General features: G+C 36.9%; 209 protein-coding genes, 13 tRNA genes and 1 other RNA gene (2 of these 223 running past the window's edge). 127 read left to right on the top strand and 96 right to left on the bottom strand.

Features of this window, described 5'->3' with window-relative positions; genetic code table 11:
• Both murU and AAHH40_RS07160 read right to left on the bottom strand, forming a co-directional pair.
• Window positions 1-101 carry the 5' portion of an N-acetylmuramate alpha-1-phosphate uridylyltransferase MurU gene (gene murU / locus AAHH40_RS07165; RefSeq protein ID WP_342219985.1) on the bottom strand. Its footprint begins 577 nt before the window's first position, so only the first 101 of its 678 coding nucleotides appear in the window; it begins with the start codon at window positions 99-101; the stop codon falls past the left edge of the window.
• Window positions 98-1,120: an aminoglycoside phosphotransferase family protein gene (locus tag AAHH40_RS07160; protein WP_342219984.1), complete on the bottom strand. Its 1,023-nt coding sequence runs from the start codon at window positions 1,118-1,120 to the stop codon at window positions 98-100. Before AAHH40_RS07160 ends, murU begins: the two co-directional genes overlap by 4 nt.
• A 440-nt stretch (window positions 1,121-1,560) precedes the next feature.
• Here AAHH40_RS07160 and dapA point away from each other — a divergent pair, with 440 nt between their 5' ends.
• Both dapA and AAHH40_RS07150 read left to right on the top strand, forming a co-directional pair.
• Complete coding sequence (gene dapA, locus AAHH40_RS07155; RefSeq protein WP_342219983.1) at window positions 1,561-2,436, top strand: 4-hydroxy-tetrahydrodipicolinate synthase; 876 nt, start codon at window positions 1,561-1,563, stop codon at window positions 2,434-2,436.
• Between the two features lie 271 nt (window positions 2,437-2,707).
• A tRNA-Ser gene (locus AAHH40_RS07150) sits at window positions 2,708-2,799 on the top strand.
• A 48-nt stretch (window positions 2,800-2,847) separates the two neighbouring features.
• Here AAHH40_RS07150 and thpR read toward each other — a convergent pair.
• Complete coding sequence (thpR, locus tag AAHH40_RS07145; RefSeq protein WP_342219982.1) at window positions 2,848-3,441, bottom strand: RNA 2',3'-cyclic phosphodiesterase; 594 nt, start codon at window positions 3,439-3,441, stop codon at window positions 2,848-2,850.
• Window positions 3,442-3,807: 366 nt separating this feature from the next.
• Between thpR and AAHH40_RS07140 the strand changes: the two genes are divergently transcribed.
• Together AAHH40_RS07140 and cydB are read left to right on the top strand one after the other, a co-directional pair.
• Window positions 3,808-5,190, top strand: coding sequence for a cytochrome ubiquinol oxidase subunit I (locus AAHH40_RS07140; RefSeq protein ID WP_342219981.1), 1,383 nt, complete (start codon window positions 3,808-3,810; stop codon window positions 5,188-5,190).
• Entirely contained in the window at window positions 5,191-6,183 is a 993-nt protein-coding gene (cydB, locus tag AAHH40_RS07135; RefSeq protein WP_342219980.1) for a cytochrome d ubiquinol oxidase subunit II, read from the top strand.
• A 222-nt stretch (window positions 6,184-6,405) separates the two neighbouring features.
• Here the strand turns inward: cydB and AAHH40_RS07130 are convergent, their stop codons facing one another.
• Complete coding sequence (locus AAHH40_RS07130; protein ID WP_342219979.1) at window positions 6,406-7,740, bottom strand: hypothetical protein; 1,335 nt, start codon at window positions 7,738-7,740, stop codon at window positions 6,406-6,408.
• A 416-nt stretch (window positions 7,741-8,156) separates the two neighbouring features.
• Between AAHH40_RS07130 and def the strand changes: the two genes are divergently transcribed.
• Genes def through AAHH40_RS07110 form a run of 4 tightly spaced genes read left to right on the top strand, consistent with a single transcriptional unit; the run spans window position 8,157 to window position 11,461 of the window.
• Window positions 8,157-8,663 carry a peptide deformylase gene (gene def / locus AAHH40_RS07125; protein WP_342219978.1) on the top strand — a complete coding sequence of 169 codons (507 nt, stop codon included), beginning with the start codon at window positions 8,157-8,159 and terminating at the stop codon, window positions 8,661-8,663.
• Window positions 8,660-9,607, top strand: a complete 948-nt coding sequence (fmt, locus tag AAHH40_RS07120) for a methionyl-tRNA formyltransferase (protein ID WP_342219977.1) — start codon at window positions 8,660-8,662, stop codon at window positions 9,605-9,607. The genes def and fmt overlap by 4 nt, the downstream gene beginning before the upstream one ends.
• Complete coding sequence (gene rsmB, locus AAHH40_RS07115; protein ID WP_342219976.1) at window positions 9,600-10,907, top strand: 16S rRNA (cytosine(967)-C(5))-methyltransferase RsmB; 1,308 nt, start codon at window positions 9,600-9,602, stop codon at window positions 10,905-10,907. The genes fmt and rsmB overlap by 8 nt, the downstream gene beginning before the upstream one ends.
• A 35-nt stretch (window positions 10,908-10,942) precedes the next feature.
• Window positions 10,943-11,461, top strand: coding sequence for an OmpA family protein (locus tag AAHH40_RS07110; protein WP_342219975.1), 519 nt, complete (start codon window positions 10,943-10,945; stop codon window positions 11,459-11,461).
• 15 nt (window positions 11,462-11,476) lie between these two features.
• On the opposite strand, the gene AAHH40_RS07105 is transcribed toward AAHH40_RS07110, so the two are convergent.
• Window positions 11,477-12,376, bottom strand: coding sequence for a GIN domain-containing protein (locus AAHH40_RS07105; RefSeq protein WP_342219974.1), 900 nt, complete (start codon window positions 12,374-12,376; stop codon window positions 11,477-11,479).
• A gap of 266 nt (window positions 12,377-12,642) precedes the next feature.
• Between AAHH40_RS07105 and argS the strand changes: the two genes are divergently transcribed.
• From argS to AAHH40_RS07080, 5 genes are all read left to right on the top strand, one after another.
• Window positions 12,643-14,406 (top strand): arginine--tRNA ligase, encoded by a 1,764-nt coding sequence (gene argS / locus AAHH40_RS07100; protein ID WP_342219973.1) that lies wholly within the window; start codon window positions 12,643-12,645, stop codon window positions 14,404-14,406.
• Complete coding sequence (locus tag AAHH40_RS07095) at window positions 14,406-15,080, top strand: SPOR domain-containing protein (RefSeq protein WP_342219972.1); 675 nt, start codon at window positions 14,406-14,408, stop codon at window positions 15,078-15,080. The genes argS and AAHH40_RS07095 overlap by 1 nt, the downstream gene beginning before the upstream one ends.
• A gap of 91 nt (window positions 15,081-15,171) precedes the next feature.
• Window positions 15,172-15,729, top strand: coding sequence for an ATP-dependent protease subunit HslV (gene hslV / locus AAHH40_RS07090; RefSeq protein WP_342219971.1), 558 nt, complete (start codon window positions 15,172-15,174; stop codon window positions 15,727-15,729).
• Between the two features lie 186 nt (window positions 15,730-15,915).
• Window positions 15,916-17,253: an ATP-dependent protease ATPase subunit HslU gene (gene hslU / locus AAHH40_RS07085; RefSeq protein WP_342220817.1), complete on the top strand. Its 1,338-nt coding sequence runs from the start codon at window positions 15,916-15,918 to the stop codon at window positions 17,251-17,253.
• A gap of 1 nt (window position 17,254) precedes the next feature.
• Window positions 17,255-17,611, top strand: a complete 357-nt coding sequence (locus AAHH40_RS07080) for a DUF971 domain-containing protein (RefSeq protein ID WP_342219970.1) — start codon at window positions 17,255-17,257, stop codon at window positions 17,609-17,611.
• Window positions 17,612-17,655: 44 nt separating this feature from the next.
• Here AAHH40_RS07080 and AAHH40_RS07075 read toward each other — a convergent pair whose 3' ends face one another.
• Genes AAHH40_RS07075 through rsmI form a run of 3 tightly spaced genes read right to left on the bottom strand, consistent with a single transcriptional unit; the run spans window position 17,656 to window position 20,405 of the window.
• Window positions 17,656-18,306, bottom strand: coding sequence for a hypothetical protein (locus tag AAHH40_RS07075; RefSeq protein WP_342219969.1), 651 nt, complete (start codon window positions 18,304-18,306; stop codon window positions 17,656-17,658).
• 52 nt (window positions 18,307-18,358) lie between these two features.
• On the bottom strand, window positions 18,359-19,564 hold the full coding sequence (gene tyrS / locus AAHH40_RS07070) for a tyrosine--tRNA ligase (protein ID WP_342219968.1): 1,206 nt from the start codon (window positions 19,562-19,564) through the stop codon (window positions 18,359-18,361).
• A gap of 1 nt (window position 19,565) precedes the next feature.
• Window positions 19,566-20,405, bottom strand: a complete 840-nt coding sequence (rsmI, locus tag AAHH40_RS07065) for a 16S rRNA (cytidine(1402)-2'-O)-methyltransferase (protein WP_342219967.1) — start codon at window positions 20,403-20,405, stop codon at window positions 19,566-19,568.
• An 81-nt stretch (window positions 20,406-20,486) separates the two neighbouring features.
• Between rsmI and AAHH40_RS07060 the strand changes: the two genes are divergently transcribed.
• From AAHH40_RS07060 to AAHH40_RS07045, 4 genes are read left to right on the top strand one after another with little or no spacing between them, the layout of a single operon-like run.
• Window positions 20,487-21,845 (top strand): amino acid permease, encoded by a 1,359-nt coding sequence (locus tag AAHH40_RS07060; RefSeq protein WP_342219966.1) that lies wholly within the window; start codon window positions 20,487-20,489, stop codon window positions 21,843-21,845.
• Window positions 21,846-21,853: 8 nt separating this feature from the next.
• The gene (locus tag AAHH40_RS07055) at window positions 21,854-24,859 is read left to right on the top strand and encodes a mechanosensitive ion channel domain-containing protein (protein WP_342219965.1); all 3,006 of its coding nucleotides are present in this window, start codon (window positions 21,854-21,856) and stop codon (window positions 24,857-24,859) included.
• Between the two features lie 9 nt (window positions 24,860-24,868).
• Window positions 24,869-25,954 carry an undecaprenyldiphospho-muramoylpentapeptide beta-N-acetylglucosaminyltransferase gene (locus tag AAHH40_RS07050; RefSeq protein ID WP_342219964.1) on the top strand — a complete coding sequence of 362 codons (1,086 nt, stop codon included), beginning with the start codon at window positions 24,869-24,871 and terminating at the stop codon, window positions 25,952-25,954.
• A gap of 35 nt (window positions 25,955-25,989) precedes the next feature.
• Window positions 25,990-27,288 (top strand): M20/M25/M40 family metallo-hydrolase, encoded by a 1,299-nt coding sequence (locus AAHH40_RS07045; protein ID WP_342219963.1) that lies wholly within the window; start codon window positions 25,990-25,992, stop codon window positions 27,286-27,288.
• Between the two features lie 18 nt (window positions 27,289-27,306).
• Here AAHH40_RS07045 and AAHH40_RS07040 read toward each other — a convergent pair whose 3' ends face one another.
• From AAHH40_RS07040 to AAHH40_RS07030, 3 genes are all read right to left on the bottom strand, one after another.
• A complete protein-coding gene (locus AAHH40_RS07040) occupies window positions 27,307-29,733 on the bottom strand; it encodes a translocation/assembly module TamB domain-containing protein (protein WP_342219962.1) in 2,427 nt (808 codons plus the stop codon).
• Complete coding sequence (locus tag AAHH40_RS07035) at window positions 29,730-31,433, bottom strand: autotransporter assembly complex family protein (protein ID WP_342219961.1); 1,704 nt, start codon at window positions 31,431-31,433, stop codon at window positions 29,730-29,732. The genes AAHH40_RS07040 and AAHH40_RS07035 overlap by 4 nt, the downstream gene beginning before the upstream one ends.
• 185 nt (window positions 31,434-31,618) lie before the next feature.
• A complete protein-coding gene (locus AAHH40_RS07030) occupies window positions 31,619-32,686 on the bottom strand; it encodes a hypothetical protein (protein ID WP_342219960.1) in 1,068 nt (355 codons plus the stop codon).
• Between the two features lie 290 nt (window positions 32,687-32,976).
• Here AAHH40_RS07030 and AAHH40_RS07025 point away from each other — a divergent pair, with 290 nt between their 5' ends.
• The 3 genes from AAHH40_RS07025 (at window position 32,977) to hemC (ending at window position 36,095) form a co-directional block, all read left to right on the top strand.
• Complete coding sequence (locus tag AAHH40_RS07025) at window positions 32,977-34,170, top strand: D-alanyl-D-alanine carboxypeptidase family protein (protein WP_342219959.1); 1,194 nt, start codon at window positions 32,977-32,979, stop codon at window positions 34,168-34,170.
• A 74-nt stretch (window positions 34,171-34,244) separates the two neighbouring features.
• Window positions 34,245-35,138, top strand: coding sequence for an acyltransferase (locus AAHH40_RS07020; protein ID WP_342219958.1), 894 nt, complete (start codon window positions 34,245-34,247; stop codon window positions 35,136-35,138).
• A gap of 15 nt (window positions 35,139-35,153) precedes the next feature.
• Window positions 35,154-36,095 carry a hydroxymethylbilane synthase gene (hemC, locus tag AAHH40_RS07015; RefSeq protein ID WP_342219957.1) on the top strand — a complete coding sequence of 314 codons (942 nt, stop codon included), beginning with the start codon at window positions 35,154-35,156 and terminating at the stop codon, window positions 36,093-36,095.
• A gap of 44 nt (window positions 36,096-36,139) precedes the next feature.
• Here the strand turns inward: hemC and nth are convergent, their stop codons facing one another.
• Window positions 36,140-36,778 (bottom strand): endonuclease III, encoded by a 639-nt coding sequence (nth, locus tag AAHH40_RS07010; RefSeq protein ID WP_342219956.1) that lies wholly within the window; start codon window positions 36,776-36,778, stop codon window positions 36,140-36,142.
• A gap of 60 nt (window positions 36,779-36,838) precedes the next feature.
• Window positions 36,839-37,489: a S24 family peptidase gene (locus tag AAHH40_RS07005; protein ID WP_342219954.1), complete on the bottom strand. Its 651-nt coding sequence runs from the start codon at window positions 37,487-37,489 to the stop codon at window positions 36,839-36,841.
• A gap of 471 nt (window positions 37,490-37,960) precedes the next feature.
• On the opposite strand from AAHH40_RS07005, the gene rpsO reads away from it, so the two are divergent.
• From rpsO to AAHH40_RS06955, 10 genes are all read left to right on the top strand, one after another.
• The gene (rpsO, locus tag AAHH40_RS07000; protein ID WP_342219953.1) at window positions 37,961-38,218 is read left to right on the top strand and encodes a 30S ribosomal protein S15; all 258 of its coding nucleotides are present in this window, start codon (window positions 37,961-37,963) and stop codon (window positions 38,216-38,218) included.
• Between the two features lie 112 nt (window positions 38,219-38,330).
• Complete coding sequence (gene pnp / locus AAHH40_RS06995; RefSeq protein ID WP_342220816.1) at window positions 38,331-40,448, top strand: polyribonucleotide nucleotidyltransferase; 2,118 nt, start codon at window positions 38,331-38,333, stop codon at window positions 40,446-40,448.
• Complete coding sequence (locus tag AAHH40_RS06990; RefSeq protein ID WP_425287960.1) at window positions 40,445-40,834, top strand: rhodanese-like domain-containing protein; 390 nt, start codon at window positions 40,445-40,447, stop codon at window positions 40,832-40,834. Before pnp ends, AAHH40_RS06990 begins: the two co-directional genes overlap by 4 nt.
• A gap of 23 nt (window positions 40,835-40,857) precedes the next feature.
• A tRNA-Leu gene (locus AAHH40_RS06985) sits at window positions 40,858-40,942 on the top strand.
• Between the two features lie 97 nt (window positions 40,943-41,039).
• Entirely contained in the window at window positions 41,040-42,119 is a 1,080-nt protein-coding gene (locus tag AAHH40_RS06980) for a hypothetical protein (RefSeq protein WP_342219952.1), read from the top strand.
• Window positions 42,116-43,168, top strand: a complete 1,053-nt coding sequence (gene carA, locus AAHH40_RS06975; protein ID WP_342219951.1) for a glutamine-hydrolyzing carbamoyl-phosphate synthase small subunit — start codon at window positions 42,116-42,118, stop codon at window positions 43,166-43,168. The genes AAHH40_RS06980 and carA overlap by 4 nt, the downstream gene beginning before the upstream one ends.
• Window positions 43,169-43,174: 6 nt before the next feature.
• Window positions 43,175-46,372 (top strand): carbamoyl-phosphate synthase (glutamine-hydrolyzing) large subunit, encoded by a 3,198-nt coding sequence (gene carB, locus AAHH40_RS06970; protein WP_342219950.1) that lies wholly within the window; start codon window positions 43,175-43,177, stop codon window positions 46,370-46,372.
• Between the two features lie 42 nt (window positions 46,373-46,414).
• Window positions 46,415-47,338, top strand: coding sequence for an aspartate carbamoyltransferase (gene pyrB, locus AAHH40_RS06965; RefSeq protein WP_342219949.1), 924 nt, complete (start codon window positions 46,415-46,417; stop codon window positions 47,336-47,338).
• 22 nt (window positions 47,339-47,360) lie between these two features.
• Entirely contained in the window at window positions 47,361-47,819 is a 459-nt protein-coding gene (gene pyrI, locus AAHH40_RS06960) for an aspartate carbamoyltransferase regulatory subunit (protein ID WP_342219948.1), read from the top strand.
• Window positions 47,816-49,042 carry a dihydroorotase gene (locus tag AAHH40_RS06955; protein ID WP_342219947.1) on the top strand — a complete coding sequence of 409 codons (1,227 nt, stop codon included), beginning with the start codon at window positions 47,816-47,818 and terminating at the stop codon, window positions 49,040-49,042. Before pyrI ends, AAHH40_RS06955 begins: the two co-directional genes overlap by 4 nt.
• Here AAHH40_RS06955 and AAHH40_RS06950 read toward each other — a convergent pair whose 3' ends face one another.
• From AAHH40_RS06950 to AAHH40_RS06940, 3 genes are read right to left on the bottom strand one after another with little or no spacing between them, the layout of a single operon-like run.
• Window positions 49,043-49,921, bottom strand: coding sequence for a heme biosynthesis protein HemY (locus AAHH40_RS06950; protein ID WP_342219946.1), 879 nt, complete (start codon window positions 49,919-49,921; stop codon window positions 49,043-49,045).
• On the bottom strand, window positions 49,921-50,970 hold the full coding sequence (locus AAHH40_RS06945) for a uroporphyrinogen-III C-methyltransferase (RefSeq protein WP_342219945.1): 1,050 nt from the start codon (window positions 50,968-50,970) through the stop codon (window positions 49,921-49,923). The genes AAHH40_RS06950 and AAHH40_RS06945 overlap by 1 nt, the downstream gene beginning before the upstream one ends.
• Complete coding sequence (locus AAHH40_RS06940; protein WP_342219944.1) at window positions 50,943-51,737, bottom strand: uroporphyrinogen-III synthase; 795 nt, start codon at window positions 51,735-51,737, stop codon at window positions 50,943-50,945. The genes AAHH40_RS06945 and AAHH40_RS06940 overlap by 28 nt, the downstream gene beginning before the upstream one ends.
• Before the next feature lie 143 nt (window positions 51,738-51,880).
• On the opposite strand from AAHH40_RS06940, the gene AAHH40_RS06935 reads away from it, so the two are divergent.
• The 3 genes from AAHH40_RS06935 to pyk all read left to right on the top strand — a co-directional run bounded on the left by AAHH40_RS06935 (window position 51,881) and on the right by pyk (window position 55,637).
• The gene (locus AAHH40_RS06935; protein WP_342219943.1) at window positions 51,881-52,867 is read left to right on the top strand and encodes a J domain-containing protein; all 987 of its coding nucleotides are present in this window, start codon (window positions 51,881-51,883) and stop codon (window positions 52,865-52,867) included.
• 155 nt (window positions 52,868-53,022) lie between these two features.
• Window positions 53,023-54,204, top strand: coding sequence for a phosphoglycerate kinase (locus AAHH40_RS06930; protein ID WP_342219942.1), 1,182 nt, complete (start codon window positions 53,023-53,025; stop codon window positions 54,202-54,204).
• A gap of 2 nt (window positions 54,205-54,206) precedes the next feature.
• Window positions 54,207-55,637, top strand: coding sequence for a pyruvate kinase (pyk, locus tag AAHH40_RS06925; protein WP_342219941.1), 1,431 nt, complete (start codon window positions 54,207-54,209; stop codon window positions 55,635-55,637).
• Between the two features lie 21 nt (window positions 55,638-55,658).
• Here pyk and fur read toward each other — a convergent pair whose 3' ends face one another.
• The gene (fur, locus tag AAHH40_RS06920; protein ID WP_342219939.1) at window positions 55,659-56,093 is read right to left on the bottom strand and encodes a ferric iron uptake transcriptional regulator; all 435 of its coding nucleotides are present in this window, start codon (window positions 56,091-56,093) and stop codon (window positions 55,659-55,661) included.
• 121 nt (window positions 56,094-56,214) lie between these two features.
• Between fur and AAHH40_RS06915 the strand changes: the two genes are divergently transcribed.
• Window positions 56,215-56,520, top strand: coding sequence for an outer membrane protein assembly factor BamE (locus tag AAHH40_RS06915; protein ID WP_342219938.1), 306 nt, complete (start codon window positions 56,215-56,217; stop codon window positions 56,518-56,520).
• Window positions 56,521-56,560: 40 nt separating this feature from the next.
• Here the strand turns inward: AAHH40_RS06915 and AAHH40_RS06910 are convergent, their stop codons facing one another.
• The gene (locus AAHH40_RS06910) at window positions 56,561-56,863 is read right to left on the bottom strand and encodes an RnfH family protein (protein WP_342219937.1); all 303 of its coding nucleotides are present in this window, start codon (window positions 56,861-56,863) and stop codon (window positions 56,561-56,563) included.
• Entirely contained in the window at window positions 56,847-57,299 is a 453-nt protein-coding gene (locus AAHH40_RS06905) for a type II toxin-antitoxin system RatA family toxin (protein ID WP_342219936.1), read from the bottom strand. The genes AAHH40_RS06910 and AAHH40_RS06905 overlap by 17 nt, the downstream gene beginning before the upstream one ends.
• A gap of 81 nt (window positions 57,300-57,380) precedes the next feature.
• On the opposite strand from AAHH40_RS06905, the gene smpB reads away from it, so the two are divergent.
• The 4 genes from smpB (at window position 57,381) to AAHH40_RS06885 (ending at window position 59,559) form a co-directional block, all read left to right on the top strand.
• Window positions 57,381-57,857, top strand: a complete 477-nt coding sequence (smpB, locus tag AAHH40_RS06900) for an SsrA-binding protein SmpB (RefSeq protein ID WP_342219935.1) — start codon at window positions 57,381-57,383, stop codon at window positions 57,855-57,857.
• Between the two features lie 85 nt (window positions 57,858-57,942).
• Window positions 57,943-58,352, top strand: a transfer-messenger RNA (tmRNA) gene (ssrA, locus tag AAHH40_RS06895).
• A 195-nt stretch (window positions 58,353-58,547) separates the two neighbouring features.
• Window positions 58,548-59,063, top strand: a complete 516-nt coding sequence (locus AAHH40_RS06890; RefSeq protein ID WP_342219934.1) for a glycine cleavage system protein R — start codon at window positions 58,548-58,550, stop codon at window positions 59,061-59,063.
• A gap of 31 nt (window positions 59,064-59,094) precedes the next feature.
• The gene (locus AAHH40_RS06885) at window positions 59,095-59,559 is read left to right on the top strand and encodes a peroxiredoxin (RefSeq protein WP_342219933.1); all 465 of its coding nucleotides are present in this window, start codon (window positions 59,095-59,097) and stop codon (window positions 59,557-59,559) included.
• Window positions 59,560-59,564: 5 nt separating this feature from the next.
• Here AAHH40_RS06885 and AAHH40_RS06880 read toward each other — a convergent pair whose 3' ends face one another.
• The 3 genes from AAHH40_RS06880 to guaB form a co-directional block, all read right to left on the bottom strand.
• Window positions 59,565-60,641 (bottom strand): AI-2E family transporter, encoded by a 1,077-nt coding sequence (locus AAHH40_RS06880; RefSeq protein WP_342219932.1) that lies wholly within the window; start codon window positions 60,639-60,641, stop codon window positions 59,565-59,567.
• 109 nt (window positions 60,642-60,750) lie between these two features.
• On the bottom strand, window positions 60,751-62,322 hold the full coding sequence (gene guaA / locus AAHH40_RS06875; protein WP_342219931.1) for a glutamine-hydrolyzing GMP synthase: 1,572 nt from the start codon (window positions 62,320-62,322) through the stop codon (window positions 60,751-60,753).
• Window positions 62,323-62,411: 89 nt separating this feature from the next.
• Complete coding sequence (gene guaB / locus AAHH40_RS06870) at window positions 62,412-63,872, bottom strand: IMP dehydrogenase (RefSeq protein WP_425287959.1); 1,461 nt, start codon at window positions 63,870-63,872, stop codon at window positions 62,412-62,414.
• A gap of 201 nt (window positions 63,873-64,073) precedes the next feature.
• On the opposite strand from guaB, the gene AAHH40_RS06865 reads away from it, so the two are divergent.
• The gene (locus tag AAHH40_RS06865) at window positions 64,074-64,742 is read left to right on the top strand and encodes a hypothetical protein (protein WP_342219930.1); all 669 of its coding nucleotides are present in this window, start codon (window positions 64,074-64,076) and stop codon (window positions 64,740-64,742) included.
• A 144-nt stretch (window positions 64,743-64,886) separates the two neighbouring features.
• Here AAHH40_RS06865 and AAHH40_RS06860 read toward each other — a convergent pair whose 3' ends face one another.
• A complete protein-coding gene (locus AAHH40_RS06860; RefSeq protein WP_342219929.1) occupies window positions 64,887-65,381 on the bottom strand; it encodes a hypothetical protein in 495 nt (164 codons plus the stop codon).
• 149 nt (window positions 65,382-65,530) lie between these two features.
• Between AAHH40_RS06860 and AAHH40_RS06855 the strand changes: the two genes are divergently transcribed.
• The 8 genes from AAHH40_RS06855 (at window position 65,531) to der (ending at window position 73,343) form a co-directional block, all read left to right on the top strand.
• Complete coding sequence (locus AAHH40_RS06855; protein ID WP_342219928.1) at window positions 65,531-66,322, top strand: glycerophosphodiester phosphodiesterase; 792 nt, start codon at window positions 65,531-65,533, stop codon at window positions 66,320-66,322.
• Between the two features lie 216 nt (window positions 66,323-66,538).
• Window positions 66,539-66,973, top strand: a complete 435-nt coding sequence (ndk, locus tag AAHH40_RS06850; RefSeq protein WP_342219927.1) for a nucleoside-diphosphate kinase — start codon at window positions 66,539-66,541, stop codon at window positions 66,971-66,973.
• Window positions 66,973-68,097 (top strand): 23S rRNA (adenine(2503)-C(2))-methyltransferase RlmN, encoded by a 1,125-nt coding sequence (rlmN, locus tag AAHH40_RS06845; protein WP_342219926.1) that lies wholly within the window; start codon window positions 66,973-66,975, stop codon window positions 68,095-68,097. The genes ndk and rlmN overlap by 1 nt, the downstream gene beginning before the upstream one ends.
• 27 nt (window positions 68,098-68,124) lie before the next feature.
• Window positions 68,125-68,922 (top strand): type IV pilus biogenesis/stability protein PilW, encoded by a 798-nt coding sequence (gene pilW / locus AAHH40_RS06840; RefSeq protein ID WP_342219925.1) that lies wholly within the window; start codon window positions 68,125-68,127, stop codon window positions 68,920-68,922.
• Between the two features lie 2 nt (window positions 68,923-68,924).
• Complete coding sequence (gene hisS / locus AAHH40_RS06835; RefSeq protein WP_342219924.1) at window positions 68,925-70,208, top strand: histidine--tRNA ligase; 1,284 nt, start codon at window positions 68,925-68,927, stop codon at window positions 70,206-70,208.
• Window positions 70,205-70,837, top strand: coding sequence for a YfgM family protein (locus AAHH40_RS06830; RefSeq protein WP_342219923.1), 633 nt, complete (start codon window positions 70,205-70,207; stop codon window positions 70,835-70,837). The genes hisS and AAHH40_RS06830 overlap by 4 nt, the downstream gene beginning before the upstream one ends.
• Before the next feature lie 8 nt (window positions 70,838-70,845).
• A complete protein-coding gene (gene bamB, locus AAHH40_RS06825) occupies window positions 70,846-72,003 on the top strand; it encodes an outer membrane protein assembly factor BamB (protein WP_342219922.1) in 1,158 nt (385 codons plus the stop codon).
• An 11-nt stretch (window positions 72,004-72,014) separates the two neighbouring features.
• Window positions 72,015-73,343, top strand: coding sequence for a ribosome biogenesis GTPase Der (gene der / locus AAHH40_RS06820; protein ID WP_342219921.1), 1,329 nt, complete (start codon window positions 72,015-72,017; stop codon window positions 73,341-73,343).
• A 16-nt stretch (window positions 73,344-73,359) separates the two neighbouring features.
• Here the strand turns inward: der and AAHH40_RS06815 are convergent, their stop codons facing one another.
• Window positions 73,360-74,160, bottom strand: a complete 801-nt coding sequence (locus AAHH40_RS06815; RefSeq protein WP_342219920.1) for a Dam family site-specific DNA-(adenine-N6)-methyltransferase — start codon at window positions 74,158-74,160, stop codon at window positions 73,360-73,362.
• 184 nt (window positions 74,161-74,344) lie between these two features.
• Between AAHH40_RS06815 and AAHH40_RS06810 the strand changes: the two genes are divergently transcribed.
• Window positions 74,345-76,621 carry a hypothetical protein gene (locus tag AAHH40_RS06810; protein WP_342219919.1) on the top strand — a complete coding sequence of 759 codons (2,277 nt, stop codon included), beginning with the start codon at window positions 74,345-74,347 and terminating at the stop codon, window positions 76,619-76,621.
• Here the strand turns inward: AAHH40_RS06810 and AAHH40_RS06805 are convergent.
• The 3 genes from AAHH40_RS06805 to hisC form a co-directional block, all read right to left on the bottom strand.
• Window positions 76,611-77,396 (bottom strand): class I SAM-dependent methyltransferase, encoded by a 786-nt coding sequence (locus AAHH40_RS06805; protein ID WP_342219918.1) that lies wholly within the window; start codon window positions 77,394-77,396, stop codon window positions 76,611-76,613. The two genes, AAHH40_RS06810 and AAHH40_RS06805, sit on opposite strands and share 11 nt — an antisense overlap.
• Window positions 77,393-77,950 (bottom strand): class I SAM-dependent methyltransferase, encoded by a 558-nt coding sequence (locus AAHH40_RS06800; protein WP_342219917.1) that lies wholly within the window; start codon window positions 77,948-77,950, stop codon window positions 77,393-77,395. Before AAHH40_RS06800 ends, AAHH40_RS06805 begins: the two co-directional genes overlap by 4 nt.
• A 97-nt stretch (window positions 77,951-78,047) precedes the next feature.
• A complete protein-coding gene (hisC, locus tag AAHH40_RS06795) occupies window positions 78,048-79,106 on the bottom strand; it encodes a histidinol-phosphate transaminase (RefSeq protein WP_342219916.1) in 1,059 nt (352 codons plus the stop codon).
• A gap of 54 nt (window positions 79,107-79,160) precedes the next feature.
• Here hisC and AAHH40_RS06790 point away from each other — a divergent pair, with 54 nt between their 5' ends.
• Complete coding sequence (locus AAHH40_RS06790) at window positions 79,161-79,943, top strand: type III pantothenate kinase (protein ID WP_342219915.1); 783 nt, start codon at window positions 79,161-79,163, stop codon at window positions 79,941-79,943.
• Window positions 79,944-79,975: 32 nt separating this feature from the next.
• On the opposite strand, the gene AAHH40_RS06785 is transcribed toward AAHH40_RS06790, so the two are convergent.
• The gene (locus tag AAHH40_RS06785; protein WP_342219914.1) at window positions 79,976-80,716 is read right to left on the bottom strand and encodes a YdcF family protein; all 741 of its coding nucleotides are present in this window, start codon (window positions 80,714-80,716) and stop codon (window positions 79,976-79,978) included.
• A gap of 187 nt (window positions 80,717-80,903) precedes the next feature.
• Between AAHH40_RS06785 and AAHH40_RS06780 the strand changes: the two genes are divergently transcribed.
• The 3 genes from AAHH40_RS06780 (at window position 80,904) to AAHH40_RS06770 (ending at window position 84,669) form a co-directional block, all read left to right on the top strand.
• Window positions 80,904-82,790, top strand: coding sequence for an IucA/IucC family protein (locus AAHH40_RS06780; protein WP_342219913.1), 1,887 nt, complete (start codon window positions 80,904-80,906; stop codon window positions 82,788-82,790).
• Window positions 82,791-82,792: 2 nt separating this feature from the next.
• Window positions 82,793-83,977, top strand: a complete 1,185-nt coding sequence (locus AAHH40_RS06775) for an MFS transporter (RefSeq protein WP_342219912.1) — start codon at window positions 82,793-82,795, stop codon at window positions 83,975-83,977.
• A 254-nt stretch (window positions 83,978-84,231) separates the two neighbouring features.
• Entirely contained in the window at window positions 84,232-84,669 is a 438-nt protein-coding gene (locus AAHH40_RS06770) for a GtrA family protein (protein ID WP_342219911.1), read from the top strand.
• A gap of 213 nt (window positions 84,670-84,882) precedes the next feature.
• Here the strand turns inward: AAHH40_RS06770 and AAHH40_RS06765 are convergent, their stop codons facing one another.
• Window positions 84,883-85,035, bottom strand: coding sequence for a hypothetical protein (locus AAHH40_RS06765; RefSeq protein WP_342219910.1), 153 nt, complete (start codon window positions 85,033-85,035; stop codon window positions 84,883-84,885).
• Window positions 85,036-85,333: 298 nt separating this feature from the next.
• On the opposite strand from AAHH40_RS06765, the gene AAHH40_RS06760 reads away from it, so the two are divergent.
• Entirely contained in the window at window positions 85,334-86,746 is a 1,413-nt protein-coding gene (locus AAHH40_RS06760; protein WP_342219909.1) for a hypothetical protein, read from the top strand.
• Window positions 86,747-86,770: 24 nt separating this feature from the next.
• On the opposite strand, the gene AAHH40_RS06755 is transcribed toward AAHH40_RS06760, so the two are convergent.
• From AAHH40_RS06755 to AAHH40_RS06740, 4 genes are all read right to left on the bottom strand, one after another.
• A tRNA-Lys gene (locus AAHH40_RS06755) sits at window positions 86,771-86,846 on the bottom strand.
• A 5-nt stretch (window positions 86,847-86,851) separates the two neighbouring features.
• Window positions 86,852-86,927, bottom strand: a tRNA-His gene (locus AAHH40_RS06750).
• A gap of 28 nt (window positions 86,928-86,955) precedes the next feature.
• Window positions 86,956-87,032: transfer RNA gene (locus AAHH40_RS06745), tRNA-Arg, on the bottom strand.
• A gap of 160 nt (window positions 87,033-87,192) precedes the next feature.
• Window positions 87,193-87,269: transfer RNA gene (locus tag AAHH40_RS06740), tRNA-Pro, on the bottom strand.
• Between the two features lie 316 nt (window positions 87,270-87,585).
• Between AAHH40_RS06740 and AAHH40_RS06735 the strand changes: the two genes are divergently transcribed.
• On the top strand, window positions 87,586-91,026 hold the full coding sequence (locus tag AAHH40_RS06735) for an acyl-[ACP]--phospholipid O-acyltransferase (RefSeq protein WP_342219907.1): 3,441 nt from the start codon (window positions 87,586-87,588) through the stop codon (window positions 91,024-91,026).
• Between the two features lie 140 nt (window positions 91,027-91,166).
• Here AAHH40_RS06735 and AAHH40_RS06730 read toward each other — a convergent pair whose 3' ends face one another.
• The 10 genes from AAHH40_RS06730 to rplM all read right to left on the bottom strand — a co-directional run bounded on the left by AAHH40_RS06730 (window position 91,167) and on the right by rplM (window position 98,428).
• Window positions 91,167-92,465, bottom strand: coding sequence for a replication-associated recombination protein A (locus AAHH40_RS06730; RefSeq protein ID WP_342219906.1), 1,299 nt, complete (start codon window positions 92,463-92,465; stop codon window positions 91,167-91,169).
• A gap of 57 nt (window positions 92,466-92,522) precedes the next feature.
• Window positions 92,523-93,404 (bottom strand): 30S ribosomal protein S6--L-glutamate ligase, encoded by an 882-nt coding sequence (gene rimK / locus AAHH40_RS06725; protein WP_339050218.1) that lies wholly within the window; start codon window positions 93,402-93,404, stop codon window positions 92,523-92,525.
• Window positions 93,401-93,850, bottom strand: a complete 450-nt coding sequence (locus AAHH40_RS06720) for an ATP-dependent zinc protease family protein (RefSeq protein ID WP_342219905.1) — start codon at window positions 93,848-93,850, stop codon at window positions 93,401-93,403. The genes rimK and AAHH40_RS06720 overlap by 4 nt, the downstream gene beginning before the upstream one ends.
• Window position 93,851: 1 nt before the next feature.
• On the bottom strand, window positions 93,852-94,241 hold the full coding sequence (locus tag AAHH40_RS06715) for a ClpXP protease specificity-enhancing factor (RefSeq protein ID WP_342219904.1): 390 nt from the start codon (window positions 94,239-94,241) through the stop codon (window positions 93,852-93,854).
• A 1-nt stretch (window position 94,242) separates the two neighbouring features.
• Window positions 94,243-94,893 (bottom strand): glutathione S-transferase N-terminal domain-containing protein, encoded by a 651-nt coding sequence (locus AAHH40_RS06710; RefSeq protein WP_342219903.1) that lies wholly within the window; start codon window positions 94,891-94,893, stop codon window positions 94,243-94,245.
• A 58-nt stretch (window positions 94,894-94,951) separates the two neighbouring features.
• Window positions 94,952-95,584, bottom strand: coding sequence for a cytochrome c1 (locus tag AAHH40_RS06705; protein ID WP_342219902.1), 633 nt, complete (start codon window positions 95,582-95,584; stop codon window positions 94,952-94,954).
• 119 nt (window positions 95,585-95,703) lie between these two features.
• Complete coding sequence (locus AAHH40_RS06700; RefSeq protein ID WP_342219901.1) at window positions 95,704-96,918, bottom strand: cytochrome bc complex cytochrome b subunit; 1,215 nt, start codon at window positions 96,916-96,918, stop codon at window positions 95,704-95,706.
• A complete protein-coding gene (petA, locus tag AAHH40_RS06695) occupies window positions 96,919-97,494 on the bottom strand; it encodes a ubiquinol-cytochrome c reductase iron-sulfur subunit (protein ID WP_342219900.1) in 576 nt (191 codons plus the stop codon).
• A 58-nt stretch (window positions 97,495-97,552) separates the two neighbouring features.
• Complete coding sequence (gene rpsI, locus AAHH40_RS06690; RefSeq protein WP_342219899.1) at window positions 97,553-97,987, bottom strand: 30S ribosomal protein S9; 435 nt, start codon at window positions 97,985-97,987, stop codon at window positions 97,553-97,555.
• A 3-nt stretch (window positions 97,988-97,990) separates the two neighbouring features.
• Window positions 97,991-98,428 (bottom strand): 50S ribosomal protein L13, encoded by a 438-nt coding sequence (gene rplM, locus AAHH40_RS06685; protein ID WP_342220813.1) that lies wholly within the window; start codon window positions 98,426-98,428, stop codon window positions 97,991-97,993.
• Between the two features lie 174 nt (window positions 98,429-98,602).
• Here rplM and hemB point away from each other — a divergent pair, with 174 nt between their 5' ends.
• From hemB to AAHH40_RS06635, 10 genes are all read left to right on the top strand, one after another.
• Entirely contained in the window at window positions 98,603-99,604 is a 1,002-nt protein-coding gene (gene hemB, locus AAHH40_RS06680) for a porphobilinogen synthase (protein WP_342219898.1), read from the top strand.
• Window positions 99,605-99,643: 39 nt separating this feature from the next.
• Window positions 99,644-99,730 (top strand) — tRNA-Leu (locus AAHH40_RS06675).
• 43 nt (window positions 99,731-99,773) lie between these two features.
• Window positions 99,774-101,096 carry a trigger factor gene (gene tig / locus AAHH40_RS06670; protein ID WP_342219897.1) on the top strand — a complete coding sequence of 441 codons (1,323 nt, stop codon included), beginning with the start codon at window positions 99,774-99,776 and terminating at the stop codon, window positions 101,094-101,096.
• 88 nt (window positions 101,097-101,184) lie between these two features.
• On the top strand, window positions 101,185-101,844 hold the full coding sequence (clpP, locus tag AAHH40_RS06665; protein ID WP_342219896.1) for an ATP-dependent Clp endopeptidase proteolytic subunit ClpP: 660 nt from the start codon (window positions 101,185-101,187) through the stop codon (window positions 101,842-101,844).
• Between the two features lie 74 nt (window positions 101,845-101,918).
• Window positions 101,919-103,238, top strand: a complete 1,320-nt coding sequence (gene clpX, locus AAHH40_RS06660; protein WP_342219895.1) for an ATP-dependent Clp protease ATP-binding subunit ClpX — start codon at window positions 101,919-101,921, stop codon at window positions 103,236-103,238.
• A gap of 20 nt (window positions 103,239-103,258) precedes the next feature.
• Window positions 103,259-105,748 carry an endopeptidase La gene (gene lon, locus AAHH40_RS06655; RefSeq protein ID WP_342219894.1) on the top strand — a complete coding sequence of 830 codons (2,490 nt, stop codon included), beginning with the start codon at window positions 103,259-103,261 and terminating at the stop codon, window positions 105,746-105,748.
• Between the two features lie 250 nt (window positions 105,749-105,998).
• A complete protein-coding gene (locus AAHH40_RS06650) occupies window positions 105,999-106,277 on the top strand; it encodes an HU family DNA-binding protein (RefSeq protein ID WP_342219893.1) in 279 nt (92 codons plus the stop codon).
• Window positions 106,278-106,319: 42 nt separating this feature from the next.
• Window positions 106,320-106,395 (top strand) — tRNA-Val (locus AAHH40_RS06645).
• Window positions 106,396-106,406: 11 nt separating this feature from the next.
• Window positions 106,407-106,483, top strand: a tRNA-Asp gene (locus AAHH40_RS06640).
• Window positions 106,484-106,559: 76 nt separating this feature from the next.
• Window positions 106,560-108,011, top strand: a complete 1,452-nt coding sequence (locus tag AAHH40_RS06635) for a SurA N-terminal domain-containing protein (protein WP_342219892.1) — start codon at window positions 106,560-106,562, stop codon at window positions 108,009-108,011.
• A gap of 32 nt (window positions 108,012-108,043) precedes the next feature.
• On the opposite strand, the gene ispD is transcribed toward AAHH40_RS06635, so the two are convergent.
• A complete protein-coding gene (gene ispD, locus AAHH40_RS06630; protein WP_342219891.1) occupies window positions 108,044-108,751 on the bottom strand; it encodes a 2-C-methyl-D-erythritol 4-phosphate cytidylyltransferase in 708 nt (235 codons plus the stop codon).
• Window positions 108,752-108,784: 33 nt separating this feature from the next.
• On the opposite strand from ispD, the gene cysQ reads away from it, so the two are divergent.
• Window positions 108,785-109,582, top strand: coding sequence for a 3'(2'),5'-bisphosphate nucleotidase CysQ (gene cysQ / locus AAHH40_RS06625; protein WP_342219890.1), 798 nt, complete (start codon window positions 108,785-108,787; stop codon window positions 109,580-109,582).
• 34 nt (window positions 109,583-109,616) lie between these two features.
• Window positions 109,617-110,609, top strand: a complete 993-nt coding sequence (locus AAHH40_RS06620; RefSeq protein WP_342219889.1) for a malate dehydrogenase — start codon at window positions 109,617-109,619, stop codon at window positions 110,607-110,609.
• A 464-nt stretch (window positions 110,610-111,073) separates the two neighbouring features.
• On the opposite strand, the gene AAHH40_RS06615 is transcribed toward AAHH40_RS06620, so the two are convergent.
• The gene (locus AAHH40_RS06615) at window positions 111,074-113,380 is read right to left on the bottom strand and encodes an FtsK/SpoIIIE family DNA translocase (RefSeq protein ID WP_342219888.1); all 2,307 of its coding nucleotides are present in this window, start codon (window positions 113,378-113,380) and stop codon (window positions 111,074-111,076) included.
• Between the two features lie 156 nt (window positions 113,381-113,536).
• Between AAHH40_RS06615 and trxB the strand changes: the two genes are divergently transcribed.
• The 4 genes from trxB to AAHH40_RS06595 all read left to right on the top strand — a co-directional run bounded on the left by trxB (window position 113,537) and on the right by AAHH40_RS06595 (window position 116,542).
• A complete protein-coding gene (gene trxB / locus AAHH40_RS06610; RefSeq protein ID WP_342219887.1) occupies window positions 113,537-114,502 on the top strand; it encodes a thioredoxin-disulfide reductase in 966 nt (321 codons plus the stop codon).
• Window positions 114,503-114,530: 28 nt separating this feature from the next.
• Complete coding sequence (locus AAHH40_RS06605; protein WP_342219886.1) at window positions 114,531-115,274, top strand: VacJ family lipoprotein; 744 nt, start codon at window positions 114,531-114,533, stop codon at window positions 115,272-115,274.
• A 221-nt stretch (window positions 115,275-115,495) separates the two neighbouring features.
• The gene (locus AAHH40_RS06600) at window positions 115,496-115,975 is read left to right on the top strand and encodes a Dps family protein (RefSeq protein ID WP_342219884.1); all 480 of its coding nucleotides are present in this window, start codon (window positions 115,496-115,498) and stop codon (window positions 115,973-115,975) included.
• Window positions 115,976-116,131: 156 nt separating this feature from the next.
• The gene (locus AAHH40_RS06595) at window positions 116,132-116,542 is read left to right on the top strand and encodes an RNA-binding protein (protein ID WP_342219883.1); all 411 of its coding nucleotides are present in this window, start codon (window positions 116,132-116,134) and stop codon (window positions 116,540-116,542) included.
• A gap of 48 nt (window positions 116,543-116,590) precedes the next feature.
• Here AAHH40_RS06595 and AAHH40_RS06590 read toward each other — a convergent pair whose 3' ends face one another.
• A complete protein-coding gene (locus AAHH40_RS06590; RefSeq protein ID WP_342219882.1) occupies window positions 116,591-117,313 on the bottom strand; it encodes a ComF family protein in 723 nt (240 codons plus the stop codon).
• Window positions 117,314-117,513: 200 nt separating this feature from the next.
• Here AAHH40_RS06590 and glmS point away from each other — a divergent pair, with 200 nt between their 5' ends.
• Window positions 117,514-119,346: a glutamine--fructose-6-phosphate transaminase (isomerizing) gene (glmS, locus tag AAHH40_RS06585; protein WP_342219881.1), complete on the top strand. Its 1,833-nt coding sequence runs from the start codon at window positions 117,514-117,516 to the stop codon at window positions 119,344-119,346.
• On the opposite strand, the gene AAHH40_RS06580 is transcribed toward glmS, so the two are convergent.
• The 6 genes from AAHH40_RS06580 to AAHH40_RS06555 form a co-directional block, all read right to left on the bottom strand.
• A complete protein-coding gene (locus tag AAHH40_RS06580; RefSeq protein ID WP_342219880.1) occupies window positions 119,347-120,354 on the bottom strand; it encodes a hypothetical protein in 1,008 nt (335 codons plus the stop codon). It lies immediately after the preceding gene.
• A gap of 153 nt (window positions 120,355-120,507) precedes the next feature.
• Window positions 120,508-121,848 (bottom strand): phosphoglucosamine mutase, encoded by a 1,341-nt coding sequence (gene glmM, locus AAHH40_RS06575; RefSeq protein WP_342219878.1) that lies wholly within the window; start codon window positions 121,846-121,848, stop codon window positions 120,508-120,510.
• Window positions 121,849-121,874: 26 nt separating this feature from the next.
• Window positions 121,875-123,794, bottom strand: coding sequence for an ATP-dependent zinc metalloprotease FtsH (ftsH, locus tag AAHH40_RS06570; RefSeq protein WP_342219877.1), 1,920 nt, complete (start codon window positions 123,792-123,794; stop codon window positions 121,875-121,877).
• Window positions 123,795-123,937: 143 nt separating this feature from the next.
• Window positions 123,938-124,564 (bottom strand): 23S rRNA (uridine(2552)-2'-O)-methyltransferase RlmE, encoded by a 627-nt coding sequence (gene rlmE / locus AAHH40_RS06565; RefSeq protein ID WP_342219876.1) that lies wholly within the window; start codon window positions 124,562-124,564, stop codon window positions 123,938-123,940.
• The gene (locus tag AAHH40_RS06560; RefSeq protein WP_342219875.1) at window positions 124,551-125,870 is read right to left on the bottom strand and encodes an MFS transporter; all 1,320 of its coding nucleotides are present in this window, start codon (window positions 125,868-125,870) and stop codon (window positions 124,551-124,553) included. The genes rlmE and AAHH40_RS06560 overlap by 14 nt, the downstream gene beginning before the upstream one ends.
• A 35-nt stretch (window positions 125,871-125,905) precedes the next feature.
• Window positions 125,906-127,243, bottom strand: a complete 1,338-nt coding sequence (locus AAHH40_RS06555; protein WP_342219874.1) for an MFS transporter — start codon at window positions 127,241-127,243, stop codon at window positions 125,906-125,908.
• A gap of 385 nt (window positions 127,244-127,628) precedes the next feature.
• Here AAHH40_RS06555 and AAHH40_RS06550 point away from each other — a divergent pair.
• Window positions 127,629-127,715: transfer RNA gene (locus AAHH40_RS06550), tRNA-Leu, on the top strand.
• 4 nt (window positions 127,716-127,719) lie between these two features.
• Here AAHH40_RS06550 and ispF read toward each other — a convergent pair.
• The gene (gene ispF, locus AAHH40_RS06545; RefSeq protein WP_342219873.1) at window positions 127,720-128,205 is read right to left on the bottom strand and encodes a 2-C-methyl-D-erythritol 2,4-cyclodiphosphate synthase; all 486 of its coding nucleotides are present in this window, start codon (window positions 128,203-128,205) and stop codon (window positions 127,720-127,722) included.
• 154 nt (window positions 128,206-128,359) lie between these two features.
• On the opposite strand from ispF, the gene AAHH40_RS06540 reads away from it, so the two are divergent.
• The 6 genes from AAHH40_RS06540 to AAHH40_RS06515 all read left to right on the top strand — a co-directional run bounded on the left by AAHH40_RS06540 (window position 128,360) and on the right by AAHH40_RS06515 (window position 134,555).
• Complete coding sequence (locus AAHH40_RS06540; protein WP_342219872.1) at window positions 128,360-128,986, top strand: YqgE/AlgH family protein; 627 nt, start codon at window positions 128,360-128,362, stop codon at window positions 128,984-128,986.
• The gene (gene ruvX, locus AAHH40_RS06535; RefSeq protein ID WP_342219870.1) at window positions 128,979-129,398 is read left to right on the top strand and encodes a Holliday junction resolvase RuvX; all 420 of its coding nucleotides are present in this window, start codon (window positions 128,979-128,981) and stop codon (window positions 129,396-129,398) included. Before AAHH40_RS06540 ends, ruvX begins: the two co-directional genes overlap by 8 nt.
• Complete coding sequence (gene murJ, locus AAHH40_RS06530) at window positions 129,395-130,927, top strand: murein biosynthesis integral membrane protein MurJ (RefSeq protein ID WP_342219868.1); 1,533 nt, start codon at window positions 129,395-129,397, stop codon at window positions 130,925-130,927. The genes ruvX and murJ overlap by 4 nt, the downstream gene beginning before the upstream one ends.
• The gene (gene ribF, locus AAHH40_RS06525; protein WP_342219867.1) at window positions 130,924-131,856 is read left to right on the top strand and encodes a bifunctional riboflavin kinase/FAD synthetase; all 933 of its coding nucleotides are present in this window, start codon (window positions 130,924-130,926) and stop codon (window positions 131,854-131,856) included. The genes murJ and ribF overlap by 4 nt, the downstream gene beginning before the upstream one ends.
• Before the next feature lie 94 nt (window positions 131,857-131,950).
• Window positions 131,951-133,765: an SGNH/GDSL hydrolase family protein gene (locus AAHH40_RS06520; RefSeq protein ID WP_342219866.1), complete on the top strand. Its 1,815-nt coding sequence runs from the start codon at window positions 131,951-131,953 to the stop codon at window positions 133,763-133,765.
• A gap of 46 nt (window positions 133,766-133,811) precedes the next feature.
• On the top strand, window positions 133,812-134,555 hold the full coding sequence (locus AAHH40_RS06515; RefSeq protein WP_342219865.1) for a ferredoxin--NADP reductase: 744 nt from the start codon (window positions 133,812-133,814) through the stop codon (window positions 134,553-134,555).
• 172 nt (window positions 134,556-134,727) lie between these two features.
• Here AAHH40_RS06515 and ribH read toward each other — a convergent pair whose 3' ends face one another.
• From ribH to mpl, 4 genes are read right to left on the bottom strand one after another with little or no spacing between them, the layout of a single operon-like run.
• On the bottom strand, window positions 134,728-135,225 hold the full coding sequence (ribH, locus tag AAHH40_RS06510; RefSeq protein WP_342219864.1) for a 6,7-dimethyl-8-ribityllumazine synthase: 498 nt from the start codon (window positions 135,223-135,225) through the stop codon (window positions 134,728-134,730).
• A gap of 14 nt (window positions 135,226-135,239) precedes the next feature.
• Entirely contained in the window at window positions 135,240-136,454 is a 1,215-nt protein-coding gene (gene ribA, locus AAHH40_RS06505; protein WP_342219863.1) for a GTP cyclohydrolase II, read from the bottom strand.
• Between the two features lie 38 nt (window positions 136,455-136,492).
• A complete protein-coding gene (gene ribD, locus AAHH40_RS06500; protein ID WP_342219862.1) occupies window positions 136,493-137,569 on the bottom strand; it encodes a bifunctional diaminohydroxyphosphoribosylaminopyrimidine deaminase/5-amino-6-(5-phosphoribosylamino)uracil reductase RibD in 1,077 nt (358 codons plus the stop codon).
• Window positions 137,566-138,927, bottom strand: coding sequence for a UDP-N-acetylmuramate:L-alanyl-gamma-D-glutamyl-meso-diaminopimelate ligase (gene mpl, locus AAHH40_RS06495; RefSeq protein ID WP_342219861.1), 1,362 nt, complete (start codon window positions 138,925-138,927; stop codon window positions 137,566-137,568). Before mpl ends, ribD begins: the two co-directional genes overlap by 4 nt.
• Before the next feature lie 193 nt (window positions 138,928-139,120).
• Between mpl and AAHH40_RS06490 the strand changes: the two genes are divergently transcribed.
• Window positions 139,121-140,389 (top strand): 6-phosphofructokinase, encoded by a 1,269-nt coding sequence (locus AAHH40_RS06490; RefSeq protein ID WP_342219860.1) that lies wholly within the window; start codon window positions 139,121-139,123, stop codon window positions 140,387-140,389.
• Window positions 140,390-140,522: 133 nt separating this feature from the next.
• The gene (locus AAHH40_RS06485) at window positions 140,523-141,185 is read left to right on the top strand and encodes a S24 family peptidase (RefSeq protein ID WP_342219859.1); all 663 of its coding nucleotides are present in this window, start codon (window positions 140,523-140,525) and stop codon (window positions 141,183-141,185) included.
• A gap of 30 nt (window positions 141,186-141,215) precedes the next feature.
• Here the strand turns inward: AAHH40_RS06485 and AAHH40_RS06480 are convergent, their stop codons facing one another.
• Window positions 141,216-141,977 (bottom strand): 4'-phosphopantetheinyl transferase family protein, encoded by a 762-nt coding sequence (locus AAHH40_RS06480; RefSeq protein ID WP_342219858.1) that lies wholly within the window; start codon window positions 141,975-141,977, stop codon window positions 141,216-141,218.
• A 281-nt stretch (window positions 141,978-142,258) separates the two neighbouring features.
• Between AAHH40_RS06480 and AAHH40_RS06475 the strand changes: the two genes are divergently transcribed.
• From AAHH40_RS06475 to AAHH40_RS06460, 4 genes are all read left to right on the top strand, one after another.
• Window positions 142,259-143,953, top strand: a complete 1,695-nt coding sequence (locus AAHH40_RS06475) for a GspE/PulE family protein (RefSeq protein WP_342219857.1) — start codon at window positions 142,259-142,261, stop codon at window positions 143,951-143,953.
• 7 nt (window positions 143,954-143,960) lie between these two features.
• Complete coding sequence (locus tag AAHH40_RS06470) at window positions 143,961-145,163, top strand: type II secretion system F family protein (RefSeq protein ID WP_342219856.1); 1,203 nt, start codon at window positions 143,961-143,963, stop codon at window positions 145,161-145,163.
• Window positions 145,164-145,994 (top strand): A24 family peptidase, encoded by an 831-nt coding sequence (locus tag AAHH40_RS06465; protein ID WP_342219855.1) that lies wholly within the window; start codon window positions 145,164-145,166, stop codon window positions 145,992-145,994.
• 105 nt (window positions 145,995-146,099) lie between these two features.
• Complete coding sequence (locus AAHH40_RS06460) at window positions 146,100-147,092, top strand: NAD(P)H-dependent glycerol-3-phosphate dehydrogenase (RefSeq protein ID WP_342219854.1); 993 nt, start codon at window positions 146,100-146,102, stop codon at window positions 147,090-147,092.
• A gap of 162 nt (window positions 147,093-147,254) precedes the next feature.
• Here the strand turns inward: AAHH40_RS06460 and AAHH40_RS06455 are convergent, their stop codons facing one another.
• Entirely contained in the window at window positions 147,255-149,186 is a 1,932-nt protein-coding gene (locus AAHH40_RS06455; RefSeq protein WP_342219853.1) for an aconitate hydratase, read from the bottom strand.
• A gap of 243 nt (window positions 149,187-149,429) precedes the next feature.
• Between AAHH40_RS06455 and AAHH40_RS06450 the strand changes: the two genes are divergently transcribed.
• Window positions 149,430-149,948, top strand: a complete 519-nt coding sequence (locus AAHH40_RS06450; protein ID WP_342219852.1) for a disulfide bond formation protein B — start codon at window positions 149,430-149,432, stop codon at window positions 149,946-149,948.
• Here the strand turns inward: AAHH40_RS06450 and AAHH40_RS06445 are convergent.
• Window positions 149,940-150,971, bottom strand: coding sequence for a protein kinase domain-containing protein (locus AAHH40_RS06445; RefSeq protein WP_342219851.1), 1,032 nt, complete (start codon window positions 150,969-150,971; stop codon window positions 149,940-149,942). The two genes, AAHH40_RS06450 and AAHH40_RS06445, sit on opposite strands and share 9 nt — an antisense overlap.
• 73 nt (window positions 150,972-151,044) lie before the next feature.
• Here AAHH40_RS06445 and AAHH40_RS06440 point away from each other — a divergent pair, with 73 nt between their 5' ends.
• Window positions 151,045-151,308 carry a hypothetical protein gene (locus tag AAHH40_RS06440; protein WP_342219850.1) on the top strand — a complete coding sequence of 88 codons (264 nt, stop codon included), beginning with the start codon at window positions 151,045-151,047 and terminating at the stop codon, window positions 151,306-151,308.
• Between the two features lie 154 nt (window positions 151,309-151,462).
• On the opposite strand, the gene AAHH40_RS06435 is transcribed toward AAHH40_RS06440, so the two are convergent.
• From AAHH40_RS06435 to gyrB, 3 genes are all read right to left on the bottom strand, one after another.
• Complete coding sequence (locus AAHH40_RS06435; RefSeq protein ID WP_342219849.1) at window positions 151,463-152,056, bottom strand: YggT family protein; 594 nt, start codon at window positions 152,054-152,056, stop codon at window positions 151,463-151,465.
• Between the two features lie 5 nt (window positions 152,057-152,061).
• Window positions 152,062-152,988, bottom strand: coding sequence for an LD-carboxypeptidase (locus AAHH40_RS06430; RefSeq protein ID WP_342219848.1), 927 nt, complete (start codon window positions 152,986-152,988; stop codon window positions 152,062-152,064).
• A 183-nt stretch (window positions 152,989-153,171) separates the two neighbouring features.
• Window positions 153,172-155,586: a DNA topoisomerase (ATP-hydrolyzing) subunit B gene (gene gyrB, locus AAHH40_RS06425; RefSeq protein ID WP_342220812.1), complete on the bottom strand. Its 2,415-nt coding sequence runs from the start codon at window positions 155,584-155,586 to the stop codon at window positions 153,172-153,174.
• A gap of 445 nt (window positions 155,587-156,031) precedes the next feature.
• Here gyrB and alaS point away from each other — a divergent pair, with 445 nt between their 5' ends.
• The 10 genes from alaS to hemW all read left to right on the top strand — a co-directional run bounded on the left by alaS (window position 156,032) and on the right by hemW (window position 166,303).
• Window positions 156,032-158,647 (top strand): alanine--tRNA ligase, encoded by a 2,616-nt coding sequence (gene alaS, locus AAHH40_RS06420; RefSeq protein ID WP_342219847.1) that lies wholly within the window; start codon window positions 156,032-156,034, stop codon window positions 158,645-158,647.
• 24 nt (window positions 158,648-158,671) lie between these two features.
• Entirely contained in the window at window positions 158,672-159,901 is a 1,230-nt protein-coding gene (locus AAHH40_RS06415; protein WP_342219846.1) for an aspartate kinase, read from the top strand.
• 196 nt (window positions 159,902-160,097) lie between these two features.
• Entirely contained in the window at window positions 160,098-160,316 is a 219-nt protein-coding gene (gene csrA / locus AAHH40_RS06410; RefSeq protein WP_342147620.1) for a carbon storage regulator CsrA, read from the top strand.
• A gap of 52 nt (window positions 160,317-160,368) precedes the next feature.
• Window positions 160,369-160,458: transfer RNA gene (locus tag AAHH40_RS06405), tRNA-Ser, on the top strand.
• A 327-nt stretch (window positions 160,459-160,785) separates the two neighbouring features.
• Window positions 160,786-160,862: transfer RNA gene (locus tag AAHH40_RS06400), tRNA-Arg, on the top strand.
• Window positions 160,863-161,056: 194 nt separating this feature from the next.
• Complete coding sequence (locus tag AAHH40_RS06395) at window positions 161,057-161,869, top strand: Ku protein (protein WP_342219845.1); 813 nt, start codon at window positions 161,057-161,059, stop codon at window positions 161,867-161,869.
• 5 nt (window positions 161,870-161,874) lie between these two features.
• Window positions 161,875-163,437 carry a non-homologous end-joining DNA ligase gene (gene ligD / locus AAHH40_RS06390; RefSeq protein WP_342219843.1) on the top strand — a complete coding sequence of 521 codons (1,563 nt, stop codon included), beginning with the start codon at window positions 161,875-161,877 and terminating at the stop codon, window positions 163,435-163,437.
• 8 nt (window positions 163,438-163,445) lie between these two features.
• On the top strand, window positions 163,446-164,360 hold the full coding sequence (gene ligD, locus AAHH40_RS06385) for a non-homologous end-joining DNA ligase (protein WP_342219842.1): 915 nt from the start codon (window positions 163,446-163,448) through the stop codon (window positions 164,358-164,360).
• Between the two features lie 32 nt (window positions 164,361-164,392).
• A complete protein-coding gene (locus tag AAHH40_RS06380; RefSeq protein WP_342219841.1) occupies window positions 164,393-165,151 on the top strand; it encodes a class I SAM-dependent methyltransferase in 759 nt (252 codons plus the stop codon).
• A 15-nt stretch (window positions 165,152-165,166) separates the two neighbouring features.
• Complete coding sequence (gene hemW, locus AAHH40_RS06375) at window positions 165,167-166,303, top strand: radical SAM family heme chaperone HemW (protein ID WP_342220811.1); 1,137 nt, start codon at window positions 165,167-165,169, stop codon at window positions 166,301-166,303.
• A 12-nt stretch (window positions 166,304-166,315) separates the two neighbouring features.
• Here the strand turns inward: hemW and trmB are convergent, their stop codons facing one another.
• The gene (gene trmB / locus AAHH40_RS06370) at window positions 166,316-166,987 is read right to left on the bottom strand and encodes a tRNA (guanosine(46)-N7)-methyltransferase TrmB (RefSeq protein WP_342219840.1); all 672 of its coding nucleotides are present in this window, start codon (window positions 166,985-166,987) and stop codon (window positions 166,316-166,318) included.
• A 12-nt stretch (window positions 166,988-166,999) separates the two neighbouring features.
• Window positions 167,000-167,665 carry an isoprenoid biosynthesis glyoxalase ElbB gene (gene elbB / locus AAHH40_RS06365; protein ID WP_342219839.1) on the bottom strand — a complete coding sequence of 222 codons (666 nt, stop codon included), beginning with the start codon at window positions 167,663-167,665 and terminating at the stop codon, window positions 167,000-167,002.
• A 97-nt stretch (window positions 167,666-167,762) separates the two neighbouring features.
• Here elbB and AAHH40_RS06360 point away from each other — a divergent pair, with 97 nt between their 5' ends.
• From AAHH40_RS06360 to AAHH40_RS06350, 3 genes are read left to right on the top strand one after another with little or no spacing between them, the layout of a single operon-like run.
• On the top strand, window positions 167,763-169,529 hold the full coding sequence (locus AAHH40_RS06360) for a glycosyltransferase family 39 protein (protein WP_342219838.1): 1,767 nt from the start codon (window positions 167,763-167,765) through the stop codon (window positions 169,527-169,529).
• A 15-nt stretch (window positions 169,530-169,544) separates the two neighbouring features.
• Entirely contained in the window at window positions 169,545-170,489 is a 945-nt protein-coding gene (locus AAHH40_RS06355; protein ID WP_342219837.1) for a glycosyltransferase, read from the top strand.
• A gap of 48 nt (window positions 170,490-170,537) precedes the next feature.
• Complete coding sequence (locus tag AAHH40_RS06350; protein WP_342219836.1) at window positions 170,538-171,557, top strand: bifunctional UDP-4-keto-pentose/UDP-xylose synthase; 1,020 nt, start codon at window positions 170,538-170,540, stop codon at window positions 171,555-171,557.
• On the opposite strand, the gene lpxK is transcribed toward AAHH40_RS06350, so the two are convergent.
• The 4 genes from lpxK to AAHH40_RS06330 form a co-directional block, all read right to left on the bottom strand.
• A complete protein-coding gene (gene lpxK / locus AAHH40_RS06345; RefSeq protein ID WP_342219835.1) occupies window positions 171,517-172,509 on the bottom strand; it encodes a tetraacyldisaccharide 4'-kinase in 993 nt (330 codons plus the stop codon). The genes AAHH40_RS06350 and lpxK overlap by 41 nt on opposite strands.
• Window positions 172,509-172,652: a heme exporter protein CcmD gene (gene ccmD, locus AAHH40_RS06340; protein ID WP_342219834.1), complete on the bottom strand. Its 144-nt coding sequence runs from the start codon at window positions 172,650-172,652 to the stop codon at window positions 172,509-172,511. The genes lpxK and ccmD overlap by 1 nt, the downstream gene beginning before the upstream one ends.
• 12 nt (window positions 172,653-172,664) lie before the next feature.
• Entirely contained in the window at window positions 172,665-173,531 is an 867-nt protein-coding gene (pdxY, locus tag AAHH40_RS06335) for a pyridoxal kinase PdxY (protein ID WP_342219833.1), read from the bottom strand.
• A gap of 49 nt (window positions 173,532-173,580) precedes the next feature.
• A tRNA-Arg gene (locus AAHH40_RS06330) sits at window positions 173,581-173,657 on the bottom strand.
• A gap of 178 nt (window positions 173,658-173,835) precedes the next feature.
• Between AAHH40_RS06330 and AAHH40_RS06325 the strand changes: the two genes are divergently transcribed.
• Window positions 173,836-175,110 carry an MFS transporter gene (locus AAHH40_RS06325; protein WP_342219832.1) on the top strand — a complete coding sequence of 425 codons (1,275 nt, stop codon included), beginning with the start codon at window positions 173,836-173,838 and terminating at the stop codon, window positions 175,108-175,110.
• A gap of 14 nt (window positions 175,111-175,124) precedes the next feature.
• On the opposite strand, the gene AAHH40_RS06320 is transcribed toward AAHH40_RS06325, so the two are convergent.
• The 3 genes from AAHH40_RS06320 to AAHH40_RS06310 all read right to left on the bottom strand — a co-directional run bounded on the left by AAHH40_RS06320 (window position 175,125) and on the right by AAHH40_RS06310 (window position 176,495).
• Complete coding sequence (locus tag AAHH40_RS06320) at window positions 175,125-175,553, bottom strand: hypothetical protein (RefSeq protein ID WP_342219831.1); 429 nt, start codon at window positions 175,551-175,553, stop codon at window positions 175,125-175,127.
• 8 nt (window positions 175,554-175,561) lie between these two features.
• A complete protein-coding gene (locus AAHH40_RS06315) occupies window positions 175,562-176,023 on the bottom strand; it encodes a tRNA-modifying protein YgfZ (RefSeq protein ID WP_342219830.1) in 462 nt (153 codons plus the stop codon).
• 121 nt (window positions 176,024-176,144) lie between these two features.
• Window positions 176,145-176,495, bottom strand: a complete 351-nt coding sequence (locus AAHH40_RS06310; protein ID WP_342219829.1) for a hypothetical protein — start codon at window positions 176,493-176,495, stop codon at window positions 176,145-176,147.
• Window positions 176,496-176,665: 170 nt separating this feature from the next.
• Between AAHH40_RS06310 and AAHH40_RS06305 the strand changes: the two genes are divergently transcribed.
• The 7 genes from AAHH40_RS06305 (at window position 176,666) to AAHH40_RS06275 (ending at window position 182,365) form a co-directional block, all read left to right on the top strand.
• A complete protein-coding gene (locus AAHH40_RS06305) occupies window positions 176,666-177,169 on the top strand; it encodes a spore coat U domain-containing protein (protein WP_342219828.1) in 504 nt (167 codons plus the stop codon).
• Window positions 177,170-177,295: 126 nt separating this feature from the next.
• Window positions 177,296-177,799, top strand: coding sequence for a spore coat U domain-containing protein (locus AAHH40_RS06300; protein ID WP_342219827.1), 504 nt, complete (start codon window positions 177,296-177,298; stop codon window positions 177,797-177,799).
• Between the two features lie 218 nt (window positions 177,800-178,017).
• On the top strand, window positions 178,018-178,737 hold the full coding sequence (locus AAHH40_RS06295) for a fimbria/pilus periplasmic chaperone (RefSeq protein ID WP_342219826.1): 720 nt from the start codon (window positions 178,018-178,020) through the stop codon (window positions 178,735-178,737).
• A 109-nt stretch (window positions 178,738-178,846) separates the two neighbouring features.
• Entirely contained in the window at window positions 178,847-179,806 is a 960-nt protein-coding gene (locus AAHH40_RS06290) for a fimbria/pilus outer membrane usher protein (protein WP_342219825.1), read from the top strand.
• 19 nt (window positions 179,807-179,825) lie between these two features.
• Entirely contained in the window at window positions 179,826-181,139 is a 1,314-nt protein-coding gene (locus AAHH40_RS06285; protein ID WP_342219824.1) for a fimbria/pilus outer membrane usher protein, read from the top strand.
• Window positions 181,130-181,633 carry a spore coat U domain-containing protein gene (locus AAHH40_RS06280; protein WP_342219823.1) on the top strand — a complete coding sequence of 168 codons (504 nt, stop codon included), beginning with the start codon at window positions 181,130-181,132 and terminating at the stop codon, window positions 181,631-181,633. Before AAHH40_RS06285 ends, AAHH40_RS06280 begins: the two co-directional genes overlap by 10 nt.
• A 231-nt stretch (window positions 181,634-181,864) precedes the next feature.
• A complete protein-coding gene (locus AAHH40_RS06275; RefSeq protein ID WP_342219822.1) occupies window positions 181,865-182,365 on the top strand; it encodes a spore coat U domain-containing protein in 501 nt (166 codons plus the stop codon).
• Window positions 182,366-182,392: 27 nt separating this feature from the next.
• Here AAHH40_RS06275 and AAHH40_RS06270 read toward each other — a convergent pair whose 3' ends face one another.
• The 4 genes from AAHH40_RS06270 to AAHH40_RS06255 are packed head-to-tail and all read right to left on the bottom strand — an operon-like array spanning window position 182,393 to window position 185,762.
• Entirely contained in the window at window positions 182,393-183,586 is a 1,194-nt protein-coding gene (locus tag AAHH40_RS06270; RefSeq protein WP_342219821.1) for a multidrug effflux MFS transporter, read from the bottom strand.
• A 20-nt stretch (window positions 183,587-183,606) separates the two neighbouring features.
• A complete protein-coding gene (locus AAHH40_RS06265; RefSeq protein ID WP_342219820.1) occupies window positions 183,607-184,191 on the bottom strand; it encodes a phosphoheptose isomerase in 585 nt (194 codons plus the stop codon).
• Between the two features lie 3 nt (window positions 184,192-184,194).
• Window positions 184,195-184,593: a YraN family protein gene (locus AAHH40_RS06260; protein ID WP_342219819.1), complete on the bottom strand. Its 399-nt coding sequence runs from the start codon at window positions 184,591-184,593 to the stop codon at window positions 184,195-184,197.
• Window positions 184,593-185,762, bottom strand: coding sequence for a penicillin-binding protein activator (locus AAHH40_RS06255; protein ID WP_342219818.1), 1,170 nt, complete (start codon window positions 185,760-185,762; stop codon window positions 184,593-184,595). Before AAHH40_RS06255 ends, AAHH40_RS06260 begins: the two co-directional genes overlap by 1 nt.
• A gap of 100 nt (window positions 185,763-185,862) precedes the next feature.
• Between AAHH40_RS06255 and AAHH40_RS06250 the strand changes: the two genes are divergently transcribed.
• Entirely contained in the window at window positions 185,863-186,423 is a 561-nt protein-coding gene (locus AAHH40_RS06250; protein ID WP_342219817.1) for a Smr/MutS family protein, read from the top strand.
• Between the two features lie 163 nt (window positions 186,424-186,586).
• On the opposite strand, the gene uvrD is transcribed toward AAHH40_RS06250, so the two are convergent.
• The 4 genes from uvrD to AAHH40_RS06230 form a co-directional block, all read right to left on the bottom strand.
• The gene (gene uvrD / locus AAHH40_RS06245) at window positions 186,587-188,758 is read right to left on the bottom strand and encodes a DNA helicase II (RefSeq protein WP_342219816.1); all 2,172 of its coding nucleotides are present in this window, start codon (window positions 188,756-188,758) and stop codon (window positions 186,587-186,589) included.
• Between the two features lie 78 nt (window positions 188,759-188,836).
• A complete protein-coding gene (locus tag AAHH40_RS06240; protein ID WP_342219815.1) occupies window positions 188,837-189,814 on the bottom strand; it encodes an ABC transporter substrate-binding protein in 978 nt (325 codons plus the stop codon).
• The gene (locus AAHH40_RS06235) at window positions 189,790-190,659 is read right to left on the bottom strand and encodes an ABC transporter permease (protein ID WP_342219814.1); all 870 of its coding nucleotides are present in this window, start codon (window positions 190,657-190,659) and stop codon (window positions 189,790-189,792) included. Before AAHH40_RS06235 ends, AAHH40_RS06240 begins: the two co-directional genes overlap by 25 nt.
• A complete protein-coding gene (locus AAHH40_RS06230) occupies window positions 190,659-191,387 on the bottom strand; it encodes an ABC transporter ATP-binding protein (RefSeq protein ID WP_342219813.1) in 729 nt (242 codons plus the stop codon). Before AAHH40_RS06230 ends, AAHH40_RS06235 begins: the two co-directional genes overlap by 1 nt.
• A gap of 463 nt (window positions 191,388-191,850) precedes the next feature.
• On the opposite strand from AAHH40_RS06230, the gene AAHH40_RS06225 reads away from it, so the two are divergent.
• Complete coding sequence (locus AAHH40_RS06225) at window positions 191,851-192,285, top strand: TlpA disulfide reductase family protein (protein ID WP_342219812.1); 435 nt, start codon at window positions 191,851-191,853, stop codon at window positions 192,283-192,285.
• A 2-nt stretch (window positions 192,286-192,287) separates the two neighbouring features.
• Here the strand turns inward: AAHH40_RS06225 and AAHH40_RS06220 are convergent, their stop codons facing one another.
• A complete protein-coding gene (locus AAHH40_RS06220) occupies window positions 192,288-194,765 on the bottom strand; it encodes a penicillin-binding protein 1A (protein ID WP_342219811.1) in 2,478 nt (825 codons plus the stop codon).
• Window positions 194,766-195,103: 338 nt separating this feature from the next.
• Here AAHH40_RS06220 and pilM point away from each other — a divergent pair, with 338 nt between their 5' ends.
• From pilM to AAHH40_RS06185, 7 genes are all read left to right on the top strand, one after another.
• A complete protein-coding gene (gene pilM / locus AAHH40_RS06215) occupies window positions 195,104-196,009 on the top strand; it encodes a type IV pilus biogenesis protein PilM (protein WP_342219810.1) in 906 nt (301 codons plus the stop codon).
• Window positions 195,972-196,502 carry a hypothetical protein gene (locus tag AAHH40_RS06210; protein WP_342219809.1) on the top strand — a complete coding sequence of 177 codons (531 nt, stop codon included), beginning with the start codon at window positions 195,972-195,974 and terminating at the stop codon, window positions 196,500-196,502. Before pilM ends, AAHH40_RS06210 begins: the two co-directional genes overlap by 38 nt.
• A 97-nt stretch (window positions 196,503-196,599) precedes the next feature.
• Window positions 196,600-197,412: a pilus assembly protein PilP gene (locus AAHH40_RS06205; RefSeq protein ID WP_342219808.1), complete on the top strand. Its 813-nt coding sequence runs from the start codon at window positions 196,600-196,602 to the stop codon at window positions 197,410-197,412.
• Window positions 197,393-198,730: a type IV pilus secretin PilQ gene (locus tag AAHH40_RS06200; RefSeq protein WP_342219807.1), complete on the top strand. Its 1,338-nt coding sequence runs from the start codon at window positions 197,393-197,395 to the stop codon at window positions 198,728-198,730. The genes AAHH40_RS06205 and AAHH40_RS06200 overlap by 20 nt, the downstream gene beginning before the upstream one ends.
• A 12-nt stretch (window positions 198,731-198,742) precedes the next feature.
• A complete protein-coding gene (locus AAHH40_RS06195; protein ID WP_342219806.1) occupies window positions 198,743-199,819 on the top strand; it encodes an FUSC family protein in 1,077 nt (358 codons plus the stop codon).
• A 3-nt stretch (window positions 199,820-199,822) separates the two neighbouring features.
• Window positions 199,823-200,878, top strand: a complete 1,056-nt coding sequence (gene hemE, locus AAHH40_RS06190) for a uroporphyrinogen decarboxylase (RefSeq protein ID WP_342219805.1) — start codon at window positions 199,823-199,825, stop codon at window positions 200,876-200,878.
• Window positions 200,879-201,431: 553 nt separating this feature from the next.
• Window positions 201,432-202,115 carry a hypothetical protein gene (locus tag AAHH40_RS06185; RefSeq protein ID WP_342219804.1) on the top strand — a complete coding sequence of 228 codons (684 nt, stop codon included), beginning with the start codon at window positions 201,432-201,434 and terminating at the stop codon, window positions 202,113-202,115.
• A gap of 56 nt (window positions 202,116-202,171) precedes the next feature.
• Here the strand turns inward: AAHH40_RS06185 and nhaA are convergent, their stop codons facing one another.
• Both nhaA and dnaQ read right to left on the bottom strand, forming a co-directional pair.
• The gene (gene nhaA, locus AAHH40_RS06180; RefSeq protein ID WP_342219803.1) at window positions 202,172-203,350 is read right to left on the bottom strand and encodes a Na+/H+ antiporter NhaA; all 1,179 of its coding nucleotides are present in this window, start codon (window positions 203,348-203,350) and stop codon (window positions 202,172-202,174) included.
• Between the two features lie 13 nt (window positions 203,351-203,363).
• On the bottom strand, window positions 203,364-204,065 hold the full coding sequence (gene dnaQ, locus AAHH40_RS06175; RefSeq protein WP_342219802.1) for a DNA polymerase III subunit epsilon: 702 nt from the start codon (window positions 204,063-204,065) through the stop codon (window positions 203,364-203,366).
• Between the two features lie 145 nt (window positions 204,066-204,210).
• Here dnaQ and AAHH40_RS06170 point away from each other — a divergent pair, with 145 nt between their 5' ends.
• A complete protein-coding gene (locus tag AAHH40_RS06170) occupies window positions 204,211-204,510 on the top strand; it encodes a hypothetical protein (protein WP_342219801.1) in 300 nt (99 codons plus the stop codon).
• A 60-nt stretch (window positions 204,511-204,570) separates the two neighbouring features.
• Here AAHH40_RS06170 and AAHH40_RS06165 read toward each other — a convergent pair whose 3' ends face one another.
• The 5 genes from AAHH40_RS06165 to AAHH40_RS06145 form a co-directional block, all read right to left on the bottom strand.
• Window positions 204,571-205,020: a DUF3757 domain-containing protein gene (locus AAHH40_RS06165; RefSeq protein WP_342219800.1), complete on the bottom strand. Its 450-nt coding sequence runs from the start codon at window positions 205,018-205,020 to the stop codon at window positions 204,571-204,573.
• 130 nt (window positions 205,021-205,150) lie between these two features.
• Complete coding sequence (locus AAHH40_RS06160; protein ID WP_425287982.1) at window positions 205,151-207,904, bottom strand: valine--tRNA ligase; 2,754 nt, start codon at window positions 207,902-207,904, stop codon at window positions 205,151-205,153.
• Window positions 207,904-208,350, bottom strand: a complete 447-nt coding sequence (locus tag AAHH40_RS06155) for a DNA polymerase III subunit chi (RefSeq protein ID WP_342219798.1) — start codon at window positions 208,348-208,350, stop codon at window positions 207,904-207,906. The genes AAHH40_RS06160 and AAHH40_RS06155 overlap by 1 nt, the downstream gene beginning before the upstream one ends.
• 19 nt (window positions 208,351-208,369) lie before the next feature.
• The gene (locus AAHH40_RS06150; RefSeq protein ID WP_342219797.1) at window positions 208,370-208,945 is read right to left on the bottom strand and encodes a hypothetical protein; all 576 of its coding nucleotides are present in this window, start codon (window positions 208,943-208,945) and stop codon (window positions 208,370-208,372) included.
• A 152-nt stretch (window positions 208,946-209,097) separates the two neighbouring features.
• Entirely contained in the window at window positions 209,098-209,439 is a 342-nt protein-coding gene (locus AAHH40_RS06145) for a histidine triad nucleotide-binding protein (RefSeq protein WP_342219796.1), read from the bottom strand.
• A gap of 83 nt (window positions 209,440-209,522) precedes the next feature.
• On the opposite strand from AAHH40_RS06145, the gene ppa reads away from it, so the two are divergent.
• From ppa to AAHH40_RS06125, 4 genes are all read left to right on the top strand, one after another.
• Entirely contained in the window at window positions 209,523-210,053 is a 531-nt protein-coding gene (gene ppa / locus AAHH40_RS06140) for an inorganic diphosphatase (protein WP_342219795.1), read from the top strand.
• A 149-nt stretch (window positions 210,054-210,202) separates the two neighbouring features.
• On the top strand, window positions 210,203-211,435 hold the full coding sequence (gene dprA, locus AAHH40_RS06135; RefSeq protein ID WP_342219794.1) for a DNA-processing protein DprA: 1,233 nt from the start codon (window positions 210,203-210,205) through the stop codon (window positions 211,433-211,435).
• Between the two features lies 1 nt (window position 211,436).
• Complete coding sequence (topA, locus tag AAHH40_RS06130) at window positions 211,437-213,752, top strand: type I DNA topoisomerase (protein WP_342219793.1); 2,316 nt, start codon at window positions 211,437-211,439, stop codon at window positions 213,750-213,752.
• Between the two features lie 35 nt (window positions 213,753-213,787).
• The gene (locus AAHH40_RS06125) at window positions 213,788-214,576 is read left to right on the top strand and encodes a hypothetical protein (protein WP_342219792.1); all 789 of its coding nucleotides are present in this window, start codon (window positions 213,788-213,790) and stop codon (window positions 214,574-214,576) included.
• A 75-nt stretch (window positions 214,577-214,651) separates the two neighbouring features.
• Here AAHH40_RS06125 and xseA read toward each other — a convergent pair whose 3' ends face one another.
• The 5 genes from xseA to AAHH40_RS06100 all read right to left on the bottom strand — a co-directional run bounded on the left by xseA (window position 214,652) and on the right by AAHH40_RS06100 (window position 221,776).
• Window positions 214,652-215,845 (bottom strand): exodeoxyribonuclease VII large subunit, encoded by a 1,194-nt coding sequence (gene xseA, locus AAHH40_RS06120; protein ID WP_342219791.1) that lies wholly within the window; start codon window positions 215,843-215,845, stop codon window positions 214,652-214,654.
• A 31-nt stretch (window positions 215,846-215,876) separates the two neighbouring features.
• The gene (gene relA / locus AAHH40_RS06115; protein WP_342219790.1) at window positions 215,877-218,087 is read right to left on the bottom strand and encodes a GTP diphosphokinase; all 2,211 of its coding nucleotides are present in this window, start codon (window positions 218,085-218,087) and stop codon (window positions 215,877-215,879) included.
• Window positions 218,088-218,181: 94 nt separating this feature from the next.
• Window positions 218,182-219,678 (bottom strand): D-alanyl-D-alanine carboxypeptidase/D-alanyl-D-alanine endopeptidase, encoded by a 1,497-nt coding sequence (gene dacB / locus AAHH40_RS06110; RefSeq protein ID WP_342219789.1) that lies wholly within the window; start codon window positions 219,676-219,678, stop codon window positions 218,182-218,184.
• Between the two features lie 5 nt (window positions 219,679-219,683).
• Complete coding sequence (gene rlmD / locus AAHH40_RS06105) at window positions 219,684-221,012, bottom strand: 23S rRNA (uracil(1939)-C(5))-methyltransferase RlmD (RefSeq protein WP_342219788.1); 1,329 nt, start codon at window positions 221,010-221,012, stop codon at window positions 219,684-219,686.
• The gene (locus AAHH40_RS06100) at window positions 221,000-221,776 is read right to left on the bottom strand and encodes a 3'-5' exonuclease (protein ID WP_342219787.1); all 777 of its coding nucleotides are present in this window, start codon (window positions 221,774-221,776) and stop codon (window positions 221,000-221,002) included. The genes rlmD and AAHH40_RS06100 overlap by 13 nt, the downstream gene beginning before the upstream one ends.
• 417 nt (window positions 221,777-222,193) lie before the next feature.
• Between AAHH40_RS06100 and adk the strand changes: the two genes are divergently transcribed.
• Window positions 222,194-222,862 (top strand): adenylate kinase, encoded by a 669-nt coding sequence (gene adk, locus AAHH40_RS06095; protein ID WP_342219786.1) that lies wholly within the window; start codon window positions 222,194-222,196, stop codon window positions 222,860-222,862.
• On the opposite strand, the gene rluC is transcribed toward adk, so the two are convergent.
• On the bottom strand, window positions 222,863-223,807 hold the full coding sequence (gene rluC, locus AAHH40_RS06090; RefSeq protein WP_342219785.1) for a 23S rRNA pseudouridine(955/2504/2580) synthase RluC: 945 nt from the start codon (window positions 223,805-223,807) through the stop codon (window positions 222,863-222,865).
• Window positions 223,808-223,977: 170 nt separating this feature from the next.
• Between rluC and gltA the strand changes: the two genes are divergently transcribed.
• The 3 genes from gltA to AAHH40_RS06075 all read left to right on the top strand — a co-directional run bounded on the left by gltA (window position 223,978) and on the right by AAHH40_RS06075 (window position 227,137).
• Entirely contained in the window at window positions 223,978-225,300 is a 1,323-nt protein-coding gene (gltA, locus tag AAHH40_RS06085; RefSeq protein WP_342219784.1) for a citrate synthase, read from the top strand.
• Between the two features lie 366 nt (window positions 225,301-225,666).
• A complete protein-coding gene (locus AAHH40_RS06080; protein WP_342219783.1) occupies window positions 225,667-226,056 on the top strand; it encodes a hypothetical protein in 390 nt (129 codons plus the stop codon).
• A 403-nt stretch (window positions 226,057-226,459) separates the two neighbouring features.
• Complete coding sequence (locus tag AAHH40_RS06075; RefSeq protein ID WP_342219782.1) at window positions 226,460-227,137, top strand: murein L,D-transpeptidase catalytic domain family protein; 678 nt, start codon at window positions 226,460-226,462, stop codon at window positions 227,135-227,137.
• Window positions 227,138-227,243: 106 nt separating this feature from the next.
• Here the strand turns inward: AAHH40_RS06075 and dapE are convergent, their stop codons facing one another.
• Window positions 227,244-228,383: a succinyl-diaminopimelate desuccinylase gene (gene dapE / locus AAHH40_RS06070; RefSeq protein WP_342219781.1), complete on the bottom strand. Its 1,140-nt coding sequence runs from the start codon at window positions 228,381-228,383 to the stop codon at window positions 227,244-227,246.
• Between the two features lie 395 nt (window positions 228,384-228,778).
• On the opposite strand from dapE, the gene AAHH40_RS06065 reads away from it, so the two are divergent.
• A complete protein-coding gene (locus AAHH40_RS06065) occupies window positions 228,779-229,789 on the top strand; it encodes an inorganic phosphate transporter (RefSeq protein ID WP_342219780.1) in 1,011 nt (336 codons plus the stop codon).
• Window positions 229,790-229,869: 80 nt separating this feature from the next.
• Here the strand turns inward: AAHH40_RS06065 and AAHH40_RS06060 are convergent, their stop codons facing one another.
• Window positions 229,870-230,106, bottom strand: coding sequence for a hypothetical protein (locus tag AAHH40_RS06060; protein ID WP_342219779.1), 237 nt, complete (start codon window positions 230,104-230,106; stop codon window positions 229,870-229,872).
• 168 nt (window positions 230,107-230,274) lie between these two features.
• Between AAHH40_RS06060 and AAHH40_RS06055 the strand changes: the two genes are divergently transcribed.
• Window positions 230,275-230,686: the beginning of a DNA internalization-related competence protein ComEC/Rec2 gene (locus AAHH40_RS06055; RefSeq protein ID WP_342219778.1), read on the top strand. Its footprint extends 1,919 nt past the window's final position; the window shows 412 of its 2,331 coding nt (coding positions 1-412); its start codon is at window positions 230,275-230,277; its stop codon lies beyond the right edge, outside the window.

Here is a 230,686-nt window from a genome sequence, read left to right as displayed (position 1 = left end):
ATGAGTGGCTGATTAGCGACTATTATTAAGGGTTTAGGCGTTTTATCCGTTAGAGGGCGCAGCCGCAGACCTCGGCCGGCGGCAAGTATCATCGCTTTCATTTTTTTTCTTTCTCATACGACTTAGTTTGAATCTTTGTTTCCAATAGTTCCTTAAATTCGGAGAGCTCAGGATAGCTCTCACAGGCTTTATTGATATAATTTAATACTCGAAAAATTAGCGGTAAATAATGTGGTTTATTATCACGATAACAAAGTCGTGCAAAAATTCCGAGTATTTTTAAATGTCTTTGGATACTTATAAGATCAAACCAACGAAAAAATTTTTCTAGAGGATGTTGATCGTTTAGATGTAGCATATCGTAAAATTTTGATATCCATTTGTCGACTTGCTCTTTCGGCCAATCAATATAAGCATCTCGTAATAATGAGGCGGCATCATAGGTAATGGGTCCATAAACAGCGTCTTGAAAGTCTAATACACCCACTTTTTTGTTTTCTAACAACAATAGATTACGGGAATGATAATCTCGATGAACGCAGACCTGTGGCTGCTCTAGAGCTGAGCCAATTAGCAGTTTAAAAGTATTTTCGAGTATATTGCTAAATTCTTTGGTTATATTTAATTCTAAATGTTTGAGTAAAAACCAATCAATAAATATGTCAAATTCCAAACGTATATGCTCCTCGTTAAATAAATTTAAAGCTTGATTGTTTGGAAGTTTTGGATTGCAAACTTGAATTTGATAGATAACCGATAAAGCACGCGTATATAAATCATCAGCAGTATTTGAATTTAAAATATTCAAATATAAATCATTACCTAAATCACTTAGTAACATAAATCCTTGTTCAATGTTATAAGCAAGTATTTCTGGTGTATAGATGCCTTGGCTTGCAAAATCCCTAGCAATGGCAACAAAATTAATTATATTTTCTTTGTCTGGAGGAGCGATCATAACAATATGACTAAAGTTATCTAATCGCAAGCGAAAATATTGTCGCGAGCTCGCGTCATTTATTAATGGCTGCAGATCAAGGTTTGCGTCTGGTAAAGAACAAGACTCTTTTAACCAATTTCTTAATGACGTTAATTGCGATGTTTGTTCAAAAATAGACATAATCTAAGCCCTAACTTTATAGTCTAAAATTTTATGTAATTCTAAATCTGGCTGCTGAAATCCCTATCCTCTAACTTAGTTCCAAAATCCTGAGCTTCCTTTCAAAAGGAGATCAGCTAGCCTAGTTTTAAAGCTATCTTACACCGGAACTAACTTGCTTATCTACCATTTCTACCGGTAGTATAGATGGTTTATATCCTCTATACTTCTGGCCTCTATAAAAGGGTTTAGGTGTTTCCAGTATTGTATTTGAGGATACAGAATTGCATCCAAATACTGAATATTCAGAGGGAGTTTTTAACAGGATAGTTGATTTTTTCTATTAAGGAACGATGCAAGCTGGTTTGTGCCTATGATCTGATCGTATATACTGCTCCCCTGACGACACAAAAATTTAAGTGCAAAGAGTATATTATCTTGATAATAAGAGGAATGAAAATATGTTTCATGGCAGTATAGTCGCATTGATAACACCTATGCGAGAAAATGGAGATGTTGATTATGCTTGTTTACGTAAACTAGTTGACTGGCATATTGCACAACGCACAGATGCTATTGTCGTCATTGGAACTACCGGAGAGGCATCAACCCTCAGCATAGAAGAACAACATAATGTCATAAGAACAGTCGTTGAACAAACTCATCGGCGCATCCCGATTATAGCCAGCACAGGCACCCAATCCACTCAAAAAACCATTGAACAAACAAGGACAGCTATGGAAATAGGCGTAGATGCTTGCCTATTAGTGACTCCTTATTACAACCTCCCTACACAGGAAGGTCTTTATCAGCATTATCGACTAATAGCAGATAAAGTCCCTATCCCCCAAATTTTATATAATATACCTAAACGTACGGGGTGTGACTTATTGCCTGAAACGGTGGCTAGACTAGCGGGTATCGCAAATATTGTGGGTATAAAGGAAGGTCAACCTGATCGTGCAAAAACCATTTTAGAGTTATGTGGTAAAAATATAGATGTTTATAGCGGGGATGATAATACCGCTCTAGAAATTATGCGTATGGGTGGTAAAGGTGTCATTTCGGTAGCAGCAAATCTTGTACCGCAAACTATGCACAATCTTTATGAATTAACCAAAAAAGAAGACTGGGAAGCCGCTGATAAAATAGACAGACAGCTTCGCCCGTTATATCAAGGTTTATTTATTGAATCTAACCCTATACCTGTTAAATGGTTAGCGGCGGAAAAAGGCTTAATTTCATCTTCCATTTTGCGCCTGCCGTTAACGACCCTGTCGGCAGGGAAGCATGCTGGCTTGAAACCTACTATCGATTTATTAGAGGCGCTATCTTAAGATGAGAAATAAGCTATTTTATTTAATATTAATCATTTTTACTGTAAACTTAGCAGCTTGTTCTTCAGTTAATAAATATATAAAAACGCAACGCTCACAGTATTTATACAGTCAAGAGTTACCGTTGTTGAAAGTTCCAGTTGGTTTACAGATTCCTAGGGAAGAGAGATATATTATTTCTCAGAACGTTGGATGTAGACCTATGAGACTACCCGATTTGCTACCACCAACTAATTAAATTCAAATGCGAAGAGTATACTGGAAACTTATTGGAGAGGTACCAAAGCGGCCATAATGGCGCCGACTCGAAATCGGATGGGGATTTATAGTCCCACGTGGGTTCGAATCCCACCCTCTCCGCCATCTTCATCTTATTTACTAGATTGAAATGTCTCTGTATCCCATTAAATTTTAAACCTCTGTGCTACTGCTTACTTTGGATTTTTGTAACGAAATATACTCGAGGGGCGTATAGCTCTGACTGTATTCCGTTTTTTTACTATTAAATAGGACAATTCCATTGACTATCATAGGGCTGGTATTTAAATTTAATTCTTCGCGTAGATTGGGTGCATGATGGTGAATAATCCGGCCCAAAGTTAAATGAGGTAAATAGGGTTTAGTTTCTGGAGTAAAACCTAAGTTCGAAGCGACTTCTTCTAGTGCATAGGCAAGTTCAAAAAGTTCAGAAGTAGGAATAATATCTGCGGCTATGGCGCGTGGTGCAGTAGGAGATGGAAAAAAACGAATATTATGCAACTGCAGAGGAAAGGGTTCGATCTTATTAATTGCATTGTGCGCATGTTTAGCTAATTCGGAAATTTTATCAGGATTAGTTGTACCTAAAAAACGTAAGGTGACATGTAAATTTTCTGGGTGAACCCATCTAACGCGGTGCCCCCAAGGTTCTTGTTTAAGTTCATCAATAAGTTGAGATAGGGCTTGACGTAGTTCGGAATTTAGTTCGACGGCAAAAAATAGACGTAAAGGATCGTGAGTACTCAAGTGCAACTTCCTTATTAAAGACTATGAGATTCAGAACAGCGCGTTATTTTAATGGAAAAATAGGCAAGCTTCTATGCTAGAGCATTTATTAAATTTTTCCAAGAAGTTTTCGAGCTGTGACCGTAAATATTTTCACAACCATTCATTATAATCTTGTTTGTAACTTGTCTTTTATCAGTGATTGACGATTTCATGTGTAAACATTAACTTAAACTGATTTTAATTCTTACTTTATTCCCAAAAGCGTCGAATATCCATCAAAATATTCCTATGTATAAATATATAATACATCAATTAATCAACGGGATTCGTTTTCTCGGAAATTGGAGTATACTGTAGAGCAATTTTTCCGTTATTAAGTGCGCTATGATTATCGATACTACACTGCTTTCCCGCATTCAGTTCGGATTTACGATTGGTTTTCATATCTTATTTCCTACGCTCAATATTGGTTTAGCCGTTTTTTTATCGGTAATGGAAGGAATTTGGTTAAAAACGGGGAATCCTGTTTATTTAAGAATTTGCCAATTTTGGACTAAGATTTTTGCCCTGACCTTTGGTATGGGTGTAGTTTCAGGTATTGTTTTGGCCTATGAGTTAGGAACTAACTTCGGACCTTTCATTAGTACGGCTGGTGGTGTCATAGGCGCACTTTTTGTCTATGAAGTTCTTTCAGCTTTTTTCCTTGAAGCTGGGTTTTTAGGTGTAATGTTATTCGGATGGGACAAAGTGGGTCCTAGATTACATTATTTGGCGACTTTGCTAGTGACCTTAGGCACGCTATTTTCTGCCTTAGGAATTTTATCTGCAAATTCTTGGATGCAGACTCCTGCTGGCTTCCATATTGATGCCGGTAAATATGTGGTAGATAGTTGGTGGGCTGTAGTATTTAACCCATCAGCTATTCCACGTTTTCTGCACATGGTTATGGCGTCATTGCTAACCACTTGTTTTGCTATTGCAGGCGTGTCAGCCTGGTATTTATTAAAGAGAAAATATCTAGATATCGCTAAACCCTGTTTTTCGTTTGTTTTTGCCGCAGCTATGGTGATAGCTCCTGTTCAAATTTTGTTGGGTGATATGGTCGGTTTAAAGGTTTTTGAATATCAACCGCTTAAAACTGCAGCAATAGAAGCTAATTGGAACACGCAAAATGGAGCTCCTTTAATTTTATTTGCTGTTCCAAATAGTAAACAAGAAAAAAATTATTATGAAATAAGTATCCCAAAACTCGCGAGTTTAATTAATACACACCATTGGGATGGTAAATTAATTGGTCTAAAAAGTGTCCCACGCGCAGACAGACCTGTTGTGGGAGCTACCTTTTGGATGTTTCGAGTGATGGTAGGTATAGGTTTTTTATTTTTTTTCGTTGCACTCTATGCTCTCTGGCAAAGATGGCGCGGAAAACTTTATAACTCTGATATACTTTATCGTTTATGTATTTTAATAGCACCCTTAGGTTTTCTGAGTACCATTGCAGGTTGGGTAACGGCAGAATCTGGCCGGCAGCCTTGGATTGTATATAATTTAATCAGCACCTCCCAAGGTGCATCAATAGTTCCACTGCATCAGGTAATTATTTCTTTAGCCCTGCTAGTTACTGTTTATGGAATTATATTTACTTTTTACCTCTTTTATCTTTTTAAATTAATTCGCAACGGACCTACTCCTCCGATATTGGATGAATCAGTCGCAGAAGTGATAACCGAAACGCCCTTTAAATATTTAGCGCCAGAGGGTAAATAAATGCTTTTAATTCTTACCTGGGCCACGATTATCTCTTTAATTATAATGATGTATGTTTTGTTGGATGGTTTTGACTTGGGAGTAGGTATTTTATTTCCGTGGATTAAATCGAGTGAATATAGAGATATTATGATGAGCACCGTTGTGCCCGTCTGGGATGGAAATGAAACTTGGTTAGTGTTTGGTGCCGCGGCTTTATATGCCGCTTTCCCAATTGCGTATGGCATTTTGTTACCTACTTTATATATGCCGATCATGATTTTATTAGTTGCATTAATTTTTCGTGGGGTTGCTTTCGAGTTTCGGTTTAAGGCGCATAAAAGTCAGTTTGTTTGGGATATTGCTTTTGCATCAGGGTCAATATTGGCGGCTTTTATTCAAGGGATCATTTTAGGTACGTTTGTAAAAGGATATGGTAACCATCTACCTTTATCACATTCCGCTTATCATTGGCTCACACCTTTTACCATTTTTACCGGGGTTGCTGTGGTTTGCGGCTATGCTTTATTAGGAGCAACATGGCTAATTATAAAAACAGCTGGAGTTTTACAAGAGAGGATGTACAAAGCAGCCAAAGTTTTATTACCACTAGTTGCCTTTTTTCTAATCAGTGTGAGTATCTGGACGCCGATAGTCGAACCGCAAGTTATGCAGCGTTGGTTTTCCTTACCCAACTTTTTTTATTTATCTCCCTTGCCGATTTTAACGATATTGATAGTATTTTATAATTTTTATTGCTTACATAAGAAAAAAGAAAAATTGCCTTTTATTTTAACCATAGGCTTGTTTGTTTTATCGTATACTGGATTTTGTATTAGTGCGTGGCCTTATATTATTCCGCATGTGTTGCCTGTTTGGGAAGCGGCTGCTCCTCCCTCCACGTTAAAATTTATATTAGTCGGCGCAGCGATTATTTTACCGATATTATTAATTTATACACTTTATTCTTATCATGTTTTTCGAGGGAAAGTAAAAACAGTTATTCATTATTGATGTATGCTCACAGCAATGGGATTTTTGGCAAGTGCCGCGACCATGCAACAATCTGGCATATGCAATAACCATGAGGATTGCGAGTTGAGCGCCAAGAGTATATGAAAAAACGTTTACGACAATGGCTATGGTTTATCGGCTTATATATAGCCGGCGTGACGACTATTATCGTGGTCTCTAAGATATTACGTTATTTTATTCCACATTAAAACTTTCTATATATTAGATCTTCATTAATGGCATAGTAGTTTCAACTCTATCCAATAATTTAACTTCAGGCATTTTTTTATGAAAAAACAGCATTCTTTTTTCTTTCGATATCAAAAACTTAGGTGTCCATTTGGCTAAAGTATCTAATATTTTATTTAGAACACCATCAATTTTTATGGTACATAAATAATTTTTTTGGAAATTTGATATTTTATTTTTAATGCCAAGTTCAAAATTTTTAAAAGCGGTTGTATCTAAATTGTCTTTTTCTTCTTCTTTAAATACTGAGTTGTACAACAAAGAATGAAAATATATATCAGTTTTTTCTTTTAAAGTAGCTGCCAAATCCGTAATTTCCGGTATTTTGTCGGCATGAGTAGTTAATTCCTCAATTAATTGAAGAAATTTTTGATAATTTTTTCTAAAATAATCTAACTTTTTTCGACATGTTTGAATTGAATCATAACCGCTGTAATCGCCAAAAACACAGGCAAACCCCTTTTCTGCAAAATAAGCCTGTTTAAAAAAATTGTATTGTGATATCAATTTACTATCTCTAGAATTTACAATTATTGAATCTAATAATTGCTTAATATCATTTTGATTCAAGCTAGGAGTTAAATCCGTTAATTTGGTGCGTAACTGGTCATAGGAAAATACCATCTTACTAATATTGGTTTCTTGTTGTTCTTTCTTTGACTTTTCTGTAGGTTCGGCTGCGAAGGTTAAATTATCATTTAAGCAAGCGATAAAGTTATTTATCTCAAAAGCAAAGCATGTGGTTAAGTAAGCCGCTGAATTAATTAATTCGGGAGAAGAAAACTGTGCAACATTAGTTAAGGTATATCTTTGTATAAAGATTTTTAGAAAAATAAAAAAAAGTCTAATGTTAACTTGTTTTTCTCTATTTTCAGGGAGCTGTAAACTATTTTCTCGTTTTAAATTAATGACATTATCAATATTCAAATTAATAATTTTTTCAGTGTGAGAATCTATGATATTTTTTAATGATTCTTTAAGGGTTAATTTCGGTTTAAGAAACTCATCTGTCTTTAGCTTCTCAATAAATTGATTTTTATCTGTTATGGTAATCCCGAGAGGACTTATAAGTTCACTGGTAAGTCTAATTTGCCTTTTCCATCTGGCTTTTAAACTAATATTAAATAACGTTTCATCAAGATCTTGATAGTCAAATTCTAATTGATCTAATTTTGCTTTTAAAATATCACTGGGAAATTTTTTGAAAAACTTATCTAATGGGAGTGGCTGTTTAATGAATTTAAGTAAGCAATCGACATCGGCGATGAGATTCGCGTCAGGTATGAATGGAAAAATATTTTTTTTCATTACTATTTAGTTATAAAGACCTCCTTGTCGATTAAGTCGAGGCTAAATAAAATAACAGCGAAAAATAGTTACAACTTAAGCTAAAAATCCATCTCCAGTGCCAATATCTACTATTTTATCTCCTAGCACGGTAGCATAAATTAAGTCTTGTGCCTATTAAGCCATTTGACTACAAGCAGTATGGCTATAAATTTTAAGCTATTTGAAGAATTCTATTGCTAATCGAAGTTTTTTCTTGGCAAAAATCACTAATACTTTCAAAAATTGATTATTCTTTTTTCAAAAAAGAGTGATTGACTAAACCAATTAAAGCAAGGAAAATTGGCCGATGAACTGTCAGACGCTAGATTTAGTATAATATAACGAACAAATATCACATTTACCTTTGATTTTGATGAGTAAAAGAAGATAAACATATGGCTATTCATCCTATTATTCAGCTCCCAGATGTACGTTTGCGCGCGCCTACAGAACCAGTTGCCATTTTTGATGAAAGTTTACAGCAATTAATTGAGGATATGTTTGAGACGATGTACGCTGCTAAGGGTATAGGGTTAGCTGCTCCACAAATTGCTATTAGCAAAAAATTAGCGGTTATTGATGTTTCCAATAATAAGTCGAAAACTTGGTGTTTAATTAACCCAATCATTATTGAGAAAAAAGGTGAGGCTTTAATGGAAGAAGGTTGTTTATCAGTGCCAGGGATTTATGACAAAGCTCCGCGAGCGTTATGGGTTAAACTTCAGGCCTTAGATAGACATGGAAAGCCATATGAAATCGAAGCAGAAGATTTATTGGCGCATTGTATACAACATGAAATAGACCATCTAAACGGTAAGTTATTTTTAGATCATTTATCCCCTCTTAAACGTCAGTTAGCACGTAAAAAGCTTGATAAAATCAAGAAAAGGGGGAAATCTTGAAGCTCATTTTTGCAGGGACGCCTGAGTTTGCCTTGCCCAGCTTACAAGCTTTGTTGAGCTCTAGCCATGAAATATGCGCGGTCTATACACAACCTGATCGCCCAGCTGGAAGAGGTCGAAAATTGTTAATGAGTCCGGTTAAAAAACTGGCTTTAGAGAATAAACTTCCTGTTTACCAGCCTACGAGTTTACGTGACGCTGACGAACAAAAAAAATTAGCTACTTTTCATGCAGATTTAATGGTGGTAGTCGCCTATGGTCTTATTCTTCCGCCTGAGATATTAACCATACCTCGTTTTGGCTGTATCAATGTCCATGCATCTTTATTACCACGTTGGCGAGGTGCCGCACCTATTCAACGGGCGATTTTAGAAGGCGATCCAGAAACCGGTGTTACCATCATGCAAATGGATGAAGGTCTTGATACGGGTGAAATGATAAAGAAATTTTCATGTGCAATAGAACCGAACGATACTAATAAAACCTTACAAGATCGATTAGCTGATTTAGGCGCTCGAGCGTTAATAGAAACTTTAAATATAATCGAAAGAGGCTCTTATCGTTCAGAACCACAGAATGAAAAAGCCAGTACTTATGCAAAAAAAATTAATAAATCGGAAGCGGAAATAGATTGGGAGAAGTCCGCGGTTTACTTAGACAGAATGGTGCGTGCTTTTCATCCTAAGCCAATTGCTCGCGTGGTATTAGGAAAATCTATACTGCGTATTTGTAAAGCAGAAGTTCTCGATGAAACCACTTCCGAAAAGCCTGGTTTAATCTTAAAAGCTGACCGAGAAGGTATAGATGTGGCTACAGGAAAAGGTGTTTTACGTTTATTAGAAGTGCAATGGCCGGGCGGCAGATGCCTACCGATTTCAAGCTTTATCCATGGTAAATCGGAATTATTTCATGTGGGTGCGATTTTAGATCGAATGTATGTCTAACTCCCGGGCAATTGCCGCACAAATCATTTCTCGTGTTTTAAAAGCCAGAATATCACTTACGGATGCTTTATCAGCCGGTGTAAATGCTGATATTAATTCTCGTGATAGAGCATTTATTCAAGAATTATGTTATGGGGTGATACGCTGGTATGCGCCTTTGAAGCAGCTTTGTTCCTATTTATTAAAAAAACCTCTTAATGCCACCGATCAAGATGTTTATGCCCTATTGCTAATAGGGCTTTACCAACTTAATTACTTAAGGACATCCCCGCATGCGGCCGTTCATGAAACGGTACAAGCAGCGAGAGAACTGCATAAGGTATGGGCAGTGCCATTAATTAATGGGGTGCTACGATCATTTCAACGACAAAAAGCCAGTTTATTAAAAAAATTACCTAAAGATAGTCATTTTGCACACCCTGATTGGTTAATAAAAAAGTTACAGCAGGCATGGCCCGATGAATGGCAAGCAATTTTAGCCGCCAATAATCATTTACCTCCTATGAGTCTACGCGTTAATCTTTTGAAAATTACGCGAAAAGATTACGCACAAAAATTAAAAGACAACGGTATAGCTGGGAGCTTAAGCGAATTGAGTCAAACCGGAATTATGCTCGATGAATCTTGCCCGGTACTGAAAATACCAGGTTTTATGGAGGGGGAAGTTTCCATACAAGATACGGCTGCACAATTGGCTGCGTCCTTATTGTTATTAGCGCCTGGACAACGAGTTTTAGATGCTTGTGCAGCACCGGGAGGGAAAACAACACATATTTTGGAATTACAACCTGATTTAGAGAGTTGTCTTGCTGTCGATCATGATGCAATCCGTTTAAAGAAGGTTAAGGAAAATCTTAATCGCTTAAGATTGACAGATAAAAAGGTGCAATTGTTATGCACGAAAGCAGAGGATCTCAAAAGTACTTGGAAGGGAGGCTTATTCGATAGAATCTTATTAGATGCGCCTTGTTCGGGAACCGGCGTTATTCGTAAGCACCCTGACATTAAATTATTACGCAGAGAAGAGGATATTGCTAAATTAGCAGAACAACAATATCAACTGATATCAAGCCTTTGGGGATTATTAAAGCCGAATGGTATCTTATTGTATGTGACTTGCTCGGTATTGCCGGAGGAAAATAGCGAGGTATTACTTCGTTTTCTATCTCATTACTCAGATGCAAAAGAAGAGGTCATCGACGAAAAATGGGGAGTAGCATGCCCAATAGGGAGGCAAATTCTTCCCCAAATTCATGGACCTGATGGCTTTTATTATGCTAGGTTACGTAAAAGAGCTTAGAGTTGAGCTCCATTCTAGAATAAGATGGGAAAATCATGAAAATAATCTCGCTGTTTTTTTATTGTGTATTAACTACTGCTTTGTTCGCTATGGTCGGTTGTGCTTCTAGTCAATCTTTAGATAAAGCGCCCATAGAGAAAAAAACAGTGAGCGTTAAGAAAAAAAAGGATTTACCACCCCCTGCCATACAAATTATCCAAGGCGCTGATCGTCTTAGAGTCATTGCCTATAGCGATGTTTGTTTTCGACCAAATGGGAAGTTAACCGTCAATTGTGCCCAGCAGCTTAGTCAAAGTATAAAAATTATAAAATCTTATGGAGATGGGCTCATTCAAGTGGTGGGATATAGCGATGATCTTTATGATCCGCATACAGCGGCTGCTATTACACAAGATCAAGCAGAAGTAATAACAAGTTTTTTATGGTCACATGGAATAGGTTCACAACGTCTGCGCACCATTGGATACGGCCAACATGATTTTATTGCGAGTAATCGAAACGTTAAAGCAAGTAGTTTTAATCGTCGCGTTGAGATTATCTTAGTAAAAAATTAATTCAAGAACACCCTATTAGTTTTTGTTAAGTACTAGGCCTTGGCCTTCAGAATACTTACTTATAAAATTAATCGGTGTCGAGTAATAAATCACACTATTATCCTTTGCAAATGCTCTCAGTGTATTTCTGGCATTAACGTTTGCCTGGACGTGTTTTTCAGTTTTAACAAATCCCTGCTGAGTGCGTAGATGTTGGGCAAATAATCGAATATCTTGTGTTAATTGGATATCTACAGTTTTGACGATTCCTGCTAAGTCAATTTTTCCCTTACCTTTAGCATCTATTCTTAAATAAGGACTATTAACCCAATAAACCTGCAAATTTCCATTTCCTGTAAAATTGATCTTATTTAACGAAACGATGCCTTGAAGGACAATATTATGAGAATTATGCGCTTCTATGTTTAGATTTGAGCTCAGTATATTATGAAAAATTATGTTTTCATTACCGATACTATAAAGAGATTTTAGATTTAATTTGTTGGTATAAAGATTGATTTGCCCTGCTCCTTGTGTGCGCAGAGTTAAAGAACCAGATAGTCCTTTACCAAACAGAGTCGCGTTACTATCGAATTGGATTTGTTTTATTTGCGCAGGAGATGTATTGATTCGAATCGTTAACCTTTCGCCAGGCGCGGATCTATAAACGGGTTTTGTTCCGAGATACAATATACGGTTTTTTTCACTATATGTGACTGCAAGAACTCTTTTCGGGTCACCCAGAATTTGTAAGGAAGTATGGGTTTGGGTGGCATCGATATAAACATTAACTGGCCCTTGAATATCTAAACTATCAAAATCATTAATTGAGATATTCTTGCATATTATAGACGCTCTATGAGGGGGCAATTGTGCGTGCCCAAGTATGCTAAAAAGGGACAGACTGATAAGTAAACAATAGGCGATGATTTTCATGGACTTATGCTCTTATTATTATTTTTATAGGATATTAACCTCGTCCGAGGCTATTTACCAGTAAAGATTAAGCATTTAATCCATGTGGTATAGCCATCCAAGAAGAGAATCAGGCTTCTTTCTTGAAAATCTTCATCGTGAGAGTGGGTATTTCAAGATGCCCGCTCCCATCTTGAAATACAATGCGCATATCAGCTTATTGGCTATATTTTTCCTGAAGCGTATTGCGCTATAATCTCGTCCTTCTAACCTATTAGTTAATACTTATGAAGCGCATAGTGCAACAAGAAATCAAACACGCTTTGTTAAGCATGGGCGAATTGCCCTTACCTTCTTCGCTGTCTATCCAAGTTGATTATGCGAGAGAAAAATCACATGGCGATTTTTCTAGTAATATTGCCTTAGTTCTTGCGAAGAAATTACAAATATCTCCGTTGCAATTAGCTGAAGAAATAAAATCGAATATAGATTGTTCCTCAGAAAACTCCAAATTAGAAAAAATTGAAATAGCAAAGCCAGGGTTTATTAATTTCTTTTTAAAAAAATCTTTTTGGTATCCAGTTATCGAAGAAATTTTAAGCCAGACAAAACAATTTGGGGTTTCAAATTTAGGCAATAATGAGCCTGTTTTGGTTGAGTTTGTTTCGGTTAATCCCACTGGCCCTTTGCATGTAGGCCATGGTCGTGGGGCTGCATATGGGGATTCTATAGTAAGATTATTGAGAGCAGTAGGCTATCAAGTTTGCGCAGAATATTATATCAACGATGCCGGAAGGCAAATGGATATTTTGGCAACTAGTGTTTGGTTGCGTTATTTAGAGATCTGTGGAGAAAAATTTACTTTCCCTAGTAATGCCTATCTAGGAAGCTATGTTCATAAGATTGCAGAACAAATTTTTTCAGAATATGGTAAGAATTTCTTCAAAACCGTAGAGTTGGTATTTAAGGATGTCCCTATTGACGAGCCTCAAGGTGGTAATAAGGAACATCATATTGATGGTCTTATCGCCAATGCTAAGTCTTTATTAGGCCCGGACGACTACGAAAAGATATTTCATGCGGGTTTAAACTCTATTTTAATTGATATTAAAGAAGATCTGAGTGCCTTTAGAGTAAATTTTGATGAATGGTTTTCAGAAAAAAGTTTATTTGATACCGGTTTTGTCAATAAAACCATAAAACGTTTAACAGAAAGTGGAAAAACCTATGAAGCTAATGGAGCTTTATGGTTTAAATCGACAGACTTTGGTGATGATAAGGATCGGGTATTACTTCGCGAAAATGGACAGCCCACCTACTTTGCTGCAGACGCTGCTTACCGGCTGTGTATTTTAGAAAAACGTGGGTTTAAAAAAATAATTAATGTATTAGGTTCAGATCATCATGGCTATGTGCCTAGAATTCGCGCGGTTATCCAAGCTTTAGGTTTTTCCGCGGATAGTTTAAAGGCCTTATTAGTGCAGTTCGCTATTCTTTATCGCGGCGATAAAAAAAATCAGATGTCGACTCGTAGCGGAGAGTTTATTACTTTGCGAGAGCTTCGAGAAGAAGTAGGAACTGATGCAACGCGGTTTTTTTATGTACTACGACGTGCAGATCAGCATATGGATTTTGATCTTGAGCTTGCTAAGGAGCAGTCGAATGCTAATCCTGTCTATTACGTACAATATGCTTATGCACGAATATGTAGTGTCATGCGTCAACTCACTGCAAAACAGTGGACTTGGGATAAACCGTTAGGGATGAAGGCGATTAAAGAATTAAAGGAAGTACAAGAACTGGATTTATTAGTTTTACTAAATCGTTATCCCGAAATATTGGAGTTAGCAGCTATTTCTTACGAGCCGCATATCATTGCACACTATTTGAGAGATTTAGCGCAAGGCTTTCATGTTTATTATAATTCTTTTGTTTTTCTGCTCGAGGATGAACATTTGCGAAATGCTCGAATCAATTTAATTGTTGCAATTGCACAAGTAATTAAAAATGGCCTAGGCCTATTAGGTGTAGAGACTTTGGAAGTAATGTAATGGCAAAAGATTATGCGAAGAAATATACAAAATATAAATATCTCACTCCTAGACGTAAAAACCACCGTTATATTTGGGTGATGCTAGGAGTTTCAGTCGCTTTATTTATTTTAGGTTTATTTTTCCTCAAACCTATTCATAAAGGAAAACCCATTCAGTCTGCCGAAAAGATAGTCAATAAAAAGAATATCGAAGCACCCGCGCCTCAATCACCAGAACCAAAATTTGATTTCTATAATATCCTGCCTCAGGAAAATTCGAATTTATCATCAAATGTTGATTCTGCAATGAAGGAAATAGCTTTGCCCAATGATATGCGCACGTCTATTCATACTGATTCTGGGCATAGGCCCATAGATGCAATGTTAAGCCCAACCCCAGAGCAAGTAGCTATTGCTGAGGCTAAAAAGCAGTTGGAAGAAGAAATGGGCAAATTTAATAACGAAGTTTATATGCTCGTGTTGGGAAGTTTTACAGATCGAACTCATGCAGAACAGTTGCAGGCCCAAGCCCTGTTGAAAGGATTTTCTGTGCAAAAAAAAATCAGCTTAGTTAATGGAAAGCCAATATACCAGATCGTTATGGGACCCTCAGATTTAAATAAGCTCACGCAGGAAAAGAAACGATTAAATGAAGCCGGGTTAGCAGCCATTTTGATTAAAATTACCCCATAAACGGGGGGAGTATATTCTTTGGGACCCTTGAAAAGGGTAAGTTAGCCACCATAGTGATAGTTTCAAATACTACAAATTTAAAGGCTAAATAGTGCAGTCATTACATGGTACAACAATATTATTGGTTCGTCGTAACGGTAAAGTCGTCATTGGTGGAGATGGTCAGGTGACTTTAGGTAATGCGATTGTTTTAAAGGGAAATGCGCGCAAGGTTCGCAAATTATATGATGGACAAGTATTAGTTGGATTTGCAGGCGCAACAGCCGATGCGTTTACATTAATCGAACGATTTGAAAATAAACTAAAAGAATGTAATGGACGACTAGACCGAGCTTCGGTAGAACTTGCGAAGGATTGGCGTTCCGATCGAGTTTTACGACGTTTAGAAGCAATGCTTTTAGTTGCTGATAAAGAAAAATCTTTTATGTTAAGTGGAAATGGCGATGTCATAGAGCCAGAACATGATTTAATTGCCATAGGCTCCGGTGGATCTTATGCACAATCAGCGGCATTAGCATTATTTCAAAATACTAAATTCAATGCCCGTAGTATTGTTGAGAAAAGTTTAATCATTGCAGCTGATATTTGTGTTTTCACAAACCACCAACGTACCATTGAAGAAATTGATTCTGTGAACACTAAAAAATAATAAACTAACTATAAATTAATTACTTATTTAAAAATGAAAACTAATTTGTTCGACTTAATTGATACACCTACCGATGAAACCAATCAAGTTTCTGAGCTAACTATGATGGATGCTAATTTTTCAGAAGAGTTAAATCAAGCCAACAATGATGCGGATTTGCCTGTTGGAGTAGACTATTTAAGTAAAATCGATTTGACCCCTAAACAAATAGTGCACGAACTCGATCGTTTTATTATAGGGCAAAATGAAGCTAAACGAGCGATTGCGATTGCTTTGCGCAACCGTAAACGTCGTATGTTATTGGAACCTGTGTTAAGAGATGAAGTAACACCGAAAAATATACTCATGATAGGTCCTTCCGGCGTAGGTAAAACTGAAATTGGTCGTCGCGCCGCCAAAATTACGGGTTGCCCCTTTTTGAAAATAGAAGCTACCAAGTTTACTGAGGTAGGTTACATTGGGCGAGACGTAGATTCTATTCCTAGAGATTTAGTGGATTCCGCATTTAAATTTTTACGTGAAGAAGAGATTAATCGCCTTCAGCCCCAGGTTCTAGAGGCGGCGGAAAGTAAAATTATTGATAGCTTTGTTCCTCCGTCTCGCCCAGCAAAAGGTGAAGCGACGGATGAGCTTAAGAATAAAGAAAAATCTATAGCAAGAAATGTTTTCCGCAAGCAATTGCGAGCAGGACTTTTAGATGATAAAGAAATAGATGTAGAGTTAGCTGCTTTACCCGCTGGGGTCGAGATCATGGGCCCTCCCGGTATGGAAGATATGACTAACCAATTGCAAAATATGCTGCAAAATATTGGCACAGCCCGTACACGCACTCGTCGTATGAAGGTAAAAGATGCATTAGCTGTGATTCAAAAAGAAGAAGCAGGCAAATTACTCGATGAAGAAGATTTGAAACGTAAAGCAATAGAATGGGTGGAACAATACGGAATAGTTTTTATTGATGAAATCGATAAGGTATGTCGTCGAGGTGAAATAAGCGGTGCAGATGTTTCACGTGAAGGGGTGCAACGAGATTTATTACCTTTAATTGAAGGTTGTACTGTTTCGACGAAATATGGCATGGTCCGAACGGATCATATTCTGTTTATTGCAGCCGGTGCATTTCATTTATCAAAACCATCCGATTTAGTTCCTGAATTACAAGGTCGTTTGCCCATTCGAGTGGAGCTAAAGGCATTAACAGCAAAAGATTTTGAACGTATTTTAGTGGAACCACAAGCATCATTAATCGTGCAATATCAGGCTTTATTGGGGACTGAAGAATTAGAATTAGATTTTGATAAGCTTGCCATACAACGTATCGCTGAAATTGCTTATGATCTCAATGAAAAGACAGAGAATATTGGCGCGCGTCGTTTATATACTGTAATGGAACGTTTGCTGGAGGAGATATCTTTTGAAGCGACAGATTATACGGATAAAAAGGTAAACATTGATGTTAATTACGTAGATAAACATCTAACACCTTTAGCGCAAGATCAAGATACCAGTCATTTTATTTTATAACATGCTTCCTACTCCTAGCGATATAAAACTTCTACAGAAAACCCGAATATTAGAAATTCTGTTTGATAATGGTGAAAAATTTAGTTTGCCTTGCGAATATTTAAGAGTATTTTCGCCCTCTGCGGAAGTTAAGGGGCATGGATATGGCGAAGGAAAATTAGTTAGCGGCAAAAAAAATGTGAATATCATCAACATAGAATCAGTCGGTCATTACGCTATCAGATTGATCTTTGATGATAATCATCAGTCAGGAATCTATAGTTGGGAAACATTATATGACTTGGCTAAGCATCATGCTCAATATTGGGAGCACTACCTAAAACGCCTGGAATTAGCAGGTGCAAGTCGAGCAGGGTAAATAAGTTACTCTACGAATTCTAAGTTCCCCTTTAATTTTTTGATTTAGTTTTTAAAAGATACAGATATATCAACATGATTATAAACATAACAAGCACCTGCTACTGTTACACCTACTGCTGCAAATAAACCGGCCTTGATCATTGATTTATATTGCTTTTGAGAAGCAGATTTTTGTTCTTCAGCAAGGTGCACTTTGTCTCTATCCTTATAAAGAAATGACGGATACGCAGTATGATATTCACCCTCATCTAATTTATGAACTTTAAAGTGAACTTCAATCATTTCGATAGTATCATCATTATAAATTTCATAACACTCTACGTTAGATGTGCGCTGTTTTTGATCGTAAGAGTGATTTCTAAAAAGTAAGCCTTCTCCATTAATGGCAAGTGATTTTTGAGCTGGGCTATCTTCCAAAGCTTGTTTGATTTTGACCTTATAAATTGCGGGTTGTTTCATTACGTCATAATTCTCCCCTTCACGCAAACTACGGGAAACTTCTAAAGCATCTTCTTCTGTAAAAAATATTTCAATTTTTTTATTTTTTGGTGGAAAAGCCTCTATAATTTCTGTAAGTTTTATATCATTTCTATATACTTGATATAAACTAGTTTGGCTAAAGCTCCGTTCCTGTTCCGGAATTGTAAAAGCTATAGGGCTTCCTACAACATAGTAAAAGATATTGTCTGGCATATTTTTTCTTTTCCTTAAAAGATTTTAGGTTTCTTATTGGTATTCTACATTTTTATCGAGTTAAAACAATGACCTTAGCAAAGCGCCTTTTACCAACTTGGTAAATATGACTAGTGCCAGATTTAATTAATAATTTCTTGTCTTCAATTTTTATCGAGTCTATTTTAACAGCGCCTGCCTCAATTGATCGCAATGCCTCTGACGTACTTGTAACTAAACCTGCTTGCTTTAATAAGTTCGCAATCGATATATTCTCTCCAGATATGCCTATATTCAATTCTTTAATTTCTGAAGGGATAGCACCATCTCTAAACCGATGTTGAAATTCCTGTAACGCTTTTTCAGCATCTGTTTTGGTGTGAAAACGCTCAATAATTTCTAAGGCTAATTCAATTTTAAAATCACGCGGGTTGACTATTCCTTTCATTGCCTCTTCTTGCATCGATTTAATGTCATTTAAAGATTTTTTGAATGAAAGCAATTCAAAATAACGCCACATCAACTCGTCAGAAATCGACATAATTTTTCCGAACATATCGTTTGCCGGTTCATCGATAGCAATAAAATTATTCAGAGATTTAGACATTTTTTGGATGCCATCTAAACCTTCTAGCAAAGGCATGGTTAAAACTATCTGTGGGTTTTGTTTAAAATGTTTTTGTAATTCTCTTCCCAGTAATAAATTAAATTTTTGATCGTTGCCACCACATTCTAAATCTGTTTTTAAAGCGACAGAATCATAACCCTGAAGTAAAGGATATAAAAACTCATGAATGGCAATTGATTGATGCTGACGGTAACGTTGATGAAAATCATCTCGTTCTAGCATTCTTGCTACAGTATAGGAGGATGCTAGTTTAATTAGGTCGGTAACTGATAATTTTCCTAACCATTCAGAGTTAAATCGCACATTAGTCTTTTTAGGATCTAATATTTTATTAAATTGCTGTTGATAGGTTTTGGTGTTGGCTGTAACTTGATCCACGCTTAAGGGCGGGCGTGTTGCATTTTTACCGGAGGGGTCACCAATAAGTGCAGTAAAGTCACCTACGATAATATCAATTTCATGACCTAAATCTTGTAATTGACGCAGTTTGTTGATAAGTACAGTATGACCGAGATGTAGATCGGGAGCGGTTGGGTCAAAGCCCGCTTTAATGCGTAAAGGTCTATTTTCTTTTAATTTATGCTTTAATTCATCAACAACAAGTATTTCAGTAGTTCCTCGTTGAAAGATTTCAAAAGTATTATCATTCATATTATTTACCCGTTATAGCCAACGCCAAAGCGTATAATTTATTTTTTTTCTCATGAGTTATTTTAGCAGCTAGCGAAGTTGCTTGCTTAATCGGCAATTCATCTAATAAGATCCCTAAAATTCTCTGTGTGTCAATTTCATTTAGGCTTAGATACTCAGCTCCTTCCACTAGGACAACAAATTCTCCTTTTTGTTGATTTTTATCTGAGTTTAACCAATTTTTCAATTGTTCTAAATTATCTCCATGAATGGTTTCAAAGGTTTTTGTTAATTCTCTGGCCAAAACTACATAACGTTTGGGTCCAAATACAACAAGCATATCATCTATTAACTCTAGAATACGATGGGGTGCTTCATAGAATATAATTGTCCGTGTTTCATATAAGAATTCTAGCAATTTTTTTTGTCTGGCGATATTTTTTCCAGGTAAGAACCCTTCAAAAATAAATCTATCACAGCCTAAACCCGAAGCGCATAAAGCAGTTATTAACGCACAAGGGCCGGGAATAGGAATAACCGGAATTCCCTGTTGGTGAGCTAATTTAACTAAACGATAACCCGGATCGTTAATCAAGGGTGTTCCCGCATCACTAATCAAGGCGATAGATTGATTTTTTTTTAGGGAATCTAAAAGAATTTTGCTGGAAACGGTTTCGTTATGTTCATGTAATGAAATTAATGGTGTGGTAATACCAAAATGCTTAAGTAATTTTTGACTATGGCGAGTATCTTCGGCGGCAATTTGATCAACATTTTGTAAAGTTTCTATCGCTCTCGCGCTAAAATCTTCTAGATTGCCTATAGGGGTAGCAACTACATAAAGGCCGGGAATTTTAGGCATAAAACTTTTCGCATTAGGATATGAGATGGGTATAATGACACAGCGTTTTATTCTGCGCAAAACTCAGAGGTTAGATTCAAAATGTCCAAAAAGATGAAACAACAAAAATTAGGGCTGTGGATGTTAACCGCTCTAGTTACAGGTAACATGATAGGCTCAGGAATTTTCTTATTACCCGCTTCCTTGGCCGCCTATGGCAGTATTAGCTTACTTTCTTGGATCGCTACAGCGGTGGGCGCTTTGTTAATAGCATTAGTATTTGCTAAGCTAGCTAATGTGATGCCCCTTATAGGAGGGCCTTATGCCTATTGTCGAGAGGCATTTGGTGATTTTATTGGATTTCAGATGGCTTATAATTATTGGATTGCACTATGGGTAGGCAATGCTGCAATAGTTGTTGCTTTAACAGGATACTTAAGTTTTTTTTGGCCATTACTGGCTAAAAATGCACTATGGTCTTGTTTGGTGAGTATTAGTTTGGTTTGGTTAATGACATTTATCAATATTTTAGGTGTTCGGCATGCGGGCATTTTTCAGCTATTGACAACCATTTTAAAATTGATTCCATTATTACTTATTGCCTTTGTTGGCATTTTTTATATTCATCCCCATTTTTTGAGTGCATTCAATTTATCCGGTAAATCTAATTTAAGCGCATTTAGTGGCGCAGCAACGTTAACTTTATGGTCTTTTATCGGTCTAGAATCGGCTTCGGTCCCCGCGGGGCATGTAGACAACCCGACTCGCACTATTCCTAAAGCGACTATTTTGGGAGTAATAATCGCCACAGTTGTTTATATATTGAGTAGCATTGCAGTGATGGGGGCCATGCCGTTAACAGCGCTTGCGCATTCTAATGCTCCCTATGCCGACGCGGCAAACATCATGTTTGGACCCATGGGAAGTACTTTAGTGGCCATCGGGGCAGTTATTTCTTGTTTAGGTGCTTTGAATGGTTGGATTTTACTTCAAGGTCAAATTCCATTAGCGGCCGCCCAAGATAAACTTTTTCCGAGTATTTTTTTAAAAAAAACCGAAAATGGGACACCTATTGTAGGTTTAGTTATTTCTAGTGTTTTAATTTCCTTACTATTATTGATGACCTTAAATCATAGTTTGGTTAAACAATTTACAATTATTATCTTGTTAGCAACTTTAGCCTCGCTGATTCCGTATTTTTTAACTACGATGTCTGAGTTGGTTATCTTTTTTAAATATCCTGGGCTTTTTAAAAAAGGAAGAAAATTATTTGGTTCGGTCGCGATTGCAATTTTAGCTGGAATCTACTCTTTTTGGGTTATCATAGGTTCCGGTAAAGAAACGGTATTTTATGGGACATTATTATTACTTAGTAGCGCACCTGTTTACGTTTGGATGAAATGGCGCGCTTCTTCAAAGGACGTTATAAACGTAACTGAGCAACCTTTACCTTTACCCTGAGGCATAGTTTGTACAAACTATTTGTTTTTTTAGTTATTTTATTAGGCGGTTTTTATTCCCCAGCTTATGCTGAGCTTAATGGATCTCCTTTAGTGAATTTGACTCAGCAACAATTGGTTGCTGAGCAGACACGTAGTGATTTACTTAAAAGAAAGCTGCAGGGCTTGCGTAATGAGCAGAAAGCCGCTTTACCTATTATTAGCAAACAATCTCTAGCACACCTGGATTTATTGATTGCTATGGCAAAAGCTGATTTAGAAAGTATTAGCTTAAGCCTAAAAACAACCCAACAAACTACCGATTTGATCCAAGATTCTATTCGAAACACGCCCGATCAATGGGAAATTTCAACACCTGGCATATCTTCTTCCCAAGATGTTCAGCAACAACAGACGCAATTACAACAAACTTTGCAAGAACGACGAAATTTATTTAACTTACAGCAAAAGCGTATTAAGGTTTTGCAACGTGCACGTGATACTGTGCAACAAACTATTAATTTTGCTGAAGAATGGCGACAAAATTTACAAAGAAATTATCAGTTACAGCAACAAACGCATCGGCAAGAATCTCTAGATGTATTAGCCGGACGTCTACAACAAGATCAACAGAAATGGATGCAACGCCTAAATCAATGGAGTGAAGAATTAAAAAAGGCAGAAATAACCGGATTTATCAATAATTACGCTTATGATCAAATAGAGTTTAATATATTTGAAGCAGAAGAAAAAAATAATTTACTCGAGACAGAACTGAATACCGCTAAAATATCTAATAAATTACAAGATTTAGCTTCTGCATTTAATCAAAAATTATCCTTAAGCACACTCAGCAATTTGCAGCATCAAATTGAAAATCTAAGTGATCAAATCAATACTTCAACTAGCTTGTTTAATAATAAAATCAAATTTCTACAAAATTATTTGAGTTTAATCAATAAAGATCTCCAAGAGAGAGAACCTAATTTTGCGAATGATCAGGTAAAATTAGCCCCATTAAGAGAAATTATTCTTGGCTATCAACATTTGTTTGCAAAAATGCAACAATTGACCAAAGAAGCCGATGCGCAAAAAGTTCTTATAGCAAAACAATTAAAACTACAACTTGCAAATAGACAGGCTTTGCCAGGTTGGAATCTGAACGCTTGGATCGGTTTAGGCCAAACCATTTTTCAAATCCCACAATTAACGATAGATAAGTTAGCAGGTCTATATGAGCCTGTCTTCAATAAATTAGAATTAGTATCAAATTGGCAATGGTTCATTGTATTACTTGGCGTGCTTATCTGGTTTGCTACTTGGTTAAAACTAAGACGATTTTTAGCCGTGGATAGAGTACGTTTGCAACAACGTAGTAGAGGTTTTTTTTCAGCACAAACAGTAATAGTAGTATTGCAACTGCTACAGCGGCATTTATCCGGAATTATGTTATTGGCAGGTTTAATAGGATTATTGTTTTTATTAAATATATCTATTAAATTATTTTCTTTAATTATTAGTATGGGCGTTGTTTGTTTAATATTTAGCATAGTTATACAGCTTGCCCATATTTTATTGCTTGAAAATACCACCGATGAAAGCGGTCATGATGTCAAACTCTATTATCGCTTGCGAACCACTTTATTGATCGGCGGTATAGTGACCATAGCGACTATTTTAGTTAATCAATTACCCGTTAATTATGAAGTTCAGGATTTGTTTGGTCGTTTATTTATGTTGTTTCTACTCATTGTGGCTTTAGTTTTAATGAAAGGTTGGGAAGTTGTTCCTACATTGCTTGAACCTTATATAGAAAATAAACATGCTTATTTAAAACGGGTAATTCGCTGGTTAAGTTTCTTAATACCATTCAGTTTATTAACCAATGCCTTAATAGGATTAGTGGGTTATGTCGAGTTGGCTTGGGCTATTGCACACTATCAAGGTTTATTTTTAGTCGCTTTAACTGCTTATCTGTTGCTTAGGGGTCTTTTAGATGAATTAGTTCGCTGGGTCTCCGAGCAATGTATTCGCCATTTTAGAAATGGTTGGTTATGGAGCCAATCTTTATTGAAACCATTTCATCAAATTTTAAAATTAGCATTATTATTTTTATCAATATTGGGCTTATTTGAACTTTACGGCTGGGGAGATCGTATTCCTTTACTAAAGATGAGTCTTGCGAAATTACTTTCTAAGAAATTATTCGTTATAGCTAGTACGGCGATTGTGACTGGGTTAACAATTGTTCAATTAGCTGTATTGGTGGTGATATTAACTTGGATAGCCCATTGGTCTCGTGAATTCGCTTATCGTTGGTTGTTTGCTCATACAAAAGATCTTGGTTTACGTAATAGTTTAGCTATATTTACGCAATATACGCTTATTGCCATCGGAATTTTGGTAGGTTTAAATATTTTAGGCTTAACTTTGGGGAATATTGGCGTTATTTTAGGTGGGTTTTCTTTAGGTGTCGGTTTGGGTTTAAGAGATATATTTAATAATTTTATTACAGGTATTTTCCTATTGATAGAAAGACCAGTAAAGGTGGGTGATTGGGTTACAGTGGGAAATTATGATGGACAAGTATCACACATTGGTGGACGTTCTATTACTATAACTACAGATGATCGACAGGAATTATTAGTGCCTAATGCGGATATTTTTAGCAAAAATTTTATTAATTGGACGCATCGTGATAGCGTCGTTCGTGCTTTGGTGACCATTAAAACTAATCGAAAAGATAATCCACAAGGAGTGAAGGATATTATTTTAGAAGTGTTGGCCACGATACCTAAAATTTTAACAAATCCTAAACCAGAGGTTTATTTTAAGGAGATTGATAAAATTTTGTTAGAATTTAAAGTTGAATATTATGTTGATCTGAATCACATTAGTTCACGTTCGGGAGTTCGTTCGCAGTTTTTATTTAGTTTATGGAAGCGTTTTGCTGATGAAGGTATATTACCCCCAGAAGTTCCGCATGATGTACACCTTGAAGGTAAATTAGAGCTGAATTCCAATCCATCGGTTTGATTTTGTGTTATGAAAAAAAAAATTAAGATTATTTTTACCGGCGGTGGCTCATCAGGACATGTTACGCCCAGTCTGCCTTTAATATCAGCTTTACAGAATAAAGGTATTGATATCTTTTATATCGGCTCTAAAAAGGGTATAGAACATACGTTGATTAAACCCTTAAAAATTCCTTATTATGCTATTACGACGGGTAAATTACATCGGTATTGGACATGGAAAAATCTATTAACACCTTTTCAATTATTGATAGGCACCATGCAAAGTTTGTTAATTTGCCGAAAAATTAAGCCTGATGTTATTTTTTCAAAAGGTGGTTTTGTTGCTTTGCCGGTCGTTATCGCAGCTAAATTAAATGGCATTCCTGTGGTGATTCACGAATCTGATTTAACTCCTGGTTTAGCCAATCGTCTCAGCTTTCCTTTTGCAAAATTGATTTGCATTACATTTCCTGAAACCGTTAAGTATTTTAAGAATACTTCTAAAGTATTATTGACAGGTATGCCTATTCGCGATTCTTTACTACATGGAAATCCAGAAAAAGGTTTAAAATTTTGTGGTTTTGCAGATAAACAAAAACCGGTTTTATTAATTATGGGGGGTGGTTTGGGTTCGACCGTTGTAAATGAATGTATTCGTCGTCTAATAAACCCCCTAACAGCAAAATTTCAAGTCATTCATATTTGCGGTAAAAATAAATCCGATCCTGCTTTTGCAGAAATTAAAGATTATAAACAATTCGAATACTTACAAGGTGAATTTGCTGATGTTCTAGCTAGTGCGGATTTAGTGATTAGCCGAGCGGGCGCAACCTCCATTTACGAGTTATTGGCCTTAAACAAACCAAATATTTTGTTACCCTTATCCAAAAAAGCGAGTCGAGGAGATCAAATTGACAACGCAAAATACTTTGCTCATCAAGGCTTAAGTAAGGTTATTTATTTTGAAGAATTTTCAGATGAGAAATTACTTAAGACACTGTTTGAAAGCTATGAAAATTTGGATCAGTTAAAATGTCAGTTAAGCCAATTCAACCCGCTCGATGCTACCCAAATAATTATTGATAAGCTACTATACTTTTCATACAATCGATAGGCTATTATTATCCTATATTACAATTATAAAATCATATGAAAGCATTTTTATTCATTATTTTATGTTCCCAGTTACTTTTTGCACACATAGTGAAAGCTCAGGCAACGCCCATAGAAACTCAAATAAAAGCTTACATTGCTAAGCAGCAATTAGAACAACTCTCATTATTAGAGAAATTGGTCAATATCAATAGTGGTACGGCTAATATTGTTGGTGTTCGTCAAATAGGAGAAATTTTAAGACCTCGCTTCGAGCAACTTGGTTTTAAGACCTATTGGGTTGAAGAACCAAGTTATATGCAACGAGCCGGAACTTTAGTTGCAGAACATCTAGGCGTAAAAGGGAAAAAGATATTAATAATTGGGCACCTTGATACAGTGTTTGCAAAGGAAAGCCTATTCCAGAAATTTGAACGTCACGGAGATAAAGCGACTGGACCCGGTGTAATCGATGATAAGGGCGGAGATGTAGTCATTCTTTATGCCTTAAAGTCATTGCAGGATGCTAATGTTTTGGGTGATATGAATATTACGATTGTCCTGACTGGAGATGAGGAGGATTCAGGAAAACCCACCAGTATTTCGAGAAAACCGTTATTTAAAGCAGCTCAGCAGAGTGATATCGCTTTAGGTTTTGAGTGGGTTACACTCCCCAATACGGTAACTATTGCCCGTCGTGGAGTTGATCACTGGCAACTAAATACGCAAGGTAATGGTGGCCATTCAATGGGAATATTTAAAAAATCTGCAGGTTATGGTGCTATTTTTGAGTTGACTCGCATTCTCGATACGACGCGTAATCAACTGGGCGCTGAAAAAGATTTAACTTTTAGTCCCGGACTGATATTAGCTGGGACTAGCCTTAATTATAATAAGGACAATTTTGGAGGTGAAGCTTTTGGAAAGGATAACAGAATTGCTAAAACCGCAATGGCTACAGGTGATTTACGCTTTATATCTCCTCAACAGGAGATTAGCGCAAAAGAGAATATCGCGAAGATAGTAAATCAACATTTATCGGGCACTACTGGGACCGTTACTTTTCAGGAAGGAATTCCAAGTATGCCCCCCACCGCTAATAATATTGAACTACTTAAAAAATATAGTGCAATTAGTATTAGCTTGGGTTACGGGCCCGTCTCGGCTCTAGATCCGGGCTTGCGGGGAGCCGCTGATATCTCTCATATTGCCGGGATTACGCAAGCTAATTTAGATGGTTTAGGTCCTGTTGGTACGGGTGCTCATTCGGAAAAAGAAACATTGGACATTAAGTCATTGCCTATACAGACGCAGAAAGCAGCTATCTTGTTGTATCGTTTAGCTTATGCTCATTGAGAAAAGGGAGGGTGTTTTCTAATGCTTTTCAAGTTTATAAAGTAAGTCTAAGCCATTAGCGAAGTTGCTACTGGTAGTTTGTAACGAAAAATTTTTATTTAAAAGATAATTTATTTCTAAAATACTGATTTGATCCAGCAAGCCTAGGCTATAAGAGATGTTAAGCTTTGGTGAAAGATTTTTGCCGACTATTAATGAAGCATTCTGTTGTAAGCTATTAGTCGTGGGATTAAAGATGGGTTTAGACCCGATAGTTAATTGATCTAAACCTATTTCCTGTTGCACTTTGCTAATAAGCTGACCAATATTATTTTTTTCACTTCCTAAATTGGTAGCGGCATTTAATAATAATTGCGTACTTGCGGCACTCAGTTGATTGCTGGCTTGGCCGGTAATTAAATAGGAGAGCATATCTAATTGCGATTTAATAATATTAGAAGGATCGGCGAATAGAATGATATGAGGATTTTGTAGTGTCCCTCTCACATGTAGGCCCACTTCTAACTGAGTCGGTATAGATTGAGAAGAAGACATTGCGGATTGAATAAAATTACTAGAGCCAAGCTTAGATTTAATATCAGTATCAATAGAGGTATCAGTGGTGGATATAGGCAAGATTAAAATATTTCGACTGGCCGTAATATTTACTATAGGATTATTAATGGGAGTATTGGCGAAATTTAATGAAGAATTAGATTTTAATTTTAAGCTTTGACCATAATAGCTATATTCACCTGGAAAAAGATTTAGTTGTCCTGTGGCTAATAATGGATGATCCGAATCTTGATTTATTGTAAGTGAACCCTTCAATTTAGTGTTAAGTCCCTGATATTGCAAATGAATATCATCACCGGCTTCTAATTTAATAGTATTTTTCAAAACAAAAGGGAAAGTAAAAGTTTTTTTCTTATCCCCCAGAAACACTATGTCATTAGACAATTCAATTAAATTATTATTTTTAGGATTAATTTTAATTCTAGCTTCTGGAAATAAGATATAACCATCCGTTTCAATTTGTTGAATATTGGCATGAATTTTTAATTTTGGCGTAGCAGTAATTTGATATTCTAGATTATGAATAATAGTGACATCTTTCCCTTGTAAATCGATTAATGTCAGTAAATTTGGTTTTAATAGATCGGTTGTAGTATGAAGCTCTAAGAATCCTTTTCCAGATTGAATTTGGCCAGTGCCTATTAAATTATTCTTATGGGTATGTAACTGATAGTTTATATTTTTTAAATTAAGTCCTAAATCAGGAATATCTAAGCTAGCTTGCCGAAGATTAAGCGTTAGATTAAATAGTGGCTTATTTATTAAACCTGAAATTTTCAATTGAGTATAAAAAGTTCCTTTATTATGTTTAACCTCAGGAAATAATTGGCTCAAAAAATTTAAATCTTTAAAGTTTAAATCAATGTTAGCATGTACCGGTTGTGTGGCTCTCAGCCACGAGCGTGCTTGATAATTCGGTAGTAATAGGTAAGCAAATAATTGGTTCGTATTTCCTTTAAATGTTTGTAGTGATGTTTCTAATCCATATTTCGATATATTACTGCTAATTTGTGTGTTAGGAATTATTATTTTTGGGAACTGTTCATTTTGAACTAATCTATTCAGTTTAAATTCAGATAAATTTCCTCGTAAAGAAAATGGTGATAAAGATCCAGATAATTTTAATTGTAATGGTGCAAGCTGAAATGATGTATTACTGAGCTGAGCAGCAGCTACATTAAAAAGCCATTTTTTATTTTCAGTATCTATATGCAATGCAGCTTGAATTTGTTCGAATTGCCATTTTTTCCATTCCAGATTTGTTTTCTCAAAAATTATATTAAATTCAGGCTGTTGAAAAATTCCGTTTATTTTGCCATGCAAAACTACTTTCCCTTTTAGATTGGGAATAGAGTTTGTCAGTTCATTAATATTTAACTGCCAATAAATATGCCATTGCTGTTGAATCGAGCCTTGTAATTCTATGTGTAGGTTGTCTGATTGAATATTCATTTGATAAATAACAGCAGAATCAAATTTTAAAAAGTGAAATATTTTTGGAATTTGAAAAGTTTTTTGCTGAGAAGGTGTTGATTTTTTTTGAATAGATTCCCGTTTTATAAAAAGATTTAAATTATCGATAAAAATTGGTCCTAAATTTAATTTTCCTTGTAATAACAAATCGCGCCAGTAACCTTCAAACTTCGCTTCAGAAATTGTGAGGTTAATATTGTTATTTTGATAAGTTAGTCCTTTCAGCTGAATTGGGCCTAACAATCGTCCATGTATAACGTTTATTTTTAATTGACCTGGCAGGAATTTTTTTCCGATCAATACAACCGTTTCTAGGCCTTTTTCTGTGTCTAGAACTATATAAGTACTTAATAAAAAAACACTGATTAATAAGCTTTTCAGTAACCATTTACAAAATAATTTCTTGTTATTTATCATAAGAAATCAAACCCCATCGTAAATTGAAATCTTATGGGGTGGCCAGGAAGATCCAAGGCTTTGCCAGCCGTAACTTCCATAGGTCCTAAAGGAGATGCCCAAACCAAGCCAATTCCTGATCCTTTTTGCAAATTAATGGGAAAATTGTTAACAGCATTCCCAGCATCAAAGAAAATGGCGCCATAAAAATTATTGATAAGACGGTGCTGATATTCGACACTTCCGGTCATTAAATAACGGGCAGGACCTAATGATTGATACGCATAGCCACGTACACTTTGACTACCTCCAGCATAAAAAAGCAAAGAAGGAGGAAAATTTTCCAGATTAGGAGTTAGTGTATAACCGACATTACCGCGAAACAGTAAGCGACTATTATCATCCCAGCTAAGAATATACTTTCCTTGTATTTCTGTTTGTAAAAAGCTGGTATTAGATAATAAATTTTTATCTGCACCTTGTAATCTAAAATTTAACTGATAGCCATGTAGCGCAAAAAACGGATTATCAAATTTACTATAGGATAAATTTATACCTGGAGTTAATAAATGCGAATTAATCTTAGGTTGATTGAGATAATTAAAGCGTTCAATTTGATAATTTAAAAATAAATTCCGTTTCCATCCTCTCCATTTATCTAGGCTGCTTATTCCCAATTGTTGGGTGGTAGTAGTTACTTGAGTGAGTTTTTTTCTGACAATAGCAAAATTAATATTATAATTATCAGTATTGGGATGTTTTCCAGGAATTGTGTAAGTTGTTTGTAGACTGTTTTGTATTTTAGATAATTGGCTTAAAATACTTAGACGGTGGCCCGCTTTATTTAGATAACGAGATTCCCAACCTAAAGTTCCACGAATACCCACATCCGTGCCATAGCCTATCCCTGCTGTATATTGCTGAGATTGACGAGGTGATAATATAAAATTAATAGGTAAATTTGTATTTTGTTTACTGATCAACGAATCAGGAATCGATACATTTTGAAAATACCCGCTTTTATTTAAATTATCTTGTAGTTTTAAAAGCCTTGTTGAAGAATAAGGATCACCCGATTTAAAGGGGATATAACGTTGTAATAAACTATTGTTAAGTATCGATTGCTGGAAAGTTATAGAACCAAAATAGTAACGTGGGCCGGTATTTAAAGTTAGGATGAGTTTTGCTGTGTAAGCTTGACGGTTAATTAAAATGGTATGTTTAGAATAATAGGCAGAAAGATAGCCTTCGGCAACAATCTTAGCGAGTAATTTTTGTTTTGCATCCTCATAGGCTTCACTATTAAAGATATCATCTCTATGTAATGGAAAATCAGCCATTAATTTTGTTATTTTTGGATCTGGGTTTGGACTGTCGACTGAAATTTTTAAAGTCGTGATTTTTAATGGGGGACCTACAGAAATTTGATATCTAGCATTCCAATTGGCGTCAATTTTTTTTAATGAATGTTTAATAGATGGCTTGAAATACCCATAAGCCGCCAATGACTGTTTAATCTCTGAGACAGAATGTTGATACCAGAATTGAACATCTTCAGTAGAGGGATCGACTAAGCTTTGCAGGCTAGTATCCAGACGTTGTTGAATAGGACCGATAAGGTCTTGATTGAGGCCCTGCATTTGATAAGCTACACGAGGATATTCTGCATACCCTAAAGGGATAAAAAGGATATTTAACAGTGCTAAGCTAGCTATAGCCAATTTTATTTTTCTTATCATATTAGGTTAAATAAATACCTAATATGAGACGATAAGTAAAGTCTATAAGCCTAGAAATGTCTTATAAAGCATTATTTTATGTGGTTTTATGATTTTCTGGGAAAATAATCACTTATTCTATACTAAAATATAACACAAGATAGATTTGTAATGAAAAAGCTTACAAATTATCTTTGAGAGTATTGAAAATATTGTTTTGTAGCTTGGATTAGATCTTCCGTATCGCCTACTGCTCTAAAAAATGATTGGCATGCCTGATTTGGAATGGATAATTCACCCCTATCATTTGAAGTTATTTTTGTTTCAAGTTCGTCCAGGAAATCAATTTTAGCTTGGCGTTTTGGTTCTTCAGGCCAAAAACGTTCAAAAAAGCTGTTTTTAGAGCTTGTTATTTGCTGTTGAAGACGGCACTTTTTACTTTCAATTTCTTCAAGAAGAAAGGTTTTATTTTGTTCTTGATTCCCAGTTAATTTTGACCAACGAAATTCACGGTGATAATAGTTAGAATGTTGATTTTTTGAGAGGATAGATAATTCTTCATCAGAGAATGATGCAAGTAATGAATCTGAATCCTCAAAATTTTCAGAGTTCTCATCTCTTAGGTCAGGATCGACAGTTGGATAGACAGGAGGATTTTTAAAGTTTCGATAAATTGCAAAAAAAGTTGTAAGCATAAGCAGTGTTGCGGCTGCTATACCTGCGGTTGCTAGAATAGTAGCAGCCAAATAGGGAGCTACTACCATGGTTAAAATAATACCGGCAACGACTATACCCCCTATAGTGCTCGCAATAAAATTATTTATAGTATTATTTCTATGCAATGTTCTAGCATGTGAATTTTTTTCTGATTTAAGCCAATGGTAAGCATTAAAAACTGATAAACCAAGGTGATAAACGACACTGGAGCCGACGGCAGTTAGAAATAAACCTTGTACAAAAATTAGACTAAGTCCAGCAAAAACGGCCGTGAAAACCAATGCGGCTTTAATTGGAGCATGAATTAAGTCAAAGGTTTTACCTAAATTCTTATTTTTAGCGCGGGCAAAATGATAAAGAGCAAACAAGCTCGCTATGGCATCAGGTATAATAACCAGTGGAAACAAAATGGGAGCAAGAATTTTCTCAAAGATCGATCCTATTTGATAAATGTTTGATTTAAAAATAAAGATAGTGCTGAGTATTGCGTTTTGGAAGAAAGAATTGGCGGATTCGGATATTCTTAAGTGTTTACTCATTCTTTACCTGCAAATTTCTTATTGAAAATAGCTTTTATTCCAATTATTGGCTGTCAAGCCAGCCGCACTTTACCTTAAACTAGAGCGAAAATAAAGTTTAAAGCAAAAAAAACTACTCGATTAAATTTTTGGTGAAACCGTTATTATCCTATAAATAATTAACTATTTGCAGTATATTATTAAATCACTAAAATGACTTATAGGCTTTTTTATCTGGACTTATATTAAAAGCTAATATTAGTATATAACCGAAACTGCATTACTTCTAAACTGTATAAGGCGTTTACATCATGTTTAAGCGATATCCACTGTGTTTTACTTTCATATTCTTAATAGCGGGGCTATTCGGCTCAGTATGCAAAGCTGACCCAGTGATACCTATAACAGCTCCCGCTGCCGCACAACCTACATTGACACCGATTGCTCCTAGCGTAAATGCTAAAGCTTACCTATTGATGGATGCTTATAGCGGTAAGGTTTTAGCAAGTGAAAATATTGACGAGCGTGTAGCGCCTGCCAGTTTAACCAAAATGATGACTTCCTACGTTGTGTCGGTGGCTTTGCAACAAGGTCATATACATCCGACTGATTTAGTAACCATTAGTGAAGCCGCTTGGAAAACAGGTGGTTCGAAAATGTTCGTTAAGGTCGGTGATAAGGTTAGTGTGCAAGACTTAATGCAAGGCATGATAGTTGATTCTGGTAATGATGCCTGTGTGGCCATGGCAGAGTACGTCGCAGGAAGTCAGGAGTCTTTTGTTAATTTAATGAATCAGCAAGCAGCAAGACTGGGTATGACAAATACTCATTTTATTGATGTAGATGGATTACCCGATCCTAATCATTATTCCACTGCACGTGATATGTCCATTTTGGCGCGCGCATTAATCCTTGATTTTCCTGAGGATTATAAATGGTACTCGCAAAAATGGTTTTCTTACAACGGAATTAAACAACCCAATCGCAATCGTTTGTTATGGCGTGACCCTGATGTAGATGGAATTAAAACTGGGCATACCAATGAAGCAGGTTTTTGTTTAGCTGCTTCAGGTCAAAAAAACGGTTTGCGTTTAATTACCATTGTTATGGGTGCACCTTCGGATGAAATGCGTGCGCAAGATAGCCAAAAATTACTGACTTATGGTTTTCGTTTTTTTGAATCGCATAAGTTATATAATGCAGGGGTTAATTTGGCCACAACGAGGGTTTGGTTTGCACAACGGCCTCAAATTAAAGTTGGTTTAGCGCAAGATCTTTATGCAACGCTTCCACTCGGTTCAAATAAAAAACCTGCAACGACTATGACTTTTAATCCCAATTTAAAAGCACCGATTAATAAAGGCGAGGTCATTGGTCAAATCAATATCGTATTAAATGATAAATCTGTTGCGTCTGCTCCACTCATTGCATTGGAAAGTTTATCAAAAGCTGGACTATGGCGTAGCTTAGTCGATCGTACCAATTTACTACTCAATAAGATTTAAGTTTTTTAGAAAAGCTAGTCAATTCAAGTGCGAAGAGTATATGTGCACTTAATGGGAGTGTGCGAAATATATTTATGAACAATTTGTTTAAGTTCTTAAGAGCTGGGCTCACGGCGACTTTGTATCTTGCTATTCTTACTGTTTGGTTTATTCCGTTAGCGATAGTGGGTTTATTGCGATTTATTATTCCTCTAAAAAAATGGCGACAATTTACCAAAAAATTAATGGAGCTTTTACATGCGGTTTGGTTACGCAGTAATTATTTTCTTTTAAAATGGATAACTCATACTAAATGGGAGATCAAAGGATTAGATCAGTTGCATTATAAAGAATGGTATTTACTGGTTTCTAATCATCAATCCTGGGCAGATATACTTATTTTGCAGTCTATTTTTAGCAGTAAAATTCCCCCTTTGAAATTTTTTCTTAAAAAGGAGTTACTTTGGACTTTGCCGATAGCAAGCTGGGCATGTTGGTTATTAGATTTCCCATTTATGCATCGATATAGCAAGGCCAAACTAACCAAGCATCCTGAACTTAAAAATAAGGATATTGAAGAAACTAAAAAAGCTAGCGCCAAGTTCAAAATTATACCCACTACCGTTGCTAATTTTGTTGAAGGGACTCGGTTTTCACAGCAAAAAAGAGAATTACAAGCATCTCCGTATGAATATTTACTACGCCCTAAAGCAGCGGGTATGGCTTTTAGCCTTGCTGTTTTGGGTAATTTTTTTCATAAAATTCTTAACGTCACCATTATTTATCCTCCTCATCACGCTAACTTATTAGATTTCTTATCAGGAAATATAGAAAAAATAATCGTTGAGGTAGAAACAATACCTATTACTAAAGATTGGTTAGGTGATTATGAAAATGACCGTCAATATCGCATATACTTTCAAAAAAAACTGAACGAACTATGGGAAAGAAAAGATCAGCTTATCAAAACTCAATTGCAAAATTTTTAATATTTGGGGCGAGTTTTGAATAGCAAAAAACTATTACGTATCGCTACTCGAAAAAGTCCCCTGGCCTATTGGCAAGCCAATACAATTAAAGAACAAATAGAAAAGCTTTTTCCATATTTAACGATTAGTTTGCTTCCTTTGCTTACAGAAGGAGATAGGCAACAAAATAGTTCTTTAAGCAAATTAGGTGGTAAAGGTCTATTTGTTAAGGAATTAGAAGGAGCTTTACTTAGTCATCAGGCAGATATCGCCGTACATTCTATGAAGGATCTGCCGATGGATTTAGAAGCAGGTTTATTATTAGGAGCCATTTGTAAGCGGGAAGATCCTCGCGATGTATTAATTTCAAGATTTGCACAACCTTTGGCACAATTATCATCAGGATCCTATGTTGGTACTTCGAGCTTACGTCGCCAATCGCAATTATTGGCTTTGCGTCCTGATTTACAAGTGAAAGTATTAAGGGGGAATGTAGGAACCCGTTTAGACAAATTGGCTGTAGGTGAATTTGACGCGATAATTTTAGCCGCCGCAGGACTAATACGTTTAAAAAAAAGGGATTGCATTAGTGAATATTTAGAAACCAAGAGTTTTCTGCCTGCGCCAGGTCAAGGTGCTTTAGGGATTGAATGCCGTGCAGATGATAGAGAAAGCCTGGCAATTATTTCTAAATTGACACATCTGGATACCTATTATTGTGTGTTAGCTGAACGAGCTTTAAGCCGAGAACTCGGTGGCAGCTGCCAAGTGCCTATAGCGGCTTATGCAACTACGTTGGGTCATGGTCGACTAAGTTTGCGGGCGTTAGTTGGAAATCTAGAGGGTACTAAACTCATTAAAGTAGAAAAACAAGGGTCTATTGTCGATGCAGAAAAAATCGGATTTTTAGCGGCACAGAGTTTGCGCGATCTGGGAGCTGAAGAAATTCTGAAAGGAATTTTAAATATGGATTCTTAGAACTCTAATTATTCACAATATAGTGAGGGTTTAAAAGGCTTAAATTATTTAAGTTCAGTTTTGTGAGGATATTCACAAAGATCTCGAATGATACAGTCAGGGCATTTAGGCTTGCGAGCTAAACAAATATAACGCCCATGTAATACTAGCCAATGATGAGCGTTTTTTAAATATTTTTTAGGGACGACTTTTAGTAAAGTTTTCTCAACCGCTAAAGGCGTTTTTCCTGGTGCTAGACCGGTTCTATTACATACTCGGAAGATATGTGTATCAACGGCAATAGTGGGCTGATGAAAAATAGTATTAAGAATGACGTTAGCTGTTTTACGTCCAACACCAGGTAGACTTTCCAGTGCCTCACGATTATTAGGAACTTTCCCTTGATATTGCTCCAGCAAAATTTTACAAGTTTTTATAATATTTTTTGCCTTAGTATTGTATAAGCCAATAGTTTTTATATACTTTTTTAAGCCAGATAAACCCAATCCAGCTATTTTTTTTGGTGTATTTGCCCTAATAAATAAAATTCGGGCCGCCCGATTAACTGACTTATCTGTTGCTTGAGCGGAAAGAATAACCGCAATTAATAGTTCAAAAGGTGAGGAATAAATTAATTCTGTTGTTGGGTGAGGATTGTAAGCATGAAAACGTTGAAAAATAGCCGTACGCTTTTTTTGATTCATGACAATATTTTAGTATAAAAAATCAGATTTTAAAGTGTTATACAGATTGCACAAAGAAGTTTATTTTTTCTTTTTAAAATCCATTCTTGATTGAACCATGACACCCAAAAATCGATGAGGCTTATCTAATAGCAAAGTTTTGAAATCAGTATTGAGAGGTTTAAGAATAGTATGCCCCCCATCAATTAAAATTTGTTTAAAATTGGGTAAATCATGTCCTTCAATATGAACAATAGCAAAGTCAAGACTATTTGGTTTTAGATCAGGATCTATAAGGAGTATAGTTCCCTCTGGAAAACGAGGTTCCATTGTAGTATCTCTAGCAGAAACGGCATAAGCGTGCTGACTCATGTCAATATCGGTAGAAACCGTCGGCAAGGGGGCTAATTTTTCAGTAAAATTAGGCCAATGTAGCACTTGCGGCCAGGTAAGCAATGGAATTTGCCGCCAACCTTGGGCGTCAGGATTAAAAGTGCCTGGAATCCGATCAGCTGATATGGGCTCATCGCCAATGAGTTGACTGATAGAGATAGCAAAAAAATTGGCAATCGGGCTTAAAGTAGCGACTTTGGGATTATCAGTTTCTCCTGAGCAAATTCGATGTACTACAGGTTGTCCCACCCCCGTGCGTCGTGCTAGTTCCGATTCATTAATTCCCAACTCACTCATTAATCCTTTAAGAATTTTGCTCATGCTACTAGTAGTTTTCATATCATTTTCACTTATTAATTAGCGGTAATTTTACCTGTCCATGCTGATAATTTCCAACGCTGACAAACGAGTCCAAAATAGCCGTCAGCGGCGGGTGGGTATTCTAACATGACACAGCACTTATACTAAATAATGATGCGATTTACAGTGCAAGCTGCACACAGTAAATTTTTGCATACCATAGAATCCCGGTCGAAGGGGCTTTTTATTTTTCACATAAATTAAAATTTTTAAAAAAACCGTTAAACCTAAATAGCCAGCATAAAGATTAAATGAACGAATAGTGTTTAAATATTAAAGTGATACAGGGATGAATATGTAAGCATTTTGCTGACACTTATGAATGGCTCCTGTAACTAGGAAGATTAGCGATATTTAACTATTGTAAGGATAATTTGAGAAAATATTCCTTGTCAGTTGCAGGGATTATGCATAGAATAGCGGGTTCATTTATAAGAGGTAAAAGGTTTTATGTTGGCTAAAAATGAAATATTGGCTAAATATCAACGTTCTCCAGTTGATACAGGATCCCCAGAGGTTCAGATTGCTTTATTATCTGGGGCTATCGAACAGCTAAATGGCCATTTTCAGGTTCATAAGAAGGATAATCATTCACGACAAGGTTTATTGAAGAAAGTAGCTTTGCGTCGTAAATTATTAAAATATTTCAAAGGCGTTAATTTACAGGGTTATTTGACCCTGATTAAACAACTCGGCTTGCGTGGTTAAGTCGGGGATTCATATTCTTCAAACTATCGTTGAAGAACATTTTATTCGTACCAATGGGCGGTAATTTTCGCCCATTTGTTTTTTTTGAGGGAATGTAAGCGTGTCAACTTTAATTAATTCTATAAAGAAAGTCGTTCAGTTTGGTTCGCAGGAAATAACTTTAGAAACTGGATCAGTTGCGCGTCAAGCGACGGCATCTGTTCTTGTAAGCTTGAATGGCACAACCGTTTTAGTAACCGTTGTGGGTAACAAACAACCATCAGGTGAAGAAAGAGACTTTTTTCCACTGACTGTTCAATATCAAGAACGTACATATGCAGCAGGTCGAATTCCAGGTGGGTATTTTAAACGTGAAGGTCGACCCACGGAAAAAGAAATTTTAACTTCACGCTTAATTGATAGGCCAATAAGACCTCTGTTTCCTGAAGGGTTTTATAATGAAGTGCAAATTGTTGCGACTGTTTTATCTTCAAATCCGGATATTAACGCAGATATTCCTGCATTAATTGGTGCTTCTGCCGCCTTAAGCTTATCAGGTCTTCCTTTTAAAGGCCCGATAGCGGCTGTAAGAGTAGGTTATTCGGAAGGACAATACATTTTAAACCCAAGTTTCAAGCAACTTGAAACATCAGATTTAGATTTAGTCGTTGCAGGTACAGACAAAGCCGTCTTAATGGTGGAGTCTCAAGCGGCTGAGCTTACTGAAGAAATTATGTTGAATGCCATTTTGTTTGGACACCAACAAATGCAAGGGGTTATTCAAGCTATTAAAGAACTTGCAGCAGAAGCGGGTAAAACCACTTGGGATGTAAAAAATGCAACTTCTGGCTTGGATGTCGGCGTGGAACAAGAAATGATTCAATCCATCGAGGCTTCCTTAATTGAAGCTTATCAAGTTCCGGAAAAGCTTGAGCGTAAAATAAAATTGGATAAATTAAAAGAGAGTTTTATTTCGCAATGGCTAGATGAAGAAAAAGGAATTACCACGAAAGCTGTTCAGTTACTCCTAGCAAATTTAGAAGAAAGAATAGTGCGTGGGCGTATTTTATCAGGTGAAGCACGCATTGATGGACGTGATAAGATAACCGTTCGTCCTATTACTATTCAGCCAGGATTTTTACCACGCACACATGGTTCGGCTTTATTTACTAGAGGCGAGACCCAAGCGTTAGTTGTAACTACCTTAGGCACGGATAGGGATGCCCAAACAGTAGAAGCCTTAGATGGAGAAGGACGTGAAACATTTATGCTTCATTATAACTTTCCTCCTTATAGCGTGGGCGAAACCGGCCAAATGGGAAGCCCAAAACGCCGTGAAATTGGACATGGTAATTTAGCGAAACGTGCTTTACGTGCAGTGTTACCAAGCGAATCCGATTTTCCTTATGTATTACGTGTTGTTTCAGAAATTACCGAGTCAAACGGTTCTAGCTCTATGGCAACAGTCTGTGGTGCAAGTATAGCTTTAATGGACGCTGGCGTACCTTTAAAAAAGCATGTAGCAGGTATCGCCATGGGCCTAATAAAAGAAGGCGATCAGTTTGCGGTATTAACCGATATTTTAGGCGATGAAGATCATTTGGGAGATATGGATTTTAAAGTTGCAGGTACCATAGACGGTGTTACTGCATTGCAAATGGATATTAAAATTGACGGTATTACAGAAGAAATTCTGCAAGTGGCATTAAATCAAGCAAAAGAAGGTCGTCTTCATATATTGAGTATTATGCAAGAAACTTTGGCTGAGCCACGCATAGAAGTTTCTCCTTACGCTCCGCGTATCACCACTTTAAAAATAAATCCTGAAAAAATACGTGATTTAATAGGAAAAGGTGGGGCGACAATTCGCGCTATTACTGAAGAAACAGGAACCTTAATCGATATTAGTGATGATGGTGTCGTTCGAATTTCGACATCTGATTTACAAGCATGCCAAAATGCAATAGAACGTATTAAAAAAGTAACTGCAGAAGTGGAAGTAGGCCGTACTTATGAAGGCGCAATCGTTAAACTAACCGATTTTGGTGCGTTTGTTAACGTATTACCTGGCCGTGATGGTTTAGTGCATATTTCACAAATTTCTAAAGAACGAGTTGAGCAAGTGAGTGATGTATTAAGCGAAGGCCAAATTGTCAAAGTCAAAGTTTTAGAGATAGATAGGCAGGGCCGAATTCGTTTAACTATGAAAGATATAGAAGCAGAAGAAATGGAGAACGAAATACATTCGTGATCAATCATAAGCAGCATACATCAGGCTTTATAAAATTAGTTAATAAAATAAAACCTCAGATAAAAGAGCTGGCAGTTGCTGATTTAAATAAAAAAATTAACGATCGACACTCTTTTTATTTGATTGATGTACGTGAGTGCGATGAGTTTCAACAAGGATCTATTGCTCATGCAATCCCTCTTAGTAAGGGGATCATTGAGCGTGATATTGAGAAATACATTCCAGATTTTGAAGTAGAGATTGTTGTTTATTGTAGCGGCGGTTTTCGATCTTGCTTAGTGGCAGATAATTTACAAAAAATGGGTTATCGCCAGGTTGCCTCTCTACAAGGCGGCTTGCGAGCTTGGTTAGAAGCAGGTTATCCACTTATCAAAATGCACAAATAATGTCTGCGTCTAGATAGAAGTTTGCCGAGATGGTGAAATTGGTAGACACGCAAGTTTCAGGTACTTGTGGGGCAACCCTTGGAGGTTCGAGTCCTCTTCTCGGCACCAATTAAAGTACACTCTTACCAAGAAACATTTTTATAAAAAACTTGGTATTTTGTGGGAAATCGGTTTAAATAGTCGAAATTATTTTTAGCCATATCGCATGTTGAGCGTTTCATCGCCTCTCTATGACATTAATAAAACTTTTGAAGAAAACTTCAGTAATCCCTCTTTTCCGTCAATAAAACCACAGACTCGAATTTGGCCAGCCAGAAGTCAATGGATTTCTTTATTAGGCTATTCTTTAGCCTCAAAAATCGGTGCAGCGGCATGCGCTGTAACAACCGGTAAAGGTATTGCATTATTAGCCCAACTAGGTTTTGACGTATTAACCTACAAAACAATACGTCGCCAAGCATATCCTACCCATCCATTACCTAATGTTGTTCATCTCGAATGCGAAAAATCATTGGATTATTCTGATTTAAAAGAGGTTCTTTTTACCAAGGATAAACTTGAAAAAATAAGTGACAAAATTGCTATTAGCAATTCCTTTGGCAATGGGTGTTTGGAACCTATGATAGTTATGCAAGACATAGCTTTTGCAAAAAACTCTTTAGCAGAAGGTCAGGTGTTGATTGTGTCGGTTTATGGTGAAGGAGATTCACTGCAATCAATGTCACAAGATTTTGCCACAGCCGCGTTAATGGCTAAAGAAGCAGGTGCCGATATTATTGAGTTAAATTTTTCATGTCCCAATTTAATTAAGTCAGGAGAACCTCTTTATTGGAGTATTGAATATATTTCGCAAATAACAGCCTGCGTTGCAAAATGCGTACGTGATACTCCTATACTACTAAAATTAGGTTTGCTTCATGAGCATCAGTCCCCACTTAATTTATTAATTTCTGCGGCACGTGCTGGAGCAAGTGGTATTAGTGCTATCAATTCAGTTAGTATGCGTGTATTAAATAAAAGTCATTGCCCTGCATTTGGAAAAAGAATTTATAGTGGGGTTTCCGGTTATCCAATCCGCCATTTAGCATTGCAATGTGTTAAAAAATTAGTTCAAATTAATCAAACTGAAAAATTAAATTTAGTTATTTTGGGTATGGGTGGTATCACTATTCCTGAGCATTTTAATGAATTTTTAAATGTAGGTGCAGATATTGCCCTTTCGGCAACAGGTATGATGTGGAATCCTTATCTTGCTGTGCAATTTCACCAACAAACGAGATCATGAAAAAACTAGTTCCAGCACAATTAATATTAAAAACAGGTGAAAGCTTTATGGGATATATTTCATCAAGCCAAACAACTGAAGTTTCCGGTGAAGTTATATTTAATACAGGCATGTTAGGTTATGTGGAATCCTTAACAGACCCTTCTTATGCGGGGCAGATTTTATGTTTTACTTATCCCTTGATAGGAAATTATGGGGTTTCTGCACCAAATACTTGGGAGTCTAATAAAATTCAAGTTAAAGGCGTGATTATTTCTGAACTAGCAGCATTTTATTCAAATCATACTGCGCAACGTTCTTTATCAAATTGGTTAGAAACTGAAAGTATCCCTTTTATTACGGGTGTCGATACGCGGGCTTTAACACATTGCTTAAGAGTAAATGGGGTAACACCGGGAATTATTACTCGATTAAATAAACCACGAGATAGTTTTATTGAATTTGAAGCTATCGATTGGGTAAAACAAGTAACCATTACCGAGCCTTTTCACTACGGTGAAGGTAGAAAAAAAATAATTGTTGTAGATTGCGGCCTTAAGGAAAATATTTTGCGTTGTTTACTAAAATTTCCATTAAAAATTAAACGAGTTCCTTATGATTATGATTATAGTCAGGAAGACTATGATGGAGTTTTTATCTCCAATGGTCCAGGTGATCCGCAATTATGTAAAAAAACCGTAGCTATCCTAAGAAAGGCTTTAGCAAAAAAGAAGCCCTGTTTTGGGATTTGTTTGGGGACACAATTAATGGCTTTAGCAGTCGGTGCCAAAACCTATAAGTTAATTTTTGGTCATCGTTCTCAAAATCAACCCTGTATTTATTTACCTACACAGCAATGCTATTTGACTTCACAAAATCATGGTTATGCTGTGAATGAAAAAACACTTCCTAAGGATTGGCGAGTATTATTTCGAAATTTAAATGATGGAACGGTTGCAGGGATTGAACACAAGAAAGACCCTTTTTTCTCCGTACAATTTCATCCCGAGGCTGCGCCTGGGCCCATGGATACACAATGGTTATTTGAACGTTTTTATCGCATGTTATAAAAAATTATGAAAATACAACGGTACACGGGTAAGAAAATTCTGATTTTAGGTTCTGGTGGTTTACGAATAGGCCAGGCAGGAGAGTTTGATTATTCCGGTTCACAGGCCATTAAAGCATTAAAGGAAGAAAAAATCACTTCGGTATTAATAAACCCGAATATAGCTACCATACAAACAGATGCAAATTTGGCTGATGAAATTTATTTGCAACCATTAAATTTTGATACCGTGAAGCGGATTATTATCAAAGAAAAACCAGATGGAATATTACTAGGTGTTGGTGGACAAACTGCGCTTAATTTAGGTTTAGATCTAGAAGAAAGAGGAATATTAAAAAAATATAAAGTAGCTGTCTTAGGCACATCTGTTGCATCGATATGCCAAACAGAAGACAGAGATCTTTTTAAGGTGGCTTTAGCGAAGCTAAAAATTAAAACACCACTTAGTTTTGCAGTTAAAACAGTTGCCGAAGCGTTGAAGGCAGCAGAAAAAATCGGTTATCCCATCATGCTGCGTTCAGGGTTTTCTCTAGGAGGATTAGGTTCTGGGAAAATTACACATCGAGAAATACTTGAACAGCGCGCTCAGGAAAGTTTAGCCACCGCTCCGCAAATTTTAATAGAAGAATATTTATTCGGATGGAAGGAATTTGAGTATGAAATTGTTCGTGATCAACGAGGAAATGCATTAACTATTTGTAATATGGAGAATATGGATGCAATGGGCATCCATACCGGAGAAAGTATCGTTGTAGCGCCCGCACAGACCTTGAGTAATGAACAACACCAATTATTGCGCAATATGGCTTTGCAAGTTGCTGAACATTTTAACATTATCGGTGAATGTAATATTCAATTTGCTGTTAACCCTAAAAATGGCGATTACCGAGTTATAGAAATGAATGCACGTTTGTCGCGATCCAGTGCATTAGCCTCTAAAGCTACAGGCTATCCATTAGCATTCATTGCGACTAAATTAGCGCTGGGCTATCAGTTGTGCGAAATAAAAAATAGTGTCACTCAGGTAACGAGTGCTTATTTTGAACCGGCATTGGATTATATTGTAGTAAAAATTCCGCGTTGGGATACACATAAATTAAAAGCGGCTGAAAGAACGATTGGTACTGAAATGAAGAGTGTGGGAGAAGTAATGGCAATTGGTCGTTCTTTTCCTGAAGCATTACAGAAAGCAGTGGGTATGTTAAATAAAGGGGCAACTTGCTTAATGGATTATCCAGAAAAAATCGATAATCCACGCAAAGAAATACGATTTGCCACCGATAGACGCTTATTTGCTTTATATCAATTTTTTAAAAATGGCGGCTCTGTTCTACAAGCTGAACGTTTATCACAAATTAATTTTTGGTTTTTGGCACAAATACACCAGCTCACAGAATTAGAAAGGCAATTGAATCTTCCTAAGTTGGATAAAAATCTTTTACGTCAATTAAAACAAGCTGGTTTTTCAGATAGTTTTATTGCTAAAACAAAAAATAAGTCGGTAAAACAAGTTCGAGCTTTACGTTTAAAATATGGTATTACGCCTTTTGTGAAGCAAATTGATACGTTGGCAGGGGAATTTGCCGCGCAAACGAATTATCTCTATCTAAGTTATCATGCGATTGAACATGATATTTGTCCTGCTAAGCAGCGGCCTATCATTGTATTGGGTTCAGGGCCTTACTCGATAGGATCATCTGTCGAGTTCGATTGGTGTGCGGTTAATACTGCGCAGACTTTACGTCGTTTAAATGAAACCGCCATTATTATCAACTCAAACCCCGAAACTGTTTCTACAGATTATGATGAATCGGATCGATTGTATTTCGAACAGCTTACCTTTGAACGCGTACAAGATATTGTGGATTTTGAATCAGCAAAGGGCATTATTGTTTCAGTAGGAGGACAGATTGCTAATAATTTAGCCATCCCTTTAGCCAAAGAAGGCTATCAATTATTGGGTACCGATCCAATCTTTATTGATTATGCTGAAAACCGAGAAAAATTTTCTGCTTTATTAAATACACTTAATGTTGATCAACCCGCTTGGGAAAGAATTACGAGCTTGAGTAAAGCAAAAGCCTTTGCAGCTAAAGTGGGTTATCCAGTATTAATTAGACCTTCTTATATTTTGTCTGGTTCCGCAATGAATGTGGTTTTTGATCCCGAATCTCTAGATCAGCATTTACAAGCGGCTGCGCATGTTTCACAAGATCATCCAGTGGTGATATCTAAATTTGTTCAAGAAGCAAAAGAATTAGAGATAGACGGGGTTGCTAAACAGGGTGATATTGTTATCGAAGCTATTTCAGAACATATCGAGAACGCCGGTGTTCATTCTGGAGATGCGACGGTTGTGTTGCCCCCACAGAAATTGTATTTAGAAACCATACGCCGTACTAAAAACATAGCTCGTAAAATTGTTAAGGCTTTACATATTACTGGTCCGTTTAATATCCAATTTATTGCCAAAAATAATGATATTCAGGTTATTGAATGTAATTTACGCGCATCGCGTTCTTTTCCGTTTGTTTCTAAAGTAACCGGCCATAATTTCATACAAATAGCAACCGAAGTGATGCTGAATAAGCACCAAGCAAAACATTACGAAACTTTAGAACTTGATTATGTGGGTGTCAAAGCGGCACAATTTTCTTATAGTCGTTTAAAAGGTTCTAATCCAGTCGCTCAGGTTGAAATGGCATCCACAGGTGAAGTGGCGTGTATCGCAGAGGATTTAATAGAAGCTTTTTATAAAGCATGGTTGGCAACGGATCAAAATATCATCGAAAAGAAATTGTTATTAAGTGTTGCAGATAGCTATAAAATTAAGCTTTTACCTTGGATCAAACAACTTGACGATCAAGGCTGGCTTATTTATAGCACAGAAGGAACTCACCAGTTTTTATCTCAGCATGGTATAGCGTCTTATTTTGTTAACAAAACGAGTGAAGCAAAAAAACCTAATATTAGAGATTTAATTACCCAACGTAAAATAGGAGCAATTATTAACATACCCAGTTCTATGACAGGCTTACAGCAAACAGATGGTTTTTTAATTCGTCGTTTAGCTATTGATCATCATATTCCTTTAATTACAAATGCTCAGATCGCACAGATAATTTTGCAATGTTTAGTCAGTTTGTGGGGTAAAGAATTGCCAGTAGAATCTTGGCAAAGTTTGGTTCTAAAAAAGAATGAATAAAAATGATACTCTTCGCTATAGTTAATTAAATGTGAGTGAATTATGTCTAAAGTATTGGGTAAAAAAGATATTATATCAATTCGTGATCTTTCTTTAGTAGAAGTAAGCCATATATTAAATCTCGCCAAAAAATTTAAGAAAAATTTACCTAAAAAGTATTTGCTTGATAAAATAATTGCCCACTGTTTTTTTGAACCTTCGACTCGCACCCGTTTATCATTTGAGACAGCTACCTTACGCTTGGGAGGGCAAGTCATTGGCTTTTCTGGCAGTGAAAATACTTCTATCAAAAAGGGTGAAGATTTACAAGATACCATCAAAACGATTTCTTGTTATGCCGATCTTATTGTAATTCGACATCCACTCGAGGGCTCGGCACGTTTAGCAGCAAAGATTTCTGATAAACCAATTATTAATGCGGGAGATGGCGCGAATCAACATCCTACGCAAGCCCTAGCCGATTTATTCACACTACAAGAAATGCAAGGAAATTTGGAAGGATTATCGATAGCATTGGTAGGAGATTTAAAATATGGACGAACCGTACATTCTTTAGTGCAGTTATGCGCTTTGTTTAACATGAGATTGTTTTTAATTTCGCCTTTGTTATTAACCTTGCCGGAAGTAATTTGCGATGAATTAAAACATAAAGGAATTCGGTTTTCTTTTCACGCAAGTCTGGATGAAGTGATTTCTAAAATTGATGTTTTATATATGACTCGGTTACAGCAAGAAAGATTTACTCAATCAGAGCATCAGCTATTTGAAGATCAATATGTTTTAACTCCAGATAAGTTAAAAAAAGTTAAAACTAATTTGAATATTTTACATCCTTTGCCGCGTGGGCGTGAGATAGATAAAGCTATTGATGAAACCCCTTATGCTTTATATTTTAAACAAGTTGTCAATGCAATTTATATCAGACAAGCGATTTTATCGTTACTACTTGATAAGGTAACGCTTTAAATGATTTTTTTGGATTAAACTTATGATCAAAACTCGTTCGGTTTCTGCAATTGAGAATGGTGTCGTCATTGATCATATTCCAGCAGGCCAAGCACTAAAAATTATGCGTTTATTGCACGTGGTTAATAGTAAACAGCGTGTTACTTTAGGTCTAAATTTGCGAAGTGCATCTTTAAAACTGAAAGATTTAATTAAAATTGAAAATCGACTACTTGCTCCTCAGGAAATTGAGCATGTCGCAATTTTTGCACCTGGCGCTACTATAAGCCGAATTGAAAATTTTAAAGTTAGCGAAAAGATTAACTGTGAATTACCTAAAACGATACGCGACATATTGGTATGCCCGAACCAAAATTGTATCAATCACATTGAATCAAAAGGTTATTTTAAATTAGAAGGATCTCCAAATCAGATAAAACTTCGTTGCTTTTATTGTGAGAAACAATTTGAGCGCGATCAAGTTGAAGAAATTTGTTTATGATACGGATAAATAATATTCTTAATATAGAAAATCAACGTCAAAATATTACTATAGATAGTGAACAAGAAATTACTATCTTGGCCAATAATTTATTAGTATTACCTGGATTAATCGATCCCCATGTGCATTTTCGAACGCCTGGTTTGGAATATAAAGAAGATTGGAAAACTGCTGCTAAAGCTAGTATAAAGGGCGGCTATACCACTGTTTTCGATATGCCTAACACCTTGCCTCCTACGGTTACGCAAATCGCCTTACAAGAAAAAAAAGCGCTTATTGACCGACAATTAAAAGAAGCAAAAATCCCTTTACGTTACCATTTATTTTTTGGTGCTGATAAACATCATTTAAATGAAATAAAAAAAGTAAAAGATCAGGTAATTGGCATTAAAGTTTTTATGGGGTGTAGTACAGGTGGTTTAGTTATCGATGATGATGAGAGTTTACACGCCATTTTCAAGATAGCAGCTGCAGAAAATATGTTAGTTGCGGTTCATGCGGAAGATGAACAGCGCTTAAAAGAAAACGAAAAAAAATTTACTGGACCACAAAATTATGCAATACATTCAAAAATTCGCGATGAAACAGCAGCCGTATTAGCCGTAAAAAAAGCTATTCAGCTGGTTCGTGAATATGGAGCGCGTTTGTACATTTTACACACTAGTACGCACCAAGAAATTGATTTAATTGCACAGGCTAAAGAAGAAGGCCTTCCCGTCTTTGCCGAAACAACTCCACATCACTTATTTTTGAATTTAACAGATTATGCGAGTTTAAAAGGTAAAGCAGTGATGAATCCACCGTTGCGATCGTCAGAACATCAAATTGCGTTATTTTCGGCAATAAAATCCGGTATTATTGATACCGTAGGTTCTGATCATGCTCCACATACCTTAGAGGAGAAAGCTAGACCTTATGGTATGTGCCCATCTGGGGTGCCGGGTATAGAAACTACTTTGCCATTGTTACTGGAAGCCTATCATCAAGATTTACTTACTTTAAACAACATAGTGGATTTAACTTCGCGTCGGGCAAAAAAAATATTCGACTTGCCAGATTATCGCGAGGATTGCGTGTTAGTCGATTTATCATTGGCGAAGAGGGTGGAAGACCAGCGCCTTAGTACTAAGTGCCAGTGGTCACCTTTTGCAGGACGCCTTTTGAGAGGTTGGCCTGTTACAACTATATTAAAAGGACGAGTCTATGATTTAGAAAAAGTATAATTATTTTTTTGTTAATCCTTTTTTAAACCATATCAAAGCTTGAAGTGGTTCTTCTAGACCTTCAAATAACTCACCTAATTCCAGATAAGTTTCTGAATTAGAAGAATCATAGATTAAACTTTTTTCTAAATAATCCCGAGCTTTTCCCCATAATTTTCTCTGTCTACATAGGCGACCTAAACTTAATAAAAGATAAGGGTCATCAGGATGTTTTTTGAGCCATTTTTCTGCTATTGCTAATTGGCGAGCAGGATTAATGCTTTTAATATGACTATAGGTTGGAACAAGCGGACCAAACCATTGCTTTTTTAATTGTTTTATTATTAATGATTCAGCTTTCGCATCTTCATGATGTCTTATAAGACCTTGAATATAAAAATTTATGAGGTGAGGATCTTTTTTTAGTTTAGGTGGTAAATTGCCCCAGATACTCTCAAGCGTTGATAAATCGTAGGTATATTGTTCTTGACTTAATAAGTTTTCAACACTTTCTTGTTGTAATTGTTGAATTTGATCTTTAGATATCCAGGTTTTATTTTCTAATTGAGGTAAAATTTCTAAAATATGATGCCAGTTTTGTGGTTTTTGATAAAGCGCAGAAAACAGGCGTTGATCATCCAATGCCATGGTTTTTTGAGAACGTTTTTTATTTAAATTGTGACGCCATTGTTTTGGTAACATTAATAAATATCTAATGAACCGAATTAAATAATAAATTAATATAAAGCTAGTGACTAAAATTAAGATAACTAACCATAGTGGCATTTCTAAGGCGAGTTGATGCCAAGTAATCAGCATATATCCCGGATCGACGGTTATTTTAACTCCGATCCAAACAGAAAGAGCGAGAACCAATAAAAATATAAAAAACCGATGCATCAAGAGGGTTCCTTTTGATTAGCGGTAACTACAGGAGTAGTGTTAGAATTGATAGGCGTTTTTTTGATAATCGAAATTGCCTCGAGCAATGGATTTAAATCAAGAGATGGAGTTTGCAGTTCGATTTGTTGTAATTGGGTAATACTTTGCATGACTGTCTTTGTGATAGGCGAGTTACCTGCAAAATGATCTTTTATATTTTCCTGAATTTCTTGCAAACTGGATTGATAAATAATCGCCTCATGATGTATCAATGCCCATTGAGCTTGCTGTAATAATAATATCAAATTATGTTGCAAATATTGTTGCTCTCTTTCTGGCAATAAAGGCTCTATAGGTTTATTCAAGCGACGAATAACGACTAGTTGTCGGAAGCTGTCTAGACTATTTTTCAACATACTTACCCATTTATTTTCCGAAGAACTTCCGACAGTAGCCTTAGGGTTCGGCGTGGTAGAGTTAGATGTTGCCAATAAAGGCAATTGTGTAATTTGTGCTTTTAAAGTCTGGAGCTGGGCTAAGATAGCCGTTAAATCAATATGAGGTAAAGCTTTTAAGTTAGTTAAGTACTGAGTTAATAACTGGTGTAGATTTTCTAACCGAACATCTGGACTTATTATTGTACTTAATTGTTTATCGGCTAGTGACAATGCAGACAAAGCGTTGTCGGTATCATGAAAATAAACAAGATTATACTGAGCTAACTGAATCAGTTGATTAATATTAGCCAGCAGAATAGCATTATCATTAGCTGAGAATTTTTGTTCAATAAAATTTTGTAGTTGTGAGATGTGTTGCTGGAGGTTTTTATTGTCAGTTTGACTTTGCGAGATCTGCGTTTGTATGGCGGATAGTTGACGATGATACTCGTTAAGATCCCCTCTATTTTTTAACCAAAAAAAACCTAATCCTAGAAATAAACCTGTCCAGGTGATGAATAACAATCCTATTGCACACCAAGCGGTGAAACAGCTTTTAGAACGTAAAGGTTTATTTTTTTTGACCTTTACTTCTGCTTCTTCTAAGTTGGGTGTGGGCTGTGATTCCATAGTGATCGCTCCCGCCAGGAAAACAGAGTTTTTAAGATAGCTGCATTTGTTGCATTATCCGATATTAAAGGCGGTTTGACAAAACCTAATTTCTTCGCAATATCAACCAGTCGAGGACTAATGACAAGCAATTGTTTTTTAAATAAAATATCTTGCCAGTATGGATATAATAAACCCACTAAATTTTTGAGCCCGGTACTAGAAGTACAAATAATGACATCAATGGCTTCATGATGCGGGATATTATTTTTGTCAATTTTTGGCAGCCGTCTCTTGTAAACATTTAGATTATTTACCTGAGCCCCCCTAGCTTTTAAGCCCTTTGCTAGATATAAGCGACCGTCTTCTCCTTTTATGATGAGTATTTTTTTTTGCTTTATATTCTGTAACGCAGTGAGATTTAACAGGCCAGTACCACTAAAATCCTTTTCTGGACAGTTATCACAAGGTAGATTATGTTGCTTTAAAGCCAATGTTGTACCAGGTCCAGTGGCGAAGGTTTTGGTATTTTTAGGCCACGCAGGCCAAATGCCATGGATAGTCTCGGCAGTATTAAAGACAGAGTTGGGGCTAATAAAGATGACAAAATCGTATTCTTTAAGTTTTTTTATCCTTAATTCTACTTTTTTTATATTCTTGGTTCGGATAATTTCCAGTGTAGGGAAATGGATGGCTAACCCACCATAATTCTGAGTTTGAGTGACTAGTTCCTTCCCTTGATGAGCAGAGCGGGTAATGAGGACCCGTAAACCATGTAAAGATGTCATGGGCTCAAAAATAGCCTTAATTTAATAGAGAAGCAACGGTTGAAAGCAGTTTCGGGTGTTTATGGTTCGAATATTGTTTTAGGGAGAAATCAGTGTTAGTCTGAAGAGTGAGGCTATGTAAAAAAAAATTTAGAGAAAAATCTATGGCAACATCTTTAAAAACCCCTGATAAAAACCCAGCATATCATCGAAAGCTTACACCTTTTATCGAGAAAAAAAACAAGGAAATGAAATTTAGCCCTCCAAAGCCAACGGATGAAAAATTTATCACGAATAAATTACTAGGAGCCAAGTCAGAAAGTAAAAAATTAGAAAAATTAGACTTACAACTTTTTGTTAATTATGTGCACGCGATAGATGCGTCTCAAGAAAACATTGCTTTCGCTAAAAAGTTTTATCCAAAAAGATTGTCTCTGCTCGCTTCTTTAATCCTAAGTATTGTGATGTCTAAAAATCTTCCTAGTGATTTAAAGCATAGAGCTTTAAAGTTTTTTCATGAGAACTTTGATATTGATGAAGCGTTAATTGATAAAATATTGGTAGAGCTTGAAGCAATTGATTCAACACATCACATTCCCTTTTCTAATTTCAAGGAAATAGATGGTGATTTGGAAGACTATGATCTTTATAGTCCTTTTCAAGCTGAGGAGGATCTTTTTTCTACAGATAGTTCAAAAAAAGTAAATCCTCTGGTATCTATTATCAATAGTCTTGAAAATATTATTAATAGCAAAAAAAATGGAAATATAAATTTGAATTCAGCTAGCGCAACAACTAGACAAATAGTGATTAAACCAAATCCAGAGGCTATGGGTTGTGATCAAGAGGAGTATTTTGAAATACCTAAGGGAGGAACCAAGCAAAATCCTACTGAAAATTCTTCAAATTCTCTCCGGAATCCTTATGAGATATTAAAGCTGGAGCCGAGATATACGGATGAGTCTGACGAAGATTTTCGAAAAAGATTGCGTAAAAGTTATCATAAATTAATTTTAATACATCACCCAGATAAAGGTGGGTTAAAGGAAAATTTCCAAGAAATTCATAGGGCTTATGAAGAGTTGAATAAAGATCTTTTAACAGAAAATGAAACTGTCAGACAAAATTCTCCATCGAGAAGATCTGCTTAAATTTTTTCTGATATCTAAAATTAAAGGAATTCACTTTCATTAAGTTCTTTTTGAGTGGGTGACGGCGTGGTGAATTATAACTTAATAGCTACTTATTCGATATTTTAGTTTTTATCATCCTTCATCGCCACTACACTTTATATTCATATAATTTTATGTATTTAATTCGTCTAGAAGATTTAGACTTAAAAAACAAACGTGTTCTCATTAGGGAAGATTTTAATGTGCCTTTAGATAAGGGCATAATTACCAGTGATGCACGTATCAAAGCAGCATTACCCACCATACAATATGCATTAAAAAAAGGTGCGGCGGTTATTTTACTCTCTCATCTAGATAGACCAGCAGAAGGTTATGTTACTCCTGAACTTTCTTTAGCGCCGATCGCCACACGATTACAAGAGTTATTAGGTCATCCAGTAAAATTTGTCACCGATTGGTTGGATGGATTTGAGATTTCACCGAATGAAGTCGTGCTGTGTGAAAATGTTAGATTTCAAACAGGAGAAAAGGAAAACGATCCTAGTTTAGCTAAAAAAATTGCAAAATTAGCTGATATTTTTGTTATGGATGCATTTGCTACAGCGCATCGCAGTGAAGCATCCACTGTGGGAGTGGCGCAATTTTCATCAAAAGTTTGCGCAGGTTTATTGTTGACCTCAGAGTTAAAAGCGTTGACCTCAGCATTGGAAAATCCAGCTAGACCTTTGTTAGCTATAGTCGGCGGCGCGAAGGTTTCTACTAAATTAATGCTGTTATCTTCTTTGCTTAATAAGGTTGATTTCTTGATGCTTGGGGGAGGAATTGCCAATACTTTTTTAGTCACACAAGGATATTCGGTTGGCCGATCTTTATATGAAAGTGATCTCGTTAAAGAGGCAAAAAAACTTTTAGAATTATCTAAACAACTTAAGGTTGAGGTTGTGTTGCCTACAGATGTTATTGTGGCTACGGAATTCTCTGATACGGCTAAGCCCTCGGTTAGAAAGTTAACTGAAATAAGAAACGATGAAATGATTTTAGATGTTGGACCAGAGTCAATTAAACGCTATGCCGAGTATGTACAACGGGCAGCAACTATTTTATGGAATGGCCCTCTTGGAGTTTTCGAAATGCTCCCTTTTGAACAAGGAACCCGTGCTTTGAGTGATGCCATTGCCAACAGCTCAGCCTTTTCCATTGCTGGGGGTGGCGATACTTTAGCGGCCATCGAAAAATATGGTATTGCAGATAAAATTTCCTATATATCTACGGGGGGAGGAGCTTTTCTTGAATTTATACAGGGAAAAACTTTACCTGCTTTGGCTGTATTACAAGAACACATAAGGGAAAGTTAGGGATGAAACGATTTAAACGCACTAAGATCGTAGCCACCTTAGGTCCTGCCACCGATAAAGCAGGTGTATTACAGGCTATGATAGCCGCAGGTTTAGATGTAGTTCGATTGAATTTCTCACACGGTACAGCAGAAGACCATATTAAACGAGCGAATTATGTTCGCGAATGTGCAAAAGCTGCGGGTCGAGAAATTGCCATTATGGCGGATCTACAAGGACCAAAAATTCGTATTGCACGCTTTAAAACAGGTTCTAGCTTTTTAAAAAAAGATGCTTTATTTATTTTAGATGCTGACCTAGATAAAGATGAAGGTGATGAATCATCAGTGGGTATTGATTATAAAGAATTACCACGAGATGTCCATCGTGGAGATCTGTTGTTGCTTGATGATGGACGTTTAGTGCTGAAAGTCCAAAAAATACAGAAAAATAAAATATTTTGTCTAGTAGAAGTAGGTGGAGAACTATCTAATAATAAAGGGATTAATCGAAAAGGAGGAGGGCTTTCTGCCGTAGCGTTAACTGACAAGGATAAAAAAGATTTAAAAATAGCCGTGAAATTAAGTGCTGATTATATTGCGATTTCTTTTCCTCGCAGTGCCGCGGATATGAATCTAGCTCGAACTTTATTAAAGAAGGCAAAAGGGCATGCGGGTTTGATTGCAAAAATAGAACGTAGCGATGCTATTCCTGTTATTGATGAAATTATTCGAGCTTCTGATGCAGTGATGGTGGCTCGTGGTGATTTGGGTGTTGAAATTGGTGATGCTGAATTACCGGCCGTGCAAAAGCATATTATCCAGCGGGCACGATCTCTAGATAAAGCAGTGATTACTGCGACACAGATGATGGAATCGATGATTCATAATGCTATTCCCACTCGTGCAGAAGTTTTTGATGTTGCGAATGCTGTCTTAGACGGTACCGATGCCGTTATGCTATCTGCGGAAACTGCTACGGGAGATCATCCTGCTTTAGTAGTAACGGCTATGGCGCGTATTTGTTTAGGTGCAGAAAAGCAAGCTACAATGCGCATATCTCGGCATCGTGTAGAATGTCAATTCTACCGTCCTGATGAAGCCATTGCGATGGCCGCTATGTACACAGCTAATCATTATGATATCAAGGCTATCATTGCCTTAACTGAGTCCGGCGCGACCCCTTTATGGATGTCACGGATTCGTTCAGGAATACCTATCTACGGTTTAGCACATAGCTTACAAACAACACGTCGATTAGCTTTGTATCGGGGTGTATATCCCTTATATTTTAATATAGATAAAATGCATAAAGAAAATATAGGTCATTTAGCAATTAAAGAGTTGAAGAAACATGAGGTTTTACGAAAAGGAGAACAAGTTCTAATTACCTATGGAGATTTATTAAAAACTACCGGCGGGACAAATACGCTAAAGATTTTAGAAGTAGATTAGCTCGATTCAACTTACTTCAAATTATTTATTTAATTTAAGCTTTTGTTTTTTAGAACATTTATTACAAACTCCATAAATAATTAGACTATGGTCTGTCATTTGGTAATTAGCTTGTTTTGCGACAATCTTTTGACGTTGTTCGATGATTTTATCAACAAATTCGTCAACTTTTCCGCATTTGATACAGACTAAATGATCGTGATGAGGACCCTGATTCAGCTCAAACACCGAATAGGCATCTTCAAAGTTTTGACGCTTAACCAAACCTGCGCTTTCAAATTGAGTTAATACTCGATAGACTGTGGCCAAGCCTATGTCTTCACCGGTTTCCAATAAGGTTTTATAGATATCTTCAGCACTTAAATGACGTGTTTTAGCTTGTTCTAGTAATTCAAGTATTTTTAATCTAGGGGCGGTTACTTTTAAGCCCGCTTGGCGTAGTTGTTGATTATCCATTAGTTTATCTCTAAACTCCTCGGTTAGTAATTAATATTGGGTGATTTTTAAGTTAATTAAATTTTTTTCTTATTTTTTTTAAATATTTTGTAGAAATCGTGGTTAGGGTTTATTTTTATTTATGAAAAAGTTGCTTGTACTGTTTTTAACATTACTGATTTCGGGTTGTCATCTTGTTTATCGACCGGATATCCAGCAAGGTAATATACTGCAGCAGTCTACCATAGACCAGTTAGAACTCGGCATGAGTAAGGAGCAAGTTCGTTATCTATTAGGTAGTTGCGTATTGCAATCTCCTTTTCAACCCGATCGTCAAGATTATGTTTATTTCCTTCAGCCAGGTCATGGAGAGCCTATTCAAAGACGCGTTACGCTTATTTTTTCCAACGGGCGCTTACAAGACATTGAAAAATCAGCGCTTAATTAATATATTTTTATAATGCTTTAGCAAAACATTTAGAAAGACATTAAGAAGCTTTTTGTTTTTTAGCGCGATTTATTCTAATTTTTTTAGGATCTATTAGAAGTGGCTGATAAATTTCTATTCTATCTCCTGGTTTTACTTGGGCATCCAAATTACATAATTTCCCAAAAATTCCCACTTTATTCTCGCTTAGATCGATGCCTGGGAAATCTAATAAAATGCCCGAAAGGTTTATGGCAGCTGTGATGCTGCTAGTAGGAGGGATAGAGACTTTTAAGATTTTTTGTTGATGCTGATCAGCAAATACCACTTCAACTTGAAAAAAAGGCCTATTTGTTGTTTTCAAACTTGCGTTCCCCATAGATTTGTTTAGCACGGTCAGAAAAAGCTTGTACTAGCGTATTTGCTACTCTCTCAAAAACAGGAGAAAAAGCAAGTGCTAGCAAACGCGTAGAAAATGCAAATTCCAAATTTAAATTGATTCTGGATCCGCGTGGCGTAGTTTCAAAAGACCAATAGCCTTCTAAATGTTTAAATGGGCCATTGATAAGGCTAATTTCAATTAACTTGTCTTTCTGCAGACGGTTTGATGTGGTAAAACTTTTAGACAGTCCTCCTCCGGTCAATGTAAGACAAGCTTGTATACTATCTTCATCTTGACTGATGACTTTACTTTCGGTACACCAAGGAAGAAATTCACTATATTTTTCAATATGATTGACCAGTCTGTACATCTCAGACACATTGTAAGGCACTTCTAAAGAATGTTGAATAAATGGCATAATTATGGTTCAGGGCGACTCTCGTTAATATGTTTGCTATGCTTGGACCTATGATTGCTAAAACAGGTTTGAGTATATCCGATGAATTCTAAGAAAGCATTGCAAGACACAACTATTGCCTTAAATAGACGCGCTCGCCATGATTATTTTATTGAACAATCTATTGAGGCTGGTTTGGTTTTGCAGGGTTGGGAAGTCAAAAGTCTTCGTAGTGGGCGGGCTCAGTTAACCGAGAGCTATGTCGTGCTAAAAAATGGCGAGGCTTGGCTTTTAGGTTGTCATATTACGCCTCTAACAACAGTGTCTACCAATCATAGCCGTCCGGATCCAACTCGTACACGTAAGCTCTTACTCAATGAGCGAGAACTGAGTAAATTTGCTGGGAGCATTATGCGTAAAGGCTATACCCTAATCGCATTAAAACTTTATTGGAAAAAGAATCGGGTCAAGTTAGAAGTCGGTTTAGCCAAGGGTAAACAGGAACATGACAAGCGGGCTAGTATTAAGGAAAAGGATTGGCAACGTGAAAAAATGCGTTTAGGACGCTATATCAGGTAGGAATTATACCTACATTTAAAATATTGAGCCGTGTTTTGCAAAGCTTATCTGAAAGAGCCTTATAAATGAGGTATAATAAGCGCTTGGGGGCGATCGGCTTCGACGCCGGTTACAAACCCTGAGGTGCATGTCGAGGACGCAACTTTGCCTCGTTAATCATGTTGCAAACCTATAGTTGCAGAAAATGACAACTATTTCGCTGAAAAAGACGTTGCTATTGCTGCCTAATCGGTAGTTAATTTTGTAACGTTGGCGCTGCCTAAACAGCAGCCGGCGCCATGAACTCCATAGGCTTGTATGTGGAGGTAGTGGTCATAACTGACAAGCTCGTAGTCTAGCCCCTTCTGAGGCGAAAACTATTAAAACCAAACAGAATCGTCGGTCAATTCCCTGTCAATCGGAGATGGATCGATAAAATTTAAAGATTGTACTAAACATGTAGTGCCAAAGGCAGCGGACTGGCGGACGTGGGTTCGATTCCCACCGCCTCCACCAATTTTAAATTTTCTCAAGAATCTTGAGCTCGATACGGATTAGGATTTTTAGAGATGCGAATAGTATAGTTCACAGAAGCTGGAATCTAATAAGGAAGCTCACCTAAGCTATATTTGGCCTACCGGATCCCCCTAGTGACAACCTCCTTAAAAAAGAATAGACTACCGGCTCGTTAGAAAAACATGATTAATATTTATGGAAAACCTGGTTGTTATTGTCCTAGGCCTTAATGAAAATCAGCTTACTGATCAAGTATTTCGATTGGTTGCTCACAGCGGTTGCCATATTGTTGATGCGCGTGTAAATACCACCGCAATACATGTCACGATGACCTTATTGATTGGTGGCGCCTGGAATACCATAGCTAAATTTGAAACGCTCATAAAAAAATATGAAGGCCAAGTTTTGGTTGCACGTACGCAATTTAGAGGTGCACAACCCGATAGTTTTCCTTACTCCTCTTATATTGTGGCACCTGATATACCTGATGTTTTAGCTAAGATTACTCAGTTTTTATCTGAGCAGGAAGTAACACTTTACAACCTTCATATAGAATCATATAAAGCTCCAATAACAGAGGCAGCAATGCTTGGTATATCTTTGTCATTTGGTTTTCCAGCACATCATTTAGTAGCTGATTTTCGCGAACATTTTATTGTGTTTTGTGATGAAAACAATTTTGATGTGGCTATGGAGCCCCAGAAAAATTAGATCTGTTTTTCTTTAAATATTATTAGTTAATATGTTAGCAATAAATAAACCTGCACCAAATTTTAGTTTGCCTGCTACTAGCAGTAAAATTGTAAGTTTAAAGGATTTAATTGGTAAAAATATTGTTTTGTATTTTTATCCTAAAGATTGCACGTCGGGCTGTACGCAGGAAGGAAAAGATTTCGCAGAAAATTATAAAAAATTCGCTTCCCTAAATACAATAATTTTAGGAGTATCCCGTGATAGCCTGAAGTTACATGAAAAATTCAAATCAGAGCAGCAATTTCCTTTTGAGTTATTATCTGATGCCGAAGAAAAAGTATCTAAGTTATATGAAGTATTAAAAGAAAAAATTATGTACGGCCGAAAATCTTACGGAATAGAAAGAAGCACTTTTTTGATTGATAAACAAGGTATTTTGCGACGGGAATGGAGAAAGGTAAAAGTGCTCGGTCATGTTGAAGCAGTTTTACAAGCGATTGGCGAATTAAGTTGAGACCATTAGCATAATTTATTTTTATGCACAGCTATCTTTTTGTAAGAAATAGCATTAAGAATAGCTTTTACCACGCTAGCTAGAGGGATAGCAAAAAACACCCCCCAGAATCCTAGTAAACCTCCGAATATAAGTACTGCGATAATAATAGTTACCGGATGTAAATCAACTGCTTCAGAAAATAAGAAAGGTACTAACACATTGGCATCTAACGTGATAATTAAAGCATAAACTGCAACCAGATATCCAAAATGCGCAGTCCATCCCCATTCCAAAAATCCGATAATAAGAACGGGAATAGTTACCATGACAGCCCCTATATAAGGGATGATTACCGAAATCCCAACTAATACGCTGAGTAATATAGCGTATTGAAGACCAAGTATTGCGAAAGCTAGATAAGTAATTATCCAGACTATCAACATCTCTAAAGCTTTTCCTCTTACATAATTACCTGTTTGTGCAAGAACTTCTGTCCAGACCTGAGAAATTAATCGACGTTTTTCAGGTAAATATTGAATCAGCCAGGTGATTATTTTTTTTTCATCCAATAAGAAAAAATAAACTAACAATGGGACTAATACGAAGTAAATGGCAAATGCAATGACATTGGGAATGTAGCCTAATGAAGCAGATAATATTCCTTGTCCAGAATGTGTTAATTCAGCTTTAAACTGAGTAATCCACTCTTGAATTTGACTGGCCGAAGTATAACCTGGGTAACGAGTGGGGAGATATAAGAGTAGTGCTTGGCCTTTTGCAGTCATAGCCGGGAGTTCAGCTATTAAATTACTTAATTGGCGAAATAGCAACGGCAATAAACCCACAATCCCCAGGATAACCAAGCCTACAAAACTGATATAAACACCCAAAACAGCCGCAATTCGAGGTAAACCAAGTTTTTTTAAGGAGCTAATGGGCCATTGTAACAAATAGGCCATTACAACACTGACAAATACAGGAGCTAAAATTTTCCCCAAGGAGGCGAAAACAATAATAATAAACAACAGGAATAGCCATAAAATAGCCAATTCTGGGTCGAGAAAATATCGGGCAAACCAGTTTTTAACAAGTTGTAGCATAATTTAAATCGCTACTTTCATGAAGTATGAGTAGATGAAGTCTATTGAACAGATCCGTTAAAGTCAAAAATATACTTTTCGCCCTTGGATTTTTTGTCTGTGTTGCTACTTATTCCCATTCTATCGTTGCAGGAGGTTTTCCCGAAATATCATAAACCACTCGAGAAATACCAGCCACCTCATTAATAATTCGATTTGATACAGTCTCAAGTAAATGATAAGGCAGATGTGCCCAGCGAGCCGTCATAAAATCTATGGTTTCTATAGCGCGGATCGCAATAATTGGAGCATATTGACGAGCATCTCCAATAACTCCGACAGAATTTACCGGTAAAAAAACGCAGAAAGCTTGGCTTATTTTGTTGTAATAATTTTGTGCACGTAACTCTTCTTGTAAAATAAGATCTGCTTTACGGACAAGGTTAATATTTTTTTGATTGACTTCCCCTAAAACGCGTATGGCTAATCCAGGACCCGGAAAAGGATGTTTATATACAAGTTCTGGCGGCAAACCTAATTCTAAGCCCAATTCACATACTTCATCCTTAAATAATTCACGTAAGGGTTCCAATAACTTAAGTTTAAGCGTATCTGGAAGGCCGCCTACATTGTGATGAGATTTAATAGCATGGGCTTTTTGAGTACTTGTACCCGCGGATTCAATGACATCAGAATAGATAGTGCCTTGTGCTAACCAAGCTATATCTGGGTATTTACTGGCTTCAGTTTCGAATATTTCAACAAATAAATTACCGATGGCTTTGCGTTTCTCTTCGGGATCAGTAATTCCTTTTAAGACGTTTATAAAGCGCTCAGAAGCATCGATTTTTACAACTGAGATATGCATATCATCTGCTAAAGCTTGAATAGCAGAATCTTTATCGGTGATACGGAGTAAGCCGGTATTGACAAAGACACATAATAATTGTTTGCCAATAGCTTTGTGTAATAAGGCGGCTAAGACAGTAGAATCGACACCACCTGAAAGTGCGAGTAAAACCTTTTCTTTGCCTACCTTCTCTTTTATTTCCGCAATCTCATGTTCCAAAATTTTAGGTGCTGTCCAGCTCGGTTGACAGTGGCAAATTTTTTCCACAAAACGAGCCAATATTTTTTTTCCTTGACGCGTATGAGTCACTTCTGGATGAAATTGTAACCCATAAAAATGGCGTGTTGGATCTGCCATGCCAGCAATGGGAGTGTTAGGCGTGTTTAATATAATAACAAAGCCAGGAGGGAGTTGTTCAACATGATCACCATGACTCATCCAGACATCCAATAACGCATTTTTTTCATTTTTTGGATTATCTCGAATATGGGTTAGCAGTTCAGTTTCTATAGTTACTAAAGCTGGAGCATATCCGAATTCTCGGTTTGCACAAGAAACGACTTTGCCGCCAAGTTGCTCCGCCATGGTTTGCATGCCATAACAAATCCCTAAAACCGGACAACCTAAGTTAAATACGATTTTTGGTGCTCGCGGAGTGGTGTTTGAGGTAACGGTTTCAGGCCCTCCGGACAAGATAATTCCTTTTGGTGCAAAAGCTAAAATTTCAGCCTCTGAGATATCAAAAGGATGGATTTCGCAATAAACATGCAATTCACGAATGCGTCGCGCGATTAACGGCGTATATTGGGAGCCAAAATCGAGAATTAATATGCGTTCTTGTGGGATAGTCATCTTAAGGTACACTCCGTTTTTATTAGAGATTTAATTTTAAGTTTCATAAAAAATGTTAAGAATTACTGAGAGTTGATATCGAGAAATATTCAATCTTCGCGGTAATAATTAGGAGCTTCTTTAGTAATTGCCACATTGTGCACATGGCTTTCTCTTATGCCGGCAGCGGTTAGTTTTATAAACTGTGCCTTTTTATGGAGATCGGCAATATCAACGCTTCCTGTATATCCCATTCCGGCTCTAACTCCACCTAGTAAATGGTGAATAACTGTTTGCAAAGGACCCTTGTAAGGTATTCTTCCTTCTATGCCCTCTGGAACTAGTTTATTTGATTCTAAAGCATCTTGAAAATAACGATCCGATGATCCTTGTTGCATGGCCCCTAAAGAGCCCATGCCGCGATAGGCTTTGTAAGGTTGACTTTGATAAAGCTCTATTTCTCCGGGGGCCTCTTCAGTACCCGCAAACAAGCTGCCTATCATGACAGCATGTGCGCCAGCAGCCAGTGCTTTACAAAGATCTCCTGAATAACGAATTCCACCATCAGCAATGATGGTTACTGGCTTTCCTTTTAGGGCCGCAGCAACGTTCATGATGGCTGTAATTTGGGGGACACCTACACCCGTCACGATTCGAGTTGTACAAATTGAACCTGGTCCCACACCTACCTTTATAGCATCTGCACCTGCTGTCGCTAGGGCTTGTGCCGCATCAGCAGTGGCAATATTTCCAGCTATAAGAGAAACGTCAGGATATTTAGTCTTTAACCATTTAACCATGTCGAGAACACTTTGAGCATGGCCATGTGCAGTATCAACACAGATTATATCAGCACCTGTTTCAATCAATGCGGCTGCACGTTCTTTTGCATTGATACCAATGCCTACAGCTGCGCCTACGCATAACTGGCCACGTGGATCTTTAGTAGCGAAGGGTTTTTCTTTGGTTTTTTGTAAATCTTTTGCTGTCATTAAACCTCGACAACGAAATTGGTCGTCGACAATCAAGATTTTTTCTAAGCGATGTCGATGTAGTAACTCTATTATCTCTTCCGGCGTAGCCTGTTCTTTGGCTGTAATGAGTTGTTCTTTAGGGGTCATCACTTGAGAGGCAGGTTGATCTAAGCTCTCTTCGAATCGTATGTCTCTATGCGTGACTATACCTACTAATTGGTCCTTTTCGATAACGGGTATCCCTGAAATTGAATAAGTAGCCATTAGTTTAAGTAATTCTCGTAAAGTTGTTTCCGGAGCAACGGTGATGGGATTTCTTACCATCCCATTTTCAAAGTTTTTTACCTTTCTAATTTGTTGGGTTTGGGTTTCTATAGACATATTTTTATGAATAATGCCTAAGCCACCTTCTTGAGCAAGCGCTATCGCAAGCTTAGCTTCTGTGACTGTATCCATAGCTGCAGAGATCAAAGGAATTTTTAAATTAATTCTAGAAGTTAATTTCGTTTCCAGCGATACATCTTTAGGTAAAACCATCGAATGATTGGGGAGTAATAGTATATCGTCAAATGTTAAGCCTTCTGAAATTATTTTCATAATATATAAGTAAATAATAAAACTGAATAAAATTGCGTAGAAGGTACCTTATAGCCCCCCCTCAAGTCTAGTGGCCGAAAAATAAAAAACCATATTTGGTCTTAAGTAGGCTAGCATTTTTTATCTATTTTTAGTTAACTACTTGAGTTAAAATAATTTTTTTAAGCTTAATAAATATCTCTTACAAGGAGACTGACCATTATGTCCCAGGCATTACTTCAACGTAATTTAGATACTCCCGGCGCACGACTTAAATATTTACGCTCGATTCTGCGATTAACTAGGGCGTATATAGAAAAAAAATATAAATTGCCAGAAATTACTTTGAAGTCTTGGGAAAATAGTATGCTCAAGATTTCCAAAAACGGCATTAAACGCTGCGTAGCTGTCTATAAAAATGAGGGCTTAATAGTGGATGAGTCTTGGATTGCCGACGGGAAAGGATTAGACCCTACAATTAGACTTTCATTAGGTCATTATTTTGCAATGCCTAGCGAGATTGTCAATTTACCTATCGATGAAGATGATGAGATTGCTATGATGCGAGACGCACAGGAGTTTCGAGATCGTTATTCTAATGCAGTAGTCATGATAGTTTCTAACGATGAAATGAGTCCTCATTATAGAGCTGGAGATTATGTGGGGGGACGACTTAGATCCAGCAATGAATTTGACTCGATGGTCAACAAGGACTGTATCATTTATTTGAAAGGTGGTGGACAATACTTCCGGCGACTTTTTAAAGATTCTTTAGGGCGCTTTAATCTTGCTTGTTTGAATCCTATGGGAAGAACGGCAGAACCTATCATTTTCGATGCGGATATAGAAGCTGCCGCAGCAATTATTTGGATTCGAAGAAAAGACGAATAAATATATTCTTCGCACTTGAGATTGTCTGTGTATCGCGGGGATCGCAATCCTTATGTATGCCAATACACTCCGGTTGCTTTATTCTCACGGTGCCCTGCCAAAAATCCAATTGCTGTGAGTATACTACGCAAAAAATAAGGTGTTTCAATTCAAGGTGTAGTTGACTTCTCTTTCAATGATCTTACTAAGGTCATGTTTAAGTCGCATAAGCTGCGTATAATATTTAGCGAGAAACCTATAATGATTAAATTTAGAAAGTCCAGTGGCTAATACAATCATATAGTCTAGATGATTTTGCTTATGTATGAGCATTAAGCCATTTTTCATGCCATGTAGTGATCGCTGTCTCATGACTTCTTTTCCGAAAGAATCGATATAGTCTATTTCTGAAAAAGCTATTATATTTCTCTGAGATAATTTTTTAGCTTGAATTAATGGGTCATTCTTGGTTATTTGATTTTTGTCGAAATAAATTTGCCATTCTAATCGGGAAATAAGAGAAATGAGTTTTTTTTGGGCATGGTCTTCTATACCCACAGCAAAATAATCGATGGGAGGGATGCTAATGTTATTAATATAATCGAAAAAGGTAGATCGTGTAGACTCCCTGCAGATAGGAGTATAATGATATTCCTTCATGGAAAAAAGACCTCATTGGACAAAGATGCAAGTAAGCTTTAACTTAGTATGAGTTAGTATTTTAAGGCTTTACATGCTATAAATGAGGAATATTTTATCATATTTCTTTATCAAAAGAAGATATTTATACTAAGTATTATGGGATTTGTATGTTTCCACTATATCAGGTTAATGCAAAGCCGCTCGTTATTGCTCATCGTGGAGGAGCGGGGCTATGGCCTGAAAATACCTTATTTGCCCTACAAGAGGCAGCAAAACTAGGGGCAGATTTAAGTGAGATTGATATTCATATGACTAGAGATGGTGTTTTAGTCGCTATCCATGATGAATCAATCGATCGCACAACCAACGCTAAAGGATTGGTGCAAGATCTTACATTGGCAGAATTGAAAAAATTAGATGCAGGATATCGTTGGACTAATGACGAAGGTCGTACTTTCCCTTTTCGGGGTCAAGGAATTAAAATTCCAAGTTTAAACGAAATCTTTGCGGCCTTTCCAAGGCAAGTTATTAATATAGAGATAAAGCAGAATGACCCGCCTATTGTGGCTGCATTAAGAGAGCTTATAAATCAGCATAAGAAAACTAAACAAGTATTAGTGTCCGCTTTTAATTCACGCACCATGAAAGTCGTGCGCAGGCTCTGTCCTAATATTGCCACAGCTGGTACGGAAGTAGAGATGGATCGCTTTTCGAAATTGAGTAAGTTATTTTTAACGCGACCCTTTTTATTATCTGCTACGGCTCTAGAAGTTCCCTACGAAATGGTAACTGGACATTTTGTAAAGGCAGCACATAAAAAAAATATTCGGGTTGATGCTTGGACTGTCAACGAAGTTGAAGATATGGAAAGGCTATTAGCTTTAGAGGTTGATGGTATATTAACGGATTTTCCGGATAGGATGCTGAATTTGGTCCGCAAGATAGTCAGTTCAACCTAAATAGATGAAAAGTTCCAAAAATCTTGTAACCTTTTATGATGATAAGAATAGCGGCTTTTTAAGATATATCCCCATAAGACCCTCTTTAAGATCTCCAAAACGCGCTTTAGATACCCTGGGCATATAAAAGCCTATAGTGCCGGGCTATTAAGTCTGTATAATACTTTCCTATATTCAAAAATAAATAATTAGTTAGAACAAAAGTTAGAGGCATTTATGACAATTCAAAAGACCCTTTCTATTATCAAACCTGATGCAGTCAAAAAAAATTGCATAGGTGAGATTACTAAAAGATTTGAAAATTGCGGATTAAAAGTTATTGCAGCGAGAATGGAGAATTTGAAAAAAGATCAAGCTGAAAAATTTTATGCAATTCATAAAGAAAGACCTTTTTTTACTGAACTGGTTGAGTTTATGTGTTCAGGGCCAGTGATGATACAGGTTTTAGAGGGGCCTAATGCGATCCTGAAAAATCGTGAATTGATGGGTGCCACTGATCCTAGACAAGCCCTCCCAGGTACTATTCGCGCTGATTTTGCCGAAAGTGTGGGGCAAAATGCTGTTCACGGATCGGATAGTATTGATACCGCTAGAGAAGAAATTGCTTTCTTTTTTACGTCCGATCAATGTTTTGGCGAAGGTTCTAAATAATGGATATGCCGTTAAAGAATTTACTTGATTTGGACCGAGAAGGAATGCAACTCTTTTTTCAAGAATTAGGAGAAAAGCCCCGTTATAGGGCACAACAGGTTTTAAAATGGATTCATCAAATAGGTATTAAGGATATCGATCTGATGAGTAATTTAAGTAAATCATTGCGTTCAAAACTTAAATCTATAGCACAGATTGATTTGCCAGAAATTGTTTTTGAAAAGCAATCTGCTGACGGGACTAGAAAATGGCTGTTGCGACTTAGCGATGGTAATTGTATCGAAACGGTTTTTATCCCGGAGGTAAATAGAGGTACTTTGTGCGTTTCATCGCAAGTAGGCTGTGCATTGAATTGCAGTTTTTGTTCAACTGCACAACAAGGGTTTAGTCGTAATTTAACTGTTGCAGAAATTATTGGACAGGTATGGTTGGCGGTGCGGGGCTTGTCAGACGGATCTTTACGACATGATCATACTGTCAGTAATATTGTGATGATGGGCATGGGCGAGCCTTTATTAAACTTTGATAATGTCGTTAAAGCAATGAACCTGATGATGGATGATTTTGCTTATGGTTTTTCTAAACGGCGGGTTACTTTAAGTACTTCTGGCATAGTTCCTGCATTGCGACGCTTATCTGAAGTAAGTGAGGTAGCCCTTGCTGTATCTTTACATGCGCCTAACGATGAACTAAGAAATCACTTAGTTCCCATCAATAAAAAATACCCTCTTTCTGAATTACTAGAAGTGTGTCGAAATTATTTCAAAGGTGATAATAGAAGACGTATTACTATGGAATATGTCATGTTAGAAGGAATTAATGATCAACCCGAACATGCGCGACAGCTAATAAAAATTTTAGAAGGTATTCCTGTTAAAATAAATTTAATCCCTTTTAACCCTTTTCCTAATACGATTTATCAGCGTTCTTCTCCAGGGGTGATTGAAAATTTTAAAAATATTTTAATGAAAGCAGGGCTCAACGCGATAACGCGGAAAACCAGAGGAGAAGATATTGATGCAGCATGCGGCCAATTAGTAGGACGAGTTCAGGATAGAAGCTATCGCAGCAAAGAACGTCAAAAAGTGATTCCTCTTTTACTTGAATCAGTTGCGGGAATTTGATGGAATTAAAAAATAATGGGAGGGTAAGTGATATCGAAATTAAAGCAATTTGTCATCCTTTTTTTAATAGTAACTCTTACAGCATGTAGTATTTTTTCTAAATCAAAAACTCAGGTATCAGGACCACAAGCGTCCGATGTTAATGTGCAATTAGGTTTAGCTTATTTACAAAATGGCGATGTACAACGTGCGCATCAAAAGTTATTGCTTGCTGAACAACAATCTCCCGGATCCTTGCAAGCTCAAGGCGCAATGGGTTACTTCCTAGAAAGCACGGGAAGTCTGCCTTCTGCAGATGCATACTATCGGAGGGCAATAGCACTTAATTCAAAATCCGGTGCTGCGCAAAATAACTATGGAACTTTTTTGTGTCGTCGGGGTCGTTATTCTGAAGCGGATCAGCATTTTTTATTAGCATTACAAGATCCCAGTTATCTTAATACGGCACAAGTCTATGAAAATGCAGGTTTATGTGCTATGCAGGTACCTGATACTAAAAAAGCCATGGACTATTTTACCCAAGCTATTACTCAGGATCCTAAACGCGCGATATCTTGGTTGGAATTAGGTAGAATAAGTTATCAAGCAAAGGATTATCAACAAGCTCAGCAATATCTAGATCATTATATGCAGCTTGTTAAAGAACCTACAGCCAACGCCTTATGGTTAGGAGCAGTTTTAGCTAGAGCTTTGGGAAATCAAACAGCGGCAGGTAGCTATACTTTAATGTTACAAACAAGATTTCCTCTTTCTGACGCCTACAAGGCATTAATACAAACACCTAAATCGAAAACCAAACAAAAAAGTAAACAACTTTATTATTAATTATGGCGGAAAAAATACAAGCAATACGTGGCATGAATGATATTCTGCCGATAGAAATTTTTACTTGGCAGAAAGTTGAAAATACTTTGCGTAAACTTGCCAAACAATATGGATATCAAGAAGTTCGTTTACCTATTCTTGAAAAAACAGAACTGTTTAAACGTTGTATTGGCAATGTAACCGATATTGTTGAAAAGGAGATGTATACTTTTATCGATCGTAATGGAGATAGCTTGTCTTTAAGACCTGAAGGGACTGCCGGTTGTGTCCGAGCTGGTATAGAGCAAGGTTTACTTTACAATCAAATTCAACGCTGGTGGTATTTGGGCCCCATGTTTAGGCATGAACGACCTCAAAAAGGTCGCTATAGGCAGTTTCATCAATTTGGCGTGGAAGTGTTTGGCATGGCTCAACCGCATATTGATGCTGAACTAATTTTGATGTCAGCACGTCTTTGGGAAGAATTAGGCATAAAACATCAATTAAGTTTGCAAATTAATTCACTCGGATCTTCAATATCACGCAAGTCACACAAAGAAAGCTTAGTTAATTATTTTACTCAACAATTAAAATATTTAGATGAAGACTCCCAACGGCGACTACAAACCAACCCATTGCGTATTTTAGATAGTAAGAACCCTGATATGCAGGGGCTCATTGAAAAAGCACCAAAGTTGCTTGATTATCTTGATTCTGATTCCCAACAAGATTTTTGTATTTTACAAGAAATACTCACTAATGCAGATATTTGTTTCACTATAAATCCTCGTTTGGTTCGGGGGTTAGATTATTACAATAAGACAGTTTTTGAATGGATTGTTGCAGATGAGCAGCAAGCCGCTCAAAATACTGTTTGTGCAGGAGGTCGTTACGATAAGTTAGTAGAGCAATTAGGTGGGCATGCAACGCCGGCTGTGGGTTTTGCCATAGGTTTAGAGCGCTTAATTAACTTACTACCTAAAATAAATTCTGCAACCTCCCTCGCAGTTCCTGATATATATTTTATTATGATAGGTGATATGGCTATACAAAAAGGGTTAATTTTTGCAGAATATTTACGTACAGAGTTGCCAGCTATCAGTTTGACACTTGATGTGAGCGGGGATGGAATAAAAGCTCAATTTAAACGTGCGGATAAAAGTGAAGCGCGTTTTGCATTAATTTTGGGAAATGATGAAGTAAAGTCTGACACTTTCGTTATTAAAAACTTAAGAGAAAAAAGCCCTCAAGAAATAATACCCCAAGCCGAAGCAGTACAAAAAATTGCAGGAATGTTAAGCGTATGAATGAACTAATCGCAATAGAGCAAGCTGAGTATGTAAAAAAATGGTGCCGTGAATATGGTTTCGGAATTTTAATAGGTATTATTTTTGCTATTTTTATTAGTTGGGGCTGGAATTACTGGCGTCAAACGAAAGAAAATAATTTGCTTACAGCATCCATGCAGTATGAACGCTTAGTAGCATCAATAGCTGCAAATGAAAATATATCTACATTAAATGGATTGGCGAATGGATTGTTGAAAAATTATCCCTATACACCTTATGCTTCTTTAGCGGCGTTACAATTAGCTAAACTAGCGGTTAATCAAAATAATTTAACTGAGGCTGCGAGTAAATTAGTTTGGATTATCGATCATGGTCACGATCAAGCTTTACAATCTATTGCGCGGTTACGTTTAACGCGAATTTTATTAACTCAAAACCAAGCAAAAGAAGCATTGAACATACTATCTAAAAATGAAGATAAAGCATATATTCCAATTTTTTTGGAGGAAAAGGGAGATATTCTTAATAATTTAGGCCATAGCAAACAAGCATTGCAAAACTATTTAGCAGCTAAGCAAGCTTTGGGAAATATTATTGAGCAACCTCTGTTAGAAATGAAAATTAATAATTTGGCTTACGCTCGATGAGAAATCTAATGAAGAAAATTTATGTCCCCAGTATTTTTATTTGCTTGTTATTTTTAACGGCTTGTGCTGGTTTAGGTGATGATAATACACCCATGCCAGCACCTTTGACTGCGTATCCTTTCCAATTTCAACCGGTATTGCTTTGGTCTGTAGCAACCGGTAGAGGTATGGGGGATGACTATTTACGGTTAAGTCCTGTTATTCAAGAAGACCAAGTTTTTGTGGCAAGTAAATCCGGTCTTGTAACTGCTTTAGAGTTAGCGCATGGCCATAAATTATGGCAAAAAAATATTAAGCAAATCATAACGAGTGGTCCAGCAGTTAGTTGCGGGAAAGTTATCGTTGTTACTAAGCAACCTCAAGCGATAGCTTTAGCGGCGGACACTGGAGATGTTTTGTGGCGAGTGCAATTACCTAACCAAGTATTAGCTCCTCCTGCTATCGGACAAGGTCAAATTATTTTTAAAACTGTAGATGGACAAGTATTAGCATTAGAATTACAAACCGGTGAGTCATTATGGTCTTATGAACATGGTTCACCACTGTTAATCCTAAGGCCGAGTAGTGCACCACAAATTGTGGGTAATAAGGTTGTAGTTGGTTTTTCTGATGGTAAATTAGCTGCATTGAATCTAAGGAATGGTAATTTACTATGGGAGCGAAATATTGCGTTTCCACAAGGTGTGACTGCCGCTGATCAATTAATTGATATAGCAGCTGATCCATTATTGTCGTGTGATGTAATTTATGTAGTTACTTATCAAGGTCAATTGGCTGCTGTTTCCTTACAATCCGGACGAATTTTATGGCAAAGAAATTTTTCAAGTTATTCAGGTCTTACTATAGGAAATAGCTTGTATATAACAGATACGGAAGGAGGAGTCTGGGCTTTTGATCGTGCTACAGGTGAATTACTTTGGCAGCAACACTTGTTAAGACATCGAGGTTTAACTGCGCCGGCTATTTTTGGCAATACTTTAATTATAGGTGACCGAGAAGGTTATATTCATTGGCTTGCTCAATCTGATGGGCGCCCTTTAGCGAGGGATCTTGTACATGATAATGCCAGTATTATAGCTAATCCAGTTGTGGATTATCCGCTAGTATGTATTCTTACCAGGGAAGGTGGTTTATCTGCTTGGACTCATACGACCTTACCTGTATGAGTAATTCCGCTTTGCCAAGTATTGTTCTTGTAGGTCGACCGAACGTAGGAAAGTCGAGTTTATTTAATTGCTTAACTAAAACTCGTCACGCCTTGGTTGCAGATATTCCCGGTTTAACCCGAGATCGGCTTTATGGCAAGGGAGTTGTGGGAAACCAACCTTATATTGTCGTAGATACCGGAGGGTTAACGGGTAGTAAAGAAAAAGATGTTGCTTTTCTAATGGAACAGCAAACCCAACGTGCCATCACTGAAGCTGATCATGTTTTATTTTTAGTTAATGGAAGGGAAGGGTTATCGGCCCTGGATCAGCAATTAGCACAACTTTTACGTCGGCTAAATAAGAAAATTACATTGGTGATTAATAAAAGTGAAGGCTTAGATCCGAATTTATTACAAAGTGAGTTTTCGTTATTAGGTTTTGATACGACATCGTTTTCAATTATTTCTGCAATTCATGGCCAAGGTATTCAAGGATTAATGGAAAAAGTATTAAATCATTTTCCTAAGAATGAAACCTTAATCACCGAACATCCATTGTCAGAAGAAGATGAAATTCCAAGAATAAAGGTATCTATTATAGGGAAACCGAACGTTGGCAAATCAACTTTGTTAAATAGAATTTTAGGTGAAGAGCGGGCTATCGTTTTTGATCAACCGGGCACTACTCGCGATAGTATTGCAAATGATGTTGAGTATCGTGGTAAATTATATACATTCATCGACACAGCAGGTATTCGTCGAAAATCAAAAACAGTCCAAGAGATAGAAAAATTTTCTGTAATTAAAAGTTTGCAGGCTATTGAAGCTAGTAATGTTGTTTTACTGATAATTGATGCGCAGGAAGGCATTAGTGAGCAAGATTTACATCTTTTAGGATTTATACTTGAAAGTGGTAGAGCGCTTATCATTGCTGTAAACAAATGGGATGGCTTGTCTAACGAACAAAGAGCGCAAGTCAAAAAAGATTTGGATAGACGTTTACAATTTGTACCATTTGCTAAACTCATCTTTATTTCGGCTCTTCATGGTACGGGTGTTGGCAATTTATTTGCACTGATTCAACAGGCATATCGATCTGCAACACAAAGTCTAACCACATCACGCTTAACTCGTTTATTAGAACAAGCGGTTAACGCACATCAACCACCATTGAGTCGTGGGCGAACAGTTAAATTGCGTTATGCCCATCCTGGCGGATATAATCCGCCAGTTATTCTTATCCATGGCCAACACGTTAGTTTTTTACCTGAATCTTATCGTCGATATCTTGAAAATTTTTATCGCAAGGCACTGAAAATTATTGGCAGTCCAATTCGTATAGAGTTTAGGGATAGGTAAGTTCGATATAATAATGCTAGGAGAAAATTGCTAGTAGTTCTTTGGCTTTTTTTCGTTCTGATCCTTTACTACTAATATTTCGCTGCACTATAAATGAAACAATAGTTGCATCTTTATAAATCTCGCGTGTAAATTCAGTATCATGATTGGAAATTATCACCTGAATCCCCTTTGCAGCCAGGTTTCTTGCAGCGTTTGCCAAGCATATTTGTTGTGAATGACTAAATCCTTCTGCTGTATAGTGAGTAAAATTTGCGGTTTTAGATAACCCAACATAAGGAGGATCGCAATATATTATATCTCCTTGTTTTACATACTCCAGAGTGGATAAAAAATCTCCATGGATAAATTCGGCTTTTCTTGCATGCACATAAAAGTATTGCATTTCTTTCTCAGGAAAATATGGAGTTTTATAGTAGCTAAAAGGAGTGTTAAATTCGCCTTTTTGATTAAAGCGAGCTAATCCATTGAAACAATGTTTATTTAAATATAACAATAATGCGGCTCTCTTGCGATATTCCTTACTATCATTAAATAAACGACGTAAGCGGTAGAATTCTTCTGCGGTATTATAGTTCTCATGGAAAAATAATCGACAATAATCAATAAAAAATTGACCTTCTTGTTGCAAATATTTATATAATTGAATCAAATCAAGATTGTTATCACCTAATAGATAAGCAGAGTAAGAAGTATTAAGAAAAACAGTAGCCGAACCTAAAAATGGTTCTATCAAGCGATCGGTTTTAGGTAAATAGGCTTTCAGTTTATCAAGAATTCGATGCTTATTTCCTGCCCATTTCAAAAAAGATTTCATATTAATCAAAGTGTAAACGAAATAGTCGATTAAAAAAAGTTTCAGATTTAATTATAAATGACAAAATTTATTTTAATTTTTTATTAAAATAAATAAATTTTTAATAAAGTAATATATACTAAAGATAAAAAAATATTTATAAACACTTATAATTGTCATCTGCCAAATTCCAAAAGGAGCTCTTATGGACGAAAAAGTTGCCATTGTAAAAAAAGAACCTGCTCAGGAAGTAGGAGCAACATCCGAATTTGGTGGAAATAACTCTAGTCATCCGCCAAGATTCGAAAGACAAAGAAGTGTATCCGGACCGAATTCACCAGGTGAAAAGTCGCTATTAAAAAAAAAACCAGATTGGATGCGGAGCCCTAAAACAAAAATTCCTGTTTTTAATAGTTGTCTCTGTTCTTTAGATGAGGTTGTTGCTACGCCTTCTTTTAATGTTAGTGTGATTGAAGGTGCTTGCGATAAAGATTTTAAATTTTTTGACGCTATTAATAATAGTAAATATGTGGCAGTCATCGATGGTGCACTGGCAATTCTTGGTTTGTTTGCCGTTTCGATAGGCGTTTATGTTATTAAATACTGTAAATTGCGTGAAATAGAACGAAATAGTCATTATTTTTATTTTAGCCGTATATTTAAAACAGTTTCAGAAGAAGAAATAAAAAATAAAATGGGCGAAATTGAGCAAGATGAACGTACTATCGGTCCAATCACTTACGAATATTTACAAGCAGTAGCCCATTTTTATCCTCCTGATATATCAAAAATTGCCTGCTGGAGACGTCGATTATTTGCTTCAGGAATGGAAGGGCAGCGTTTAAAAGCATTAAATAAATTTTTGAAAGAAAATCCAAAAATTCTAAAACAAGAAATACTTGACATGCTACATAAAAAAATCTTAGTCCAAGTTTGTCAATTAATAAATCCCGAAGGAAAAATAGAAAAATTTCAAATTAAAGGTAAAGAAAATAATTGGACTATCGGTTTAACAGATAAGTATGCCAAAATTTTTTTTAACCACATAGAAACTTTAATCAAGAAAAATTCATCAAAAATTTTAGAAAAAAATAAAAACAGAAAAAATAAAAATTTTATTCCGCCTATTTTGGCTGCTTTGGGACAGGCAAGTTTTATTTATTGGATTTTAATGTTTATTTTTTATTTTATCCCTATTGCCCCAGTGGTTACTGTTGCTGCGATTTCGGTTATCCCGTTAGGAATAGCCTTACTTGTTGCTTTGCCTTCGTTACTAATTTTTAAGATTATAAATACTTATCGGACATTTAATACGAATAAAGGCATGGAAGCGCATACTATAGAAACTCAACATAAACAGATGATTGAAAAGAAATTAGTTAAATTAAATAAACAAAAAATATTTTTAGACTGCATGAGAAATAAAAATGTTGAGTCGTCAGTAAGATTGAAAGATTCATCATTAATGAAGGATTTAAAAAAAGTAATTAAAAATCGACATTTCATTAAATACTATGCCATATGCATGGGTTTTCTTGATGGATGTTTTTTACCTTTGTTTGTGGGTTGGTTATTCCTAGATGGAACTAAAGTCATTCTCACTTATGCACTATGTCCTGCGGTAGTTCCATTTGCGAGTTTTACACCCATAGGTCTTATAGCAACTGCAATTATAGTCGGAGTAACTCTCTTAATTGGTGTAAGTTACGGTATTTATTCGGCGTATAAGGCGAATCAAGCCCACGAAGCTAAATTTGACGTCTTAAAATTTAAAATTGACGCATTGGAAAAAGAAGTACCCAATAAAGAAATATTAAACATGTCATTGCGGGACTATGATCGATTATTGCGTCGTTTCACCGATGAGTTACCCATTTGGACCAGCTGTAAGAAAGTTTTAAACCGATTCGTGGTTATTATCAAGCGCTTAGGCACTGGTAGTTTGGTTTTTCGGCTTGTTATGTGGGGACCTATAACGGCTGTATACGCTGCAGTCATAGCTTCAACTGCTGTGCCAGCCTTTTTCCCGATCATATTAATTATAGGTACAGCGATAGGAGCATTTGTTCTAGCATCTTTCTATTCATATGCTTACAATCTTGAAAGTAAAACGATCCGAGCAGGAAACATAGTGGAACATTTGGTACAAAGTGAGCAACTAACTTGGATAGATGAGCAGTTACCCATCCCAATATCTGAAAAATGTTTAAATTTACACGATTCAAGCTCTGAGCAAATATTTCTAACATCAGAAAATTTAGCTGAATCCGAAAACGATCAATGTATCAGCCCTGAATTTTCACAACAGAATGTTTCGACTGCAGTTCAGAGTACTAAAGTTGATGCCGAGACAATTCAAGCTGAAACTACCATGCAAAGAAATACTAGTAATGCAAGTAGTGGATTATTTAAAAATACTCAAGATAGGGGAACTGGCGACGAAAATATGGAGTGCTTAAGCACGGCTGTGTTTAGCTGTTAAGAAAATGAGTTAAATATACATCTAAGCGGAGTTGTTTACCGAATATACTATGATGGGGTTTTATTTCTGCTAAATAAGGGGATAACCTAGGTCTTTTTACTACGACGCGCTGTGTCGCATATTTGACGGCTAATTTTAATAAATTAGGCGCATCATTATCGTCACCAACAAGTTGTCGAAGAAGGCGCATTTCCTTTTTTACTAATGCAGATTTAGTGGAATGAGGATACATGGGATCGAGGTAAATAATTTCAGGATATGATCGTTTGCAGGCAGTTATTTGTTTTAAATAAATAGCTGCCTCGGTTTTTATTAGTTTAACTGATAAGGTTAAAAATTTTGGGTTATTTAAGGCGCGTTTTAAAGCGTCTTCCAATAAAAGAAAAATTATCGATGAACGTTCTAAAAGGGTGACGGAGCAACCTAGCTGAGCTAAAATAAAGCTATCGCATCCAAAACCTGCTGTTGCATCTAGAACTACAGGCTTAAAATTTGGTTTTAATCCAATCGCCCTGGCCAATAACTGTTTTTGATTTTGGATATAGCGTAATCGATAAGCTAGCTTTCCCTGAAGGAAATCGATTTTTAACGAGCCAAGTTCTTTTTTGACATCCTCTAGATATAAACCTGTCGAGCTTAAAGTTAAGACATAATCACAGTTTTCTTTTTCAAAATAATCTATATAAGGTAAGGAGTTTTTTTTTGCTAATTCCTGTGCTGTAGATAATAAAGAAATTTCACGGCTGGTTACTGCAATAGAAAGAAGGGTATTCATTCGTGACGAAATACATCAATACGAGCTGGGGGTAAATTTTGCCACACCCATTGTTGGCGGATTAATTTTAGCTGTGGAGAAGGGCATAAAGGTTTTCCCCATAAACTATAGGTATACTGAATATATAAACCTCCTTTTCTTAAAACATGATTAATCTCAGTACCAATTTTATTTACAATAGAAGGTGATAAGCTGCGTAAAGGTAAACTAGAAACGATAGCTTGTATAGGGGCAGAGGTAGATTGATTAATTAATTTATGTAACTGACGGGCATCTCCTTGGATAATTCTTAATTTAGGAAAACGTTGTGTTAAATGATTAGAGAGTTTTGCCGATCGTTCAATAACGATAAGTTGATGAAAAAGTTTTTTTTGATCTATCAGCGCAGCTGTAATAGCCCCTGTTCCGGCTCCCAGTTCAATTACTAACCCAGGCGGATTGGTGGATATTTGCTGAGTTAAACTATAAGCAAGCCTTCTCGAGCTAGGAAATAATGCCCCCACCATACTAGGATGCATGATGGCTTCGTAAAGAAACAGGGTAAGCGCCCTCATTATTTTTGTCCCGAAGTCTATTGTTATTTTAATTATCTAAAGCCTATTTTAAATGAAAAATACCTATCTAGATAGCACTAAGGGGCACTTATCCTAACTAGATGCTAGATTTAATTAATATTTTTTCCAATGTGTTCAAAAAGGATTGGTTCTGCTTATCTGTTCCGATAGAAACGCGTAAAAACCTAGATAAACTATAGTCATGCAAAGGTCTTACGGATATGCCATACAACAAAAGCTCTTGATAGATAGGCCAGCTCGGCGACTTCAAATCTAGGCAAATAAAGTTAGTATAAGATGGTAATACCTTCAATCCTAGATTTTGTAAGCCTTTGGAAAGTTGAAAATATCCTAGTCGATTAATCAAGCGGGCTGCATTAACATGCTTTTGATCTTTGAGACTAGCTTCTGCTGCGGCCAAGGCAACCGCGTTAACCCTGAAAGGTAAGGAGCTAAGATTTAACGAACTAGCTATTTCTAGCTCGCTAATGGCATACCCTAGCCTCAACCCTGCCAAACCATAAATTTTGGAAAAGGTCCTAAGAATGATTAAATTAGGAAACTGTTTTAACAACTGGGTGCTATCGGGATAGTCGTCGGTTTCAACGTATTCAGCATAGGCCTCGTCTAAAACTACGAATATTTTCTGGGGGAGATGTCTCAATAGATAGAGTAACTCTAATTTATTCATATAATTGCCAGTAGGGTTGTTAGGATTAACAATGAAAACTACTGTGGTCATGGGTTCAATAGCTTCTAGCAAACTTACAGCGGAGAGATATGAATGTGAATTTTTAGCTATTTTAACTGCTATATTTGCCTTTTTTAAGATTTTCGAAATTCCTGTAAAACAAAAATTTGGGATAACGGCAGAATTTAATGGCCCTAAAGTATTTTTGACAATGAGTTCTAATAAGCTTTCTGAGCCATTACCTAGTGTAATATTTTCAGGGAGAATACTTAAATGTGCAGATAAAGATTTCTTTAAAGAAAATCCATCGTTATCGGGGTATCGATGGCAATTAAGCATGGCCTGTTGACCCGCGGTTATTGCAAGAGGGCTAGCGCCAAGAGGGTTTTCATTTAGATCGAGTTTTATAATTTCGGCAGGTTTTTCTGCATTAAAACCAGAATTTTTCTTTGAAGAGATTGTCATTGGGCGGGCATTTTAAGTATAGTGTAATTGATTATTTATAACTTCAGGTCAATTATGTTGTTATGTTTGGATGTAGGTAATACACACATGCTATGTGGAGTATTCGCTAAAGAAAAGCTTATTCTACGTTTTCGTTACGCGACCCCTTTATTGGGAACAGCCGATCAATTCGGAATTTTTTTAATAAATATACTTAAGTATAATAAACTGGAACCTTTGGAAATTAAAGCGATTGCTATCTCATCCGTGGTTCCAAACTACGATTATACGTTGCGGCATAGTTTTTTCCAGTATTTTAAAGGTGCTGATTATTTTGTTTTACAGCCTGGCGTTAAAACTGGCTTAAATATCCGCTGTAAAAATCCAAATGAAGTAGGCGCCGACAGAATTGCGAATGCTATAGGCGCAATAGCTACTTTCCCCGAACAAGCATTGATTGTTGTTGATATGGGGACTGCTACGACCTTATGCGCTATTACCAAGGATCGAAATTATTTGGGTGGTGCTATTTTGCCAGGATTGCGACTTTGTATGGAAGCCTTAAAAAATAATACCGCTAAATTGATGGCTGTGGACATAGAAACACCTAGTAGTTATATGGGTAGGACAACGCGTGAAAGTATACAAAGCGGTCTTTATTATGGGCATTTCGGAGCGCTTAAAGAAATTATTTTAGGATTTAAAAACGAAGTTTTTCATGGTGAAGCTGTCAAAGTCATTGGTACAGGTGGCTTTGCGCAGCTTTATGAAGAAACCGGTTTATTCGATACACTAATCTCAGATTTGGTTTTACAAGGTTTGCGAAAGGCATATGAATATAGCCAAATAGAAAAATAATTAGTTAGGTAAATTTATTTTCTTAGTTGGAATTATTTTTTATTCCACCCCAAAAAATTATAAATATAAAAACGAAGTATTCCTATATATTCATGAATTGCAAAATCATTCATCGCAAAGTTGTAACCTAGTGGGAATTTAGAAATCGGGATAGTAATAAAATCTGCAGCGATAGGCTTGGGATAAAGGTTAAAAAAAGAAAAATATAAAAGTGCACGTTTAAGAGTTAACCCTGAATTAACTAGTAAAAGTTGCTTACTATATTGTTTCTTTAAAAGAGAACTTGAAAACTTAGCGTTTTGATAAGTATTTTTACTTTGAGTCTCCAATTGAATATCGTTTGAGTTGATCCCTAAAGATAATAAACTTTCTTGATAGGTTTTTGCTTCTGATTTTCCATTATTCAATGGGTCCCCGCCACTTATTAGAATATGACAGAGCGCATTAGCTTTTTTACATTCATGATAGATTATTGCAGTTTGTGCAATTCTTGAAAATGCCAATATGCTAGGCTTTATTCTATTAGAACTCGGATCTTTACTAGTGCCTGCACCTAATAAAATAATGGTGTTAGTTTTCTCCCAGTTGATAGGTTTAGATTGACTATAAGGTGATTGCAAATTGTGTAATAAATAAGCAGGAAAAAAGCCGTCACCTATAACGAGATAACTTACAATTACAACTGAACCGATTATCAAACTCGTTTTTTTATAATTAAGTAGACTTAATAAAATACATATTAGTAATAAGAGAAATATAAAAAATGTTGACATATTTAATTTTTACTTACCTTAAAATAATTTAAAGTATATATTAAAAGATAAAAAGCAAAAGAGTTCAATTGGAATTCTTGACTCAACTCTAAAACCATGAATAATAGCTACCTTACTATATATTATTGGGACATTTAGTAGTTAATTACTACTCAAATAATCTGATTTGGTTTCTAAGGAAAGAATTATGCATGTGATAGACAGGATATCCGCTCAAGAAACAAACTTCAGTGAGCAATATAAGCTTTATTCAAATACTTTTAATCTTTCAATCAATGAATGTATTTCCGAAGTCAATAAACATTCTCTAAAACAACTGTTATTGGCATTTTTACGTGAAGATATTTTACCCTATCATTACCAAAATGCTACGGTAATTTTTGACCTCCAACGCTCCAATTATTTTATGTACGTTACTAGAGTAAAACTATTTTCTTTATTAAGATTTACTCACTTTGACAGCTTAATTTTGAAACATAAGGCTACGTCCTTAAAACAAACTATTACCGATCCATTAAAATTGCTAGACATCGTCAAAAACGAACTGGAAAGTATTTTGAATATGGATCAATGGTTAAAATTTTATAAGGAAATAGCCAATCATTTACAAAATGCGTTGCTTTCTACTTGGAAGAAATACAGTGTAAATAAATTGATCGATCGAAGTAAAAAAAATTCTCATCATCAACTGAATAATTTATTAAAATCACCACAAATAACAGTTAATGGCTCATTGCAATTTGAACAGTCAGTTTTTAGCGGACATCCTTATCATCCTTGTGCAAAAACGAAGCTAGGTTTTACTATTGAAGATACTATTAATTATTCGCCTGAATTTCAATCTAAAGTTGGTATTTATATTGCAGCAGTAAAAAAACAATATGTCCATATAGAATCCATGCAACAAAATATAAATTTTACTGAATGGTTTAGTGAATGTTACCCAGTTGCATGGGCCAATTGGATAGAAGAATTAAAAAAAAATAATTTGGAAGTCAAGAATTATATTCCATTTCCGGTCCATCCTTGGCAAGTTTATTATTTTACATTCATATTACCCTTGTTTAAAGATTATATCGAAAATAAAATAATTGTTTTTTTTGATAAAGCCAAAATTATAGCAAGTCCCACTTTATCATTCCGTACACTTTTACCTATAGAAAATAGTAATTCGCCTTATATTAAATTGCCAGTCGCTGTGCAAGCTACGAGTATTGTAAGGACATTATCGCCCATATCAACAAAAAATATGCCAAGAATTAGCAATATTTTGAAAAAAATTTTGATAACCGAGAACTACTTCTCTAGCCGGTTGGGATTATTACCAGAGTCTTATGGTTTACATTTAAAGGAACTAAATGTAGATGAGGCAAAGCATTTTACTGCTATTTTTCGAGAGAATATCACACAGCATCTTAATGATAATGAAGTGGCTATCGTCGTAGCCGCTTTTTTTGAAAAATCCTCATTGAGCGAAACCAATTTATTTATTGAAATAATGCAATTATCAGGTTGTTTAACATATCAAGATGCATTAGGTTACTTTCTTCATTATACAGATTTGGTATTGGGTAGCTATTTAGATCTTTTTTTACTGTATGGCATTGCTCTAGAGGGGCATCAGCAAAACACTTTGGCGATTCTTAGAGATGGAAAAATTAAAAGGTTTATAGCTAGAGATTTTGATGGGATAGAAATGCATGACGAAAGTTTGCAATCAATGGGAATTAATTTGGATCTAACTGAAAATTCTCCTTATTTACAAAAAAATAAAGAAACGGTAAGAAACCAGCTTCTATATACTGTTTACCAGTTACATTTAGGTGAAATAGTATTACTTCTAGCGAATTATTTTAATTGTGAAGAAAAGCCTTTTTGGAAAATTGTTAGAGAAGTGACAGAACAAAGGTTTTATGCATTAAAAAATCGAATGTGTCCAATTACTTGGAAAAAAGAGTTTAATACGATTCTAAATTCCCATTGGCCAATAAAAGCATTGCTTCGTATGAGATTAGAAAAAAATTACTTACGTGATGGTTTATTTTCGCAGATAGTGAATCCTCTAAGCGTTTAATCATGAAGCTTGCTGCATCAGATTCTTCTTGGGGTCAGCAGACACGTTATATAATGCTTAGCCAGCTAATTATTATTGCTATGCTTGATATGAGTGATCCCTATTGGCCATTAATTTTATCTTCATACTATTCTTTTGACGCTAACATATTACAATATTGGACAGGAGCTATTTATATGGCTCCAATGCTTACAACAATTTTTACCACGTTATTATGGACTAAAATAGGTGAATATAGCGGCTATAAAAAAATGATACTACGTGCAGGATTTGCATTGGCCATTACCCAATGGGCATTAATTTTTTTCAAAAATCCATGGTGGATCCTATTGATTAGGTTGTTACAAGGGGCTCTGGCAGGTTTTACGGCAGCTGCGCAAGCATGGTCATTGAAAATTACCCCTATCAACGCACACAGTCAGATAGTCGGTCGTTTACAATCAGCTACAGCATTGGGCAGCATTGTAGGACCCATATGCGGGGGATTTTTAGCTAATTATTACGGATATCTATCTATTTTTATGACTTCAGGTTTTGTTTGTGCCCTAGTTTCAGTTTTATTAGGTAAGTTTTTAATTGAAAATCCATTTCACAAAGAAAATATAACAAATAAAATTAAAAAGATAAAAACAATTTATCCTGGTGAAAATTTTTTACTTTTTCTAATTTGTTTTACTCAAGCTGCGCGATGGATGTCGACGCCTTTTTTTTCTTTGTATGTCGTTGAGCAATTGCATTCGGGTAATATAACAATAGGGATCATTTATGCATTAATGGCTTTGACGATGTCATTAACTACCCCTAATCTTGGTCGAGTCATTGATAGACAGAATAATCGTTTAGTTTGGGGAAAGAGAATTTTAATTATAGCATTGTTGGTAAGTGGCTTAGTCTATTGTGGCTATGCTTTTGTTACCAAAGCTTATTTGGCGTTTATACTAAGTTTATTTCTGGGAATAAGTCTGGGCGCTATTTCTTTGATACTTTTTACGTTTTTGTTAAAAGGGATCAAAAATGACAGACGCTCACAAATAGTGGGTTTGGGTAATACTTCATTAAAGCTAGGAAATTTATTGGGTATCATGATTGGTTCTACAGTCCAAGCAGAGGGTCGCTTTATGATAAGTTTTATCTTTATCGGTTTTTTTTATTTTTTCTTGGCTATTCTATCTTTGCGCTATAATTGAGGAGATTATACTCTGACGGCCAAGCAAGTTATACTACAAACTAAGAGTTTCCAGTCTATTCGAACGATTTTGTGGCTACAGGATTAAGTGTCGCAGCTGAAACCGATAGGTTAATTTATCCTAGCCCCCTTTACGAGATGCTTGATTTGCTAAGGAAAAAAATTATTTTGTAATTAATGATAAAATTTATCCTAAACTAGGAAGATTGTATAAAGCTATAAACTTAGGTTAACAGGGAAAATAATTTATTTATTATGTCGGGAAAATGCGTTTTTTTTATTCTTACGAGTCATAACACCTTTATGAAAGCTATCACAAAACAATTCTCACGTTTTTTCATAGTAGGTGCTCTATCAGCATTGATTCAATTTTCAATTTTAATAAGTTTTGTTGAATTTCTCTTTATAAAACCTATTTGTGCTTCTACTATTGGTTATATTGCTGGGGCTTTGGTTAATTATACTTTAAATCATTACTTTACTTTTAAAAGTAGTTTATCGCATAAAAAATCTTTAGTAAGGTTTACACTGAATTCTATGTTTGGACTTTTTCTTAATTTCTTATTAATGAAAATTTTTCTAATCTATTATACCTATATAATAAGTCAAATTTTAGCTTCAGGCGTAATTTTGTTTTGGAATTTCTTGGTACATCGATACTGGACCTTCGGTTCTAATAAACATTCCATATGAAAGAAAGTATGTCTTTATCTATATTTTTTATCGAGCAACTCCGCAAGAGGTTATCCTTTTTTAATGGTGATTATTTTATTTTTAGGTAGTATACAATTATTTACCTTAGGCATTATTGGTGAATATTTGAGGAGAACCTTTAATGAGATAAAAAAAAGACCGCTTTATTTTGTTAAGAATTACTTTCCAAATGATTTTGATGTCTGAAAATAACTATTTTTTTTTGCTTTTTCTGGTTTTTTTTCGTGCCATGCTATAAGCAATAGCAACTGCTTGCTTCTGAGGTTTTCCTGCTTTAATCTCTTGTTTCACATTAGCTGAAAATCCTTTAGAAGTTTTGGCGGCTTTTCCTTTAACAAGAGGCATACAAATCTCCTTAGATAGAATTAATACTTTTTTCAGTTTAGTCAAAAAAAATAACGAAACAAGTTATAAGGACTTATCGAGCAAATTAACGTAATTTATTTTTAAAGGTAAAAAATTGTGCTCAGTGATAGCATTCACAGAATATTGTGCATGTTGCCATTTAATAAGAAATATTTTCTGGACCAGGATCCTCGCGTATTTACTGGGATTGCAGGTAATCTGAGCACAAGGTGGTGGTACGATAATTAAAATATTAGATTAGGGGATCATAGTTTTTTTTAAAAAAAGGATATAAATCATGCGGCAAACAACCTTAAGTATAACCAAAAAAACTCTTACCATAAACCTGGTTTCTGATAAAGAATCTATCCTTTCTAATTCCTTAGAAGAGAACGCTGTAGAGGAGGGGTCTCGAAGACTAGGACGTTTGAAAAGCGAAAACTATACTATTGAGATGCGTGAATTTATGCTTGAAAAATATGGTTTTCTGAATTTTGCCCACAATTTTTGGGTACTTTACGATAATAGAGGATATATTGTCAGTGAAATACATGGTTTAAAAACAGATAGGAAAACCAATAAACCGACACATAAGGGTTGGTGGGTCAATCGCATACAAACTTGGATATATCCACTTGATAAGCAAAGCCCTATAAAACCTAATAATTTCGGTTTCTCAGGATTGTATCGTTTAGATCAACATTCACGGACATATCTGGTTGCACCGAGAGAAGAAATTTATACCCATTGGTATAAAGCATTAAATGCTTCGGCTAAAATTACGAAATTGGATATTGATTACTGGGCTTTACTATTTTTTTGCAAGGGAGGAAACAGCAACAGTGTAGCAAGGACCTTAGCAGATATCATGGGGTTTCCCTATTCACATATTACTTATTTGGCTCCAGGTAGTGAGAAAAATTTATTGATTGGACATTGTGATTGGGAAGTAAGTAAGCAGCGTAATATCTTGCAGAATACTAATACAAATAACTCCAGCAAAGACAATAACTCTGCAATGCAGCTGGGTCGGTGCGTACTTGAAGCCAAACAAGGCCAAGCTTATGTATTTGATCTTGATCAATTTAATGCCCAACTTATGCTATTTCAAGTCATAGTGAACGAAGGGAAAAAACTTTACGGCTGGTTACAAAATTTTTTTGTAAAAAGAACTCGAGAGACTTTATCATCTCAGAGAATTCCACAAGTTGTTTTTATTACAACAGAACAAAAAGCAATATGGAAAGAATTACTTGTTTGTATAGAGACGCAGCTAGCTCATCTGAATAGTATGAGCAAAAGAAAAGACGAATTACGCTGGGTTTGGCATATTCTAGAGGATAGAAAAGAGGAGCTTGAACATTTAAGCCGAGAATCTCAGATAAATTTAGAAGAGGTGAATAGTTTCACAGAAAATTTACAGGCTTTGCAAGCAGAGCTCGAAGTGATGATGAGCGTGGTTTCAACTGCTCAGAGGCATGTTAAAGGAAGCTTAAGACGAGAAGCGGGGAATACGTCTATTATTTTAGACTCCGTAGATCCCCTGCAACTATTATCTACACATGAAAATAATACTCGCGCTAAAGTTATGCCTATATCCCAAGTCATTAGTCGGGGGTTTTTTAGCATTGTAGAGCAATCTGCACATAGGTCCACACTATCAGCACTTGCAACCAATAGTTCTATGAGCGCGAGTGCTAAAGTTGTATAAATATTTGATTTTAAGGAGAAATTTTGGTGGGCCGTGATGGGATCGAACCATCGACCAATAGATTAAGAGTCTACTGCTCTACCAGCTGAGCTAACGGCCCAAAAATGGGGTGAACGATGGGGATCGAACCCACGACAACCGGAATCACAATCCGGGGCTCTACCAACTGAGCTACGTCCACCATTAAACATAAGAGCGCAATTATGAATTGGTGCGCCTGGCAGGACTCGAACCTGCTACCCTCGGCTTAGAAGGCCGATGCTCTATCCAGATGAGCTACAGGCGCTATTCCTGAAAAATTACCATCTTAATAAAAGTTTAAATAACAGGGTTCATATCCTGATCAAAAGTTAATTTTTATCTAAATTAATATACCTTTGGATGTTAAGATCAAAAATTATACAATATACTTTACTAGTTAATGAGTAAAACTAAGTATAAATAATTGGTCGGGGTAGAGGGATTCGAACCCCCGACATCCTGCTCCCAAAGCAGGCGCGCTACCAGACTGCGCTATACCCCGTATTCTACCAAACTTATGTTAAGCGTTGGCATGTTAAGCCGCTTTATGCGCAAAAAACTTGTGCCAACTGCGGGTAAGGATAATACCTGCGCAATCAATTAATATCAACTGGTCTATTCATTACAGTTAAGTCTTGCACCCTATAATTTTTTAAGCTATTTATTCAGTTTTTTCCTTAATCTCATTTAATTTTACTAACCTGGCTTGAAATTCTTGTCAGAATTTATAAAAATAGGTTTAAAAGCAAGCAATTTTCGTATGTTATACTGGTAAAATTTTTTAAATGGGGCGTTTGCTCGGCCTCATGAGAGGGTTTATGCCCGTATTTACGCAGTTTTCTTTGCTAAAAAATCGACGATTTGTGCCCTTATTGTTAGTTCAATTCTTGGGGGCATTTAATGATAATGTCTTTAAAAATGCATTAATTATCTTAATTACTTATCAACTCATCACACAATCCCTATTGTTGCAGCAGCTTTCAGTTACTCTAGCGGCTGGATTGTTTATTTTACCTTTTTTTCTTTTCTCAGCATTCGCAGGACAGTTAGCCGATAAGCTAAGTCGAAGATATTTGACGATTATTATCAAAGGCTTCGAATGTACTTTTATGTTACTGGCAAGCTTAGGTTTTTACCTCCATTCAGTAAGTTTATTGATGTTAGTTTTATTTTTTATGGGGATACATTCGAGTTTTTTTGGCCCCATTAAATACGCTATTTTACCGGATTTATTGGAAAAGAATGAATTAATTGCAGGTAACGCATTAGTTGAAGCAAGTACATTTATTGCTATTTTGATAGGAACTATATTAGGCGGCTTATTAATAGCTAATCATACGGATTTAAGATGGATTTCAACCATAATAATTTCTATTGCGGGCTTGGGATTATTCGCTAGTTTTTATATTCCGGCAACCACTAAAGCAAATCCAAATTTAAAATTGAATTTAAATTTTATTCAATCATCAATAAACATTATTCAACAAGTAAGAACTGAAAAAAAGGTTTTTTTAGCGATACTCGCTATTTCTTGGTTTTGGATAATAGGCTCTACTTTTTTAACGCAATTTCCTAGTTTTACTAAGAATATTTTGCATGCAGATGCGAGTGTGGTGACACTTTTTTTAGCTATTTTTACAGTAGGTGTTGCTTGTGGTTCATTGGTTTGTAATCGATTATTAAAACATAGAATAAGTATGAAATGGATACCCGTTAGCCTTTGGTTGATGAGTATTTTTATGATTGATCTTTATTTTGCGTCCAATCATTCTATCTATAATCCACAAGAACTAATTAATTTCTCTGGCTTTTTTAATTCCTTACTACATTGGCGAATTTGTATAGACTTGTTAGGTTTATCAGTGAGTGGGGGGATGTATGCAGTGCCTCTTTATGCCTTAATTCAAACTGATACTGCTACCGAACATCGTGCGCGTACAATAGGCGCGACAAACATTATTAATTCTTTTTTTATAGTTCTCTCCAGTATCATTATTGTTTTTTTACTTAAAGTTGATTTAAGTGTTGCGCAGATTTTTTTACTATTGGGGGTTATTAATACAGGATTGGCCATATATGCCACACGATTAATACCACAAGGATTGATTAAACCAATTTTACGAAAAATATTGAGATGTCTATATGATGTGAAGTTAAATGGTTTTGAGAATTATAAAGAGGCAGGTGAAAGTGTAGTTATTATAGCGAACCATACTTCTTTTCTAGATGTGGTACTCCTTTATGCATTTTTACCCGATGAGCTTTTATTCGCGATTAATAGTTTTACATCACGTATTTGGTGGATACGACCTTTTTTATATTTTTCTAAAGTTTTTGAGTTAGATCCTTTGAATCCTTTAGCTATCAAGACTTTAATTAAGGAGGTAAAAAAAGGACAAAAATGTGTAATTTTTCCTGAAGGAAGAATTACCACCACCGGTGCGTTGATGAAGCTTTATGAAGGGCCGGGGTTAATAGCGGATCATGCAAAAGTTAATTTACTGCCTATTCGTTTACAAGGTGCGCAATATACTCCTTTCTCCCGCTTACGTGGAAAAGTCCAAATACGTTGGTTTCCTAAAATTTACATTTCAATTTTACCACCTAGAAAATTTATTGTTGATCCTACTATGAGTAGTCGTAAAAGGAGACAACTCATTAGTAATCAGCTTTATGACATGATGGTGGAGATGTTATTTAGAAGCACAGATTATAATAAAACCTTATTTCAATCTTTATTAGAAGCGAAATCAATTCATAAGGGTCCTACAAAAATATTAGAAGATATTGCCCGAGTGCCCATTAACTATAATCAATTAATAACTCGTTGTTTTATTTTAGGTCCTTACATTTGTCGTTATACTAAGTATCAGGAAGCAGTAGGACTTTTGTTGCCTAACACGGTGACTGCAGTCGTTAATTTTTTTGCTTTACAAGCCTATGGTAGAGTACCTGCGTTATTAAATTACACAGCGGGTTTTGCGCAAATAGAATCAGCCTGTAGGATTGCTCAGGTTCATAGCATATTCACCTCCAGAAAATTTATTGAAGTAGGTAATCTATTTGATCTTGTTAACCGATTGAATGAAAAATCTATTCGAATTATTTATTTAGAAGATATAAAAGAAGAAATTACTTGGAAAGACAAACTTCGTGCGAGTTTACTAAGCCGATTTCCCCAGTATTATTATTATAAAAAATTAAAAAAAGGTACTAACCCACAAGATCCAGCAGTTATTTTATTTACCTCCGGGTCAGAGGGTGAGCCTAAAGGAGTGGTTCTCAGTCATAAAAATATACAGGCAAATCTTGCCCAAGTGACTACACAGGTCGATTTTAATCAGCGAGATATTTTCTTTAGTTCATTACCATTTTTTCATGCGTTTGGATTAACTGCATGCATCATCTTACCCATCTATCATGGAATAAAAACCTTTATTTATCCATCTCCTTTACATTATCGTAAAGTTCCTAATATGATTTATGAATGTAATGCCACTATCATGTTTGGAGCAGATACTTTTTTAGCCGGCTATGGTCGTTATGCCCATCCCTATGATTTTTATAGCATTCGTTATGTTTTTGCCGGTGCAGAAAAATTAAAAGAAAAAACACGCAAACTATGGATGGAAAAATTTGGAATTCGTATTTTTGAAGGTTATGGTGTGACAGAAGCCTCTCCAGTTATTAGTGTGAATACACCGATGCAAAATAAACCAGGTACCGTAGGTAATTTCTTACCGGGTATCCGCTATGAGATTGAACCTGTTCCTGAAATTAAGCAGGGAGGACGTTTATTGATATCAGGCCCTAATGTAATGTTAGGTTACTTAAGCAAAGAACAAATTGGTGAAATTATCCCTCCCAGCCATGGTTGGTATGATACGGGAGATATTGTGGAGGTGGATGACGAAGGATATCTATCTATAAAAGATAGGGCGAAACGCTTTGCAAAAATTAGTGGTGAAATGGTTTCTTTAACAGCAATAGAGAATATAATTTATGACTTATGGCCTGATAAACACCATGCAATATTAAGTGTTCCCGATGCGAAAAAAGGGGAACAACTTGTTTTAGTTACAGATTATAAATTGGCAACTCGAGCTATTCTTATTAAAGCATTCAAAGAAAAGGGATTTTCTGAATTAAGTTTACCGCGAAGATTATATTTTATTGATAGTATGCCATTATTAGGTAGTGGTAAGGTAAATTACATGGCCGTTAAAACTTGGCTAGAAGAGCAGCATAACCCTGCGTGATAGACTTGATTTCTGTGTTAAATGTTAGTCTACGGTCCTCATTAGCTCATGTAAACTCCGGTCCTCGACTATCGTTTGCCTCGAACTCAAGCCCATCACTGGGTTATGCAATGGGTCTAATCATAAATTAAAAATATTTTTTATATTTTTTCTGATTTTTTTAAACATGCAAGTTTTTCTGCAATTTTAAGTTCCAAACCGCGAGGAACAGGAAAATAATATTGCCGATCCTTTAATTCTTCAGGAAAGTAGTGTTCTCCATCGGCATAAGCGTTAGGTTCATCATGGGCGTAACGATAGTTTTTTCCATAATCTAATTTACGCATTAATTGGGTTGGGGCATTACGCAAATGTAGGGGGACTTCTAACGTACCTTTTTCTTGAGCATCTTTCATAGCCGCATTAAATGCGGTATAAACGGCATTACTTTTTGCAGTACAGGACAAATAAACTATGGCCTGAGCTAAAGCAAGTTCTCCTTCAGGGCTACCTAAACGTTCTTGTACTTCCCATGCTCCTAAGGCTAGTTGTAAACCCCGTGGATCAGCGTTGCCGATATCTTCGCTTGCCATACGGAGTATACGCCGAGCAATATATAAAGGATCGCAGCCACCATCGAGCATACGTGCAAGCCAGTATAGTGCAGCATCAGGATCCGATCCGCGCACCGACTTATGTAAAGCAGAAATTTGATCATGAAAAATCTCGCCACCTTTATCAAAACGACGTAGATTGGTTTGAGTAACTACCTTTAAGATATTCTCGTCTATAAGGTTATTTTCTGATAAGTCTGCTGCAATTTCCAGAAGATTTAAAACCTGACGTGCATCCCCATCAGCAATTTGTGCTAATTGCTTTTTTACAGAAGTTTCCATCCTTAAATTTCTTTCACCTAATCCATTTTCAACATTACTTAAAGCGCGATCAATGATCTGAATAATTTCTTCTGTATTTAATTTTTTTAGTACATATACTCGAGTTCGTGAGAGTAAGGCGTTATTTATTTCAAAAGAGGGGTTTTCTGTCGTAGCGCCAATTAATATGAAGAGTCCGGATTCAACAAAAGGTAAAAGTGAATCTTGTTGAGATTTATTGAAGCGATGAATTTCATCTATAAAACAGATAGTCTTTTTGAGTGATTTCGGATCGAGTTGAGCTTTCGTATCCTCAGCAAGTTTTCTTATTTCTTTAACCCCGGATTGTAATGCGGATAAAGATACAAATCTGGCTTGAATATGATTTGCTATTAAAGAAGCTAAAGTTGTTTTCCCTGTTCCAGGAGGTCCCCACAGGATCATCGAATGTAATTGGCCGTTTAATATGGCTAGGCGCAAAGTTTTTCGGGGCCCCAATAAGTGAGTTTGGCCAAAAAACTCATCTATATGCTGAGGGCGTAAGCGCGTTGCCAAGGGTGAAAAAGGATATGCATTGGTTGTCATACTTTAATTTATACGATGACAACATTCTAGAGTCAACTATGCTCTTCGCATTAATGATTAATGCTTATTGGATCTTTTCTCGATAGATTTAATAATGATTTCAGCAACATTTTTTTGTGTGGCTTTTTCTATTCCCTCTAATCCAGGAGACGAATTCACTTCCATTACCAAAGGGCCTCTATTGGAGCGTAATAAGTCAACTCCAGCAATATTTAGACCAATAACTTTAGCAGCTCGAACCGCCGTTGCCCGTTCTTCGGCGGTTAATTTAGCAAGTCGGACGGTCCCTCCACGATGGATATTAGAGCGAAACTCCCCTAGTTTTGCTTGTCGTTCCATAGCAGCAATGACTTTGCCATTGACTACGAAGCAACGAATATCCGCAGCTTTAGCTTCTTTGATGTATTCTTGAACCATAATATGGGCTTGTAAATCTAAAAAAGCCTCAATAACACTAATCGCCGCCTGCTGAGTCTCTGCTAATACTACCCCAATACCTTGTGTGCCTTCTAAAATTTTGATGACTAAAGGTGGGCCACCCACCATGCTAATTAGATCTTGAATGTCATCAGGAGAATAAGCAAATCCGGTAATAGGTAAACCCACTCCTTTTCGAGATAAAATTTGTAGAGAACGGAGTTTATCTTGAGCTCTGGTAATAGAAATTGAGTTATTAGCAACAAATATACCCATCATTTCAAATTGTCTGACCAATGCGGCGCCATAAAAGGTGATCGAAGCTCCAATTCTTGGAATAATTGCATCGAATTTATCAAGAATTTTTCCTTTGTAGTGTATATATGGGTTTTGTGTTGTGATGTTCATATAACATCGCAACGTATCTATAATTTTAACCTGATGTCCTCTTTTCTTAGCTTCTTCTTCTAAACGGCGCGTAGAGTAGAGTTTTGGACGACGAGACAAAATTGCAATTTTCATGGGATTATAGTTTTTTTACTGTATAAATAAGAATGTGTTGGATCAACGAGAAAACGTTGTTTTAAAGCAGTTCGGCCTAATAGCATTCTAAAACGCATATTATCTCGGCTAGTCAAAGTAATTTCGATTGGCCAGCATTGGGTGCCGAGAACGATGGAGGTTTGAATAACACATCGACTTTCCTTGTGACCACCAGAGTCAGTAATTTCACGTATGTCAATTAAGTCGGCAATGCATTTAATAGATTTTTCAGGGAAGCGTTTGGGTTGAGGGTGTATGATAAAACCTACTTGCTTTTGATGGGGAGTTTTTTCAATAATTTCTACACAACAAGCATGTAAAGCTGAGGTTCGTGCGCCGGTATCTACTTTGGTTTTCAAACGAGGAATACCCAATTCAGGTAGAGATACGAATTCTCTCCATCCAATTATGATTGAGGATGACATTCTATTTAACAATAGAAAGTTTGGGTTTTGTTCCTGGTCTAACCCGAGGTGGAGTAGGATTTCCACCCTCGTCACCGCTTTCTTCTTCTGTAAATACCATTCCTTGACCATTTTCCCGTGTATAGATGGCTAATACCGCTTGGATCGGCGCGTAAATAAGCATCGATTGACCATTAAAACTTGCCTCAAATTGTATTGCCTGAGTATCTATTTTTAAATTTAATATGGCATCATTGGATATATTTAAAGTAATTTTACCATCTTTTATACATTGTTTTGGTACTTCTACATGCGGCAATTCAGTATCTAGAAGAATATAGGGTGTTAATTGATTGTCGATAATCCAATCATAAAACGCACGTAATAAATAGGAACGATTTGAGGTCATCATTTTAAATTTTTACTCCAAACTCGACCTCATTTAAAGTAGTTTTAAATGAGGGGCGTTTAAACAAGCGCTCTTCGTATTCTTTGATAGCATTTGGCATAGGTGCTAGTTTAATATCTAAACGGTGTAAACGCCATAATAACGGTGCCATGCAACAGTCTACCAAAGTAAATTCGTCACTCAAGAAAAATGACTTGCCAGCAAATATAGGAGCCAGACTAGCCAAACTACCTTCCAATTTTTTTTGAGCGGCATGCATAGATTCTGTTGGCTTGGTTACTTTAGCATTATTTAGTCCGTTTTCAATCTGTTGTAGTAAAGGGTACCAATCCCGTTCAATTCTATAGATCATCTGTCTACTTTTAGCGCGAGCTACCGGATAAACCGGTAACAAAGGAGGATGAGGAAAGCGCTCATCTAAATATTCGGTAATAATATTTGTTTCGTAAAGGACGAGATCTCGATCAATAATAGTAGGAACAGTGCCATAGGGGTTGTGTTGTAACAATCCTTCAGGTAAATCTGTAGGTGATACTTCTATAATCTCTGCACTAATTCCTTTTTCTGCCAAAACAATACGTACCCTATGGCTATAGGGGTCATTGATATTTGCATATAAACTCATCGTTGAACGTTTACCGGCAGGTTGTGCCATATAAAAGGTTCTCCATATTAATTAATTTAAAACATTTTTCATGATTTATGAAAATAGTTTATTTTTTTATATTTCCCCAAATTTGCTTTTTTAAAATATAAACAAAATAAGTTAATACCAACAAGAATCCGCATACTTTTTTTCCCAATGATTGACGGTTATTTTTTGTAGGGTCGGCTACATAAGCTAAAAAATTAACTAAATCAATGACTACTTCTTCTAAGGTAGGGATTTTTGATCCGCCTTTATTAGAAGAGTAAATTGCACGATTACTAATTTTTAGGGATATCCGATCGTTAGTATTCTTTAAATTATGATAAATAGGGGTATCCATACGTATTATCGCTAATGGATCCGGCATTGCGGTGTTTTTAATGAAACTATTGTTAACTCCAAAAGGCCTCGTATCATCCAAATAAAAGCTAAGTAAGTAATTATACACCCAATCAGCATTTCTTGCCCGAATACTCAAAGAAAGGTCTGGTGGAGGCTTTCCAAACCATATGGACCCCTCTTTTTTTTGTAAATTTGATTTTATTGTATCGCTAGTTTTAGCTTGAGTAAAAACAAGATTATCTTTCAGTCGTTGTTGTTGGGTGGATGAATTGAATTTATCGGCAATTTGCAGATCGATTCCAAGTCGATTATAACTCATATATTGTAGCGAATGACACCCTGAGCAGTAATTCATAAAATATTTTGCTCCGCGTTGCAAGGAGGCCATATCAGATGATGAGAACTTTGCTAGCTTATTTTCAAAAGGATTTGCTAGCGTAAACCAAAATATCAAGATAAATAGGAAAAATGCACTTATTTTCCACATATGCATTGTGGTAGGGGTTTGTTTTTTTCGTATTTTGTATAGAAGGGCATGAGGAGAAAAAAAAGAAAATAGATTAGTAATAAAATTTGTACGAACAGTATCTTATTGGGTGTAAGTATGGTCGTACTGATATAACTAAGTAAGCCAAAACTTAATGTAAAAACTGCTAAAGCGAAGCGAGAAAAATTTCCTCGGTAGCGCATTGATCGAACTGGATTGCGGTCTAGCCAGGGCAACAAAAATAGTATGAAAAGAACCCCCGCCATAACTAAAATACCCAATAACTTATTAGGGACAACACATAATACGCTATAAAAAGGCGCTAAATACCATAGTGGTTGAATATGGCTAGGAGTTAGTAGAGGGTCTGCTGGTATGAAATTGTTTATTTCAAGGAAATACCCATGCATTTCTGGAAAAAAAAATACGATGATGGAAAAAATAAACAAAAAAATTAATAAAGCGAGTAATTCTTTGATCGTATAATAAGGGTGAAGAGGGACTTTAAAAGGAGTTTTATTATGTAAGCGGGGTTCTGGTACAGAAATTCCCTCGGGATTATTACTGCCAACTTTATGTAAAGCAACAAGGTGTAATCGAATTATAAGCATCAGGGATAAAGGTACAGCTATCACATGGAGTGCAAAAAAACGATGTAAAGTTTCTCCTGATACGACGTTATTACCGCGAATCCAAAGTGTTAGTGTTGGCCCAATCTTTGGAATCGAGTCTAGCAGGGAAGTGCCAATTTGGCTGGCCCAATAGGATGTTTGTCCCCAGGGGAGTAAATAGCCGAGGAATGCCTCTAGTAGCAAAATAATATAAAGGCATACCCCTAACAACCAAACTAGTTCCCTAGGTTTTTTATACGATCCATATAAAAGGCTACGAAAGATATGTGCGTAAATTAGAATAAAAAAAACAGAAGCACCGCTAGAATGTAGATATCGTAATAACCATCCGTACGGTACATCTCGCATTATTATTTCAATTGAATTAAATGCCCCTTCAGGTGTAGGGGTGTAAAATAGGGTTAACCATATTCCGGTCAAGACTTGTAAAAAAAAAGTGAAAAGACTTAAAAAGCCAAAGAAATACCAAAAATTGAGATTTTTAGGTAGATAATATTCTGTTAAATGTTGGCGTATATATTCATTAATTGGCAAACGTTCAGACAGCCAATTGAATAATGATTTTTGCATTTATACTAACCTTGGATTTTCACCTATCACTACGGTATGTTCATTGGTAAACCGATAAGGTGGAATTTTGAGATTAGTGGGAGCGGGCACTCCTTTCATAACTCGTCCAGCGAGATCAAACTTAGATCCATGACAAGGACAATATAGTCCTCCAGGCCATTTACGACTTAATTCTCCTATCATGGGTTTAAATAGAGTAGCGCATCCTAAATGAGTGCATATACCAATAAGAATCAAATATTCGGGATTCAGAGAACGATATTCATTGCGGGCATAATCGGGTTGCTGTGCCGTTAAAGAATCTGGATCGCGTAATAAGGAATGAATGTTGGGAAGATTATCTAGCATTGCTTGGGTTCGCCGGATAATCCAAACAGGCTTATTCTGCCAAGCAACCACCATGGACTCTCCTGGTGCGAGGTGACTTAGATCTACTTCAACAGGATCAGAGGCTTGTGTGAGTGTTTTGGCAGTTGGCTCTAAAGACGCTAAAAAAGGTATAGCGCTAGCGGCTATACCAAATCCAGCCATGATGGCTATTATAATAGCCAATAAGTGGCGACGATCTTCTTCCATTTTTTTCGTCGTTAAAAAATATAACTAATCTAAAATAATTCAATAAATAATATGATGATTATCGTTTTGAATATTGAGTTCCTTTACGCGCTTTATGCCGACCCACTTTTTTCCGTTCAACTTTTCTTGCATCTCGAGTAACTAAGCCCGCGCGGCGCAATAATCGACGAAATGAAGCATCATTTCCAGCAGTATCATCGGTATTGACAGTAGTCGATTCGTCATAATTTATTAAAGCGCGACTTATCCCGTGTCGAACAGCACCGGCTTGACCGCTGCTTCCCCCACCAGAAACTGTTACTGTGATATCAAATCTGCCCATTTGGTCAACAACTTCTAGAGGCTGATTAACAACCATTTGAGCAGTTTCGCGGCCAAAGTAATTTTCTAGAGTACGGCCATTTACTTGGATAATACCAGTGCCTTTTCTAAGGAATACTCTAGCGGTCGCTGTTTTACGGCGACCTGTACCATAATTCTGTTCTAGTGCCATAGTTTATAACCTATCAATGCTAGTTGGTTCAGGATTTTGAGCGCTATGAGGATGTGCAGAACCAGCATAGACTTTAAGTTTAGTTATCATGGCATAACCCAAAGGATTTTTAGGTAGCATGCCCTTAACAGCTTTTTCAATAATTCGAGCAGGAAAAGCTTTTTGCAATTTTTCAAAAGAAATAGATTTTAGCCCGCCAGGATAACCTGTATAGCGCTCATATTGTTTATTTTTAGCCTTCGTGCCGGTTACAGTCACTTTTTCAGCATTAATAACAACGATATAATCCCCAGTATCAACATGAGGAGTGAATTCTGGCTTATGCTTTCCGCGCAGAATACGGGCTATTCTAGTTGCTAGGTGACCTAAGGTTTTGCCTGAGGCATCAATCAAAAGCCATTTTTGTTCAACAAGGCCGGGTTTGGCCATCAATGTTTTCATAACTGGGAAGCTCCGAAGCTCTCTAAATGCGATTACTACTCTTGTGAGTAGAGGCGGTGATTCTAACAAAAACAAATCCAACAATACAAGTACAGCATTAAGTATTTTTGAATAAGTGGTTTTATAAGTTAAAGTACTCCAAAACATAGAATAATTTAAATAGGCAGGTACTCTATGCGCCAGTTCCCTCATACGCGCTTACGTCGTTTAAGAGAAAATCAATTTAGTCGGCGCTTAATACGCGAAACTAGGCTTAGTTGCGATGATTTAATTTATCCACTATTTCTGCTTCCAGGGGAAAATCAGAGACAGAAGATAGCAGCTATGCCTGGGATAGAGCGGCTTACCTTAGATTATCTACTGGATGAAGTCGCAGTTTTACAGCAGCTGCGAATACCAGCTATTGCCTTGTTCCCAGTGATACCTGTAAAAGATAAAACCTGGGACGCTTGTGAGGCCTATAATGGGGAGGGCTTAATTCCTCATGCAATAAGAGAATTGAAAAAGAATTTTCCAGAAATGGGAATTATTACCGATATCGCACTTGATCCTTATACAGCGCATGGTCATGACGGGCTTTTATCTAAAGAGGGTACTATTTTAAATGATGAGTCGATAGAGATATTGGTTAAGCAAGCGCTGTGCTATGCACAAGCCGGTGTGGATGCTATCGCTCCTTCTGATATGATGGATGGTAGAATTGGTTGGATCCGTAAGGCTTTGGAGGAGCAGGGCTACCCTAACACCCAAATCATTGCCTATTCAGCCAAATACGCTTCTCATTTTTATGGACCTTTCCGTGATGCAATAGGAACATCTGGGCAATTAAAAAGTGCTAACAAAAAGACATACCAAATGGATCCCGCGAATAGTAATGAGGCCCTACAGGAGGTAGCATTGGACCTTGCTGAAGGAGCAGATATTGTCATGGTAAAGCCAGGAATGCCCTATTTAGATATTCTTTACCGTATTAAGCAGCAATTTGGCGTGCCTACTTTTGTTTACCAGGTAAGTGGTGAATATGCGATGCAAAAAGTAGCTATTGAGCATGGCTACTTAAATGAGCGTGAGAGTATTTTGGAGTGCCTTCTGGCTATGAAACGGGCCGGAGCTGATGGTATTTTGACCTATTTTGCCAAGCAAGCAGCTAGTTGGCTGACAAATTCACAAGATTGATTTTTTTCATGATAAGATACTGTATAATTAACGACCTTTGCGAAAGTGGCGAAATTGGTAGACGCGCTGGATTTAGGTTCCAGTGGGTTTAAACCCTTGAGAGTTCGAGTCTCTCCTTTCGCACCAGCATGGCCCCTAGGATTTTACAACGATAAGAGCCTTAAAATTTATGAATGAAATGCAAGTTTCGGTAGAGAGTGTCGATAATTTTACTCGACGTCTAAATGTGATGGTACCCATCAGCCAGTTAGAAGAGAGAAAGAAGCTCCATCTTCTTGAATTAGCTAAGAAGACGCGTTTAGACGGGTTCCGACCCGGAAAAGTTCCACTAAGCCATATTGAGAAGCTCTATGGAAATAGCATATGGCAAGAGGTCATCGAAAAGTCTTTACAAATTAGTTTATCGACCGCTTTAGAGCAAGAGACTTTAAATCCAGTAGGACAGCCCCATATTGAATCCATAAAAGCAGAGCCAGGTGCAGATCTTACTTATACAGCAAGCTTTGAAATTTATCCGCAAGTAGAGGTTCCCACATTAAAAGGTGCTAGCCTAGAAAGGTATAAAGTAGATATAACCGAAGAAGATATAAATAAAGTATTAGAGCAAATGCGTAAGCAATATGCTGAATGGATTGAAGTGCCTGATAAAGCTGGTTATGGCGATCAGGTGAGCTTCGATATCGTTTTCGCGGATGCAGAAGAGAAAATGCGTAAAGATTTACAATGGGTTCTAGAGGAAGATAAGATTCCCGAGGGGTTTTCAGCTCTCCTATCTAGCGTTGCTGGCGACACTTTATCCATTTCACTCCCGAAACAGCAAGGATCTGAACAGGCTAGCTCAGCAACAATAAAAGTAAAAAAGGTTGCCAAAGCAAAATTACCTGAATTAGATAATGCTTTTGCAAAACGTTTGGATATTAAAGAGGGCACTATCGAGGCACTGAAAGATCAAGTTAAACAACATATGCAGATAGAGTTAGATAGAATTTTACGTGAAAAATTAAAAGCTCAGGCCATAGATAAATTGGTTACTATGCACGCTATTAATGAACTGCCGCAGGGAGCGCTTAATCAAGAGTTTCAGCGTTTAGAGCACGATGTTAACAGGCAGCAGGAACAACAAGGTAAGGAAAAAGCAAGCTTATCAGAAATTGAAAAAACAGATTTAAAGCATATGGCGCACCGACGAGTGACGCTTGGATTATTATTTAATGCAGTTATTGAGAAGCATCATCTGCATGTTGACGAATCGCGAGTTCAGCAACATATCGATAAGCTAGTGGGAGCTTTTCAATTTGATCAAATGGTGCGGGATAAGCTGTATAAAGACAAGAACATGATGATGAGCATTCGTTCTTCGGTTTTAGAAGAACAGGTCATTGATAAGTTATTAGAAGAAATAGAGTACACTGAAAAAGTAGCTGAGTATTCAGATATTATGAATCTCACAGGGAAAAATCGTATAAGCAATACTGAGGGAGTAGTGGCTTAGTTGGCTAATTTATTAGCTATTTTTAAATAGCAGATAAATTATACCTTAGCAACAATCCAAAATTTATTTTTATCTTTAGAGAGTAATTATGTACAGTTTACCCAAGGAAATAACGAATTCATTATTAGTCCCTATGGTCGTTGAGCAAACCGGCCGCGGAGAAAGGGCTTATGATATTTATTCTCGTTTATTAAAGGATCGCATTATCTTTGTTGTGGGTCCGATTGAAGACCATATGGCTAATTTAATTATCGCGCAAATGCTTTTTTTAGAATCTGAAAATCCTGATAAAGATATTTCACTTTATATTAATTCACCGGGGGGCGTGGTGACATCTGGTCTAGCTATTTACGATACCATGCAATTTATCAAGCCCGATGTGAGTACGATGTGTATCGGCCAAGCGGCCAGCGCAGCAGCTTTGTTACTTTGCGGTGGGACGAAAGGAAAACGCCATTGTTTGCCCCATGCACGAATGATGATTCACCAACCATTAGGCGGTTATCAAGGACAAGCAACGGATATTGAAATCCATACTCGTGAAATGTTGTTAGTTAGAGAAAGAATTAACAATATAATGGCTAAACATACAGGAAAAAATACGGAACAGATTTTACGCGATACTGATCGTGATAATTTCATGGGAGCGCAACAAGCCATAGATTATGGCTTAATCGACGCAGTTTTAACAATGCGTACAGAAACTGGGAAAACCAAAGAATCTTTAGCTACTTCATCAGTTGATTAAGTAGGTCTTATTCAAGAGGTTTTAAAATTTTGTTTAAATATCAATATGAATAATAGTTTGTTGAGGTAATAAATATGAGTAGTTCCATAAACGATAAAACCTCGGGGCCTCTACACTGTTCATTTTGCGGTAAAAGTCAGGATGAAGTGCCAAAGTTAATTGCAGGGCCTTCTATTTTTATTTGTAATGAATGCGTGCAACTATGTAGTGATATTTTGCAAGAAGAGTTTCAACAGGAAGTTCCGCGCCAGGAAGGTGGTATGTCGATTCCTAAGCCTGCAGAGATTCATGATGTATTTAACGAGTTTGTTATAGGCCAAGAATTTGCCAAAAAAATATTATCTGTAGCTGCTTACAACCATTATAAGCGTCTAGAATTAATTAAAAAAGCTCGTCTTCATCCGCTGAATGTCAAAGATGATACGGAACTTAGTAAGAGTAATGTGCTACTTATAGGTCCCACCGGGAGTGGTAAAACTTTATTAGCAAAAACTTTAGCACGCTTTTTTAACTTACCTTTTGCTATTGCAGATGCAACAACCTTAACCGAAGCGGGTTATGTAGGTGATGACGTAGAAAATATCTTACAAAAATTATTACAAGCTGCTAATGGAAACATTGAAAAGGCGCAGTTAGGAATTATCTATATCGATGAAATTGATAAAATCAGTCGCCGCGCTGAAAACCCTTCTATTACTCGAGATGTTTCAGGTGAAGGTGTTCAGCAAGGGTTACTCAAATTACTTGAAGGTACCGTTGCTTCCGTGCCTCTGCAAGGGGGACGTAAACACCCTAATCAAGAGACAGTACAAATAGATACCACTAATATTCTGTTTATTTGCGGAGGAACTTTCTCAGGGTTAGAAAAAATTATTCGTGAACGTACCGAGAAAACTGGGATTGGATTCTCTGCTGATGTGCGCAGTAAAGGGGATAAAAGAAGTTTAACAACCTTGTTAAATCGGCTTGAGTCAGAAGATTTAATTAAGTATGGGATTATACCCGAGCTAATAGGCCGTCTACCTGTTATTGCAACGTTAGAAGAACTTGATGAAAAAATGTTGATTCAAATCTTAAAGGAACCTAAGAATGCTTTGATCAAACAATATCTCAAATTATTTAAAATGGATAACGTCGATCTAGAATTCCGCGAAGATGCTTTACAAATGGTGGCAAGAAAAGCTTTGGATCGCAAAACAGGCGCAAGAGGCTTACGTGCGATCTTGGAAAGTGTTTTATTGGATACGATGTATGAATTGCCTTCTATGCAGAACGTAAATAAAATTGTTATTGAAGCAAGCACCGTCAGCAAGGGAGCAAAACCCTTGGTGATTTACAAACAAGAAAAAGAAATCGAATTAGATAATAAAGAAATGGCGGCGGGTAGCGAGTAAATCTTTCAAAGGTTGAATTTATGGCAAAGCAACTAATTGGCGGCGGGGCAACGACTTCTAAACTTTCAGAGAAACTTCCGCTGCTCCCTTTACGGGATGTTGTAGTTTACCCTCACATGGTGATACCACTATTTGTGGGTAGGAAGCAATCGATTAAGGCGTTGGAAGCCGCCATGGCAGAATCTGGTGCTGAGAAAAAGATTTTACTCATTGCACAAAAAAATCCAGCTGAAGATAATCCTACTATTGAAGGCTTTTACCAAGTTGGAACAATAGCCACAATTTTACAATTGTTAGAGCTGAAAGATGGCACTGTTAAAGTGTTGGTTGAAGGTTCTCAACGAGGTAAAGTTAAACAATTTTTCCAAGAGAAAGATTATATTGCTGCAGAAATTGAAGTTGTAGGTATACCTCCTGTTGAGCCCGATCAAGAGATTGAGGTTCTAACACGAACAATCTTGAGTCAATTCGAACAATACGTTAAGTTAAATAAAAAAATCCCCTTGGAAATTTTAAGTACCTTATCGAGTATTGATAATCCAGGCCGACTAGCCGATATGATTGCGGCACATTTGACGCTTAGAATTCAAGAGAAACAAGAGATACTTGAGATTTTTCCATTAAAAAAACGTCTAGAACGATTATTAGCTTTTCTCGAAAGTGAAATTGATCTTTTGCAAATACAAAAGCGAATTCGCGGACGCGTTAAGAAGCAGATGGAAAGAAGCCAGCGCGAATATTATTTAAATGAGCAAGTTAAAGCTATTCAAAAGGAATTGGGAGAATCTCAAGGTGTCACAAATGAACTAGACGATCTTGCAAAACGTATCGAAAAAGCAAAAATGCCTAAAGAGGTGAAGGATAAATCAATCTCTGAATTAAATAAATTAAAATCCATGTCTCCTATGGCGGCAGAAGCGACCGTGAGCCGAAATTATTTAGATTGGGTTTTATCCCTTCCTTGGAATAAACGCAGTAAGGTCCGTTACGATTTAGATAAAGCACAAAAAGTATTACAAGAAGCACATTATGGTTTAGAAAAAGTCAAAGAGCGGATTATTGAATTTCTTGCAGTTCATCAGCGTGTTAAAAAATTAAAGGGTCCTATTTTATGTTTGGTTGGACCACCTGGTGTGGGGAAAACTTCCTTAGGACAATCCATTGCAGAGGCCATAGGACGTGAATTTGTGCGCATGTCTTTGGGTGGGGTGCGTGATGAAGCAGAAATTAGAGGACATCGACGTACCTATATTGGCTCGATGCCTGGTCGAATTATGCAAAAAATGGCTAAAGTTGGGGTCAAGAATCCTCTATTTATGCTTGATGAAATCGATAAAATGGCTATGGATTTCAGAGGCGACCCTGCATCGGCATTGCTCGAAGTATTAGATCCCGAACAAAACCACGCTTTTGATGATCATTACCTAGAAGTAAGTTATGACTTATCTGAAGTTTTATTTATTGCGACTGCGAATACCTTGAATATTCCGCCAGCTTTATTGGATCGTATGGAAGTTATTCGTATACCCGGCTATACCGAAGATGAAAAGATTAATATTGCTAAACAGCACTTATTACCTAAACAACTTAGTCAAAACGGGTTAAAAATTAGTGCAAAAAATAAAGAGTTGGTTTTAGCGGAAACTGCATTGCAGGACATCATTCGTTATTATACACGTGAAGCAGGGGTTCGTAGTTTGGAACGCGAGATTGCTAAAATTTGCCGAAAGGTGGTTACAGAAATAGCGCGTAAACCTAGCTTAAAGTCAGTTACCGTTACTAGTCATAATTTAGAAAAATATCTTGGTGTAAGACGTTATCGTTATGGATTAGTTGAGCACAATGATCAAATTGGACAGGTAAGCGGCTTGGCATGGACAGAGGTTGGTGGTGATTTATTGACTATCGAAGCTGCAGTTGTGCCTGGAAAGGGTAAAACAAGTTATACAGGTCATTTGGGCGAAGTAATGCAGGAGTCCATTCAAGCCGCATTAACAGTCGTGCGAAGTCGCGCTGAAGTCTTAGGTATTCCTATTCATTTTTATGAAAAAAAGGATATCCATGTTCATGTTCCTGAAGGAGCAACGCCTAAAGATGGACCTAGTGCTGGGATTGGCATGTGTACTGCATTAGTTTCTGCGATTACTAAAGTACCCGTACGAGCTGATGTCGCGATGACAGGGGAAATAACTTTACGCGGTGAAGTTTTGCCGATTGGTGGTTTAAAAGAAAAATTACTTGCAGCACATCGTGGGGGTATACGTGAGGTTATCATCCCTGAAGAAAATAAACGAGATCTCAAAGAAATTCCAAAAAATATTAAAGAAGGTTTAGTTATTCATCCTGTTCGTTGGATAGATCAAGTTCTGGATATTGCTTTACTGCATCCAGATAAAAGATCCGTTAAGTCTAATGCTAGAAAGAAGCGTGAAAAAAAAATGACTGTACCTATCAAGCTTATAGATAAAAAAAATCAAGCGAAAATTAATCCTACGACAGATACTCGTTAGCAACCTCACTGCAATTGGATTTTTGGTAAGGCGCTACGAGAATGAGCAACCTTCATTCCTTCAAGATACATGAGGATTGCGAATTGAGCGGCGACATGGACAAAAATTTAAGTGCAAAGAGTATATATCTCTTATTCCCTTGACAGAGGATTCACGCTATTGATATAAACAGTTCACTTATAATCTATAGCAAGACGCTTAAAATTTAATTTAAAGGTATTAGCCTTAATTTTTACCGTTGTGAGGGTATATGAATAAATCAGATTTAGTTGATGTTATTGTGGAAGCAGCACAAGTTCCAAAAAACGTTGCTGGAAAGACTTTAGAAAAAATTTTAGAGTCCATTACAAAAGCTTTATGTAAGGGAGAAGATGTTAGTTTGGTTGGATTTGGCACACTTTGTGTTCGTCATCGTAAAGCACGTACAGGGCGCAATCCAAAATCAGGAGAATCCATACAGATAAAAGCAAGTAATACGGTAGCTTTTAAATCAGGAAAGGCACTAAAGGATGCTGTGCAAAAAGAGTAGCAATATCGCGTAAATAAGTTTAGAATGACGTCCCTTTCGACAGGGTGCTTAGCTCAGTTGGTAGAGCATCGCCCTTACAAGGCGAGGGTCGTAGGTTCGATCCCTACAGCACCCACCATATACATTGCGGGAGTGGTAGTTCAGTTGGTTAGAATACCGGCCTGTCACGCCGGGGGTCGCGGGTTCGAGTCCCGTCCACTCCGCCAGTTCTCTAGAATTTTTAACTATAAATAGTATTATTTGTTAAGATCCTCTCACATTGGTAATTAAAATTTCCTCAATATGTTGCAATCCATTCGTGATAAAACGCAAGGCTGGATAACCAGCACAGTAATCGGATTATTAATCATTGTTTTTGCTCTATGGGGTGTCCACGGCTATTTAGAGTTAAATGCAGGAAGCAATAATAAGGTGATCGCTAAGATCGCAGGTCAAACATTACTACAGAGCGATTTCGATAAGGCTTATCAACGCGTCTATCGAGAAGCCCAGGGTCGTTTGGGAAAAAATTTTTCTAATAATGAGGAAATGACTGAGCAATTGAGACAACAAACTTTACATGAGTGGGAAACAACTCAAGTTTTATTTCAAGCGGCTTTACAATCCAAATACCGCATTAGTCAGACCCTAATAGATTCTGTTTTATTACAAATCCCAGCATTTCAATCGGATGGTCGTTTTTCTGTTGAACAATTTTATGCTGTATTACAGTCTATAAATTATACCAAGCTTCAGTTTTTAATGGACATAAAAAAGACATTGTTGATTAAGCAGGTGCAGCAAGGAATAACACAAAGCGCATTTGCTTTGCCTCAGGATCTCAATAATTACATAAAATACAATCATCAAAAAAGAGATTTTGTTTATCTTATTATCCCCCATTCAAAATTTCTACATCAGCAATTCACGCTACCGGACTCTAAAATTTTTGCTTATTATCTGCAAAATAAACAAAATTTTATCCAGCCAGAACAAGCTAGAATTGAATATATCCAGCTTTCCTTTGAGGATGAAAAAGCATTTCTGGAAAATAGAGATAAATTAGCTAATTTAATTTACATTCACCCTGATTCTTTAGCTATCCCAGCAAAGAAATTGGGTCTAGCGATACACTCCACAGCCTTTTTTGATAAGTCAGGTGGCAAAGAAGGATTGAGTAAAAATCCAAAAATAATTGCTGCTGCATTCAGTCAGGATGTTTTGCAGGGAAATAATAGTTCAGTGATTAATATTAGTCCGAGTATTGCTATTGTTTTGCGAATAAAAAAATACCAGCCTGCGGGTATACAACCTTTTAATACGGTGCGAGAAAAAATCAAAGAAATTTTGAATAAACAAATGGCTATTTCTGAAGCGCAGCAATTCGGAGAGAATTTATTCAAGAATTCGGAAAAAACAGGTTCTATTCCTAAAAATATAGATAGCAAAAATTTACAATGGCAGTTTGCTCAGCAAGTGAATCGAACTGATAATAAATTAAATAAGAATATAGTAAGGGCTGCATTTACGTTAATTCCGCCGGATAAGAATATTCCTACTGCGTCATCGATGAAAGGTTTTAGTTTAGAAAATGGAGATTATGCATTGGTCAGATTAATTGCGGTTCGGGATGAAAAATACCAACCCATACTAAATGATTCCAAGCAAAATCATTATCGAGAAGAACTAGCTAAAGGTTTTGGTCAGTTGGAGTATGTCTTATACGCACATAATTTATTGAAGGAAGCTAAATAGCTTAAATTGATAAAAGCGGGGAGTTAAAAAACTTAAGAATGGCAAAGATCAGGTCGAATAGAAAGATAATAATTAAGTAAATTTAGATCATTTTTATCGGTTACTTTAATATTATCTGTACGCCCTTCTATCATTTTGGGTTGTTGGCCGAATAATTCAATCGCGTTGGCTTCATCCGTGGTAAATTGATTTTTTTTGATAGCTGAGCCAAGTGCATTAACTAGGCAATGATAACGAAACATTTGTGGTGTTACTGCTTCCCACAATTTTTTTCTATCCAAAGTTTCACATTGCAGATTATTAAGGTATTTAACCGTATTTTTTATTGGGTGTCCCAAAAGCCCCCCTACCGGATGGTTATCTAAATTCATAATAAGCTTATCAATATCGCTTTGATGCAAAAGTGGCCGAGCTGCGTCATGTACTAATATCCAATCATTTTTTTTTGCAAATGCTTTTAAAGCCAACAAACCATTAAATACTGAGTGGCAACGTTCTTCTCCTCCCCATGCCGTGAGTAAATGTGGAGAGCTAAATTGGAGATCTGACCAATGGTTGTCCTTTTTGTTGATAACCACAACACATTTTTTAAATCTTGAATAGCTTAGTAAAGTAGTTAGTGTGTATTCAAGTATTTTTTTTCCATTAATAGATATATATTGTTTAGGTAAATCTATTTGCATACGATTACCTACCCCTGCGGCTGGGACTATTGCAAAATAATTGGTTGAATATTTCATTTTAATATATCTATAGCGGTATACTGCCAACTTATGAATTCTTTGCTTAATGATGTAGTTTCTCTTGCCAAACGCGCTGGGAATCAAGTTCTTAATATTTACCAAAGTGATTTTTCTGTTGAATATAAAACAGATAGATCCCCTGTAACTGCTGCAGATTTAGCCTCGCATGACTGCATTTGTCAAGGATTAGGCCTTTTAACTCCAGATTTACCTATTATTTCCGAAGAATCTGTACCTGTTCCTTTTCAAAAGCGCCGATGTTGGGAAAAGTATTGGTTAATTGATCCTTTGGATGGAACAAAAGAATTTTTAGAAAAAAATGGCGAATTTACTATTAATATTGCCTTAATCGAGCAACATAAACCAAGTTTGGGGGTTATATTTGTTCCATCCGCGAATATTTGTTATTTTGCTCAGGGAGGACAAGGAGCTTATAAACAAATAGGTCAAACTCAGCCAAAAGTAATACTTAGCCGAGCTTGGAAAGAAGGGCAGCGGATCACCGCGGTGATTAGCCGTCGACATGGCATGGAAGAGTTGAAGAAATTTTTAGCTCAATTTTCTAGTTTAAATTTATTAAATTGTGGAAGCGCGTTAAAATTTTGTTGGGTGGCTGAAGGATTAGCCGATATATACCCACGTTTTTCACCCACATTTGAATGGGATACAGCAGCGGGGCAGTGCATACTTAATGAAGCAGGAGGTCTGGTCATAGATAATACAGGCCAGGAACTACAATATAATATGTCATCTTCTCTGCAGACAGCTAATTTTTTGGCTATAGCGGATAAACGACATCATTGGTTACATTATCTAAAATCATCGTAAAAAATTAACAGTATTAATTTTATAGGAATCTAATATGAACAAAAAACCGATTAAAGTAGCCGTTACTGGAGCAGCTGGCCAAATAGGCTATGCTTTATTGTTTCGTATCGCATCAGGCCAAATGTTTGGTCTTGATCAGCCTGTCATATTGCATTTATTAGAATTAGAAAAAAGCCTTCCTGTGTTACATGGTACTGCCATGGAGCTTAATGATTGTGCTTTTCCTTTATTAAAAAATATTGTTTGTACTAGTCAATTGAACGAGTCAATGAAGGATATTAATTGGGCAATTTTAGTAGGCTCCATGCCCCGTAAAGAGGGAATGGAGCGTGCGGATCTATTAAAAATAAATGGTAGTATATTTGCTCCGCAAGGAAAGGCCATCAATGACCATGCTGCGGCGGATGCAAAAGTTTTTGTGGTAGGAAATCCCTGCAATACCAATTGTTTGATCGCCATGCATCATGCTCCAGATATCCCCAAGGAAGATCGTTTTTTTGCCATGACTTTATTAGATGAAAATCGAGCGCGTGCGCAATTGGCTAAAAAAGCCGAGGTTTCTGTTGAAGAAGTGACTCAAATGGCAATTTGGGGAAATCATTCATCAACACAGTATCCCGATTTTTATAACGCTAAAATCGCGAATAAGCGGGCTGTTGAAGTGATTACGGATAAAAATTGGCTAGAAAATGACTTTATCCCAATAGTGCAGAAACGAGGCGCCGCTGTCATTAAGGCTAGAGGAGCATCCTCTGCAGCCTCTGCCGCTAATGCAATAGTGGGTAGTATTTATCATTTAACACATGACACAAAAAAAGATGATTTTTTTTCTGTGGCTGCATGTTCGATGGGGCAATATGGAGTTGATGAAGGGCTAATATTTTCTTTTCCTAGCCGCGTTGATAATGGTCAGTTTAGTACAGTGAACGGTATTCAACACAATTCATTTGGGCAGGAAAAAATTAAATTGACTCTGAACGAATTACGTGCCGAAAAAGATGAGATTAAAGAAATGGGTTTAATCTGACAGTTTTTGTGGCAGAAAATAAAAAATTGTACGGTGGGTTTATTATAATAAAAATATCTTTCCCCCGTACAATATACCAAATTATTTTTCTTTTCCAGAAGCCGAAAATTATTATTTTTAATCAACAGCTTTTTTATTTTTATTTCTAACCCTAATTTTCTATAAAAACTTATTTAAAATTAATTAATTTCGTTATTAAAAATAATACCGAATTATTTTTTAATTGTCTAAATATTAAAAAAATTTGTTAAATATTTTTTAAAATAAATGATTATGGGTTTAAATTTTTATAATAAATTGTTATACAAACAATTTATTGAATCTTAAAATCTATTAATTAGAAATTTAGATCTTTCTGAAAAGTTAAAAATAATATTTTGAGAACAGAACAAGAAACTTTTGATTGTAGAGATGCTCTATCAAACTAGAAGACATGGAGTAATAAGATGGAGTGTAAAATAAGTTTATTCATTTAATCTATCGGGTATGAGAATGTCACGATTTCCATTACTTTCCATGGCGCTAACCAAGCCAGCTTTCTCCATATCCTCCATTAACCGTGCAGCGCGGTTATAGCCAATTTTAAGTCGCCGTTGAATACTGGAAATTGAGGCACGGCGAGTTTCAATAACAATTTGTACGGCTTGATCATACAATACATCTTTTTCACCGGAGCTGTTGTCTAAAAAATCTAGATCTCCTCCTTCATTAAGGTTGGCTTGAGTAAGATCAAGCATATATTCAGGTACAGCAGATTTTTTTAATGCACTGACTACTTGGTGCACTTCCTGATCAGCTACGAAGGCACCGTGGACTCGAATAGGAACACCTGTGCCCGGGGCTAAATACAACATATCTCCGTGTCCCAATAGTTGATCAGCACCTTGCTGATCAAGAATAGTGCGAGAATCAATTTTTGATGAGACCTGAAACGAAATACGTGTGGGAATGTTTGCTTTGATTAAGCCAGTGATAACATCTACAGAAGGTCTTTGTGTCGCTAAAATTAAATGTATGCCCGCAGCTCTTGCTTTTTGAGCAATCCTTGCAATTAATTCTTCAACTTTTTTTCCAACCACCATCATCATGTCAGCAAACTCATCGATTAACACAACAATATAGGGAAGATGTTCCAAAGCTTCTGCTTTTCCCCCTTGTTCAGATTTCCAGAAAGGATCATTGAGGGGTTCTCGTTTATCATTAGCTTCTTGGATTTTTTGGTTATGCCCTGCTAAATTTCGTACGCCCAAATGCGCCATCAATTTATAACGACGTTCCATTTCTGCGACGCACCAACGTAAGGCGTTCGCTGCTTCTTTCATATCCGTCACCACTGGCGCTAAAAGATGTGGGATACCTTCATAAATAGCTAACTCTAACATTTTTGGGTCTATCATAATTAGTCTAACTTGCTGAGGGGTGGCTTTATATAGAATGCTTAATAACATAGCATTGAGACCCACTGATTTTCCCGAACCTGTTGTTCCTGCAACGAGTAGATGTGGCATTTTACCTAGATCAACAATGACTGGGTGGCCAGCTATATCTTTACCTAAGGCAAGCGAGAGTGGCGATCGCGCATGTTGATAAGCCGTTGAACTTAATATTTCACTGAGCCTGACAATTTCGCGATGTTTGTTAGGCACTTCGAGTCCTATGACGGACTTACCAGGGATAACTTCCACAATACGTACACTTACCACAGATAGTGAGCGAGCTAAATCTTTGGCGAGTCCTGTGATGCGGCTTACTTTAATTCCAGCGGCCGGTTGCATTTCAAAACGGGTGACGACTGGTCCTGGATGCACGGCTACCACTTGTACTTGAATCCCAAAGTCTTTTAATCGCAGTTCAACATCACGTGATAGCTGTTCCAATTCATCCCGCGTGTATCCTTCTTTACTTAATTTTTCTGCTGGGTCTAAGAGAGTTAATGATGGGAGAGAGGACTCAGTAACAGTTTTTTTATTCGAAACTATAGTGGTAGGCGACGAGTAAGGTTTAATAGAAAGTGGATTATGATTAACAACTTCCGTATTAGTTAAGGGTGAGCTTATTATAGAATTAAATTGAGGTGAAAGGGGTCTGTTGTTAGGGGCATTGATTGTATCGGACTTATTCGGAGTGCTTACACGCGGTTTTATTTTTTCAGAAGCTCTTTTTTTCATAGCATAGATGATGAGCTTTTTTATTTTTTCGGTAATTTTCGCGGGCATTCCGGCGATATAATTACTTATTTTATCAATAATATTTAACCAAGAAAAACCCGTTGCAAGTGTTGTGCTAGCTAATAAAAGGGCTAATAGAAATAACGTGCTGCCGACTACATTGAACTGCAAAATAAAACTTTTTGTAACAATATTTCCTAATTGTCCTCCTGGAGTATAGCCACGCGTAGTATGTGTACTATGCAATGTTGCTAGTCCACAAGCTGCAATAAAAATAGTGATAAAACCTAATAGACGTAAAGCTAAGAAAGGATAACTAAAAGATAAACTGGAAAAACGACCTTTAAAACATTGCCATCCCCCATATACTAATAATAACGGGAATAAATAAGCTAAAGAACCAAAACTATTAAAAAAGAAATGAGCAAGTTGATCTCCCCAGTGGCCTGCTATATTCATTGAGGCTTTGACATGTTGTGGAGGATGGTAAGTCCACAAAGCTAAAAATAAAAAAAGAGCAAGGGCGCCACTAACGATGAGTAGGCCTTCTAGTAAACGCTGCTTGAGACTTAATTGCAAAAATTCTTCAGTGGTTCTTTTCAAGGGTACTCCTTATTGAGGTCACAGCATAACATACGTTTTTTTTAACTAGTTATGGGGGTATAGGTACTATTTATAGCGTTCTTTGTTATACTTTGTTAGCAATTTTAATTATAACAATTTTTTTATTATCTGGGTTTTCACCCTTAGGTGAATATTATGAGTAATACTCAACATCATCGACTTCTTATTTTAGGTTCCGGGCCAGCAGGGTATACGGCGGGGGTTTATGCGGCAAGGGCAAATCTTGACCCAGTAATTATTACGGGCTTGCAAAAAGGCGGCCAATTAATGACCACAACAGATGTTGATAATTGGCCAGGTGATGTAGAGGGTTTACAAGGACCCGTTTTGATGGAGCGTATGCATAAGCATGTTGAGCGATTTAAAAGTAAAATTATTTTTGACCATATAAATACGGCTGATTTATCAATCAGACCTTTCGTCTTAAAAGGTGATGATGAAGTTTATCATTGTGACGCTTTGATCATTGCCACCGGTGCGTCGGCTAGATATTTAGGCTTGCCTTCTGAAAAAGAGTTTATGGGTAAAGGGGTTTCAGCGTGTGCTACCTGCGATGGTTTTTTTTATAAGGGTCAAAAAGTAGCTGTAGTCGGAGGCGGTAATACCGCTGTAGAAGAAGCCTTATATATGGCTAATATTGCCGACCATGTTTTTCTAGTTTATAGAGGAAGTGAGTTTTTTCGACCTGAAAAAATTCTGTTAGATAAATTAATGGTAAAAGTGAAAGCTGGAAAGATTTCGCTAGTGTTAGATACTGAAGTGGATAGTATTTTAGGAGATGAAAAAGGGGTTAATGGACTAAAACTTATAAATACTAAAACAAATACAACTAATCAATTAGAAGTACATGGTGTTTTTATCGCTATAGGTCACACACCTAACACCGAGATATTTAAAAATCAATTGGATATGGAGAATAACTATATTTTAGTGAAAGGAGGAAGTAAGGGTTTTGCAACTGCAACTAGTGTAAAAGGTGTCTTCGCCTCCGGTGATGTAATGGATTCTGTTTACCGTCAAGCCATTACATCTGCTGGCACAGGTTGCATGGCAGCATTGGATGCTGAGAAATATTTAAGTGAGACTGAGAGTTCTAATTAGAATTATAAATTACAATGAGGCATTATGAATGCATAATAGATTATTAGGATTTTGCCTATTGTTATTAACGGCATCGCCTGTTTTCGCAATAAATTCAGATAGTGATTTAAATAACGATCCTTACGAAAATTATAATCGGCATGCCTTTAAACTCAATCAGACTTTAGATAAAATTTTTTTTAAACCCGTTGCTACCGTTTATAAAACTATTTTGCCTTGGCCCATTACTAAAGGCATCAATAATTTTTTTAGTAATTTAGAGCAAGTTCCTACTATTATTAATGATTTACTACAAGGGGAATTTTATGATGCAACTTCCGATACCTGGCGTTTACTAATAAATAGCACAGTCGGAGTAGCAGGATTCGTTGATGTTGCTAGTAGAATTGATTTGCCTGCACATCACCAAGACTTTGGTTTAACCTTAGCTAAATGGGGTTATACCTCTTCAGCCTATTTAGTAGTTCCTATTTTAGGGCCACGTACGGTGCGGGATGCAGTTTCCTGGCCTATTAACTACGGGGTTTTTTCTGTTTATCCCTATATTAATGATGTAGCTTGGCGAAATGGTTTAACATGGGGGAGCTTTATTAATGCTCGGGCGCAATTGTTGGATTTTGATCAGGCGATTAAGCAAGCTTCTTTCGACCCCTATGTTTTCCAACGCAATGCATATTTGCAACGCAGAAATTATTTAATTCGTGAAAACAATAATTTAATAACGGATGAGGATGATGATGAGGATGAAGATAATGATGATATGGCGAAGTAGCTTTTATAAGTTTTTCCTTATCATTTATCATATTGCACGGATATTTTAGGTTTAAAAAATATACTCATAGCAATTGGATTTTTGTCAAGCGCCGAGAGAATGAAGCAACCGGAATGTATTCAAGATACATGAGGATTGCGAGTTGAGCGGTAACGCAGAAAAAAATTCAAGTGCGAAGAGTATAGCAATCAAAGAATATAAATTTTAATTTTGGAGGTTTCATGAAAGAAATACTTAATGGTGGATTGACTGAAGCTAAGAGAAAAAAAGTTGCAGATGGATTGATTAAATTATTAGCAAATAATTATGTATTATATTTGAAAACACATAATTTCCATTGGAATGTTGTAGGCCCTATGTTTCAACCCTTGCATAGTGTATTTGAAGGACAATATATAGATCTTTGGAATGCAGGAGATACTATCGCTGAGCGTGTACGGGCATTAGGATTTCCCGTGCCAGCCAGCTATGCTGATTTCGCAAAATTAAGCAAAATCAAAGAAGCAGTTGGTACGCGCACAATAAAAGCCAAAGATATGATTAGCCAGCTAGTGCATGATCAAGAGGTCATGGTTCGTTTAGCTCGGGAATTATTACCAGAGACCGAAGAAGCTGACGATCAAGTGTCCGTGGACTTACTTTCTGACCGGATGGAAGTCCATGAGAAAAATGCGTGGATGTTACGTAGCTTTCTAGAGTAGAGGGTTTTTAACCAACTTTACCATCCTATATACCCTAGAGGATTGTCCTGTGTTACTATGATTGCGTTTAGTTTATCTCTGCCACAGCCGGATTAGTTAGCGTGCAAACGACTAATATCCTGGAAGTGGCCTTTTTTAGCCTTTTGGAGGTTTTGCGTGAATAAAAGATTGTATGTGGGTGGTTTAAGCTATAGCGTCGATGACGATGGACTGAGAGAGCTTTTTACCCCTTTTGGGACAGTAAACTTTGTTAAAGTTATCCGAGACTTCCATAGTGGCCGTAGCAAGGGCTTTGGTTTTGTTGAAATGTCCACACCTGAAGAAGCGAAAGAAGCTATAGAAGCTTTACATGGTAGTATCCATGAAAGACGTACCATTACCGTATCTGAAGCTAATCCACCGGATTCTAGCTCAGGTGGTACTGGTGGTGGACGTCGTACCGGTGGCGGCAGTGGCGCTGGCGGTGGTCGTCGTACTGGCGGCGGCGGGCGTGGTGGCATGGGCGGTTCTGGTGGCAATGGTGGTGGTTACCATCGTGGCCGTGAGCAACGTGAAGAGCAGTATTAAGAGATTTAGTACGTATATGATAGAAAGTAGGTTTACTTCCCGTCTAAGTTAAGCGCGGGCACAACACCATACATCTATTCTTTTTACACCCACATCATATAAAGCGCGGCTCATCTCGATGAGTGTATGGCCAGTGGTCATTACATCATCGAGTAGCGCTATATGTTGATAGGCAAGGCCTTGATGTGCGACAAACGCACTTTTCACGTTATTTGCTCGCTGATTTGCTGGTAGTTTACTTTGGGCAGCAGTGTTCACTAATCTTTTGCAACCTTTATATTCAATAGATATATTTAATTTTTTTGAAATAGGTCGAGCTAGTTCTATTGCTTGATTAAATCCTCGTTCGTACAGTCTACTTTTATGTAAAGGTACTGGGATAATTATATCTGGCAGTTTTTCAGTTTGGTACTGAGAGCTGATTTTTTCAGCTAACAAAGTACCTAAAATATGCGCATAAATTAATCGTTGCTGGAACTTAAGGCCAGTAACCAATTTTTTTATTATTTCTGTGTAAGAAAAAAGGACGCACAGCTTATAAAAGGGTAATGGATTTTTTAGGCAAGCACCGCAAGCCGATTGCGTTGTAAAACCCAAAGGGGCGGCACAATAAAAACAGACATTTTTTAACCAAGGTAAAGATTTTTCGCATTCAATACATAAATCAAGTTCTCTATTGGCTTTGTCGTTACATAAAATGCAATGATAGGGAAAGAGGCAGTGAGTGATCCCTTTATTTATTTGTTTTAGTAATATACTGATATTTATCACTTAAAATCCTTGTTAATCTATATTCTTTTCACTTGAATTTTTGTTTGTGTTGCCGCAACTCGCAATCCTCACGGTTATTTATTATATTTACCAGATTACTGCATGGACGCGGCACTTGCCAAAAACCCAATTACTACGAGTATAATAAAGATATCAAACTCTAGTAAATCTCCGAAGAGTATATAAAAAGGTATATAAATATGTGTGGAATAGTAGCGGGCATAGCACAACGTAATATAGTTCCTATTCTTATTGAAGGTTTGAAACGTCTTGAATATCGTGGTTACGATTCTGCGGGAATCGCCATATTGGATTTCAAGCAACATTTACAGCGCCGACGTACTGTGGGTAAAGTTGAAGCGCTAGAAAGAGCGATAATACCCGAAGCGTTATCGGGTAATATTGGTATTGCACACACACGTTGGGCAACTCATGGTAAACCTAGTGAATCTAATGCCCACCCTCATATTTCAGGATCCAATATCGCGATAGTTCATAATGGTATTATTGAAAATTATTTGCCTTTAAGACAAGAACTGATAAAAGCAGGTTATTCTTTTGAATCTGAAACCGATACTGAAATTATTGCGCATTTATTAAATCAAGAGCTGAAAAAAAACAATAATTTTTTAGCTGCTGTTCAGAAAACAGTAGTACGTTTAGAAGGTGCTTTTGCCATTGTTTTTCTCTATCAGAATGAACCAAAATCTTTAATAGCCGTTCGTAAAGGCAGTCCTTTAATGGTCGGTTTAGGTCAAGGTGAAAATTTTATTGCTTCAGATCATTTAGCATTACTGCCAATTACTCAGCAATTTATTTATTTACAAGAAGGTGATATTGCTGAAGTCACCGCTGAAAAAGTGAGTATCTATGATAGTAAAGGGAAGAAGGTTCATCATCCTAAGCATTTTATCGATTTGCCAAACGAGGTAGTGAGTAAAGGTAAGTATCGTCATTTTATGGAAAAGGAGATCTTTGAGCAGCCCAACGCAGTTAATGCTGCGCTTGAAGGCCGTCTTGTGAACCAATTAGAGGTCTGGGATGAAATTTTTGGTGCTAATTCCATACAACGTTTTTCCAAAATTAAGCACGTTCAAATAGTGGCTTGTGGTACGAGTTATCACGCAGGCTTGATTGCAGCACAATGGTTAGAACGGTGGGTAGGTATTTCTTGTCAGGTAGATGTTGCCAGTGAGTTTCGATATCGACCGCATATCATTCAGCCAGATACCTTGTTCATTGTTTTATCTCAATCTGGAGAAACCGCAGATACTTTAGAGGCATTAAGACAGGCTAAAACTGAAAACTATGCAGCCACATTAACGATTTGTAACGTTCCTGGAAGTACTATGGTACGTGAATCTGATTTTGTATTATTAACACGAGCAGGTCCTGAAATTGGTGTGGCATCGACTAAAGCGTTTACCACTCAATTAACAGTTTTATTGCTATTAACCTCGTTTTTAGGCTTGTCTCATGGCTGGGATGAAAACCAAGAAGCGGCTTGTCTATCGGAGTTAAGAAGTTTACCGAAACTTTTAGAGCAAACATTAAAATTAGATCCTGCGATAAAAAAGTTAGCTAGATTATTTATCGATAAAGAACATGCCTTATTTATTGCTAGAGGAATTCATTTTCCAGTGGCATTGGAAGGGGCACTCAAGCTTAAGGAAATTTCTTATATCCAAGCCGAAGCTTATCCGGCCGGTGAGTTAAAACATGGGCCGCTTGCTTTAGTTGATAGTAATATGCCAGTAGTCGTTTTAGTGCCATCCAATTCATTGCTAGAAAAACTTAAATCAAATATTCAGGAAGTGCGTGCACGCAATGGCCAACTTATTTTGTTTGTACAAGACGAGTTAGATCCCAATGAGAATGATAGCAAGAGCATTCTACTGCCGAAAGCAAGCGATATGATTAGTCCGATAATTTTTGCAGTTCCATTGCAACTTTTAGCCTATCATGTCGCTATTTTAAAAGGTACTGATGTTGATCAGCCACGCAATTTAGCAAAATCAGTCACTGTCGAATAGCTAGCCATGATTAGTCATTTTACAGCAGGCGGTTACTGGTTCAGTAATGATGGAGGAACGCTCATCATTAACAGTCGGATATTTAAAAAATGATCCATATTGTTTATGCGATTCGGGCAGTAACGGAGCAGAAGGCTCATCTGAAAGCGCGCCTATCTCAATAACAGTGTGATGAGGTTGATCAAATTCAATATTATGATCGCTACTGATCGACTGAATATAGTATCGAACGGCTTCTTTTATGAATTTTTTACACTGTTCTTTATTATCTCCTTGACGAGCATGACCACGTTCTAAAATGTGTTTAACGGTTTGTAATTCATCAAGCAGCTCTTTATTTGGCGGAGTTATTTTTGGTAGACATGGAGATAGCTTACTAATATAGGAAGTCAAAGCCGCTGGCGCTGCAGCAATAGGGAGAGCAATTATAGCGCGAATAACCTCATCATCAATGGGAACAACGTAATAGGTGAGTGCAAATGTTGTAGCGAAAACAGATAAGGTTAAAATAATTTTAGCCGCCTTAACCGAATTAGATTCATTACTTTCTAGAGTAGAATAAGTATTTTTACCCGTGCAATAGCAAAAACCGGCGGCAAATGCAAGAGCAACAATTGCTATGCAAATAACCAGTGCCCCCTCATTATCCCCATTTCCATCACACCCATCGCTAGGAACGCAAGAATTTCCTGAATCATAAGCAGGATTTAATAGAAGGTAAGAAAAAAGCAGATGGTCAGTGGGAATATAGAATGGATCACGACTTAAATAAGAAGAATCCCTACTTGAAGATGGGGGAGGTTCTAAATAAGTATGTAAATGCTTATTGGTCGCGAGTAAATAACGTAATCCTTCACACAGTTCTTTTTCAGTATATTTACCCCCTTCATTTAAAGTAAGTCCTTCAACATCGAAAGCTATAGCACCAATTATATCCGTTCTAGTTTCTGCACTGACACCCGGAAATTTATTAACATCATATAATTTATTTAATTCTTTTATAGGCATAATAAATCTCTGTATAAGAAGTATATTAGATTTGAGTATAAGAGAGTTAAAAAAAAATTAATAGATTGCCATAAATCCTTTTTGGTCATATCTGAAATGAATAAAGAATAAACAAGGAGTAAGAGAGATATGTTAATGCGTTACGGCGATAGCTTACACGCTAGCTATTTTAACTATTTCAGCTAATTTATTCGCGATAGTTTGTACTTCCGAAAAGTTACTACCTTCGACCATAACACGGACGACAGATTCCGTTCCTGAGGGGCGTAATAATATACGGCCGCGATCTTTTAATAGAGATTCTGCTTCTTGCACAGCTTTTTTTATACTAGGGTCGTTGATCGTGACTAAAGGATTTTCAGCAGGGATGTTGATTAATAGTTGAGGAAACTTTTTCATCGCTTTTTTGGCTATATGTAATGATAGGCCCGATGATTGGATAGCTTCTAGTATTTGCAATGCAATAATGATTCCATCTCCAGTTTTAGTTAAGCGACGAGAAATAATATGCCCAGAAGATTCTCCACCTAATTGCCAATTTTTGCTTTGTAATGCTTCATTGACATATCTATCGCCCACTGAGGTACGAATAAAATCGAGGCCTAATTCTTTTATAGCTAATTCTAAACCGAGATTACTCATAGCAGTGCCTACAATGCCACCTTTAATATGACCTTGTTTAACACCATGTTGGGTTAATATAAATAGTAATTCATCTCCATCAACAATTTCACCCAAATTATCTACCATTAATACTCGATCACCATCACCATCAAAGGCAATTCCTAAATCTGCTTTTTGCGATGAAACAGTTTTTTGCAAATGTTCTAAATGAGTTGATCCACAGTCTTTGTTAATATTTAAGCCATTTGGTTTTGTACCTAACACAGTTAAGTCTGCACCTAATTCAGAAAATAATGATGGGGCAATATGATAAGTAGCACCGTTTGCACAATCGAGAACGATTTTTAAACCGTTTAATTGAAAGGATTTTGGGATTGTCGATTTGCAAAAATTTACATAACGGGCTTTTGCATCTTCAACCCGTATCGCTTTTCCCAATTTAGCGGAATCAACGGTATGAATAGCTTGAGTAAGGTGAGTTTCAATTTGTAATTCCAGCTCATCGGCTAATTTAGTCCCATCATGCGAAAAAAATTTAATTCCATTATCATAGTAAGGGTTGTGTGATGCGCTAATTACGATGCCCGCTTGTGCACCTAGATCAGAAGTTAAAAAAGCAATAGCAGGTGTTGGAATAGGGCCTAAGAGAAGGACATCAACCCCCGCGGCGGATAAACCGGCTTCTAGGGCAGATTCAAGCATATAACCAGAAATTCGCGTATCCTTACCAATTAAAACCTTATTTCGCCCATTAGCTAGAACTTTCCCTACAGCCCAACCTAGTTTTAGCACAAATTCTGGTGTAATAGGATTTTCACCTACCTTTCCGCGAATACCATCTGTCCCAAAATATTTGCGGGTTTTTGCCATGATGAATCCAAGAATAATTCGATTAATTACAGACTATCTGCTGCTGGATCGCTATCAGTTACTGTCGAGTCCTTTTGTGAAGCTGATTTTTCCTCAGAAGAAGAGTTTGTATCTTTTTTACTTCCATTGCTCCAGCCTTTGGGTTCTCTAGGAGGTTTACCCTCCATAATGTCATTAATTTGGCTGGAATCAATGGTTTCATATTTTATTAGGGCTTCTGCCATGAGGTGTAACTTTTCAATGTTATCTTGCAATAATGTTTCAGCAATTTTATAATTACGCTCAATAATACTACGGCTTTCTTCATCAATTAATTGAGCGGTATCGTCAGAAAATTTAGTATTTTTAGCTATTTGATGACCTAAAAATACTTCTTCATTTTCTTGATTATAAGTTAAAGGACCAAGACGTTCGGATAAACCCCATTTAGTTATCATGTTCCGGGCAATTTCAGTGGCGCGTTGTATATCGTTTGATGCACCTGTAGTGATTTGTTCCGGCCCAAAAATGAGATATTCCGCAATACGCCCGCCAAATAAACTGGCAATCTGACTCTCTAAGCGTTGTTTGGTATAGCTATAGCGATCTTCTTCGGGCAAGAACATAGTGACGCCCAGAGCTTTACCACGTGGAATAATAGTAACTTTATAAACAGGATCATGGTCAGGGACTAAGCGTCCAACAATCGCATGTCCGGCTTCATGGTAAGCCGTTAATTTTTTCTCTTTTTCATTCATTACCATGGAACGTCTTTCACTTCCCATCATGACCTTATCTTTGGCTTTTTCTAGGTCAACCATATCAACGGTAGATTTATTTTCGCGTGCTGCAAATAAAGCAGCTTCATTAACTAGATTAGCCAAATCTGCACCGGAGAAGCCGGGCGTGCCTCTAGCTATAATCACTGGTTTTACATCTTTTCCATAAGGAACTTTTCTAAGATGAACTTTTAGAATTTGTTCTCTACCACGGATGTCAGGTAGCCCTACAATTACTTGTCGATCAAAACGACCTGGGCGCAATAAGGCAGGATCTAAAACATCGGGTCGATTAGTGGCGGCCATAACAATAACACCTTCATTGCCTTCAAAGCCGTCCATTTCAACCAGTAATTGATTTAGTGTTTGTTCGCGTTCGTCATGCCCGCCACCTAAGCCGGCACCACGATGACGACCGACGGCATCTATTTCATCAATAAAAATGATACACGGAGCTTGCTTTTTAGCTTGCTCAAACATATCCCTTACACGAGATGCACCTACACCGACAAACATCTCAACAAAATCAGAACCGGAGATTGTGAAGAAAGGAACTTTTGCTTCACCTGCAACAGCCCGAGCTAAAAGCGTCTTACCGGTCCCAGGAGGGCCCATTAATAAAACGCCGCGTGGAATTTTCCCACCTAATTTCTGGAATTTAGCTGGGTCTTTCAAAAATTCAACTAATTCACTGACTTCTTCTTTTGCTTCCTCAGCGCCGGCCACATCAGCAAAAGTAACCTTAACCTGATCTTCCCCTAATAAGCGCGCACGACTACGACCAAAAGATAAAGCGCCTTTTCCTCCGGCGCCGCCCATTTGCCGCATAAAAAATATCCATACTCCAATGAGCAAAAGCATAGGGAACCAATTAATAAAAATACGCATCAAGAAACTTTCCTGTTGCGGTGGTTCTCCTTTTACATTGACTTTATTTTTCAACAACTCAGGGAGTAAATACTGATCGGGAATAGGCATATAACTGGTGAAAGATTTGTCACCATTTAATTGTCCTTTTATAACTTGGTTGCTTTGTATCGTTACAGATTGCACATTACCTTGCTTAACGTCTTTCAAAAATTCAGAATAAGTTAAGCGTTCGCCACCGTTATTACGAGGCTCGAGATTATTAAATACCGAGATAAGTATGACGGCAATAATTAGCCACAAAAAAAGATTTTTCAGCATGTCGTTCAAGCTATACTACCTCGCATTTCTCATCTCACAAAGAGGGCATTATATACTAAATTTTTGGGGTTTCGATTATTTTAAGCTCTTTTTCAGTGCTCTAGTCTCAAAAAACGGACTAAATTAATAAATAATCCAGCAGTTTATTTTCCCTTATGATAACCTACAGCCACTAAATAAACTTCTGCAGAGCTTCCTCTGGAAGCGGAAGGTTTTCGAATAGTAACCTTTGCAAATAAGCTTCTTAAGTCTTTTAGAAAAACTTCAAATCCTTCTCCTTGAAAGGTTTTTACTATAAAACAACCTTTTGGTTTTAATACTTTCTGAGCAAAGTCTAAAGCTAATTCAGCTAAATAAATGGATCTAGGTTGGTCAACACTGCGCATTCCACTAAAGTTGGGGGCCATATCAGAAATTACAAGATCTATTGGTTTTAATTGTACACGTTGTAAGAATTGTTGCATAACAGATTCTTCTCGAAAGTCTCCTTGGAGAAACTCCACATGGTTCAAAGCCTCCATTGGTAGAATATCTAAGGCATAGACTTTTCCAGTGCTCCCTACTATTCCAGAGGTAAGTTGGGACCATCCTCCAGGCGCAGCTCCAAGATCAACGATGGTCATGCCAGGTTTAATCAGTTTGGTTTTTTCTTGAATCTCTAGTAGCTTATACGCAGAGCGCGAACGCAATCCTTCTTTTTGAGCGCGTTTTACATAAGGATCGCTAAAATGCTGTTTTAACCAGCGAGGACTGCTTTTACTCCTGGACATCGGGTTGTTGTTGGCAATGGGTTTCCCGTATTAGGAATTTCCCAATCAATAAGGCTATCAGATAGCAAAAAGGTAATACAATAAAGGCTTTTCGGTAATCTTCGACGCTATAAAAAGGAGCACCATTATGATAGCTCCCATTCCAGTTTAAATGTAAAAATATACCAATCACCGGCTGAAATAAAGCTCCTCCAGCCACTGTAGCCATGTTATTAATACCCATGGCCGTTCCTGCTACACTGGAGTGATTATTATCTTTAACTACTCCGAATGCGAGTGATTGTCCTGAAGCGGCGAGACCAAATAAGAATAAACAAATATAAAGCCAAAATAAGGGAAGGTGTGGGACATAAATAACCGGTATTAATCCAATAATACCTAAACTCGCAGCAAACTTTAAAGGCATTCCACGTAAGTTTACCTTGTCTGACCACCAACCTAATAATGGGCAGCCTATCCCAATAGCTAACCAAATCATAGTGCAGGCAGTAGAAGCAGCTTTAGTGCTTATACCATAGGCAACAACCAGAAAGGGTACGCCCCATAAGGCTGCGAAAGCGGTGATAGGTGCCCATACCATAAAAGAATATAATGCTATAAACCAAGTTTGACTATTAGCGGCTACTTGATGAAAGCTTTGTAGTATGCTTTTTTTGGAAGTAGGTTGAAATTTGTGTCCTTTCGAAACAACTTCTGGACTATCTCTAACTACCAGCCAAATTAACAGGGCTAAAATAACACCTATTACACCCAAAATAATAATGGTTTGTCGCCAACCCCAATGACCTACAGCAATAGTTAACGGTGTTTCGCCAACAATAGCTCCTACACAGCTCATTAACTCAACTAAACCTGTTAAAAAAGCAAAGTATCTAGAAGGGAACCAGCGCGAGATAAGTACTAAAGTTCCTATAAATGAAAAAGCTGAACCCATTCCCATCATAAATCGGCCCGCCGAAGCGGTAGCTATATTGGTGGTAGCGCCAAACAAAAAAGCCCCTACGGCACAAGTGAGAACTGCTACCGTTAATAAGCGTCGAGGACCAAACCGATCAAATAAAAACCCTGCTGGGAGTTGCATGGGGGTATAGGAATAGTAATAAAAGGCAGCCATTGTTCCTAAGGTAATGGCATTAAGTCCTAAGTCATTAATTAACTGATTGGTCATTACTGCTGGCGAAACTTGCAATATGAATTCATACATATAAAAACAGGAAGCAAGAATACAGATAATAGCGGCGAGCAAAGTTGGTTTTTGCTTTGCTAAAGAAAGCGATGATAAATCGTTATTGTTATTTTTAGACATAAGCTTGAATTAAAGTAGCAATGCTAGTAAAAAACTTAAATAGCACTAGCTGTTTCATTGGAATACTGTGGTTTGCAATAAGTTTCTCGAAGCAAAAAATGACTTACAAAAAACGCAATGATGTAACATAAAGGCAATACAAAAAGCGCTTTTTGATAATCTACTATACCATAAAAGGGAGTGCCATTATGCATGATGCCCCCCCAATTGACGTAAAGCAAAATTCCAATCAAAGGTTGAAATAGAGCTCCCCCCGCGACAACGGCCATATTATTAAACCCTATAGCTGTGCCGACTACACAAGAAGTATTATTATCTTTGACAACTCCAAAGGCTAATGATTGTCCTGATGCGGCCAGGCCAAAGACAAATAAAATAAGATATAGCCAAGGTAACGGTAACGGAGGGCAATATATAACAATAGTAAGACTAATTATTCCCAATAAAGCAGAAAAGCTGAGTGGTTTTGATCGCGAACTGATTTTGTCAGAGAACCAACCCGCTAAAGGACTACCCAAGCCAATACCTAACCAAATCATTGCGCTCGCTTCAGAAGCAGATTCTGTAGTAAGACCATAACTGGCTACTAGAAAGGGGATACCCCACAAGGCAGCAAATGCAGTAATAGGTGCCCATATAGAAAAAGAGTACAAAGCAATTAACCAAGTTTGTTTATTACTACAGACTTGTTGGAGTCGTTTTAATTCACTTTTTTTAGGTGGGGACTGAAATTTATGCCCTTTCGAAACCGCTTCGGGACTATCTCGCACCACCGTCCATACCAACAAGGCTAATAAGCAACCTACGATAGCTAAAGAAATAATAGTTGATCGCCAACCCCAATGATTAATAGCCGTTACTAAAGGAACCTGACCAGCAATTGCTCCTACTGAGCTCATTAATTGAACGAGGCCGGTCAGTAAAGCAAAGTATTGAGGAGGGAACCAGCGTGATACAAGAAGTAAAGCGCCTATAAATGAAAAAGAAGAGCCTATGCCCATTAAAAACCTGCCAAAGGAAGCCATTACCGTGTTTGGCGTAATACCGAAAAAGAATGCTCCTAGAGCGCATATTAAAATAGCTAAGGTTATTAAACGGCGCGGACCAAACCGATCAAAGAGTAGACCGGCAGGTAATTGCATGGGCGTATAAGAATAGTAGTAAAAAGCTGCCATAGTACCTAAGCTCGCCGCATTAAGACCTAAGTCACGCATTAATTCATTGGTCATAACCGCGGGAGATACTTGCAAAGTATACTCGTACATATAGAACATGGCAGCAAGTATACAAATAACAGAAGCGAGGAATAATTGTTTCTTAGTGGTTAAAGATTGTGGCACATCTTGTGACATTATTGCTTCATTATTGTACATTATTTACCTCTTAGATCATGTTCCTCATGACCTTATTGTTGATAGCTTTTTTTAAAAGATCAAGTTAACGTTATTCTGCGCACTATAATGCGGCTATTAAAATCTTAGTAGAAAACAATAAGTGATCGAGATTTTGATTGCAAGTCCATAAGATTTCAGACTTATTTATTATTTTGATTAATAATGTGTACTGATAGAAAGTATTTTTAAAACATGAGAGAAGCATTCATTCTAGATATCAAATGTAGCCTAGGTCAAAAAGCTCACACCTTTCTAAATTTTAGTATCAGGTTTAATCTTTGATAGTTTCGAGTCTGGTTAAATTATAGGTCTTTATGATAAAGATTGATCCTAAAAAATACTTTGTTATACTTGGGCGGCTGTTGCCGGGATGGTGGAATTGGTAGACGCGCCGGACTCAAAATCCGGTGATGGTGACATCGTGTGGGTTCGAGTCCCACTCTCGGTACCATAAATTATCTGGTTTGAAGAAGAGTGATCGCAGTTGCTGCGATTCCTTCCTGGCGTCCAATAAAACCCAATTTTTCTGTGGTAGTTGCTTTTAGATTGATCTGATCCAGATCGATTTTCATGTCCTGTGCTAAATTAATTCGCATTGCTGCTAAATAATCTTTAAGCTTGGGTGCTTCTGCGATGATCGTAATATCTACATTATTAATAGAGCAATTTTTTTCATCCAACATTTGGACAGTTGTTCGTAGGAACACTCGACTATCTTTATTCTTCCAGCGCTCATCAGTATCAGGAAAATGTTGACCTATATCACCCAAAGCACAGGCCCCTAATAAGGCATCCACTAGAGCATGAATGACGACATCACCATCTGAGTGGGCTTTAAGTCCCATTCGATAAGGGATGTTGACCCCTCCCAACGTTATATAGTCTCCTGTTTCAAAAGCATGTACATCGTAACCATGACCTACTCGAAAATTAATGCTCATAAATTCCTCTTCTTTATACAAATTTTTGCTTAACGCGAAAACGATTAGTATCGTATCATGATGGGCAGATATTTCTCAGCACCCTAAACATGGGAACATAAGGAAGGTATTCTTTTCTAACTTAAAAACTAGGTTGGATAGGAAAGCAGATGCTATGATTAACGAGCAGATTTTAGTCGAGAAGGGTTTAATGATACAGACGACACATTATTTTACAAATTACTTTTTAGTGGCTATGCCCGTTTTAACGGATGCTTATTTTAATCGTTCGGTGGTGTATATTTGCGAGCATACGGAAAAAGGAGCAGTGGGTATTGTTATTAATCAACCCTTACAATCTTTGCGTGTTAATCTTTCAGAAATATTACAAGACATCAGGAATAGCAAGTCAGAGGAGTCAGCTAAAGACATTGCCGGGACAGATTTTCCGATATTATGTGGAGGACCTGTTCATCCCGAGCGTGGTTTTGTGATACATGCACCTGCGGGTGAATGGCAATCTAGTCTTAAAATGAGCTGTGAAATTTCCGTAACTACCTCTAAGGATATTTTACTCGCGATTGCGAAACAGCAGGGGCCTGATAAGTTTATTTTCTCATTAGGCTATGCAAATTGGATAGCCGGTCAAATGGAAGAAGAAATTGTTAATAATTTTTGGTTAACTTTGCCTGCGAGTCCTAATATATTGTTTGATATTCCTTTCGAGCAACGGTGGTCAAAAGCGATGAATCACTTAGGCGTGGATGTCACTAAATTAGCTTATATGGGTGGTCATGCCTGAGAATAAGACCGTTATAGGATTTGATTTTGGTTCCAAGTATATTGGTGTGGCGGTAGGACAAACGTCGCCTTCTTTGGCTCAACCTTTGACAAGTTTAAACGTGAAAAATGGCGAACCTCCCTGGAAAGAAATTGCTCAGTTGTTACAGGTTTGGTCCCCTGATGTCTTAGTAGTTGGCATCCCATTAAATATGGATGGATCAGAACAGCCGATTACTCATTTAGCGCGAGATTTTTTAATGGAATTAAAAGATCGTTTTCAAATGCCAGTTTTTCCTATTGATGAAAGGTTAACAACCGTTGAGGCGCGCTCACGTCTTTTTGCTGTGGGTGGCTATAAAGCCCTGAAAAAAAAATCTATCGATAGTCTTGCGGCTCAATTAATCGTTGAAATGTGGTTAGAGAACCGATGAGTAAGGCACTTCTTAAATCAACCTCTGTTGTTGCTTCCATGACGTTGATTTCGCGGATTTTAGGTTTTGTTCGCGATATGGTTGCCGCTAGAATTTTTGGTGCGACAGCAGCAGTCGATGCTTTTTATATTGCGTTTAAAATTCCTAATTTCATGCGTGGATTATTTGCCGAAGGATCTTTCTCTACGGCCTTTATTCCCACTTTATCTGAATATAAGCAAACTCGTTCACAAGAACAAGTGCAGCAATTTGTTGCGCATATTGCAGGTACATTAGGCTTAATTTTATTAGGAATTTGTATTCTAGGTGTTCTAGGAAGTAAAGGTTTGGTTAGTTTATTTGCTCCAGGACTAGATCCTTACCGTTTCCAATTAGCAATAGAGATGTTAAGGATAACGTTTCCATATTTGATGTTGATCTCATTAACCGCATTAGTGGGTGCGACGTTGAATTGTTACGGACAATTTTGGGTTCCTGCTTTTACACCCGCATTATTGAATATCTCCCTAATCATGACTGCGTTTGGTGTGACACGTTTTTTTAAAGTACCTGTTGAAGCTCAGGCATGGGGTGTATTGCTAGCAGGTTTTCTACAATTAGGCTTTCAATTACCGTTTCTACATCGATTAAAATTATTGAAAAAACCACAATTTAAATGGCGCGATCCTGGCGTGCAAAAAGTATTAAAGCTTATGTTGCCGGCTTTATTTGGTTCTTCAATAGGGCAAATTAGTTTATTACTTAATACAGTTTTTGCTTCTTTTTTAGTCGCAGGTAGTGTGACTTGGCTTTATTACTCCGACAGACTGGCTTATTTTCCCTTAGGTGTGTTTGGTGTGGCTTTAATGACAGTGATTTTGCCACATCTCTCGCGCCAGCATGCAGCAAAATCACCAGAATTATTTGCCAGCACGTTAAACTGGGGCTTACGTTGTAATTTATTGATCGGAATCCCGGCCTCGTTAACCATGTTGATTTTATCGGGGCCGCTTATAGTTACACTTTTTCATTATGGAAAGTTTACTATCCATGATGTCTTTATGACGCAACGTAGTGTGATAGCTTATTCCATCGGTCTACAAGCATTTATGCTGATTAAGGTATTGGCAGCTGCTTTTTATGCACAACAAAACATAAGAACACCCGTGAGAATAGGAATTATCGCCTTAGTTGCGAATATGATTTTTAATGCCATATTAATTTTTCCGCTAAAGCACGCGGGTTTAGCTTTGGCAAGTTCATTATCAGCTTGGTTGAATGCTGGTTTGTTATTGTGGGGTTTGCAAACTCGCCAAGTTTTTCAATGGCAATCAGGATGGCTAAAGTTTGTATTACAATTGTTATTTGCTAATAGTACATTATGTTTATTTTTGTACTGGGCAGCAGCCGCTACTCCGGTTTGGATAAATTGGGGTTGGCAACAACGTTTTGCACATATTTTCTTTTTAGGTATCACTTCAATTATTATTTATATTGCTAGCCTATGGATAAGTGGTTTACGTTACGATGATTTAAAAGCCCAGTCATGACAGAGCTGATTTGCAATATCCATAATATAAAAACTAAGCATAAAGGGTGTGTGGCGACTATTGGTAATTTCGATGGTTTACATCAAGGACATCGAAGAGTTATCCAATCTTTAATCAAACTCGGTAAACAACTTAATTTACCTACTTGCGTGATTCTTTTTGAGCCCCATCCGCAAGAATTTTTCTATCCAGAGAAAGCGCCGGCACGCTTAATGCGACTCCGAGAAAAAATTAAATTTTTACAATTTTTAGCTATCGATCGAGTCCTTTGCTTACGGTTTAATAAACGTTTAGCAGAATGTAGCGCAGAAGAGTTTGTTAAGAAAATTCTAGTCGATAAATTAGGTATAAAAGGCGTAATAATCGGAGATGATTTTCGTTTTGGCAAAGGACGTGAAGGAGATTTCCATTTTTTGCAAAAATTAGGTCAGGAATACGGATTTAAAGTTTTTTCTACGCCAACCGTACTATTTGAAAATGAACGTATAGGTAGCTCAAGAGTAAGAAATGCCGTTTGGAACGCTGATTTTAAATTAGCAGAATTATTACTGGGTCGTCCCTTTATACTCAGTGGCCGAGTAATTTATGGTGATCAACGCGGACGATTACTTGGTTTTCCGACAGCTAATATTGGATTGCATCGTCAGGTTATACCTTTGCAGGGCGTATTTATAGTTAACGTATATGGCTTAGCGGAAACTTCTTTCTCGGGGATCGCCAATTGTGGGAAACGTCCAACAGTGAATGGTGTAAAAAATTTATTAGAGGTTCATTTATTCGATTTTGATCAAAATATCTACGGCCGATTTATTGAAATAGAATTTTTAAAAAAAATACGTGATGAAAAAAAATTCGATAGTCTAGAAGCACTTAAACAGCAAATTATTCAAGATGTGGCTATCGCTAAAAATTATTTTATAAAAAATTAATCTATTAATTTTTATCATTTAATAAATCCTTAATCTTTAGCTTGTATTGTTTTTAAATAGATAAGTATTTCTGAAAATAACAATAAAATCAATTATGAATCCCTATATAATCCCTTTACATCATTATACTGATCTGCTTAAAAAAGCTTATCTAGAAGATATAACATCGAAGATTGAAGTGGCTGGAGTAAAGATTTTTGGTGATAGCCTAAGTGATCCGGGGGGTAAATATGGGATGTATGAAAAAAAAATCTGGCATTTCCCATTAAGCCTAACTTTACATAAATCACCACATAAACAATTTACCAATGGTTTTGTTTGGAATTATGCATTTTATAAAAAAATGACATATTTAAGAAAATCGCATAATCCATTAGAAAATTCTAATTTAGCTCCCATTAATGGCTTCTTCAAATCTGAAAATAGGGCGCAAGGAGGTGCTATGGACTATAATTATGAACGATTTTTAAATTTCTTTAGATATTTAAAAGGGTTTTTTCTGAGTCTTGCCCTGACTAACATACAAAGCGAGGCAAAAAAATTAAAAAAAGAAAAACATAGTAAACTTAATCCAGATGATTTATGTATTATTTTTGCAGGAGCTAATGATCTCGTCACTGCAGGATATTGTAATAAAGGCGGAGCAGAGCGAGCCATACAAGGAATTGCTAAAACGATAGAAATTTTAACGACATCTCAACAAAAAGATGATTCAAATTATTCTAAAAATATATTAGCTTTTACTTTGCCTGATTTTAGCAAAACTCCTAGATTTTCCAAAAAAACAAAAAAGGAAAGGAAGCAAGCCCAAGAAGCTTGTCATTTCTTTAATGAAGGATTAAAAAATCTTGCTAAAAGTTACCAATATCTTGATTTTAGATTGTGTGATATCTATCAGGTAGCTAAAAAGGAGGATGTAGATCTAACTAAGATTAAGAAAAAAGCAATTATCATAACGGGCTCGGGAAATACTAAGAAGATTTATTATGTCGAAAACGAAAGCTTTATTTTAAGAAATGGCAAGGAAGTATCGATTGATATTAATCTATCAAGAGCGGAAAAAAAATTACTTGGGAAAGAAAAAGGAAAAATTGCAAGGAATAGCAAAAATTTACAAGAAATAGAGAATTTAGTTCATAAAATAGGTACTATAGCGAAATTAACTACAGATGTAAAAATATTTGATGCTGCTGCAGTGTTTGAAAAGATAGATGAAAATCCTGAAGCTTATGGGTTTACTAGTGGTTGCGCAGTTTATTATTTAAACAAAAATCAAGATAAGGAATGTATTTCTAAAAAAATAACATCAGGCAATGCCATCATACTTAAAGAAATCAATCAAGAATATAATGAAAAGAAAGGATCTCTTTCGGAATTTTGTTGTTATTATGTCCAAAATGGAAAGTTGGTGGAACACGATATTAATTCAACTAGGATTGCCAGTGTTACAAGCTTTACCCTTTCTAAGGAAGAAAAAATTGAGTTGCAAGAAAAACTTAAGCAACATCCTTTAAAAGATGGAATAAGCCAATTAATTGGCATGGAAGATAAACATAGCTCTTGGACTACTCATCTAGTGCAATCTGCTGTACAAGCCTATAAAAAGAAATTTGGAGAAAAAATCCAACTTGCCGATATTTATGCTTCCGTATTATTGGCAATAAAGAAAAGTTTCCCCAATCAGCAAGACATATTCTGGGATGATTTACATCCTTCGGTAATGGTCCACTTTTTGTTAGAGACCATGTTTGAACCTTTTTTTGAAAGTAATTACAATGTGAAACAGCCTCGAGTTTGGACGGATGACATGGCTATTCATAAGAAAGTCCTTCCTGAAGTTAAACTTCCCCATAAATCGGCAGAAGCACCAGATGATTATGATTATATGAGAAAACTTTCTATAATTTAGAGATTTTTTTGACGAAACCGGCCGGGCTGATTAGACTACGCGGATTATGTCACGAAAAGAATTTTACTTAATCCTCGAGACCAGTGAGCAGATTGCTCCAGACGTCAAGCATTTCACTTTTCGCTATGAAGAGGGGGTGAGCTTTGAGTTTATTCCAGGCCAATTTATTACCTTGCATATACCTACCGCTGAAAAAGTATTACGCCGTAGCTATAGTATCGCCAATAAAACGCATCAGGCGACTAATAAAATTGAATTTGCAGCCTCTTATGTTCCCGCAGGTATTGCGAGTGAACTGCTATTTACATTAAAACCAGGAGATAGAGTTACGGCGACCGGCCCTTTTGGGCGACTCATTTTGCGTGAAGAGATGCCGGAGCGTTATGTGTTGGTAGCAACGGGTACCGGCGTTACGCCCTACCGGACGATGTTGGCTGAGTTAGAACACAGATTTAAATTGCGTCCCTGTTTTAAGGTTATCTTGTTATTTGGTGTACGTAGACGGGAAGATTTATTATATCGTGATGAGTTTATTGCATTCGCAGAAAAAAATGCTTGGTTCGAATTTCACGCTTATTATAGTCGAGTTAAACTGCATGAGGTATTGAGTTATGAGCATACTGGTTATGTATTAAATGCCTTTAGTGAAATTAAACCGAATGCAAAACAGGATATTGTGTACTTGTGCGGTAACCCGAATATGGTGGATGAGGTTTTTACACTTTTAGTCAAAAGTTATGCTTTTCCTACTGAAAATATTCGACGTGAAAAGTATATTTCATCTAATTAACTAGCTCAGCAGCTAAAGAATAGGTAGCTGCTGAGTTTAAGTAAGGAAGTACTCACAGCAATTGGATTTTTGGCAAGGCGCCGCGATAATGAAGCAACCGGAGTGTATGTCATACATGAGGATTGCGAATTGAGCGGCAACACAGACAAAAATTCAAGTGCGAAGAGTAAATTTATTCTGCTTCGATTTGTTCTAGTACCGAGATCATTTCCATTGCTGTGTCTATTGCATCGCGGCCTTTGTGACAACGCTTTCCATCTATACGTGCTAACGCTTGTTCTTCACTATCAGTAGTTAGAACTCCAAAAATAACAGGTATAGATTCTTGCAAAGCAACTTTTTGGCAAGCATAACTCACCTGTTGGCAAACATAATCATAATGATCGGTCTCGCCACGAATAACAGCACCTAAACAGATGATAGCTAAACAGTTTTCATCGGAAATTGCTATTTGCTGAGCTGCAAGACCGATTTCTATCGCCCCAGGAACTCTGACAATAGTGATGCATTGTTCGGGAAAATTTAATTCTTTTAATCGTTGTAAGGCACCATTAAGTAATTCTTCGGTGATACTTTGATTGAAGCGACTGACTACGATAGCAATATTAAATTCATCAGTCGGTTGATTGAAATGTAAGGGTTTAGCAATGATTTCTTTTATTTTTTGCATAAGATGTTCCTTTTTTATAAATTGAGTAGATGTCCGAGCTTGGTTTGTTTAGTTTTTAAATAGGTATGATTTGTCGAATTAGGCTGCGCAATTAAAGGAATGCGCTCCACAACTTCTATTCCATATTGCTCTAAATCGATAATTTTTTGTGGATTATTGGTTAGTAATTTTACCTGTAATATTTTTAGGTTTTGTAGCATTTGCGCGCCTATCCAATAATTTCGATCATCACTGCCAAAACCCAATTTTTGATTCGCTTCGACAGTATCAAGGCCCTGATCTTGTAAGGCATAAGCTTTAAGTTTATTCAATAAACCAATACCCCGACCCTCTTGGCGTAAATAAAGTAATATACCCCCTTGTTGACTAATTTGTGCTAAAGATTCATGTAATTGCCAACCGCAATCACAACGGGCAGAGCCAAAGAGATCGCCAGTAAAGCATTCTGAATGGATACGTACTAAGGTGGGTTGATTGGACGCTGCTGGTTTTTCTTTAATGAGTGCTAAATGATGATGCTTGTCCAGGCAGCTTTCAAACAATTTAACTGTTAAATCACCATAATCTTCGGTAGGTAAGCCAATAGAGGCGATTTCCTTGACCAAAGTTTCAGTTTGTAGACGGTATTGGATTAAATCGCGTATCGATAATAAAGCGAGTTGATGTTGCTTGGCGAATTTTTCTAAGTCAGGAAATCTTGCCATACTTCCATCTGGGTTCATGATTTCACAGATAACCGCCGCAGATTTTAAGCCGGCTAAACGGGTTAAATCGGTACTACCTTCTGTTTGTCCCATGCGTTCTAAAATACCGCCTTTTCGGGCACGTAAAGGAAAAATGTGGCCTGGCATGACGATATCCCTAGGGCCGCTTTCGGGGTTGATAGCTACTTGAATGGTACGGGCACGGTCTGCGGCTGAGATGCCGGTCGTGACCCCTGCTGCAGCCTCGATAGACGCAGTAAAGGCAGTGTTAAAAGGGTTGGTAGAGTGTTCCACCATCATAGGGATTTGCAAGCGCTTAATATCTTCTTCAGCTAAGGCTAAGCAGATTAATCCACGCCCATATTGGGCCATGAAATTAATAGCTTCGGGCGTCACTCTATCAGCAGCAAGGACTAAGTCACCTTCATTTTCTCGGTTTTCATGATCGAATAAAACGATCATTTTACCTAGGCGTAGGTCTTCCAAAGCGCGGTCGATATTCGGGAATGTAGAGGTTTTTATCATCTGTTTTGTTATTGCTGATTTGGGACAGTATTATACGCCTATTGTTCCCTCCATTTAAACTCAAAACATGTATCTCTACCTAAATGAGTGGTATTAATCGGCATTGCCCCTTTTAAGGGGTTCGGAGAAGTAAAGGCTAGTTGGGCACTTTCTCCTAGCCATACGGGCGCCACATAAATAAACGCACGTTGTAATAAGCCGCTTTTAATGAAAGCTTGAAAACTAACACCCCCGGCCTCTATCCACAAATTAATTTTTCCATCTTGTCCAATTTGCTTCAGTATTGCCAGTAAATCAAGACCTTTTTTATCACTTTTTATGGGAATGAAACGGATATCATGTTGTTGTAGTTTTTGTCGATTACTTAAATCGGCATCATGGAAAATAGTAATGGATTCTACAGAATTAAAAATTTTTGCTGAAATCGGTATGCTGAGATGGGTATCTAAAATATAAAGCGGTTTTTTATATGTCCCATCATCTAAACGACAATTTAATAACGGATTGTCCAAACAAATTGTTTTCGCCGTCGTTAAAATGGCGTCACTTTGTTTACGTTGTTGATGTGTAAATTGCTGAGCTTCATTGCCTGTCAATCGAATACGTTTTCCATTTTTACCGGCAATTTTTCCATCTAAACTCATGGCTAATTTTGCGGTAGTAAAGGGTCTTTTATGTTTCCACCAGTAGCTATAACTCGCATAAAAATTATCGATAGCAGGTAGAGGATGTTGGATACATTCAATTCCTGACTGCTGTAGTATTTTATCAGTATGACTGTTTACAGCAGGGTTGGGATCTCGAAAAGCATAAATGACCTTAACGATGCCGCTTTTTTTAATCAGATCAGTGCACGGAGGAGTTTTTTTGGCGGTATGACAACAAGGTTGTAAAGTCACATACAATGTGGCGCCTTGGATAAGAGAAGGATCAACTTTACTAATGGCATCCACTTCGGCATGAGCTAAACCACTTTTCTGGTGATAACCCGTGGCGATAACCTGTGCATTTTTAACTAATACAGCACCCACGCAGGGGTTTGGTGCGCAAAAGCCCTGGCGTATCTCTGCCAATGCTAAGGCAGATTTGAGATAGTGAGTGGCAGAGTTATTCATGTATCTAAGGCCTGAGCCAATTTTTCATGTAGCTTATCAAAAGCGCTGTTACTCATAATCACGATATGATCGGAAGTTTGGGCTTCTTTAACTACTTTTTGGACGATATCCGCTACGGAGTCGCAAATAACAATCGGAATTGATGTTGTTTCAATTAAGCGTTCAATACCCCAATCTTGCTTTGGCCGCATTAACCATACCTTGTTTGCATTTTGTAAAGAAGGGCCTAAAGTTTCTCGATGTATTCCAGACCGCATAGTATGTGTACCAGATTCTAAAATAACTAAAATGCGTTTATTTCCAATTTTTTTACGTAACCCGGCAAGCGTTGCGGCAATGGCGGTAGGATGATGGGCAAAATCATCGTAAAGTGTTATGCCATTGACTTGTTTATAGATTTCTAAGCGGCGTTTGACTCCTTGAAATTGATTCAGTGCAGCAATTGCATTTTTTGGGTTAACACCGATATGATGTGCAGCCGCTATGGCAATAACAGCATTTGCTGCGTTATGATCCCCGATTAACAACCAATCTACTTCGCCTTGTTTTTTGTTTTTATGATAGACAGTAAATTGACTGGCATCTGCTTTTAATAATTCGGTTCGCCAAGTTATATTTTTATTTTCTTCATTTCCTGTGTACTCAATCGGTGTCCAACAACCACGTGATATGACACTTTGTAAATTTCTATCGGTTTTTGGGCAAATAATTAATCCCTGGCTAGGCACCGTTCGTAATAAATATGAAAATTGAGTTTTAACTGCATCTAAGTTGGGAAAAATGTCTGCATGATCAAATTCAAGATTATTTAAAATCAAGGTTTTAGGATGGTAGTGAATAAATTTAGAGCGCTTATCAAAAAATGCCGTATCGTATTCATCCGCTTCAATGACAAAAAAATCTTCTTTTCCTAAACGAGCAGAACTACCGAAATTTTTAGAAATACCCCCTATTAAGAATCCAGGATTTAAGCCAGCATATTCTAATATCCAGCTTAATAGACTGGATACCGTGGTTTTACCATGCGTTCCTGAAACCGCTAAAACGTGGTATTTACTTAAAACATTTTCGGCTAGCCATTGTGGTCCCGAAATATAAGGGATATTTCGATTTAAAACATATTCAACACATGGATTTCCACGTGTCATGGCATTTCCCATGATTACTAAATCAGGATGAGGTAATAGATTCTTTTCATTATAGCCTTCAAAAACCGGAATTTTATGTTCGGCCAAATGAATACTCATTGGGGGATAGATATTTGCGTCAGAGCCGCTCACATCTAAATTTTTTTGCTTGGCTATTAAAGCAATGCCTGCCATGAATGTACCGCAGATACCTAAAATATGAAGTCGCATATTAGCCTAGAAAAAGTGTGAATGTTTCAAGTATATTATACTCTTCGCACTTGAATTTTTGTCTGTGTTGCCGCTCAACTCGCAATCCTCATGTATGTTAATACACTCCGGTTGCTTCGTTTTCGCGGCGCCTTGCCAAAAATCCGATTGCGGTGAGTATATTTAACTTTAAGTTACCTGGAGAATACGCGGGATGTCAAAGAAAAATGTGTTTTATGCTCAATCAGGCGGCGTTACGGCAGTTATTAATTCAACCGCCTGCGGTGTGATTGAAACCGCAAGGCAATATAAAAACAAAATCGGTAAGGTTTATGCTGGCTGTAATGGAATTATAGGTGCTTTGACTGAGGATTTAATTGATACAAGTAAAGAAAGCAGCAAAGCAATTGCTGGACTACGTTATACGCCCGGAGGAGCATTTGGCTCTTGTCGCTATAAATTAAAAAGCCTAGAGGAAAATCATGCGCAATATGCTCGTTTGATAGAGGTGTTTAAAGCCCATGACATCGGTTATTTTTTTTATAATGGGGGTGGGGACTCACAAGATACCGCACATAAAATTTATTTGCTTAGTCAAAAACTAGATTACCCATTAATCTGTATTGGTATTCCAAAAACCGTCGATAATGATCTTCCTATCACCGATAACTGCCCTGGTTTTGGTTCAGTTGCGAAGTATGTCGCTATTTCTACTTTAGAAGCAGGTTTAGATGTTGCCTCGATGTGTGCAACATCGACTAAAGTGTTCATCATGGAAGTAATGGGTCGACATACCGGTTGGATTGCGGCAGCAAGTGGATTGGCAATGCAAAAAAAGGGAGATGCGCCACATATCATCTTATTTCCTGAAATAAGCTTTGATGAGACTTTATTTTTGCAGCAAGTAGATAAAACCGTAAAAAAATTTGGTTATTGCGTTATTGTTTTGGCGGAAGGGATTAGGGATAGCAAACTACAATTTTTAGCTGAAGCGGGTACTATCGATGCATTTGGACATAAGCAATTAGGTGGCGCGGCTCCGGTTATTGCGCAATTAGTTAAAGCTAAATTAGGATATAAATATCATTGGGCATTACCTGATTATTTACAACGTTCTGCACGTCATATCGCTGCTGAAGTTGATGTTAAACAGGCTTACGCCTTAGGCAAAGCGGCCGTTGAATTTGCTCTTAAAGGCAAAAATGCGGTAATGCCTACTATCGTGAGAGCAGCAAGCAAGCGTTATCAATGGACGATTGGTGAGGCAAAATTAGCTGCAGTAGCAAATCAGGAAAAAAAACTACCCCGTTCTTACATCAGCAAGGATGGTTTCCATATTACTCAGCGTTGTCGCGACTATTTGCTGCCATTAATTCAGGGTGAATCTTATCCTCTGTATCAAAAGGGTTTACCAAATTATATATCGCTAAAAAAGATTAAAGTTAAGAAAAAACTAGGGAATTTCGTTGTTGAATTAAAATAATTATGCCGCTACTTATCTAAAAAGGTAATATGTATTATCATATATATTACTTTTTTTGACATTTATAGGACTTTAAACAAAGTATAAGTTTACTCTATGGGTCATAACAATAAAACTTTAATAAAGCTATGGCATGAATATAAAAGACATTAGACGGAAAAATTTACGGAAATTAGCACGCTCAGTAGGCGGGATCACCGATTTATCTGAGTATTTGGATCGCTCGCAAAGCCAGATTAGTCATTTAATAGGCAATAGCCCGATTAAAAATATTGGCGATCGATTGGCTAGCCATATCGAGAAGGTTTTTAATAAACCTCATGGATGGCTGGATCATGAACATGCTGCTGAAGAGTCTGAAGGCGCTTACCAGTATGAGAATAGTCAGCCTTATTATCAAGTTCCCTTATTGACACCTCAAGAGGCGAAAGAACGTTTTCTGCAATTCATAAAAATTTCACCAAAAACTTATTCTAAGTATTTAAGCACTAATATTCCACTTAGTTCGGATGCTTTTGCATTGCGTGTAGAGAATGATTGCATGGAAACCGCACAAGGGCCAAGTTTTCCTAAAAACTGTATTATTGTATTAGATACTGATTGCGTAGCACATAATGCTGCTTTTATTTTAGCTAAAATAAAGCAAGATCCCGGAAGTACGCTACTTTTTAGACAATTAGTTATAGATGGAAATCGTCGTTACCTGAAAGCGCTAAACCAGCATTATCCTTTGACAGAAATGCAAGCTGATGATACGACATGTGGAGTAGTGCGCTTTATGCTGATGGAGTTTTGATAAATAGTAGATTATTTTTGTTCAATATTTTTAGTTATTTAATCTAAACATGCTTTTAGTGTATTTTTTAATAACGATGGGTTTTTCGTTTCCTTTTACAGCAATAGCAGTTGCAAAATCAGGGTAAAGGGATAAGTTTGAAATAGCATAATGAGGATTCATTTCTTTTTTTTTGGATTCTAAAATACTTAATTTAGAATCTAAGGAAAGTTTGTATCGAGAATAGGGATGAGTCTGCAAACTATCCCCCATTGCTTTTACTAAAGCTTCATTTCTTACCCAAGCATTAAAAAATGCTTCTAATTTCTTTATACCCTGCAGTGATTGCAATTGATCATATTCATCTGCGGGAAGGAAACGATAGGCAATTTTATCGAGATGTATTCTGTGGTTTATATATTCAATATCAATACCTACCGGTGTGTCGATAGTAAAAGCATAAACTAAGATATTTTTTGAATGTGAGAGATTAAACTCTATGCATTGCTCAGGATTTATCAATAAAGGCTTACCAGAAACTGAATACGTTAATTTCAGTTTCTGTGGATCTTGTTCAGAATAATAAGCCAATAAATCACGTAAGACAGCTCTTGAAACAATAAAGCCTAGTCGATAAGGGAGAGCTAACTTTTCAGCACGTATTTTTTCCTCAGGGGAAAGCCAGTTTTTAAAGATTTCATATTTTTTTGCATGGACTTCAAGACTAGTATGCCAAAGATGAATAATAGATTGGTTCAACGTGCCCATAGGTATTAGATCCTGATGTCTTAAAAAACCTTGCTGGATTTCCAAACGTTCCAACAGTATAAAGCTTAAAAGAATATATCAAAGCAATAATATAAACTCTGCATTTAATTTATTTCTAAGCATCACCTATAAGAAAATAAGTAAGTTCCAAAAATAGAAATTATTATTGTTTTTAACTATTTCTATTCTTAACCCCAAGAACTTCTACCAGCAAGGTGTTCATAAACTCAGCAATATCTATATAAACATTAAAAAAATAATGTGTCAATACATTTGCTAGTAATTTGCGGTATACTGGGTAAGGTCGAATTCAGGGATATAATAAAATGGAAAGATTTTCCATTAATAAATTTTTAAGACATTTAATACTAAATTGCGGATTAAAAAAAGAATTTGTTGATGAAATGATAGCGTATGCTAAACAACAGCAAATTTCTTTTATAACTTATTTAATCCAAACAAAAAAGATAGATTCTTCTTATTTAGCCCAGCTTTTAGCTGCTGAATTTTATCTAAGCTACATTGATTTAGATACTATTGATTTAATGCAAATACCTAGCAGTATATTGGATAAAAAGTTACTACTAAAATACAAAATATTACCTTTATCGCAAGATAAAAAAAATTTGACGTTAGCTTTAGTTGACCCCACGCAGCAACAGGTTTTCGACGATATTCGATTTTCTACTGGCTTAATGTTGGAATATAAGCTTGCAGAAGAAAAACAATTGGTAGAGCTGTTAAAAAAAATAAAAGACACGCGTTTAATAAAACAAGGCATTAATAGTGTGGGAAATTTAAGTCGTCACCAAGTAGCGCAGCCAAAAGACGTCAATAATCTAGATACAGTATTAAATAACTTCAGCAATGACGATTTAACAATTATCAACTATGTCAATGAGCTCTTGATTGATGCTATTACACATAATGCATCTGATGTTCATATAGAACCTTTTCAAAATGAACTACAAGTACGATTTAGGATTGATGGGTTATTGTATTCGATGGTTATTCTGCCTAAGCATTTAATTTCAAGGATTATCACTCGCTTAAAAATCATGTCGCAATTAGATATTGCTGAGCGAAGAATTCCACAAGATGGTCGTTTCCAATTAAAGGATATTGATGGTCGAAATGTAGATTGTAGATTGAGTACCTGCCCAACTATTCATGGCGAAAAATTAGTGATTAGAATTTTGGATAGTAACAAAATGATGCTAGAAATAGATAAATTGGGAATGAACAACGCACAAGAAAGGGAATTTATCAAAGCTTTAACAAGTCCTCATGGGATGATTTTAGTCACAGGACCCACCGGAAGTGGAAAAACTATCACTCTGTATACAGCTTTAAGTTTTTTAAAAAAAACTACCGTCAATATTTCTACTGTAGAAAACCCTATAGAAATTATTTTATCAGGAATTAATCAGGTTAACGTAAATCCTGCCGTAGGCTTAAATTTTGCTTGTGTGTTAAGGGCTTTTTTACGTCAGAATCCAGACATTATTATGGTAGGAGAAATGAGGGATCAGGAAACCGCGGAAATAGGAATAAAGGCTGCTCAAACAGGCCATCTGGTTTTATCAACGTTACATACCAATAGTGCTGCGGACAGTTTGATCCGCTTGGAGAATATGAATATTCCTACTTATAATATTGCAGCTTCTGTACAGTTAATTATTGCACAGCGTTTAGTTAGACGATTATGTGTACATTGTAAAATTGAAGAGCAATTACCCGAAAAAATTTTGTTAAAGTTGAATTTTTTACCCGATATTAAAATTTTTGCTGCAAAGGGATGTTCACAATGTACCGAAGGTTATAAAGGTCGTACTGGAATTTTTGAAATATTAACACTTACCAATGATATAAAAAAAATAATTTTAAAGAAGAATAGCGCGTTAGAAATCAATCAATTTGCAAAAAAACAAGGGATGCAAACTTTGTATTTATCGGCCTTAGAAAAACTTAAACAAGGTGAAATAAGTTTATTAGAAATGAAACGCGTAATAAAAGACTAAGTAATGTATGTTAAGTATTGTTAAAGTTTTGATCTGGAAAGGACTAACCACCACCAACAAGTCATATGAGGGTAAAGAATATTTCCGAAGCAAAACCCAATTACGCTTAGAATTACAACGTCAGGATATTTTTATAAACTATATACGTACTCGTTGGATTATTCGATTTATTAAGCCTGTCAAAATGCAGGAAATCTTTCTTTTTACACGTCAAATAGCGCGTTTACTACAAGCAGGAATTCCACTACTACAAATATTACAATTACTAGAGGCCAGTATCAACAACACCACTTTACAGGAATATTTACAAAAATTAATTGCTGAGTTGGAAGAGGGATTTTCACTAAATGAAGCGTTGCAAGAAAATAAAATCTATTTTAATAAATTTCATTGTAGCTTAATTGCATTAGGAGAAAAAACCGCTACTTTAGGGTTAATGTTTGAGCGCATTGCAGCATATCAAGAAAAAAATATGAAGTTAAAAGCAAAAATAATTAATGCATTAGTATATCCCGCTGTAGTTTTAATAGTGGCTATTCTGGTTTTTATTGCTTTATTAATGGGAGTAGTCCCTCAGTTTGAACAGTTTTTTTCTGATGTAGGGGCACAACTACCATTAATAACACGGATCGTTATTCATTTATCCAAACATATAGGATTTATTTGCAGCTATTGCGGCTTATTTTTATTAATATTAGGTGGCTTTTTTATTTTCTTAAAAAAGAGATATCCAATTGTAGATAATAAACTAGATGTTTTTTATTTAAAAATTCCTTTGCTTAAAAAAATTATCTCAGAAATTATAATTGCCCGTATCACACGTGCTTTATCTACCGCTCTAGCTGCGGGTTTGCCATTACTTGATGCTTTACAACTTATTGCTGAAATATCCGGAAACTTTGTTTATAAGTCGGCTATTTTAATGAGCTGTGAGCAGATACGTGACGGTGAAGGCTTTTATCAAGCTTTTTCACGGCAAAAAGTGATGCCATTAGATCTATTGCAACTTATTAAAATTGGGGAAATGGCTAATTGTCTAAGCGAAATATTAAATAATACTGCGGATATATATGAAGAAAAAATGAATTATTTTGCTGATAATTTATCAGTATTATTAGAACCCTTATTAATTATTATTTTAGGTTTAATGGTATCTGGTTTGGTTATAGCTATGTATTTGCCTATTTTTAAATTAGGAAGTGTTATTTAAGTGGAATTTTTTTTAAAAGCCAGTCTTGTTTTTTTTAGTGTTTTGTTAGGTAGTTTTTTTACGGTATTGGTATATCGTTTACCATTAATGTTACAGCAGCAATGGAGAAAAAATGCTCAACAGTTTTTAAGCCAAGAAAATTTGTTGCAGCTAAATGAAAAAACTTTTAATATTTTTTTACCCTTTTCGCATTGCCCGAATTGTCGTGAATATTTACCTATTTCACAGAAGATACCCCTAGTAAGTTATTTTTTTCTAAAAAGAAAATGCGCATATTGTCAGGTAAGAATTTCCTTTTGTTATCCGTTCATAGAAATTTTAACTTTAATAAGCTCATTTATCGTTATTCAACGATTTGGAATAAGTTTACAAGCCTTTGCGGCTTTAATTTTAACCTGGGGCTTATTAATTTTAGCGTTTATTGATTTTGAACATAAGCTATTACCGGATATCATCACTTTTCCTTTATTGTGGTGCGGTTTAATTTTCAGTATCCCACAGACTTTTGTTGCTCCAGAAGCGGCTATTTTAGGTGCTTGTTTTGCTTATCTCTTTCTTTATGTACTAGCCAAATGCTATCAATTTTTAGCAAAAGTAGAGCCCATGGGCGAGGGGGATTTTAAATGTTTCGCCTTATTAGGTGCTTGGTTAGGTATAAAAGCTTTACTTTATATTTTATTTATAGCTGCTGTTGCAGGCTCCATAGTGGGCATAACGTTATATCTTTTGAATAAAGAAAGCTTGCGAAAAGGCATAGCTTTCGGTCCTTATTTAGCCTTATCGGGTTGGTTAGTTTTAATAGTTCAACCCAACTTAGATTATATTTTTTAATTTAATAGCGGCATCACAGACAAAAATTCAATTGCGAAGAGTATATCTAAAAAGCAACTATGATAAACTTAAGTCCATATATGAAGCTTAATAACGGAAAAACCAATGTCTGAAAAGTTACCTGATATTCATTTGCCTATCTCTATTATTGGCGCAGGGGCCTGGGGGAGCGCTCTAGCTATTCACTTAGCTCGTAAGCATCAGCAAGTGCATTTATGGGCATATGAAAAACAACAAGTGTCTGAAATAAACACTAAAAGAACTAATGAACGATACTTACCTGGCGTCGTTTTTCCTTCTAATATCACTTGCTCGGATGATTATCAAACGGTCCTTTCAGAAACGCGGGATATTTTAATTGTTGTACCTAGCGCCGCTTTTCATACAACCTTAAAGAAAATGCAGCCTTTTTTGCAGGTTAATCAACGCTTGCTATGGGCAAGTAAAGGCTTAGATTCTGAAAAACATCAATTATTGAATGAAGTGGTTAAAGATATATTAGGACATAAAGAAATGGCAGTGTTATCAGGGCCTAGTTTTGCTAAAGAAGTCGCTATGGGTTTGCCTACCGCTGTCTGCATTGCGTCGGAAAATTATGATTTTGCGCATGACCTATTATTAAGGTTTCAGACCAAGAATTTTCGCGTGGAAATAACGCAAGATATTATTGGTGTGGAACTTGGCGGCGCTATAAAAAATATACTTGCAATTGCTGTTGGTATGACCGAAGGTTTAGGCTTTGGTGCCAATGCAAAAGCCGCAGTGATTACTTCCGGATTATCCGAAATGATTGAACTAGGTTTAACATTAGGCGCAAAGCAGGATACTTTCTTGGGACTATCAGGTCTTGGGGATCTGGTATTAACCTGTACCGATAATCAATCTCGCAATCGTCGTTTAGGTTTAGCTATAGGGCAAGGACGAAGCTTAGAGGAAGCTAAAAAGCTAATTGGTACTACGGAAGGTTATGAAACCGCAAAAAATATTTTCTTTTTAATAAGGAAATATGATGTTAAGGCGCCATTTTGTGAAGGCGTATATCGTATTTTGTATGAACAAAAATCGCCGCAAACGCTTTTTAAAGATTATTTTCATTAAAGAAACTATTCAAAGCTTAGAAGTGTCTTCAATTGTGCTAGGCTGAGACAAAAAGCGCTGTTTTTTGAGTATCGTAACGGAGCATACACGCAGTATGTGAGTAACGAAACGCAGAAAAACAGATGCTTGTTGGCCAGCATCGTGCAATTGAAGACAACTTCTTTATTGTTTTATCCAATTAATGAGCCCACCTGCTAACAATACTTTAAGTTCTCGCGGACTTAGAGGATGAGTAACGATGTAATTTTTATTTTTAGTTTTATTATGAACGGTCAGTTTCTCAGACGTTTGAATAGTTTCACGAATATCTTTAATCAATAATACATCATCTTGGTCAATAGTGTCATAATCCGCAGGATGAGTGAAAACCAAAGGTAAAATTCCAAAGTTAACTAAGTTTTGTCTATGAATACGTGCAAATTGTTTAACTAGCACTGCTTGCACACCTAAATACCGTGGTGCAATGGCAGCATGTTCCCGACTGGATCCTTGTCCATAGTTTTCACCGCCAACAATAATGGATCCGGTTTTTTGGTATTCTAAAGCGCGTTTTGGGTAAGAGGGATCAAGTTGATCAAAAACAAATTGGCTAATCCCAGCAATATTGCTGCGGAAAGGAAGTACTTTCGCACCTGCGGGCAAAATTGTGTCGGTAGAAATATCATCACCGACTTTAATTAAAACCGGTCCTTCAATCATATCGGCTAAAGGCGGAAAGATAGGTAGGGGTTGGATGTTAGGACCTTTCGCTAATTTTATTTCATTAGGATTAGCAGAAGGTGGTACCAACATTGTTGTATTAATAATGATTTTTTGTGGCTCTTTAAAACGAGCATAAGTTTTATCTTTTAGAGAACGAGGATCGGTGATAACTCCAGTTAAAGCCGAAGCGGCGGCAATTTCGGGACTGCAGAGATAGACTTGGTCTTCTTTGGTTCCGGATCGACCTGGAAAATTTCTTGGTACGGTACGTAAACTTATTTTTCCAGAGGCAGGAGCTTGACCCATACCAATACACCCATTACATCCCGCTTGATGAATACGCCCACCTGCGCGAATTAATTTTTCTAAAATGCCTAATTCAACCATATTTTCCAAAATTTGGCGTGAGGTTGGGTTTATATCAAAAGAAATTCCAGGAGCGATTTGTTTTCCAGCGACAATTTCGGCTGCAACAGCGAAATCTCGTAGGCCAGGATTGGCCGATGAACCGATCATCGCTTGGTAAATAGGTCGACCAACAACTTCTTGGATAGGGACTACTTTTCCTGGGCTAGAAGGTAAGGCAATTAAAGGTTCAAGCTTCGAAAGATCGATTTCATCATGTTCATCGTAACTGGCATTTTTATCGGCAATAATTTCTTGCCAATCAGCTTCACGTTGTTGAGATTTCAGAAATTCCCGTGTCATCTCATCAGAGGGGAATACACTGGTGGTTGCCCCCAGTTCTGCGCCCATGTTTGCAATGACATGACGATCCATTGCAGATAAATGCTGCAGTCCCGGTCCATAATATTCAATAACTTTACCAATTCCACCATCAACATCATGACGACGTAATAATTCTAAAATGATATCTTTAGCACTGACCCAATCTGGCAGTGAGTTGGTTAATTTTACACCCCAAACTTTGGGCATGGTGACATGAAAGGGATGTCCAGCAATAGCCATAGCAACTTCTAATCCACCTGCGCCAATGGCTAACATGCCCATCGACCCGGCCGCACAGGTATGACTATCTGAACCCAATAAGGTTTTTCCCGGTTTTCCAAAACGTTCCATATGTACGGGGTGACTGACACCATTACCCGGGCCACTGTAATAGAGACCAAATTTTTCACAAGCACTCAGTAAAAATAAATGGTCATCTGCATTTTTGAAATCTGTTTGTAATAGGTTATGGTCGATATACTGTACAGAGACTTCGGCCTTAGTCTGATTTAATCCCATTGCCTCACATTCAAGCATCACCATTGTGCCTGTGGCATCTTGACACAATGTTTGATCAATTTTTAGGCCAATTTCGGCGCCTGCTTGCATGTCGCCTGCAACTTTATGAGAGTTGATTAATTTTTGTGTTACATTTTGTGGCATTTAGAATTCCTAATTATTTAGTCTATTGGCATTGCCAAAAATCCAATTGCTGCGCGTAACCAAAACTAAAGTAAACAATGAACGAGCCTTTAACTGACAGGATGCATAAATAATTTCCTATAGGAAATTAAGTTAAAATACGATAGAACCTATGAATTGTTCATCATATGGAACTATGTGTAGTTTACTACATAATGTATAGTAGTTTACAGCAAGCCTCAATCTAACGGTAGGGATCCGAATATGCATTTACCCGTTACTCGCTGGATCGATTTATTGACATTTTTTCTTTGCGCCTTGGTGTTAGCGGTTGCGGTTTATTTGCAATATAAAGTTGGGATCATTCCCTGTCCGCTCTGCATTATCCAAAGGTTTTTAATTACTTTGTTAGGATTGTTATTTTTAATGGGTGCGTTGTTTAATTTTGAAGCAGCAACGCGTTGCTTCTTGCATACCCTAACTTTTTTATTTGCAGTAGCCGGTGCAGTAGTGGCGAGTCGCCAACTATGGTTGGAGCATTTTCCTTCCGATCAATTAATCAGTTGTCAAGCCGCGATAGCGCAATATAGTACTTCTATCTATTTTCATAAAATTACGGAATTATTTTTTCAAGGAACTAGCAATTGCGGCAGCGGAACCTGGCGTTTTTTAAGTTTAAGCATGCCAGGATGGACATTAATAATTTTTATTGTGTTAGCGGCTATCTCTTTACGACAAGTCTATATAAATCGACGCAAACATAAACGACATTTCTTATCTTGAAAAAGTCAAATTATGGTTATTTTGAGCTTCTTGATAAACTAGATTTTCACTTTTTTTGCTTTCAAGTAATTGAGCGGCAAACTCTTCAGAATCAGCATAAATGACGAAATAGATTTCCAATCTAACTATTATTTGTTTTAACTCCGGGACCTTAGGTCGTTCTGGTGCAGGTGCTAGCATAAGTAATGCAAGTTTTTTTAATATTTCTTTCTTTTGTTCGGTAGTTTGCGGATCATTCCAATTTGTTTGGAAGTTTTTTAGATCCGTTTTGATCGTATTCTCGATCTGTTTAACCAGCTGTTCACCAGTTAAATTTAAACAATCTTTAATCAAAGCCTGCCATTGCGTTGAATAATTTTCAGCCCAATCTCGATAGAATAGTATTTTTTCAATATCGCTAAGTGATTTAGTTGGAAGTGGGGGACTTAATAACTGTTTGGTTAATAAATGCCATAAGCATGCACCTAAGGACCATAAATCTGTATTAAGGTTGTATAAATTTTTTGTACAAAAATCTTTATTTAAAAATAATTCAGGAGCAGAAAATTGAAAAGTACTAATTTGTGGAGCTGCTTCATCTTTAAAATAGGCACAACCAAAATCACCTAAAATAAAGTCACCATTGGTTTTAAGAAAAATATTGCTTGGTTTTATATCATTATGAATCATCCCATGATGAATTTGTTTATTTTGGTCTTTAAACTCAGAGCTATCTAAGGCATTAATAGCTTTTATAAGTTGCTGAAATCCTTGAAACAGATAACTTAATACAGCGCTAGGATTGAAATTATATTGGTTGTAAATATGTTTTACGTGGGTTTGTAGATCGCCAATTTCTTGATAACAGGTATATAAGATATTTGCCGTCCCATCTGATCCTTGAGCAACTGGTAATGCAAAAAGGTCAAATGGAAAATTAACAGCGGTAACAGTTTGTAGAGCTTCAGTCATCTTATTTTCGCGTTCGACGCCGGAGCTCCCCCGTTTTTTAACAAGTTCACGAGTTTTGCCTTGGGCAGACACTGTAACTCTTTTAACAATCCCATTCTGGCCATTTTCAATAAGATTTTCATTATTATAAGTTATTACGTTTTCAATGTTATCTATACTTAATGTGGCCAGAAAATTTTTTAGCTCAGGTGTGGTGCATATTTGTATTGGGCTAAAAGGAGAAGGTACTCCTGAAGAGCTAACAGATGAAGTAGATAAATGGTTTCTTGGTTTAAGATTTAAGTTAGGGGGGCGTTTCTTCTTAAAAAAATTCGGAAGAGGAGGTGGTGAAGGAACAAAAAAAGTAGGCATAATCATTTACGTATTTAATATTGGATTGATTTATCCTCCGTCTAAGTCAAATCCTTAGCTAATTATTGTATCGAGCAAAGATTAAAGAAAGATTAAATCTAATTCTGAAAAAAACGATGAATAATTTTTGCCAGGAACGATTTAATTTTTTGAATAGGTGAAAGGGGGAGCTGTAGACGTAGATGGAAAAAATGCAGCAAAAAAATTAGATTTTAACTGCTTAAATGACCTAAAGCCAAGCTTGCGCCGATTTGCGCCAGTGGTTGTACTAAAAGAATAGTTAATAATTTTAAACAGATGATCAAAATAAGTGGTGAAAAATCGAATCCTGAAATACTCGGCAAGATGCCGCGGATGGGCCTAATTAAAGGTTCACTGATTCGTACCAATATTTCAACGAGTGGACCGTGCGCTAACGGACTAATCCAACTTAAAATAGTTAAAGCGATAACGGCATAAAAGAAGATATTAATTAATTGATTCAGAAGCTCGGCAAATCCGAGTACCAGCAATCCAAGTAAATGTGGAGTAGTATTAATTTGTAACCAGACAAGAAATGCAATTTTAATCATTTCTAAGCCTAATAATAATAAGATAGCTGCTAAATCGATACCCTGTAGACTTGGGAGAACACGACAAATAGGGCGTAGCGGAGGGTTGGTTAATTTTGCTACTAATACAAACAAAGGGTTGTGACTATCGGTATTAACCCATTGTAAAACAATTCGCAAAAGCAAAATAAAAATATAGAGATCAAAAATAGATTGAATTAGGAATATACCCGCATTACTGAAGGAATTAAGCATAGAAATTAACCTGTTATTTTAATAGTGAGTTGATTTTTATTTAAGTCTAAGTATGCGGGGGTTCCAAAAGGTAAACAGCGATTCTTTTTCCCATGGCCAATGTCTGGACAACGTAAGACCGGAAAATTTTGTTGCTTGGCAAATCGTTCTAATACCGCTTGAATCTTTTTTTTCTCTTCCAGTTTGGTAGGAAAAGTGAAATCTCCGAATAAGATGGCTTTTACATGAGTTAATATTCCGGATTGTTGCAAGTGTTGTAGCATACGGTCGATACGATAAGCAACTTCATTGACATCTTCTAAAAATAAGATTTTATCTTTAGTTTCAATTTGCCAATCTGTGCCCAGACTTGTTTGTACTAAGCTAAGACTACCTCCCGTCAAAGGAGCTTGGGTAGAGTCAAACGTATTAATGGGCTTATGGTAAGGGGTTAATAAATAGATTAATTCGGGTAGCTGACCAAAAATAACTTTTTTTAACTCATTAATATTTTCTTCTTCAATTAGATGATGAACTACTTGGTTAAGTGTAGGGCCATGCAGGGTTTGCCAACGCCATTTTTGTTGCAGAAATAAATGTAAGGCGGTGATATCACTAAAACCAATAAATAATTTACATTGTTCAGGCGGGGATAATTTTAGTAGATGAGGTATAAGGCGAGTGCAACCATAACCTCCGCGTAGACACCAAATAGCTTGTGAATCAGTGTTAATTAAAGCTTCTTTTAGCTGTTGGAAACGTTTTTCATCACTGTTAGCACATAACAAATCGGGTCCAAATAACTCAGAAGAAATTCTTGGTGTTAATTGCCAACTCTTTAATAAAGATTTTAATTTTTCTAAAATAGCCGTGTCTGTAACGCCACTGGCCGGAGCAATAATATCAATGACGAAATTCTTCTTTAAAGTTTGCCAGGGTTTAAAGCTATCCATCTTTTCTGGATCCTAGGTACATAAATATCAACTTTACTTTTATTTCCAGAATATACTTTTCGCACTTGAATTTTTGTCTGTGTTGCCACTCAATTCGCAATCCTCATGTATATCAATACACTCCGGTTGCTTCATTCTCGTGGCGCCTTGATAAAATTCCAATTGCTGTGAGTCTGCTTTGTTTTATATATCTAAATTATCAACTTCTAATGCATTCTGTTGAATGAAATCACGACGAGGTTCAACTTGATCACCCATTAAGGTAGTAAAGATTTGATCCGTCGCGACAGCGTCTTCAACCGTAACGCGTAATAAACGTCGTGTATTCGGATCCATCGTTGTTTCCCATAATTGATCAGGATTCATTTCTCCTAAACCTTTATAGCGTTGTATGGCTTGTCCTCGGCGTGCTTCAGCTAATAACCACTCATAGACTTCTTTAAAGTTTTTCACTGCTTGTTTTTTGGTATCACGTTGTACATAAGCACCTGGCCCAATTAGGCCATGTAGTTGCTTGGTCATATCGAATAAACACTGATATTCAAGAGTCTTAAAGAACTCGTAAGAGATTTTGTAGGTCGTTTCTAAACCATGTGTGCTAATCGTTATTTCAGGTAAAAATACATGCCGTTCAGTGTTTTCATAAATTGATATTTGGTAGCGAATAGCTTCATTATTGGTAGTGTGTTGCAATTGAGTTTGCCAGTTTTTGGTCCATTCGAGCATTTTAGCAGAATCTGTTAATTCCTCAGGAGATAAAGGGGGAAGATCAAAAATGGCTTGTAAAGCTTCCATTGGATAGCGCCGCGACAAATGTTGAATCATCATTTGCGCTTTCCGGTAATCCATGACTAATTTTTCTAAACCAATACCTTGTATAGAAAATCCTTCGGTATGAGGATAAAGGGCTGCATCGTGCAATGCGGTTTGTGTTAGATAAGCTTGTAGTGCAGCTTCGTCTTTTAAGTATTGCTCTTGCTTACCTTTTTTAATTTTATATAAGGGCGGTTGAGCAATATAAATAGTCCCACGTTGCAGCAGTTCTGGCATTTGACGATAGAAAAATGTCAATAATAAAGTACGAATATGCGAACCATCGACATCTGCATCGGTCATGATGATAATGCGATGATAACGGAGTTTATCTGGATTATATTCTTCTTTACCTATGCCGCATCCCAGCGCAGTGATTAATGTGCCCACTGCTTCTGAGGATAACATTTTGTCAAAGCGGGCTTTTTCTACGTTAAGAATTTTACCTGTAAGAGGTAAAATAGCTTGATAACGTCGATTGCGCCCTTGTTTAGCAGAGCCGCCTGCTGAGTCTCCTTCAACAATAAATAATTCACAAAGAGCAGGATCGGTTTCTTGGCAATCTGCTAATTTTCCAGGTAAGTCAGCAATATCTAATGCGGTTTTGCGTCGTGTCATTTCACGTGCTTTACGCGCTGCTTCACGCGCCCGTGCTGCATCGATGATCTTCATCATGATGGCGCGCGCATCGTGTGGTGTTTCTAATAAAAATTCTTCGAGCTTTTCTGAGGTTAGGGCTTCAACAATTCCCTTAACTTCGGAAGAAACTAATTTATCTTTAGTTTGTGAAGAGAATTTAGGATCCGGAACTTTAACCGATAAAACAGCGGTTAGGCCTTCACGTGTGTCATCGCCCGTGGTGGCGATTTTTAACTTTTTGCTAGTCGCTTCACGATCGATATAAGTGTTTAAGGTTCGAGTTAAGGCAGCACGAAAACCAGCCAGATGGGTTCCTCCATCACGCTGAGAAATATTGTTGGTAAAACATAGGATATTTTCTTGAAAGCTATCATTCCATTGCAAAGCCACTTCGACAGTGATTTCATCGCGTTCAGCAGTAAAATAAAAAGGCTGCTTGTGAATCAAAGTTTTGTTTTGATTGAGGTACTCGACAAACGCCTTGATTCCTCCTACATATTTAAGTTGAGTTTCTTCGTTGCTCCTTTCATCGATAAGATTAATCGCTACACCAGAATTTAAAAAGGATAACTCACGCAGACGCTTTAACAGGATATCGTAATGGAATTCATTGTTATGTTGAAAAATGAGCTTGCTGGGGTAAAAGCGAATTTCAGTCCCTCTTTCTTGCGTTTCTCCAGTGGCTTGTAATGGTGCAGCTGGCTCTCCTAGCAAATAGGTTTGCTCATAAACCTTATTATTACGTCGGATAGTGAGCTGCAATTTTTCTGATAAGGCGTTAACCACGGAAACACCCACACCATGCAAGCCGCCTGAGACTTTATACGAATTACTGTCAAATTTACCGCCAGCATGTAAGACGGTCATGATGACTTCGGCAGCCGATCGGCCTTCTTCACTGTGGATATCAACCGGAATACCACGGCCATTATCTTTAACGGTGACTGAGTCATCGCTATGCAGCGTAATGTCAATCTGAGTGCAATAGCCTGCTAAGGATTCGTCTATGGAGTTGTCCACGACTTCAAAGACCATATGGTGCAGACCGGTTCCATCATCTGTATCACCGATATACATACCAGGACGTTTACGGACTGCATCCAGACCTTTTAAGACTTTTATGTTTGAAGAGTCATACTTCGGCATACCTAGTCCACCCTGTTGGCTAGCATTATCCTTAAGGCCTAGTTCTGGCTCAAGAGAGCGTTCGGTGTGTGGAGCGATAGGCTCACACTCCGTTATGGATGGGTTTTTTCCCGCCAAAATCTCATTTTTAATCGACATACGTGATAAGGGTTTAAAACTGAAAATTATACCATAAATCGCCCCTTAAATTCGAATATTAATAAGAAAATACAAAGGTTTAAAGCAACCAAAATCGGCTGTGGTCTTTCTAGCCTTAAATGTTAATAGGAATTTTTGTACTAGATTTTAAAAAGCGTAAAGTCCAGAATATAGATAATCATAGAGATTGATCGACTTAAAATGATTGTAAATTGTTTGGTAAATTACTAGTAAATTATCAGTAATTTATTGACACAAAAATCACTTGCCGTGATACTCATCGCTTTTGCATTGAAGAGCCTCCGACATGAATAGCAATGCGCTACGCGACCTATTTCTTAACTATTTTAAAAGTCAGGGTCATACTATTGTTCCCTCCGCTTCCTTAATTCCAGTACATGATCCTAGTTTATTATTTACTAATGCCGGTATGGTGCCCTTTAAGGATGTTTTTTTAGGTCTAGAAACAAGACCTTATTCCCGGGCAGCGAGCATACAGCGTTGTATGCGTGCCGGTGGTAAACATAATGACCTTGAAAATGTGGGTTATACCGCTAGGCATCATACTTTTTTCGAGATGCTAGGAAATTTCAGTTTCGGTGATTATTTTAAACGCGAGGCTATCCACTATAGTTGGAAGTTTTTGACCGAGGAGTTAAATCTTCCTCCAGAAAAGCTATGGGTTACAGTATTTACCGAGGACGATGAAGCAGCAGCGATTTGGTTAAATGAGATTAAGGTCGATCCCAAACGATTTTCTCGTTGTGGGAAACAGGATAATTTTTGGGCTATGGGCGATACTGGCCCTTGTGGACCATGTTCTGAAATCTTCTACGACCATGGACCTAGCATCCCTGGAGGGCCTCCGGGTACACCCAGCGCGGATGGTGATAGATATGTTGAAATCTGGAATTTAGTCTTTATGCAATTTCAGCGTTCCTTAGATGGAGCGCTAACGCCTTTGCCAAAACCCTCAGTTGATACGGGTATGGGTTTAGAGCGGCTCGCGGCTGTTATGCAGGGAGTAACGAATAATTATGATACCGATCTGTTTCAACCTTTAATTAGGGCAGTTGCTAAAGAAGCATCAATAACTGATTTGACGAATACTTCTTTACGCGTCATCGCTGATCATATTCGTGCTTGTGCTTTCTTAGTCAGTGATGGTGTTCATCCGGGCAATGAAGGGCGTTCTTATGTGTTACGGCGAATTATTCGCCGAGCTATTCGACATGGTCATAAAATAGGTTTAGACCGACCTTTTTTTTACCGACTGGTTAAACCTTTAGCGGTGCAAATGTTGCAAGCCTATCCACAGTTAGCAAAAAAACAAAAATCTATTGAAAAAGTACTGCTCCATGAAGAGCAGCAATTTGCTCGTACTTTAACCCAAGGGCTAAAACTATTTGAACAAGAATTGACCAAGTTGCAAGATAAAAACCAATTTCCAGGTTCAGCGGCTTTTCGTCTCTATGACACCTATGGATTTCCCGTTGATCTTACGGCGGATGTGGCCAGAGAACATGGTTTAACGGTGGATATTGCAGGTTTTAATAAGGAAATGGATCATCAAAGAAGTCAGTCTAAGTCAGCAAGCCATTTTGCTGCAGCACCGAGTTTACAATTGACTGAAAAAAACGCTACTGAATTTGTGGGTTATAAGGCATTAAAATCAGCGGCTGTTCCTATTGTGGATATATTTGATGGCAAACAATCTATAGAAGAATTATCTATGGACGAAGAAGGTTTTGTTATCTTAGCTAAAACTCCCTTTTATGCGGAGGGCGGTGGGCAAATAGGTGATACGGGATATTTAGTTAATGCAACGAGTCGTTTTTTAGTGACTGAAACATTTAAACAAGGAACATTAATTCTCCATAAAGGTAAGTTAATTAAAGGTCATTTAAAAAAGGGTGATAAATTGAAGGCAGAAGTCGATGCGGAAAAACGTCGCGCTGTTACCTTGAATCATTCTGCAACCCATCTATTGCATGCAGCATTGCGAGAGATTTTAGGAGAGCATGTAATGCAGAAAGGTTCTTTGGTAGAACCAGAACGTTTACGTTTCGATTTTTCACATCCCAACCCATTAAATATAGAGCAACTAAAGTTAATCGAAGATCGCGTTAACCAACAAATTCGAGCTAATTTGCCTGTTATTACTGAAGTGATGTCGACTGAAGATGCAAAGAATGCAGGTGCGATAGCGATGTTTGGGGAAAAATATGGGGATAAAGTACGCGTGTTAGTGATGGGTTCCTTTTCCAAGGAATTGTGTGGAGGTACACATGTTGCGCGTACCGGTGATATTGGCTTATTTAAAATAACTGCAGAAATAGGTATTTCCTCAGGAATACGTCGCATACAAGCCGTGACTGGACAATATGCTTTAGATTGGATTGCCGTCTTAGAAGAGCAAACTAACCAGCTTGCCAAGCTTTTTAAAAGCTCTAGAGATAATTTACTAGAAAAAGCGCGTTTGGATATGGAAGCTAAACAATCCTTGCAAAAACAGATCGCTGCTTTACAACAATCCATAGTCGTTATGATGGGAGAAGAGCTTATTTCTCAGGCAATCGACATACAAGGAATTAAATTATTAACCAGTGAAATTAACGGGATTGATATAGCGGGGTTACGTCATTTACTGGACCAACTTAAAAACAAATTAAAATCTGCGGTAATTGTTTTGGCGAGTATCGAGCTACAGCGCGTCCAATTAGTGGTTGGAGTTACCAAGGATCTAACCGAAAAAATAAAGGCTGGCGAATTGGCCAATAATATCGCATTAGAAATTGGAGGTAGTGGCGGGGGCCGGCCGGATTTTGCTCAAGCAGGGGGAGACAAACCCGAAGCCTTAGATGCGGCTTTAAAAAATGTAAAACATTGGGTTGAGACCCGCTTAAATGGCAACTATGCTTAGAATTGAATAATTAATCAATAGATCATGACAATGGCTTTAATTGTACAAAAATTTGGCGGCAGCTCAGTTGGAAGTATCGATAAAATTCAACAAGTTGCAAATAAAATTATTGAAACCCGCGCACAGGGGCATCAATTGGTGGTCGTTGTTTCAGCGATGGAAGGTGAAACTAATCGCTTAATTTCTTTAGCTAAAATATTGAATGAAGAACCTGACTCTAGGGAGTATGATTTACTGTTAGCAACTGGGGAGCAGGCGGCTACGGCCTTATTGGCAATGGCTTTACTGGCGCGAGGGTGCCCGGCCCGATCTTATAACAGTTTTCATGTTCCCATTTACACGGATAGCCACCATAAAAAGGCGCGCATCTTAGGCATCAAAGAAGAAGTATTACGGAGTGATATTGGCGAGGGTCGAGTGCCTATTGTTGCTGGCTTCCAAGGAATCTCAGATTCAGGGGATATGACTACTCTAGGACGAGGTGGTTCTGATACCACAGCTGCCGCTTTAGCCGCTGTTTTAAAAGCCGATGAATGCCAGATCTATACAGATGTGGACGGCATATACACCGCCGACCCTCGTCTTGTTCCCAAGGCTAGGCGTTTGGATCAAATTGGTTTCACCGAAATGACAGAGTTTGCTCGTGCCGGTGCGAAAGTTGTACAACATCGAGCCGTGGAGTTAGCGAGTAAATATCGTATTCCTTTACGTGTTTTATCAAGCTCTAAAAGTGGTCGAGGGACCTTAATCCAAGCCGACCAAGAAGAGTCAGCGGTAGAAGGGGCAAAAATCACCGGCGTGACTGCTAGTCATCACGAGGCAAAGTTGACCATCCATGCATTAACAGCCGAAAAAGAAGCCATGACACACTTTTTTTCCTTGTTGAATGATGCACGTATTGAAATTGATATGCTAACCCAACAACAAATCTCTCCAAAACAAATGGATATAACCTTTACGTTAGCAAGAGCAGATTACCATCAAGCAGAACAATTACTCCAAACCTTAGTAAAGCAGAAATTCGCGCTATCCATTGTCGGCGATAACAAGCTGGCAAAGCTTTCTGTGGTTGGGACAGGTTTGCATTCCCACCCAGGTATCATTCATACCTTGTTTCAAGCAATGGAATCCGCAGGCATCAATGTTATTTTAACTTTATCCTCGGCGTTAAGGGTCTCTCTGATGGTCAGTGATGCTCAGATAGTGCGAGGCGTTCAGATTTTGCATCATGTTTTTGGCTTAGGCGAAGAATAATTAGCTTTGCTAGCTCTTTTTTGCGGAACTTTACGTACTTTTAAATAGTATTAAGTTTTCCTTAAGGTTTTGTTAGTAGACTAATTTCGCAAAATGTCTGTATGTGAATTTTTATATCTTTTTTTGTTAATAAATAGAAATTGATTAGGTGTTGCATATGGTCGATTAATGAGTCAACTAAAGGAGAATCATAAAGATGCTTATTTTGACACGGCGTATTGCAGAAACACTTATTATTGGTGACGATGTTACAGTGACTGTACTGGGCATTAAAGGACATCAAGTAAGATTAGGTATTAACGCACCTAAAGAAGTTTCTGTTCATCGAGAAGAAATTTATCAGCGAATTCAACAAGAAAAACAAAAACAGGAAGGACATTCTGACGAAGAGGATTTGGAAGACAACGAAGTTTAAGCAACTATTTTATAAAGCTTAAGGTAGTGCTATACTCGCCAACCTCAGCGTCGGAGAGGTGGCCGAGAGGCTGAAGGCGCTCCCCTGCTAAGGGAGTATGGCGTAAAAACCATCGAGGGTTCGAATCCCTCTCTCTCCGCCATGTCCTTTTTATTTAGGATTGAATTGGCTTAGTTAAAAAGCTGATTTGTTTATTTTGTTGCTTGTTCTTAGTAAATCTAGTCATTTAATTCGGTTTAGGTTTTTTCACTGCAACCACGTTCCAGATATCCCATTGCTTTTTAGCACCGATTGAGTCAACCGCATATTCTTCGTTCTCATGAATATATAAACTTTAAACTTTGTAAACAAATTATAGAAATGATCGCGATAACACACATCATAAATAAACGCTAATAACACTAAGCTTTTTAAGTGAAGGCTAGCTGGATGAAGCATAAACTGATAGAATGCTCAGCTCTTTGGAATTGCGCCCGTAGCTCAGCTGGATAGAGTACCAGGCTACGAACTTGGTGGTCGGGAGTTCGAATCTCTCCGGGCGCACCAGTAAAATCTTATCAATCAATTCTTATAATTTCCCCAAATAAATTGACCTTCCTACCGCTAAAGAACTTTTACCGGTTATAAAATCTTTTTTAAAGATAACGGTCAAAAAATATTCAGTTTAAAGTTTCAGATCAATAAATATGTGCTAGATATATAATGAAAGGATTTTTAACTTTAAATAAAGGAAGGCTTAAATGGCAAGGCCTATTTGGAAAGGATATATCACATTTGGTTTAGTCAATATACCCGTTATTTTATACCCAGCCGAAAAAAAATTTGATATACAATTTAAGTTAATTGATAGTCGTGATAAAGCTAGAATTCGTTATATGCGTATCAATGAACATACTGGCGAAGAAGTGCCTTGGACGGATATTGCGAAAGGCTACGAATATGATGATAACAATTACTTGGTGTTAAAACAGTCTGATATTAAAGCTATTTCAGGCGAACATTCCAAGACCATTGATATTGTTACTTTTGTTAATAAAAATAGTATTAATACCATGGATTTCGAAAAACCTTATTATTTAGTTCCGGACAAGAAAGGTGAAAAAGCTTATGTTTTGTTGCGTGAAATTTTAAAGGATACTAAAAAAGTCGGCATTTCTAAAGTTATCATTCATACCCGTGAATATTTAGCAGCACTTATGCCCTATGAAAGTGCGCTTGTGCTAAACCTACTTAGATACCACCAAGAACTTCGAAAAATATCGGATTTCGAATTTCCTTCGACCAATGTAAAAGCCCATAAAATTTCGGCCAAAGAAATAGAGATTGCCAAACAGCTGGTAAATGGTATGACTACCAAATGGGACCCTAAGGACTACCATGATGTATTTAGAGAAACCTTAGCCAAATGGGTAGAAGCTAAGATTCACCATAAAAAAGTTTCTGCCAAGAAAATTAAAACTAATCTTAAAAAAAGTAATGTCATTGATTTTGTGGATTTATTGAAAAAAAGTTTAGAGAAAAATAAGCAGAAAGCATCAAAAAAACGTGGGTAGTTGCTATGTCTTTACGAAAATACCGTAAAAAAAGGGATTTTAAGCGTAGTGCTGAACCCTATGGCAGTATTAAAAAAAATAAACAATTAATTTATATTATTCAAAAACATGCGGCCAGTCATTTGCATTATGATCTACGTTTGGAATTAAATGGTGTTTTAAAAAGCTGGGCTATACCCAAAGGCCCTAGTTTAGATAATTCTATTAAGCGCTTAGCAGTACATGTAGAAGATCATCCCCTTGAATATGCGAAATTTGAAGGAATAATTCCAAAAGGTGAATATGGTGGTGGCACGGTGATGCTTTGGGATACCGGCACTTGGGTATGCGAAACAGCGGACGCTAATTCTGCTTACAAAAAAGGACATTTAAGTTTTATTCTAAAAGGAAAAAAATTAAAAGGCGCTTGGAACTTGGTGCAAATTAAAAATAACCCCAAAAATTGGTTATTTATTAAGGTAAAAGATAAATTTGCGCGATCAGAAAAACAGTATGATGTTACGCAAGCCAAACCTAATAGTGTGATTAGCAGATGTTCCTTGCAAGGGATAGCAAAAAAATTTCAAGCGGATATATCCGATAAACCTAAAATTATTAAAACTTCTAAAAATACTAGTCCAAGCAAAGCTAGAAAAAAACCTATGCCTAATTCGATGCAACCCGAATTAGCGACTTTGGTCGAAAAACCACCTACTGGAGATGAATGGCTCCATGAAATAAAATTTGATGGTTATCGTCTATTTTGTTTTATAAAAGATAAAAAAATAAAGTTTTTGACTCGTAATCAAAAAGACTGGACAGAAAAATTTAAAGAATTACAGTTAGAAGTTCAAAAGTTAAATCTGAAATCGGCTATTTTAGATGGAGAAGTCATAGCAGTAGATAAAAAACATAGGTCAGATTTTCAATTATTATCCAATTCTATTAACACCAAAGAAAAGTCAATATTACTCTATGCTATTTTTGATTTAATATATTATCAAGGTAAGGATTTGCGGCTTTGTGCTTTGCAAGATCGCAAAAATTTATTAAGAAAACTAATTCCTTTAAATAATAATAAGCTGATATTTAGTAGTGATATCGAAGGAAATAACGGTAATATTTTCCTCAAAAAAGCATGTAAAAAAGGTTTGGAAGGTATTGTATCTAAAAACAAGCTTAGTCCGTATGTATCAGGAAGGAATCGAAATTGGCTCAAGATTAAATGTAACAAGCGGCAAGAGTTTTTAGTCGTAGGATTTACACCAGGAAAGGGAAATCGACATTATTTTGCTTCCTTAGTATTAGCGGTGCATGGCAAGAGTCATCAATTGCTTTATTGTGGCAAAGTTGGAACTGGATTTAATGAAAGTTCTTTAAAAAACATTAACAAACTTCTTAATAAATATAAAACTAGTAAAGCTCCTTTTAAGGAGATACCTGCTGCAATAGGGGAAGTGTCCTGGATTACACCAAAAATTATCGTGGAAGTGGAATTTACCGAATGGACACGCGCAGGCGTACTACGGCATCCTAGTTTTAAAGGACTACGCAACGATAAACGTCTTGAAGAAATTACTAAGGAGTAGTTTAAAAAATGCGTAAATCGAATGAGAAAAAATTATCTAGCAGAAATGGCAGGAATTTAGCAAGTTTTCATTTATCTCACCCCGGTAAATTATTATATCCCGAAGTAAATATTACTAAATTAGATTTGGCAAATTACTATAATAGGGTTGCAAAATGGATATTACCTCACATTTTAAAACGCCCATTAACGTTGCTACGTTGTCCCAACGGTCAAAACAAAAAATGTTTTTATCAAAGACATTTAACGACAGAAACGGAAAATTTGTATGCTATAACTTTGCCGGATAAAACCGATAAACCGGAACCGTATCTTTATATTAAGGATGAGCAGGGTTTAATGGCGCTTATACAATTAGGCGTTTTAGAAATTCATCCCTGGGCTAGTAAAATTGATAAGATAGAGAAGCCAGATTTTATTACATTCGATCTTGATCCAGGATTGCAAATCGAATGGAAAAGGGTTATTGAAGCTGCTTTTTTCGTCAAAGATCATTTGCAGAAGCTTAACCTGAAAAGTTTTGTTAAAACAACCGGTAGTAAAGGGCTGCATGTCGTAGTGCCAATACAAAGGCTTTACAGTTGGGATAAAGTAAAAGTATTTACGCAGTCGTTTGTAAAGTATTTATCTATACAGCATCCACAATTCATTGTTGCTAATATGAATAAGACGAAGCGTAAAGGGAAAATTTTTGTGGATTATTTGCGAAATCAACGCGGTGCTAGCAGTATTGCCCCTTATTCAACACGGATCAAGGAAAATGCTGCCGTAGCAACACCCTTGTCATGGAATGAATTAAACGTTCGAATTAAGTCTGATAGTTTCACAGTAAAAAATTTGCCTCAGCGATTAGCTAAACTCAAACACGACCCTTGGGCGGATTTTTATCAATTAAAGCAAAAATTAAGCTTACCAGTGGTATAATTTAGGCCAATAAAGCAATGTTGGGGGTTTTAATGGCCGACAAATTTATCGAACCTTTTACTAAAACAGTACAGTATTATCTAAAATATCGACCTTCCTATCCGAAACAAGTATTAGATTTGCTGGTTAACGAATGTGGCTTAAACAAGAATAGTGTGATTGCCGATATAGGTTCCGGTACAGGATTACTTGCTAAATTATTTCTTGATGTTGGGAATACAGTGTATGGTGTTGAACCTAACCAAGCCATGAGAGAGGCTGGAGAGGTTTATTTAGCACAATATTCTCAGTTTCATTCAATTTCCGGCACAGCAGAAGCGACTCACCTAGAGAATGCTAGTATGGATTTTATAACGGCTGGCACCGCTTTTCATTGGTTTGATGTGGAAAAAACCAAGCGAGAATTTAAGCGGATTGCCAAGCCCAAAGCCTGGGTTGTTTTGGTCTGGAATGTTCGAGATACCCAATCTCCTCTCATATGTGCCTATGAAAGCTTATTACTAGAGTATGGTAAAGATTATGCTGATTCGAATGCCAAAAAATTGGATAAAGTTGCAATGGATACTTTTTTTAGTGATCAAACTATAAAAACAGCATCACTTAGAAATGTTCAGCAATTTGATTGGGAAGGATTTAAAGGCAGGTTACTATCGATGTCATTTATCCCCGGATCTGAGGATGCAAGGTATAAAACTATGATTGAAGAATTAAATCAGATTTTTTTACGTTATGAAAAAAATGGATTCATCGAATTTTTATATAAAACGAATCTGTATTATTCGCATATCTAAGCTTGCATGTTAACGCTGCCGCCTTTGTCACTTTATATACATTTTCCCTGGTGTATACGAAAATGTCCTTATTGTGATTTTAACTCACATACTTTATTAACAGAGTTACCAGAAAAAAATTATATCGACGCATTGATTGTAGATTTAGAGCAAGATCTTCAGAAACTGCCCGTTCGTCCTATTACCAGTATTTTTATGGGTGGAGGCACTCCTAGTTTATTTTCACCCGATATGCTTAGCTACTTGTTAGTTGAGCTAGCAAAGCGTATAGAATTTTCTAAATCGACTGAAATTACCTTAGAAGCAAATCCAGGAACGGTGGAATATCAGCGTTTTTATGGTTACCGTGAAGCAGGTATTAATCGACTTTCCTTGGGCGTTCAAAGTTTTTCTAATGAAAAATTAAAGATTCTTGGCCGCATCCACAATGGAGATGAAGCGATTAAAGCCGTAGCAGCCGCTAAAAAAGCGGGGTTTAGTAATATTAATCTCGATCTCATGCATGGTTTACCACAGCAGAGTAGCATAGAAGGTCTGCAAGATTTGCAGATTGCATTTTCTTTGGAACCCACACATATTTCTTGGTATCAACTCACTATTGAACCGAATACTGAGTTTTATCTAAGACCTCCGCAATTACCCATGGAAGAAACTATGGGTGAATTACAAGAGCGTGGTGAAGAAATTTTTAGACAAAAAGCATATAAGCACTATGAAATTTCTGCTTTCAGTAAAGACGGATACAATTGTATGCACAATCGTAATTATTGGCAGTTCGGTGATTATATAGGCATCGGTGCGGGTGCGCATAGTAAACTAACTGATAACAAAAAAAGGACTATTAGGCGTGCTTGGAAGCAAAAAAATCCAAAAGCTTATTTAACACAAAAGAATCAATTTTTAGCAGAAGAAAAATTTATTTCAGTGGGAGAATTACCTTTTGAATTTATGTTAAATGCGTTAAGACTTTATCAAAAGATCTCAGCGGAATTATTTCAGCAACGAACAGGATTATCTTTTTCAAGTATTCAGCCTATATTACACAAAGCGCAGCAACAAGGTTTGGTTACCTATGATGATTTTGCTATGGAAACGACAGAGTTTGGTAAACGCTTTTATAATAATTTACTTGCCATGTTTATGGCAGATTAAAGTTCTCAAAAATTATAATCTCAAAAAAACCAGATCCCAGATAGCATGACCTAATTGTTGACCTCGTTTTTCAAATTTAGTCATTGGTCTGGCCGGTGGTCGGGGAGTAAATTGGTTTTTTTCAGCGGTGTTTTTCCATTGAGATGTATTTTCCATTACTTTCAACATATGTTGGGCATAATCTTGCCAATCCGTGGCCAGATGTAATTTTCCGTTTAAGTTAAGCTTTTCATGTAATAAATCGATAAATTTTGCTTGCACCAAGCGTCGTTTGTGGTGCCGAGTTTTCGGCCAAGGATCGGGAAAAAATATTTGTACTAAATCTAAACTATGGTTAGGAATGGAGCGAGCTAAAATCTCTGATGCATCTGCATAAATAACTTTAATATTGTTCAGTTTAAATTTTTCGATTTGTGTTAAGAGGAAAGCGATTCCTGGCCGATGGACTTCTATCCCTAAATAATTATTTTCTGGATGTTGTTGCGCCTGTTGCAATAAACTATCACCCATACCAAACCCAATTTCTAATATAGTATATGCATCCCGTTCGAATAAGATTTTAAAATCTATAGGTGTTGATAAGGTGTTTTGTTCCGATAAAGCCGCAAAAGCTAGCTGTTGACACTTACTTAATTTTTTTTGACGATGCACAAAGCTGCGTATCGGTCTAAGAAATTGGTTCATTAGAAAATAAGATTATGAGTGTAACAATAAAGATAATTCTTTTACTAAACAATCGATACCCGTCGCTACTTCTTTAATTGAACGAGCTAACATATAGGCCGGTGTGCTAACTAATTTATGGACTTTATCCACGACACAATCTGTGGCCGCGCATGGAATATGCCGAGCACCTAGTTTTTCTAAAATCTCTGCGGTGGCTTTATCATTTCCTATGGTTATTTGGATACCGGCTGGATAAAGCTTCGGCGCTAAAACCGGTGCAATACAAATAAAGCCGGCGGGCTTTTTTGCTTCTACCATGGCCTTTGCAAATTTAAAAACGTCTGTTTGTATGGAGTAGTTTTCTTTGCTTAAACCAAAATTACATAAATTTAGCGCGGCGCCGAAACCACCTGGAAAGATCATTGCGGTATACTCATCAGCATTGGCTAAGGCAATGTCTTTAATTTTACCACGCCCAATACGAGCGGATTCCTCCAGTACATTTCTTTTAGCATGTTCTTGGGTTTTACCATCGGCCATATTGACCACGCGGGATTGAGGTATATTAGGAGCCAAACATTGATAAGGTAATTCAGCACGATCTAAGGCTAATAAGGTAAGTACAGACTCGTGAATTTCACTTCCGTCTAAGGCACCACATCCCGATAGAATTACCGCGATATTTTGTTTTTGCATTGCTTTTCCTCTCTAGAACCGTTATAAATTTGGCCTATTATTATAGCAATAGGCTATTTTCTCAACCCCTATCCAAAATAGGCAGTGGAAAAAAAAGATGTCGATCATTCAAACTAAATCCAGTAAAGGAAGCTGGTACTTTGATTTAGGCTTACTGGTAGTGGGTATTGCTTTAGTCTTTGGCTTATTTTTAGGGACTAGGCCATTGAGTGTACCAGATGAAGGGAGATATGCTGAGATTCCACGAGAAATGTTGGTGCTACATGATTTTGTAACGCCTCATCTGAATGGGATCAAATATTTTGAAAAGCCCCCTTTATTTTATTGGCTACAAGCGGGGTCGATTAAGGTTTTTAATCCATTGGTTAATCAAACAGGACAAATATTCTTTAAGGACAAAAAAAATCAATATTTGGCGCCTATCAGCGAATGGGCAGTACGTTTACCTAACGCTATCCTGGCATTATTAGGTTGCTTATTAGTTTATGCATCAGGTCGAATTCTTTTTGAAAGACGAGCTGGATTATTAAGTGCCATTATTCTTGCTTCCAGTCTGCTATATTTTGCATTAGCACGGATGGTAACACTCGATATGACCTTATCGATCTGTTTATCTGGAAGCTTGTTAACTTTCTTAGTTGCATCCAATCAGTCACCAAGTTTAGGGCGTCGGTGTTTATTTTATAGTGCTTATCTATTTGCCGGCCTAGCAGTTCTCACAAAGGGGCTGATCGGTATAGTATTTCCTACTATGATTATTGGGCTTTGGATATTATTATCTAATCAATGGCGTTTGTTGAAGCAATGTTATCTTGCTAGTGGGGTTTTGTTATTTTTATTAATGGTTTTGCCTTGGCATATTTTAGTTCAATCTAGAAATCCTGAATTTTTCCAATTCTATTTTATAGATCAGCAATTCCTGCGTTATTCCACTTTGATAGCACAGCGTTACCAACCCAATTGGTTTTTTATTCCAATTTTTATTGCCGGGTTTTTACCTTGGGTATGTTTTTTACCTCAAGCGATAGTGAATCACTTTCCTAGAAATTGGCAACAATTCAAAGAAAAAAATAATTATATTTTTCTTTTACTCTGGGTAGGGATAATTTTTCTTTTCTTTTCCTTTTCACATTCCAAATTAATTCCGTATATTTTACCGATTTTTCCTGCTTTGGCTTTATTAACTGGCCATTATCTTTCTACTCACTGGCAGCGAAGCTGGGATATTAAATGGGGGTATATAGCGGTACCTTTGGTATGGTTAGGTTTAGGAAGTATAGGTATATTATATATAGCTTACGATGCGACTATTACGCTATCTCCGTCTGCCAGACTTTTTTTGATAACCGCTTATAGTGTTTTTCTTTTAAATAGCATAATCGCGAGTTGCTTTGCTATGCGGAAAAAATCCAAAATGGCATTTGCAACTTTGGCAATAGGAAGTGTGATTAGCTTCTGGATTGTTTCTATGGGTATTCCTCAGCTCGATACACGTTCGATAAAGCCTTTAGTTGTTGCTCTTAAGCCTTTAATAAAGCCAGGCGATAAAGTAGTGGCATACCATGATTATTATCAAGATTTGCCTTTTTATTTAAATCAACGGGTATTTACAGTCAATGTCGGTGGAGAATTAACTTTTGGTATGCAACATCAAGATACTAGCCATTGGATGTTACAGGAAGCTAATTTCTGGCCTGACTGGAATAGTTCAAGGCGTATTTATATGATAGCTAGTAAAGAAGCATACCAGCAGATTAATCAACAAAAGAAATATCTCATTTATTTGCTAGCAAAGACACCGCAAGATGTTTTATTAAGCAATCACCCTATAGAGAAAAATAAAATAAAAAATATTTTTGATTAAAAGAGGATTAGTGAAATGAATAAGCCCTATATCAGTGTGGTTATCCCAGTTTATAATGAGTCTGAAAACTTGGAACAGCTCTATCAGCGCTTGATTTCGAGCTTAGACAAGTTAGGTAAGCCTTATGAGGTTATTTTAGTTAATGATGGTAGTCAAGATGACTCCTATGAACGACTTAATGAATTACAAAGAAGGCGACCAGAGCAAATTCGCATTGTTCATTTTAATGGTAATTTCGGTCAACATATGGCATTGATGGCTGGTTTGGAGCGCGTCAGAGGAGAAATTATTATTACTTTAGATGCTGACCTACAAAATCCACCAGAGGAAATTTCTCATTTGGTAAAATTCATTGAAGAAGGTCATGATTATGTAGGAGGTATCCGAAAAAATCGCCAAGATACTTTTTTTCGACGCTATGCATCTATACTTAATAATTGGTTGCGCTATAAGATGACTAAGATTCGTTTGACTGATCAAGGCTGTATGTTGAGAGCCTATCGACGTTCACTCGTCGATTTAATGATAGCCAGCAAGGAAACTTCTTTATTCATTCCCGCACAAGCCTATAAACTTTCTATATCCCCCACCGAAATTGAAGTTGGGCATGATGCTCGTAAAGGTGGTCAGTCCAAATATAACCTTTATCGGTTATTACGTTTGAATTTTGATTGGATGACTAGTTTTACCTTATTACCCTTGCAGATTTTTACTATGTTAGGATTGTTTATTTCAATCTTAAGTAGCTTTTTTGTTATATATTTGTTTTTACGCCGGATTATTATTGGACCCGAAGCGGAAGGCGTGTTTACGTTATTTGCGATAGTTTTTTTCTTAATGGGAATAATGTTAATGGGTTTAGGGATTATGGGTGAATATATTGGGCGTATTTATCAAGAAGTACGTCATCGTCCCCGTTATGTTATTAGGAAAATTATTGATGATACGAATGAAGCATAAAATAAAAATTGCATTTTTAAAAAACACATCTAAGTTAAGTAGTAAAATATGAGTTTAAAAGTATTAATTCTAGGCATCAATGGTTTTATTGGCAGCAGCCTACTGGAGCATTGTTTAGCAAAAACAGACTGGCAGTTGATAGGCTTGGATTTAAGTGAAAACAAAATTAATGATTTTCTTAAACATCCACGGCTTACCTTTAAAAAAGGCGACATGAATCGGGAAATGGGTTGGATAGAACAACAAATTCAACAGTGTGATGTAGTCTTACCTTTGGTAGCTATTGCAACGCCGGCAAGCTATGTAAACAATCCCTTAGGTATTTTTGAGCTGGATTTTGAAGCCAATTTAAAAATTATTCGTTTATGTGTTAAACATGAAAAACGTATTGTTTTTCCTTCCACTTCTGAAGTCTATGGTATGTGTACGGATGAAGCGTTTGATGAAGAGACCAGTAATTTTGTATTAGGACCTATCAATAAACCTCGTTGGATATACTCCTGTAGTAAACAACTTTTAGATAGAGTAATTCATGCTTATGGCTTAAAAAATGAATTACGTTATACACTCTTTAGACCGTTTAATTGGTTAGGTCCTAAACTGGATGATCCACATAACCCGAGGCCAGGGAGTTCGCGGGTGGTGAGTCAATTTATCGGCAATATATTACGTGGCGAAGCCATACAATTGGTTAATGGCGGACAACAACGACGTAGCTTTATTGATATCGATGATGGGATGGCTTGCTTATTAAAAATAATCGCAAATGAAAATGGATGCGCTGAGCAAGCTATTTTTAATATTGGTAATCCAGCCAACGATATTTCTATTCGTGAATTGGCTGAATTATTATTAGAGTTAATTAAAACTTATCCCCGTTATGAAAGCTATGCGGAAAAAGTCCAATTACAAACAATAAATTCAGATAATTATTACGGAAAAGGTTATCAAGATGTAGAACGTCGCATGCCATCAATTAAACGGGCTCAACAACAGCTGGCTTGGCAGCCATATATAGATATGAAAACTAGCTTGAAGAAGATTTTAGATTTTTATCTATTGCCGTAATTCGATTAAGTACGGCATTTAGAAAATTATTGTCTAACTCTGTTTTTGTTTTTAAACACCAAAGTCTGGCATCAACAAAACCTACGCATTTTACTGCATCTTTTTCGGTCATTATAACAATAGCATCATCGCCATAATTAAAATCGCGCGGTTTAAATAGATAATGATCGGGAAAGGGATGCTCAATGATTTTAAGTCCCAGTTTGCGTAATGTTCTAAAAAATTGATCGGGATTGCCGATTCCAGCTACGGCATATATTTTCTTTCCAAGAAAAAAATCTGCTGATTGTTTATTTTTAGTTTGAATAAGCTGATAAAAATAGTCAGGAATTAAGGAAAGTTTAAATTCATTGGCATGAGCTGTTCCTTTGCTAATAACAAAATCAACGGAATTTAAGCGTGAAACAGGTTCGCGCAATGGACCTGCAGGTAAACAAAAATTATTTCCAAAACGTCTTTCGCCATCGACAACAACAATTTCTATGTTTCTACCTAAACTTAAATGTTGTAGACCATCATCACTGATAATAATATTGCAATTCGAACGCTTTAATAAACTTTTAGCACCGCGACTACGATTAGGATCGATGATAGTTGGACATGCAGTATGCCGAGCAATTAATATAGGTTCATCACCCACTTCACGGGCATTACTGTTTTGATGGACTAAACAAGGAAAATGCTGCGTGTTTCCCCCATAGCCGCGACTGATAATGCCTGGTCGCCAGCCTTTTTCTTTTAAAAATCGAGCTAATGCGATAACAACCGGTGTTTTACCCGTGCCTCCCACAGTAATATTTCCAACGACGACGACCGGTACTGAAAGAAAGTTTACCTTTAAAAGGTGCAACTGATAAAGCTTGCGACGTAAAACAATAAAACCGCCGTAAACCAATGATAATGGCCAAATTAAATAAGCCAAAAAATTTTTTTTCTGCCAAATTTTTAACATTATTTTTTTGGGATTAATGACGTAATGCTGCGTTTTTTCTTAAATAATTTATAATGCCGAATCAGGGGAGTTAACAGATTAATGAGCAGAATAGCAGCGGTTGAGAGATAGGCTATCCATAAATAGAAACGATAATCTTTCATTGTAACTTCCTGTTATTCTATCTGTTGTAGCATAACATAATCTGGAGCAGCTTGCTTATAATCATTATCAATAATTTTTAATTCGCGGCGATTTGCTGTAATGGTGGCTTGAATTACTTGATAAGTTTTATTTAATGCTAAGCTGAAAGCCGCTAAAGCATTTTTGGTTAATAATAAATGGCCTAAATACAGCGCCGAAAAAAGATCCCCGGCACCATTGATAGCTGCTGGAGTGTTTGGAACAGAAATTGTAGCGATCCATTGCCCTTGTTTGCTTGAAAGAAAAGCGGTGGGTTCTTCAAAATTAAATTTATTTTTTTCTTTTAAATTTAAGCTGGTCACAATGACAATAAGTATTCCTTGATTATGAAAAAAATGCACTGCATGTTTTAAATCATCTAAAGTATTAATTTTTTTCCCGTATAAATATTCCGCTTCAAAATGGTTAGGTGTGATGATGCTGGCCATAGTTAAACTTTGATTGCGAAAGAAATCTGGAATATCGGGTTTAACAAAACACGCTTTACCATTCGGAGTAGCCATGACAGGATCGCACAGGTAAATGAGTTTAGGATTTGCTTGTCGAAATTGTTGTACTGTTTCAAGGATAACTTGCCCAATTTCTTTATCCCCAATATATCCAGATAAAATTGCATCACATTGCCTTGCTAGATCTAAGGAGATTAAACCCTGTATGACGGCGCGTACCTGCTCAGCGGTGGAAATATCACCTTGCCAGTGACCATAGCCGGTATGATTAGAAAATTGTACGGTATTGACTGGCCATACTTCAAAACCCAAAGCTTGTAAGGGAAAGGTAGCGGCTTTATTCCCAACATAGCCATAACTGACATGGGATTGTATCGATAAAATATTCATTTGACCTCTTAGCAAAAGCCTAGACGTTTTTTTATCGGCTTGCAAAAAATGGCGCCCCAGGCCGGATTCGAACCGGCGACCTGTCCCTTAGGAGGGGACTGCGCTATCCACCTGTGCCACCGGGGCTTGAACGAAGCGTATTATACGCTGACTTTTTTATATTCGTTTCTACTACGTTTAATTCAATTCACCAAACTCTTGTTAGCATTAATATTTTTGTAGAATACCATTTTGATAAGGAGTGCAAAATTTGACTAATAATGCCATAATTCCCCGATAAATGAATTATAAGGTTTAGCGCGCTATGCATATTGAGAAGAAACATTTTACCTCCCACCATTGGTATCCTTGGTTAGTTATTGCCTTAGCGGCGGCTTTTTTATTTTATAAATATATATTGCAAGTTTCTCCTAGCATCATGACTGAAGATCTAATGCGTGTGTTCCAAATACAAGGAACCGGTTTAGGTAATTTAACGGCTAGTTTCTTTTATTCTTTTTTGTTAGCCCAACTTTTTGTTGGCGTTTTATTAGATCGTTATAGTCCCCGCTTGTTAACTACGATTGCTATCCTTTTATGTGCTATAGGCATTTATATTTTTTCTAAAGCAGATAGTTTAAGTGTCGCCACTTGGTCTAGAGCATTGATGGGTGTTGGTGCGGCTTTTGCTACCGTCAGTTATATGAAGATGACTAGCCTATGGTTTAAACCCAATCAATTTGCTTTTGTTGGCGGCTTATTGGCGACTGCAGCTATGTTGGGTGCTGTTGCAGGTCAGGTACCCTTGTCTTTCGCTGTTAGTACGTTCGGTTGGCGACAAAGCTTATATCTGTGTGCAGTGAGCGGATTAATTTTAGCCGGGTTATTTTATTTTATCGTGCGTGATAAGCCGACTGGAGTATCAAGTGAAACAGGAGTAGTAGAAAAATTTTCATTTCATGATGTATGGATGGTCTTGAATAATAAGCAAAATTGGTTAATCACACTGTATAGTGGATTGGCTTTTGCACCGATTGATGGTTTTGCAGGTCTTTGGTGTATTCCATTTTTAAAAGAAACCTATCAGGTTTCGCATACACAAGCCGCAGGGTTGGCTTCTTTAATTTTTCTAGGTATAGCGTTTGGTAGTCCTCTATTAGGCTTATGGTCGGATCGAATAAATAAACGTCTTCCAGTGATGTTGATTAATGCTTTTGTAGCCTTGGTTACCATTACAATGATTATTTATGTAAATCACTTACCGCTTTGGTTATTGGGAACTTTATTATTTATCTTTGGATTTAGTACCGGTGCATTTATGCTAGGTTTTGCTTTGGGTAGAGAATTAAATAAAATAACCGTTGCCGCAACCATAATCGCCTTAATCAATACCGGCGATATTATCTTTAGTGCGTTGACGCAACCATTGATAGGAAAATTATTAGATGCACATTGGCAGGGTAAATTGATCGCAGGTGTGCATTATTTTTCGGCCACAGAATATCGTCATGCGTTAAGTATCTTGCCCATCTATATTTTATTGGCCCTAATATTGTTATTTTTTATTCGCGAATCGAATTTACAGCAGTTAGATGTTTAAACTACGGTCTTGTTTTATGGGCCAGCAGGATTAAGTTGATCGATAACCTTGGTTTTATAGTCGGATTGCATAATCGGCAAATTGCGAAAATCCTCTAAAACCTTCATGCAAGGAATAGATTGTTTCTTTCTCTCAGCCATTTGTGCTTCTTGGCTAATACGCTGATAAACCAGAGCGGCGGCCGCTTGTTCGGAAGGATCATTAGACAACTTGTTAATTGCTTCAGTAACTCTAGCGGAAAAATCGCCTAGATTCTGGCCGCAAGCCTGTGCGATACCGGCGATTGCGCCCGCTTGTCTCGCAAACTCTATCGCCTTGCTTTGTGGGTTGCTGAGAGAGGATGGAGAAGTGCTATTAGCAGCAGGGGGAGCTTCGGCGAGTACACTAGTGCTCAACCCTAATAGCAGAATTAAACCGAATATTTTTTTTTGTGTTGTAAGCATATTATGTTCTAGTTAGTAGAATAGGGCAGTTCTAAAAAGTCTAATACTGGACCTTCAAGATTACCTAGTCTGATACTATGGGAAATAGCTTGAGTTTGCAAACAAACTAAGGCCTCATAACGATTATTCTGCTCTTTAGCAGACATAATAAGCGCGCCTTTTTCGGTTTTTTGATCACTGTCAAATATCGGGGTGCCTGGCAGAAAGGGGCTATTGGCTTCAAATCTCACTCTAAAAAGACGGCTCTTGGCTTTCCCTAAATAATGAGTGCGAGCGATGATTTCCTGCCCTATATAACAACCTTTGTTAAAGCTCACGCCGCCTATCTCCGGAAAATTCAGTTGATGAGGCGTAAATTGGCCACTGGTTTCAGGATAAATAGTCGGAATGCCAGCCATAATATCCAATAAGCGCCAATGATCGACACTTTCCTGCTCAAATTGACTATCGATAAAGCTGATAGAATCCAAAACTGGTGCAAGCAGGATAACCCGAGATGTGGGTCCCGAAATAGCTAAGCTTAGTTTGTGATCAGCTTTTGCAACGCCATTTTCTTTGGCTGTATATAATTCCTGTTCTTTGAGTAAATCTTTAATAGTAGGGCCATAAAGGCCGATTTTTTTGCCAATCGTTACTGACCTCGGTTAATACTACTTTCGAAAAAACCGCATATTTTTGTAAGGAGGCTAATAAAAGTGGCAGCGTACTGCTTTGCAATAAAAAATAATAGTCATGTTGATAAAAAAATAACCGAAAAATTGCAATTATTCGTCCCTTAACATCACAGTGTGCGCCTAATCGGCTTTCCTTGGTATTAACTTCTTCCAGATCGCAAGTCAATTGACCTTGTAAGAACGGCTTAGCGTCTTTGCCACTGATTCGAATGAGGCCAAGATCGACCAGATCAAAAGAGTTATTCTCACTCGTTATTTGTTCAAGCATAAAATCTAGCCTTATTCGTTAAATCAGCAATTATTCACTAGAATAAACTAACGATTATAAATTATTCCAAATATTTATATAAGCGACCTAAGCAGCTTTTATAGCTGACTAATTAGAAAAAACGCATAGAACAAAACCATAAAAGCTTAGGTCTCATTGGGGGAGGGATTATGCGTTGGTTTATTAAATGTTCAGTCGGAGTGTTGTTTTTTTTATTTCTTCAGGATGCAATGGGAGTCACTATTAACAATAACTTAGCTGTGACAGCAACCGTAGGTGGCGGAGCCAATTGCACATTTGGCTCAACAACCGATATGAAATTTCCTAATTATTATTCACTTGATTCTAATCCAGATTATGCTACTGGTACTGTAACATTAACTTGCTTACCGAGTTTAGCTTACGACATAGGCATTGATAAGGGCCAAGGTGCAGGCGCAACAGAAGACCATAGATTGTTAACTAAACAAGGAGGAAATCAACAATTAAATTACGGCCTTTTCCAAGATGGCGGTCATCAACATATGTATGGTACGGTAATAGGGCAAAACACTTTGCATCAAATAGCCACAGGGTCTACAGAGGTGATTACTATTTATGGAGAAATACCCGCTAATCAAGCGGTTGACGCAGGTACTTACTTGGATCGAGTGACTATTTTCGTAACATTTTAAAAGTAAAAATTGTATAAAAATGCATATTAGATTATTTTATATGCAATCATTCAGTTAATAAATATTAAAGTTCTTGACCCGTTCTTTAAAGCATTATATCTTCTTACCGTGCTATAGGATTTTTATTTGATAAGGAAATCGATTATGTTCAAAGCACAAAACATTTTTTTTGCGCTGTTCATTTTACTCATGACTCAGCCTGTATTCGCTGCGACAACGACCGCCAATTTACCGATCAATGCGACAGTGGCGGCGGCTTGTATCTTTGGCAATATCACGTCTGTGAACTTTGGTAATTATACCGGGGTTCAAAATGATGCGACTGGTAGCCTTGAAGTAAATTGTACGAATGGTACAACTTATAGCATTTCCTTAGGGCCGGGGACATTTGGCGGCGCAACAACCACTACTCGACAAATGACTGGTACACCTTCGGGATCACTTGCATACGCACTTTATCGGGACGCCGGACGTACACTAAATTGGGGAAATACAATACCAACCGACACGGTAGCGGGAACAGGTACTGGGGGAATTCAACCCTACACAGTCTATGGACGAATAGTAGCAGGATTAACACCCGTTGCCGGTAGTTATAATGATACTGTATTAATAACTATCACTTATTGATGTTTTTCTAAGACTTTAGCAAGTTTTTTATGGTGAAAATGGAAAGTATGCTGATGATGTGGATAATTCTGTTTAATATGATTAATATCAGTCTTATTGGAAGTTAGTTATTTATTGGTTCAATTTATATGCGTAAATGAAAAGAACAATAGTCTATTCATGAAATTCCGATCGGATATAGTCATTTTATAAAAAAAGGATTGTAAGGATTAGTTAAAATGAAAATAATACACTATATCGCTAGGCTTGGTATTTTAACTGTATTATTTATTTCAGATGTTAGTGCTAATGTTTTAGAAGTAACTCCAGTCCAGCTTTCCTTGTCTACTACACAAAGAATAGGTGTGGTTAAGGTTACCAATCGGAGCGATGAACGTAGTTTTTTACAATTAAGTTTACTTGACTGGCAACAGAGTCCTAAAGGTAAAGACATCTACAAAACCTCTCATGATATTTTGTTGACGCCGCCCTTATTTTTATTACCCGCACATAAAACCCAGATTATACGTTTTGCTTTAAGACATCCTACCTATAATACACTGCAAAAAGCCTATCGCGTGCATTTGAAAGAAGTGCAGCAACCGAGACAAAAGAAATTAGGCCAAACACTGTATTTTTTAATGGATATATCACTTCCTTTATTCGTTGAGCCACAAAAAATCCTTGAGAATGGAGTTTGGTCAAGCAAGGTTTTAGATGACCAGCATATCCAATTGAATTTATACAATGATGGAAATGTTTCTTTATTTGTAGATCAATGGCAACTGTTGTCGAATAATTCTCAAGGACCCATAATGAAAAAACAGTCGACTTTCACTTATGTCTTACCGCGCTGTTCTCATTCTTGGATAGTAAAAGGCGATTCTAATATTAATTATACGGATATTAAATCAAATATTAATGGACACAGTAAAAAATCGGCTTTGCATAGGCTTTAAATTTGTATTAATTGCATGTTTTATAACTTTCTCTTTAATCAGCGTAGAGAGTAACGCAAAGCTAGAAAAAGAATTTTTAACAAAACACGCACCACAAAAAAAAGCTAAAATGAAAATGGTTCCGTTGTTGCTTGAAATAAAGCTTAATGGAAGCTTATTGCCTGGTATTACACAATGTTATAAAGATCCGTCCGGTCACATCTGGATTGAAGAAAGTGACTTACGTCAATGGGGGATGAAATCTAACTTCCATGCTCCCTTAAAGCATCGCGGCGAACAGTTATATAAACTGGATTGGCATCACAATGTTAGCTATCAATTAGATCAATATGCGATGCAGCTAACAATATCAGCACCACCACAATTATTTATTACTCAAACCTTTGATCCACTCAGTAAACGTCTAGGTGCTTTGCGTCCAAAAGATCCAGGAGCCTTTCTTAATTATGATGCGGTTGCGTTAAGAAATAATAGTCCCGGTATCAATCAAACTAATCTCTCAGCATTAATGGGTTTAGGTTTGTTTAATCGTTTAGGTGTTGGAACCGCCGATGTGCTTGCATATAACAAATACGCGAATAATATTACCTTATTAACGAATCAATCCAGTAAATTAGTCCGTTTAAATACAACGTGGACCTTAGACCAACCAGAAAACATTGCGCGTTGGCGCTTAGGCGATGCGATTACCGGTTCTACGTATTGGAGTGGTGCATCACGTTTTGCGGGGATCCAATATGCCACTAATTTTAATACGCAACCTAATTTAGTTACGTTTCCACTGCCTGGTTATCAAGGTGAAGCCGCTATTCCCAGCACAGTGGATGTTTTTGTGAATAGCGTTTTAAACCAACAGCAAATAGTTAACAACGGCCCTTATATTTTTAACAATATTCCGGTTATTTCTGGAGCCGGTAACGTGAATGTTGTTACACAGGATTTGCTTGGACGTAGCAAAGTAGTTAGTTTTTCTTATTACGCAAGTCCGCAACTACTTAAGCCCGATTTAGTTGATTTTTCCTATGAAGCGGGATTTGTGCGAGATAATTATGGCGTAAATAGCAATTGATTATGGACGTTTCTTAGCGGTGGCGACTTATCAACGCGGCATCACTGACAACCTCACTTTAGGGGGGCACGCCGAAGTTTTATTTGATCAACAAACCTTAGGCTTTTCGGCTAATTATTTATTAAATAATTATGGAGTAGCCTCGTTAGCGGTGGCGGGGGGGCATAATAATTCAGGCGGTGGCGGTTTATTAGGTTTGGGTTTTATTCGTCAAGGTCCGAAACTCAGTTACGGTTTCAATACTAGCTTAACCACTTTAAATTACATACAACTCGGTACACAACCCAATACATCACCGCCGAGTGTCGTGAATCAGTTATTCTTAGGATATAGTTTAGAAAATTATGGATCACTTAGCACCAGTTTTACCATGGTGAATAGCCGAAATTTTAATACGGCTAATGGTATATCCAATACCCCAACTGCACGATTATTGACAGCAACCTATAGCCATAATTTATTTAAAAATATTTCTTTAAGTCTGGGTTTTGTGGGGGATTTACGTAACTCACAAACTAACCAAGCATTTTTGACTTTAGTTTTTGCGCCTGATATCAATCATTTTGTTACCAACTCAACCACCTGGCAAAATCATCAATTACAAGATGTATTGCAACTGACTAAACCTACTCCTTTAGGAACAGGTTATGGGTATAACCTGTTTGCTAGCAATAATAGTAATCGTTATGCTGGTGCTGATGTGACCCTACAAAATGAAATAGGAGCTTATACTGCGCGCGTAGGACAAGGTAGAGGACAAGCTAGCTACGAAGTGGATGCTAGTGGCAGTGCTATTTATTTTGCTGGCAATGGCTTTTTAGCGCGTAAACTAACTCAAAGCTTTGCTGTCGTGAAGGTTCCCGATTTCCCAGGGGTGGATGTACTCTATGAAAATCAATTAATGGGCAAGACGGATAGAAATGGAAATTTATTAATTCCTGAGTTATTACCTTATCAAGAAAATATCATCGATATAGAACCCACGACTTTACCATTAGATACACAAATTGATGTGACTCATCAAACAGTCATTCCTTATTTTGAGAGTGGTGTATTAGCAGAGTTCTCGGTTAAACGCATGCAAGGTGCCGATTTACATTTAAGAACACCTATCGGTAAGTTTGTTCCTGTAGGTGCAGAACTTATCTTAAATAAAGATAATTCTAGTGAGAGTTATCCTGTCGGATATGACGGTGAGGTATATATCCCCGAAATCAAGGGTCATATTTTAGAGGGTTCAGTTAATTGGGAAAATCATATGTATTATTTTTCAGTTCAATTGCCAAATAGCAGTGATCCGATTATCGAATTAGGAGATGTGCCGTGTTACTAAAACAAATTAAACGATCCTGGTTATGCCTGATTATTTTAGTTTGTTATAATTTTTACAGTCCTGCTGCTTATGCTACTTGTGCAGGACTAGGTTGTTCATGCTCAGTTGGAACCACAGGTGTAGCATTTGGAAGTTATATCACTACATCTCCAACAGCGGATACAGCTAATGGGAATGTTGCAGTAACTTGCTCAGCATTGGTAATCTTTACAGTGTCTTATGTTATAAGTATGGCTAAAGGGAATAGTGCCACTTATACCCCGCGTTTTATGAATTTATTAGGCGTCCATTTAAATTATAATTTATATACAACCGCAGGTTTTGCTTCGATTTGGGGGGATGCAACCGGAGGCACGGTGACAGTTAGCGATGGATATACGTCAATAGGCTTGTCAACAACAAGAAATTATACTGTTTTTGGCCAAATACCTGCGTTGCAGCCCGTTGGGCCCGGTACTTACACCGACTCGGTTTTGGTAACGGTCACTTATTAAGCTCAACATGCTTAGTTACTGGATAATAAGTCGTTCCTCTATTAGGCTTAATAAAGGAAGTTAACTATCGACATTCAAAAAGCGCATGAGAAATGGATTTTTTTTGCACTGAGTCAAGCCAATCTCTAAAAAATAGCATTATTTTTTAAGTTTCTTCCTGCAATTATACAGTTAATAAATGGATTAATTTTCTGGAATACTGGCCATCTGATGGACAGAAGGGGGTTAATCATGCGTTATTTGGTAAATGTATACGGTTGTTTATTTTTTTTATTATTAAGTATAAGTTCCGCGTTTGCGGCCATAGGTGGTGATGGCACTTCTATGCTGGTTTCGGTAGGTGTCATAGGTGGGTGTACGATTCGTGCTACGCCCTTAGTTTTTGGTGTATATAATCCTGATTCATCTATTGCTAATAATTCAACAGCGCGTCTCAAAGTTCTTTGTACGTTAAATACGCCTTATTATGTGACTTTAGATCAGGGAGCTGGCAATTCAGCAACCACTAGATTACGTAGAATGTCGGGACCAGAGCAATCATCTATCAAATATCTTTTAACGCAAAACCTAACTCATACAGTGAACTGGGGTAATGTTGTTGGAGTCGATGCTAAATTTGGTGTAGGAAATGGTCTAAGACAAACATTAGTTGTTTACGGACAAATACCACCCAAGCAAAATGTCGGAATAGGTTCGTATAGAGATGTTGTTAACGTAGGAATTATTTTTTAGCCCCAAAAACTGGCGTCTTTTATTTTATTAACTGGATTTTAATCGTTGAGATAACCCATAACAAAAGATAGTGGCCAATGAAAGTAGTACCATTAATCCAGCGAACCAAATGAGAGTGTTATTGTAAAGATGGCTGAGTACAAGGCTGCCTACAACACCGAATAAACTCATAATGGTTCCTAGCATCGCCATACGAGCTCCCATGGGTTCACTACAGGCTTCTATAGCGACACGTTGTAATGGAAAAAAGGCTAAGCTGGAACCTAAAATAAAACCGCTTAATGGAATTACTAAAGCTAATATATTTCTAGGAAAAAGCAACGTAAAGATAATAGCAATAAAACTTGCGCTTAAACTTATTAGCAAACCCCACGTAACTAAGCGGTTTACTCCTAATTTTTCAGAAAAATACTTAATAATCTGAGCAGCGACTATCATTGCACTAAATACGATAGCTTGTAGTAAACTGAAAATGCTAGCGTTGTAGTGAAATTCGTTGATAACTAAAAAAGGACCTAAGACTACCCATGCTATCATTCCTAGATAAGCAAAGCAGAAGACCAGAATATTCAGCATGAACTGGGAGTTACGTATAATAGCTAGGTAATCTTTGCCTATCACATTTAATGCTAGGGGTTTTCTATGCTCAACAGGGTTACTTTCGGGCATGATAAGCCATAAAACCAACAGAGTTATAAGTCCACTAAAAAATAATACGCCGAAGATCCACCGCCAATCTGATATTTGTAATACTGTACTTCCTACTAACGGTCCAAATGCCGGTCCTAAAATGACAATACTTCCCATTAAAGCCAATATCTTAATAGCATCCATGGTGTTATAACTTTCATGAATACTTGAATAACCAGCTGTTGTAATAGAACAAACAACGCTACCTTGGAAAAAACGTGCAATCAAAAAAATAACTATATTGGAGGTGAGCGCACAAACAGCCGTAGCAAGCAAAAAAATGAATCCGTAAATAAATAAAATAGGTCGGCGACCCCATCTATCCGATAAGGGACCTAAAATTATTGAAGAAGAAGCGAAACCAAAAAACCAAGCCGTTAAGGTCAGCTGAGCCATATGCTGATTGATCATTAAATCATGGCTAATTTGTGGCAGCGCAGGCAAATACATGTCATTAGTTAAGTAGGCGAGCATCTCGTAAATAACTAAAGCAATAGGAAATAGTGTGTGGGGTTTGAAGCTGGTTTGCATAAATAATAGTTTAGGGAAGGTCAACCGAATAATTGCTTATCGATTAAATCACACAAACAATGAATGATGAGTAAATGTGTTTCTTGTATGCGTGCAGTAGATGTGCCTTGAACGCGGATTTCAATATCAGTGGAGCTTAACAATCCAGCTAAGGCCCCGCCTTCTTTGCCGGTGAGGGCAATAATTTTTAAGTCTCTACTTTGCGCGGCTTCACAGGCTTTCAATATATTCTCGGAGTTACCACTCGTCGAAATAATTAATAAAATATCGCCGGCTTGGCCTAAGGCTCTAATCTGTTTGGCAAAAATTTCACTATAGCTATAGTCATTCGCAATAGAGGTAATGGTTGAAGTGTCTGTAGTTAAGGCAATCGCAGGTAGACTCGGACGTTCGGTTTCAAAACGGTTAATCATTTCTGAGGCGAAATGCTGTGAATCTGCCGCAGAGCCCCCATTGCCGCAGACCAAAATTTTATTATTATTCAATAGGCATTCAACGAATAGTTCACTGGCCGCCAAAATTATTTCGGGCAGTGTTTCTGCGGCATCCGATTTTGTGCGTATGCTCTCAGAAAAATGGGTCTTAATACGTGCTATTAGATTCATAGATTACCTAGAGAATGCGTTTTTTATCCATTCTACTTGAGCCGAGTCCAGTTTGGAAATACTCGCTAATTTTTGCGTAGCGAGTTTAACGCCCACCACATCAAAACGACAGGTCATATTTCCGGATAATGGGTGAGATAATAAGTAAAATTCTGCAGTTTTGATGATTTTATTTTGTTTAATAAAATTGACTGATTCTAAGCTACTACCAAAATTTTGATGTTGTCGATAACGAACTTCTATGAAAACTAAGGTGGTTTGATCACGCATAATCAAGTCAATTTCACCCAAGCGGCACTTATAATTACGCGCGATTAATTTAAGTTTTTGCCGTCGTAAATAATCACAAACTAAGCCTTCGATTTGATTACCTAGTTTTTTTGTATCGATAGATATCGTCATTAATCGATAGGGACTAAATTCCCATTACGAAATTGTGCGCAGGGTAATTGGCGAGAGATGCGATGTTGACTATTTAATGAAAGCATTCCTGTTGTACCTTCCAGCCTTTGTTGTGGGGACTGATTTAAACGCCCTAGTTGCTGAATAATGTGAAATGCATCAATACCTAAGGCATAATACTTACTGTTTCGATTAAAACTTTCTGGAGAAGCTGAGTTTAATTGTTGGTAGAGATTGGGTTCAATTTTGTCGTTAGCTAGTGACCAGGGAGCAGCGCAGAAAATAACTTGATTCAGGTCTTTATCAGGACGCTGGGATCCCGGTATCCCACTATAGATCGACGCTGTCGCATAAACCGGTATATCACCGGCATAAAAGAATTTAAGTAATGGTTTGACTTGGCGACCTATTTGCGGACTACTCGCTAAGAAAATCACATCAAAATCAGTACGCCTATCATGCGGAGGTTTAAAATGTAGAAAATGACTGATTTGCTTAGTGATATCAGCAGGGTTTTGCGATAACGACAGTTGACCGACAACGTTTCCCCCTAAAGCTTGCCATTGTTGTGCAAACGCTTCACCTATCTGCGATCCCCAATTGCCATTGGCAGTCATGATGAGTGCAGAACGTTTTCCATGTTGCCAGGCATGGCTGGTAGCTTGTTGTGCTTCGTCGATGGGGGATAAACCAAACTGGTATAGCTCTGGGGGTGTACTAATATCAGAGTTTAAATAGTTCAATGCTAAAATAGGAACGGTGGTTTGTAAACCGGCAATGCTTTGTACTTGAGGCTTCAGTAGTGGACCGACAATTATTTGCGCATTTTTTGCTACAGCTTGCGTATAAGCTGCTTGTATCGAAGATTCAACACTGGTGTCTATGAGGATAATACGCGGTGATGATCCATTTTCCTCAGCGGCAGCTAAAAAACCTTGTTTCACTGACTGACCAATATTAGCTAAGGGACCTTGTAGTGGCAGCAGCAAGGCAATAGGTTGTATCACATTATTGCTAGGAACAGCTGGTGTCGATATTAGAGAGCTTTGATTGTTCGATAAGACTGGATTAGGCACACGGCTAGAATTGCTAGCACAAGCCGTAAGACCTGAGCTTAGCAATAATAAGCTTATGGTTAAACATAATCGATTCATCAATGAAAAAGACACACGCTTTCCAGTCAAATTTTAAACGGCAGTGTTAATAATAGTTTATTCTATTACTTTTACGCAATGCTTCAGAAAATTTTGCTTATCTAGGTAATCGCTTATGAATAAACCTGTTCCGCCTGATAAAGAGGATCTGGCATTTTTTAGGGAAGCAATGAAGGATGTGAAGCGTACTAAGTCATTCCATGGAAAAAATAAACAAAAAAAAATTATTACTCTGGTCGATAAGGCAAAATTAATTAATCTAAAAGATGAAAATCAACAAATCTCGATAGCGCTTTTTGATCCAACCGAGTTAAACATAGGATCTGAAGATCGGTTGTTTTTTAGTCGACCAGGCTTGCAGAATAAACGCATTAAACATTTAACGCAGGGTGGCATACGCCAATCGGATTATCTAGATTTACATCAAATGACTGTAGATCAAGCACGAAGGGCTGTGCTCAATTTTTTGTTACACAGTCGCGAACACAATTATACCTGTGTGCGCATCATTCATGGGAAGGGAAAGCTCAATCTATCGGGAGCCAAATTAAAAAATCATGTCAATTGCTGGTTAATGCAAATTCCATGGGTATTGGCTTTTTCTTCCGCGCAACCACGGGATGGTGGGGCGGGGGCATTGTATGTACTATTACGCCGAAATCATCACGTGAAATGATTAAGCAAGGTTTTTTTTGTCATTGCGAGCGCGTAAATTATTCATCGTCATTGCGAGCACCGTAGGTGCGTGGCAATCCAGAGATGGCCACGGCCTCACTAACGTTTCGGCCTCGCCATGACATGCGCATTAATTTTTAACTTTGGAAAGGGAAAGAGTATCTTTATTTGGCAGCTAATTTAGCGTAACTTGCTACCAGCCATTTCGTACCGGCATTGTTAAATTTAATCTGTAGGCGCATATGCTCGCCGCGCCCTTCAGCATCGATCAGCGTTCCTTCTCCAAATACTGGGTGTGTCACCGTTTGTCCGATACGTAATCCAGTATCACCTATTGAATCACGAACGGAATTTTTTGCGGGTCTTAATGTTTGTGTAGGTCTAATAACAGAGGTACGTAATCGAACTTCTGCTAATAATTCTTTGGGAATTTCTGAAATAAACCGAGAAGGTCGATGATGACTTTCAGTACCATGTAAACGCCTTACTTCCGCATAACTAAGAAATAATTTACGCATGGCACGCGTCATTCCCACATAACAGAGTCGACGTTCTTCTTCTAAGCGACCAGGTTCTTCATGAGACATATGATGTGGGAACAATCCTTCTTCCATGCCACATAAAAATACCCAGGGAAATTCTAAACCCTTAGCAGAATGCAAGGTCATTAATTGCACGCACTCTTGTGTCGTGTCGCCTTGATGTTCACCTGCTTCTAGTGCAACATGCGCAAGAAAGGCAGATAAAATAGAAATACTACTGTCTTCAGGTACAAATTGCCTGGTAGCGTTGATTAATTCTTCAAGGTTTTCGATACGGGCTTGACCGCGTTCGCCTTTTTCTTTTTTGTAATGACTAAACAAACCACTGCTATAAAGAACTTGCTCTGTTTGTTCGGCCAGCGTTAATGCCTTAGTATCTTCATCCATTTTGTCGATCAATTGGATAAAAAGAGTTAATGCATTCGCTGCACGCGCGGCTAAGGTTTGGTTAGTTAATAAATGTTCAGCGGCTTGCCATAAAGAAATACCTTGAGCACGTGCTTCCAACCGTAACATTTGTAAGGTCTGATCACCAATACCCCGTGTCGGAGTGTTGACGACACGTTCGAAAGCCGGATCATCATTACGATTAGCAATTAAGCGTAAATAGGCTAAGGCATCTTTGATTTCAGCGCGTTCGAAAAAGCGTAATCCACCATAGATACGATAAGGAATTTGTGCTGAGATTAAGGCCTCTTCTAACACGCGTGACTGAGCATTTGATCGATATAAAACAGCAACTTCATTAGGTCGCAGTTCTTTTTTTAAGCCTTGTTTAATTTGGTTGACAATAAATCGTGCTTCATCTAAATCATTAAACGCACCATAAAGTGAAATCAGATCACCTTGTCCGCCACTGCTCCAAAGTTTTTTACCTAAACGGCCGTCATTATGTGTTATTAATGCATTCGAAGCGGCTAAAATGACGCCGGTTGAACGATAATTTTGTTCGAGTCGTATCACCTGATTATCTGGAAAATCGCGAGTAAAGTCTTGAATGTTTTTTACGCGCGCGCCACGCCACCCATAAATCGATTGGTCATCATCACCGACTATCATTAAATAGTTTTTTCCATTACTTAATAATTTTAACCAAGCGTACTGAATGGTGTTAGTATCTTGAAACTCATCAACCAAAATATGTCGAAAACGTTCTTGATAATGATGTAAAATATCGGGGTTTTTAATAAAAAGCTCATAGCTACGTAAAATGAGTTCGGCAAAATCGATAACACCATTTCGAGTGCAAATTTCTTCATAGGATTGGTAGATACGAACTAAGGTTTTGGTATAGGGATCATTCGCATTAGCTACTTGACTAGGTCTAATTCCTTCATCTTTTTGTTGATTGATAAACCATTGTACTTTTTTCGGTGCCCATTGTGCTTCATCCAAATTCAGGCCAACCAGAATTCGTTTAATAACGCGATATTGATCATCACTATCTAATATTTGAAATGCCTGTGGCAATCCAGCGGCTTCCCAATGTTGACGTAATAAGCGATGAGCAAGTCCATGAAACGTACCCACCCACATCATGCGCATCGGGATATCGAGCAAATTTTCCAAGCGTTGACGCATTTCTCCCGCGGCTTTATTAGTAAAGGTGACAGCAAGAATGTTATGTGGAGATATATTTTCCACATTGATTAACCAGGCAATACGATGGACTAACACACGAGTCTTTCCGCTACCCGCCCCGGCTAGTACCAATAAATGTGTCTGGGGAGCAGCAACGACTTGTTGTTGAGCCTTATTTAAAGACTCTAATAAGGGATGATTAGGATTAGACATAGCCGGTGATTGTAACGAAATTTCTATCGTCTTGCATGATTATTTTCCAGCGACAAAAGTTTATTGCATACTTTTGTTTTAATAGGTCAACTCCGTAGCATATTTATCGGTCATTAAAGGTTGTGAGATGATACGCTTTTGATATAGATATAACATAAATTTTGTATAATCTTTTTTATCGAAATTAACTGGATGACGTGCAATATAAGGTAAGGTAGTTTGCCAAATTTGATGATTTAACGCCTTGTTTAAGGCGGGGTGATTTTTTGCAAATACTTCCCAGCTTTTTTCTGGGTTATTGAGCAAATATTGGGTTGCTTTGTCGAGGGCTATTAAAAATTTACTAAGACGTGGATCAGATAATTTATTTTTATTGGCGATGATAATTAATTCATCATAAGTTGGAATTGTCGCTAACTCGATTGGAAAGATCTTTACCGGTTGATGAGCAAATTGCATCTGTAAAGGTTCTACGTTGCGCATCACATTAATCACGGCATCGACGCGATCGCTTAATAGAGCTTGCGTTAAATCATATTGCACATTAATGGTTTGTACATCGCGCATCGTTAAGTGCGCCTTTTCTAGCAATGCGCTTAGCATCATTGTCCCTTCAACGTGGGATGTATAAGCGATACGTTTGCCTTTCAGATCGGCAAGCTGATGAATAGGCCCATTTTTTTTTACAATCAAACAGTTTAAAGGTTGGTTTATTAAACTAGCCACGCGTATTAAAGGTAGTCCTTTTGCGGCTTGTACCACCAATTGTGGTTGATAACTAACCGCCAAATCAGCATGACCTGCGGCTACTAGTTTAGGGCCATCATCAGGATTACTCGGCGCGATAATATTGACTTGTATCCCTTCGCGGGCAAAAAATCCTTGCTCTTTTGCCACAAAAATTGCCGCATGATCAGGATTAACCAACCAATCTAGGATTAACGTTAACGGTTTAGCCCAGGCGTTACTAGTGAATAACAAAAAGCTCACTATAAGAATAAATTTTTTTTGTATTGGCATAAATAAAGTTTTTATTTTTTGGATGATTCGGTCCATGGCAAAGCCAGCTTGAGTAAAGTATCCACAAAAAAATATAATAAGATTCCTAGAAAAAAAATAACCAGCAATACAGCAAACATGAGATCAATTTGCATCTGCGCGTTGGCATTTAACAATAAAAAACCTAAGCCCTGATTCGAGCCAACCCATTCTCCGATAATGGCACCTAGGGGAGCCATAGCAGTTGCCAGCCGGATACCAGAAGCAAGATTTGGTAATGCCGCAGGAATACGGATTTGATACAAAATTTGCCAGCGATTACTATTCATAATCTCAGCCATGTTTAAGTAATTTTCTGGCGTTTGCTTTAAGCCATCGAGAAAATTATTGGTAATAGGAAAAAATAACATAAAAGTGGTGGTGATAATTTTAGCCGTTACGCCATAACCAAACCAAAGTACCAGTAGGGGAGCAATTGCAAATACGGGCAAAGCTTGACTGGCCAATAATAAAGGGAGTAAGAAGTTATGCAATGTTCGGAATAAACTCATACTAAGCGCAATAGTTACACCTAGCAAAATTCCAAAAAATAAGCCAAAAAGAATTTCGACCAACGTAGGTAAAGTCTGTGATGTAATCAGCGTTGCGTGATCAATAAGACTTTTTAGTACTTCAAAGGGAGTAGGCAATATATAATTAGGTAATTGTAAAATACGAATCAAACATTCCCAAATGATAATAAACCAAATAGGGATGAAAAATTTATGAAAAAATAAGGAATATATTCTTAAAAGTAACTGTTTGCTCGCAATGAATTTTGAAATCCATGAGGACGAAAGCCAATTTTGTAGTTGCGCAATTCCATTGATGAATTGATTAATTAAAAGAACAAATGGAACCATTATTTCAGCTCCTGCAGATGATGCAAGAGCTTAGCTTGCCATTGTAATAATTCAGGATTATTCAACGATCGCGGTGGTGCGTCTTTCAGTTCGCAGTTTAGATAATTTATTTTTGCCGGCGTGCCCGACATGATTGCAATATGATGTCCTAAACGCAATGCTTCTAATGGATCATGTGTGACTAATAATACCGTATGATTTTTTAATGCCTGTGCAGTGAGTTCTTGTAGTTGATAACGAGTAATGCTGTCTAAGGCAGAAAAGGGTTCGTCCATTAGTACGATAGGTCGCTTTTCTAAAAGTACGCGCGCTAAAGCAACCCGTTGTTGCATCCCGCCAGACAATTGTGCTGGATATTTATCCAAAGTGTTCTCTAAGCCTAATTGTACAAGTAATTCGCGAGCTTGGGCGTAAGGTTTTTTTGTGCGTCGTAAACGATACCCCAGTACAACATTGTTCAAAATATTTAGCCAAGGTAATAAAGTATGCGTTTGAGGCATATAAGCTAATCGACCCGATAAGCCCCGCTGATCGCAGGCAGTGATAGACGCTGATGTGGTGATAAATCCAGCGATTAATTGTAGAAAACGACTTTTACCAATTCCGCTCCTACCTAATAGACAAGTCGTTTGTCCCGCTGCTAAATGGAAGTCTAAATGGTCAAATAGAGTTTTATCTTGGTAGTGCAAACTTGCGTTGCCTACCAACACAGCGGGTGATTTTAACATACACTTTTCCTACGCGGGCATTATCCCGATCAGGTATACAAGGGTATTTCTCAGCTAGACCCTACATAAAACATTCGTCTTTTAATTGATTTCGTTGTTGAATTGCCTTTTCGAATACTCATTTACTTATGTAAACTCCGCTTCTCAAAGCCAATTCGCCTAGAACTCAATTAAAATGCTTTTGTTTTACACATGGAGGCAAGCACCCCTAAGCGAAAGGACGCATCGTAACAAGCTCATTAGCAAAATGAAAGAGCTATTAGGTAAATTGGGTGAGAAATACCTGTTTATTTCGAAGTTTTATCCGTCTGTGTGAAGTTTGAACAGAGGCTAAGCACTTGAGTTATTACAAAAATTGAAGTTTAATGGATTGCTCGCACTAATTTCTAATTTAAAACCTAATAAAATTATTAAGTGTTATGCCACAAAATTGATCGATTCCATTTCTACTGTGAGGAATAGTATGCGTAAAATTTTTAAATTAGTGCTATTAACCAGCATTTTGTTAGGTATATCTAGTCTGGCATGGGGGGCGAGCATAGTAAGGGATCTTAATCTTTCAAATTATAATGGTAAATGGGTGGTCATTAGTTATTGGGCAACGTGGTGTGAGTATTGCATGGGTGAAATACCTGAACTAAATGCATTTTATCGAGCGCATGCTGATCAGGTTGCGATGTTTGGATTTAATTATGATGATCCAGGTAACTTGCAGCAGCATATACAACGAAGTGGCGTTATATTCCCTACTTTAGTTAACGATCCTAAAGCTAATTTCGGAATACGTGGTATATCGGGCTTACCCACTACATTTGTTATTGGACCGGATGGTCGATTGAAACATGTATTAGAAGGACCGCAAACTAAACGCAGTTTAGAAAGAGCCGTTGGTTTATAAGCTTAAAAAACTGGTTCACTGCTTGGATTATTATCCTGCTTTTCGGATGCAGGGGATTCAGTTTGTATTTGAGTTTCGGTATTGCTGTTATCTATAGGCATCTCACCAGGATTATCAATCGCATTAAATGGAGTTGTATCTTCTTGTGTCGATATTCTTGTTAAATCATCTTTGCGAAAATATTCTAAGATAGAGCCTGGTGTGCCATCAGGTAATAGATTACCGGTAACGGGGTCGATGCTTGCTGTCACGATATCCGTGGGTTGAGGCATGGTTTTTTCAGGCTGACCTTTTAATGCGACGCGCATAAAATCAATCCACATAGGTAATGCAATTTTCGCACCATACTCATGAACAGAACTCGGTTGGTCGAATCCTATCCAAACACTAGCGACTAAATTACTATTAAACCCTGTGAACCATGTATCGACATAATCGCTGGTTGTACCAGTTTTTCCAGCAAGATCGTTCCGATTCAAAACATGAGCTTGGTGTCCTGTTCCATAACGAATAGTATCTTTTAAGGCGGAGGTCGTGAGAAAAGCAATATCAGCAGGAATGACTTGCGGTGCATAAGGACTTTCTTTCTCATCCGTTAAAGGAGGTGTTATTTCCCCTTGTAAACAAGCCTCACACGCTATTTTAGGTTCTGCTTTATAAATGATTTGACTTTGTTCATCGGTAATATGATCAATTAAATATGGCGTTATCCGATAGCCGCCATTGGCAAAAACAGCGTAAGCACGAGCTAATTCAAGAGGAGTGACCTCACCGGTTCCAAGTGCCAGGGTGAGATTACGCGGTAATTTTTTGGGATTAAAACCAAAACGTTTTACATAAGTTAATACGTAGGGGACATCGATGGCTTGTAATAATCGAACGGATATAAGATTGACGGATCTAGCTAAAGCAACGCGTAAACGCGTCGGACCTCTGAAACTATGATCATCGTTTTGTGGTCGCCAAGGTTCATCGTGGCCGGGTATATCAAATACCAGGGGGGCATCATTAAAAACATTTGCTAGCGTATAACCCTTTGCCAAGGCAGCTGCATAAATAAAAGGCTTGAATCCTGAGCCTGGTTGTCGTTCTGCTTGAACGACACGGTTGAATTTGCTTAAGTTATAATCAAAGCCACCGACCAGTGCAGTAATAGCGCCTGTTTGTGGATTTAATGCGACTAAAGCCCCTTGCACTTTTGGAATTTGCGATAATTCCCAGGTGTTATTGGCAGTTAACTGGACACGAATAACATCGCCGACATGGACTTTATTCTTTAAGACTCCTGGAGGCGGATTTAAATTAGTGACGTCAAGACTAGGCATAGTCCATGCTACCCCTTGCCAGGGAATAAAAATCATTTGATTATCGACTAAAAGAGCAGTGATAGCTTGATCAGTCACAGAAATAACAATAGCCGCTTGTAAATCACTGATGGAAGCAACTCGATGCAATGCATTTAAAGTATGAGTGACTTTGTTTGCATCTAATGGAGCTATGTTTTTTTCTGGTGTTCTATACCCATGTCGTTTGTCATAGGCTAGTAAGCCAGTGCGTAAGGCTTTATCAGCGGCAATTTGTTGGGCTGAATTGATCGTGGTATAAACGTTATAACCCTTTAAATAAATATCCTCGCCAAAACTTTTGTACATCATGTCACGTGCCATTTCAGCGACATAAGGTGCTTTAATCATTCCTCCCGTATCTGTTGATGCATGCGTCAACATAGGTGTGGCTATAGCAGCCTCATAAACCGTTTTGGAGATATAACCCAACTCATACATACGCAATAAGACATGATCGCGACGTTGTTTTGCGCCGATGGGGTTAACTAGCGGATTGATGGCAGAAGGAGCTTTTGGTAAACCGGCAATAGTTGCCATTTCTGGGAGTGTGAGCTGATTGAGTGTTTTATTAAAATAAACTTGTGCAGCAGCAGCGATACCATAAGCACGATTTCCAAGGAAAATTTTATTGAGATAAAGTTCTAAAATTTGTTCTTTAGTAAATTCCCGTTCGATTTTTAAAGAAAGTAAAATTTCAGTAAATTTTCTTAAAAAAGTTTTTTCTCGAGATAGGTAAAAATTACGCGCAACTTGCATGGTAATAGTACTTCCTCCTTGTACCTTACTTCCTGTGAGTAACACTTCACCTGCAGCACGTAATAAACCATAAAAATCAACCCCATGATGTTCTAAAAAGCGCTGATCTTCGGTGGCTAAAAAAGCTTTAACCATCAGATTAGGGACTTCATTCAACCTAACAAGATTTCGATGTAACTCCCCAAATTCAGCGATAGGTTGTCCATCGCTGGTGTAAATCCGCATTGGGATAGGAAGTTGTACCGATTTTAATTCCTCAACATCGGGCAATTGTTTATCAAGATAAATATAAAGCAGACTTCCTACCACCATAAGCGTGATAAAAAGGCTTAACAGCATCAAAAAAAAATTACGGAAAAAATGATTCGATCGTTTCATAATGAAAACAGTTGATTAGCTGGGCTCTATGATAGCGTAAGTGACATTGCTCTTAAACAAGGGTTTTAATAAAAATAGTGTGTAATGAGGTCTTTGTACACTTTATTTGAATTAAAAGAAAGTAGGGTAGATTTTTTCAGTCTAATTCTTATTAAAACACAACGGCAATTCATAAGTTATGTATTAATTAATTGACAATATATTATTTAGATGCATAATAAAAGAAGAATAAGTTTGATACCAGGTTAAACAAATAAAAGAATATGTATTTTTTCAAGGATAGATTTAAAAATACTCAAAATAATGATGCTACCATAGGTTTGGATATAGGTAGTAGTATGATCAAATGGGTTAGTTTAGGTCGCCACAATGAGCTTAAACGATATGCTATTCAAGCAATTCCTACCCCAGTTGCATCTTCTCAGACTAAAGATGTTACTCAAATCGCCACTATCTTGAAGGGAACACTACTGGAGCAAAATCATATAAGAAATTGTATAGTGAATATTCCTGATATTCTCGTATGTACTAAGTGGGTGCAGATAGATCACATTGATTGTCAGCGTATTGAAGAATCAATTGAATTATTGATAGAAAAATTCATTCCGTATCCTCTAGATAAACTTTATTTAGATTATCAAATTTTTAAACCATTACTCGAAAGTCAAGAAAATTCTAAAGTTTTAATAGTAGCCTGTCATAAAAAACACTTAGATTTTCGTTTAGATATTATTAAACAAGCAAATTTAATTCCTCTTGCAGTAGAAGTGAGTTCATTTGCTTTAGAGAGAGCTTATAGTTTTTTTTATCCTGGCAAGATAAATGAAAATACTATCCTACTGGATATAGGGGCGAGTCAGATAGCATTATTGTTTTTCAATGGTGTTCAAACAATGGTTTATTGTGAAAATCTAATCAATATCCTTGAACAAGAATCTATTTTATTGCAAATTAAACGCAGTATAAAGAAGTTTGTCTTAGCCTACCCTTATCGCATTTTAAGAGAACTTTTTCTTATTGGCGTTAATAATTCCCTGTTAATTTATTTATTAAATAAATTAGACGGATTTCTAGATCTAAATGTGCAAACTTTAAAACATCGAAATCAGATTAACTATGGTTCTGAATTAAGCACAAGTAAATTAAGGCAGAATTTTTTAAATTTATTTTTAAGTTACGGTTTGGCTTTAAAACAAGGAAAATATTATGAAGCAAATCAATTTATTACCATGGCGGGAGCATAGGAACAAGTTAAAAATAAGGCAATTTTTTATTGTTTGGTTTGGAGTTTCATGCTCGTGTATTATTTTATTATTTACTGCAAAGATTTTAATTATTCAACAGATAAAACACTATCAACTAGCTTCTGATGGGATTTTATTACAGATTAAAACACTATCACCTACAATACAGGCAATAAAGCAATTACAATTTTCAGCAAAAGAGCTGCAGAAAATTGTAAGGATTATTCGGGCTAACCATCACCAAATTAAAAAAATTTTAGATTTTATGGTACAGCTTAAACATTTAATAACCCCCGATATTTTTGTACGTTTTATCGAATTTCATGCACCTTATTTAAGTTTAGTAATGCATGCGAACTCAGAGAAAGAATATTTAAAATTTATTAAATTGTTACAATTTAAATTTGATCCAAAATTGCAATGGTGGATGCTCAGAAAGTCTCAGGACATTCAAACAGATTTTATAGCTCAAATGCTGTTTGATAAAAATTAATCGATTTATGAAATTAAGATAACATACATTAAAAATGGTCAAGCCTAACTTAATAAGAATCGATTTATGGCCAATATATTTAAAATCTATTGTAATCATGTTGACTATTTTATTTATTTTTATATTAGGATATTTTTTTTGCATACGGCCAGCTCTTGAAGAAAAGAAAAAAATCTATTTAAGTTTTCAATCTTTTAAAAATGAACTAAATAGTCAATTAATAATATCCAAAAAATATCTTATATATCAGGAAAAAGTTAAAAATATAAAAAACAAATTCGATATACATGACAATAGTGTTGTCGATAAAATTATTTTAAATGTTCTCATTGGGCAGCTAGTTGATCCAGGTTTTAGAATTAATAAAATACATGTTTTACCTGTTAAGAAAGAATTTTTAAATTCCCTACAAGTGGAAAGCGATCTTTCTACTGCCAATAATAATATTATTATTAATTTTTTAGATCAAATTTCTAAATTAAATAAATTTATAGTAATTAATAAATTTAGATGGAAATTTTCAAATGATTTAAAAAAACAAGATATTGTTTTATCCTTTAAGATCTACGCGCATCCTTTTAGTAGAAAAAATTTAATTTCATCTTTAATAACAACAAATAAAATAGACGCAAAGTTTATATCTGAATTCAGTAACCTAACCAAATATCCTTTAAAAAAAATAAAAATGTTGGGTTTTTTATCAGATGGTAAATATCAGAATTGGGGATTTGTTGCATTACCCAATAAACAAATTTGTAAGCTTAACTTAGGCGATAGTTTAGGTTTGGAACAAGGGACCGTCATAGGCATTTTCGCTGACGAAATCTTTATTCAAAATAATAGTCTAGATAAAATAATTAAACTAGAGATGAGCGAAAGGAAGTTGCCTTATGTTAAAAATTATGCGTAATAAGATATTACTAATGTTTTTTTTAGCATTGTTTTTTAATTGTAAATTATTTGCTAATGAAAATATTTCAAATAGACAAGTAGATAAAACGATTTCTCTAAGTTTTCATAATATAAAGATTCGTTCGGCTTTACAGTATTTATCTGAATTGCATGGAAATAATTTAATTATTGACGACAAAATTCAGGGAAAATTTAGCATTTATTTGCATGGTATTAACTGGGAACAGGCTTTGGATAACATTTTGAAAACTCAAGGACTTGCTAAACGTTCAATTACAAATGGATGGTTTATTACCACACCTGAACAACTATTAAAGCAAGACAGAATAAATTCTGATATTCGACAAAAAAAACAGGATTTATTACCGTTAATTTTTAAAGTCATGCAAATTCGTTATAGAAAGGCATCTGATATCAGTAAATTACTAAAAGATAAAACTAATACGCCTTTGTCAGCACATGGTAGCGTTAGTATAGATAATCCAACTAATAGTTTATGGATTAAAGACACTATTGAGCAACTTAATAAAATCGCAGCGTCTGTTAAAGAGTTAGATAAACCTATCGGTCAAATTTTGATAGAGGCCAGAATTGTAAGTATTGATCAAAATAAAGAAAAAGAATTAGGAGCGCAATTTGGCTCAACTCAAACGCACTCAGCCAACAAACTTTTAAAATCTCATCTTAAAAATAAAGCTAATAATTCGAATACTGGCTTATTACAACACTTAACCATGGATTTACCTATTACCGGCGTAAACTCTATTAGTGGTGCAGCCTCATTGGGCTTACGTTTAATGCGCTTAGGCCAAAATTCCTTCTTAGATTTAGAATTATCTTCGTTAGAAAATGAAGGGGCAGCTCAAGTTATTTCTACACCGCATTTAATTACCGCTGATCAACAAACTGCGTTCATAGAAGCCGGCGCCGAAATACCTTATCAAGAAAAAGCCTCGAGTGGTGGGACTAACGTTATATTCAAAAAAGCCGTATTATCATTGAAGGTAACACCTAGAATTATGCCAGATGAGCGCATGATATTAGATTTAAAGGTCAATCAAGACCAGCCGAGTACTTTTATGGCAGTTGATGCCCCAACAATTAAAGCCCGCGGCATTAAAACACAAGTTATCGTCAAAAATGGTGAAACGGTTGTATTAGGTGGAATCTATGAGTATTCTCAGAGTAAAATAGAACAACGAGTGCCTTTTTTAGGTACTTTACCGATAATAGGCCGCTTGTTTCGTTTAACCACGTCGAATAACCGGCGTAGTGAGCTTTTGATATTTTTAACACCGACTATCTTAAACTATTAACTCGAGCTAACTATGCAATTTCCTAAATGGCAACTTCAGCTTCGTAGATTAGACAGTGATCGACTCGTCCATAGTTTAAAAACAGCTATCGCGCTATTATTTGGTTTGCTGATTTCTTACCTATTTAAGCTACCACTCCAAGGAAGATGGGTCGTTATTACTATTCTAGTAGTGATGTGCGCTCAATCTCGAGTCGGTGCGATTTTACAAAAATCGTATATGCGTTTTTTAGGGACGGTAATAGGAGCCAGTGTCGCGTGTTTGACACTCTGGTTAATTTATCCAAATGTTGCATTTACCATCTTAATTCTATGTCTAGCCACAGCTGTATTTAGCTATATAGCCGATAGCCCAAGTACTTTGAGTGAAGCGGGTCCCTTAGGGGCAGTGACATTAATCATTATCCTTATTTCACCGAATCCTAATTTTTATACAGTTATAAGTCGTTTTTTAGAGATCAACTTAGGGATTATTATTGCGTTATTAGTATCACGTTTTATCTGGCCTTTGCATTCACGTACGCAATTACGTTATATATTAATAGACACCTTACAAAATCTAAAAGATCTTGCCCAAAAATTAGAAGAGTTTAGACTCACTAATGATGTTAACAACGAGAAACCGCAGGATTTTTTTGAAAATAAAATATTGAATAATATAGGAATTCAAAAAAAATTATTTAAAGAAGTCATGAGCGAATCATTCGGCCGATCGAATTTGAATGAAACATTTAAAAGCATTTTAGATGCCGAGAGAGAGATTCTACGTTGTATCACTTTAATGAGAAACGCATTAGTAAATTTTTCAGATCAAAATATTTTGATCTTTAATCAGAATGCCGAAATACAAAAAATTTATCAAATAACGCAGACGTTATTTCAAAGAGCTATTGATAGTCTCAAACGTATAGATAAAGAGCAAGAAGGTGCAATATTAGAAAATTTTTCTGATTGGAAAGAAGTAAAATTTCAACTTAAATCTTTAGAAATAAATCCATCAGAACAATTTACGATTGATCTATTTATGTTTAGTGCCGATCGTTTATTAGTTCAATTACATACGCTAATTATTTTAATAAAGAAAGTTTAAATTATGCATGATTCTCCTCATTGTTTAATTCGTGCTCTTTTACAGCAGCCTGTCGAACGCACACCCGTCTGGATGATGCGTCAGGCAGGTCGTTATTTACCCGAGTACCGTGCAACGCGTAGCAAGGCAGGTAATTTTTTAAGTTTATGTAAAACACCTGAACTTGCCTGTGAAGTGACTTTACAGCCCTTACAACGATTTGATTTGGATGCAGCGATTATTTTTTCGGATATTTTGACCATTCCCGATGCTATGGGTTTGGGTCTTTATTTTGTCGAAGGAGAAGGCCCCAAGTTCCATAAACCTATAAAAACACTAACAGATATTAAGGCGTTACCCATTCCCGATCCTGGAACGGATTTAAGTTATGTAATGTCTGCTATTTCACTTACTCGTACTGAGTTAAAAGATAAAGTCCCTTTAATTGGATTTGCTGGAAGCCCTTGGACACTGGCTTGTTATATGATGGAAGGAGGAGGTAGTAAAGAATTCAGACAAGTCAAGACACTATTATACCAGGAACCGAAGGCATTACATCATTTGTTAAATACCTTAACTAAAGCAACTACCTTGTATTTAAATGCACAAATTGCCGCTGGTGCACAAGTTATCATGATTTTTGATACCTGGGGAGGGTTATTGACTACAGCGGCCTATCAACAATTTTCCTTGAATTACATGACAGAAATTGTGACTCATTTGAATAGGCAAAAGGTGCCGGTCATTTTATTTACCAAAGGAGGAAATTTGTGGTTAGAAAAAATAGCTACGTCTGGTTGCGATGCCATAGGTTTGGATTGGACTATCGATATCGGCTTAGCTCGGCAAAGACTTGGTAACAAAGTCGCCCTACAAGGGAATATGGATCCAGCAGTTTTATTTGCCAATCCTGAAAATATTCTTAATGAAGTGAGGAACATCCTTCAATCTTATGGTTCTGGATCGGGTCATGTCTTTAATCTGGGACATGGCATTTCACAATTTACTTCCCCGGAAAATGTAAAAATATTTATAGATGCAGTACACGAGTTAAGTCCTAGTTTTCATAAAAAAATATAGTTTAAATTTATTTTTTACGCGATACTACAGACTGAAATGGACTTTCGTCACTATGATTAAAATTATCTTTCCGTTTCTGGTTAAAGACTGTAGCCACATAAACTAGCTTATCAAATTCATTAGGCTTGGGTGAATATTTTGGCGAAGGCTGCTGATAATACTTGCCTGCTACTTTATTATGTCGTTGAAAATCTTGTTCAGATATGTTCTGGGAATTTTTTTTATACATTTTTTTATTATTTATATTAAATGACTATTGAGTTATTAATGGTATAACTAACCTGGGCAATTTTTTACTCGGAATAGTAAACTGAAATTTCTAATTTGTAAAAATATAAATAATAATTTAGCATTTATCTATATTTTTTATTTCTTTAAATTGGCAATTGATCTAAAAATTAGATTAATATAGTATTATCTGTAGGAATGTCTATGACATGGAGGAGATTCTATTTATAAAAAATTAAGTAAATAAAAATTCAGCCAATGGAATATATTTAACTGTTTTATTATTAGTTAAATCTATAAAATTATCCAATCAATTGAGGTTATTATGCCAGCATTAAGTAATATAAACGTTCAAAAATTTTGTGATGCTAACCAAGCTTTATTGAGAGATCAAAGGTTAGTCGAACCGAATCACTTTATAAATCTGATCAGATTAAATCCGGAAGAGCAAAAAAATCTTGTTAACCAACTTATCGAAAATGAAAAATCTAATGTAGAAGCTAGTGAAGAAAATTATCAAAAAGGAAAACATAAAGCAAAGCATATTAATATGCTTTTGATCTCAGCTTTAGCGTTGTTAGTTGCAGGATTTACTTTAGCTCCACTTTTTGTTGCATCTCCAATAGTTATACCTATTCTTCCGGTTTTGTTATTTGGGGTTGCAATCATAGCAATCACCAAGTTTTTTTTAAATATAAAAAATAATCGTCTTGAAGTCAATGCGATACAGGCCGACAAAGTCTTAAATCAATTAAAGGAATGCAAAGAAGTTGATGGAAATGTGGAAGAGGAAGTTATAAGGGCTTTTAATAATGCAATACGAAATATAAACAGCCAAACAGAGGTAGTAGGGGAAAAAATCAAAGCACTAGAAGAAAGTAGTTCTCAAAAATTTTCTCAACTTTTGGATATGTTCGGCAAGTTTCGACCAAGTAGTCCTACTCCTATTGACGCATCTGCGAATGAAGTACATATTTTAGAAAGAGTCCCAAGTCCAACGCATAACTAAAAATAAAGACCATTTTTGTGAATACAAGGATGGTCTTTGAACAAAAATTTTAAGTTTTAAAGGAGTTTCTTAAATGATATTGATTTTTTTCCAAGTAAAGATAAAACACTGTAACCTGCAACACCAGATAAAATTGAGCCGATAAAAACACCTAAACGAACTAAAGCTGTTAATTCATTCTCTCCGAAAGCTAAGCCGGCAATAAATAAACTCATCGTGAAGCCTATGCCGCAAATCAGAGCGGTTCCGTAAATATGCCACCAGTTTACTTGGTAGGGTAATTTTGCCAGCTTAGTTTTTACTGCTAGCCAACTTGCCCCGAAAATCCCTAATTGTTTACCAAAAAATAATCCGACAATAATCCCTAGCGGTAGAGGGTGAAGCAAAGTAGCTAAGCTTATATTCGAAAACGATAGACCTGCATTGGCAAACGCAAAGAGCGGCAAAATTCCATAGGCAATCCAGGGATGTAACTGATGTATTAAATGATGCAGCAAAGAATTAAAGTTATGATTGCTACTGCTTAATGGAATAGTAAATCCAAGTAATACACCTGCAATTGTTGCATGGATTCCTGAATAGAGTATTAGCAACCATAACGTTAAACCTAAAAAGAAGTAAGGAAGAAATCGTTGAATTTTAAAGTAGTTTAAGCTAATTAAGCCGAAAAAAGTCAGGAGCGCTAAAAATAAATAAAGCCAGCCTATTTGTTGAGTATAAAAGGTAGCAATAACGATAATTGCACCTAGATCGTCAATGATAGCTAATGCCATTAAGAAAATTTTTAAAGCAACGGGAATATGTTTACCAAGTAATGAAAGTACCCCCAAAGAAAAGGCAATATCTGTTGCCATAGGAATAGCCCAACCAGATATAAGTTGTGGATATCCATGATTGATGGCTAAATATAATAACGCAGGTACTATCATTCCTCCTATTGCAGCTAGGGTGGGTAGTAAGGCTTTAGTGAGTGTATTGAGTTCACCCTGAACCAATTCTCGTTTAATTTCTAGACTGACTAAGAAAAAGAAAATAGTCATCAGTCCGTCATTAATAAAATGTAAAAAGGAGAAATGGATGTCTGGCCCTATGCTTACATTGAAATTTAAGAATGTTTGATAATAATTTTGCCAGCTAGAATTAGCGAGAATTAAAGCTAATAGCGTGGCAATTCCTAATGAAATACCACCTGAAGCCTCTAGCTGAATAAATTTATGTAGAAACTTGATCCGCATTTAATGAGGTTCCTTAGCTTTTACTTGGCCATTTACACTGACCAGAAAGTTTATTAATGCTAGCTAAACGACTCTCATGTGTTATTAATTCCTCGTTAGTAGCATAAATGACAGGTAATACTATCTCTCCGGTTATTTTTTTATGTTGGATAGTTTGGGTAGCAGCTAACCTTTTTTCTTCGGTAAATAAATGAGTTTGGCCTCCTGTCATGGCGAGGTAAACCCGGGCTAGCAACTCAGCATCTAATAAAGCACCATGTTTTTCGCGCTTAGAATTATCAATTGCATAGCGTTTACAAAGTGCATCTAAGCTATTGCGTTGTCCTGGATGTAATTGCCGAGCCAATGGAAGGGTATCTAAAACTTGGCAATAATCAGTAATTTTTTTATACTTTTTTTTGGTTAGTTTAAATTCATTATTTAAAAAACCTAGATCAAAGGGAGCATTATGGATAATGAGCTGCGAGTCTTGAATAAATGCCAATAATTCTTCTGCAATTGTTTTAAATAAGGGTTTATCCTTAAGGAATTCAGTGCTCAAGCCATGAACAGCAAATGCGCCGGTCTCACTATCTCGGCCTGGATTAAGGAAACAATGAAAAAACCGTTTAGTGAGGCGACGATCGATCAGCTCCAAGCAACCAATTTCGATAATCCGATGTCCGTCATTAATATCTCTGCCGGTGGTTTCAGTATCTAAAATGATTTGACGCATAATTACAAGAACTAAATGGATATTATGCTAATGTTACGTGTTGCTAAAGAAAATGGCCAGTTTTAATAAAACTTTAATAATTAAAGTTAATACTATATGTAAATTAAAACGAATTTAGCACTAAAAATAATATTTGAGAGAATTTATGTCAAAAGATGTCCTTTTAGCTTCTCTGATTGAAGATACATCCAATGATTTTGTTCTTACCTATGAAGATGTAAATTCATGGAATAGCAATGAAATTAAAACGGTAAATTTAACTCCGCCAGAACTAGAAGCACAATATAAGCTCGAATTAATGCAAAATTTAGAACTTGCGATACCCAACCATATAGATTCCATTTTTGCTGGAAAACAAAGTTTCTTTTTAAAATATGAACTAAATGAAAGTACGAATGAGACGAAGAGACAAATTCTTGAGGAACATGCTTATTGTAAAAAATAAGGATTAGGTAAGATAGAAAACTTACATATCTTACCTAATATCACAATCGGCACGATTTCATTATTTAGACAAATGAAACTCACAAGCTAATCGACTTTGGCTACAGTCATATTGATTTCCGCCATAAGCAGCTTGCCAATTTTTAGAGTTAGTGATGTTCGCTTTATCACCTGGTTCAGTACTTGAGCCCGGTTTTAATGTAGGTAATCTCAAATCGAGAAAATTCCCATTATCTAATTTGTATGCACAGCGAAGTAGTCGTCCTTCCTGAAAAGGATGTTTAATATCTGATGGTTTATAGAGTGCCATATCAAAAGCCTTCACTTTTCCTGGTCTATTTTGTACTACACCTGTCCAACCGCCGGGTGCGGTGTAGGTAGCACCGATTTGTTTGATAGCATCTTCAGCAGGACAAGTATCTGAAGTTGCAGGAGGTCGAGAAAAAGCAAAAGATGTTTGGCTAATTGAGGCAGCGAGTAATATTATTAAACTTATTTTTGAGACTTTCATTTTAGCTCCAATGCTAAATAGACTAAAAAATGATTATAATTTTTAAAGGTATAGTTTGTCTATAGATTTATATTAAACCTAGATATAATGTATTAAAACCTGATCGAGAATTTCCTTAGCTGGATTTAAATTAATTTGTAAATGAATTTAATTGGTTTTGTAATTTAATATGTGTAGCGGTAAAATCAGCTAAACGTTGACGTTCTTGAGCAATAATTTCTGGCGGTGCTTTTTTCACAAAAGCTATGTTAGCCAATTTGGATTCGGCGCGTTCAATTTCTTTCTGTATTTTTATAATTTCTTTTTTCAAACGCTGTATTTCAAGATCGCTATCGATTAGTCCTTGCATAGGGATAAGTAGCTCTAAGTTCCCAACAATGCCCATCGCGTGATTTACATTTTTTTCTTTTTCAGCTATCCAATTTATTTCGTTAATTTTAGCCAGATTCATTATTTCGTTTAAAAAAATACGACTATTCTCGCGATCTTTTTCATCTCCTTTATAAAGTAGCAAGGGAATTTTTTTACCGGGAGCTATATTCATCTCGCTACGCAGTGTACGAATCGTATGCACGATAGTTTTTAGCCAAGTTAAATCTTGTTCGGCAGCAGCATCTTTTTTAGTATTATCAAATTGAGGGTAGTTCTGGATCATTAAACTAGATCCTGTTTTCCCAGCCAAAGGGGCGATGCTTTGCCAAATTTCTTCGGTAACAAAGGGCATTAAAGGATGTAGCAAGCGCAAACAAGTTTCTAAAGCAAAAATTAAACAGGTCAAGGTTTCTTGTGATGCCGGCGAGCTTGCATGGGTTAAAATAGGTTTAGCGAGTTCTACATACCAATCACAATACTCATTCCAAATAAACTCATAAATGGTTTGCGCCATCAAATCAAATCGATAATCTTGAAAATGCGTATGCATGTCAGTAATTGTGTTTTGCAATAAAGAATAAAAACCACGATTAATAGATAGGCTTAAGTTTGGTAATGAAGTTAAGCATTTCCGTTCTGTCGTGTGCATTAAAACAAAACGTGATGCATTCCAAAGTTTATTGCAAAAATTTCGATAACCTTCGGTTCGATTTAAATCAAAATGTATATCACGCGTTGGTGAAGCTAAGGCACAATAAGTGAAGCGTAAGGCGTCGGTGCCTAATGCAGGGATCCCTTGTGGGAATTGCTGCTTAGTAGCTTGTTCAATTTTTTTGGCCATTTGTGGCTGTAATAAACCTTGAGTACGTTTTGCCACTAAATCATCTAAGCTCACACCTAATATTACATCGAGAGGATCTAAAACGTTGCCTTTCGATTTTGACATTTTTTGACCTTCATGATCACGTATCAATCCGTGTACATATACTTCTTTAAAGGGAACTTTACCCATAAAATGGAGTCCCAGCATTAACATGCGCGCTACCCAAAAAAAGATAATGTCAAATCCGGTTACTAAAACATTAGTAGGATAAAAAATTTCTAATTCTTTAGTAGATTGTGGCCAGCCTAAAGTGACAAAAGGCCAGAGCGCTGATGAAAACCAAGTATCCAGCACATCCTCATCTTGTTTAAGTATTACTTTAGGATCTAGGCGATATTGCTGGCGAATACTTTTTTCATCTTTACCAACATAATACTGACCTGCTTCATCATACCAGGCAGGAATTCGGTGTCCCCACCAAAGCTGACGACTAATACACCAATCTTCAATATTCTCTAGCCATTGCAAACAAACCTTACGCCAAGTTTCCGGAATAAAATCAAGCTGTCCTTGATGAATGGCTAGGATTGCAGGTTTTGCTAAGGATTGCATCGACATAAACCATTGATCAGTAAGATAAGGTTCGATCACAGCGCCTGAGCGATCCCCACGCGGAATTTTTACCAGATAAGTTTCTACTTTTTCTAATAAATTAAGTTGTTCTAACTCTTTGATAGCTTTTTTTCTTGCTGCAAAGCGTTCTAAGCCGCGAAAGTTTTCTGGCACCTGCTCATTAAGGTGTGCATTAGGTGTAAAAATATTAATGCTAGGTAAATGATGTCTTTGTGCCGTTGCATAGTCATTAAAATCATGCGCGGGTGTGATCTTTACGCAACCACTGCCGAATGTGGGCTCTACTGATGTGTCGGCAATTACTGGAATAACACGGTCTGTTAATGGAAGTTTTATCTGTTTTCCAATATAAGATTGATAGCGTGGATCATCAGGATGTACGGCAACAGCGACATCGCCAAATAAAGTTTCGGGTCGGGTGGTGACAACTAATAAAATATCATCAGTATTAAGTAATGGATAACGAATAGTCCATAAGTGGCCTTGTTCTTCTTGGTTGATAACTTCTAGATCAGAAACCGCTGTCAAAAGTTCCGGATCCCAATTAACTAAACGTTTACCGCGATAAATTAAATTTTGCTCATATAAATCAATAAATACTTTTTCTACTGCCGCTGAGAAGTCTGCATCGCGTGTAAATCGCTCTCGTGTCCAGTCTATGGAGGCGCCCATATACCGTAATTGTTCTGTTATCATGCCGCCGGATTTCTTTTTCCACTCCCATATGGCTTCTACAAATATTTCGCGTCCCATGTCATGCCGGGATTTTCCTTGAGCTAACAATTGACGTTCTACTACCATTTGCGTAGCTATGCCCGCATGATCCGTGCCGCCTTGCCATAAAACGTTTTTGCCACACATACGCTGATAGCGAATTAAAGCATCCATCAGAGTTACTTGAAAACCATGGCCCATATGCAAACTTCCCGTGACATTGGGTGGTGGAAGTACGATGCAGTAGGGTTCACCTTGACCGCTGGGTTGAAAATAGGAATTTGTCTCCCATTGTTTTCGCCAATGAGCTTCTATCTTTTTAGAATCATAATTTTTATTTATCATGTTGCGCTTATATTATGCGTGGTTAACTGACAGTTCTGTGTTTTGTAAAATTTATATTTCTGACGGGATTGATTTTTATTTCCCTTCTCCGCTGATACCACTTCAATAATACGCGAGAATTCAGGAAAGTAGCTTGGAACTTCATGGCTGAGATTAAATAAAATCTCGGCGTCTAGTTCACTGGGTTTATCAATGGCAATATTAACAGGTAACATCGGGTCGAAGGCTGAATTAATTCCTAAGTAGCAATGAGGAATAAAACTAATATCTCGAAAGGTCCACAGCAATTCATCTAAACGTTGCCCTTCCTCATGTGAATTAACCTTTATATAAATTCTTTTTTGCAGAAGATAGGCCTTATCGACTAAGCGGCAGGTAAAACGATAAACATCTTCATGCTCGAGTGTATTTAATAAATAAAAGTCAACAGTTGGGTTTGGCATATGATTTTATAACGTAATACTAAGAAGAATAATTTTCGGATTGATTATTTTCTGTCAGAGTTTGTTTAGCGTGTATAGGCTTAGTGTTGGGTTTTTCTGTTGCAGCTAGCATTCCCGGATCGCGCGCTTTTTCGGCAAGTTCATTAAAAGGATGTATTTTTGCATATTGGATTATCTGATAAGCATAAGGTAATCCCTTCTGAAGATTTTTGGTTTTATACAATGAAAGTGCACAGGATTGAATATCTATACTCGGATTATTAGCCGCGATAGATTGGCATTGTAAGCGCAATTTTTCTAAAATTTGTGTAGCAACAACTAGATTTTTACAGGGTCTAAATAAATCGGAGGCATGAGCACCAATTCCTGGGAGCCATCGACTAGAAATTTGCATCAAGCCAATTTCTAGGTTTTTCCCTGATGCGAGTTGAGTACGTGTAAACTGTACAGCGGCAGGTAACGTTTTAAAAGTCTTAGCATCGTCTTCAACAGTAACGACGAGGGGATTATTTTGGGTTCCGGTTTGTATCATGGCATAGGGAATAGAGTTATCAGTATACAGACTGCATGCTAAAACTAGTGTTACTAAATCCATGATGCGATCCTAAGCAATATAAATAAGTTATTTTCTTAACAAGAAATATACCCAGGCTTGCCTTCGCTTGGCAAGAGATTTACGACAATAAAGAGCTAACCAATAAGCTCAAAGACGCTCAAATGAGCTATTTTTTTGAGTAAGGCTTACCACTAACCGGGGGGCCAATGTAGTGCGCGACCACCTAGTAGGTGTAAGTGTAAATGGAAAACCTCTTGACCGCCATCCTTATTACAATTGAAAACAGCTCGATATCCAGATTGTGCAATATTCGCTTTTTTAGCTAAATGACGTGCGACTTGCAAGATATTTCCCGCCAGCATCGTATCATCTTTTGTCAGGTCATTTAACGTGGGGATATGTTTTTTGGGGACAATTAATTGATGAATAGGAGCACGTGGATGCCTATCATTAAAGGCAATGATAGCTTCGTCTTGATAAACAATATCAGCAGGAAGCTCTTTTTTAATGATTTTGCAGAAAATACAATTCATGATGCCTCGTACTGGGCTAGCCTAAGTTGAATAGTTGATTTATTATTATGCTTTAAAAGTAGAATTTTAGGAAATATAAAATTATGAATGCGCTTGTAAAATTAGGCCCAGGTAAAAAAGTCCCTGATGAAATAAATGTGGTGATAGAAATTCCTAGTCATAGCGATCCGATTAAATACGAGGTTGATAAAGAAACAGGTGCGCTACGTGTGGACCGTTTTTTAGGGACAGCGATGTACTATCCTTGTAATTACGGTTATGTCCCTTCTACTTTATCAGAAGATGGCGACCCAGTTGATGTATTGGTGATAGCGCCATTTCCATTGTTAATAGGCTGTGTGATTTGTTGTCGACCGATTGGTATGTTAAAAATGGAAGATGAATCAGGTATCGATGCTAAAATTTTAGCTGTGCCTATCGATAAATTATCCTCGTTGTATCACCAAATAAAAACTTGGCAAGACTTACCGGAGCAACTTACACAAAGTATTCAACATTTCTTTGAACATTATAAGGACTTAGAAGCTGGAAAATGGGTCAAAGTGACTGGCTGGGTAGGACCTGAGCAAGCAAGAGTTGAGATTAAGGCGAGTATGGATCGATATAAACCATAATCTAATGATAATTTTTTAAAAAATAAAATCGAAATTTTCAACTTATGAGTTCGGGACTAATTAATTTTTACAGAAAAATATCTCTTGAAAATACTTGCGCTAAAATGAGACACTTTAATTTGTAGATTGACAGATTAAAGTGCGCGCTCATGGATTTGACATTGAATGAAATAGGATATTGGTTAGCACTCTATACCATTCCGCGTTGTGGTCTAAGCACGGTTTCGATGCTTTTAAAAAAGTTTGCTAACCCCAAACAAATTTTATTAGCCTCCTACAAAGAATTGCTTGGTGCTGGCATTACTCCAACACTCGCTAGTAACTTACAAAAACCGGATTGGAAAAGTGTAGAGTTTAGCTTACGTTGGGTAGAACAACCCCAAAGACATATTTTACATTGGGGGGATTTACGTTATCCGGCGTTATTGCGTGAAATTTCTTCTCCGCCGTTGATTTTATTTATGATGGGTGAGCTGTCTATTTTACAACAGCAAACTCTGGCTATAGTCGGTGCCCGCAATCCTACACATGCAGGTTTAGAGATTGCCTTTCAATTCGCAAACGAACTAAGCGATCAGGGATTTGTTATTATCAGTGGTTTGGCGAGAGGTATTGATGGTGCAGTACATCAAGGCGCTTTAAAAAGCAAAGGCCCAACTATGGCTGTATTAGGTAGTGGATTAGTACATATTTACCCAGCTTGTCATCAAACCTTAGCGATGAACATAGTGGAAAATGGAGGAACGCTGATTTCTGAATTTTTTCCATACTCATCTCCCAAGGCAGAATATTTTCCTAGAAGAAATCGGATAATTAGTGGCTTGAGTCTAGGGGTTATCGTGGTAGAAGCCACGTTACGGAGTGGCTCATTAATCACTGCACGTTATGCGTTGGAGCAAGGTCGAGAGGTGTTTGCTGTTCCAGGTTCTATTCGCAATCCCTTAAGCCAAGGCTGTCATGCCTTATTAAAAGATGGGGCTACTTTGGCTGAGAGCTGTGTGGACATTACACAAGCACTTTCATTTTCACCGAAACTGGCTCATAGTTGGACTAATGAAGCAGCATCGAAGTCCTATAAAGCGGGGGATTTTGTTAGCAAAAAGGAGTCTAAAGGGATACTTTATGCTAATCAGAATGCTGATCTAGAGGGCGTTCTCAATCATAAGGTCCCGCAAATCCAAACGACTCAACTAAAAAAGGATCTATGTGGACTTGATTCGCAGGATACAAAGCTTGTAGAGTGCCTTGGATTTGAAACGACAAGTATCGATATTTTGATGGCGAGAACTGGCTTAACTATCGATAAATTGCTTGCTCGTTTGTCGACATTGCAATTACAAGGGTATATAGACGTGGTTCCTGGTGGCTACGTGAGGAAATAAAATGGCAAAAAATCTATTGATTGTAGAATCGCCCGCTAAGGCTAAAACAATCAAGAAATATTTAGGTAAAGACTTTGAAGTTTTGGCTTCCTATGGCCATGTTCGCGACTTGATACCTAAAGAAGGCGCTGTGAATCCAGATCAGGGTTTTGCTATGCAATATGCCCTGATTGAAAAGAATGCCAAACATATGGATATGATCATTAAGGCTTTTAAGAATGCCGATGCATTATATCTTGCGACGGATCCGGATCGTGAAGGAGAAGCCATCGCTTGGCATATTTACGAAATTCTAAAGCAAAAAAAATTGCTAAAAAATAAGCCGACTTATCGCGTAGTATTTCACGAAATTACAAAATCAGCAGTTAATGCAGCGGTGGCAAATCCACGTCATATTGCTATGGATTTGGTAAATGCACAACAAGCACGTCGTGCATTGGATTATTTAGTTGGTTTTACACTATCGCCTTTATTATGGAAAAAAGTTCGTCGCGGTTTGTCTGCAGGACGTGTACAAAGTCCTGCCTTAAGACTAATCGTCGAACGTGAAGAAGAAATCGAAGCTTTTAAATCTCAAGAATATTGGACAATCACGGCTAATAATAAGTCGGATGAAAAACTTTTTGTGGCGCGTTTAATTCAGTATCAGCAAGAAAAGCTTAATCAATTTAGTATCACTACCGAAGAGCAAGCCACTGCAATCAAAGAAAATTTGCGACAGCTGGCACAGGGGTATTTACAGGTTATTAATGTTGAGAAAAAGCAACGTAAACGCAATCCTGCAGCGCCTTTTACCACATCGACTTTGCAGCAAGAAGCCGGCCGTAAATTAGGATATACGGCGCAGCGAACCATGCGTCTCGCACAACAACTTTACGAAGGAGTTGATGTCGGTGAAGGTTTAGTCGGATTGATTACTTATATGCGAACGGATTCTGTTCATTTATCCAACGAGGCTATAATAGCGATACGTGATCTCATTGTGCAACGCTATGGCGATAAGGATTTACCCGAAGCTCCCCGGCATTTTCGAACTAAAAGTCGTAATGCACAAGAAGCGCACGAGGCCATTCGACCTACGCATGTAGAATTTTCACCTGAGCAACTTAAAAAACATTTAACCCCTGACCAATTTAAGTTATATGAGCTTATTTGGAAACGTGCAGTAGCCTCGCAGATGATGCACGCGACTATTGATACCGTGGCAGTTGATTTAAGTGCAAAAGCAGCCAAAGATCATTGTTTTCGAGCCAATGGCTCGACTATTGTACATGCAGGTTTTATGGCAGTTTATTTGGAAAGCTATGATGATAGCAAGTCTAAATCAGATGATGAGAGTGCAAAATCTGAAGAAGAGAGTATGTTGCCACCCCTAAAAGTAGGCGATCAAGTTAATCTTATCGACATTAGTGCCGATCAACATTTTACTGAACCCCCGCCACGTTATAGTGAAGCAAGTTTGGTTAAGGCATTAGAAGAACGAGATATTGGTCGCCCTTCAACCTACGTGCCTATTATTTCAACCTTACAGCAAAGAGAATATGTCACGCTCGATCAAAAAAGATTTAAACCGACGGATGTCGGTAGGATAGTGAATAAATTTCTTACCCGTTATTTTATGCAATATGTTGATTATGCATTTACGGCGCGCTTAGAAGATGAACTTGATCAAATTTCTAGGGGAGAGAAAGAATGGATTCCTTTACTACAAGATTTTTGGACCCCATTTAAAACATTGATCGAGACCACTGAGGAAACTGTACAGCGAAAAGATGTGACTCAAGAAGCTTTAGATGAGGCTTGTCCTAAATGTGGTAAAACTTTATCGATACGCTTAGGTAAGCGCGGTAGATTTATTGGTTGTTCAGGATATCCGGAATGTGATTACACACGAAATATGGAAGGAGAGGTTACCACAGTAAGTGAGCCAGAGGTTGTACAGGGTCGTTTATGTCCCGATTGTGGACATGCTTTACATATAAAGATTGGTCGTTATGGGAAGTTTATAGGTTGTAGTCACTATCCTAAATGCAAGCATATAGAACCTTTAGAAAAACCAGCCGATACAGGAATAGAATGTCCCGAATGTCATAAGGGTACATTACTGAAGCGTAAATCAAGGTATGGAAAAATTTTCTATTCTTGCTCCACTTATCCTACTTGTACTTATGCAGTTTGGAATGAACCTATCGAACAAGCCTGCCCGCGTTGTGCTTGGCCAGTGATGACGATTAAAACAACCAAACGTCGGGGGACTGAAAAAGTTTGTCCTCGTAAGGAGTGTGGGTATGCGGAGCCTATGCCAGAAGAAAAATAACTGCTATGATTCCTTTTTATGTAAAGGAATAATAAATGAAAAATTCTAATTCACTGTTTCGTATCCGTTCTGATATAACACTGAACGATTTTATTGCACAAGTAGATAATGAGCTTCAAAATAAAAATCTGGATATCATCAATGGTCCAGAGTTAAAAACTCAACATCAACTATCGCAAGCGCAGCAAATAATAAGTGATCAAGAAAATAAGTTGGGAAAATATGCTCTTCTAGGCGGAACAACAGCAGGGTTAATATATTTTTCCCCAGGAGATAAAAACGACGTGCAGGCATTAAAAAAATTAGAGATGGATGAAATTCGTGAATACTACTTGCAGCATGCTCAAATTATACTTGAGGATAAAAAATGTACCGGTGACGGATTGTGTTCTGTAGCGTTTGAGCTGGCAAAACAAAACTTAAGAAACTATTCTGGAAATAATATTACTGTCGAGATATGTTCATTAAGAAATTGGAGTCACACTTTAATGCGTTTTACGCAAAGGAAAAAAGATGGTGAAATAGAAACTCTTTTCTATGATCCATGGTATCAACGTTGTTACTCGGAAGAATCGGGCACTCCAAAAATATTTTCTGATGATAGCTTAAGTAGCGAAATCGAAAAACTGATTGAACAAACTTATATGCTTCAACCAACAGAAGTACTTATGCATCTCAATTCTGATCAACAGTTTACAAAGGTTACCAATACTCGAAGAGATTTTTCATACTTTATTGCTTGCAGTACAGATGAATTTAGTAACCCTACAAAAGAAATCGAAGTTCCCGAAATAACTAAAGCGTTCCGTTGCATGATAAGTTAGTTTTTATTAGATATTATTAATTTAATTAAATAGTTTAATAATTTTTTGGCAGCGAATTCTATCGATGCTTGTTATTTAGAGCTTTGCTTTGACCTCACAAAGTAATTCGCCCTTGGCTAGTTTGGTAATAATTTCCTGGCCTGATTTTACTTCCTTGCTATCGCGCAGAATTTTTTTACTCGTTGCATCACTTACAATCGCATAACCGCGTGCTAAGCTGGCTAAAGGACTGATGGCTTGCAGTGTGCGAGATAAACCTAAGAGCTTTTGCTGACGTATTTGTAATTGGTTTTTTACACTTAAATTGAGGCGTTGCGTTAATTCATCACAATGCTGAAATCCATCTTGTAATCGCTGTTGAGGATGGCGTAAACGTTTAGCTAGATTTTCTAGGTTTTGCTGATAGCTTCTTAATATATATTGGATAGTTTTAATTAGGCGCTGATAGGTTTTATCTAATTGTTGTTGGTATTCATATCCATCGGGACTCGCTAATTGTGCGGCCATAGTAGGTGTTGCCGCACGCATATCAGCAACAAAATCGGCAATAGTAAAATCTGTTTCATGTCCAATAGCACTTATAAGCGGTAATTCACTTTTAAAAATTGCTCTCGCTACGTCTTCTTCATTAAAAGGCCATAAATCTTCCAACGATCCGCCACCTCGAGCCAAAATTAAAACGTCACATTCGTTACGTTGATTTGCGGTGTTTATTTGTCGAACAATTTGTGTTGAAGCATTTTTTCCTTGAACTAAAGAGGGGTATACAATGATGTTAATAGCCGGAAAACGATGCTTAAGAACAATGCAGATATCGCGCAGCGCAGCACCGGTATCTGAACTAATGACGCCTATTGTATTAGGAAACTTAGGTAAGGGTTTTTTATGTTGTGGATCAAATAAACCTTCTGCTGCAAGTTGATTTTTTAATTTTTCAAACGCTTTACGTAAAGCTCCTTCGCCCGCGGATTCAAATTGATCGATGATTAATTGAAACTCTCCACGCGTTGGATACAAGGAAATTTTGGCCCGAGCTAAAATCTGCATACCATTTTTTGGTTGACTGTCTTTGTAACGTTGCCGACCATTGAAAAGCGCACAGCGTACTTGAGCATTTTCATCTTTCAAAGAAAAATACCAATGGCCAGAACTAGGACTTGCAAAATTAGAAATTTCACCTTCTACCCAAATAGGTAAAAATGCATCTTCTAATAGATCTTGAACCATTTGATTGAGTTCAGAAATGCTATAAATTGTTTCTTCATTCATATATCATCAATCCAATGTCGAATAGACAAGTTTAACTTATGATTTGTCTTCTGACATCAATCACATTAGGCACTTGCTTGATGCGATCCAAGACTTTGCCAAGTGAGAGTAAGCTGGGTATTTCAACAGTTAGTTTAATATGTGCCTTGGGATCAGGTTTATCACTGGCTAAAGTTAATGCGACTAAATTTAATTTTTCATTAGCGATGAGCGTAGATACATCACGCAGTAAACCAGGTCGATTGTATGCTTCGACGCAGATATCGACTGGATACACTTGACTAACGGCTACTCCCCAATCAGCATCTACTAAGCGATTTTGTTTTTCTGGTTCGAGATTGAGTAAATGCATGCAATCATCACGATGCAAAACTATGCCACGACTTTGAGTAATGAATCCTCGGATGGGATCACCTGGAACAGGTTTGCAACAGCCTGCAGTTTGGGTTAACAAGTCAGTAACGCCGGCTATGCTAATCCCTTCTGGTAAGCTACTACGAGGTTTACCTAATAAAATTTCAGGTTGGACCAAGCTTGAGGCTAATTGTTTTTCTTGCGATTGTATCGCATTTAAAAGTTGAGCAAGCCGTAAATCACCACTGCCTAATGCGGCAATCATTTCTTTTTTGGTTTTAAAATGAAGTTTGTGCGCTAACTTCTCAGGATCGAGCGTCGTTAATCCTAAGCGTTGAATCTCTTTATTAAACAAATCTTCGCCATGGAGTAAATGTTTTTCATAATCTTGAGTTTTAAACCAATGATGGGCTTTTGCTTTAGCACGAGCGGTGTATAAATATCCTAAATTTGGATTTAACCAATCTAAGCTCGGATTTCCTTGTTTTGCAGTAAGGATTTCGATTTGTTCACCAATTTTTAATTGATAAGTTAATGGAACAATAGCGCCATTAATTTTTGCTCCTCGGCAACGATGTCCGACTTCACTATGAATATGATAAGCAAAGTCCAAAGGTGTTGAACCTTTCGGCAGATCAAGGATATCTCCATTAGGTGTAAATACATACACGCGATCATCTAAAACAGTCGTGAGCCCCGGTACCGTAGCTTTGCCACGTTTTACTAATTCCTTTTGCCACTCTAATACTTGTCGAAGCCATGCGATTTTTGTTTGATAACTTTCTTTTTGTTGTTGAGCAGTTTCTTTGTATTGCCAATGCGCTGCTAAACCATGCTCAGATTCTTGGTGCATTTGATGAGTGCGAATTTGGATTTCAAGTATTTTTTGATCAGGACCTAAAACAGCTGTGTGAATAGAACGATAACCATTGGATTTTGGTGTCGCGATATAATCATCGAACTGTCCTGATACAGGTGCCCATAAGCTATGAACAATACTTAAAACATTGTAGCAATCTTTAACAGTATTGACCAAAATGCGGATGGCATTTAGGTCATATAGTTCTTCAAATTTTAATTTTTTTTGTTGCATCTTTCTGTAAATACTATGAATATGTTTTACGCGTCCATATATTTCAAAGTTATGTAGCTGAGCATGATCTAAAATTTTTCGTAGTTGAGTTAAAATAATTTGTACATAGGATTCACGATCGATCAATCGTTCTTGAAGAAGTTGCGCGATCTGTGCGTATATTTTCGGTTCTAGATAATGTAAAGACAGATCTTCCAGTTCCCATTGCAGTTGACCTACACCAAGACGATTAGCTAAAGGAGCGTAAATATCCAGAGTTTCACGTGCGTAGACTTGACTCGCTTTTCGATCCAACATATCTAGTGTACGCATAGTAGCAGTACGTTCGGCGAGTTTAATGAGGACAACTCGCATATCTTCCACCATGGCAAGTAGCATTTTTCGAATATTTTCTAATTGCGTTTGATGTAGATTAGCGGCAGTACTGGCAATACGAATGGCGTTCATTTGTTTAGCGCCTTCGATAATTTTAGCCACATTCGGCCCTAGATGTTCATAGACCGTTTCTAAGCAGAGTTCAGCATAATTTACGCAACTATAAATTAATGAAGCCGCAATAGTCTCTTTATCTAAATGTAGATCTAACAGAATCTCGGCCATAGTGAGGCCTTGTTGTAAGCAAGAGACATGTGTGGGCGTTGTTTTTGCTTCCCCTACAATTTGACTTAAAATGGAAGCTTGTCGAATCAATTTGAAATCTTCTTGACTACGTTGCATGGCAGCATGGTGTAGCCATGTTTCTAAATTAATACTGCCGTCATTATTTAAGTAGAGCGAATTTTTTATTTTAACCATTTTCAATTATCCTTATTTTTAGTTTGTAGCTCTAAAAAAATTAGAAAAATCAAATAACTTATTTGTATAAATTTTTTTTGGGCTAATGTTTATTTTATATATAACTTCTAGCCAAAAACTCACAAATTCGATTTTCTAATAAGCGATAACCTCCTTGATTATTTTTACCAGGAACAGGATCATTAATTAAAATAGAAAAAGCCAGAACTTGATTATTAGCAGTTCGAACATAACCAGCTAAGCTGCTTATTCCATGCATGCTTCCTGTTTTAGCATGTATTCTACCCAATGAAGGACCCCCCAGACGATGTTTTAAGGTACCATCTATCCCTGATCGTGGTAATGACTCAAAAAGTAAATCGCTATCGGGTAATTGTGTATAAGCGAAATTTAATAATTTAACGAAGGCATTGGGCGTGACTATATTGTTACGAGATAGACCAGAGCCATCGACCATCACCAGATGTTTGAAATCAATATCTGTTTTGTTGGCAAGAATAGCCTGAACAGCATTTCGACCGGTTTTCCAACTACCTTGCACTGAAAAGTACTTTTCCCCTAGTTTTTTTAATAAACTATCTGCAATAAGATTATCTGACTTTTTTAACATATTTTTTATTAAAAAAGCAAGTTCGGGGGAGCTGTTTTCGGCTAAAGTCTTGGCGAGAGGTGGGGTCTTTCCATAGACTAAATTTGAATAGCGGATAGAGTATCTTCTCAATAATCCAGCCACGATATCATAGGTTGCCAAATTCGGATTTTGTAAAGCGACTGCGAATGACAAAGGCCCCATCTTTGGGGAAAGATATCCTCTTAAGGTATAGTGATTTTTGCTGGCAGCATTAGGCTTTAAGTCTAGGGAATAACTTCCTTGTCTTAAACGCTTGGTAACTGCTTGGTTGTCGATAACTATACCCAAATTGCTATTACTTTTAGTGACGGTAGGATGTAATAAATGTTGATTGGCTTTAACGCTAAGACTAAAACAATTGCGATTGATTATAGTAGCGGTTACTGGGGCAGCATAGCAGAAAATCCTATCGTCTATAACACGTCCTGGAGGCCAGGTGCTACGATCAATGACTGTATCATCAATGACGATATTGCCTTGAATTTTATTTATATGTTGCTCATTTAATGTCTCCAACATGTCCTTGAGATCATCGAGTGTTAAATAAGGATCCCCGCTAAATTTTATATACAAATTTCCGGTTAAAACCCCATTACGAATCAGAGCGCCGGGGTTGGTTAAAAAGCGAGTTTTGAATTGAAAATGAGGCCCTAAATAATCTAAAGCGGCAATTCCGGTAAATAATTTTAAGGTGCTAGCAGGGACAAAGCCGCGATTGGCATTATATTGGTAGAGTACTCTTCCTGTTGATAGAGACTGTATGGAAACACCGGTGTTAAAGCCTTTAAAATGACTTAATATATTATTTAGGTTTTGCTGAATGGATGTAAGGGAGGCATCCTGGCCATTTTCATCATAATAGGCAAAACTTTTCATCGGACTCATTAATAAGAGCGTACTGGAAAATATTCCTATCAAAAACCAGAAATTCTTAAGAAATGCACGATTTAGTTTATTCATACAACCTATTTAGTAAATAAACAAATTGCTTCGCTATGATGAGTTTGCGGGAACATATCCATTATTCCAGCTTGTTCTAAGCTATAACCTTGTTTTACTAATTCTCCGGCATCTCTAGCAAGACTAGCAGGATTACAGGATACATACACGATACGCTCAACATTCCAGTCTGCAATTTGCGAAATGATCTCCAAAGCTCCAGAGCGGGGTGGATCCAATAGAATTTTATTGAAAGTTTGTTGAGCCCAAGTTTCTTTTAGTATAGAGGCTGTTAAATCAGCGGTATAAAATTGTGTATTGTTAATTGCATTGTGTCTAGCATTGGCTTTTGCCCGTTCCACGAGTTCAGCATATCCCTCAACGCCTACGACGAATTGGCATCGGGTGGCAAGGGGTAAGCTAAAATTACCTAATCCGCAGAATAAATCCAATATCCGATCGCTGAAATTAGGTGAGAGCAACTCCATAGCTTGATGGATCATCGCCTGGTTGATGTCCGCGTTAATCTGGACAAAATGTTTAGGTTCAAATAAGAGTTCTAAAGGCAGATAACCCTTATTTTCCAAACGATAACTTAGCAATTTAGGATCTTCTGGCCAAATACAGTGAGTACTACTTTCATTGCCAGGCTGCAGGTAAAGTTGTATATGATGCTGTTCGGCAAAGGTCTTGAGTTGTATTTGATCCGAGATCTCTAAAGGGACGAGATGTCGAAAAACCAAGCCTAGTATCTCATCACCGAGTGCCACTTCAATTTGTGGAATAGCTTGAAAGGCATTTAATTTATGAATAAGTTGCTGCAAAGGGACTAAAAGCTGACCAACTCTTGGGTCTAACGTTTTGCAAGTTTGCAATTGTGCGAGATAACGTCCATTTTTTTCACGGAAGCCAACCAACACAGCCTGCTTTTTGGCTACGTATTTAACGCCTAGACGCGCCCGCCGACGATAGCCCCAGCTTGGGCCGGTTAGTGGAGGTAATAATGATTTAGGCTTAATTGCAGTAAAATGGCTGAGTTGATCAACGAGGGTTTTTTCTTTGTGTTGCAGCTGAGCTTGGTTACTTAGATGCTGTAGGCTGCAGCCACCACAACTATCATAATGAAGACAACCCGGTTGGATTCTATCTGTTGAGGCTTTCAATATCTGAATAGATTTCGCTTCATCATACGAACGTCGCTTTTTTCTGTAAGCGATTTGAACGATTTCTCCAGGTAAAGCATTTTCGATAAAGGTAATTTTACCATTGATGTGGGCAATGCCCCGGCCTTCATGCGAAATGCCTGTAATAGTAATGGGGGTAGTAGTATCAGATAAAGTTTTTAAATTTTCCATGCTTCTATAAATTGTTTAAAATGGGGTTTATTTTCTTCTGCAATCATTTCACATACATAAGCACACTCTTTTTGATAAGTTTCAAAAGAGAAATTTCCTCGTATTAATTCAAAACGAAGATAAATTAAATAGGTATTTAACACATCTGTTTCACAATAATTTCGAATGGCTTCTAATTTACCATCCAAAAAATAATCCCAAACTTGGCTACCGTCCATACCCAATTTTCCGGGCAAACCTAGCATGACAGCAATTTCCGTCAAAGGAGCATTTGCACGGCCTTGATAAGCAGCTAAAACATCCATCAGGTCCGTATGACGATAATGATAGCGGCTCAAATAATTATTCCAGCGGAAACTGGCATCATCATTACCTACATTCCAATAACTAGGACTACTAATTCCATATAATAATGCCCGATAGTTTAAAACAGGCAGATCGAAGCCGCTACCATTCCAGGAAACCAAAATAGGTAAATATTTTTCCACACATTTGAAAAACGCTTCTATAAGGACAGGTTCCTCTGAATTAAGATTACCCAGGGATCCGATTTTAAATTGATTTTTAGTACGCAACGCGACAGAAATAGCGACGATACGCTGCAAATGATGAGCAAGCAAACCAGAATTACCGGTTTTTTCTTGGCGTTTAGCTAGCATGATTTCAGCGACTTCACGATCGCTTTTTTCACTATCTAAGTTGTAAAGAACTCGTCCATTCTTTACATCAGGAACAGTTTCAATATCAAAAACAAACGTATTCATAGGGCCATCTTAGTTAGAGATAAAAAACACCTTTAATATAAACTAATCTATGCTGACGACTGTCAGATGATATGATTATCCAGCAATAAATCTTATTGCCTATCTACTAAACGTCTTGGGCTATGACAGGCCAAAAATCATATTTTCTGACGTGTTCTTACCGACAGCAGTAGATTGAGTAGATTTCCTGAAAAGACCCCTACATGTTTTGTCGCTTTTTATAGTAGACTTCTTTCGAAACTTTTTAGATTGATCTGATTTTGGCATGGTTATTTTACAGGGCCAGCGAGGGTACGTCCTTTATTATGGGGCTGCAAAAATCAGAAACTGATAAAAGCATATTTTTAGACTTCTGGCTAGTCTGAATCCGGCTTTTATGGATGACCTTTAGACACTTACTTGAGATAAAAATAGAACATGAGAATTATTTTATTAGGGGCACCTGGGGCAGGAAAGGGTACCCAAGCAAAATTTTTAACGATTTACTACCGTATTCCTCAAGTTTCTACCGGAGATATGTTACGTGCTGCTGTGAGTCAAGGTACCCCTGTGGGTCTACAAGCCAAAGCTTTAATGGACTCGGGGCAACTAATTTCTGACCAAGTTATTATCGAGTTGGTCGAAGCTCGTATCCAACAAGCAGATTGTATCAATGGTTTTTTATTTGATGGGTTTCCACGCACTTTACCGCAGGCCGAAGCGATAAGGGCTAATGGAATTTGTATTGATTTTGTTATCGAGATTAAAGTAGAAGATGATGAGATCGTCAAACGCCTAAGTGGGCGGCGCATTCACCCGGCTTCCGGACGTATTTATCATACATTGTATAATCCACCAAAAATTCCGAACAAAGACGATGTAACGGGAGAAGATCTTATTCAACGTAAAGATGATACCGAAGCAACTGTACGTGAACGTTTGCGCATTTATCACCAACAGACCAAACCGTTACTTTGTTATTACAAAGAGTGGCAGCGTCGAGGTGATCCGGGTGCACCTTGTTATATTTCAATTAATGGTCATGCTGATGTTGAAGAGGTTCGCAAACATATTTTTTCAGCCTTAAAGGAAAACATGAATAAATAACTAATCTGAAGATAAAGGGGTTAAGTGTTTTAAAAATTGGTTTAAATCTTCTGGTAATTCAGCATTTAGCGTTATGGTTTTCTCTATCGAGTGTAAAGTAAATTCAAGTTGGCTAGCATGTAAGAAAAGTCGTTTACAACCTAATTGACGCATCTTTTTATTGATTTCTTTATCGCCATATTTTTCATCTCCAATGATAGGATGCTTGGCGAATTGGGCATGAACGCGAATTTGATGCGTACGCCCAGTGATAGGCATTGCTGCAACTAAGGTAGATTCAGCATAATAATGTTGTACGGAAAATATAGTTAAGGAATTTTTACCCTCTGTTTGGACACGTACAATGCGCTCTCCTGATTGCAATTGATTTTTATATAAAGGAACGTCCACTTTTAATAACGATTTAGGCCAATGTCCTGCTACTAAAGCAATATATGTCTTTTTAATCTCACCCGAGCGTAATAACTCATGTAGTTCTTTTAAAACACTACTTTTTTTAGCTACTAATAAGCAACCAGAAGTGTCGCGATCTAAGCGGTGGACTAATTCTAAGAATTTTAATTGTGGTCGCAGTAAACGTAAAGCCTCTATAATGCCTAAATGTATCCCGCTGCCGCCATGGACAGCAACACCGCTAGGTTTGTTGAGGGCTAAAAAATGTTTGTCTTCAAAAATAATTGCTTTTTCAAGAAGTGCAGCTAGTTTTTCATTCAAAATATTTTTTGTTGCAGGTGGGGCAAGTCGTAGTGGAGGGATTCGAATAATATCTCCATCTTGTAGACGATAATCTGGTTTTACTCTTTTTTTATTGACGCGTAATTCACCCTTTCGTATGATTCGATAAAGGCGACTTTTAGGCAGACCTTTTAACCGCGACATTAAAAAATTGTCGAGTCTCTGGCCTGAGTGGTCATTGGTTATAGTTAAGTGTTGAATAGTTTGCACAATATCGTTAATCTAGCACAAATCTAGCATCGCTTTCTAATTATTTGATAAAATCTTCAAGTTGCCGAAATTGACATCAGTATTTTATCTTTGTTATATATCATCCCTCTTTTTAGGTAATTGCTAGTTTAGTTGGCGACGAAATTAAATTTATAAATTCAGAGGCTATTATGACTCAATCTGCGGAAGTAACCACTAAAGATTTATCTTCTTCCACGGCAATTTTAACGATTAATGATCTATCTCCTATTAATTTGCCTGTTTGCAAAGCAACATTAGGACCTGATGTTATTGACGTGACTCAATTGGCAAAAGTTAATCGCTTTACCTTTGATCCGGGATTTCTATCTACTGCATCCTGTTCCTCTAAAATAACATTTATCGATGGTGATAAAGGCATCTTGCTTTATCGTGGTTATTCGATTGATCAGCTTGCAGAAAAATCAGACTTTATAGAAGTTGCTTATCTATTGCTTCATGGTGAGTTACCCGATCAAATTCAAAAGCAGGGTTTTAACGAAGAAATTAATCAACATACTATGGTGCATGAGCAGTTACGTCATTTTTTTCATGGATTTCGCAGAGATGCTCATCCCATGGCAATTATGCTGGGTGTTGTTGGGGCATTATCCGCTTTCTATCATGATTTGTTGGATATTCATAATAAAGAACATCGTAAATTAGCTGCATTAAGATTAATTGCTAAAATGCCAACACTCGCTGCTATGTCCTACAAATATGCGACAGGATTACCTTTTATGTATCCTCTCAATCATTTGAGTTATGCAGAGAATTTTATGCATATGATGTTTGGGGTTCCAACCGAAGAAAACCCGCCTAATCCGGTGTTAGCCCGAGCGTTAGATAAAATTTTTATTTTACATGCTGATCATGAACAAAATGCTTCTACTTCTACTGTGAGACTTGCAGGTTCAACGGGTGCTAACCCCTATGCTTGCATTTCTGCAGGGATAGCCGCTTTATGGGGCCCTGCTCATGGTGGCGCTAACGAAGCATGCTTAAATATGTTGCTTGAAATAGGAGATATTTCACGAATTAATCATTATATCGACAAAGCGAAAGATCCTAATGATCCTTTTCGATTAATGGGTTTTGGACATCGTGTATATAAAAATTATGATCCACGAGCATCAGTGATGAAAAAGACATGTCATGATGTGCTGGAAGAAACTGGGCAAAAAGAAGTACCTTTATTTAAACTTGCATTAGCTTTAGAGAAAATTGCTTTAGAAGACCCTTATTTTGTTGAAAGAAAATTATATCCTAATGTTGATTTTTACTCAGGTATTACTTTAAGTGCTTTAGGAATTCCTACCAATATGTTTACAGTTATTTTTGCGCTAGCTCGCACAGTAGGTTGGGTCTCACAATGGGAAGAGATGATGGCCGATCCTAAACTGCGTATTGCCAGACCTAGACAATTATATATAGGAAATACGCAAAGAAATTATATACCTATTGAAAAAAGATAATGAAATCCCCATAAATAATTGGCTGTCTATTAAATTAGAAATTTAGCAGTTAAAAAATACGATAAAAATACCGAATTTTTTAATGGCGATAAAATATTGCTGAATTATCTGTAATTTATCGATATAATAAAATTTCTATTTAGGTTTATACTTCTTAATTAAAGAAAATATTATTTAATATCACCTTAATTTTAAGAAGGTATACTCATAGTAATTGGATTTTTGTCAAGGCGCCGCGAGAATGAAGCAACCGGAGTGTATTCAAAATACATGAGGATTGCGAATTGAGCGGCAACATAGACAAAAATTCAAGTGCGAAGAGTATATATTGGTTGATTGATATTATATTAACTCTAAGGAACACATATGACGAATGCTAAAATACAAACAAAAACTAAACGAGGTAGACCACCTTTAAGTGCTGCAAAAAAAATGCAACGTAGTAAGGCTGCTTTAAATGCTCGTACAACGCAAAAGGCTTTACGTGCCAAGATTGCTATGCTGAAAGCCAATTTCAAAGAAAAACTGAAGATTGCTGAGCAAGAAGCTTATCAAAAAGCGCTCGAAAAAGTTGTCAAAATTGAACATAAAAAAATGGAAGCTAATTTCAAAGCTTTAGCCGTTGCAAAGGCTAAAGGAAATAGAAAAAGAATGAAAAGAATGTTAACGACAAAAGGTCGGGCAAGACCATCTCAGCTCAATATAGCTAAAACAGGTACTATTCGTAAGCGTGGTAGACCGAGAAAAATGAAGTAATTTTTAGATAGCTATTGAGAAAAATTAATCCAGTTTTTGGTTATAATGATAAAAATAGGTTAAAAATAAACGCTAAGTTTAATTGGAATCTTAATAGGAGAGCCCTTGAATTTAGACTAATAAAAAGAGATTTTTAAAGGGTATTTAGCGTTGAAGGATTATAAACAGAAATAGCTTATTTTTTTGAGAGGACTGTTCTGCATAGAAAAGGGCCTGAAGTGAATTTACCTACGAGGTTTTTTGCCTCCTAAGAAGAGCATCATTTTGTCCTTTAAAGGCTTACGAGCTAGAAATAGAAATGTAAGCCTTTTAACTAGCAAATCGAGCCAAAAGCGTTCAAATATTGTACGAATTATGCTATAGTGGTCTTCTTCTGCTAAATAAGCAGAGGGGGGGTTATATAGTGATATTAAAGAAAATAACAAGTTTATTACTGCTAGCCAGTGGTCTCTTCGTGATGACCGTTAATGCTAGTCCAGTAAGCCAGGACGCTAACGTGCAAGCTGAGCTACAGCAGTTCGGTGAGCGAGCTCCAGGCCTTAATCCTAAAGTATTACAGTTAGGTTTAGAAGCTTATAACAAAGCTAGACAGGAAGGTTTAGACAATCAACATATTTTAACGATTATTGATTATACTAAGCCATCAACAGCAAAAAGATTGTGGGTATTAGACCTTAACAACAACTCTGTGCTTTTTAATGATTACGTTGCCCACGGACAAAACAGTGGTGGCAACTATGCAACTTCCTTCTCAGATAGACCAGGAAGTTTAGAGTCAAGTTTAGGTGTGTTTTTAACTGAATCAACTTATCAGGGTAAACACGGCTATTCATTAAAGTTAAAAGGTTTAGAACAAGGATTTAACGATAGGGCGGAATCTCGTGCTATCGTAGTCCATAAGGCGGATTATGCAACAGCGCAATTTGCGCAGCAGCATGGTCGTCTAGGACGAAGTTGGGGTTGTTTTGCAGTCAGTCCAGCGGTTGCCGATTCATTAATCCATTCGATTAAAAACGGAACGCTAGTATTTGCTTACTATCCTGATCCATCATGGTTATCAAAATCGCAGTTTCTTTCATAATAAAGAATACTAACGGTTAACCGCAAGCAGCCTTAGGGCTGCTTTTTTTTTGCCTGTATTTTAGACCCTTGTATAATCTATGCGATAGACTTGATCTTGTAAATATTTAGGTTTTAATCAAAGTTTTCTTCAAAATTTCTTCATAAATTAAAGCTAATTGCTCAAGATCATCAATAGAGACGGATTCGTTAATTTGATGAATAGTACGGTTGCATGGGCCAAACTCAACAATTTCTGCTCCTAAAGGCGCAATAAAACGGGCATCAGAAGTACCACCTGAAGTTGAAACGGTAGGTGTAACGCCGGTAAGTTTTTTTATAACATTAAGACAAGCTAAGCGTAACTGACCTGAAGAACTTAAAAAAGGAAGCCCACCACGTTGCCAAGTAATTTGATATTTTAAATGATGTTTTTTTAAAATACCTTCTACGGTATCTTCTAATTTTTTTGCGGTAGTCGCTGGAGAATAACGAAAATTAAATTTCACCTCTATGTTATCTGGAATAACGTTACCCGCACCCGTACCACCATGGATATTGGAAAATTGTAAGCTAGTAGGTTGAAAATTAGGGTAAGCTATTCCTTCATCCCAGTTGGTATCCAATAGTTCAGCCAGACTTGGGTTAAAAAGATGAATAGGGTTTTCGGCTAATTGAGGGTAAGCAATATGGCCTTGTTTACCTTTGATGATCAAATCAGCTGATAAAGATCCACGTCGACCAACTTTTAAAGTATCACCCAATTTTTCTTCGCAGGTAGGTTCGCCAACTAAGCAATAATCTATTTTTTCGTTTCTATTTTTAAGTACTTCCGCTACTTTTGCTGTGCCATTGATGCTAGGACCTTCTTCATCACTAGTAATTAACCAGGCTATGGAACCATTATGATCAGGATATTCATTAATAAACTTTTCACACGCAATTAACATTGCAGCCAGGCTACCTTTCATATCAGCGCTACCACGACCATAGAGTTGACCATTGTGAATGGTAGGTACAAAAGGAGGGTTATCCCATTTGTCTAATGGGCCAGTGGGAACGACATCAGTATGCCCAACAAAAACAAATAAAGGTGATTCTTTTCCATGTCTAGCCCAAAAATTATTGACTTCTGCAAATGGTAAGTGTTCAATCGCAAAACCTAGGTGCTTTAAGTGCTGACATAAAACAGTTTGACAACCCTCATCTTCTGGAGTAACAGAGGGTCGAGCAACAAGTTGTTGAACTAATTCGATAAGCGATAACATAAGTTTTTTTGGCTATGTATACATTGTATACTCACAGCAATTGGATTTTTGGCAAGGCGCCGAGAAAATGAAGCAACCGGAGTGTATTAATATACATGAGGATTGCGAATTGAGCGGCAACACAGTCAAAAATTCAAGTGCGAAGAGTAGTAAGATATAATTCTACCTTAAAGAGCTACTTATAGGAAATAAAATGGAATTTTAAGGATAGGCTATAGAAATTTTAGGAATTAAAAATAACTGAAGTTAATACAATAAGTTTTCAACTGTTCCCATATGAAATATAACGCAATTAAATACTTTTTTTATAAAATTGGCTTAGCGTCGTCAGAGTGCCAACCCTACCAACGTCGTGTATACTTAACAACAAGTTTAGGTGATGGAAAGAATGCTTTATGACGAGCACTTTGGTATTTATTTATTTCGTTATTGTCTTAGCATTTATCTTCGACTTTATTAATGGCTTTCATGATGCGGCTAACTCTATAGCTATTATGGTTGCAACAAAGGTTCTAAAGCCTTTAACTGCAGTATTATGGGCAGCATTTTTTAACTTTATTGCTTTCTTATTTTTTCATCTAAGTGTTGCGACAACTATAGGCTCGGGGCTTATAGAACCTCATATCGTTACTCCCTATGTGCTTTTTGCAGCGCTAACGGGAGCTATCATCTGGAATCTTTTAACCTGGTATTTTGGTTTACCTTCAAGTTCATCTCATGGATTGATAGGAGGGCTAGTCGGTGCAGCTTTAGTGGCAGGTGGCTGGCATGTTCTAAATTGGCATGGATTACTACCTGTTTTGATAGCAATAGTTTTGTCACCCTTATTGGGGTTATCAATAAGTTGGCTGCTGATAAAATTGACACATATTTTTATAAAAGATATAAATTCCAGTAAGACTCAATGTTGGGCTAAGCGCGCCCAATTTGTTGCGGGAGCTTTATTAAGTTTAGGTCATGGTGGTAACGATGCTCAAAAAACAATGGGTATTATTGCAGTATTATTATTTTCTACAGGTCTTTTGAATGGGCATTTTTATGTTCCATTTTGGGTAATTATTTCTTGTAACTTTGTGATGGGATTGGGGACATTGATAGGAGGATGGCGTATTGTGCATACGTTAGGAAATAAAATAACTCAACTAACCCCTTTAAGTGGTGGATGTGCAGCGACAGGTGCTGCGCTCACGTTATTTGTAGCTACTGATTTAGGTATTCCTGTTTCTACAACGCATACGGTCACAGGGGCGATTCTTGGAGTAGGCTCAACAAATGGTTGGCTCAATACCCATTGGCCCACTATAAGGCGAATTATGTGGGCATGGATATTAACTATCCCGGCGGCAGGATTAGTTGCTAGCTTCGTTATGATTTTAGCAACACCTTTAAAAATTGGCTTACACTAAAATTAGATGCTGTTGTAGTGTTTAATCTTTGCTTAGACATTTTTATTTATAAACTTTCCAGCTGACTAATTTTCTGAAGCCTATTTAGGTTGAGCTTTGAGTATGGAAACTATTTCACTTGTATCATCGGGGAGTTTTGAACTGGATGAACATACTAGTCGTTGAAAGATTCCAGAAAAACTGTTTCCTGCAATAGTTGTTGATGTTGCTTTTTGGGATGAATTAGATGCAGCTTCTGCACGTATTTCTTGGCTTGTTTCTTCAGGAATAGAAGTACCTGATATTCCTTTTTTAAGATTTTCTTCGGATTTTTTCATATACATTCCTTGTGTGTTTGATTTAAGTCCGTTCTATTTCAAATAGTAAAAGTCTGGAAGACTCGTATTTTTCAATGTTACCAAAAATATTTTATATTACTTTTAAGCTTTTTAAAATTGCTTAAAGAAAATATACAATAGAAGATAAGTTATTTTATAAATAAAAATATGGCCCGCTGGACGTTAGGGTTTTTAATCGGTGTGGTATGGATCACGCATTTTTCGCATTTACCTTCGGTAAAACTAGCTTATTTACTGATTGCTCTAAGTATTATTTTAATTATTCTAAATTTTTTTAAGCTATGTTTCTCTTCGAACTGGGTTTTATTTTTTATTGCTTGTTGCTTGGGTTTTTCTTGGTCGTTGATAATTGCGCATCAACGACTTGCCCAACAATTACCAAAAATATTAGAAGGTAAGACACTCATTGCAAAGGGACGTATCTTAACTATTCCAGAAAATCATTCGGGTGCCGTGCGTTTTGACTTTCTTATCCAAAATATTGAAACTTCTGTACCTATACAACATCCTATCTCTGTACGCATTAAGGGATATTTTTATAAAAATTCAAATATATTAA

The organism is Rickettsiella endosymbiont of Miltochrista miniata, from assembly GCF_964031245.1.
GTDB lineage: Bacteria > Pseudomonadota > Gammaproteobacteria > Diplorickettsiales > Diplorickettsiaceae > Aquirickettsiella.
The sequence above is the reverse complement of the archived record's forward strand: the minus strand, read 5'-3'. Positions and strand labels throughout refer to the sequence as shown.

What these genes read in the sequence shown, in the direction of transcription:
- AAHH40_RS07105 (WP_342219974.1), bottom strand. Translation starts at nt 12,376, where the DNA reads ATGAAAATCATCGCCTATTGTTTACTTATCAGTCTGTCCCTTTTTAGC.
- rsmI (WP_342219967.1), bottom strand. Translation starts at nt 20,405, where the DNA reads ATGCCTAAAATTCCCGGCCTTTATGTAGTTGCTACCCCTATAGGCAAT.
- rplM (WP_342220813.1), bottom strand. Translation starts at nt 98,428, where the DNA reads ATGAAAACATTGATGGCCAAACCCGGCCTTGTTGAACAAAAATGGCTT.
- ruvX (WP_342219870.1), top strand. Translation starts at nt 128,979, where the DNA reads ATGCCTGAGAATAAGACCGTTATAGGATTTGATTTTGGTTCCAAGTAT.
- pyrI (WP_342219948.1), top strand. Translation starts at nt 47,361, where the DNA reads ATGATCAAAACTCGTTCGGTTTCTGCAATTGAGAATGGTGTCGTCATT.
- AAHH40_RS07040 (WP_342219962.1), bottom strand. Translation starts at nt 29,733, where the DNA reads ATGATAAATAACAAGAAATTATTTTGTAAATGGTTACTGAAAAGCTTA.
- murJ (WP_342219868.1), top strand. Translation starts at nt 129,395, where the DNA reads ATGAGTAAGGCACTTCTTAAATCAACCTCTGTTGTTGCTTCCATGACG.
- dnaQ (WP_342219802.1), bottom strand. Translation starts at nt 204,065, where the DNA reads ATGCGTCAAATCATTTTAGATACTGAAACCACCGGCAGAGATATTAAT.
- dapE (WP_342219781.1), bottom strand. Translation starts at nt 228,383, where the DNA reads ATGTTATCGCTTATCGAATTAGTTCAACAACTTGTTGCTCGACCCTCT.
- AAHH40_RS06275 (WP_342219822.1), top strand. Translation starts at nt 181,865, where the DNA reads ATGCGTTATTTGGTAAATGTATACGGTTGTTTATTTTTTTTATTATTA.
- nth (WP_342219956.1), bottom strand. Translation starts at nt 36,778, where the DNA reads ATGAATCAAAAAAAGCGTACGGCTATTTTTCAACGTTTTCATGCTTAC.
- AAHH40_RS07030 (WP_342219960.1), bottom strand. Translation starts at nt 32,686, where the DNA reads ATGAGTAAACACTTAAGAATATCCGAATCCGCCAATTCTTTCTTCCAA.
- AAHH40_RS06235 (WP_342219814.1), bottom strand. Translation starts at nt 190,659, where the DNA reads ATGGTTCCATTTGTTCTTTTAATTAATCAATTCATCAATGGAATTGCG.
- AAHH40_RS06100 (WP_342219787.1), bottom strand. Translation starts at nt 221,776, where the DNA reads ATGAATACGTTTGTTTTTGATATTGAAACTGTTCCTGATGTAAAGAAT.
- AAHH40_RS06270 (WP_342219821.1), bottom strand. Translation starts at nt 183,586, where the DNA reads ATGCAAACCAGCTTCAAACCCCACACACTATTTCCTATTGCTTTAGTT.
- AAHH40_RS06225 (WP_342219812.1), top strand. Translation starts at nt 191,851, where the DNA reads ATGCGTAAAATTTTTAAATTAGTGCTATTAACCAGCATTTTGTTAGGT.
- AAHH40_RS06435 (WP_342219849.1), bottom strand. Translation starts at nt 152,056, where the DNA reads ATGCTTAATTCCTTCAGTAATGCGGGTATATTCCTAATTCAATCTATT.
- AAHH40_RS06620 (WP_342219889.1), top strand. Translation starts at nt 109,617, where the DNA reads ATGAACAAAAAACCGATTAAAGTAGCCGTTACTGGAGCAGCTGGCCAA.
- elbB (WP_342219839.1), bottom strand. Translation starts at nt 167,665, where the DNA reads ATGCAAAAACAAAATATCGCGGTAATTCTATCGGGATGTGGTGCCTTA.
- AAHH40_RS06735 (WP_342219907.1), top strand. Translation starts at nt 87,586, where the DNA reads ATGCCCGTATTTACGCAGTTTTCTTTGCTAAAAAATCGACGATTTGTG.
- hisC (WP_342219916.1), bottom strand. Translation starts at nt 79,106, where the DNA reads ATGACAATCTCTTCAAAGAAAAATTCTGGTTTTAATGCAGAAAAACCT.
- trmB (WP_342219840.1), bottom strand. Translation starts at nt 166,987, where the DNA reads ATGAACCAATTTCTTAGACCGATACGCAGCTTTGTGCATCGTCAAAAA.
- AAHH40_RS07095 (WP_342219972.1), top strand. Translation starts at nt 14,406, where the DNA reads ATGGCAAAAGATTATGCGAAGAAATATACAAAATATAAATATCTCACT.
- rpsO (WP_342219953.1), top strand. Translation starts at nt 37,961, where the DNA reads ATGTTGGCTAAAAATGAAATATTGGCTAAATATCAACGTTCTCCAGTT.
- AAHH40_RS07130 (WP_342219979.1), bottom strand. Translation starts at nt 7,740, where the DNA reads ATGAAAAAAAATATTTTTCCATTCATACCTGACGCGAATCTCATCGCC.
- pyrB (WP_342219949.1), top strand. Translation starts at nt 46,415, where the DNA reads ATGTCTAAAGTATTGGGTAAAAAAGATATTATATCAATTCGTGATCTT.
- AAHH40_RS07140 (WP_342219981.1), top strand. Translation starts at nt 3,808, where the DNA reads ATGATTATCGATACTACACTGCTTTCCCGCATTCAGTTCGGATTTACG.
- AAHH40_RS06775 (WP_342219912.1), top strand. Translation starts at nt 82,793, where the DNA reads ATGAAGCTTGCTGCATCAGATTCTTCTTGGGGTCAGCAGACACGTTAT.
- AAHH40_RS06955 (WP_342219947.1), top strand. Translation starts at nt 47,816, where the DNA reads ATGATACGGATAAATAATATTCTTAATATAGAAAATCAACGTCAAAAT.
- AAHH40_RS06720 (WP_342219905.1), bottom strand. Translation starts at nt 93,850, where the DNA reads ATGTCATCCTCAATCATAATTGGATGGAGAGAATTCGTATCTCTACCT.
- smpB (WP_342219935.1), top strand. Translation starts at nt 57,381, where the DNA reads ATGAATTCTAAGAAAGCATTGCAAGACACAACTATTGCCTTAAATAGA.
- AAHH40_RS06490 (WP_342219860.1), top strand. Translation starts at nt 139,121, where the DNA reads ATGTCAAAGAAAAATGTGTTTTATGCTCAATCAGGCGGCGTTACGGCA.
- hisS (WP_342219924.1), top strand. Translation starts at nt 68,925, where the DNA reads ATGGCGGAAAAAATACAAGCAATACGTGGCATGAATGATATTCTGCCG.
- AAHH40_RS06810 (WP_342219919.1), top strand. Translation starts at nt 74,345, where the DNA reads ATGGACGAAAAAGTTGCCATTGTAAAAAAAGAACCTGCTCAGGAAGTA.
- guaB (WP_425287959.1), bottom strand. Translation starts at nt 63,872, where the DNA reads ATGAAAATAATTTCAGAAGGCTTAACATTTGACGATATACTATTACTC.
- AAHH40_RS06150 (WP_342219797.1), bottom strand. Translation starts at nt 208,945, where the DNA reads ATGGATTTAGTAACACTAGTTTTAGCATGCAGTCTGTATACTGATAAC.
- AAHH40_RS06580 (WP_342219880.1), bottom strand. Translation starts at nt 120,354, where the DNA reads ATGCCTATAAAAGAATTAAATAAATTATATGATGTTAATAAATTTCCG.
- tyrS (WP_342219968.1), bottom strand. Translation starts at nt 19,564, where the DNA reads ATGAATGATAATACTTTTGAAATCTTTCAACGAGGAACTACTGAAATA.
- AAHH40_RS06805 (WP_342219918.1), bottom strand. Translation starts at nt 77,396, where the DNA reads ATGAATACCCTTCTTTCTATTGCAGTAACCAGCCGTGAAATTTCTTTA.
- AAHH40_RS06650 (WP_342219893.1), top strand. Translation starts at nt 105,999, where the DNA reads ATGAATAAATCAGATTTAGTTGATGTTATTGTGGAAGCAGCACAAGTT.
- AAHH40_RS06815 (WP_342219920.1), bottom strand. Translation starts at nt 74,160, where the DNA reads ATGAAATCTTTTTTGAAATGGGCAGGAAATAAGCATCGAATTCTTGAT.
- AAHH40_RS06730 (WP_342219906.1), bottom strand. Translation starts at nt 92,465, where the DNA reads ATGACAACCAATGCATATCCTTTTTCACCCTTGGCAACGCGCTTACGC.
- alaS (WP_342219847.1), top strand. Translation starts at nt 156,032, where the DNA reads ATGAATAGCAATGCGCTACGCGACCTATTTCTTAACTATTTTAAAAGT.
- AAHH40_RS07005 (WP_342219954.1), bottom strand. Translation starts at nt 37,489, where the DNA reads ATGAAAACTACTAGTAGCATGAGCAAAATTCTTAAAGGATTAATGAGT.
- gltA (WP_342219784.1), top strand. Translation starts at nt 223,978, where the DNA reads ATGACTCAATCTGCGGAAGTAACCACTAAAGATTTATCTTCTTCCACG.
- AAHH40_RS06350 (WP_342219836.1), top strand. Translation starts at nt 170,538, where the DNA reads ATGAGTTTAAAAGTATTAATTCTAGGCATCAATGGTTTTATTGGCAGC.
- AAHH40_RS06555 (WP_342219874.1), bottom strand. Translation starts at nt 127,243, where the DNA reads ATGTACAATAATGAAGCAATAATGTCACAAGATGTGCCACAATCTTTA.
- AAHH40_RS06860 (WP_342219929.1), bottom strand. Translation starts at nt 65,381, where the DNA reads ATGAAGGAATATCATTATACTCCTATCTGCAGGGAGTCTACACGATCT.
- dprA (WP_342219794.1), top strand. Translation starts at nt 210,203, where the DNA reads ATGGATTTGACATTGAATGAAATAGGATATTGGTTAGCACTCTATACC.
- AAHH40_RS06240 (WP_342219815.1), bottom strand. Translation starts at nt 189,814, where the DNA reads ATGGACCGAATCATCCAAAAAATAAAAACTTTATTTATGCCAATACAA.
- AAHH40_RS06230 (WP_342219813.1), bottom strand. Translation starts at nt 191,387, where the DNA reads ATGTTAAAATCACCCGCTGTGTTGGTAGGCAACGCAAGTTTGCACTAC.
- AAHH40_RS06885 (WP_342219933.1), top strand. Translation starts at nt 59,095, where the DNA reads ATGTTAGCAATAAATAAACCTGCACCAAATTTTAGTTTGCCTGCTACT.
- carA (WP_342219951.1), top strand. Translation starts at nt 42,116, where the DNA reads ATGAAAAAACTAGTTCCAGCACAATTAATATTAAAAACAGGTGAAAGC.
- relA (WP_342219790.1), bottom strand. Translation starts at nt 218,087, where the DNA reads ATGGTTAAAATAAAAAATTCGCTCTACTTAAATAATGACGGCAGTATT.
- AAHH40_RS06250 (WP_342219817.1), top strand. Translation starts at nt 185,863, where the DNA reads ATGAATAAACCTGTTCCGCCTGATAAAGAGGATCTGGCATTTTTTAGG.
- AAHH40_RS06290 (WP_342219825.1), top strand. Translation starts at nt 178,847, where the DNA reads ATGAAAATGGTTCCGTTGTTGCTTGAAATAAAGCTTAATGGAAGCTTA.
- mpl (WP_342219861.1), bottom strand. Translation starts at nt 138,927, where the DNA reads ATGCGACTTCATATTTTAGGTATCTGCGGTACATTCATGGCAGGCATT.
- gyrB (WP_342220812.1), bottom strand. Translation starts at nt 155,586, where the DNA reads ATGCCGAAGTATGACTCTTCAAACATAAAAGTCTTAAAAGGTCTGGAT.
- carB (WP_342219950.1), top strand. Translation starts at nt 43,175, where the DNA reads ATGAAAATACAACGGTACACGGGTAAGAAAATTCTGATTTTAGGTTCT.
- AAHH40_RS07060 (WP_342219966.1), top strand. Translation starts at nt 20,487, where the DNA reads ATGTCCAAAAAGATGAAACAACAAAAATTAGGGCTGTGGATGTTAACC.
- AAHH40_RS06295 (WP_342219826.1), top strand. Translation starts at nt 178,018, where the DNA reads ATGAAAATAATACACTATATCGCTAGGCTTGGTATTTTAACTGTATTA.
- clpP (WP_342219896.1), top strand. Translation starts at nt 101,185, where the DNA reads ATGTACAGTTTACCCAAGGAAATAACGAATTCATTATTAGTCCCTATG.
- AAHH40_RS06380 (WP_342219841.1), top strand. Translation starts at nt 164,393, where the DNA reads ATGGCCGACAAATTTATCGAACCTTTTACTAAAACAGTACAGTATTAT.
- csrA (WP_342147620.1), top strand. Translation starts at nt 160,098, where the DNA reads ATGCTTATTTTGACACGGCGTATTGCAGAAACACTTATTATTGGTGAC.
- ribA (WP_342219863.1), bottom strand. Translation starts at nt 136,454, where the DNA reads ATGATAAAAACCTCTACATTCCCGAATATCGACCGCGCTTTGGAAGAC.
- AAHH40_RS06310 (WP_342219829.1), bottom strand. Translation starts at nt 176,495, where the DNA reads ATGCTTGAACAAATAACGAGTGAGAATAACTCTTTTGATCTGGTCGAT.
- hemB (WP_342219898.1), top strand. Translation starts at nt 98,603, where the DNA reads ATGCGCCAGTTCCCTCATACGCGCTTACGTCGTTTAAGAGAAAATCAA.
- cydB (WP_342219980.1), top strand. Translation starts at nt 5,191, where the DNA reads ATGCTTTTAATTCTTACCTGGGCCACGATTATCTCTTTAATTATAATG.
- AAHH40_RS06705 (WP_342219902.1), bottom strand. Translation starts at nt 95,584, where the DNA reads ATGAATTACTGCTCAGGGTGTCATTCGCTACAATATATGAGTTATAAT.
- AAHH40_RS06915 (WP_342219938.1), top strand. Translation starts at nt 56,215, where the DNA reads ATGAAAAAGTTGCTTGTACTGTTTTTAACATTACTGATTTCGGGTTGT.
- dacB (WP_342219789.1), bottom strand. Translation starts at nt 219,678, where the DNA reads ATGAATAAACTAAATCGTGCATTTCTTAAGAATTTCTGGTTTTTGATA.
- AAHH40_RS06355 (WP_342219837.1), top strand. Translation starts at nt 169,545, where the DNA reads ATGAATAAGCCCTATATCAGTGTGGTTATCCCAGTTTATAATGAGTCT.
- AAHH40_RS06905 (WP_342219936.1), bottom strand. Translation starts at nt 57,299, where the DNA reads ATGCCATTTATTCAACATTCTTTAGAAGTGCCTTACAATGTGTCTGAG.
- petA (WP_342219900.1), bottom strand. Translation starts at nt 97,494, where the DNA reads ATGGAAGAAGATCGTCGCCACTTATTGGCTATTATAATAGCCATCATG.
- ftsH (WP_342219877.1), bottom strand. Translation starts at nt 123,794, where the DNA reads ATGCTGAAAAATCTTTTTTTGTGGCTAATTATTGCCGTCATACTTATC.
- AAHH40_RS06395 (WP_342219845.1), top strand. Translation starts at nt 161,057, where the DNA reads ATGGCAAGGCCTATTTGGAAAGGATATATCACATTTGGTTTAGTCAAT.
- pilM (WP_342219810.1), top strand. Translation starts at nt 195,104, where the DNA reads ATGATCAAATGGGTTAGTTTAGGTCGCCACAATGAGCTTAAACGATAT.
- AAHH40_RS06165 (WP_342219800.1), bottom strand. Translation starts at nt 205,020, where the DNA reads ATGAAAGTCTCAAAAATAAGTTTAATAATATTACTCGCTGCCTCAATT.
- AAHH40_RS06185 (WP_342219804.1), top strand. Translation starts at nt 201,432, where the DNA reads ATGCCAGCATTAAGTAATATAAACGTTCAAAAATTTTGTGATGCTAAC.
- AAHH40_RS06935 (WP_342219943.1), top strand. Translation starts at nt 51,881, where the DNA reads ATGGCAACATCTTTAAAAACCCCTGATAAAAACCCAGCATATCATCGA.
- AAHH40_RS06210 (WP_342219809.1), top strand. Translation starts at nt 195,972, where the DNA reads ATGAAGCAAATCAATTTATTACCATGGCGGGAGCATAGGAACAAGTTA.
- hemE (WP_342219805.1), top strand. Translation starts at nt 199,823, where the DNA reads ATGCATGATTCTCCTCATTGTTTAATTCGTGCTCTTTTACAGCAGCCT.
- AAHH40_RS07045 (WP_342219963.1), top strand. Translation starts at nt 25,990, where the DNA reads ATGAAAGCATTTTTATTCATTATTTTATGTTCCCAGTTACTTTTTGCA.
- nhaA (WP_342219803.1), bottom strand. Translation starts at nt 203,350, where the DNA reads ATGCGGATCAAGTTTCTACATAAATTTATTCAGCTAGAGGCTTCAGGT.
- AAHH40_RS06890 (WP_342219934.1), top strand. Translation starts at nt 58,548, where the DNA reads ATGGAAAACCTGGTTGTTATTGTCCTAGGCCTTAATGAAAATCAGCTT.
- def (WP_342219978.1), top strand. Translation starts at nt 8,157, where the DNA reads ATGGCTATTCATCCTATTATTCAGCTCCCAGATGTACGTTTGCGCGCG.
- AAHH40_RS06765 (WP_342219910.1), bottom strand. Translation starts at nt 85,035, where the DNA reads ATGCCTCTTGTTAAAGGAAAAGCCGCCAAAACTTCTAAAGGATTTTCA.
- AAHH40_RS06440 (WP_342219850.1), top strand. Translation starts at nt 151,045, where the DNA reads ATGTTATCTATACTTAATGTGGCCAGAAAATTTTTTAGCTCAGGTGTG.
- AAHH40_RS06325 (WP_342219832.1), top strand. Translation starts at nt 173,836, where the DNA reads ATGCATATTGAGAAGAAACATTTTACCTCCCACCATTGGTATCCTTGG.
- rpsI (WP_342219899.1), bottom strand. Translation starts at nt 97,987, where the DNA reads ATGGCACTAGAACAGAATTATGGTACAGGTCGCCGTAAAACAGCGACC.
- AAHH40_RS06760 (WP_342219909.1), top strand. Translation starts at nt 85,334, where the DNA reads ATGCGGCAAACAACCTTAAGTATAACCAAAAAAACTCTTACCATAAAC.
- AAHH40_RS07025 (WP_342219959.1), top strand. Translation starts at nt 32,977, where the DNA reads ATGTTTAAGCGATATCCACTGTGTTTTACTTTCATATTCTTAATAGCG.
- xseA (WP_342219791.1), bottom strand. Translation starts at nt 215,845, where the DNA reads ATGAATGAAGAAACAATTTATAGCATTTCTGAACTCAATCAAATGGTT.
- AAHH40_RS06710 (WP_342219903.1), bottom strand. Translation starts at nt 94,893, where the DNA reads ATGGCACAACCTGCCGGTAAACGTTCAACGATGAGTTTATATGCAAAT.
- ispF (WP_342219873.1), bottom strand. Translation starts at nt 128,205, where the DNA reads ATGAGCATTAATTTTCGAGTAGGTCATGGTTACGATGTACATGCTTTT.
- AAHH40_RS06060 (WP_342219779.1), bottom strand. Translation starts at nt 230,106, where the DNA reads ATGAAAAAATCCGAAGAAAATCTTAAAAAAGGAATATCAGGTACTTCT.
- AAHH40_RS06520 (WP_342219866.1), top strand. Translation starts at nt 131,951, where the DNA reads ATGAATCCCTATATAATCCCTTTACATCATTATACTGATCTGCTTAAA.
- AAHH40_RS06145 (WP_342219796.1), bottom strand. Translation starts at nt 209,439, where the DNA reads ATGAATTGTATTTTCTGCAAAATCATTAAAAAAGAGCTTCCTGCTGAT.
- AAHH40_RS06780 (WP_342219913.1), top strand. Translation starts at nt 80,904, where the DNA reads ATGCATGTGATAGACAGGATATCCGCTCAAGAAACAAACTTCAGTGAG.
- AAHH40_RS06080 (WP_342219783.1), top strand. Translation starts at nt 225,667, where the DNA reads ATGACGAATGCTAAAATACAAACAAAAACTAAACGAGGTAGACCACCT.
- ccmD (WP_342219834.1), bottom strand. Translation starts at nt 172,652, where the DNA reads ATGAAAGATTATCGTTTCTATTTATGGATAGCCTATCTCTCAACCGCT.
- clpX (WP_342219895.1), top strand. Translation starts at nt 101,919, where the DNA reads ATGAGTAGTTCCATAAACGATAAAACCTCGGGGCCTCTACACTGTTCA.
- AAHH40_RS07020 (WP_342219958.1), top strand. Translation starts at nt 34,245, where the DNA reads ATGAACAATTTGTTTAAGTTCTTAAGAGCTGGGCTCACGGCGACTTTG.
- dapA (WP_342219983.1), top strand. Translation starts at nt 1,561, where the DNA reads ATGTTTCATGGCAGTATAGTCGCATTGATAACACCTATGCGAGAAAAT.
- ndk (WP_342219927.1), top strand. Translation starts at nt 66,539, where the DNA reads ATGACAATTCAAAAGACCCTTTCTATTATCAAACCTGATGCAGTCAAA.
- AAHH40_RS06715 (WP_342219904.1), bottom strand. Translation starts at nt 94,241, where the DNA reads ATGATGACCTCAAATCGTTCCTATTTATTACGTGCGTTTTATGATTGG.
- AAHH40_RS07160 (WP_342219984.1), bottom strand. Translation starts at nt 1,120, where the DNA reads ATGTCTATTTTTGAACAAACATCGCAATTAACGTCATTAAGAAATTGG.
- bamB (WP_342219922.1), top strand. Translation starts at nt 70,846, where the DNA reads ATGAAGAAAATTTATGTCCCCAGTATTTTTATTTGCTTGTTATTTTTA.
- AAHH40_RS06560 (WP_342219875.1), bottom strand. Translation starts at nt 125,870, where the DNA reads ATGTCTAAAAATAACAATAACGATTTATCATCGCTTTCTTTAGCAAAG.
- rsmB (WP_342219976.1), top strand. Translation starts at nt 9,600, where the DNA reads ATGTCTAACTCCCGGGCAATTGCCGCACAAATCATTTCTCGTGTTTTA.
- AAHH40_RS06460 (WP_342219854.1), top strand. Translation starts at nt 146,100, where the DNA reads ATGTCTGAAAAGTTACCTGATATTCATTTGCCTATCTCTATTATTGGC.
- ligD (WP_342219843.1), top strand. Translation starts at nt 161,875, where the DNA reads ATGTCTTTACGAAAATACCGTAAAAAAAGGGATTTTAAGCGTAGTGCT.
- AAHH40_RS06200 (WP_342219807.1), top strand. Translation starts at nt 197,393, where the DNA reads ATGTTAAAAATTATGCGTAATAAGATATTACTAATGTTTTTTTTAGCA.
- pdxY (WP_342219833.1), bottom strand. Translation starts at nt 173,531, where the DNA reads ATGAATATTTTATCGATACAATCCCATGTCAGTTATGGCTATGTTGGG.
- AAHH40_RS06600 (WP_342219884.1), top strand. Translation starts at nt 115,496, where the DNA reads ATGAAAGAAATACTTAATGGTGGATTGACTGAAGCTAAGAGAAAAAAA.
- AAHH40_RS06485 (WP_342219859.1), top strand. Translation starts at nt 140,523, where the DNA reads ATGAATATAAAAGACATTAGACGGAAAAATTTACGGAAATTAGCACGC.
- AAHH40_RS06360 (WP_342219838.1), top strand. Translation starts at nt 167,763, where the DNA reads ATGTCGATCATTCAAACTAAATCCAGTAAAGGAAGCTGGTACTTTGAT.
- uvrD (WP_342219816.1), bottom strand. Translation starts at nt 188,758, where the DNA reads ATGTCTAATCCTAATCATCCCTTATTAGAGTCTTTAAATAAGGCTCAA.
- lon (WP_342219894.1), top strand. Translation starts at nt 103,259, where the DNA reads ATGGCAAAGCAACTAATTGGCGGCGGGGCAACGACTTCTAAACTTTCA.
- AAHH40_RS06855 (WP_342219928.1), top strand. Translation starts at nt 65,531, where the DNA reads ATGTTTCCACTATATCAGGTTAATGCAAAGCCGCTCGTTATTGCTCAT.
- AAHH40_RS06785 (WP_342219914.1), bottom strand. Translation starts at nt 80,716, where the DNA reads ATGTCAACATTTTTTATATTTCTCTTATTACTAATATGTATTTTATTA.
- rlmD (WP_342219788.1), bottom strand. Translation starts at nt 221,012, where the DNA reads ATGGAAAATTTAAAAACTTTATCTGATACTACTACCCCCATTACTATT.
- AAHH40_RS06205 (WP_342219808.1), top strand. Translation starts at nt 196,600, where the DNA reads ATGTTGACTATTTTATTTATTTTTATATTAGGATATTTTTTTTGCATA.
- AAHH40_RS06700 (WP_342219901.1), bottom strand. Translation starts at nt 96,918, where the DNA reads ATGCAAAAATCATTATTCAATTGGCTGTCTGAACGTTTGCCAATTAAT.
- tig (WP_342219897.1), top strand. Translation starts at nt 99,774, where the DNA reads ATGAATGAAATGCAAGTTTCGGTAGAGAGTGTCGATAATTTTACTCGA.
- AAHH40_RS06800 (WP_342219917.1), bottom strand. Translation starts at nt 77,950, where the DNA reads ATGAGGGCGCTTACCCTGTTTCTTTACGAAGCCATCATGCATCCTAGT.
- AAHH40_RS06155 (WP_342219798.1), bottom strand. Translation starts at nt 208,350, where the DNA reads ATGCCAAACCCAACTGTTGACTTTTATTTATTAAATACACTCGAGCAT.
- AAHH40_RS06515 (WP_342219865.1), top strand. Translation starts at nt 133,812, where the DNA reads ATGTCACGAAAAGAATTTTACTTAATCCTCGAGACCAGTGAGCAGATT.
- AAHH40_RS06945 (WP_342219945.1), bottom strand. Translation starts at nt 50,970, where the DNA reads ATGGAATCACAGCCCACACCCAACTTAGAAGAAGCAGAAGTAAAGGTC.
- AAHH40_RS06880 (WP_342219932.1), bottom strand. Translation starts at nt 60,641, where the DNA reads ATGCTACAACTTGTTAAAAACTGGTTTGCCCGATATTTTCTCGACCCA.
- AAHH40_RS06980 (WP_342219952.1), top strand. Translation starts at nt 41,040, where the DNA reads ATGTTGAGCGTTTCATCGCCTCTCTATGACATTAATAAAACTTTTGAA.
- topA (WP_342219793.1), top strand. Translation starts at nt 211,437, where the DNA reads ATGGCAAAAAATCTATTGATTGTAGAATCGCCCGCTAAGGCTAAAACA.
- AAHH40_RS07050 (WP_342219964.1), top strand. Translation starts at nt 24,869, where the DNA reads ATGAAAAAAAAAATTAAGATTATTTTTACCGGCGGTGGCTCATCAGGA.
- AAHH40_RS06770 (WP_342219911.1), top strand. Translation starts at nt 84,232, where the DNA reads ATGTCGGGAAAATGCGTTTTTTTTATTCTTACGAGTCATAACACCTTT.
- glmM (WP_342219878.1), bottom strand. Translation starts at nt 121,848, where the DNA reads ATGGCAAAAACCCGCAAATATTTTGGGACAGATGGTATTCGCGGAAAG.
- guaA (WP_342219931.1), bottom strand. Translation starts at nt 62,322, where the DNA reads ATGACTATCCCACAAGAACGCATATTAATTCTCGATTTTGGCTCCCAA.
- AAHH40_RS06305 (WP_342219828.1), top strand. Translation starts at nt 176,666, where the DNA reads ATGCGTTGGTTTATTAAATGTTCAGTCGGAGTGTTGTTTTTTTTATTT.
- AAHH40_RS06865 (WP_342219930.1), top strand. Translation starts at nt 64,074, where the DNA reads ATGTCCCAGGCATTACTTCAACGTAATTTAGATACTCCCGGCGCACGA.
- AAHH40_RS06540 (WP_342219872.1), top strand. Translation starts at nt 128,360, where the DNA reads ATGATTAACGAGCAGATTTTAGTCGAGAAGGGTTTAATGATACAGACG.
- ribD (WP_342219862.1), bottom strand. Translation starts at nt 137,569, where the DNA reads ATGAATAACTCTGCCACTCACTATCTCAAATCTGCCTTAGCATTGGCA.
- AAHH40_RS07080 (WP_342219970.1), top strand. Translation starts at nt 17,255, where the DNA reads ATGCTTCCTACTCCTAGCGATATAAAACTTCTACAGAAAACCCGAATA.
- AAHH40_RS06430 (WP_342219848.1), bottom strand. Translation starts at nt 152,988, where the DNA reads ATGGATAGCTTTAAACCCTGGCAAACTTTAAAGAAGAATTTCGTCATT.
- trxB (WP_342219887.1), top strand. Translation starts at nt 113,537, where the DNA reads ATGAGTAATACTCAACATCATCGACTTCTTATTTTAGGTTCCGGGCCA.
- AAHH40_RS06605 (WP_342219886.1), top strand. Translation starts at nt 114,531, where the DNA reads ATGCATAATAGATTATTAGGATTTTGCCTATTGTTATTAACGGCATCG.
- adk (WP_342219786.1), top strand. Translation starts at nt 222,194, where the DNA reads ATGAGAATTATTTTATTAGGGGCACCTGGGGCAGGAAAGGGTACCCAA.
- AAHH40_RS06265 (WP_342219820.1), bottom strand. Translation starts at nt 184,191, where the DNA reads ATGAATCTAATAGCACGTATTAAGACCCATTTTTCTGAGAGCATACGC.
- AAHH40_RS06195 (WP_342219806.1), top strand. Translation starts at nt 198,743, where the DNA reads ATGCAATTTCCTAAATGGCAACTTCAGCTTCGTAGATTAGACAGTGAT.
- lpxK (WP_342219835.1), bottom strand. Translation starts at nt 172,509, where the DNA reads ATGTTAAAAATTTGGCAGAAAAAAAATTTTTTGGCTTATTTAATTTGG.
- pyk (WP_342219941.1), top strand. Translation starts at nt 54,207, where the DNA reads ATGAAACGATTTAAACGCACTAAGATCGTAGCCACCTTAGGTCCTGCC.
- AAHH40_RS06455 (WP_342219853.1), bottom strand. Translation starts at nt 149,186, where the DNA reads ATGCCACAAAATGTAACACAAAAATTAATCAACTCTCATAAAGTTGCA.
- AAHH40_RS06475 (WP_342219857.1), top strand. Translation starts at nt 142,259, where the DNA reads ATGGAAAGATTTTCCATTAATAAATTTTTAAGACATTTAATACTAAAT.
- AAHH40_RS06415 (WP_342219846.1), top strand. Translation starts at nt 158,672, where the DNA reads ATGACAATGGCTTTAATTGTACAAAAATTTGGCGGCAGCTCAGTTGGA.
- rimK (WP_339050218.1), bottom strand. Translation starts at nt 93,404, where the DNA reads ATGAAAATTGCAATTTTGTCTCGTCGTCCAAAACTCTACTCTACGCGC.
- AAHH40_RS07110 (WP_342219975.1), top strand. Translation starts at nt 10,943, where the DNA reads ATGAAAATAATCTCGCTGTTTTTTTATTGTGTATTAACTACTGCTTTG.
- AAHH40_RS06170 (WP_342219801.1), top strand. Translation starts at nt 204,211, where the DNA reads ATGTCAAAAGATGTCCTTTTAGCTTCTCTGATTGAAGATACATCCAAT.
- rlmE (WP_342219876.1), bottom strand. Translation starts at nt 124,564, where the DNA reads ATGTCCAGGAGTAAAAGCAGTCCTCGCTGGTTAAAACAGCATTTTAGC.
- AAHH40_RS06470 (WP_342219856.1), top strand. Translation starts at nt 143,961, where the DNA reads ATGTTAAGTATTGTTAAAGTTTTGATCTGGAAAGGACTAACCACCACC.
- AAHH40_RS07075 (WP_342219969.1), bottom strand. Translation starts at nt 18,306, where the DNA reads ATGCCAGACAATATCTTTTACTATGTTGTAGGAAGCCCTATAGCTTTT.
- AAHH40_RS06930 (WP_342219942.1), top strand. Translation starts at nt 53,023, where the DNA reads ATGTATTTAATTCGTCTAGAAGATTTAGACTTAAAAAACAAACGTGTT.
- AAHH40_RS06635 (WP_342219892.1), top strand. Translation starts at nt 106,560, where the DNA reads ATGTTGCAATCCATTCGTGATAAAACGCAAGGCTGGATAACCAGCACA.
- AAHH40_RS06950 (WP_342219946.1), bottom strand. Translation starts at nt 49,921, where the DNA reads ATGCATCGGTTTTTTATATTTTTATTGGTTCTCGCTCTTTCTGTTTGG.
- AAHH40_RS06450 (WP_342219852.1), top strand. Translation starts at nt 149,430, where the DNA reads ATGCATTTACCCGTTACTCGCTGGATCGATTTATTGACATTTTTTCTT.
- AAHH40_RS06830 (WP_342219923.1), top strand. Translation starts at nt 70,205, where the DNA reads ATGAATGAACTAATCGCAATAGAGCAAGCTGAGTATGTAAAAAAATGG.
- rlmN (WP_342219926.1), top strand. Translation starts at nt 66,973, where the DNA reads ATGGATATGCCGTTAAAGAATTTACTTGATTTGGACCGAGAAGGAATG.
- ligD (WP_342219842.1), top strand. Translation starts at nt 163,446, where the DNA reads ATGCGTAAATCGAATGAGAAAAAATTATCTAGCAGAAATGGCAGGAAT.
- AAHH40_RS06320 (WP_342219831.1), bottom strand. Translation starts at nt 175,553, where the DNA reads ATGCTTACAACACAAAAAAAAATATTCGGTTTAATTCTGCTATTAGGG.
- AAHH40_RS06260 (WP_342219819.1), bottom strand. Translation starts at nt 184,593, where the DNA reads ATGACGATATCTATCGATACAAAAAAACTAGGTAATCAAATCGAAGGC.
- ribF (WP_342219867.1), top strand. Translation starts at nt 130,924, where the DNA reads ATGACAGAGCTGATTTGCAATATCCATAATATAAAAACTAAGCATAAA.
- glmS (WP_342219881.1), top strand. Translation starts at nt 117,514, where the DNA reads ATGTGTGGAATAGTAGCGGGCATAGCACAACGTAATATAGTTCCTATT.
- AAHH40_RS06940 (WP_342219944.1), bottom strand. Translation starts at nt 51,737, where the DNA reads ATGACATCTTTACATGGTTTACGGGTCCTCATTACCCGCTCTGCTCAT.
- ribH (WP_342219864.1), bottom strand. Translation starts at nt 135,225, where the DNA reads ATGCAAAAAATAAAAGAAATCATTGCTAAACCCTTACATTTCAATCAA.
- cysQ (WP_342219890.1), top strand. Translation starts at nt 108,785, where the DNA reads ATGAATTCTTTGCTTAATGATGTAGTTTCTCTTGCCAAACGCGCTGGG.
- AAHH40_RS06125 (WP_342219792.1), top strand. Translation starts at nt 213,788, where the DNA reads ATGAAAAATTCTAATTCACTGTTTCGTATCCGTTCTGATATAACACTG.
- AAHH40_RS06220 (WP_342219811.1), bottom strand. Translation starts at nt 194,765, where the DNA reads ATGAAACGATCGAATCATTTTTTCCGTAATTTTTTTTTGATGCTGTTA.
- ppa (WP_342219795.1), top strand. Translation starts at nt 209,523, where the DNA reads ATGAATGCGCTTGTAAAATTAGGCCCAGGTAAAAAAGTCCCTGATGAA.
- ispD (WP_342219891.1), bottom strand. Translation starts at nt 108,751, where the DNA reads ATGAAATATTCAACCAATTATTTTGCAATAGTCCCAGCCGCAGGGGTA.
- fur (WP_342219939.1), bottom strand. Translation starts at nt 56,093, where the DNA reads ATGGATAATCAACAACTACGCCAAGCGGGCTTAAAAGTAACCGCCCCT.
- AAHH40_RS06790 (WP_342219915.1), top strand. Translation starts at nt 79,161, where the DNA reads ATGTTGTTATGTTTGGATGTAGGTAATACACACATGCTATGTGGAGTA.
- argS (WP_342219973.1), top strand. Translation starts at nt 12,643, where the DNA reads ATGAAGCGCATAGTGCAACAAGAAATCAAACACGCTTTGTTAAGCATG.
- AAHH40_RS06065 (WP_342219780.1), top strand. Translation starts at nt 228,779, where the DNA reads ATGACGAGCACTTTGGTATTTATTTATTTCGTTATTGTCTTAGCATTT.